The sequence below is a fragment of the Pseudomonas sp. B21-040 genome, from assembly GCF_024748695.1.
In the GTDB taxonomy this organism is placed as follows: Bacteria; Pseudomonadota; Gammaproteobacteria; order Pseudomonadales; family Pseudomonadaceae; genus Aquipseudomonas.
In genome coordinates this window covers 5116551-5346462 of record NZ_CP087176.1, presented here as the reverse complement: position 1 = coordinate 5346462, position 229912 = coordinate 5116551, and the positions used below count along the sequence as shown (strand labels likewise).

The 229912-nt window shown below is 59.2% G+C and carries 199 protein-coding genes, 1 tRNA gene and 5 pseudogenes (2 of these 205 only partly in view); 114 read left to right on the top strand and 91 right to left on the bottom strand.

The features are described from left to right. On the top strand, positions 1–18 hold the 3' end of the coding sequence (gene ybaK / locus LOY55_RS24490; protein WP_046026546.1) for a Cys-tRNA(Pro) deacylase. It extends 453 nt beyond the left edge of the window; only the last 18 of its 471 coding nucleotides appear in the window; its start codon lies beyond the left edge, outside the window; it ends in the stop codon at positions 16–18. 106 nt (positions 19–124) lie between these two features. Beyond that, the gene (locus LOY55_RS24485; protein WP_109785022.1) at positions 125–907 is read left to right on the top strand and encodes a PhzF family phenazine biosynthesis protein; all 783 of its coding nucleotides are present in this window, start codon (positions 125–127) and stop codon (positions 905–907) included. 112 nt (positions 908–1019) lie between these two features. Here the strand turns inward: LOY55_RS24485 and LOY55_RS24480 are convergent, their stop codons facing one another. Continuing rightward, positions 1020–2129, bottom strand: a complete 1110-nt coding sequence (locus tag LOY55_RS24480) for an ABC transporter ATP-binding protein (RefSeq protein WP_223523523.1) — start codon at positions 2127–2129, stop codon at positions 1020–1022. Beyond that, positions 2126–3046, bottom strand: coding sequence for an ornithine carbamoyltransferase (argF, locus tag LOY55_RS24475; protein WP_223523521.1), 921 nt, complete (start codon positions 3044–3046; stop codon positions 2126–2128). Before argF ends, LOY55_RS24480 begins: the two co-directional genes overlap by 4 nt. A 407-nt stretch (positions 3047–3453) precedes the next feature. Between argF and LOY55_RS24470 the strand changes: the two genes are divergently transcribed. The 3 genes from LOY55_RS24470 (at position 3454) to grxD (ending at position 6426) form a co-directional block, all read left to right on the top strand. Then, positions 3454–3744, top strand: a complete 291-nt coding sequence (locus LOY55_RS24470) for a hypothetical protein (protein WP_046026488.1) — start codon at positions 3454–3456, stop codon at positions 3742–3744. A gap of 134 nt (positions 3745–3878) precedes the next feature. Beyond that, positions 3879–5987 carry a molybdopterin oxidoreductase family protein gene (locus LOY55_RS24465; RefSeq protein ID WP_223523519.1) on the top strand — a complete coding sequence of 703 codons (2109 nt, stop codon included), beginning with the start codon at positions 3879–3881 and terminating at the stop codon, positions 5985–5987. A 97-nt stretch (positions 5988–6084) separates the two neighbouring features. Continuing rightward, positions 6085–6426, top strand: a complete 342-nt coding sequence (gene grxD, locus LOY55_RS24460) for a Grx4 family monothiol glutaredoxin (RefSeq protein WP_007943565.1) — start codon at positions 6085–6087, stop codon at positions 6424–6426. Positions 6427–6597: 171 nt separating this feature from the next. Here grxD and bfr read toward each other — a convergent pair whose 3' ends face one another. Further along, positions 6598–7074, bottom strand: a complete 477-nt coding sequence (gene bfr, locus LOY55_RS24455) for a bacterioferritin (protein WP_046026484.1) — start codon at positions 7072–7074, stop codon at positions 6598–6600. 199 nt (positions 7075–7273) lie between these two features. After that, positions 7274–7492 (bottom strand): bacterioferritin-associated ferredoxin, encoded by a 219-nt coding sequence (locus LOY55_RS24450; protein ID WP_007943567.1) that lies wholly within the window; start codon positions 7490–7492, stop codon positions 7274–7276. 312 nt (positions 7493–7804) lie between these two features. On the opposite strand from LOY55_RS24450, the gene LOY55_RS24445 reads away from it, so the two are divergent. Beyond that, positions 7805–8407: a peroxiredoxin gene (locus LOY55_RS24445; protein ID WP_046026483.1), complete on the top strand. Its 603-nt coding sequence runs from the start codon at positions 7805–7807 to the stop codon at positions 8405–8407. A gap of 73 nt (positions 8408–8480) precedes the next feature. On the opposite strand, the gene rnt is transcribed toward LOY55_RS24445, so the two are convergent. After that, positions 8481–9158: a ribonuclease T gene (gene rnt / locus LOY55_RS24440; RefSeq protein WP_046026482.1), complete on the bottom strand. Its 678-nt coding sequence runs from the start codon at positions 9156–9158 to the stop codon at positions 8481–8483. After that, a complete protein-coding gene (gene pyrC / locus LOY55_RS24435; RefSeq protein WP_046026481.1) occupies positions 9155–10201 on the bottom strand; it encodes a dihydroorotase in 1047 nt (348 codons plus the stop codon). Before pyrC ends, rnt begins: the two co-directional genes overlap by 4 nt. 158 nt (positions 10202–10359) lie before the next feature. Here pyrC and LOY55_RS24430 point away from each other — a divergent pair, with 158 nt between their 5' ends. After that, on the top strand, positions 10360–11265 hold the full coding sequence (locus LOY55_RS24430; protein ID WP_223523545.1) for an OmpA family protein: 906 nt from the start codon (positions 10360–10362) through the stop codon (positions 11263–11265). A gap of 129 nt (positions 11266–11394) precedes the next feature. Next, positions 11395–12612, top strand: coding sequence for an argininosuccinate synthase (locus LOY55_RS24425; protein WP_027922848.1), 1218 nt, complete (start codon positions 11395–11397; stop codon positions 12610–12612). Between the two features lie 171 nt (positions 12613–12783). On the opposite strand, the gene LOY55_RS24420 is transcribed toward LOY55_RS24425, so the two are convergent. Then, positions 12784–13365, bottom strand: a complete 582-nt coding sequence (locus LOY55_RS24420; protein WP_258667038.1) for a hypothetical protein — start codon at positions 13363–13365, stop codon at positions 12784–12786. 589 nt (positions 13366–13954) lie between these two features. Here LOY55_RS24420 and LOY55_RS24415 point away from each other — a divergent pair. Then, positions 13955–14581, top strand: a complete 627-nt coding sequence (locus tag LOY55_RS24415; protein ID WP_007943575.1) for a response regulator transcription factor — start codon at positions 13955–13957, stop codon at positions 14579–14581. A 93-nt stretch (positions 14582–14674) separates the two neighbouring features. On the opposite strand, the gene LOY55_RS24410 is transcribed toward LOY55_RS24415, so the two are convergent. The 8 genes from LOY55_RS24410 to metG all read right to left on the bottom strand — a co-directional run bounded on the left by LOY55_RS24410 (position 14675) and on the right by metG (position 21695). Next, positions 14675–14854, bottom strand: coding sequence for a PA3496 family putative envelope integrity protein (locus LOY55_RS24410; RefSeq protein ID WP_007898493.1), 180 nt, complete (start codon positions 14852–14854; stop codon positions 14675–14677). Positions 14855–14961: 107 nt separating this feature from the next. Further along, complete coding sequence (gene nth / locus LOY55_RS24405; RefSeq protein WP_046026478.1) at positions 14962–15600, bottom strand: endonuclease III; 639 nt, start codon at positions 15598–15600, stop codon at positions 14962–14964. A gap of 29 nt (positions 15601–15629) precedes the next feature. After that, the gene (locus LOY55_RS24400; RefSeq protein ID WP_109785027.1) at positions 15630–16139 is read right to left on the bottom strand and encodes an Rnf-Nqr domain containing protein; all 510 of its coding nucleotides are present in this window, start codon (positions 16137–16139) and stop codon (positions 15630–15632) included. Continuing rightward, positions 16132–16743, bottom strand: coding sequence for an RnfABCDGE type electron transport complex subunit G (locus LOY55_RS24395; protein WP_258667035.1), 612 nt, complete (start codon positions 16741–16743; stop codon positions 16132–16134). Before LOY55_RS24395 ends, LOY55_RS24400 begins: the two co-directional genes overlap by 8 nt. Beyond that, a complete protein-coding gene (locus tag LOY55_RS24390) occupies positions 16740–17729 on the bottom strand; it encodes an RnfABCDGE type electron transport complex subunit D (RefSeq protein WP_258667033.1) in 990 nt (329 codons plus the stop codon). The genes LOY55_RS24395 and LOY55_RS24390 overlap by 4 nt, the downstream gene beginning before the upstream one ends. Next, positions 17716–18933 carry an electron transport complex subunit RsxB gene (gene rsxB, locus LOY55_RS24385; RefSeq protein ID WP_258667032.1) on the bottom strand — a complete coding sequence of 406 codons (1218 nt, stop codon included), beginning with the start codon at positions 18931–18933 and terminating at the stop codon, positions 17716–17718. The genes LOY55_RS24390 and rsxB overlap by 14 nt, the downstream gene beginning before the upstream one ends. Further along, complete coding sequence (locus tag LOY55_RS24380; RefSeq protein WP_109785030.1) at positions 18930–19499, bottom strand: electron transport complex protein RnfA; 570 nt, start codon at positions 19497–19499, stop codon at positions 18930–18932. The genes rsxB and LOY55_RS24380 overlap by 4 nt, the downstream gene beginning before the upstream one ends. Positions 19500–19643: 144 nt before the next feature. Further along, positions 19644–21695, bottom strand: a complete 2052-nt coding sequence (gene metG / locus LOY55_RS24375; RefSeq protein WP_109785031.1) for a methionine--tRNA ligase — start codon at positions 21693–21695, stop codon at positions 19644–19646. 330 nt (positions 21696–22025) lie between these two features. Between metG and apbC the strand changes: the two genes are divergently transcribed. Continuing rightward, positions 22026–23120 (top strand): iron-sulfur cluster carrier protein ApbC, encoded by a 1095-nt coding sequence (apbC, locus tag LOY55_RS24370; RefSeq protein ID WP_046026470.1) that lies wholly within the window; start codon positions 22026–22028, stop codon positions 23118–23120. A 135-nt stretch (positions 23121–23255) separates the two neighbouring features. Here the strand turns inward: apbC and LOY55_RS24365 are convergent, their stop codons facing one another. Then, positions 23256–24014 (bottom strand): SDR family oxidoreductase, encoded by a 759-nt coding sequence (locus LOY55_RS24365; protein WP_046026469.1) that lies wholly within the window; start codon positions 24012–24014, stop codon positions 23256–23258. A gap of 165 nt (positions 24015–24179) precedes the next feature. Here LOY55_RS24365 and LOY55_RS24360 point away from each other — a divergent pair, with 165 nt between their 5' ends. The 4 genes from LOY55_RS24360 to groL all read left to right on the top strand — a co-directional run bounded on the left by LOY55_RS24360 (position 24180) and on the right by groL (position 27692). After that, positions 24180–24911 carry a HugZ family protein gene (locus tag LOY55_RS24360; protein WP_046026468.1) on the top strand — a complete coding sequence of 244 codons (732 nt, stop codon included), beginning with the start codon at positions 24180–24182 and terminating at the stop codon, positions 24909–24911. Positions 24912–24977: 66 nt separating this feature from the next. Then, positions 24978–25457 (top strand): FxsA family protein, encoded by a 480-nt coding sequence (locus LOY55_RS24355; RefSeq protein ID WP_258667027.1) that lies wholly within the window; start codon positions 24978–24980, stop codon positions 25455–25457. A 248-nt stretch (positions 25458–25705) separates the two neighbouring features. Further along, positions 25706–25999 (top strand): co-chaperone GroES, encoded by a 294-nt coding sequence (locus LOY55_RS24350; protein ID WP_019827816.1) that lies wholly within the window; start codon positions 25706–25708, stop codon positions 25997–25999. A gap of 49 nt (positions 26000–26048) precedes the next feature. Beyond that, on the top strand, positions 26049–27692 hold the full coding sequence (gene groL / locus LOY55_RS24345; protein WP_046026465.1) for a chaperonin GroEL: 1644 nt from the start codon (positions 26049–26051) through the stop codon (positions 27690–27692). A gap of 186 nt (positions 27693–27878) precedes the next feature. On the opposite strand, the gene LOY55_RS24340 is transcribed toward groL, so the two are convergent. Then, positions 27879–28622: a phosphatase PAP2 family protein gene (locus LOY55_RS24340; protein WP_258667024.1), complete on the bottom strand. Its 744-nt coding sequence runs from the start codon at positions 28620–28622 to the stop codon at positions 27879–27881. 54 nt (positions 28623–28676) lie between these two features. Then, a complete protein-coding gene (locus LOY55_RS24335) occupies positions 28677–30626 on the bottom strand; it encodes an LTA synthase family protein (protein WP_258667022.1) in 1950 nt (649 codons plus the stop codon). Between the two features lie 203 nt (positions 30627–30829). Between LOY55_RS24335 and colR the strand changes: the two genes are divergently transcribed. From colR to LOY55_RS24310, 5 genes are all read left to right on the top strand, one after another. Next, positions 30830–31513, top strand: coding sequence for a two-component system response regulator ColR (gene colR / locus LOY55_RS24330; protein ID WP_046026458.1), 684 nt, complete (start codon positions 30830–30832; stop codon positions 31511–31513). Next, complete coding sequence (locus LOY55_RS24325; RefSeq protein WP_109785036.1) at positions 31503–32786, top strand: HAMP domain-containing sensor histidine kinase; 1284 nt, start codon at positions 31503–31505, stop codon at positions 32784–32786. Before colR ends, LOY55_RS24325 begins: the two co-directional genes overlap by 11 nt. A gap of 161 nt (positions 32787–32947) precedes the next feature. After that, positions 32948–33616 carry a class I SAM-dependent methyltransferase gene (locus LOY55_RS24320; RefSeq protein WP_046026456.1) on the top strand — a complete coding sequence of 223 codons (669 nt, stop codon included), beginning with the start codon at positions 32948–32950 and terminating at the stop codon, positions 33614–33616. Positions 33617–33620: 4 nt separating this feature from the next. Then, entirely contained in the window at positions 33621–34334 is a 714-nt protein-coding gene (locus LOY55_RS24315; RefSeq protein ID WP_046026455.1) for a lipopolysaccharide kinase InaA family protein, read from the top strand. 2 nt (positions 34335–34336) lie between these two features. After that, a complete protein-coding gene (locus tag LOY55_RS24310) occupies positions 34337–34564 on the top strand; it encodes a hypothetical protein (RefSeq protein WP_077431350.1) in 228 nt (75 codons plus the stop codon). A gap of 197 nt (positions 34565–34761) precedes the next feature. On the opposite strand, the gene LOY55_RS24305 is transcribed toward LOY55_RS24310, so the two are convergent. The 5 genes from LOY55_RS24305 to LOY55_RS24285 form a co-directional block, all read right to left on the bottom strand. Next, complete coding sequence (locus LOY55_RS24305; RefSeq protein WP_258667020.1) at positions 34762–37797, bottom strand: multidrug efflux RND transporter permease subunit; 3036 nt, start codon at positions 37795–37797, stop codon at positions 34762–34764. 13 nt (positions 37798–37810) lie between these two features. Next, positions 37811–38959, bottom strand: coding sequence for an efflux RND transporter periplasmic adaptor subunit (locus LOY55_RS24300; RefSeq protein ID WP_046026453.1), 1149 nt, complete (start codon positions 38957–38959; stop codon positions 37811–37813). 205 nt (positions 38960–39164) lie between these two features. Then, positions 39165–40262 (bottom strand): DUF1513 domain-containing protein, encoded by a 1098-nt coding sequence (locus tag LOY55_RS24295; RefSeq protein ID WP_223523507.1) that lies wholly within the window; start codon positions 40260–40262, stop codon positions 39165–39167. 14 nt (positions 40263–40276) lie between these two features. Then, on the bottom strand, positions 40277–41341 hold the full coding sequence (locus LOY55_RS24290; protein ID WP_046026451.1) for an imelysin family protein: 1065 nt from the start codon (positions 41339–41341) through the stop codon (positions 40277–40279). A gap of 27 nt (positions 41342–41368) precedes the next feature. Then, positions 41369–42796: a di-heme oxidoredictase family protein gene (locus LOY55_RS24285; RefSeq protein ID WP_109785039.1), complete on the bottom strand. Its 1428-nt coding sequence runs from the start codon at positions 42794–42796 to the stop codon at positions 41369–41371. Positions 42797–43124: 328 nt separating this feature from the next. Here LOY55_RS24285 and LOY55_RS24280 point away from each other — a divergent pair, with 328 nt between their 5' ends. Then, on the top strand, positions 43125–44543 hold the full coding sequence (locus LOY55_RS24280) for an IS1182 family transposase (protein WP_223525272.1): 1419 nt from the start codon (positions 43125–43127) through the stop codon (positions 44541–44543). 129 nt (positions 44544–44672) lie between these two features. On the opposite strand, the gene LOY55_RS24275 is transcribed toward LOY55_RS24280, so the two are convergent. Together LOY55_RS24275 and LOY55_RS24270 are read right to left on the bottom strand one after the other, a co-directional pair. Next, positions 44673–46022 carry an imelysin family protein gene (locus LOY55_RS24275; protein WP_109785264.1) on the bottom strand — a complete coding sequence of 450 codons (1350 nt, stop codon included), beginning with the start codon at positions 46020–46022 and terminating at the stop codon, positions 44673–44675. A 256-nt stretch (positions 46023–46278) separates the two neighbouring features. Continuing rightward, positions 46279–48330 carry a bifunctional diguanylate cyclase/phosphodiesterase gene (locus tag LOY55_RS24270; protein WP_258667015.1) on the bottom strand — a complete coding sequence of 684 codons (2052 nt, stop codon included), beginning with the start codon at positions 48328–48330 and terminating at the stop codon, positions 46279–46281. A 1192-nt stretch (positions 48331–49522) separates the two neighbouring features. On the opposite strand from LOY55_RS24270, the gene LOY55_RS24265 reads away from it, so the two are divergent. After that, complete coding sequence (locus tag LOY55_RS24265; RefSeq protein WP_258667014.1) at positions 49523–49897, top strand: DUF6124 family protein; 375 nt, start codon at positions 49523–49525, stop codon at positions 49895–49897. A gap of 57 nt (positions 49898–49954) precedes the next feature. Here LOY55_RS24265 and LOY55_RS24260 read toward each other — a convergent pair whose 3' ends face one another. From LOY55_RS24260 to LOY55_RS24250, 3 genes are all read right to left on the bottom strand, one after another. After that, complete coding sequence (locus LOY55_RS24260) at positions 49955–50551, bottom strand: superoxide dismutase (protein ID WP_065949384.1); 597 nt, start codon at positions 50549–50551, stop codon at positions 49955–49957. A 176-nt stretch (positions 50552–50727) separates the two neighbouring features. Beyond that, positions 50728–51330: a LysE/ArgO family amino acid transporter gene (locus LOY55_RS24255; RefSeq protein ID WP_046033234.1), complete on the bottom strand. Its 603-nt coding sequence runs from the start codon at positions 51328–51330 to the stop codon at positions 50728–50730. A gap of 6 nt (positions 51331–51336) precedes the next feature. Continuing rightward, the gene (locus tag LOY55_RS24250; RefSeq protein ID WP_046033235.1) at positions 51337–51738 is read right to left on the bottom strand and encodes an ACT domain-containing protein; all 402 of its coding nucleotides are present in this window, start codon (positions 51736–51738) and stop codon (positions 51337–51339) included. Positions 51739–51834: 96 nt separating this feature from the next. Here LOY55_RS24250 and LOY55_RS24245 point away from each other — a divergent pair, with 96 nt between their 5' ends. From LOY55_RS24245 to LOY55_RS24230, 4 genes are all read left to right on the top strand, one after another. Continuing rightward, the gene (locus tag LOY55_RS24245) at positions 51835–52728 is read left to right on the top strand and encodes a LysR family transcriptional regulator ArgP (RefSeq protein WP_077431356.1); all 894 of its coding nucleotides are present in this window, start codon (positions 51835–51837) and stop codon (positions 52726–52728) included. A 54-nt stretch (positions 52729–52782) separates the two neighbouring features. Next, entirely contained in the window at positions 52783–53775 is a 993-nt protein-coding gene (locus tag LOY55_RS24240) for an NAD(P)-dependent oxidoreductase (RefSeq protein WP_258667012.1), read from the top strand. A 119-nt stretch (positions 53776–53894) separates the two neighbouring features. Continuing rightward, positions 53895–54770 carry an ATPase gene (locus LOY55_RS24235; protein WP_109785040.1) on the top strand — a complete coding sequence of 292 codons (876 nt, stop codon included), beginning with the start codon at positions 53895–53897 and terminating at the stop codon, positions 54768–54770. Positions 54771–55000: 230 nt separating this feature from the next. Continuing rightward, positions 55001–55849 (top strand): cache domain-containing protein, encoded by an 849-nt coding sequence (locus LOY55_RS24230; protein ID WP_046033239.1) that lies wholly within the window; start codon positions 55001–55003, stop codon positions 55847–55849. Between the two features lie 121 nt (positions 55850–55970). Here the strand turns inward: LOY55_RS24230 and LOY55_RS24225 are convergent, their stop codons facing one another. Both LOY55_RS24225 and pobA read right to left on the bottom strand, forming a co-directional pair. Further along, positions 55971–57488 (bottom strand): MDR family MFS transporter, encoded by a 1518-nt coding sequence (locus LOY55_RS24225; protein ID WP_258667010.1) that lies wholly within the window; start codon positions 57486–57488, stop codon positions 55971–55973. Positions 57489–57618: 130 nt separating this feature from the next. After that, complete coding sequence (gene pobA, locus LOY55_RS24220; protein WP_258667009.1) at positions 57619–58812, bottom strand: 4-hydroxybenzoate 3-monooxygenase; 1194 nt, start codon at positions 58810–58812, stop codon at positions 57619–57621. A 176-nt stretch (positions 58813–58988) separates the two neighbouring features. On the opposite strand from pobA, the gene LOY55_RS24215 reads away from it, so the two are divergent. Next, positions 58989–59885, top strand: a complete 897-nt coding sequence (locus LOY55_RS24215) for a helix-turn-helix domain-containing protein (protein WP_258667008.1) — start codon at positions 58989–58991, stop codon at positions 59883–59885. Between the two features lie 9 nt (positions 59886–59894). Here LOY55_RS24215 and LOY55_RS24210 read toward each other — a convergent pair whose 3' ends face one another. Further along, complete coding sequence (locus LOY55_RS24210) at positions 59895–60071, bottom strand: hypothetical protein (RefSeq protein ID WP_175648977.1); 177 nt, start codon at positions 60069–60071, stop codon at positions 59895–59897. A 205-nt stretch (positions 60072–60276) separates the two neighbouring features. Continuing rightward, positions 60277–61182, bottom strand: coding sequence for a LysR family transcriptional regulator (locus LOY55_RS24205; RefSeq protein ID WP_223525696.1), 906 nt, complete (start codon positions 61180–61182; stop codon positions 60277–60279). 209 nt (positions 61183–61391) lie between these two features. Between LOY55_RS24205 and LOY55_RS24200 the strand changes: the two genes are divergently transcribed. Next, on the top strand, positions 61392–62279 hold the full coding sequence (locus LOY55_RS24200) for an MBL fold metallo-hydrolase (RefSeq protein WP_109785045.1): 888 nt from the start codon (positions 61392–61394) through the stop codon (positions 62277–62279). Positions 62280–62403: 124 nt separating this feature from the next. Further along, the gene (locus LOY55_RS24195; RefSeq protein ID WP_258667005.1) at positions 62404–63018 is read left to right on the top strand and encodes an NAD(P)-dependent oxidoreductase; all 615 of its coding nucleotides are present in this window, start codon (positions 62404–62406) and stop codon (positions 63016–63018) included. Between the two features lie 155 nt (positions 63019–63173). On the opposite strand, the gene LOY55_RS24190 is transcribed toward LOY55_RS24195, so the two are convergent. Beyond that, complete coding sequence (locus LOY55_RS24190; protein WP_258667004.1) at positions 63174–64055, bottom strand: LysR substrate-binding domain-containing protein; 882 nt, start codon at positions 64053–64055, stop codon at positions 63174–63176. A gap of 160 nt (positions 64056–64215) precedes the next feature. Between LOY55_RS24190 and LOY55_RS24185 the strand changes: the two genes are divergently transcribed. The 6 genes from LOY55_RS24185 to LOY55_RS24160 all read left to right on the top strand — a co-directional run bounded on the left by LOY55_RS24185 (position 64216) and on the right by LOY55_RS24160 (position 71592). After that, complete coding sequence (locus tag LOY55_RS24185) at positions 64216–65853, top strand: 5-guanidino-2-oxopentanoate decarboxylase (protein WP_109785047.1); 1638 nt, start codon at positions 64216–64218, stop codon at positions 65851–65853. Next, entirely contained in the window at positions 65850–67298 is a 1449-nt protein-coding gene (locus LOY55_RS24180; RefSeq protein WP_077431364.1) for an aldehyde dehydrogenase family protein, read from the top strand. The genes LOY55_RS24185 and LOY55_RS24180 overlap by 4 nt, the downstream gene beginning before the upstream one ends. A gap of 219 nt (positions 67299–67517) precedes the next feature. Next, positions 67518–68621: an extracellular solute-binding protein gene (locus tag LOY55_RS24175; protein ID WP_109785049.1), complete on the top strand. Its 1104-nt coding sequence runs from the start codon at positions 67518–67520 to the stop codon at positions 68619–68621. Positions 68622–68764: 143 nt separating this feature from the next. After that, positions 68765–69673: an ABC transporter permease gene (locus tag LOY55_RS24170; RefSeq protein ID WP_046033250.1), complete on the top strand. Its 909-nt coding sequence runs from the start codon at positions 68765–68767 to the stop codon at positions 69671–69673. Next, the gene (locus LOY55_RS24165; protein ID WP_223525693.1) at positions 69670–70518 is read left to right on the top strand and encodes an ABC transporter permease; all 849 of its coding nucleotides are present in this window, start codon (positions 69670–69672) and stop codon (positions 70516–70518) included. The genes LOY55_RS24170 and LOY55_RS24165 overlap by 4 nt, the downstream gene beginning before the upstream one ends. A gap of 18 nt (positions 70519–70536) precedes the next feature. After that, positions 70537–71592: an ABC transporter ATP-binding protein gene (locus LOY55_RS24160; protein WP_046033252.1), complete on the top strand. Its 1056-nt coding sequence runs from the start codon at positions 70537–70539 to the stop codon at positions 71590–71592. A 131-nt stretch (positions 71593–71723) separates the two neighbouring features. Here LOY55_RS24160 and LOY55_RS24155 read toward each other — a convergent pair whose 3' ends face one another. Further along, positions 71724–72653, bottom strand: a complete 930-nt coding sequence (locus tag LOY55_RS24155; RefSeq protein WP_258667000.1) for an AraC family transcriptional regulator — start codon at positions 72651–72653, stop codon at positions 71724–71726. A gap of 337 nt (positions 72654–72990) precedes the next feature. Between LOY55_RS24155 and LOY55_RS24150 the strand changes: the two genes are divergently transcribed. Together LOY55_RS24150 and LOY55_RS24145 are read left to right on the top strand one after the other, a co-directional pair. Next, positions 72991–73344: an antibiotic biosynthesis monooxygenase family protein gene (locus tag LOY55_RS24150; protein ID WP_046033254.1), complete on the top strand. Its 354-nt coding sequence runs from the start codon at positions 72991–72993 to the stop codon at positions 73342–73344. A gap of 41 nt (positions 73345–73385) precedes the next feature. Further along, on the top strand, positions 73386–73616 hold the full coding sequence (locus LOY55_RS24145) for a hypothetical protein (RefSeq protein WP_046033255.1): 231 nt from the start codon (positions 73386–73388) through the stop codon (positions 73614–73616). Between the two features lies 1 nt (position 73617). Here the strand turns inward: LOY55_RS24145 and LOY55_RS24140 are convergent, their stop codons facing one another. The 7 genes from LOY55_RS24140 to LOY55_RS24110 all read right to left on the bottom strand — a co-directional run bounded on the left by LOY55_RS24140 (position 73618) and on the right by LOY55_RS24110 (position 88477). Continuing rightward, a complete protein-coding gene (locus LOY55_RS24140; protein WP_109785051.1) occupies positions 73618–74247 on the bottom strand; it encodes a flavin reductase family protein in 630 nt (209 codons plus the stop codon). Between the two features lie 186 nt (positions 74248–74433). Further along, positions 74434–75753: an MFS transporter gene (locus LOY55_RS24135; protein ID WP_046033257.1), complete on the bottom strand. Its 1320-nt coding sequence runs from the start codon at positions 75751–75753 to the stop codon at positions 74434–74436. A 281-nt stretch (positions 75754–76034) separates the two neighbouring features. Next, entirely contained in the window at positions 76035–77366 is a 1332-nt protein-coding gene (locus LOY55_RS24130; RefSeq protein WP_109785052.1) for a sigma-54 dependent transcriptional regulator, read from the bottom strand. After that, a complete protein-coding gene (locus LOY55_RS24125) occupies positions 77360–79126 on the bottom strand; it encodes an ATP-binding protein (protein WP_258666998.1) in 1767 nt (588 codons plus the stop codon). The genes LOY55_RS24130 and LOY55_RS24125 overlap by 7 nt, the downstream gene beginning before the upstream one ends. A 300-nt stretch (positions 79127–79426) precedes the next feature. Next, the gene (locus LOY55_RS24120; protein ID WP_258666996.1) at positions 79427–82225 is read right to left on the bottom strand and encodes an RHS repeat-associated core domain-containing protein; all 2799 of its coding nucleotides are present in this window, start codon (positions 82223–82225) and stop codon (positions 79427–79429) included. After that, the gene (locus LOY55_RS24115; protein WP_258666994.1) at positions 82225–86715 is read right to left on the bottom strand and encodes a SpvB/TcaC N-terminal domain-containing protein; all 4491 of its coding nucleotides are present in this window, start codon (positions 86713–86715) and stop codon (positions 82225–82227) included. The genes LOY55_RS24120 and LOY55_RS24115 overlap by 1 nt, the downstream gene beginning before the upstream one ends. 238 nt (positions 86716–86953) lie before the next feature. Further along, positions 86954–88477 carry a fumarate hydratase gene (locus LOY55_RS24110; protein ID WP_019581511.1) on the bottom strand — a complete coding sequence of 508 codons (1524 nt, stop codon included), beginning with the start codon at positions 88475–88477 and terminating at the stop codon, positions 86954–86956. A gap of 480 nt (positions 88478–88957) precedes the next feature. Between LOY55_RS24110 and LOY55_RS24105 the strand changes: the two genes are divergently transcribed. The 3 genes from LOY55_RS24105 to LOY55_RS24095 are packed head-to-tail and all read left to right on the top strand — an operon-like array spanning position 88958 to position 91771. Beyond that, complete coding sequence (locus LOY55_RS24105; RefSeq protein ID WP_046033289.1) at positions 88958–90064, top strand: GGDEF domain-containing protein; 1107 nt, start codon at positions 88958–88960, stop codon at positions 90062–90064. Beyond that, entirely contained in the window at positions 90057–90992 is a 936-nt protein-coding gene (locus tag LOY55_RS24100; RefSeq protein ID WP_046033259.1) for an iron-sulfur-binding ferredoxin reductase, read from the top strand. Before LOY55_RS24105 ends, LOY55_RS24100 begins: the two co-directional genes overlap by 8 nt. A 29-nt stretch (positions 90993–91021) precedes the next feature. Further along, positions 91022–91771: an enoyl-CoA hydratase-related protein gene (locus tag LOY55_RS24095; RefSeq protein WP_109785053.1), complete on the top strand. Its 750-nt coding sequence runs from the start codon at positions 91022–91024 to the stop codon at positions 91769–91771. 207 nt (positions 91772–91978) lie between these two features. Here LOY55_RS24095 and pyk read toward each other — a convergent pair whose 3' ends face one another. Then, positions 91979–93430 (bottom strand): pyruvate kinase, encoded by a 1452-nt coding sequence (gene pyk / locus LOY55_RS24090; RefSeq protein WP_027922904.1) that lies wholly within the window; start codon positions 93428–93430, stop codon positions 91979–91981. Positions 93431–93619: 189 nt separating this feature from the next. Here pyk and LOY55_RS24085 point away from each other — a divergent pair, with 189 nt between their 5' ends. The 7 genes from LOY55_RS24085 to LOY55_RS24055 all read left to right on the top strand — a co-directional run bounded on the left by LOY55_RS24085 (position 93620) and on the right by LOY55_RS24055 (position 111036). Further along, on the top strand, positions 93620–93991 hold the full coding sequence (locus LOY55_RS24085) for a tol-pal system YbgF family protein (RefSeq protein ID WP_046033261.1): 372 nt from the start codon (positions 93620–93622) through the stop codon (positions 93989–93991). A gap of 240 nt (positions 93992–94231) precedes the next feature. Then, positions 94232–94591, top strand: a complete 360-nt coding sequence (locus tag LOY55_RS24080) for a PilZ domain-containing protein (RefSeq protein WP_046033262.1) — start codon at positions 94232–94234, stop codon at positions 94589–94591. A 254-nt stretch (positions 94592–94845) separates the two neighbouring features. Next, a complete protein-coding gene (locus tag LOY55_RS24075) occupies positions 94846–95310 on the top strand; it encodes a hypothetical protein (RefSeq protein WP_258666989.1) in 465 nt (154 codons plus the stop codon). Between the two features lie 1253 nt (positions 95311–96563). After that, complete coding sequence (locus tag LOY55_RS24070) at positions 96564–98432, top strand: hypothetical protein (protein ID WP_258666987.1); 1869 nt, start codon at positions 96564–96566, stop codon at positions 98430–98432. Positions 98433–98581: 149 nt separating this feature from the next. Next, positions 98582–102238, top strand: coding sequence for a Tc toxin subunit A (locus tag LOY55_RS24065; protein ID WP_258666986.1), 3657 nt, complete (start codon positions 98582–98584; stop codon positions 102236–102238). A gap of 55 nt (positions 102239–102293) precedes the next feature. Continuing rightward, a complete protein-coding gene (locus tag LOY55_RS24060; protein WP_258666984.1) occupies positions 102294–106364 on the top strand; it encodes a neuraminidase-like domain-containing protein in 4071 nt (1356 codons plus the stop codon). Beyond that, entirely contained in the window at positions 106357–111036 is a 4680-nt protein-coding gene (locus LOY55_RS24055; protein WP_258666982.1) for a hypothetical protein, read from the top strand. The genes LOY55_RS24060 and LOY55_RS24055 overlap by 8 nt, the downstream gene beginning before the upstream one ends. On the opposite strand, the gene LOY55_RS24050 is transcribed toward LOY55_RS24055, so the two are convergent. Genes LOY55_RS24050 through LOY55_RS24025 form a run of 6 tightly spaced genes read right to left on the bottom strand, consistent with a single transcriptional unit; the run spans position 111033 to position 117749 of the window. Beyond that, positions 111033–112364, bottom strand: a complete 1332-nt coding sequence (locus LOY55_RS24050; RefSeq protein WP_258666980.1) for a DUF58 domain-containing protein — start codon at positions 112362–112364, stop codon at positions 111033–111035. The two genes, LOY55_RS24055 and LOY55_RS24050, sit on opposite strands and share 4 nt — an antisense overlap. Further along, positions 112361–113362 carry a MoxR family ATPase gene (locus LOY55_RS24045; protein ID WP_109785056.1) on the bottom strand — a complete coding sequence of 334 codons (1002 nt, stop codon included), beginning with the start codon at positions 113360–113362 and terminating at the stop codon, positions 112361–112363. Before LOY55_RS24045 ends, LOY55_RS24050 begins: the two co-directional genes overlap by 4 nt. Then, positions 113359–114522: a DUF4350 domain-containing protein gene (locus tag LOY55_RS24040; protein ID WP_046033267.1), complete on the bottom strand. Its 1164-nt coding sequence runs from the start codon at positions 114520–114522 to the stop codon at positions 113359–113361. The genes LOY55_RS24045 and LOY55_RS24040 overlap by 4 nt, the downstream gene beginning before the upstream one ends. After that, positions 114519–116063, bottom strand: coding sequence for a DUF4129 domain-containing protein (locus tag LOY55_RS24035; RefSeq protein WP_258666978.1), 1545 nt, complete (start codon positions 116061–116063; stop codon positions 114519–114521). Before LOY55_RS24035 ends, LOY55_RS24040 begins: the two co-directional genes overlap by 4 nt. Then, complete coding sequence (locus tag LOY55_RS24030; protein ID WP_109785058.1) at positions 116050–117027, bottom strand: stage II sporulation protein M; 978 nt, start codon at positions 117025–117027, stop codon at positions 116050–116052. Before LOY55_RS24030 ends, LOY55_RS24035 begins: the two co-directional genes overlap by 14 nt. Then, positions 117024–117749, bottom strand: coding sequence for an RDD family protein (locus LOY55_RS24025; RefSeq protein ID WP_109785059.1), 726 nt, complete (start codon positions 117747–117749; stop codon positions 117024–117026). The genes LOY55_RS24030 and LOY55_RS24025 overlap by 4 nt, the downstream gene beginning before the upstream one ends. Before the next feature lie 183 nt (positions 117750–117932). Between LOY55_RS24025 and sbcB the strand changes: the two genes are divergently transcribed. Next, complete coding sequence (gene sbcB / locus LOY55_RS24020) at positions 117933–119363, top strand: exodeoxyribonuclease I (RefSeq protein WP_046033271.1); 1431 nt, start codon at positions 117933–117935, stop codon at positions 119361–119363. 100 nt (positions 119364–119463) lie between these two features. On the opposite strand, the gene mvaT is transcribed toward sbcB, so the two are convergent. After that, on the bottom strand, positions 119464–119841 hold the full coding sequence (gene mvaT, locus LOY55_RS24015; protein ID WP_007933316.1) for a histone-like nucleoid-structuring protein MvaT: 378 nt from the start codon (positions 119839–119841) through the stop codon (positions 119464–119466). A gap of 338 nt (positions 119842–120179) precedes the next feature. Here mvaT and purU point away from each other — a divergent pair, with 338 nt between their 5' ends. After that, positions 120180–121028 (top strand): formyltetrahydrofolate deformylase, encoded by an 849-nt coding sequence (purU, locus tag LOY55_RS24010; protein WP_046033272.1) that lies wholly within the window; start codon positions 120180–120182, stop codon positions 121026–121028. Positions 121029–121114: 86 nt separating this feature from the next. Further along, positions 121115–121291: a hypothetical protein gene (locus LOY55_RS24005; RefSeq protein ID WP_175648978.1), complete on the top strand. Its 177-nt coding sequence runs from the start codon at positions 121115–121117 to the stop codon at positions 121289–121291. A 173-nt stretch (positions 121292–121464) separates the two neighbouring features. On the opposite strand, the gene LOY55_RS24000 is transcribed toward LOY55_RS24005, so the two are convergent. Beyond that, a complete protein-coding gene (locus tag LOY55_RS24000) occupies positions 121465–123354 on the bottom strand; it encodes a methyl-accepting chemotaxis protein (RefSeq protein ID WP_046033273.1) in 1890 nt (629 codons plus the stop codon). A 185-nt stretch (positions 123355–123539) separates the two neighbouring features. On the opposite strand from LOY55_RS24000, the gene LOY55_RS23995 reads away from it, so the two are divergent. Then, positions 123540–125027 carry a helicase HerA-like domain-containing protein gene (locus LOY55_RS23995; protein WP_223525681.1) on the top strand — a complete coding sequence of 496 codons (1488 nt, stop codon included), beginning with the start codon at positions 123540–123542 and terminating at the stop codon, positions 125025–125027. Positions 125028–125134: 107 nt separating this feature from the next. Here LOY55_RS23995 and LOY55_RS23990 read toward each other — a convergent pair whose 3' ends face one another. Then, on the bottom strand, positions 125135–125590 hold the full coding sequence (locus tag LOY55_RS23990; RefSeq protein ID WP_046033274.1) for a DUF721 domain-containing protein: 456 nt from the start codon (positions 125588–125590) through the stop codon (positions 125135–125137). 307 nt (positions 125591–125897) lie between these two features. On the opposite strand from LOY55_RS23990, the gene secA reads away from it, so the two are divergent. The 4 genes from secA to LOY55_RS23970 all read left to right on the top strand — a co-directional run bounded on the left by secA (position 125898) and on the right by LOY55_RS23970 (position 131692). After that, positions 125898–128633: a preprotein translocase subunit SecA gene (gene secA, locus LOY55_RS23985; RefSeq protein WP_109785061.1), complete on the top strand. Its 2736-nt coding sequence runs from the start codon at positions 125898–125900 to the stop codon at positions 128631–128633. A 119-nt stretch (positions 128634–128752) separates the two neighbouring features. After that, positions 128753–129970, top strand: a complete 1218-nt coding sequence (argJ, locus tag LOY55_RS23980; protein WP_046033276.1) for a bifunctional glutamate N-acetyltransferase/amino-acid acetyltransferase ArgJ — start codon at positions 128753–128755, stop codon at positions 129968–129970. Positions 129971–130118: 148 nt separating this feature from the next. After that, the gene (locus LOY55_RS23975; protein WP_109785267.1) at positions 130119–130751 is read left to right on the top strand and encodes a glutathione S-transferase family protein; all 633 of its coding nucleotides are present in this window, start codon (positions 130119–130121) and stop codon (positions 130749–130751) included. Then, complete coding sequence (locus LOY55_RS23970; protein WP_258666975.1) at positions 130748–131692, top strand: Nudix family hydrolase; 945 nt, start codon at positions 130748–130750, stop codon at positions 131690–131692. Before LOY55_RS23975 ends, LOY55_RS23970 begins: the two co-directional genes overlap by 4 nt. A gap of 128 nt (positions 131693–131820) precedes the next feature. On the opposite strand, the gene LOY55_RS23965 is transcribed toward LOY55_RS23970, so the two are convergent. From LOY55_RS23965 to LOY55_RS23955, 3 genes are read right to left on the bottom strand one after another with little or no spacing between them, the layout of a single operon-like run. Continuing rightward, positions 131821–132402, bottom strand: coding sequence for a cob(I)yrinic acid a,c-diamide adenosyltransferase (locus LOY55_RS23965; RefSeq protein WP_109785063.1), 582 nt, complete (start codon positions 132400–132402; stop codon positions 131821–131823). A gap of 3 nt (positions 132403–132405) precedes the next feature. Continuing rightward, positions 132406–134442 (bottom strand): ATP-binding protein, encoded by a 2037-nt coding sequence (locus LOY55_RS23960; protein ID WP_046033279.1) that lies wholly within the window; start codon positions 134440–134442, stop codon positions 132406–132408. Between the two features lie 45 nt (positions 134443–134487). Continuing rightward, on the bottom strand, positions 134488–135405 hold the full coding sequence (locus LOY55_RS23955) for a putative 2-dehydropantoate 2-reductase (protein WP_109785064.1): 918 nt from the start codon (positions 135403–135405) through the stop codon (positions 134488–134490). Positions 135406–135545: 140 nt separating this feature from the next. Between LOY55_RS23955 and LOY55_RS23950 the strand changes: the two genes are divergently transcribed. Both LOY55_RS23950 and LOY55_RS23945 read left to right on the top strand, forming a co-directional pair. After that, positions 135546–136031 carry a YajQ family cyclic di-GMP-binding protein gene (locus LOY55_RS23950; RefSeq protein WP_007906601.1) on the top strand — a complete coding sequence of 162 codons (486 nt, stop codon included), beginning with the start codon at positions 135546–135548 and terminating at the stop codon, positions 136029–136031. 129 nt (positions 136032–136160) lie between these two features. Next, positions 136161–137003, top strand: coding sequence for a mechanosensitive ion channel family protein (locus tag LOY55_RS23945; RefSeq protein ID WP_109785066.1), 843 nt, complete (start codon positions 136161–136163; stop codon positions 137001–137003). Positions 137004–137145: 142 nt separating this feature from the next. Here LOY55_RS23945 and LOY55_RS23940 read toward each other — a convergent pair whose 3' ends face one another. After that, positions 137146–138489 carry an OprD family porin gene (locus tag LOY55_RS23940; RefSeq protein WP_258666973.1) on the bottom strand — a complete coding sequence of 448 codons (1344 nt, stop codon included), beginning with the start codon at positions 138487–138489 and terminating at the stop codon, positions 137146–137148. Positions 138490–139364: 875 nt separating this feature from the next. On the opposite strand from LOY55_RS23940, the gene LOY55_RS23935 reads away from it, so the two are divergent. After that, on the top strand, positions 139365–139790 hold the full coding sequence (locus tag LOY55_RS23935; RefSeq protein ID WP_046033283.1) for an HIT domain-containing protein: 426 nt from the start codon (positions 139365–139367) through the stop codon (positions 139788–139790). 3 nt (positions 139791–139793) lie between these two features. Beyond that, a complete protein-coding gene (locus tag LOY55_RS23930) occupies positions 139794–140000 on the top strand; it encodes a SlyX family protein (RefSeq protein WP_109785068.1) in 207 nt (68 codons plus the stop codon). Between the two features lie 64 nt (positions 140001–140064). On the opposite strand, the gene LOY55_RS31050 is transcribed toward LOY55_RS23930, so the two are convergent. Then, entirely contained in the window at positions 140065–140667 is a 603-nt protein-coding gene (locus LOY55_RS31050; protein WP_046033284.1) for a cold-shock protein, read from the bottom strand. 256 nt (positions 140668–140923) lie between these two features. On the opposite strand from LOY55_RS31050, the pseudogene LOY55_RS23920 reads away from it, so the two are divergent. From LOY55_RS23920 to nadA, 19 genes and pseudogenes are all read left to right on the top strand, one after another. Beyond that, positions 140924–141043: pseudogene (locus LOY55_RS23920) on the top strand (DNA starvation/stationary phase protection protein); the annotation flags it as partial. 268 nt (positions 141044–141311) lie between these two features. Next, entirely contained in the window at positions 141312–141650 is a 339-nt protein-coding gene (locus LOY55_RS23915) for a ribbon-helix-helix domain-containing protein (protein WP_046033285.1), read from the top strand. Positions 141651–141786: 136 nt separating this feature from the next. Further along, on the top strand, positions 141787–142008 hold the full coding sequence (locus LOY55_RS23910) for an FmdB family zinc ribbon protein (RefSeq protein ID WP_010457489.1): 222 nt from the start codon (positions 141787–141789) through the stop codon (positions 142006–142008). 106 nt (positions 142009–142114) lie between these two features. Next, complete coding sequence (gene aspS / locus LOY55_RS23905; RefSeq protein WP_077431376.1) at positions 142115–143890, top strand: aspartate--tRNA ligase; 1776 nt, start codon at positions 142115–142117, stop codon at positions 143888–143890. Between the two features lie 116 nt (positions 143891–144006). Continuing rightward, positions 144007–144753 carry a YebC/PmpR family DNA-binding transcriptional regulator gene (locus LOY55_RS23900; protein WP_046033287.1) on the top strand — a complete coding sequence of 249 codons (747 nt, stop codon included), beginning with the start codon at positions 144007–144009 and terminating at the stop codon, positions 144751–144753. A gap of 155 nt (positions 144754–144908) precedes the next feature. Continuing rightward, positions 144909–145433 carry a crossover junction endodeoxyribonuclease RuvC gene (gene ruvC / locus LOY55_RS23895; protein WP_046032063.1) on the top strand — a complete coding sequence of 175 codons (525 nt, stop codon included), beginning with the start codon at positions 144909–144911 and terminating at the stop codon, positions 145431–145433. 116 nt (positions 145434–145549) lie between these two features. Further along, a complete protein-coding gene (gene ruvA, locus LOY55_RS23890) occupies positions 145550–146167 on the top strand; it encodes a Holliday junction branch migration protein RuvA (protein ID WP_109785070.1) in 618 nt (205 codons plus the stop codon). Continuing rightward, complete coding sequence (ruvB, locus tag LOY55_RS23885) at positions 146168–147229, top strand: Holliday junction branch migration DNA helicase RuvB (RefSeq protein WP_008027785.1); 1062 nt, start codon at positions 146168–146170, stop codon at positions 147227–147229. 127 nt (positions 147230–147356) lie between these two features. Further along, positions 147357–147824 carry a tol-pal system-associated acyl-CoA thioesterase gene (gene ybgC / locus LOY55_RS23880; RefSeq protein ID WP_007945841.1) on the top strand — a complete coding sequence of 156 codons (468 nt, stop codon included), beginning with the start codon at positions 147357–147359 and terminating at the stop codon, positions 147822–147824. Beyond that, positions 147814–148509 (top strand): protein TolQ, encoded by a 696-nt coding sequence (gene tolQ, locus LOY55_RS23875; protein WP_008147369.1) that lies wholly within the window; start codon positions 147814–147816, stop codon positions 148507–148509. The genes ybgC and tolQ overlap by 11 nt, the downstream gene beginning before the upstream one ends. A 23-nt stretch (positions 148510–148532) precedes the next feature. Continuing rightward, positions 148533–148985 (top strand): protein TolR, encoded by a 453-nt coding sequence (gene tolR, locus LOY55_RS23870; protein WP_161807482.1) that lies wholly within the window; start codon positions 148533–148535, stop codon positions 148983–148985. After that, positions 148985–150064, top strand: a complete 1080-nt coding sequence (gene tolA, locus LOY55_RS23865) for a cell envelope integrity protein TolA (protein WP_109785072.1) — start codon at positions 148985–148987, stop codon at positions 150062–150064. Before tolR ends, tolA begins: the two co-directional genes overlap by 1 nt. 17 nt (positions 150065–150081) lie before the next feature. After that, complete coding sequence (gene tolB / locus LOY55_RS23860; RefSeq protein WP_263295831.1) at positions 150082–151362, top strand: Tol-Pal system beta propeller repeat protein TolB; 1281 nt, start codon at positions 150082–150084, stop codon at positions 151360–151362. Positions 151363–151414: 52 nt separating this feature from the next. Then, positions 151415–151912 (top strand): peptidoglycan-associated lipoprotein Pal, encoded by a 498-nt coding sequence (pal, locus tag LOY55_RS23855; RefSeq protein WP_258666971.1) that lies wholly within the window; start codon positions 151415–151417, stop codon positions 151910–151912. 6 nt (positions 151913–151918) lie between these two features. Then, entirely contained in the window at positions 151919–152758 is an 840-nt protein-coding gene (gene ybgF / locus LOY55_RS23850) for a tol-pal system protein YbgF (RefSeq protein ID WP_258666970.1), read from the top strand. A gap of 166 nt (positions 152759–152924) precedes the next feature. After that, on the top strand, positions 152925–153572 hold the full coding sequence (gene queE, locus LOY55_RS23845) for a 7-carboxy-7-deazaguanine synthase QueE (protein WP_258666968.1): 648 nt from the start codon (positions 152925–152927) through the stop codon (positions 153570–153572). 1 nt (position 153573) lies between these two features. Further along, complete coding sequence (queC, locus tag LOY55_RS23840; protein ID WP_046032058.1) at positions 153574–154266, top strand: 7-cyano-7-deazaguanine synthase QueC; 693 nt, start codon at positions 153574–153576, stop codon at positions 154264–154266. A gap of 63 nt (positions 154267–154329) precedes the next feature. Further along, a tRNA-Lys gene (locus LOY55_RS23835) sits at positions 154330–154405 on the top strand. 247 nt (positions 154406–154652) lie between these two features. After that, on the top strand, positions 154653–155711 hold the full coding sequence (nadA, locus tag LOY55_RS23830; RefSeq protein WP_258666967.1) for a quinolinate synthase NadA: 1059 nt from the start codon (positions 154653–154655) through the stop codon (positions 155709–155711). A 59-nt stretch (positions 155712–155770) separates the two neighbouring features. Here the strand turns inward: nadA and LOY55_RS23825 are convergent, their stop codons facing one another. The 12 genes from LOY55_RS23825 to arcD (LOY55_RS23770) form a co-directional block, all read right to left on the bottom strand. After that, a complete protein-coding gene (locus LOY55_RS23825) occupies positions 155771–156259 on the bottom strand; it encodes an RDD family protein (RefSeq protein WP_109785075.1) in 489 nt (162 codons plus the stop codon). A gap of 96 nt (positions 156260–156355) precedes the next feature. Next, positions 156356–156568 carry a cold-shock protein gene (locus LOY55_RS23820; RefSeq protein ID WP_007934683.1) on the bottom strand — a complete coding sequence of 71 codons (213 nt, stop codon included), beginning with the start codon at positions 156566–156568 and terminating at the stop codon, positions 156356–156358. Positions 156569–156972: 404 nt separating this feature from the next. Next, a complete protein-coding gene (gcvT, locus tag LOY55_RS23815; RefSeq protein ID WP_258666966.1) occupies positions 156973–158097 on the bottom strand; it encodes a glycine cleavage system aminomethyltransferase GcvT in 1125 nt (374 codons plus the stop codon). A 38-nt stretch (positions 158098–158135) separates the two neighbouring features. Then, positions 158136–159512, bottom strand: coding sequence for an L-serine ammonia-lyase (locus LOY55_RS23810; protein WP_109785076.1), 1377 nt, complete (start codon positions 159510–159512; stop codon positions 158136–158138). A gap of 183 nt (positions 159513–159695) precedes the next feature. Next, positions 159696–162548, bottom strand: a complete 2853-nt coding sequence (gene gcvP / locus LOY55_RS23805; RefSeq protein WP_258666965.1) for an aminomethyl-transferring glycine dehydrogenase — start codon at positions 162546–162548, stop codon at positions 159696–159698. Positions 162549–162559: 11 nt separating this feature from the next. Further along, positions 162560–162943 (bottom strand): glycine cleavage system protein GcvH, encoded by a 384-nt coding sequence (gcvH, locus tag LOY55_RS23800; RefSeq protein WP_046032052.1) that lies wholly within the window; start codon positions 162941–162943, stop codon positions 162560–162562. A gap of 440 nt (positions 162944–163383) precedes the next feature. Beyond that, the gene (locus tag LOY55_RS23795) at positions 163384–164892 is read right to left on the bottom strand and encodes a sigma-54-dependent transcriptional regulator (protein ID WP_046032051.1); all 1509 of its coding nucleotides are present in this window, start codon (positions 164890–164892) and stop codon (positions 163384–163386) included. A gap of 141 nt (positions 164893–165033) precedes the next feature. After that, positions 165034–165396, bottom strand: coding sequence for a DUF5064 family protein (locus LOY55_RS23790; RefSeq protein ID WP_109785077.1), 363 nt, complete (start codon positions 165394–165396; stop codon positions 165034–165036). A gap of 12 nt (positions 165397–165408) precedes the next feature. After that, positions 165409–166338: a carbamate kinase gene (arcC, locus tag LOY55_RS23785; protein WP_046032049.1), complete on the bottom strand. Its 930-nt coding sequence runs from the start codon at positions 166336–166338 to the stop codon at positions 165409–165411. Between the two features lie 141 nt (positions 166339–166479). Then, positions 166480–167490, bottom strand: coding sequence for an ornithine carbamoyltransferase (locus LOY55_RS23780; protein WP_046032048.1), 1011 nt, complete (start codon positions 167488–167490; stop codon positions 166480–166482). 80 nt (positions 167491–167570) lie between these two features. After that, a complete protein-coding gene (gene arcA / locus LOY55_RS23775; protein ID WP_077431380.1) occupies positions 167571–168827 on the bottom strand; it encodes an arginine deiminase in 1257 nt (418 codons plus the stop codon). A gap of 35 nt (positions 168828–168862) precedes the next feature. Beyond that, the gene (arcD, locus tag LOY55_RS23770; protein WP_046032046.1) at positions 168863–170290 is read right to left on the bottom strand and encodes an arginine-ornithine antiporter; all 1428 of its coding nucleotides are present in this window, start codon (positions 170288–170290) and stop codon (positions 168863–168865) included. A 461-nt stretch (positions 170291–170751) separates the two neighbouring features. Here arcD (LOY55_RS23770) and arcD (LOY55_RS23765) point away from each other — a divergent pair, with 461 nt between their 5' ends. Continuing rightward, positions 170752–172179, top strand: a complete 1428-nt coding sequence (arcD, locus tag LOY55_RS23765; protein ID WP_223525675.1) for an arginine-ornithine antiporter — start codon at positions 170752–170754, stop codon at positions 172177–172179. Next, positions 172176–173039: a DNA-3-methyladenine glycosylase gene (locus tag LOY55_RS23760; protein ID WP_223525674.1), complete on the top strand. Its 864-nt coding sequence runs from the start codon at positions 172176–172178 to the stop codon at positions 173037–173039. The genes arcD (LOY55_RS23765) and LOY55_RS23760 overlap by 4 nt, the downstream gene beginning before the upstream one ends. A 104-nt stretch (positions 173040–173143) precedes the next feature. On the opposite strand, the gene LOY55_RS23755 is transcribed toward LOY55_RS23760, so the two are convergent. The 10 genes and pseudogenes from LOY55_RS23755 to gap form a co-directional block, all read right to left on the bottom strand. Then, entirely contained in the window at positions 173144–174475 is a 1332-nt protein-coding gene (locus LOY55_RS23755; RefSeq protein WP_223525673.1) for a CoA transferase, read from the bottom strand. A 201-nt stretch (positions 174476–174676) separates the two neighbouring features. After that, a pseudogene (locus tag LOY55_RS31285) lies at positions 174677–175204 on the bottom strand (methyl-accepting chemotaxis protein); the annotation flags it as partial. 378 nt (positions 175205–175582) lie between these two features. Beyond that, positions 175583–176557 (bottom strand): annotated as a pseudogene (locus tag LOY55_RS31280) (chemotaxis protein); the annotation flags it as partial. A 442-nt stretch (positions 176558–176999) separates the two neighbouring features. Beyond that, a complete protein-coding gene (locus LOY55_RS23745) occupies positions 177000–177395 on the bottom strand; it encodes a YbaN family protein (RefSeq protein ID WP_109785081.1) in 396 nt (131 codons plus the stop codon). Positions 177396–177532: 137 nt separating this feature from the next. Further along, positions 177533–178141 (bottom strand): biliverdin-producing heme oxygenase, encoded by a 609-nt coding sequence (locus LOY55_RS23740; protein WP_109785082.1) that lies wholly within the window; start codon positions 178139–178141, stop codon positions 177533–177535. Positions 178142–178255: 114 nt separating this feature from the next. After that, a complete protein-coding gene (locus LOY55_RS23735) occupies positions 178256–180820 on the bottom strand; it encodes a TonB-dependent receptor (RefSeq protein WP_258666961.1) in 2565 nt (854 codons plus the stop codon). A gap of 122 nt (positions 180821–180942) precedes the next feature. Continuing rightward, on the bottom strand, positions 180943–181908 hold the full coding sequence (locus LOY55_RS23730) for a FecR domain-containing protein (protein ID WP_258666959.1): 966 nt from the start codon (positions 181906–181908) through the stop codon (positions 180943–180945). A gap of 83 nt (positions 181909–181991) precedes the next feature. Next, the gene (locus tag LOY55_RS23725; RefSeq protein WP_077431387.1) at positions 181992–182510 is read right to left on the bottom strand and encodes an RNA polymerase sigma factor; all 519 of its coding nucleotides are present in this window, start codon (positions 182508–182510) and stop codon (positions 181992–181994) included. Positions 182511–182586: 76 nt separating this feature from the next. Next, positions 182587–183051 carry a methylglyoxal synthase gene (locus tag LOY55_RS23720; RefSeq protein WP_046032036.1) on the bottom strand — a complete coding sequence of 155 codons (465 nt, stop codon included), beginning with the start codon at positions 183049–183051 and terminating at the stop codon, positions 182587–182589. A 17-nt stretch (positions 183052–183068) separates the two neighbouring features. Next, a complete protein-coding gene (gene gap, locus LOY55_RS23715; RefSeq protein ID WP_077431389.1) occupies positions 183069–184070 on the bottom strand; it encodes a type I glyceraldehyde-3-phosphate dehydrogenase in 1002 nt (333 codons plus the stop codon). 220 nt (positions 184071–184290) lie between these two features. Between gap and edd the strand changes: the two are divergent. The 11 genes and pseudogenes from edd to LOY55_RS23660 form a co-directional block, all read left to right on the top strand. After that, positions 184291–185694 (top strand): annotated as a pseudogene (edd, locus tag LOY55_RS23710) (phosphogluconate dehydratase); the annotation flags it as partial. A 940-nt stretch (positions 185695–186634) separates the two neighbouring features. Then, positions 186635–187453, top strand: a pseudogene (locus tag LOY55_RS23705) (glucokinase); the annotation flags it as partial. A gap of 158 nt (positions 187454–187611) precedes the next feature. Then, positions 187612–188343 carry a response regulator gene (locus LOY55_RS23700; protein ID WP_046032032.1) on the top strand — a complete coding sequence of 244 codons (732 nt, stop codon included), beginning with the start codon at positions 187612–187614 and terminating at the stop codon, positions 188341–188343. Next, positions 188333–189802, top strand: coding sequence for an ATP-binding protein (locus LOY55_RS23695; RefSeq protein ID WP_046032031.1), 1470 nt, complete (start codon positions 188333–188335; stop codon positions 189800–189802). Before LOY55_RS23700 ends, LOY55_RS23695 begins: the two co-directional genes overlap by 11 nt. 219 nt (positions 189803–190021) lie before the next feature. Beyond that, positions 190022–191281 carry an AGE family epimerase/isomerase gene (locus LOY55_RS23690; protein WP_223525670.1) on the top strand — a complete coding sequence of 420 codons (1260 nt, stop codon included), beginning with the start codon at positions 190022–190024 and terminating at the stop codon, positions 191279–191281. A 117-nt stretch (positions 191282–191398) separates the two neighbouring features. Then, complete coding sequence (locus LOY55_RS23685; RefSeq protein WP_046032029.1) at positions 191399–192697, top strand: ABC transporter substrate-binding protein; 1299 nt, start codon at positions 191399–191401, stop codon at positions 192695–192697. A gap of 139 nt (positions 192698–192836) precedes the next feature. After that, on the top strand, positions 192837–193745 hold the full coding sequence (locus tag LOY55_RS23680) for a carbohydrate ABC transporter permease (RefSeq protein WP_007974433.1): 909 nt from the start codon (positions 192837–192839) through the stop codon (positions 193743–193745). Next, positions 193738–194583: a carbohydrate ABC transporter permease gene (locus LOY55_RS23675; RefSeq protein WP_258666956.1), complete on the top strand. Its 846-nt coding sequence runs from the start codon at positions 193738–193740 to the stop codon at positions 194581–194583. Before LOY55_RS23680 ends, LOY55_RS23675 begins: the two co-directional genes overlap by 8 nt. A 4-nt stretch (positions 194584–194587) precedes the next feature. Further along, positions 194588–195748, top strand: a complete 1161-nt coding sequence (locus tag LOY55_RS23670; RefSeq protein WP_223525669.1) for an ABC transporter ATP-binding protein — start codon at positions 194588–194590, stop codon at positions 195746–195748. A 128-nt stretch (positions 195749–195876) separates the two neighbouring features. Beyond that, complete coding sequence (locus tag LOY55_RS23665) at positions 195877–197223, top strand: carbohydrate porin (protein ID WP_077431391.1); 1347 nt, start codon at positions 195877–195879, stop codon at positions 197221–197223. Positions 197224–197367: 144 nt separating this feature from the next. Then, positions 197368–198222, top strand: coding sequence for a D-hexose-6-phosphate mutarotase (locus LOY55_RS23660; RefSeq protein WP_046032025.1), 855 nt, complete (start codon positions 197368–197370; stop codon positions 198220–198222). Positions 198223–198323: 101 nt separating this feature from the next. On the opposite strand, the gene LOY55_RS23655 is transcribed toward LOY55_RS23660, so the two are convergent. Further along, a complete protein-coding gene (locus LOY55_RS23655) occupies positions 198324–199184 on the bottom strand; it encodes a MurR/RpiR family transcriptional regulator (RefSeq protein WP_177331417.1) in 861 nt (286 codons plus the stop codon). A gap of 226 nt (positions 199185–199410) precedes the next feature. Here LOY55_RS23655 and zwf point away from each other — a divergent pair, with 226 nt between their 5' ends. The 4 genes from zwf (at position 199411) to LOY55_RS23635 (ending at position 203314) form a co-directional block, all read left to right on the top strand. Beyond that, on the top strand, positions 199411–200880 hold the full coding sequence (gene zwf / locus LOY55_RS23650; RefSeq protein WP_046032024.1) for a glucose-6-phosphate dehydrogenase: 1470 nt from the start codon (positions 199411–199413) through the stop codon (positions 200878–200880). Then, positions 200867–201580 carry a 6-phosphogluconolactonase gene (pgl, locus tag LOY55_RS23645; protein ID WP_046032023.1) on the top strand — a complete coding sequence of 238 codons (714 nt, stop codon included), beginning with the start codon at positions 200867–200869 and terminating at the stop codon, positions 201578–201580. Before zwf ends, pgl begins: the two co-directional genes overlap by 14 nt. Positions 201581–201597: 17 nt before the next feature. Next, positions 201598–202263 carry a bifunctional 4-hydroxy-2-oxoglutarate aldolase/2-dehydro-3-deoxy-phosphogluconate aldolase gene (locus LOY55_RS23640; RefSeq protein WP_258666954.1) on the top strand — a complete coding sequence of 222 codons (666 nt, stop codon included), beginning with the start codon at positions 201598–201600 and terminating at the stop codon, positions 202261–202263. A 325-nt stretch (positions 202264–202588) separates the two neighbouring features. Next, on the top strand, positions 202589–203314 hold the full coding sequence (locus tag LOY55_RS23635; protein ID WP_258666953.1) for an intradiol ring-cleavage dioxygenase: 726 nt from the start codon (positions 202589–202591) through the stop codon (positions 203312–203314). Between the two features lie 2 nt (positions 203315–203316). Here LOY55_RS23635 and LOY55_RS23630 read toward each other — a convergent pair whose 3' ends face one another. After that, complete coding sequence (locus tag LOY55_RS23630) at positions 203317–204498, bottom strand: aminotransferase class V-fold PLP-dependent enzyme (RefSeq protein WP_258666951.1); 1182 nt, start codon at positions 204496–204498, stop codon at positions 203317–203319. A 17-nt stretch (positions 204499–204515) separates the two neighbouring features. Then, on the bottom strand, positions 204516–204752 hold the full coding sequence (locus tag LOY55_RS23625) for a DUF3820 family protein (RefSeq protein WP_258666949.1): 237 nt from the start codon (positions 204750–204752) through the stop codon (positions 204516–204518). Between the two features lie 204 nt (positions 204753–204956). Between LOY55_RS23625 and LOY55_RS23620 the strand changes: the two genes are divergently transcribed. Further along, positions 204957–205424 carry a PA2169 family four-helix-bundle protein gene (locus tag LOY55_RS23620; RefSeq protein WP_046032019.1) on the top strand — a complete coding sequence of 156 codons (468 nt, stop codon included), beginning with the start codon at positions 204957–204959 and terminating at the stop codon, positions 205422–205424. Between the two features lie 75 nt (positions 205425–205499). Here the strand turns inward: LOY55_RS23620 and LOY55_RS23615 are convergent, their stop codons facing one another. Both LOY55_RS23615 and LOY55_RS23610 read right to left on the bottom strand, forming a co-directional pair. After that, positions 205500–205970: a MaoC family dehydratase gene (locus LOY55_RS23615; RefSeq protein WP_008151121.1), complete on the bottom strand. Its 471-nt coding sequence runs from the start codon at positions 205968–205970 to the stop codon at positions 205500–205502. Between the two features lie 42 nt (positions 205971–206012). After that, positions 206013–206957 (bottom strand): alpha/beta hydrolase, encoded by a 945-nt coding sequence (locus LOY55_RS23610; RefSeq protein ID WP_223525667.1) that lies wholly within the window; start codon positions 206955–206957, stop codon positions 206013–206015. A 245-nt stretch (positions 206958–207202) separates the two neighbouring features. Here LOY55_RS23610 and fadD2 point away from each other — a divergent pair, with 245 nt between their 5' ends. After that, positions 207203–208891 carry a long-chain-fatty-acid--CoA ligase FadD2 gene (fadD2, locus tag LOY55_RS23605; protein ID WP_046032017.1) on the top strand — a complete coding sequence of 563 codons (1689 nt, stop codon included), beginning with the start codon at positions 207203–207205 and terminating at the stop codon, positions 208889–208891. Between the two features lie 386 nt (positions 208892–209277). Continuing rightward, positions 209278–210978 (top strand): long-chain-fatty-acid--CoA ligase FadD1, encoded by a 1701-nt coding sequence (gene fadD1, locus LOY55_RS23600; protein ID WP_046032016.1) that lies wholly within the window; start codon positions 209278–209280, stop codon positions 210976–210978. Between the two features lie 172 nt (positions 210979–211150). On the opposite strand, the gene LOY55_RS23595 is transcribed toward fadD1, so the two are convergent. After that, complete coding sequence (locus LOY55_RS23595; RefSeq protein WP_046032015.1) at positions 211151–211528, bottom strand: hypothetical protein; 378 nt, start codon at positions 211526–211528, stop codon at positions 211151–211153. A 200-nt stretch (positions 211529–211728) separates the two neighbouring features. On the opposite strand from LOY55_RS23595, the gene LOY55_RS23590 reads away from it, so the two are divergent. From LOY55_RS23590 to def, 3 genes are all read left to right on the top strand, one after another. Then, the gene (locus LOY55_RS23590; protein ID WP_109785095.1) at positions 211729–211920 is read left to right on the top strand and encodes a CsbD family protein; all 192 of its coding nucleotides are present in this window, start codon (positions 211729–211731) and stop codon (positions 211918–211920) included. Positions 211921–212093: 173 nt separating this feature from the next. After that, positions 212094–213056, top strand: coding sequence for a YihY/virulence factor BrkB family protein (locus LOY55_RS23585; protein WP_046032013.1), 963 nt, complete (start codon positions 212094–212096; stop codon positions 213054–213056). Beyond that, entirely contained in the window at positions 213053–213592 is a 540-nt protein-coding gene (gene def, locus LOY55_RS23580; RefSeq protein ID WP_258666947.1) for a peptide deformylase, read from the top strand. Before LOY55_RS23585 ends, def begins: the two co-directional genes overlap by 4 nt. Before the next feature lie 41 nt (positions 213593–213633). On the opposite strand, the gene LOY55_RS23575 is transcribed toward def, so the two are convergent. Next, positions 213634–214053 carry a GNAT family N-acetyltransferase gene (locus LOY55_RS23575; protein WP_258666946.1) on the bottom strand — a complete coding sequence of 140 codons (420 nt, stop codon included), beginning with the start codon at positions 214051–214053 and terminating at the stop codon, positions 213634–213636. Between the two features lie 335 nt (positions 214054–214388). On the opposite strand from LOY55_RS23575, the gene LOY55_RS23570 reads away from it, so the two are divergent. The 4 genes from LOY55_RS23570 to LOY55_RS23555 all read left to right on the top strand — a co-directional run bounded on the left by LOY55_RS23570 (position 214389) and on the right by LOY55_RS23555 (position 217914). Beyond that, positions 214389–215330, top strand: a complete 942-nt coding sequence (locus tag LOY55_RS23570; RefSeq protein ID WP_223525665.1) for a fatty acid desaturase — start codon at positions 214389–214391, stop codon at positions 215328–215330. 138 nt (positions 215331–215468) lie between these two features. Next, on the top strand, positions 215469–216260 hold the full coding sequence (locus LOY55_RS23565; RefSeq protein ID WP_258666945.1) for a phosphate/phosphite/phosphonate ABC transporter substrate-binding protein: 792 nt from the start codon (positions 215469–215471) through the stop codon (positions 216258–216260). Positions 216261–216376: 116 nt separating this feature from the next. Next, positions 216377–216904: a sigma-70 family RNA polymerase sigma factor gene (locus LOY55_RS23560; RefSeq protein WP_258666944.1), complete on the top strand. Its 528-nt coding sequence runs from the start codon at positions 216377–216379 to the stop codon at positions 216902–216904. After that, entirely contained in the window at positions 216901–217914 is a 1014-nt protein-coding gene (locus LOY55_RS23555; protein WP_258666943.1) for an ABC transporter substrate-binding protein, read from the top strand. Before LOY55_RS23560 ends, LOY55_RS23555 begins: the two co-directional genes overlap by 4 nt. A 235-nt stretch (positions 217915–218149) precedes the next feature. On the opposite strand, the gene LOY55_RS23550 is transcribed toward LOY55_RS23555, so the two are convergent. From LOY55_RS23550 to LOY55_RS23540, 3 genes are all read right to left on the bottom strand, one after another. Next, positions 218150–218704, bottom strand: a complete 555-nt coding sequence (locus LOY55_RS23550; RefSeq protein ID WP_077431396.1) for a hypothetical protein — start codon at positions 218702–218704, stop codon at positions 218150–218152. A 155-nt stretch (positions 218705–218859) separates the two neighbouring features. Then, positions 218860–219492, bottom strand: a complete 633-nt coding sequence (locus LOY55_RS23545) for a glutathione S-transferase family protein (RefSeq protein ID WP_046032005.1) — start codon at positions 219490–219492, stop codon at positions 218860–218862. 56 nt (positions 219493–219548) lie between these two features. After that, the gene (locus LOY55_RS23540) at positions 219549–220580 is read right to left on the bottom strand and encodes a LacI family DNA-binding transcriptional regulator (RefSeq protein WP_046032004.1); all 1032 of its coding nucleotides are present in this window, start codon (positions 220578–220580) and stop codon (positions 219549–219551) included. A 214-nt stretch (positions 220581–220794) separates the two neighbouring features. Here LOY55_RS23540 and LOY55_RS23535 point away from each other — a divergent pair, with 214 nt between their 5' ends. Continuing rightward, a complete protein-coding gene (locus LOY55_RS23535) occupies positions 220795–221328 on the top strand; it encodes a gluconokinase (RefSeq protein WP_046032003.1) in 534 nt (177 codons plus the stop codon). 82 nt (positions 221329–221410) lie between these two features. Next, on the top strand, positions 221411–222763 hold the full coding sequence (locus LOY55_RS23530; protein WP_046032002.1) for a GntP family permease: 1353 nt from the start codon (positions 221411–221413) through the stop codon (positions 222761–222763). A 188-nt stretch (positions 222764–222951) separates the two neighbouring features. Here LOY55_RS23530 and alaC read toward each other — a convergent pair whose 3' ends face one another. After that, the gene (gene alaC, locus LOY55_RS23525) at positions 222952–224169 is read right to left on the bottom strand and encodes an alanine transaminase (RefSeq protein ID WP_109785104.1); all 1218 of its coding nucleotides are present in this window, start codon (positions 224167–224169) and stop codon (positions 222952–222954) included. A 139-nt stretch (positions 224170–224308) separates the two neighbouring features. Here alaC and LOY55_RS23520 point away from each other — a divergent pair, with 139 nt between their 5' ends. The 5 genes from LOY55_RS23520 (at position 224309) to LOY55_RS23500 (ending at position 226808) form a co-directional block, all read left to right on the top strand. After that, positions 224309–224971: a LysE family translocator gene (locus LOY55_RS23520; protein ID WP_223525661.1), complete on the top strand. Its 663-nt coding sequence runs from the start codon at positions 224309–224311 to the stop codon at positions 224969–224971. Between the two features lie 66 nt (positions 224972–225037). After that, positions 225038–225523, top strand: a complete 486-nt coding sequence (locus LOY55_RS23515; protein ID WP_046031999.1) for a GyrI-like domain-containing protein — start codon at positions 225038–225040, stop codon at positions 225521–225523. Between the two features lie 98 nt (positions 225524–225621). After that, complete coding sequence (locus LOY55_RS23510; protein WP_109785106.1) at positions 225622–226110, top strand: GNAT family N-acetyltransferase; 489 nt, start codon at positions 225622–225624, stop codon at positions 226108–226110. Between the two features lie 97 nt (positions 226111–226207). Continuing rightward, a complete protein-coding gene (locus LOY55_RS23505; protein ID WP_046031997.1) occupies positions 226208–226474 on the top strand; it encodes a prevent-host-death protein in 267 nt (88 codons plus the stop codon). Continuing rightward, entirely contained in the window at positions 226467–226808 is a 342-nt protein-coding gene (locus LOY55_RS23500) for a hypothetical protein (protein ID WP_046031996.1), read from the top strand. Before LOY55_RS23505 ends, LOY55_RS23500 begins: the two co-directional genes overlap by 8 nt. A 60-nt stretch (positions 226809–226868) precedes the next feature. On the opposite strand, the gene LOY55_RS23495 is transcribed toward LOY55_RS23500, so the two are convergent. Beyond that, on the bottom strand, positions 226869–227354 hold the full coding sequence (locus tag LOY55_RS23495) for a GNAT family N-acetyltransferase (protein ID WP_109785107.1): 486 nt from the start codon (positions 227352–227354) through the stop codon (positions 226869–226871). Positions 227355–227493: 139 nt separating this feature from the next. Here LOY55_RS23495 and LOY55_RS23490 point away from each other — a divergent pair, with 139 nt between their 5' ends. The 3 genes from LOY55_RS23490 to LOY55_RS23480 all read left to right on the top strand — a co-directional run bounded on the left by LOY55_RS23490 (position 227494) and on the right by LOY55_RS23480 (position 229566). Then, positions 227494–227919, top strand: coding sequence for a nuclear transport factor 2 family protein (locus tag LOY55_RS23490; protein WP_258666938.1), 426 nt, complete (start codon positions 227494–227496; stop codon positions 227917–227919). Positions 227920–227986: 67 nt separating this feature from the next. Next, positions 227987–228331 (top strand): YciI family protein, encoded by a 345-nt coding sequence (locus LOY55_RS23485; protein WP_046031993.1) that lies wholly within the window; start codon positions 227987–227989, stop codon positions 228329–228331. After that, positions 228331–229566, top strand: coding sequence for an RNA polymerase sigma factor (locus tag LOY55_RS23480; RefSeq protein WP_258666937.1), 1236 nt, complete (start codon positions 228331–228333; stop codon positions 229564–229566). The genes LOY55_RS23485 and LOY55_RS23480 overlap by 1 nt, the downstream gene beginning before the upstream one ends. 99 nt (positions 229567–229665) lie before the next feature. Here the strand turns inward: LOY55_RS23480 and LOY55_RS23475 are convergent, their stop codons facing one another. Next, positions 229666–229912, bottom strand: the 3' portion of a protein-coding gene (locus LOY55_RS23475; protein WP_046031991.1) for a LysR family transcriptional regulator. The gene runs 608 nt beyond the window's last position; 247 of the gene's 855 nt are visible here — the last part of the coding sequence; the start codon falls outside the window, past its right edge; its stop codon occupies positions 229666–229668.

Below are 229912 nucleotides of genomic sequence, written 5' to 3'. Positions count from 1 at the left end.
GATATCGGGCGCGTTTGAAGCCGGCAGTGGGTGCCGCGCTGTATGGCAAAAATCAGGCGGCTCTGTCACTGGTGCCGGTTTGCCGGGCGCTGCATGCTCGGCGGCCATACAAGGAGAGACAGTCATGCAGCTTGAGTTTCATCAAGTCGATGCGTTCAGTGATCGACCATTCAGTGGCAACCCGGCGATGGTGTATCGGCTGGATACCTGGCTCGCCGACGAACTGATGCAGAAAATCGCCGCCGAACACAATCTCGCCGAAACCGCTTTCGTGGTGCGTGAAGGACAGCATTGGCACATCCGCTGGTTTACCCCGACGACTGAGGTGCCACTGTGTGGGCATGCGACGCTGGCCAGCGCCTATGTGTTGTTTGAGGTCTATAAAGAGCCGGCCGAGCGTCTGGACTTCATTTGCAAGTCCGGCCCGTTGAGTGTGAGTCGTGACGGCGAGCGCTTGTGGTTGGACTTCCCGGCGATCACGCCCTCAGAAGTGGGTGTCACCCTGGATGTCGAGCGCGCCCTGGGTGTCGAAGTGGTCGATGTGCTGGGTTCAAACGAGTTGTTTGTGGTGTTGGAGTCAGAACAGGCAGTGCTTGATTGCCAGCCGGACATGGTCGCCTTGGCGAAGCTGCCGTGGCCCGGGGCGATTGTGACCGCCAAGGGCAACAAGCATGATTTTGTCTCCCGCTATTTCGCGCCAGCGATTGGCATCAACGAAGACCCGGTGACTGGCTCGACCCATTGCAGCCTGATTCCGTATTGGTCGAAACGGCTGGGTAAAACGAGCCTGACCGCGTATCAGTGTTCGAAACGAGGTGGGGAGTTGTTCTGTCGGTTGGAAGGCGATCGGGTAAAAATCGGCGGGAATGCAACGCTGGTTGCGAGCGGAACGCTGAGATTGGCCTAACGCTGATCTTTGTAGGAGCAAAGCTTGCTCGCGATGAACGATGACGCGGTGCGTCAGCTAAACCGCGGCGATGCTATCGCAAGCAAGCTTTGCTCCTACAGAAGCGGGGGAGTCAGTTGGCGGTGCTGTAGCGGCGCACGCCTGATTCAACGGCAGGAATCTGCGCGGCTGTACTGCCCGCCGCCTGAAACAACACCAGATGCTCAGCCGCAACACGAATGCCGACATCAGCGCCGAGCTGACGATCGACATGGCTGGGGAATATCGATTCCAGCTGCGCCCCGGTCGGCATCTGCAACCGATACAGCGTCGACGCACCCTGGAACGACTTGCCAACAATGCGTGCTTTCAACGAACTGTCCGGCGCGTAGACGATATCGTCCGGACGCAGCAGTACGTCTACCGCGCCGCCCATCGGCCAGGTGTAGGCCCGATTGCCGCGTAGCTCACCCAACTCGGTCTGTACCGATTCCGGGCTGCTGAGTTGGCCACGAATGAAGTAACCCTGGCCAATAAAACTGGCCACGAACGGTGTTTGCGGTTCGTGATAAAGGTTGTAGGGCGTGTCCCATTGTTCCAGGCGACCTTCCTTGAACACGCCGATATGATCGCTCACGGCGAACGCTTCTTCCTGATCGTGGGTCACCAGAATCGCGCTGGTGCCCCGCGCCTTGAGAATGTCGCGCACCTCATGGCTGAGCTTGCGGCGCAGCTCGCCATCGAGGTTGGAAAACGGTTCGTCGAGCAGTAGCAGTTGTGGTTCTGGCGCCAGTGCGCGGGCCAGGGCAACTCGTTGTTGCTGACCGCCGGAAAGCTCGTGCGGGAAACGCTTGCCGAGGTTTTTCAGGTTGACCAGTTCGAGCAGTTCTTCGGTGACACGATCCTTTTGCGGGTGCTTGCGGATTCCGAAGGCGATGTTCTCGGCGACGCTCAAATGCGGAAACAGCGCGTAGTCCTGGAACACCATGCCAATCCGGCGTTTCTCTGGGGCGAGGGTGAAACCGGCGCGGGAGATCGTCTCGCCGGCCAAGGTGATTTCACCTTCGTGCACCGGTTCAAACCCGGCAATCGCCCGCAGGGTGGTGGTCTTTCCGCACCCCGAAGAGCCCAGCAAACAACCGATATCGCCGGCATTCAAATGCAGGTTGAGGTTCTGCACCACGCGTTGATCTTGATAGCCGCAGGCGAGGTTTTTCAGGTTAAGCAGTAATGGCTGGCTCATGCGTGGTGGTACGCCGGCTCGACAAGAAATTCGAGCAGGGCCTTTTGCGCGTGAAGACGGTTTTCCGCCTGGTCCCAAGCCACGGAGCGCTTGTCGTCGAGCAGGTCGACGCTGATTTCTTCGCCGCGGTGGGCCGGCAGGCAATGCATGAACAGCACATCGTCTGCGGCCAGGTCCAGCAGGGCGCGATTGACCTGGTAGGGCGCGAACAGCTTCAAGCGCTTGGCGGTTTCTTCTTCCTGGCCCATGGAGGTCCAGACGTCGGTGCTCACCAGGTGGGCGCCGCGCACGGCGTCCTTTGGATCGCGGACGATCGTCACGCGATCACCGGCCTTGGCCACGAATTCGCGGTTGGGTTCATACCCTTCAGGGCAGGCAATGCGCAGCTGGAAGTCGAACTGGATCGCCGCTTCTATATAGCTGTTGCACATGTTGTTGCCGTCGCCGATCCAGGCCACGGTCTTGCCCTGGATCGAGCCGCGATGTTCGAGGAAGGTTTGCATGTCGGCCAGCAACTGGCACGGGTGCAAGTCATCGGACAGGCCATTGATCACCGGTACGCGGGAGTTGGCGGCGAATTCGGTCAGGGTGCTGTGAGCAAAGGTTCGGATCATCACTGCGTCGAGCATGCTCGACATGACGATCGCGCAGTCACCGATCGGCTCGCCACGGCCCAGTTGGGTGTCGCGCGGCGAAAGGAAGATCGCCTGGCCACCGAGCTGAATCATGCCGGCTTCGAACGAGATCCGGGTGCGGGTCGAGGACTTCTCGAAAATCATCCCCAGGACGCGGTTTTTCAAAGGCTCGAACAGTACGCCGCGGTTACGCAGGTCCTTGAGCTCAACGCCTCGACGGATCACGCTGACCAGCTCTTCGGGCGTGCAATCCATCAGGGAGAGAAAGTGCCTTGCGCTCATCATTGACTACCTTTTTGCTACAAACCGCAGATGCTCAAAGCCTTGTTTAACGGAACAACGGGCGAGACCTGCGGCGTAAGCCGCACGGGGCGACGAAATAGGGGAAGGCGCGATCTTATAATTAAATGTCGCGTCTTACCAATAGGGCTACGGTTTTTATGGGATTTCATAGAGGCTACAGGCTGATCGCCATAGCGCTTTTGAAGCCTTTTTCCTGACAGCAGCCAGCCATTTGTACACCGGGGCTGCGGGGCTTTGCAATCAAGCGGGGCGGGGATGGTGCTGCGGCGGTCGGTTTCTGACCTGACATTCGCAGTAGTTGATGGCACTGTGCCTTTACTGAAACACTTGCTAATGCAAAGTGCTGGGTTATAAATAAGTCACGAGCGACGCAGGAAGCATTCGAAATGGAATCGAAAGAACAGCAGTTGATGGAATTACTCGGCCTCACCGCCCGCTCACTGACTCACCTGACCGCGTCCATGACGTCCATGTCTTTCGAACTGTTGCGCAGCGAAGACGAAGTCACGCGGGCCGCCGGACGACGGATGATCGACCGCATGGCAACCATCAGCTCGGGGCTCGATGAACATTGGCGACTGATTGGCGAGCTCACGGGCGTCTATGTCTCCCAGGAACAGATTGAAACCCTTCAGGAAATCCAGCTGCAGCCCCCGCCCAGGCTGCCGTCGAGTTAATCAGCAGCAGTCATCGGCTGGCCTGATAGTCGGCGATTCACAAGACGAACGTCGCTGGCGCAGTCGCGGGTCTGGCGCCATAGTTTTGTTCCCGCGGCCGCTATTGCCCGCCCAGAACAAGACAGAGACTGGCCATGACCAAGACTCTCCATCACCGTGCGTGCCACCTGTGTGAAGCCATCTGCGGCCTGACCATCGAAACCTCTGAGGTTGAAGGTGGCGGCGTGCAAATCACCTCGATCAAGGGTGACCCGCAAGATACGTTCAGCCGTGGGCATATCTGTCCCAAAGCAGTGGCGCTGCAAGACATACAGAATGATCCGGACCGTCTGCGTCAGCCGATGCTGCGTGTGGGCAGCGAATGGCAGCCTATCGCGTGGGAAGACGCCTTCAATCTCGTAGCCGAACGCCTGGCGGTGATTCAGGAGCGGCACGGGCAGAATGCGGTGGCGGTGTATCAAGGCAATCCCAGCGTGCATAACTACGGGTTGATGACTCATAGCAATTATTTCCTTGGCCTGCTGAAGACCCGCAACCGGTTTTCCGCGACCTCGGTCGACCAGTTGCCGCATCACCTGACCAGCCATTTGATGTACGGCCATGGATTGCTGTTGCCCATCCCGGACATCGATCACACCGATTTCATGCTGATCCTGGGTGGCAACCCGCTGGCCTCCAATGGCAGCATCATGACCGTGCCGGATGTGGAAAAACGCCTGAAGGCGATTCAGGCGCGGGGCGGCAAAGTGGTGGTGGTCGATCCGCGTCGTAGCGAAACGGCAGCGATGGCCGATCAACATTTGTTTGTGCGTCCCGGTGGCGATGCGGCCTTGTTGTTCGGGCTGCTCAATACCTTGTTTACTGAACAGCTGACCCGCGACAGCCATTTGCCGGTGGATGGTCTGGAAGACGTGCGTCAGGCCATCGCCAGCTTCACCGCCGAAGCCATGAGCCCGCTGTGCGCGGTGCCGGCAGAAATGATTCGCCAACTGGCGCGGGATTTTGCGGCGGCGAAGACTGCGGTTTGCTATGGCCGCATGGGCGTCTCGACGCAAGCGTTCGGTACGCTGTGCCATTGGCTGGTGCAATTGATCAATCTGGTCACCGGCAACCTTGACCGGGTCGGTGGCGCACTGTGCACCGAACCGGCGGTGGACTTGGTGGCCTCCACCTCGGGCGGGCACTTCAATCAATGGCAGAGCCGCGTGTCCGGTCGTCCAGAGTACGCCGGTGAGTTGCCGGTGTCGGCGCTCGCCGAAGAAATGCTCACCGAAGGGGAAGGGCAGGTGCGTGCGCTCATCACGGTCGCCGGTAATCCGGTGTTGTCCACGCCCAATGGCCGGCAACTGGAGCAGGCGCTGGACGGTCTGGAGTTCATGGTCAGCGTCGACTTGTACATCAACGAAACCACGCGCTATGCCGACCTGATCCTGCCGTCGACGTCTGCCCTGGAAAACGATCACTACGACACAACGTTCAACATGTTCGCGGTGCGCAACGTGACACGCTTCAATCGCGCGATTCTGGCCAAGCCCGAAGGTGCCCTGCATGACTGGGAGATCTTTGTCGGTCTGGCCAAGGCATTTGCCGCCAGGACCGGCAAGGAACTGAAACCGACCATCGCGCCTGCGCAAATGATCGACCGTGGATTGCGCATGGGGCTGTATGGCGATGCTTCGGCACAGAAACTGTCACTGGCAACCTTGTTCGATCATCCGCATGGGGTGGATTTGGGCGCGCTGAAGTCCAACCTGGCGCCGCGCCTGAAAACCGCCAATCAGCATGTGCAGGCAGCTCCGGCACCGATTCTTGCCGACCTGGCACGTTTCGCCGCGCTGCAAGCACCGGCAGCCGATGAATTGCTGATGATTGGCCGCCGTCATGTGCGCAGCAACAACTCCTGGATGCACAACTATCACCGATTGGTGAAGGGCAAGCCGCGGCATCAATTGCTGATGCACCCGGACGACCTGGCCAGTCGTGGGCTCAATGACGGGCAGCGCGTGCGAGTCAGCTCGCGAGTCGGCATGATCGAAGTGGAAGTGGTCGCCAGCCTGGACATGATGAAAGGCGTGGTCAGCCTGCCTCACGGCTGGGGCCACGCACGGCCGGGTGTGCAGATGACGATCGCCAGCGGTCAACCGGGTTCCAGCGCCAACGATCTGACTGACGAGTGTCAGCTCGACGAGCTGTCGGGGAATGCGGCGTTGAACGGCGTACCGGTGACAGTGGCAGCGGCGTGATCGTGTCTGTCGGGGAGGCCGAGCATGGCGCTCGGGTTTCCGTTACAATGCGCCACCGTGCCGACCTCTGAGTCGGAAAGTTCAGCCGAGGTGCTCCATGGATATCATCGAAACGATTAAAGAGCAGATTGCTAACAACACCATTCTGCTTTACATGAAAGGTTCGCCGAATGCCCCGCAGTGTGGCTTCTCCGCGAAAGCCGCACAGGCCGTGATGGCATGTGGCGAAAAGTTTGCGTACGTGGATATCCTGCAGAACCCGGAAATCCGCGCCAACCTGCCAAAATACGCCAACTGGCCAACCTTCCCGCAACTGTGGGTCGGTGGTGAGCTGGTCGGCGGTAGCGACATCATGACTGAAATGGCTGCTGACGGTTCGTTGCAGACCACGATCAAAGCCGCTGTTGAAGCGGCCGCTGCCAACAAGACCGAAGCTTGATCCGCTCTTTGTAGGAGCCGAGCTTGCTCGCGATACAGGCGCCGCGGTTTAGCAAGAACACCGCGTCATCGTTCATCGCTGGCAAGCCATGCTCCTACAGGGCATAAAAAAGCCCCGCCTCTATAAAAGAGTGCGGGGCTTTTTATTGTCTCGCGTTAAACGGGCGCTAACTTACTCGTCTTCGCCCATCTGCGATTGCAGATAGTTCTCAAGACCGACTTTATCGATCAGGCCCAATTGGGTTTCCAGCCAGTCGATATGTTCTTCTTCGGATTCAAGAATGTCTTCGAGCAGTTCGCGGCTACCGAAGTCGCCAACGGTTTCGCAATGAGCGATAGCGACTTTCAGGTCGGCATGGCCGATGCGTTCAATACGCAGGTCACACTCAAGCATTTCCTTGGTGTGCTCGCCGATGTGCAGCTTGCCCAAGTCCTGGACGTTCGGCAGGCCTTCAAGGAACAGGATGCGCTTGATCAGCTTGTCCGCGTGCTTCATCTCGTCGATGGATTCGTGGTACTCGTGCTTGCCCAGCTTGTTCAGGCCCCAATCTTCGTACATGCGTGCATGCAAAAAGTATTGATTGATTGCGACCAGCTCATTGGCAAGAATTTTGTTGAGATGCTGGATGACTGTAACGTCGCCTTTCATGATGGGATCCTGCCCTAAGTAGCTGTCTATAAAGCAGGAGTTTGAGCCGCGCATGTAAGAGTGTCAAACCTAAGTTATTGAAACTTATATGAAAATTAATCGGAATAAGAATGTTTGTGTTCCGCGTCTAGAGCGTAAGCGGTTGATTTTCAGGCATAAAAAAACCGGACTTTAAGTCCGGTTCTTTGAAATGGGGTATTTACGCGGCAGTAAATTCGACAGGGAAAGGAATGGCTGCCTGGGCCGATTGCAATTTGGTCAGGGTTTCACGCACCACTTCCTTTGCAAGGCAGGCGCATTTGCCGCATTGGCTGGCAACGCCGGTGGCCTGACGGACTTCTTTGTAGCTGCAGCAACCCTCATAGATTGCATCGCGGATTTGACCGTCGGTGACGCCAGTGCAGAGGCAGACATACATAAGTGAAAACCGTCGTTGGTTGTGACTCAATTGCGATGGATCTTAATGTTAACGAGAATGATTGTCAAAGTGCTTTCTGAAAGCTTCACGTTATAAGCGCACGTGACCGACGAACGGTTTTTGCCTGGCAATCTGCCAGTCACTGACATGACGGGAAATTGGACGCTCCTGCAAAATCCGTTGAGGACAGCTCAAATACGCCGTGTATGATGTGCGGTCCTTGCGAAGGGGATCGTGTCACAGGGCTGTCGCCTGAGGGTGGCAGGCTGATGCGAATCCAGTTCTTCACGTTAATAGACCAGGAGATATCCAATGAGCGTACTCGTAGGCAAACAAGCCCCTGACTTCACCGTTCCAGCCGTCCTCGGCAATGGCGAAATCGTAGACAGCTTCACCCTGTCGTCGGCCATCAAAGGCAAATACGGCCTGGTGTTCTTCTACCCACTGGACTTCACCTTCGTTTGCCCGTCCGAGCTGATCGCTCTGGACAACCGCATGGCTGACTTCAAGTCCCGCAACGTTGAAGTGATCGCCGTGTCCATCGACTCGCACTTCACCCACAACGCCTGGCGTAACACCCCGGTAAACAACGGTGGTATCGGCGAAGTTCGTTACACCATGGCTGCCGACATCAAGCACGAGATCGCCAAGGCCTACGACGTTGAGTCCGAAGGCGGCGTGGCTTTCCGTGGCGCGTTCCTGATCGACGACAAAGGCGTTGTCCGTTCGCAGATCATCAACGACCTGCCGCTGGGCCGTAACATCGAAGAGCTGGTCCGTCTGGTCGACGCTCTGCAATTCCACGAAGAGCACGGCGAAGTTTGCCCTGCCAACTGGAAAAAAGGCGACAAAGGCATGACCGCTTCGACCGAAGGCGTTGCGGCTTACCTGACCGAGAACGCTGCTGCGCTGTAAGGCAGGTTCGAGGCATAAAAAAACCGGCCCTTGAGGCCGGTTTTTTTATGCGCGGGATAAACCTGACGACAGATCAGTCGTTGAAGTCTTCCCAGCCGCCCATTTCTTTCCAGCGATTGACGATGCCGCAGAACAGCTCGGCCGTCTTCTCGGTGTCGTAGCGAGCTGAGTGAGCCTCACGACCGTCGAAGTCGATATCCGCCGCCTGGCAAGCCTTGGCCAGTACGGTTTGACCGTAAGCCAGACCGGCAAGGGTGGCGGTGTCGAAGCTGGAGAATGGATGAAACGGGTTACGTTTCATGTCCAGGCGTGCGACCGCTGCGTTGAGGAAGCCCAGGTCAAAGCTGCTGTTGTGCCCAACCAGAATCGCCCGTTTGCAACTGTTGGCTTTCAGGGCCTTGCGGATGCCACGAAAGATATCGGTGAGTGCCGCTTCTTCGCTCACCGCCATGCGCAGCGGATGATCGAGCTTGATCCCGGTGAACTCCAGCGCGGCGGCTTCGATGTTCGCGCCTTCAAACGGCTCTACACGAAAGAAGTAAGTGTGGTCGGGGTACACAAACCCTTTGTCATCCATCGCGATGGTGGTTGCAGCAATTTCCAGCAGGGCATCGGTGGCCGAGTTGAAACCACCGGTTTCTACGTCGACGACAACTGGCAGGTAGCCACGGAATCTGGCTGCCATCGGATGACGAGGACCGCCTCCGCCGCCTTGACCGTCCTGTTCGTCGTCGAAATGGTCTTCACTCACGCGTGTTCCTCCAGCAGGCGCCAGCGCAGTTTTTCACCGGCGCGCAGCGGGATAACAGTCAGCTCGCCAAATGGCAGGCTGGATGGGGCGGTCCACTCTTCACGGACCAAAGTAATGCGGTCGGTGTTCGCTGGCAGGCCATAGAAGCGCGGGCCGTTGAGGCTGGCGAACGCTTCGAGCTTGTCCAGCGCATTGCGCTGTTCGAACGCTTCGGCGTACATCTCGATCGCAGCAAAAGCGGTGTAGCAACCGGCGCAACCGCAAGCGGCTTCTTTGGCGTGCTGGGCGTGTGGCGCCGAGTCGGTGCCGAGGAAGAACTTTTCGCTGCCGCTGGTGGCGGCGTCGAGCAGGGCTTCCTGATGCGTATTGCGCTTGAGGATCGGCAGGCAATAGAAGTGCGGCCGGATTCCGCCCACCAGCATGTGGTTGCGGTTGTACAGCAGGTGATGCGCGGTGATGGTTGCGCCGACGTTGGCCGAAGCCTCGTTGACGAACTGCGCGGCGTCGGCTGTGGTGATGTGTTCGAACACCACTTTGAGCGTCGGGAAACGCTCGACCACACGACGCATGTGCTCATCGATGAAGATTTTTTCGCGGTCGAACACGTCGACATCGCCACGGGTGACTTCGCCGTGAATCAGCAACGGCATCCCGACTTCGGCCATGGCCTCAAGTGCAGGGAAAATCTTGTCGATGCTGGTGACGCCAGAGTCCGAATTTGTGGTCGCGCCGGCCGGGTACAGCTTGGCGGCGTACACGAAACCGCTGGCCTTGGCCTCGCGAATTTCTTCGGGCTGGGTGCGGTCGGTCAGGTAGAGCACCATCAACGGTTCAAAACGACTGCCGGCCGGGCGTGCAGCGAGAATCCGCTGGCGATAGCCGTCGGCTTCAGCGGCGTTGCGCACCGGAGGTACCAGGTTGGGCATGATGATCGCGCGACCAAAGGTGCGCGCGACATCCGCAACGGTATTGGTCAACACGGCACCATCGCGAAGATGAATGTGCCAGTCGTCGGGACGCAGCAGGGTCAGGCGGTCGGACATGAGGGGATTCCAGGCGGGTCAAACTCAGGGGAATGCTACCGGAAAAGACTCTTGCAGGCACTCGCTATCAAGTTTTGCAGGAACGTACCGATATGAACTACGTAGCCGTAAACACGCGTGTGTCGGTCTTTTTGTTGCAGAAGCCAGTGGAGCCTCCCGTGCGCCAGCGTTATTTAGCCTTGCTCAGTGTGTTTGCCAGCCTTCCTGCGATGGCGCTCACTTTCCAGACCCGTCTGGAGAATATTGAGTGGACGGTCGAAGGGGACAAGTTCGAATGTCGCCTGATTCAGCCGATCACCGATTTCGGGGCGGGTGAATTCGTTCGCCGTGCCGGCGAGCAGGCGACGTTTCGTCTGAAAGCCTACAACGCGATGATCGGCGGTGGTTCGGCGACCTTGCTGGCGGCTGCGGCACCCTGGCAACCAGGGCGTGGCGACATCAACCTGGGCTCCGTGCGGATCGGCAGCGGCAACGTGCTGTTCAACAGCTCGCAAGCTCAGGCCGGGCGCTTGATCAGTGGGCTCATCGATGGCCGTAGTCCGGTAGTCCGGCATTCCTCCGGCGATGGCCGGGTGTCGGAAGTGCGTCTGTTGCCGGTCAAGTTCAGCAAGGCATTCAACGACTATCAAGGCTGCGTGGCGAACCTGCTGCCAAAGAATTTCGAACAGGTTAAACAGTCCGAAGTCGGCTTCCCGGGTGAGAGCATCGATCTTGATCCACAGGCCAAGGCCAAGTTGCAGGTGATGCTGGAGTTCATGAAGGCTGATCCGTCGGTCAATCACATTGAGCTCGACGGGCACTCCGACAACAGCGGTAATCGCCTGACCAACCGTGAGCTCTCACGCCGCCGCGCGTTGGCGGTGATGGACTTTTTCAAGGCCAACGGTATCCAGGAGTCGCAGATCACCCTGCGCTTCCACGGCGAGCGTTACCCTGTGGCGCCGAACACCAGTGCCACCAATCGGGCGAAGAATCGCCGGGTCGCGGTACGTCTGGAGCGTGTGGCACCGACCGATAAAGTCGCGCCTCAAATCGCATCAGGCACGCCAGCGGCCACTTCCTGACTTGCCGGTCATCGTCGCGCTCTCGACAGATTCTGTCGCTTCGTCGTCATAAGCTGTCGCGCCTCTGTAAATTGTCCCGTTTGAGCGGTAGACTTCCCGGCTTTCCGTAGAACCCCGTGGAGTGATGGCATGGCGGACGTAAACAAGGTCGTTCTGGCGTATTCCGGCGGCCTGGACACTTCGGTGATCCTCAAGTGGCTGCAGGATACTTATAACTGTGAAGTCGTGACCTTCACCGCTGACCTGGGTCAGGGCGAAGAGGTCGAACCTGCACGCGCCAAGGCACAGGCCATGGGCGTCAAAGAGATCTACATCGACGACTTGCGCGAAGAATTCGTACGCGATTTCGTTTTCCCGATGTTCCGCGCCAACACCGTTTACGAAGGCGAGTACCTGCTGGGTACTTCCATCGCTCGCCCGTTGATCGCCAAACGCCTGATCGAAATCGCCAACGAAACCGGCGCTGACGCCATTTCCCATGGCGCCACCGGCAAGGGTAACGACCAGGTTCGTTTCGAGCTGGGTGCGTACGCCTTGAAGCCAGGCGTGAAAGTGATCGCTCCGTGGCGCGAATGGGACCTGCTGTCGCGTGAAAAGCTGATGGATTACGCTGAAAAGCACAACATCCCGATCGAGCGCCACGGCAAGAAAAAATCCCCGTACTCGATGGATGCCAACCTGCTGCACATCTCCTATGAAGGCGGCGTGCTGGAAGACACCTGGACCGAGCACGAAGAAGACATGTGGAAATGGACCGTCTCCCCGGAGAACGCTCCAGACAAGCCTCAGTACCTGGAACTGACCTACCGTAACGGCGACATCGTTGCACTGGACGGCGTCGAAATGACCCCGGCCACCGTGCTGGCGACCCTGAACCGCATCGGTGGTGAACACGGTATCGGTCGTCTCGACATCGTCGAGAACCGTTACGTGGGCATGAAGTCCCGTGGTTGCTACGAAACCCCGGGCGGCACCATCATGCTGCGCGCCCACCGTGCGATCGAATCGATCACGCTGGACCGTGAAGTGGCTCACCTCAAAGACGAGCTGATGCCGAAATACGCAAGCCTGATCTACACCGGTTACTGGTGGAGCCCTGAGCGTCTGATGCTGCAACAGATGATCGACGCGTCTCAGGCCCACGTGAACGGCGTTGTTCGTCTGAAGCTGTACAAGGGCAACGTGATCGTGACCGGTCGCAAGTCTGACGAATCGTTGTTCGATGCCAACATCGCGACCTTCGAAGAAGACGGCGGCGCTTACAACCAGGCCGACGCGGCGGGCTTCATCAAGCTCAACGCCTTGCGCATGCGCATTGCTGCGAACAAGGGCCGGAAGCTTTTCTGAGCCCGTTGAAGCGGTGATAGAGCTGTGGCCTTGTCGGTGACAAGGCCACAGATCTTAAAAAGGGAGCGTTTCCTGCCGTACATTGTGTATCCAGCTTTCTTCTTGTTACGTGTTCGATGACTTCTGCTTTTACTCTCTCCTGGAGCGTTGTCCTCCTCGGCTATCCGGCGCTCACGCCATAGTCGTCATATCCTGCGAACTCACGTTGTAAGCCACCCAGAACACTGGGCTGTGGCGCTTCTTGGCTTGCCTTGAATACTTGAGCGCACTTTCCTGCAGCAATGCCTCTGAGTCGGTACAGGTGAGAAACACAGTCAACCGTGCAGTGGACCTCTGAGATGGCTGGGCCTCCTCAATCAAGGTGTTGAAGTCCATTTTCTTGCTCATCCTTCTGACATCGACGATGCACAAGCCTCTGAACGATGTCGGTAATCGTACTTGATGCTCGACCAGCAGCTCGGTGGAGTCTGTCGGGGGGACGCGCTCCGGCTTATCTGCGTCGGACATGACCTTTATGAAATGCTTTCCTTTCTCAAAGTCGGAGGGGGCATAGAGTGATCGGTAGTTGAAATTGAGTGTGGCAAAGAATAGCAAGAGCAAATAAAAGGGAAAACTAATAAGGAACCAGATGTAAATCTCGCGCTCTTCATCGTCGAGAAAGGGAAGAGAAATAGCCGCTGATGCTTCAGACAGTGTTGCGAACAAGGCAATGATTGTCATGGGGTTGGTAATTTTTCTTCTGGGTTTCATCATGTTTTATGCTCATAGAATAATAATTTTTCTCGGTTAGTTGGTTTGTTTATTTTGCTGATGTTTGTGGGTTTGTTTTTTTTGTGTGGTTGTTTGTTGTTGTATGTCCTTGGTTTTGGTCGTTGGTGGTTTCTATCGTAGCTGGGTTTGTGGCGGTTTCGGTATGTTTATTGTTCGTATTTGATAAGTGTCAGGCGGTCTTGGTGCTTAAGTGTTGCCGATTGTTTGTTTTTGATAGTGGCTTGAGACAGTAGTTGGGTGTTTAGTGTTAAGGGTCGAAGACTTTTTTCTTGAAATGCCGGATGATTCTTGAGCGTAGTTCAGTTTTTATCATTTGCCGGGGCGTCCGCTCAGGGTTTTTCTACTTTTTTTCGATGTAAATAGATACAAATAAAATTAAAAAAGCAGCACGTTGGCGGGCAGGTTAAATTTCAGACACACAGTATTTGTGCGTTTTTTGTAAGACTTATCCTTCTTGTTTGTAGGGAATGTCTCTCGGTGCAGGTCGCCGAGGGGGGCGGCATGCCATGGATGAAACGACTAGGCTATTGTGCGGGCTCTAAAAATTCGAACAGCGAAATTGGACTTGCCCATGAATAAAGTGCTGATCGTGGATGATCACCCCGTCATTCGTCTTGCGGTACGTATGCTAATGGAGCGCCATGGCTACGAAGTCATTGCAGAAACAGATAACGGCGTGGACGCACTGCAACTTGCCCGCGAACTTATGCCGGATATTGTCATTCTGGATATTGGAATACCGAAGCTGGATGGATTGGAAGTCATTGCGCGACTGACATCGACGGCGATGCCGCTGAAAGTGTTGATACTGACCTCGCAGGCGCCTGGGCATTTCTCCATGCGTTGCATGCAGTCGGGGGCTGCCGGTTATGTTTGCAAACAGCAGGACCTCACTGAATTGCTCAGTGCGATAAAAGCCGTGTTGTCAGGCTACAGTTACTTTCCGAATCAAGCGTTGCATACCGTTCGGTCCAGCCTTGGAAATGCCAGCGAAGCCGATATGGTTGATCGCCTTTCGGGGCGCGAAATGATGGTCTTGCAACAGTTGGCCAGAGGAAAGACAAACAAGGAGATCGCCGATGGAATGTTCCTCAGCAATAAAACCGTCAGTACTTACAAGACCCGGCTGTTGTTAAAACTCAATGCTCGCTCCCTGGTCGATCTGATTGAACTGGCTCAACGCAATGGCTTGGTATAAGTGTCGCTATCATTTGACGAGGTCACGATGAGAGGGCGCTCATCAAGGATTGGCACTTAGTAAAAAGCCTCCGTTTCGGGAGGCTTTTAAGTGCTACAAGTCAAAATCGTAATCGGCCAATTGCTTTTGCAGTCGGCGTTCCTCCAGCAAATTGTCGATGGTGCGACGTTTGCTCAGGTTGGTCTTTGCCACTTCAACCACCGGTTCCGCGTCATCGGCTTCAACGGGTGTGAAGTCGTCTTCTACGTCCAATTGCTCTTTGCCAGTGCTCATAAGGTCAACTCCAGGCTAAGACTGCCTTTGGCGCCCCTTATATCGGCAATCGTCCGGCGGGTAAAAAAGATTTTTTCAATCGATACATCAATATTTTTAATAGTGCCTCAATCGTCTGAGGTCTTGTGCTTGTATTCGCACAAATCCTCGATCCGGCAACTGCCGCAGCGAGGCTTGCGAGCCAGGCACACGTAACGCCCATGCAAGATCAACCAGTGGTGGGAATCGAGCAGGTATTGCCTGGGCACAAACTTCATCAGTTTCTGCTCCACCTCGACCACATTTTTGCCGGGAGCAATGCCGGTGCGATTGCTGACCCGGAAGATGTGGGTGTCCACCGCCATGGTCAGTTGGCGAAAGGCGGTATTGAGCACCACGTTCGCCGTCTTGCGACCGACGCCGGGCAGCGCTTCCAGTTCCTCGCGGGTTTGCGGTACTTCGCCGCCATGGCGCTCCACGAGCAGGCGGCAGGTTTCGATCACGTTTTTCGCTTTGCTGTTAAACAAACCGATGGTCTTGATGTATTGCGACAATCCCTCGACGCCTAACGCGTGGATCGCCGCTGGCGTATTGGCCACTGGATAGAGTTTGGCTGTGGCCTTGTTGACGCCGACATCGGTCGACTGGGCGGAAAGAATCACTGCAATCAGCAATTCAAACGGCGATGAATAAGCCAGTTCAGTCTTCGGCTCCGGATTGTCTTCGTGAAACCGGCGGAAAATTTCCAAACGTTTTGCGGCATTCATGGGCGATGCGTTTCCTCGAAAACAGTCAATCAATGAGAGGGCGTCGAACGGGCCCACGCCTGACGTACAGCGATCAGTATCCCCAGCAGGATGAATCCGCCAGGGGCCAGGGTGGCAAGGTGCAGACCACCGTTACCCATGAGTTCGCGCAGCAGACCCAAGCCCACCATCAACACGCCAAACAGCGCGCACAGACGTAGCCGATCAAGGCGTGGGCTCTGGAAAAATCCGTTGTATTCCAGCACAACGCATTGCAAGGCAATCAATCCGGTGTAAAGAGCCAAAGGCTGGTGCCATTGAAGCGACCAGACCTGTGCCGCCATTTGCGCGCAACTGGTCAGCGTGGCGGCCAGCAGGATGCAGGCAAGCAAGCGGGAGGACGGAAGCAGCCGGGATCGCAAGGCCCACATGCCAACGCCATAAGCGCTGATGACCACGATGAACATCAGCCACAGCCCGAGCGCCGCCGTCCAGGAGCTCGTTGCACCGATCAGGGGCGCAAGCATCAGCGAGTTTTGCAGGGTCGATGACTTAGTCATGAGCGCTGTTCCCGATCATGTGTTGCGAGTGTTCATCGAAGTAACGCAAGGCGTCATGAATGGCGCTGATCACCGCTCTTGAGGTGATGGTGGCGCCCGCCACCTGATCGAATTGCCCCTGATCCTTTTTCAACGCCCAGCCCGTGTCACCGGGGTCGTTCCGAGATTTTCCGGCAAACACCTGGAGCCAGGCATTGGGCCATTCGGCAATCTTTGCGCCCAACCCCGGGGTTTCCGATTGCTTGAGGGTTTTGACCCCCAGTAACTTGCCGCTAGTGTCGATGGCGATCAACAACTCGATCGAGCCTTCGTAGCCCAGGGTCTGGCTGCGCAGCAATACGGCGCTCGGTTGGCCGCCCTTGGTCGCGAGGTAGCCACCCAGCAGTGTGCTGTTGGCCAACGGGATGCCGACGAGGGCAAGCGGCTGTTCCAGCGGTTGATTGTCGTACTGTTGCGGCGGGAGCAAGTCCAGCAGCTTGCGGCTGTCGATCAGCCGTTGTGCAGCGGCAATGCGGGGTGCGCTGGTCTGTTGCACGAGGTAGGTCGCGCCGATTCCCAGTCCGGCCAGTAACACCAAAATCACACCACTCGATGCGCGGCTCATGGGGTTACTTGCTCCTGCCTGGACGCGACAAAACGCTCCAGCGCCGGCACACACAGGTTCATCAACAGCACGGCAAATGCCACGCCATCCGGATAGCCGCCCCAGGTGCGTATCAGATAAGTCAGTAAGCCCACGCCGATGCCAAAGAGCAATCGGGCGCCGGGGCTTTTTGCGCCGGACACCGGTTCCGTGACAATGAAAAAGGCCCCCAGCAGGGTGGCGCCGGTGAGCAGATGAAACAGCGGTGAGCCGTGGGAGTCGGAACCCGAACCGTTCCAGCACAGCAGGCTGATGACGAACAGACTCGCGAGCATGCCGACCGGCGCATGCCAGCCGAACACCCGCCGTTGCAGCAGAAATGCACCGCCAGCCAGAAAGGCCAGGTTGACCCATTCCACGCCGCGCCCGCCGAAATGGCCAAACGCCGGGTTGCCGGCGAAGAGTTCATCCATGGTCAGGCTTTTATTGATGCGCAGGCTATCCAGCGCAGTGGCCTGCACCCAGGCGTCCGGTGTCTGGCCGAGGCTGAAGCCGAAAATGTGTTGCAAGCCGCCGAGCAGATCCATGCCGTGGGAGGACGGCCAGTGCGTCATTTGCTGAGGAAAGGTCACCAGTACCAAGGCGAATCCGAGCATCGCCGGGTTAAACGGATTTTTGCCGACGCCGCCATACAACTGTTTGCCCAGAAGTGCGAACGCCGACGCACAGACCGTCAGCCACCACGGGCAGTAAGGGGGCAAGGCCGCCGCCAGCAGGGTCGCACTGACCAGCGCGCTACCGTCGCTCAAGGTTGGCATGAACGGGCGCTGGCGCAGTCGCATCACGGCGCCCTCAACAGCCAGCGCGGTCACCGCCGTCAGTATCAGATTGATCAATACGCCCCAGCCATACAGCCAAAACAGCGTCAGCATCCCCGGCACGGTCGCCAGTAATACCAGCTTCATGGCCTGCTGGAGGCGTTCGTCCACCGGCTCAAGGGGCGACATAGGCATCCACCTGACGCTGTGCTTCCAGCAGCCGCGCGCGAGCCTTGTCGATCAATTCGCTCGAGGTGTCGACGCTTCGTTCAAGCTTGCTGACGTCGGCACGGGCGTAGGCCAGCTCGGTTTTCAGTTGTCGAAGCTGGCTGTCGATGGGGCGCTTTTCGACGCGCACCAGGTCCGGTAGCGGTTGGTCGCTCGTTGCTTCAGCGGCGTGCAAAGCATGTTCCGCCTCGCCGAGTGCACGTTGCAGGGCTTCGATCTGCTCGGCCGGTGCTTCGCTGGCCTGGGCTTTCTTGAGTTCGGCGCGACGCATGGCCAACTGGATCTTCGCGCGTTTGAGATCGGCGTCCTTCGTCGGTGCAATGGTTGGCACAGCGGGTGGCGGTGAAGTGCTTTCCAGTTGCGCCAAGGCCTGCTCGGCCACCTCGAATTGTTGTTGCAACACGATCAGTTGCGACTGCTGCTCGAAGGTCGGTGGATGCCCGAAGGCCTTGAGCGACTTGTTCAGTTGCGCCCGACTCATCGCCAGGTCGATCTTGGCCTTTTTCAACGCGGCATCGGCGTTGGCCGCTTTTTGTGCGCGCACGCGTTCAAGGGCTGCCTGTACCGGGTCGGTCGTAGGCGCTTCACTGTGCACAACGGAGCGTTGGGCACGGGCCTGGCGTTCAGCGAGTTTTTGTTCCTCTTCGCGCTGCAGGCGGGCATTGCGCTGTTCAAATCGGCGTCGTGCCCGGTTGCGCTTGGCGGCGCGTGCCTGTTGCTCTTCAAGGCTTGTGGCCAGTCCGCCGACAATTGGCAGCACCGTGTCTAGCGGCAGCGGTCGCATCTCGATGCAGTCCACCGGGCAGGGCGCCACGCACAGGTCGCAACCGGTGCATTCATCGACGATCACTGTGTGCATCAACTTGGCCGCGCCGACGATGGCGTCAACCGGGCAAGCCTGGATGCATTTCGTGCAGCCGATGCATTCGGCCTCACGAATGTAGGCTATCTGCGCCGGGGCCGAGCCGCGACTGATGTCCAGTTCCAGCACCGGTACTGTCAGCAACTCGGCCAGGGCCTCGATGGTTTCGCTGCCGCCGGGCGGGCACTTGTTGATCGGCTCACCGCTGGCGATGCCTTCGGCGTAGGGCTTGCATCCGGGGTGGCCACACTTGCCGCACTGAGTCTGGGGCAAGAGGGCGTCGATGCGTTGAATCAGACTCATGTTTTGATCAGTCCGCTAAATCCGAGAAATGCCACTGCAATCAGTCCGGCCCCGATCAACTCGATCGGCAGGCCTCGAAAGGGCAGGGGGACATCGTTATCGAGTGTGCGCTGGCGCAAATCGCTGAACAGGCTCAGCACCAGCCAAAACCCCAGCCCGGCGCCGAGGCTCAGGGCGGTTGCGTGAAAGAATCCTTTGTCGTCCTGGGCGTTGAGCAACGTCAGGCCGAGCACGCCCGCGTTGCCTGCCAGCAGTGGCCAGAGGCCGTCGAACGCCAGTGTCGGCAGTAACCGTGACAGTGCTTTCAACAATGGCCCAATCAGCAGAACGCTCAATGGCAAGAACACGAATAGACGCAGTGATGTCAGATCCAGCGGCACCAGCAACCAACGGTTGGCCAAATAGCCCGACAGGCCGACGATCAGCGTCAGGCATGCCGTCGCTATACCCAGCGCATGGACTTGCCGATGCTCATTGCCCACCAGTGGATCGACGCCCAGCGGCCAGTGCAACACGACGTTGTTGATCAGGGCAGCGCTGATAAGCGTAAGCAGTATTTCGGTCATGATCGTGCCGGCAAGAACGGGGGCTTTTTAACTCAGCGGTCTAAAAAGCTTAGGCATTATCCGGCAAGGACGGAGGGGGGGCCAGATATGAAAATCCCACAGTCGCGTCAGGCACGACTGTGGGATCGGTTTACCGCAACACGTTTACTTGATGCGCTGACCCGGCTTGGCGCCGCTATCAGGGCTGAGCAGGTAGATTTCTTCACCGCCAGGGCCGGCCGCCATCACCATGCCTTCGGAAATGCCGAACTTCATTTTCCGTGGCTTGAGGTTGGCGATCATCATGGTCAGGCGACCATTGAGCTTGGACGGGTCCGGATAAGCGCTCTTGATCCCGGAGAACACGTTGCGTTGCTCGTCACCGATGTCCAGGGTCAGGCGCAACAACTTGTCCGCGCCTTCCACGTGTTCGGCCTTGAGGATCAGTGCGACGCGCAGATCGACGGCAGCAAAGGCGTCGAACTCGATTTCTGGCGACAGGGGATCTTTGGCCAGTTCACCGTTGCCGGCAGGCGCGGTTTCGCCGGTGTCGGTTGCGCTGGCGGTCAGATCTTCTTTGGAAGCATCGCTCATCGCCTGCACTTTCACCGGGTCGATACGAGTCATCAAAGGCTTGAACTCGTTCAACTGATGGTTGCTGAGCAAGGTCGCGTGGTCGTTCCAGGTCAGCGGAGCGACGTTCAGGAACGCTTCGGCGTCGGCTGCCAGCAACGGCAGGACCGGCTTGAGGAAGATCACCAGTTGGCGGAACAGGTTGATGCCCGTGGCGCAGATGGCCTGAACTTCATCCTGCTTGCCTTCCTGTTTGTTCAGCGACCACGGCGCCTTGTCGGCGATCCAGGCGTTGGCGCGGTCGGCCAGGCCCATGATCTCGCGCATGGCGCGGGCGAAGTCGCGGGCTTCATAGGCGTCGGCGATGCTTGGCGCGGCGGCCAGGAAGGCATCGGTCAATTCCGGCGCGGCGTTGGTGTCGACCATCACGCCGGCATTGCCCTTGTTGATGAAACCGGCGCAACGGCTGGCAATGTTGACGACTTTGCCGACCAGGTCCGAGTTGACCTTCTGCACGAAGTCCTCAAGGTTCAGGTCCAGATCGTCGACGCCACGGCTCAACTTGGCCGCGTAGTAATAACGCAGGTATTCCGGCGACAGGTGATCCAGGTAAGTCCGGGCCTTGATGAAGGTGCCGCGCGATTTGGACATTTTCTGACCGTTGACGGTCAGGTAGCCGTGGACGTTGATGCCGGTCGGTTTACGGAAACCGGCGCCTTCGAGCATGGCTGGCCAGAACAGGGCGTGGAAGTTGACGATGTCCTTGCCGATGAAATGGTACAGCTCGGCGGTGGAATCTTTGTTCCAGAACGCGTCGAAATCCAGCTCCGGCGTGCGATCGCAGAGGTTCTTGAAGCTGGCCATGTAGCCGATCGGCGCGTCCAGCCACACGTAGAAATACTTGCCTGGCTCGCCCGGGATCTCGAAACCGAAGTACGGTGCATCACGGGAGATGTCCCACTGTTGCAGGCCGGCATCCAGCCATTCGGCGATCTTGTTCGCGACGGCGTCTTGCAGGGTCCCACTGCGGGTCCAGGCTTGCAGCATTTCCTGGAAGTCCGGCAGCTTGAAGAAGAAGTGCTGGGAATCCTTGAGCACCGGGGTGGCGCCAGAGATGGCCGACTTCGGATCCTTCAGATCGGTGGGCGCGTAAGTCGCACCGCATTTTTCGCAGTTGTCGCCGTACTGGTCTTCGGTGCCGCATTTCGGGCAGGTGCCCTTGATGAAGCGGTCGGCCAGGAACATTTTCTTTTCCGGGTCGAAGTACTGCGTGATCGAGCGCTGGGCGATGTGCCCGGCGTCGCGCAGCTTCAGGTAGATCTGGCTCGACAGCTCACGGTTTTCTTCGGCGTGAGTGGAGTGGAAGTTGTCGAAGTCCACCAGGAACTCGGCAAAGTCGGCGCTGTGTTCAGCCTGGACGTTGGCGATCAGTTGTTCCGGGGTGATGCCTTCCTTTTCCGCGCGCAACATGATCGCCGAGCCGTGGGCGTCGTCGGCGCAGACGTAAATGCATTGATTGCCGCGGTGCTTCTGGAAACGCACCCACATATCGGTCTGGATGTATTCCAGCATGTGGCCAAGATGGATCGAACCATTGGCATAGGGCAGGGCGCTGGTGACGAGGATCTTGCGTGGCTCGGACATGGGGCTCGGCTACTTGATGAAACGGAGGTCGGCCACTATAAAGCGCCAGCGCATATTTTTCACCCCCGCGACCGGCACCGCGGACCTTTGTAGCAGCTGCCGAAGGCTGCGTCCGGCGGCGCAGCCGTCGTAAAACCGGACACTGCGGTGTTTCAGGTCATCCGGGTTGCCGGGATACACGACTGCTTCGCAGTCGAACGCAGGCTTCGCCAGCTGCTACAGGTTGCATCTGGCCACAGGATAATTGTCACGTCCTGAAAGCATGCCGTCCGGCCAACAGAACAGGTAGGATACCAGCCTGATTTTCCTGTCTTGCTATCGGAGTTGCCCATGAGCGCCGTCAATCGCGCAGCGGTGGAAGCCGTCCTTCGCCAATACACCGACCCTTACCTGAACCAGGACCCGGTCAGCGCCGGGTGTGTGCGCAACATCGACATCCAGGGCGATCGCGTCAGCGTCCAGTTGGAGTTGGGTTACGCCGCCGGCCTGTTCAAGAGCGGCTGGTCACAGATGCTGCAAATGGCCATCGAAGGCCTGGACGGCGTGACGACTGCTCGCGTCGACATCACCAGCGTGATTGCCGCGCACAAGGCTCAGGCGCAGATTCCGGGGCTGGCGAACGTGAAAAACGTGGTGGCCGTGGCGTCCGGCAAGGGCGGCGTGGGTAAATCCACCACCGCCGCGAACCTGGCGCTGGCGCTGGCCCGTGAAGGCGCCAAAGTGGGGATTCTCGACGCGGACATCTACGGTCCAAGCCAGGGCATCATGTTCGGCATCGCTGAAGGCACCCGACCAAAGGTCAAGGATCAGAAGTGGTTCGTGCCGATCGAGTCCCATGGCGTTGAAGTGATGTCGATGGCATTCCTGACCGACGACAACACACCGATGGTCTGGCGTGGGCCGATGGTGTCCGGTGCGCTGCTGCAACTGGTGACCCAGACTGCGTGGGGCGACCTGGATTACCTGGTCATCGACATGCCGCCAGGCACAGGTGACATTCAGCTGACCCTGGCACAGAAAGTACCGGTGGCCGGTGCAGTAATCGTCACGACCCCGCAAGATCTGGCATTGCTGGACGCGCGCAAGGGCGTGGAGATGTTCCGCAAGGTCAACATCCCGGTGCTGGGCGTGGTGGAAAACATGGCCGTGCACATCTGCTCCAACTGCGGGCATGCCGAGCATCTGTTCGGTGAAGGCGGTGGTGTGAAGCTGGCCAACCAGTATGGCGTCGAACTGCTGGCCTCGTTGCCACTGTCGATGGTTATCCGCGAGCAGGCCGATGGCGGCAAACCAACGGTGATCGCCGAGCCGGACAGCCAGATTGCCATGGTGTACCAGGAACTGGCCCGTCATGTCGGTGCGCGGATCGTGTTGCAGGAAGCGGTATCGCCGGCGATGCCGAACATCAGCGTCAGCGACGATTGATTCGCTGAATAGATGTTGTAGCAGCTGCCGAGGCACGAGGCTGCGTTGGGCTGCGCAGCGGCCCCCGAGGGCGGTCCTGCGGACACGCAACGCAGCCTCGTACCTCGGCAGCTGCTACAGGGTTTTGGGGGGGCGTTAGATACGCAACCCGCCATCCATCTCCAGGATCCGGCCGGTGTAGTAGTCATTCTCGAAAATGTACGCCGCCGAATGGGCGATCTCTTCCGGTTTTCCCATGCGCTTGAGCGGAATCCCGGCCGTCATTTTCTCCAGTGCTTCGGGCTTCATGCCCAACGTCATCTCGGTCTCGATAAAGCCCGGTGCAATGCCTGCCACGCGGATGCCGTAGCGCGCCAGTTCCTTGGCCCAGGTCACGGTGGCCGCTGCCACGCCAGCCTTGGCGGCGGAGTAGTTGGTCTGGCCGACGTTGCCAGCGCGGGAAATCGACGAGATATTGATGATCGCGCCGCTGTTTTTCAGCTCGACCATTTTGGCCGCGACTTCGCGGGTGCACAGGAACACGCCGGTCAGGTTGACGTCGATGACCGCCTGCCATTGGGCCAGGCTCATCTTGGTCATTTCGCCGTCCTTGACCTTCAACAACAGGCCGTCACGCAAGATGCCCGCGTTGTTGATCAGGCCATGGATCGCGCCGAAATCTTCGGCAACCCGGGCGACCATGTCGCTCACTTGCTCTTCGTTGGCGACGTTGCACAGGTAGCTGCGCGCTTCGGCACCCTTGGCCTTGCACGCCGCGACGGTGTCGTCGAGCTTTTCCTGGTTCAGGTCCACCAGCGCCAGTTTCGCGCCTTTGGCGGCGAAATACTCGGCCATGGAACGACCTAAACCCTGGCAACCGCCAGTGATAATGATTACTTTGTCAGTGAGTTGCATTCGCATGCCCCAATAGCAGGTCAGAGTGGTTTCCTTGAAGAGGGCCTCTCGATCTGCACCTGGCGTGGCCTGGCTGCACATGAGAACTGCCCCGATGGCGTGCTGGATACTTATCCCCAGGTGCCTGTCCGTTTTTATGACGGATTCTATATAAGGAGTCATAAATTGAGCGTTGAAGCGGCCAAGAATGCCCGAGAATTGCTTCTCAAGGAATACCGTGGGGTGCTGTCGACCCATTCCAAGTCCATGCCGGGTTACCCGTTTGGCTCAGTGGTTCCTTACTGCCTGGATGAGCAAGGCCGGCCGCTGATCCTTATCAGCCGCATCGCTCAGCACACTCATAACCTGCAAAAAGATCCGAAATGCTCATTGTTCGTGGGCGAGCGTGAGGCCGATGACGTGCAAGCCGTTGGTCGGCTGACGTACCTCGCCGAAGCAGAAAAGCTAGAAGACGAGGCGGCCATTGAAGCGGCTGCCGAGCGTTACTACCGCTATTTCCCGGAATCGCAGAGCTATCACAAGGCTCACGATTTCGATTTCTGGGTGCTCAAACCCGTGCGTCACCGCTACATCGGCGGCTTCGGCGCGATTCATTGGGTCGATCACCTGACCCTGGCCAACCCGTTTGCCGGCAAAGCCGAAGTGAGCATGGTCGAGCACATGAATGCCGATCACGCCAAAGCCATCGCGCACTACGTCGAACTGGCCGGCCTGCCGAAAACCGAACCGGCGCAACTGGCTGGCATCGACACCGAAGGCATGCATTTGCGCATCGGTCAGGCGCTGTACTGGTTGCCGTTTCAAGCACCTTGTAATACGCCGACACAAGTCCGGGAAGCCTTGGTTTTCCTGGCTCACGCCGAGCATTGGCCCAAAAAAGAAGTCGCCGACGCTTGAATTCACGAAAGGGCGACGTCATCTAAGGCTTACTGGCAAGGCATTCTTGCGTTGAGGAACCATTTGATGCGCCCTTTTTTATTGCTCTTTGTACTGTTCCCGGTGTTGGAGCTGTTCGTATTCGTCAAAGTCAGCGGGGCTATCGGGTTTTTCCCGGCCCTGCTACTGATCATTCTCGGCTCGATGCTCGGCGTTTTTGTGCTGCGCATCGCCGGTCTGGCCACTGCACTGCGTGCCCGTGAAAGCCTGAATCGCGGCGAGTTGCCGGCCCAGACCATGCTCGAAGGCTTGATGCTGGCCCTGGCGGGCGGTCTGTTGATCCTGCCGGGCTTCGTCTCTGATGTGTTGGGCCTGATCTTGTTGATGCCATTCTCTCGTCGCTTACTGGCCAATAAAATGCGCCAGCGCGCCGAAGAACAGGCGATTCGTCAGCGTGCATTTGCCGACGACCTGCAGCCTCGGGGCGGCCCTGCGCCGCGCGAACCACTGGGGCGAGAGCCCAACGTGATCGAAGGCGAGTTCGAACACCACCGTGACACCAAGTAAATCGCGTTATCTGCACGGCACCTTCGGGTGCCGTGTTCGTTTGCGGGGCAGCGTTGTGAAATTTTTTGCTGGCCCGCCCTTGTAATAAGCTTATGCGCCCTTATGTAACGGTCACCGCAAGGTTTCTGGCGATCACGCCAGACAGACTTCCGCGTCTCGCTTGTCGAGCCGCACCCGGCACCGCCGGATTTGTTAAACCCGCCGGGAATACACCGGCCGATGAAAACCACAATTAGGAGAGATCGACAATGAAGCTTCGTCCTCTGCATGACCGCGTCGTCATCCGTCGCAGCGAAGAAGAAAAGAAAACCGCTGGCGGTATCGTCCTGCCAGGTTCGGCTGCTGAGAAAGCCAACAGCGGCGAAATCCTCGCTGTCGGCACCGGCCGCGTGCTGGACAACGGTGAAGTGCGTGCACTGGCCGTTAAAGTGGGTGACAAGGTTGTGTTCGGCCCGTACTCCGGCAGCAACACCGTGAAAGTTGACGGCGAAGACCTGCTGGTAATGGCTGAGAACGAGATTCTCGCTGTTATCGAAGGCTGATTCCCCGCTCATTTTCCCGCTACTACAAAGTATTTAAGGAATATCGATCATGGCTGCTAAAGAAGTTAAATTCGGCGATTCCGCCCGCAAGAAAATGCTCGCCGGTGTCAACGTCCTGGCTGACGCAGTAAAAGCGACCCTGGGCCCTAAAGGCCGTAACGTGATCATCGAGAAGAGCTTCGGCGCTCCGACCATCACCAAGGACGGCGTGTCCGTTGCCAAAGAAATCGAGCTGAAAGATCGCTTCGAAAACATGGGCGCGCAACTGGTCAAAGACGTTGCCTCCCGTGCCAACGATGACGCAGGCGACGGCACCACCACCGCTACCGTTCTGGCTCAATCGATCGTCAACGAAGGCCTGAAAGCCGTCGCTGCCGGCATGAACCCGATGGACCTGAAACGCGGCATCGACAAAGCGACCATCGCTATTGTCAAAGAGCTCAAAGCCCTGTCCAAGCCATGCGCTGACACCAAGGCCATCGCTCAGGTCGGCACCATCTCGGCCAACTCCGACAGCTCCATCGGCGACATCATTGCCGAAGCCATGGAAAAAGTCGGTAAAGAAGGCGTGATCACCGTTGAAGAAGGCTCGGGCCTGGAAAACGAACTGTCGGTTGTTGAAGGCATGCAGTTCGACCGTGGCTACCTGTCCCCGTACTTCGTCAACAAGCCAGAGACCATGACTGCCGAGCTGGACGGTCCGCTGATCCTGCTGGTCGACAAGAAAATCTCGAACATCCGCGAAATGCTGCCAGTACTGGAAGCCGTTGCCAAAGCCGGCCGTCCACTGCTGATCGTGGCCGAAGACGTTGAAGGCGAAGCCCTCGCGACTCTGGTTGTGAACAACATGCGTGGCATCGTTAAAGTCGCAGCCGTCAAGGCTCCAGGCTTCGGCGACCGTCGCAAGGCCATGCTGCAGGACATCGCTGTTCTGACTGGCGGTACCGTCATCTCCGAAGAGATCGGTCTGAGCCTGGAAAGCACTACCCTGGAACACCTGGGTAATGCCAAGCGCGTGATCCTGTCCAAAGAAAACACCACCGTGATCGACGGTGCCGGCGTTGAGGCTGACATCCAGGCTCGCGTACTGCAGATCCGTCAGCAAGTGGCCGACACTTCGTCCGACTACGACCGTGAAAAACTGCAAGAGCGTCTGGCCAAGCTGTCCGGCGGCGTTGCAGTGATCAAGGTTGGCGCGGGTTCCGAAGTTGAAATGAAAGAGAAGAAAGCCCGCGTTGAAGACGCCCTGCACGCTACCCGTGCAGCCGTTGAAGAAGGCGTGGTACCTGGCGGCGGCGTGGCACTGGTTCGCGCTCTGCAGGCTATCTCCGAACTCAAAGGCGACAACGATGACCAGAACGTTGGCATCCAGTTGCTGCGTCGCGCTGTAGAAGCGCCACTGCGTCAGATCGTTGCCAACTCCGGCGACGAGCCAAGCGTAGTGGTCGACAAGGTCAAGCAGGGTTCGGGTAACTTCGGTTACAACGCTGCCACCGGCGAATACGGCGACATGATCGAAATGGGTATCCTGGACCCGGCTAAAGTGACTCGTTCGGCTCTGCAAGCGGCTTCGTCGATTGCCAGCCTGATGATCACCACCGAAGCCATGATCGCCGAGATCAAGGAAGACGGCCCAGCTGGCGGCGGTATGCCAGACATGGGCGGTATGGGCGGCATGGGCGGCATGATGTAAGCCAGCCTCACCCCTGTACTAAAAAACCCCGCCTGCGAAAGCAGGCGGGGTTTTTTATTGCCCTGATTCGGGTAAGTCAGGAGACCTGGTCGCTGCCATCGCGGGCAAGCCGAATCGTCGCACCACCGGTCCCACGAGTTAATGCAGTCCCCTGTAGGAGCTGGGCTTGCCCGCGATGGCGTCAGTTCAGGCGCTAACTGCTTTTGCTTTGGCCACCGACTCAACCCTCAAAGCCGGCCGGTAAAGAACGTAGTAGTACGATCCCAGGCAAATCAGCCAGCAGAAAATCGCGGTCCACACGTTGTGTGAGAAGAAGTGCGCACCCTGCATCATCCGGCCAATCGAGAACACCGTACCCAGGGATAAGGCGAAGATAAACGCCGCGCGAGCCATGCGCGGACGGCGATCACGCAGCACGAAGAACAGCGCAAACAGAGTAAAACCGGTGGCGGCATGGCCACCAGGCCAGCAGCGGCCGGGCTTATCCGTGTGCGGGCGAGGGCTCAGCAATTCGCTATAGGTTTCGTGGCCGCCAAATTGCTCAAGGCTCCATGGGCATTGCACCGCCGTCACCGCTTTCATGGGCGTGACAAACGAGGTTGCCAGACCCAGAGACAGTACCAGGCAGCCCAGTTCCCGCTTGAACGGTTTGAGCCTGACCACGAAAAAAGAGGTGATATAGCCGATGATCGCAAACACGGAAAAGGCAATGACCACTTGCTTGGCGCGGTCATGCAGGATGTCTTCCAGGAAGTAACTGTGGCGCCCGATGAAGTCTCCCGCCACTGGATCGAAGAACAGCCTGGCAAGGTCCATGTCCAGCGATGTCAGTTCGAGCAACACCAGGATGATCGCCGCAACGGCGGGAACCCCCAGGCACACCCAGAAATTGAGTGGGCGAGGGGCAGGACGGACAACGGTTGATGACATGGTGAATCCTGAACAAGGGAAAAAGCCCCGGGGCATCAGCCCGGGGCGATTCGGTTAACGATCGCTGACTTGACCGGCACCCTCCTTGGGCGCCTTCCAGCCAAGCAGCTGTTGCTTGAAGCCATAACTGGCGGTTTGGTAATAGGTAATCGCACGGGTGATCAACGGATCATCGGCGGTGGCACGGGATTCGCGACTATCTGTCAGCGCTTCATCATGACGTCGCAACCCTTGGCGGGGGCTAAGGATCGCCAGATCCTTGCCGTCAAACAACCCCAGGTGTTGATAATTGCCAACCACCACTCGTGGCGGCAGCGGGTTGTCCTGCAACAGGTTGCGACCAAAGAACGTCGATTCATAGTCCAGGTTCAGCAAGCCCAGCAAGGTGGGCGCGAGGTCAATCTGGCTGGCCAGTTGTGCCGTCTCTCGGGCTTCAATCAACTTGGGTGCGTAAATGAACAGTGGAATCTGATAGTTGGCGATCGGCAAGTCTTCCTTGCCGGCGCTACCCGCCGTGTGGTCAGCGACGAAGACGAAGATTGTATTGTCAAACCATGGCTTTTTGCGTGCCTGCTCAAGGAACTGACCAATGGCGTAGTCGGTGTACTTCACGGCGCCGTCGCGACCATTACCGGATTTGATATCGATCCGATTGTCCGGGTAGGTATAGGGACGGTGATTGGACGTGGTCATCAGTTGCAGCAGAAACGGCTGTTGTTTCGCATAGTCGGCGTCAGCCAGTTTCAGGGTCTGGTTATAAAGGTCTTCGTCGGCCATGCCCCAGGCGTTCTTGAAGTGAATCTCGGCTTCATCGACACTGCTCTGGTCGACCACGCGGTAACCGTTGCCGCTGAAGAACGCGTTCATGTTGTCGAAGTAACCGCGTCCACCGTAAACGAATACGCTGTCGTAACCCACGGCATTGAGCTGTTGGCCCAGGCTGGCAAAACCGCTCTCACGGCCCACGCGCTTGACGATCGAGCGACCTGGCGTTGGCGGGATGGCCAGCGTGATGGCTTCCAGGCCACGGTCAGTACGGGTGCCGGTGGCGTAGAAATTGTTGAAATACAGGCTCTGCTTGCGCAAGGCATCGAGATTGGGTGTCAGGTTGCGCTGGTCACCGTTGCTGCCCATGTACTTGGCGCTGAAGCTTTCGATGGTCACCAACACGATGTTGGGTTTGCGCGGGGTGCCGGGGTTATCGATTTCCCGGCGGATATCTTGTGGGTCCTTGCCGATAAAGCGTGCGTTCGGCTCGCTCAGTTCGGCCCGGATCTGCTTGGCAACCACGTCAGCTGGCAGCGTCTTGTAGAACTGTGGGTAGTCCAGTTCGTTGTTACGGAATGCTGCGAAAAACTGATACGGGCCGTTACTGGCCAGTTCGTTTTGATAGGCGTTACCGCCCTGCGCGCGAGGCGCGTCCTGGCTGAGCAATTGCAGGCTCAAACCGGCAACGATCAGCAGCCCCAAGGCATTGAGCAGCCGCCCGCGCAGTGGCGGCAAAGGGGCGGTCATCGCGGCATTGAACGGTTTGCGCAATACGAAACTCAAGACAACGGCCAACACCGCGAGCAGGCTCAGCAGCTTGCCGATCGGATAGGACTCGAGCAGGTTGTTCAGTACTTCGTCGGAATACACCAGGTAGTCGACGGCGATGAAATTGAAGCGCACGCCGAATTCATCCCAGAACAGCCATTCGGCCACCGCAGTGAACAACATGGCGAACAGACTGACCGTCAGCAGGCCCTGAAGAAACCAGCGATGACCGCGCCGACGCCACAAGGCCGGCGGGCACAACAGCAAGTAGAGGCCCATTGGCAGTGCCGCATAGGCAATAAAGCCCAGGTCATACAGCAAGCCGATGCCGAATACCGACAGGAAGCCGCTGCCGGCCTCATCCAGGTGAGTGAGCAGCAGCACCGTTCGGGTCAGAAAGAAAATGGCCAGCCAGGCGCCGGTCACCAGCAGGAGAAAGCGCATTGGCGCCGTTTTAAAGAAGTCCATTGTGTGTGTATTCCTTATTATCAATGCGCGAAAGTATCAGCCTATCACTGTATTCAGGTTGTGAACCGATAGTGAAAAACTTGTAAGTCCACCCGTTTGGTTGAGTGAATTGATTCTACGACCTGTAACCCTAGCCCTGAGTCACACTTGGCCTTAAGCTGCGCGGGCCAAGACGGCCGTTACTGTGTACGGAGAAGGTGCCCATGCGAATTCTATTGGTTGAAGACAACCGCGACATCCTGGCCAACCTGGCTGATTACCTGGGCCTCAAAGGCTATACCGTGGATTGCGCACAAGACGGTTTGTCCGGCCTGCATCTGGCGGCCACCGAACATTACGACTTGATCGTGCTCGACATCATGCTGCCCGGCATCGACGGCTACACCCTGTGTAAACGCCTGCGTGAAGACGCCCGCCGTGACACGCCGGTGATCATGCTCACCGCTCGCGATCAACTGGATGACCGGTTGCAGGGCTTCAAGTCCGGGGCCGATGATTACCTGATCAAACCGTTTGCCCTGTCTGAACTGGCCGCGCGCATTGAAGCGGTGATGCGCCGCACCCAGGGTGGCGGTCGTCGCACCTTGCAGGTCGCCGATCTGGCCTACGACCTCGATACCCTGGAAGTGACCCGCGAAGGCCGACTGCTGAAGCTCAATCCGGTGGGGTTGAAGCTGCTGGCTGTGCTGATGCAGAAAAGCCCGCACGTGCTGCGCCGCGAAATTCTCGAAGAAGCCCTGTGGGGCGACGACTGCCCGGACAGTGACAGCCTGCGCAGCCACGTTCATCAACTGCGTCAAGTGATCGACAAACCGTTCGCCAAGCCATTGCTGCAAACCGTTCACGGTGTGGGTTATCGCTTGGCCGAGGGCCGTGATGGAGTTTAAACAGAGCCTGGCTCAACGGATCATCATCGCCTTTGCGCTGATGAGCGTGCTGGTGGCCGGCGCCTTCGCCATGGGCATTGTGGCGACCGTGCACGTGGTGGAAGAAAAACTGATTTCATCCGGCCTGGGTGGCGATTTGCAGCGCTTGTTGCTGATGGACAGCATCACGGACTGGAGCCACCGCCCCGAGCCGGACCAGTTGTTCTACTTCAGCGGCGGGGCAGGCGATTTCGAGCTGCCCAAGGATCTGCGCAACCTGGACTCGGGTTTTCACGAGGTGTTTCGCGATCATTTGTCGTATCACGCCATGGTCGAAATCGTCGACGGCCGGCGTTACGTGTTGTTGCAGGACCAAAGCGATTTCGAAGAGCGTGAGCGGGTGCTGTTTGCCGTGGTGCTGGTGGGCTTCGTGCTGAGCCTGGCGCTGGCGGTCTTTCTCGGCTGGGTCCTGGCGCGCAAAGTCATGGCGCCGGTGGTTCGCCTGGCGCGCCAGGTGCGTCACCGCGATCAATTGTTGGGTCTGGCACCGCCACTGGCACCGGATTATGCCGCTGACGAAGTGGGCGAGCTGGCCGTGGCCTTCGACGCCACCCTTGGGCGCTTGCGTCAGGCATTGACCCGCGAGCGGTTGTTTACCAGTGATGTCAGCCACGAACTGCGCACGCCATTGATGGTGCTGGCCAGCTCCTGTGAGCTGCTGTTGGAAAACCCTGGTATTGATCAGCGCGGGCGGGCCCAGGTCGAGCGCATTGCCCGTGCCTGTGAAGAGATGCGGGAACTGGTCCAGACTTTCCTGATGCTGGCGCGCGCGCAGCGTGAAGATGCCAGCATGTCACCGCAGCAGAACGTCAAGCAGGTAGCCGACGGGCTGCTCAATCTGTGGCGAGAACCTATCGAGACCAAAGGGCTGACGCTGATTGTCGAGCAAGGCTCCCCTCCAACCGCCAGTTACAACGCAACCCTTTTGCATGCGGTGATGGGCAACCTGTTGCGCAATGCTCTGCATTACACCGAGCGCGGTTTCATCCGGTTGACCCTGACGGCTACGGGTTTTCTGGTTGAGGACAGTGGTGTCGGCATTCCCGAAGAAAAGCGCGAGGCGATGTTCGAGCCTTTCGTGCGCGGTTCTGAAAAACGCGGTGAGGGCCTGGGCCTTGGGTTGTCACTGGTGCAGCGGATCTGCGAGAACCAGGGCTGGACGGTCAGCCTGACAACCATGGAGCCTAATGGCTGTCGTTTTCAGGTCGAATTACAGGCGTCAGATGGTGATTAAATGACCTGTTGCGAAGGGATGGCCCTGCGCTATTGTTACGATCCTGTAAAACCCTGAAATGGTTCGGGGGTTTGCTCAACGAAATTTTCACAAATGCATGACCTGTCACCGACACAAAAATACATAAGGTTGGTGACATCAGCATTTCAGGAGACCTGATGATGGACGGCCCGATCAAACTCGATTTTTCCGAAAAGTACGATGATCAACACGCTCAACGCTACCTGCGCAAGCATCAGGACGGCCTCGGTCGCAAGCTGTCCCACTGGCGTGACATACAGCTGGCACGCAAGGCGCTGACACTGGTCGGCGAGCCTGGCCTGGTGCTCGACTTGCCTTGCGGTGCAGGGCGTTTCTGGCCGATGCTGGCGGAAAAAGCCAACCGGGCCATCATCGGCGCAGACAACTCGGAATCGATGGTGAAGATTGCCATGCAGGCGCAACCCGCCGACGTGGTGAAACGGGTACAACCCTTGCACACTTCTGCCTTCGACATCGCCTTGCCAGATAACGCCGTCGACAGCATTTTCTGTATGCGTCTGCTGCACCACATCGGTGATGCCGAGCATCGACTGGCCATTTTGCGCGAATTTCAGCGTGTCTCCCGTGACAGCGTGATCCTTTCGTTGTGGGTGGACGGTAACTTCAAGGCCTGGAAACGCAAGCGCTCAGAAGCGCGACGTGGGCAGGAAGGTTACCAAAACCGGTTTGTGTTACCGGCCGCAACGGTGGAGAAGGAATTCGAGCAAGCGGGTTTCCGTATCCAGGAAAAACTGGACTTTATTCCGCTCTACGCCATGTGGCGCGTTTACGTATTACGCAAGAGGTAACAGGATGGCAGTGCAATGTGCAGCAGAAACGGAAGTCGCTCCAAAGGACCGCTTCGATTTTTTCTGGAGCCAGCGCGGTGAATGGGTAGAAGAACCCAACGTTCGCCGCGGTGGGGAAAGTGGTGTGCAGCGTGTCATGGGCAGCGATGGACAACTGCTCTACGCCAAGCGTCAGACCGGCCATATCTATCGAAGCTGGTTGCACCCGTTTGGCCGCCCTACCGTATTGCGTGAGCAAGATGCACTCATCGGTCTGCGCAAGCTTGACGTGCGTGTTCCGGAAATCGTTTTCTGCGGCGCACAGCGCGACCCTGTACACAAATGGCGCGCATTGCTGGTGACCAAGTCGCTGGATGGCTTCGACGAAATCGAAAAGTGGTACGCCGGTGGTGGTCGAGAGCGTCATGGCGAAGCGGTGAATGATCGTGTGTTGAAAGATCTGGCCGAAAACCTCGCCCGCATGCACAAGGGGCGGTGGCAGCACAGCTGCATCTACATCAAGCATGTGTTTCTGCGGGTCACCGGTGAAGGTGAGTCGGCCAAGGTCGAAATTGCCTTGATCGACCTGGAGAAGTGCCGACAGCGTATGACGGCTTATCAGGCGGCTGCACATGACATGAAGCAACTGCGTCGCCACTCGTCGTTCAGCGCTGCGGACTGGAAAAAACTTGTCTACTTTTATGAGACGGCGTTTGGCAGCGCTATCAAGGGTTTATAGCGATGAAACTAGAAATTGCACGAGGTTTGTTTTTAGTTGGAGCCTTGGCAGTTGCTACTTTGGCGGTGGCTGCCTGGGAGCAGCCTCGCACGCAGGTCCTCAGTTCAGTGAGCAGCGATGCTCACTGTCCAATTCCACGGGCAATCAAAGCCTCCTCGGCAGCGCAACCCGACCACGATCTGTTGTTGCTCATGTTCGGACTTGCTCAGGGAATGAGGCCGCAAAGTTGACCCGATTGAAACCAAAATAAAAGGCCTCGCATCTGCGAGGCCTTTTTATTGCCCGATTTCCAAGCTGCTGCTGGATCATTCCCACGCTCTGCGTGGGAATGCATCAACGGACGCTCCGCGTTCGGCCTTTGGTGGGACGCGGAGCGTCCCTGGCTGCATTCCCACGCAGAGCGTGGGAGCGAGCGTCAGCCGTGCGGTCATGCGCGTTCTTTAGCGTCGGGTTTGGCCAGCAATGTGTAGATGCACGGCAACACGAACAACGTAAACAACGTCCCGATCGACATCCCCGTAGCGATCACCGTGCCGATATCAAACCGGCTGACCGCCCCCGCGCCCGTCGCGATGATCAACGGCACCATGCCGAACACCATCGCTGCCGTGGTCATCAGTACAGGGCGAAGTCGAATCGCCGCCGCTTCCTCGACCGCTTCACGAGCCGTCAGCCCTTTTTCCTTGCGCAACAGGTTGGCGAACTCGACGATCAAAATCCCGTGCTTGCTGATTAGCCCGATCAGGGTCACCAACCCGACCTGGGTGTAAATGTTCATGCTCGACCAGCCCAGGAACAGCGGGATCAACGCGCCGCAAATCGACAGCGGCACGGTCACCAGAATCACCAGCGGGTCGCGAAAGCTTTCAAACTGCGCGGCCAGTACCAGGAAAATGATCGCCAGTGCCAGGGCGAAGGTCACCCACAGCGCACTGCCTTCCTGAACGTATTGCCGCGATGCCCCGGCATAGTCGACGGCGAAGCCCGCCGGCGCTTCTTCCCGGGCGATCTGCCGCACGACCTCGATGGCTTCGCCCATGCTGACCAGCGGTACCCCTGAAAGGATGGCCGAGTTGAGTTGCTGGAACTGGTTCAACTGCCGTGGCCGCGCACGGTCGGTCACGGTGATCAGGGTCGACAGGGCCAGCAATTCGCCCTTGGTGTTCTTCACGTAATAGTTGTTCAGCCAGTCCGGATTGTCCCGGAAGGGGCGTTCGACCTGCGCGATGACCTTGTAGCTGCGCCCCTCAATGGTGAAACGGTTGATTTCCGCCTCCCCCAGCAACGTCGCCAGCGTTCCGCCCAGGTCTTGCATGGATACACCCATCTGCGCGGCCTTGGCGCGGTCGATATCGACCACCACCTCGGGCTTGTCGAAGGCCAGGTCGACGTCGACGAAGGCGAACTTGCCGGACTCCATGGCGCGCTTTTTCACCCGGTCCATCACTTGCAGCAGCAACTCGTAATCGTTGGCGGTATTGATGACGAACTGAAACGGCAGGCCCTGGCCGGTGCCGGGCAGGGAGGGCAGGTTGAAACCGAAAATCTGCAAGCCCGGGATGCTTTCCAGTTTGGCCTGGACGTCGGGCAGGATCTGCATTTGAGTGCGGTCGCGCTCGTTCCACGGCTTGAGCAAGAAGCCGCCGATCCCTGATTGCACGCCGTTGAAACCGTTGATCTGGAACGAAGAGTAGTACTCGGGAAACGCCTTGAAGATCGTGACGAACTCGTCGGTGTAGGTGTTCAGGTAATCGAGGTTGGTCGGTTGCGGTGCGCTGGCCATCATGAAAATGATGCCCTGATCCTCGTCCGGCGCCAGTTCCGATTTGGTGAACTTGAGCAGTACCGGAATCAGGCACAGCACAATCACGGCGAACACCAGCACAACTGGCCGGGTGTTGAGCGTGCCGTGCAGCATGCTTTGATAACGACGCTTGAGGCTTTCGAAAATCAGGTCCAGGCGGTGGGCCAGGCCGCTGGGGTTTTCATCGTGACGCAGCAGCAGTGCGCACATCATTGGTGACAAGGTCAGGGCAATGATCCCGGAGATCACCACCGCGCCGGCCAGCGTCAGGGCAAACTCCTTGAACAGCGCCCCCGTCAGCCCCGTCAGAAAGCCGATCGGCGCGTAGACCGCCGCCAGGGTGATGGTCATGGAAACCACCGGCATGGCGATTTCCCGGGCGCCTTCGATGGCCGCATCGAACGGTGTCTTGCCTTCCTCGATGTGCCGGTGGATGTTTTCCACCACAACAATGGCGTCGTCCACCACCAGGCCGATGGCCAATACCATCGCCAGCAGGGTCAGCAGGTTGATCGAATACCCCATCATCTGCATGAAGAACATCACGCCGATCATCGACAACGGGATAGTAACCACCGGGATCACGACGGAACGGAATGCGCCGAGGAACAGGAACACCACCACAATCACGATCAGCACCGCCTCGAACAGGGTTTTCACCACTTCGTCGATCGAGGCCTGGATGAACAGCGTGGCGTCGTAGGCAATCTCGGCCTTGAGGTTAGGCGGCAGCTGGGCGTCCAGTTGCGGCATGATCTTGCGCACTTCCTTGATCACGTCCAGCGGGTTGGCGCCGGGCGTGGCCTTGATGCCGATGTACACCGAGGGCGTGCCGCCGAAGGAGCTGATGGTGTCGTAGTTTTCCGCGCCCATTTCAACCCGCGCCACATCACGCAACAGCACTCGACTGTCGCCATCGACCTTCAGCGGAATGGCCGCAAAGGCCTCGGCGGACTTGAGCTCGGTGTTGGCGTTGATGCTGGTCACCACGTACTCGCCTTTCACTTCGCCGGCGGCGGAGAGGAAGTTGTACTGGCGCACCGCGTTGGTCACGTCGCTGGCGCTCAAGCCGAAGCCGGCGAGTTTTACCGGGTCCAGCCACAGGCGCATGGCAAAGACCTGATTGCCGAGAATCTCGGCTTCGGCCATGCCCGGCAAGGTCGCCAGTTTCGGCTGGATGACCCGCGACAGGTAGTCGGTGATCTGCGGGTTGCTCAGCTCCTTGCTGAAGTAACTGATGTACATCAGCGCCGAGGCGTCGGCGGCTTCCTTGCTCAGTACCGGGTCTTCGGCGTCCTGGGGCAGTTGGTTCTTCACTTCGTTGGCCTTGGCCAACAGCTCGGTGAACAAACGGTCGGTGTTGGCGCCGATGCGCGCGTAGATCGAGATGACCGAGAAGTTCTGGCGACTGACCGAGGTCATGTAGTCGATCCCCTCGGCGCTGGCCAGGCTTTGCTGCATCGGTTGGGTAATGTAGCCCTGAATGGTTTCGGCGTTGGCCCCGGGGTACGCCGTCGTCACCGTGATCAGGGCGTTTTCCATTTGCGGGTATTGGCGCAGCGGCAGTTTGCTCCAGGCCTGAAAGCCCAGCAGCACAATCAACAGGCTGACCACGGTAGCGAGGACCGGGCGGCGGATGAACGGGTCGGTAAAAGCCATGGGGATTCCTTGATCAGTCCGCGCGCGGCGGACTGTTCTTCTCGGCTAGGGTCTTGTCGTCGCTGATCGCGATGTGCGCACCGTTGTCCAGTTTGATCTGGCCGGCCGTGACCACTTTTTCGCCGTTCTGCACTCCTTTGGTAACGATCACCAGCCCCTCGCGGCGTTCACCGGTTTCAACGAAACGCCGTTCGGCGACCAGGATCGGCTCGCCCTTGTCGTCCTTCTCGACGCTGCCATCTTCAGCTTTTTTCTGCGCGGCCACGTACACCGAATTGCCGTAGAGGGTGTAGGTGATCGCGCTTTCCGGTACGACGATGCGTGGCTGCGGGTTGGGCAGCAACACGTCCAGGTTGGCGAACATGCCTGGCATCAATTTGCCGTCGGGATTGGCCAGGGTGGCGCGCACTTGCACGTTACGCGTGCTGTTCTCGACTTTCGGGTTGATCGCACTGATCGTCCCGGGAAACTGCTGCGCCGGATACGCCGCGACAATGATTTGCACCGGCTGGCCGACCGCGATTTTCGGCACGGACTGCTCAGGCACGAAAAAGTCGGCGTAGAGACTGCTGAGATCTTGCAGGGTGGCAATCATGGTGCCGGTGGCGACATAGTCGCCGACGTCCACCTGGCGAATGCCGATGGTCCCGCTGAACGGCGCATGAATGCTTTTTTTGCCGAGTGCGGCCCTGAGCTGATTGACCGTAGCCTTGCTCTTTTTCAGCACGGCCGAGAGGCGATCGAACTCGCCTTTGGAAATGGCCTGGCTGCCGACCAGTTGACTGCCACGGGAGTAATCGACCATGGCCAACCCGAGATCGGCCTGAGCCGTTTCCAGCAGGGCGGTTTCCACGGCGCTGTCGAGCTGGACGATGGGCTGGCCGGCCTTGACCTTCTGTCCGGACTGGAACTGTACGTCCGTGACCGTGCCGTCAGTCTCCAGGCTCAGGTCCACCCCTTGCAGCGCCTTGAGAGTGCCGACGGTCGGCAGGCGCGCTTGCCACGGCCGCTCGATTGCCGTGGCCACGGCGACGTTGACCGGCGGCTTTGGCGCGGAGAAGCCTTGAATCATCGTGTAGATGGAGAAGGCTTTGTAAGCGGCCAGGACCAGTACAATCAGCAGCACAACACCCAACATGATCAGCATGCGGCGACGCAGCATATTTCCAGTTCCTTGGAGAAAATCAGGTGAGACAGGCAGGCACATTACCCCGAGTGCGCGGGTGATTCCAACTGCCAGAATTTACAGGCAAGCGCAAAACCTGTAGGAGCCGAGCTTGCTCGCGATAGCGGTCTATCAGTAACAACTATGCTGGATGTGCAGCCGCCATCGCGAGCAAGCTCAGCTCCTACAAGGGCCGGGTGTATCAGATGAGGTGCAGGTGGTTGTCCCAGAGCCCCGCAGGCAACTCAAGGGGTTTTGCAACAAGGTTTGTCTGGCGGCAATCGTAGTACCGGCAGCGTCCCTGCCCGGACGTCACGACAAACCCATCGGCCACCGCACCGACCCCGGCGCAATCGGGAAGTGGCGCGTCCAGGCGCACTTCGCCGCTGTCCAGGTCCCAAATGAAAAAGCGGTTGCCCCGTGGCGCGGTCAACGCCACCAGGCGCAGATCGCTGTGCACCGCGACGCTGGCGGTGTAATGCCCCATGGCCTGCAATTGATGCTCAGGCACCGGGAACGCTACGAACGGCTGGCCCGGACGCTTGATCGCCAGCAACTCCGAAGACTCGTGGGATGGCCCCATGAATTGCTGACCGGCGACGATCGTGCCGTCGCTGGCGATGCCCAGGTGGCGCACGCTGTTCATCTGTTGGGCCAGGGTTTCCTTGCTCAACAGGGTGCCGTCGCGTTGCATCAGCACCAGGCTCGGCTCCATGGCATTGAGGTTCATCTCGACCCGGCTTTCGGCCTCGGTGCGAATGCCGCCGTTGGCCACGACCAGGGTTTCCCCATCAGGCATCCACGACACCTGATGCGGGCCAAGGCCATGCGTCGAGAGTTCACCGCTGTGCACCAGCCGTTCACCTTCGAACTTATACACACCCAGCAAGCCGCGACCCGGATCGGAGGTATCGTTCTCGGTGGCGTACAGCCAGTCACCGCTCTTGTGAATCACGGCATGGCCGTAGAAGTGCCGGTTTGGCTGCGAAACGATGGTCTGCAGTAACGTGCCGTCGCGCAGGTCGATCAGGTAGCTTTCGGTGCCCGGACGACGGGCGACGAACAGCGCGATCGGCTGCGTCGGGTGATTGATGATGTCATGGCAACGCTGGCCGACCTGGGTGGCGAACACCCGGGTGCCGTCCAGCCGATAACCGACGGCGTAATGCTTGCCATCGGTATCGTCCCGCGCCGACAGCAGCAACGGGCTTTTGTCCTTTTGCTTGAACAGCGTCCAGCCGCCCAGTGTCACTGCTCCCAGCAGCAAACTACCTAAAGTCAGAGCCTGACGTCGCAGCATGGCACTCGCCCTCATCAGTCACCGTCGTTGGCGTTGAAGCCCAGTTGAATGCCCAACGCCTTGGCCAGGTCGCCTTCGTGCAGGCGATGGACAACGTTGAGGCTGTCGTAGAGATCGTTGAGCTGCTGGCGACCGGCGTCGTCTTTGAGCATTTCGGTCAGCGAGCGTTGATTGCTGGCGAACAGTTTCAGTGCGGCGGCGTAGGCAGCATCAATTTTGTCGGCCAATGGCTTTTGCTCAGCCGGCAACAGGCCGCGCAGGCCTTTGTTGTCGACGCCTTCCCACACGGTTTTGGCCGCGGCGAGGCTGGTTTCGATACCGGTCAGGGACGACTGGCTGCGCCATGCATCAGCCTGGAACGGCTGCGGCACGCCCTTGCTCTGACGGCCCATCGGCGTGCCGAGTTTTTTCTTCAAGGTGTCGATGGCGGTGACTTGTACACGCAGCAAATCGGCGATGGCTTCGTGGGAGTCGGCGTAGCGCTGGTTCGGGAACTTGCTCAATTGTGCGAGCATGCCGTCGGTGCTGTTCCAGCTTTGCAGAATCTCTTCGGCCAGCTGTTTCTGACGCTCGCCAATCGCTTTCAGCAGTGGGCAGTACTTGGCTTTTTGCGCGTCGTTGGCCACGTCTGGCTTGCTGTCGAACAGAATGTATTCATAGGCCGAGAGCCCCTGAACCACCACGCTGGACTTGGCCAGGGCCGCTGCATCGATCTGCGGCTGGGCGCTGACCAGTTGTTCGACCTGACGGCCGACCAGGTTCTTCTTGTCTGGCCAGAACTGCACCTGCCACGAACGGTTACCCTCGGCCAACGGACCGATCAGCAGCGGTTGCAGCTCGGCCCAGGCTTTCTGTGCGTGCAGGAAATCAGCGCGGGCGGTGTCGAGGTTTTCCTTGCCTTCGCAGTAGGCGAGGGCGCTGACAGCCAGTTGGCGGTCGGCTTCAACCCAGCGGGTGTAAGTCGGCAGGATCACCGACTTGGCGATGGCGGCCGATGTCACGGCTTGCGGGTCCTGCGGTGAACAGGCGCCCAGTGCGAGTGCTGCAAGGCTGGTGAACAACAGTTTGGGGCGGAACATGTCGGGCTCCCGATTCTTTATAAGTGTTTAAAGTGAGTTCAAAAATGCCAGCAACGCAGCGCGTTGTTCGGCATTGAAAGACAAAACCTGTTGCTGCGCGGCCGTCGCTTCACCGCCATGCCAGAGCACGGCTTCGAGCAGATTGCGTGCGCGGCCATCATGCAAAAACTGGGTATGGCCACTGACCGCCTGTGTCAGGCCGATGCCCCACAACGGCGGCGTGCGCCAGTCGCGGCCACTGGCCTGGAATTCGCTGCGGTTGTCGGCCAGACCGTCGCCCATGTCATGCAGCAGCAGATCGCTGTATGGGCGAATCACTTGATTGGCCAGTTCAGGTTCGGCGGCGTTGGCGGCGGTGGTGTACGTCGGTGTGTGACAGGACTGGCATCCAGCCTGATAGAACAGGTTTTTGCCGGCCAGGACGTCGGGCGCACCGACATCGCGGCGGGCCGGTACGGCAAGGTTGCGGGTGTAGAACAGCACCAGACGCAAAATGTTATCGCTGACTTCCGGCTCGCCATCGGGGCCGGTGCCATTGGGCGCCTGTTTGCAGGCGGTTTGCGCATCGGTGCAGTCATCGAAGGGTCTGAGGCTCGTCGTGAGGCCCATATCGCCGGAAAACGCGTGAACATTTTGTTGATTGAGGTTCGGTTGCCCGGCTTTCCAGCCAAATCGCCCGAGAACGGTCTTCTGTTGCACGTCATCCCAGACCTGGTTCGGACGTCCGGCGATGCCGTTTTTGGCCTTCGCCTGCGCCTCGGCATTGGCCAGGATCGTCTCCTCGGGGATCGCTTCAAGCAAGCCCAGGCCAATCATTGGCGGTGCGACACGTGCCGAGAAACGGGTGTCAGGGTGCATCGGGCCGTAGCCCAATTGAGTGATGTTCAGCCGCGGTTTACGCAGTTCAATTTCAGTGCCGTCCTTGAAACGCACCGCAACGGGCGTGTAATCAACGCGCACTTTGCCTTCCGGCGCGACACCGGGCACGGCCATGTCCTGGAGCTGCCCGCCATAGACCGGCTCCGGCACCACGCCAAGCTGCTCGATGACGTGAGCATAGGCCGGCGCATTGGGGATCGACAGGCGCACCAGCATCGACACGGCGTTCGGCGCATCCGGCGTCGGCGGATGGCCGCGACCGTCCTTGATGTGGCAGCCCTGACAGGCATTGGTGTTGAACAACGGGCCGAGGCCGTCACGGGCGGTGGTGGTCGACGGCGCGATCACCCAGGGGCTGCGGAAGAAACTGTTGCCGACGCTGAAGTCCACGCGCCGTGACGGCGGCAGATTGGCGGACGGCAGGGAAAACGAGTTCTGATCGGTCTTGCGTACGGTCGCGCTGCCACCGGAACGGGCTTCACCGGGTTCGGCCTTGGTAAAACGCGGGGCGTCATCGCAGGCACTCAGGCCCAGGGCCAGCAACAGTGCGGACAAGCGAAGAGGCAGCGGGGGCATCAGACATCCTGCAAGGCGAGCAAAACAAGGGCGCAAAGTCTAACAGGGGATGGGAATTTGAATAAGAGGAATTATCGTTTGCTTGATCTGGCGCAGGGTGATCGTTCCCACGCTCTGCGTGGGAATGCCTCAACGGACGCTCCGCGTTCGGCTTTTGGTGTGACGCGGAGCGTCACGGGCTGCATTCCCACGCAGAGCGTGGGAACGATCGGATCGGTGGTTGGCAGGTATGAAAAAGGCGACCCGAACAGACTGTGTGAAAACCTAGCAATCTGCGCAAAGCTCAAAGAAAATGCTCCGTATCGAAAGATACGGAGCATTTTTCGTTATGGCTTACATCCAAGGTGAGTCCCGTAGCCAGACCAGTCTGTTCCCGGTCTCGCTGGAAGAACTGATCCCCGAGGATCATCTCGTTCGGGTTATTGACCTGTACGTCGCCAAGCTGGATCTGGTGCAACTGGGCTTTGATAAAGCGCTGCCCAAAAGCACAGGTCGTCCTTCTTATGATCCTGCCGATCAGCTCAAGCTCTACCTCTATGGCTATTTTCAGCGGATTCGCTCATCGCGGCGTCTCGAAGCCGAGTGCCAGCGCAACATCGAAGTGATGTGGCTGATCAACCGGCTTAAGCCCGACTTCAAGACCATCGCCGACTTTCGCAAAAACAACAAATCCGCCTTTGTGGCGACGTGCGGTGCCTTCGTCCGGTTTTGCCGCATGGCCGGTCTGATCGCAGGAGACTTGGTGGCCATCGACGGCAGCAAGTTTCAGGCAGTCGCTTCCTCGCGGCGCCATATGAACCTCAAGCAACTCAAGCGTCAGGAAGAAAAACTGGATAAGCGCATCGCTCAGTATCTGGCCGAACTGGATGAGGCTGACAGGCTCGATGCGGGAGAGGTGATTGATCGCGGCGCGATCAAAACAGCACTGGTGCAGCTTAAAGTTCGCCAGCAGGACAATCAGAGCTGCCAAGCGCTGATGAACTCGATGGGCCTGGAGCAGTTCAACACCCACGAAAGCGATGCCCGAATGATGCGCACGCCCAAGGGGCCGCGTGTGTCCTATAACGTGCAGAGCGCCGTGGATGCCAAGCATTGCCTGATTCTGCATCATGAGGTTACCCAGGATGGCGACGACCGCAAGCAACTCGAACCAATGGCTAAAGCCGCCAAAGAACAGCTGGAACAAGATGCCCTGACCGTGACTGCCGATGCCGGCTACTCCAACGGCCAGCAGTTTCAGGCCTGCGAGGAGGCTGCGATTACCGTTTATGTGCCGCCCAACCGCTCGGTCAATCCTGGTGGTGAGGACTTTTTTGAGCGCAAAGACTTTATCTACGAAGCCGAACACGATCGTTATCAGTGCCCGGCAGGCAAGTGGTTAACGCTCAAACAGCGCCACAAGGGCGATCGGATCTATCAGGCAGATGTCAGCGACTGCGCCGCCTGCCCGCTCAAATCCCAATGCACTGGCGCTCAGCGCCGCTACGTCTCACGCCACGCCCATGAAGAAGCCTTTGAGCGAATGGAGCAACGAATGCTGGCCCATCCGCAGATGATGGCCAACCGAAGATCCATTGTTGAGCACCCCTTCGGCAACCTGAAGCAATGGCTGTTTGGCAATGCTCGCTTCCTGTTGCGTCAACTGGAGGGCGCGAGAGCGGAAATGGCCTTGGCAGTGAGTGCCTACAACCTAAAACGCGCAATTAGTGTGCTCGGGGCCCGCCAATTGATGGCGTTAATGGGCTGAAAGGCTTTTTTCGCCTGTCGCCCGCACCAAAACAAACGCCCCGAACAAGTCGGGGCGTTTGTTGGGCCGGCCTTCAGCGCGTTTTCACACAGTCTGCGAAGGTCGCCTTTTTCAGTCAGCCAGCGTTGATCAGAATTCGTGATCAGCGTTGTCCGGGTTCAGGTCGCTGATACCCAGCGAGCCAGCAGCGGCTTCGATCGCGCCAGTCTGCTTGACCAGGGAAGCGATCGCGTCACGCACGATCTGATTGCCCGCGGTGTTGCCAGCGGCGATCAGTTGGTCGTAGTGCTCGCCTTTGTTGGCGTGATCAACCATGACCTGAAGCTTGGCTTCGGTCGCGGCCAGATCGGCTTTCAGAGTGGTGTCGGCAGCCGGGTCGGCTTTGGCCACCAGGGACGACAGGCTGGCGCCGGTCATTTTGGTGCCGTCGGCGCGGGTGTATTCGCCCAGGTACACGTTACGAATGCCTTTGGCATCGTAGAAGTGCGAGTTGTGGGTGTTGTCGCTGAAGCAATCCTGTTCGTCTTCCGGGGAGTTGGCTTCCAGGGAAACCTTCATGCGCTCGCCCGCCAGTTCGCCCAGGGACAGGCTGCCCATGCCGAACAGCATTTTGCGCAGGCCGGATTCAACCGGTTCGGCTTCCAGCGTGGCGCGGTAGTTGTCAGCCACGTTTGGCTTCCAGTTACCGACCATTTCTTCCAGATCGCTGACCAGCAGTTGGGTCACGGACTTCAGGTAAGCGCGACGACGGTCGTTGTGACCACCGGTTGCGCCTTTGCCTTCCAGGTAGTCGGAAGCAGGACGGTTGCCGGCGCCAGGGCCAGTGCCGTTCAGGTCCTGGCCCCACAGCAGGAACTCGATGGCGTGGTAGCCGGTGGCGACGTTAGCCTCGGAACCACCCAGCTCGTTCAGGCTGGCGAGTTTTGCCGGGGTGATGTCTTTCACGTCGACCTTGTCTTCGCCGATCTGGACTTCAGTGTTGGCGATGATGTTGGCCGTGGCGCCCGGGTTACCCAGTGCGTGTTCGTAGGATTTGTCGACGTAGTCGATCAGGCCTTCGTCCAGTGGCCAGGAGTTAACCTGACCTTCCCAATCGTCGATGATGGTGTTGCCGAAGCGGAACACTTCACTCTGCAGGTAAGGAACGCGGGCAGCGACCCAGGCAGCCTTGGCGGCTTTCAAGGTGTCGGCGTTCGGCTTGGCGAGGAAGGCGTCGACGGCGGTTTGCAGGGTTTTCGCGGTGGATTCGGCATCGCTGTATACGGCGAAGACGATGTCGGCGTAGTGCGCGACAACGGCTTTGGCGGCGGCTTCATCGACTTTGCTGACAGCGGCAGGCGCAGCCGCTGGAGCAGCGGCAGCGCTGGCGACTGGTGTAGGCGCTGGCGCTGCCGTGGTCTTGTCTTTGCCTTCGCCACAACCGGCGAGGGAAATAGCGATGGCCAACAGACTGGCGGTAGCCAGAGGCATACGAATCATGGTGAACATCCTGCTTCAAGAGGGGGTGGAAGGGCGCTTCACGCGCGCAAAACTGCGACATAATGCAAATCTTTCGCATTATGTGTAAAGGGTTGCAGGTGGAAATATTTCTTATTCACACGGGGTTGTGTCGTGGATCAAAAGAAACGCAGCCTCGTTTCACTCGACAGCTGCTACACAGCTGCTACAGAAGCACGGGGGCCCATGTAGGAGCTGTCGAGTGAAACGAGGCTACGATTTTCGAATCTCTACAAATCTACAAAATGGCCGCGTTACTGCGCTGGGCCTGTTTCAGGTAGGCGCTCAACTCACGTGCCGGCAAGGGTTTGCTGTAGTGATAGCCCTGACCTTCGTGGCAGCCTTCGGAGATGATATAGGCCTCTTGCTCGGCGGTTTCCACGCCTTCGGCAATGACCTGCATGCCCAGACTCTTGCCCAACTGGATAATCGCTCGAACGATGGTTGCATCGTCGTCGTCATCGAGCAGGTCTTGCACGAAGCTCTTGTCGATCTTGATTTTGTCCAGCGGCAGGCTTTTCAGATAGCTCAGTGACGAATAGCCGGTGCCGAAGTCATCGATGGCGATCAATGCGCCGGAGCGGCGCAGGCTCAGCAGGTGTTGGGCGGCGGTGCTGATGTCTTCCATGAGGCCGGTTTCGGTCACTTCCAGTTCCAGGCTGCGCTGTGGCAGACGGTACATTTGCAGCAGGTTATTGACCACTCGCGGCAACTCGGCGTGGTGCAATTGCACGGTGGACAGGTTGACCGCCATGCGCAGGTCGGGGAAGCCCTGGTCGTGCCATTCACGCAGCTGTTTGCAGGCCTGATCCAGCACCCATTCGCCTATGGCAATGATGGTGCCGTTTTGCTCGGCCAGCGGAATGAACAGATCGGGCGGTACCAGGCCATGCTCGGGATGTTGCCAGCGAATCAACGCTTCGACGCCCACCACCCGGTGGTCGCGGTAACTGATTTGGGGTTGGTAGACCAGGTAGAACTGATTGCGCAGCAGTGCGTCGCGCAGGTCTTTTTCCAGTTCACGACGGCGGCGCATCTCGGTGTCGACGCTGGCAATGTAGAACTGATAGCGATTGCGTGAGCGCGTCTTGGCCAGGGTCATGGTCTGTTCGGCTTTTTGCAGCAGCTTCTCGGTGCTGTCGCCATCCTCGGGAAACAAGGTGATGCCAATGGTCGCGCGCAGGCGTATTTCCTGATGATCGAGGGCAAACGCCGCTTCCAGGTCATCGAGAATGCTTTGCGCCAGTTCGGCGGCTTCGTAGGGTTGTTCGATATCGGCCTGGACCAGGGCGAACTGGTCGCCGCCCAGACGGGCGAGGGCGCCGAGGCGGCCACTGTGAGCCCGCAACCTGTCAGCCAGGGCCAATAGCAATTGGTCGCCGGTCTGATAGCTGAATTGTTCGTTAATGCCTTTGAAGTCATCCAGGCCCACCACCAACACCGCGACCCGACGCTGCAATTTGCCGGCGTCGACCAGGATCTTGTCCAGCTGATGCTGCAATTGCTGGCGATTTGGCAGGCCGGTGAGGAAGTCGTACTGGGCCATGCGCAACAGGCTGTTTTCCGCTTCGTGGCGCAGGTGAGTGTTGCGTTCGATGGATTCGAGCAACTGGTTGGCGGTGTTGATCCAGATCCCCAGTTCGTTCTTTTCGTGGCCCTTGAGCTGCGGGATTTTGTGTTCGCTGGGGCGATCCGGGTTGATTTCGGTCAGGTGTTCGATAATCCGCGACAGCGGTTTGGTCAGCAGCCAGTGATAGACCAGGTACAGCACCAGGCCCATGGCCAAGGCGCGCAGCACGCCGGAAATGAAGATGATCACCGAGTTGACGATGAAGCCCTGCCCGTAGGTGGCGGTATCGAGGGTGATGCTCAGGTCGCCGTAATATTCACTGTAAGGGCCGCGACCTACCAGTTGGGTGGTGAAGGTGCGTTCCTTGCCGAGGATCAGGTCGGTCAGCCAGCGACTGTTTGAATGCTGCAATTCGCGGGTTTTTTGCGCGAGCATGGCTTCGTTGGGGTGGCCGATGGAGGCCTGGCGCACGGCGTCGTCCTGGAACAGGCCTTCGATCACTTGCATGCCCATTTCCCGGTCCAGGCTGTAGACCGCCTGGGTCGAGGGGTCGCGGAACATGTCGAGGATGCGTTCGGCGTCATTGGCCACGGCCTGGCGCGTCTTGTAGGCATCGAAGACGATTTGCGCACAGCTCAAGACCACGCCGACGATCAATGCCGACAGGAGCACGACCCGGAGCAACTTCACCGACAAGCTGTTCTTGAGTTCCAGCTTCAAAGGGTTATTCCTTGTTCCGTGCGGGTAGCATCAAGTTGCCATGAGTATTGGCAATCCTGTGTTTGCAGTCAAAGGGACAATCAATCACAGGGGGTTTTTGCCTGTGGGCTTGGCCGATATGCAGTTGCCTGGGGTATTTGTCCGATTAGTACTGTGTCGGTAGTTGGGTCCTTCAACTTGAGGGGGATGGGGACTATTTTTCCTTTTGGTTGATGTTAGACGGGTGTGGCGTTGGGGCAAGGGGTTGATCGCTGGTTTCATCGTCCGATTTTGGCTTGATTTTTTTGGGGGCGCGTTGAGGCTGTGGGGGGGGTACATATCCGTTGCTGCGGTAACGGCTACTTATGGTTTCGCCCTGACGGTCGACTCCCTTTGGCAAACGCCCCAAAGGAAGCAAAGGTCTCGCCCCGGCGTCCGGCCCCTCGCTGGGGCTCGGCGTTCCTTCGCTCCGGTATTCATCCGGGGACACTGCCCTCCGGTCGGCTTCGCTTCGACCTACATGCAGCGTGTTCGACTGCGTCGAACGGCGCTGCGCGCCACTCCCCGGATGAACACCTCCACTCAGCCTCCCGAAGGGGCGGGTGGATCAAGATCAAAAGCTGTAGGCGAGCTAACGCTCGGCCTGATGAGTGGTGAGGGGCAAGAGCAGATGTGGGTTGTTTTGCTTTTTGTGGGAGCGGGCTTGCCCGCGAAGGCGGCCTGACAGCCATCCAATTTCTAGCAGGTGTACCTAGTCTCTGTAGGAGCCGGGCTTGCCCGCGATGGCGGTCTGGCAGCCAACCAATCTCTAACAGGTGTGCATCAATTGATCGTTCCCACGCTCCGCGTGGGAATGTCGCCGGGGACGCTCCGCGTTCCATTTTTGTGTGTTGAAAGATGTGTAAGAAACGCAGTGCTTTCCCACGCATTTTTCAGGTTGCCGGGTAGGAAGCAGTCTCTCTAACCTCTGGCTGTCGCTGAAAATTCAGCGACCGGGTGTGAGAGCCCGGCAACTTATGGTCATCCAGTGTCTGTACACGCATAATCGCCGCCAGCTTATTCGCTGCCGGCAAATGCGTTATGGCGGCTGTGTGCGGGCGGACTTCGGTCCGGCCGGGTGTCCATAACCGGTCTTCTCACCTCGCACATAGCTGCCACCTCTTCGCCGTGTGAGAAGCGGCGAGTGGAGGCTCCAACGCTGGAGAAATGCTCAATGGACAAATTAATTCCCGATCCACCCTTCAACACCACCACCCCAACCGCCGAAGACACCCAATCCGAAGCACTCCTCCGAGACCGCGAAGCCATAAAACGCGCCCTCGACTACTACCTCGATCCCCCGTCCCAATACACCGAAAAACCCCGCCGCCCCAGCACGATGTTTCTGGTCGCCCCCAACATGGACACCGAAAGCCTCCTGGCCCAGGCCTGCGAGTCACTGGCCTCCGCCAGCGTCATGACCAGTGATTTCGCCGCGAACCTGATCGGCCCGCAGAGAAACACCGTGCTGGCGATCCAGCAGATCATCATGCTGGCCGAGTTGGCAGTGAACCGAGCCTTGGATAACGTTGACCCTCAAGCGACCTGACATTCTCCTGGCGAAAAAAACCCGGCAAAAGCCGGGTTTTTTTGACTGGCGTCGAGATTAAGCGGTGAAGGTTTTGCCTTCGAACTGCTCAGCCACGAATTTCCAGTTGACCAGGTTCCAGAACGCTTCGACGTATTTCGGACGAACGTTGCGGTAGTCGATGTAGTAGGCGTGTTCCCAGACGTCGCAGGTCAGCAGCGGGGTGTCGCCGTTGGTCAGCGGGTTGCCGGCGCCGATGGTGCTGGCCAGGGCCAGGGAACCGTCAGCCTTTTTCACCAGCCAGCCCCAACCGGAACCGAAGGTGCCGATGGACGTCTTGCTGAACTCTTCCTTGAACTTGTCGAACGAACCGAAAGCCGCGTTGATGGCTTCAGCCAGCGCGCCGGTAGGTTGACCGCCGGCGTTTGGCGCCAGGCAGTTCCAGTAGAAGGTGTGGTTCCAGACCTGAGCGGCGTTGTTGAAGATACCGCCCGACGAAGATTTAACGATTTCTTCCAGGGTCTTGCCTTCGAACTCGGTGCCTGGCACCAGGTTGTTCAGGTTCACGACGTAGGTGTTGTGGTGCTTGTCGTGGTGGTATTCCAGAGTTTCCTTGGAAATGTGCGGCTGCAGGGCATCGTGTGCGTAAGGCAGCGGCGGCAATTCGAAAGCCATGATGATTCTCCTAGTCAGGTCAGTTGCGGTGAGCGCAAGGCCGATCACGGGCGGCCAGACAAGCGCCGGGGAGTTTGTACTCTTTGCGGCGCAGGGAATCGGATCATAGCACCGGGGGTGCGGCATAACCACGCAACAACTGTGTGGAATAGAGGTTCCAGAGCCTTTTGGAATAATCAGCCTGCAACAATTAATTGAAACGCCACCGCAAACATCATCACCGCGACCAGCAGGTCGAGTATCCGCCATGTACTTGGCCGGGCCAGCCACGGCGCCAGCCACGCCGCGCCCAGCGCCAGGGTGAAAAACCACAGCAACGACGCACTCGCCGCGCCCACCACATAAGCACCGGGCTCGGTTTGTTGCGCCCCGAGAGAGCCGATCAGCAACACCGTATCCAGATAAACGTGCGGGTTGAGCAGGGTGACGGCCAACGCACTGAGCATGACGGCACGCAGTGAGCGAACGGTCTGGTTTTCACTCTGTTGCAGGCTTTGTTTCGAGCAGGCCCGGCGCAGTGCCTGGCTGCCGTACCAAATCAGAAACACCGCGCCACCCCAGCGGGCGACCGCCAGCAGTGTCGGATTTTGCGCCAGGACCGTCGCGAGGCCGAAGACTCCGGCCGCCACCAACAATGCATCGCAGACCACGCACAGCGCTGCCACCGGCAGGTGATGTTCGCGTCGAAGACTTTGCGCGAGCACAAACGCATTCTGAGTGCCGATCGCCATGATCAGTCCAGCGGCGACCAGCAGGCCGTTTACATAACTTTGCCACATACGTCATTACTCCCCGTTGGCCGCGAGATCGCGCAATACTTGCAGGGCACGTTCAGCATCGGCCTGACCGACGAACAGGTGGTCGTGGTAGTAACCTGCGATCACGTTGCAGCTGATGCCGGCCTTGCCTAAAGCGGTGGCGAACGCGGCAGTCAGGCCAACTGCTTCCAGCGCCGAGTGCACATTCAAGGTGATCCAGGCCGCGACATAGTCGAAGCTGAAACCGGCCTGTTCGGCGTGGGAGCGCTCCAGAATCACGGTCAGACCTTCCTGCTCGCGAAAGCTGCCGACGATCTCAAGGCCAGTCGGCAACGTGCCGTCGCGCAGGGTGCAAAACACGTATTCGCCGGCGTTGAGTTGCGGGCTCATGCTGCGCAGCAAGGTTGCCAATGAAGTTTCACCAGCCATGTCGGTATTCCTTGTTCAAAAGTGCTTGTCGGGCATTCTGGGCTGCTAACCTGTATAAGAAAAACCAATCATGCTGATCGCTCATTAGGAAAACTGATGTTCGACTATAAATTACTCTCTGCCCTGGCTGCCGTTATCGAGCAGGCCGGGTTCGAACGGGCCGCGCAGGTGCTTGGCTTGTCGCAATCGGCGATCTCCCAGCGCATCAAGTTGCTGGAAGCGCGGGTCGGCCAACCGGTGCTGGTGCGGGTTACGCCGCCAGCCCCGACTGAAATCGGTCGGCGCTTGCTCAACCATGTGCAACAAGTGCGGCTGCTGGAGCGTGACTTGCAATCCCAGGTGCCGGCGCTGGACGAAGAAGGCCTGCCGGAACGTCTGCGAATTGCATTGAATGCCGACAGCCTGGCCACGTGGTGGGCGCAAGCGGTGGGCGATTTTTGCGCCGAACAACACTTGCTGCTGGATCTGGTGGTCGAGGACCAGACCGTCGGCCTCAAACGCATGCGTGCCGGTGACGTGGCGGCGTGTGTCTGCGCCAGTGAGCGCCCGGTGGCCGGTGCTCGCAGCGTTCTGTTGGGGGCCATGCGTTATCGGGCATTGGCCAGCCCGGCGTTCATCGCCCGGCATTTCCCGCAAGGCGTTCGTGCCGATCAACTGGCGAAAACCCCGGCGCTGGTCTTTGGCCCGGACGATTTCCTGCAACATCGTTACCTTGCTTCGGTGGGGGTTGATGGCGGTTTCGAACACCATTTATGCCCCTCGTCAGAAGGCTTCATTCGTTTGACCGAGGCCGGACTCGGCTGGGGGCTGGTGCCTGAATTACAGGTGCGCGAGCAACTGGAGCGCGGTGTATTGGTCGAGCTTTTGCCAGATAAGCCCATCGATGTGCCGCTGTACTGGCATCATTGGCGTAATGGCGGTCAGCTTCTGGGGTTGCTGACGGACCAATTGGTGCGTTCGTCGAAGCAATGGCTGGTGCCGTTGGACTGACGGGCAGCGTCAAGACTCACGAATCAGGCAAAACGAAAGACATCGGAGCACTACATGAAAATTCTGGTCACCGGCGCAAGCGGCTTCATCGGCGGACGCTTTGCGCGTTTCGCGTTGGAGCAGGGCCTGGACGTGCGGGTCAACGGTCGCGGGGCCGAAAGCGTCGAACATCTGGTGCGCCGTGGCGCCGAGTTTATTCAGGGCGATTTGAGCGACCCGGAACTGGCGCGCGACCTGTGTTCAGATGTCGAGGCCGTGGTCCATTGCGCGGGGGCGGTGGGGCTGTGGGGACGTTATCAGGACTTTCATCAAGGCAACGTCCAGGTCACTGAAAACGTGGTTGAAGCCTGCCTGAAACAGCGCGTTCGACGCCTGGTGCACTTGTCGTCGCCGTCGATCTACTTCGACGGTCGCGACCACTTGGGGTTGACCGAAGAACAGGTGCCCAAGCGTTTCAAGCACCCCTACGCTGCGACCAAATTTTTGGCCGAGCAAAAGGTTTTCGGTGCCCAGGAGTTTGGCCTCGAAACCCTGGCCCTGCGTCCGCGTTTCGTCACCGGCGCAGGTGACATGAGCATCTTCCCACGCCTGCTGAAAATGCAGCGCAAAGGCCGCTTGGCGATCATCGGCAACGGCCTCAACAAGGTCGACTTCACCAGCGTGCACAACCTCAACGAAGCGTTGCTCAGCAGTTTGCTGGCCAGCGGCTCGGCATTGGGCAAGGCCTACAACATCAGTAATGGAACGCCGATTCCGTTGTGGGATGTGGTCAATTACGTCATGCGCAACATGGAAGTCCCACAAGTCACGCGCTACCGTTCCTACGGTTTGGGTTACACCGTCGCGGCACTCAACGAAGGTGTGTGCAAACTGTGGCCGGGGCGTCCCGAGCCGACGTTGTCGCGGCTGGGCATGCAGGTCATGAACAAAAATTTCACCCTGGACATCAGCCGCGCCCGGCATTATCTGGACTACGATCCGAAAGTCAGTGTCTGGGCCGCCCTCGATGAATTCTGCAGTTGGTGGAAGGCTCAAGACCTGCGTTGACGTCGCGCTAGTCGTCTGCCCGCACTGAACCGAGTTGGGAGTAGGGAGTCAATCGGTGCGGCAGTGGGGTTTATACTCGCCGCATAAAGCCATCACCGCGTTTCACAAAGGTTGACTCAATGTCCATGCGTAACGATGCCAACGACGATTTTGATGATGTACCGAGCCTGCGCGCCGACAGCCTCGACGATGATGATTTTGCGCCTACCGCTCGCACCAGCGTGCATTCGCGGCCGGCACCGGTGGTCAAGGTCAAGAGCGCCAGCACCGGCGCGCTGTGGGCATTGGTCGGCGCCTTGTTTTTTGCCTTTGCCGGCCTTGCCTGGTGGAGCTTTCAGCAGATCTCGCTGATGGAACAACAACTGGTGGCCACCCAGGAAAGTTTCGCGCGTATCAGTGAGGAAGCGGCGGGGCGCTTGCAGGACATTTCCGGCAAGGTCGTTGCCAGCCAGACCAACGTCACCAGCGACAGCGAAGCGCTGAAACTGCAAATCAAAGACCTGGAAAACAAGCTGCTGGATCAAGGCAAGCAGCAACAAGGCGTAGTCGGTCAGGCCTCGGATCTGGACAAGCGCCTGGCGCAGATGACCGCGCAAACCAGCGATCTGGATAAGCGTCTGGCGCAACTCACCACCCAGCACACCGAACAACAGGCGGCCAATACGCAATTGCAGGCGCAGCTCAAATCGCTGAGCAGCGAATTGACCGCACTGAAAAGTGCCCCGGCGGACACCAGCAAAGTCGAGGCCGAACTGAAAAGCCTTGGCGCCGACGTCGCCGCGCTGAAAAAACAAGGCAACCCAAGTGCAGCCATTGATCGTCTGGAACAAGACATGGTTGTGCTCAAAAGCCTGCAGGACAACCGCCCGGCCGTTGCGCAAGGTTCCACCAATACCGCTGAGTTCGACGCGTTCCGCGGCCAGGTCACCCGCAACATCAACACCCTTCAGGCCCAAATCCAGAACCTGCAGCAGCAGCTTCGCGCCCGGCAATAAACCTCAGGCAACCTTGTAGCAGCTGTCGAGCCCCGGCGAGGCTGCGTTCGGCTGCGAAGCAGTCGTCAATCCGATCAACTCGGTCTACCTGAAGCACCGAGTCGGTAGATTTTGCGACTGCTTCGCAGCCGGTCGCAGCCTCGCCGGGGCTCGACAGCTGCTACGGGTCTGGGTGTATCTCCCATTGCCGTCTACGCTCTTGAAACATCGACAAGAACGAGGGATGCACAATGGGGGTTTTGCACAAATTGACCTTGATGGGCGCAATGCTGCTTCTGTGCTTGGGCCAGGCTTTCGCTGCCGGCACCGAAAAAGAAGACAGCCAGGCTGCCAGGGCCTTGCTGGAGAAAGCCCTGGCCTATTACCACGACAATGGCGACAAGGCCCTCGCGGCGTTCAGCCGTCAGGGCGAGTTTGTCGACAAGGAACGCTACGTGTTTGTGGTAGATACCAAAGGCGTAATGCTCGCCAGTGGTGGGCCGTCTGCGGCGTTGATCGGACGGAACGTGACCGAGACGCTCGGGCCAGACTTGCAGAAAGCCTTCAAGGACGCCTTGAAAGTACCGGAGGGCAATGGCATCCAGGAGGCTGAATACCGCTGGCAGAACTGGGCCGACGGCAAGGTCGAGCTCAAGCATGTGTTCTATCAGCGCGTGGGGGCGCGAATCCTCGCGGTCGGTTACTACCTGCCACGGGCGTCGGCGGAGCAGGCCATGGCGCTGCTGAACAAAGCCGCGACCGATCTGGCCAAGGACGAGAAGGGTACGCTGACCGCCATCAACTCCCTCAAGGGCGGTTACTTGCAGGATGACCTGTATGTATTCGTCGTCGACCTGGACACCCAGCGTTATGTGGCTCACGGCACCAATCTGCGGCTGATCAATACCGACTTCAGCAAGATCAAGGACCCGGACGGCAAACCGGTGGGCGAGCCGATCCTGGCGTTGATGGCCAAACAGGATTATGGCGAATACGCATACCGCTGGAAAAACCCGGTGACCGGCAAGGTTGAAGACAAGCATGCCTACCTTAAAAAGGTCGGGCACTTCCTGGTGGCTGTCGGGTATTACAGCCCTTGAATCTCAGTGACTGATAAACCGCTATCGCGGGCAAGCCCGCTCCCACGGTTGACCGCGTTCTCTGGAACAACTCGGTCTATTGTGGGAGCGGGCTTGCCCGCGATGGCCGCGACTCGGTCTACTACCGAACCTTATCCTCTCGCCCGCGCAACAACATATTCGGCATGGCAATCGCCGCCGCCAGCCCCAGCAGCGACACCGCCGCACTGACCATCAGCAAATGCCTGAAGGTCAGCAACAGTTCGGCGCGCAAGGCGTTTTGCGCATCCCCCGGCGCGGCGTTCAGGCCGTCGAGCAAGACATTGCCCGAGCTGCCCTCGGCAATCAGCGATGAACCGGCAATGTGGGCAAAACTGGAATCCTGCAACAGTGCCAGCAACAGTGCCGACATCAACGCCACTCCCACCGCGCCGCCCAGTGAGCGGAAGAGATTGGTGGTGCTGGTGGCAACGCCGATATCACGCTGCTCCACCGAATTCTGCGTGCCGACCAATGACGTCGGGAATTGCATGCCACTGGCGATCCCGCACAGCAACATGAACAGGCTACTGAGCCAAAAGGCCTGGGGCGGGCTGAACGCCATACCCAGGATCGCCATCGGCATGAGTGCAGCGCCCGTCAGGATCATCGGTTTGTAGCGCCCGGTGACGGAGGTCCGGCGTCCGGCAAAGTACGCACCAATCGGCAAACCCATGGCCAGTGGCAACAAGTGCAGCGCGGCGCTGTCGGCCCCGGCGCCGGTGACGCTCTGGAAGCGCAGCGGCATCAGCACGATCAACGAGATCGCCTGGAAGCTGGTGAAGAAAATCGTGCACCAGCAAAAAATGGCATTGCGGTTGGCGAACAAGTGCATCGGCAGCAAGGGCTCACGCGCTCCACGCTCATGCCAGACGAACAGCGCCAGTACCAACACCGCAGACCCGAACAAGGCCAGCACTTCGGCGCTGCGCCACGAATGACCCTGACCCACCTGAGTGATACCCAGCAGCAACGCCGTCAAACCGATGATCATCAGCAGCGTGCCGAGGTAATCAATGATGGGTTTGCGCTGTGGCACCGGCAGCCCGACGAGTGTGCGATTGGCCACCAGCCAGGCACCGAGGCCCAGCGGCAGATTGATCAAAAACACCCAGCGCCAGGACAAGTACTCGGTCATGTAACCGCCAAGCACCGGGCCGGCGACGCTCGCCACCGCGTACATGCTGCTGAAATAGCCTTGATAACGACCACGCTCCCGAGGCGGCACGATGTCGCCGATGATCGCCTGGCTGACCGAAATCATCCCGCCCGCGCCGATGCCTTGAATGATCCGCGCCAGCACCAGTTGCTCCATGCTTTGGGCCATGCCGCAAAACAACGAAGCGAGGGTGAACAGCCCCATGCCGAACAGCATCAGCTTGCGCCGACCATACAAATCGCCGAGCTTGCCGTAGATCGGCACCGCCACTGTCATCGCCACCATGTACCCGGAAATCACCCAGGCCAGCAGGCTGACGTCCTTGAACTGCGCGGAAATCGCCGGCATCGAGACGGCGACGATGGTCTGGTCCAGCGCGCCGAGAAAAATCGCCAGCATCAAGGCGATCAGCACGCTGCGAATGGCTGGCTTGGGCGTGTCAGGCTGGTTGAGATTGGTCACGGTAAAACCTGCGGGCAGTGATGGATCCGCAAGGGGCAAGGCGAGCGGGGATGCTCGCCAGTGTACAGGGTGTGTTATCCATTTTTCCCGCGACGCGGGAAAAATGGATAACACACCCTGCGATAGCAAGCTATTCGATAGCCTCGTATGGAAGCCCGACGTAATTTTCTGCAATGGTTTTTCTACCCGCTTCAGAGCCGACAAAGTAGTCCAGCTCCGACTCGCTGATGCGTTGACTGAACGCGTCATGCTCGTCGAAGCGGTGCAGCATCGACGTCATCCACCAGGAAAACCGTTCGGCTTTCCACACCCGGCGCAGGCAGATCTCGGAGTATTTTCCCAGCAAATCCACGCGTCCTTGCTGGTAAACCTTCAACAGAATATTGAACAGCGTGCTGACGTCACTGGCCGCCAGGTTCAGGCCCTTCGCGCCGGTGGGCGGGACAATGTGCGCCGCGTCGCCGACCAGGAACATCCGCCCGTATTGCATTGGCTCGACCACAAAGCTGCGCAGCGGCGCGATGCTTTTTTCGATGGACGGGCCGGTCACCAGCGCGTCGGCGAGGGCGGTCGGCAGCCGCGATTTGAGCTCATCCCAGAAGCGCTGGTCCGACCAGTCCTGCACCTGATCCTCGACCGGCACCTGGAGGTAATAACGGGTACGGGTAGACGAACGCATGCTGCACAGCGCAAAACCACGTTCGTGACGGGCATACACCAACTCTTCGTGCACCGGTGGCGTGTCGGCGAGAATGCCGAGCCAGCCGAACGGATAGACCCGCTCGAACACCTTGAGGCAGTCGTCGGGGATCGATTGGCGTGCCACGCCATGGAAGCCGTCGCACCCGGCGATGTAGTCGCAATCGAGGCGATACGTCTGGCCATCCTTCTCGAAGGTCACGAAAGGTTCGTCGCTTTTCATGCCGAGCGGGACGACATTGCCGGCCTCGTAAATCGTCTGCGCACCGGCCTCCCGACGAGCGGCCATCAGGTCGCGGGTGACTTCGGTCTGGCCATACACCATCACGGTTTTGCCCCCGGTCAGGGCGTGCAGGTCGATGTGTACTTGGCGGCCGTCGAGCGCCAGTTCGAAACCGGTGTGCACCAGTCCTTCGGCGTCCATTCGCTGCCCGACACCGGCCTGACGCAACAGCTCTACCATGCCTTGTTCAAGGACGCCGGCACGGATTCGACCGAGCACATAATCCGGGCTCTGGCGTTCAAGGATGAGGGTGTCGATACCGGCGTTGTGCAGCAACTGGCCGAGCAGCAAACCGGACGGACCGGCGCCAATGATGGCGATTTGGGTTTTCAGCGTTTTCATTGTTGTTATGGCTCGCAAGCTCCACGCGACCAGAGCCGGTGAATTATTTTTATGGATCGAGTGCTTGCATTTTTCCCTTGCGAGTCTGTCAATTGAAGGTGAAAACTGAGCCGATATCTGTACATTCTGCCAATCGGTGCGATTATCGCCCGTCACCTGAAGCCTGGATTGAAGTGATGAACAAGCCTGACCTGCCTTCGATTCCAGTGTTCAAGCTCTACGGTGAAAGCCTGGACTGGCCGACCCCGGACTTGCTGCACTGCGAAACCATTTCCAAACGCAGCCGCGAACACCAATGGGAAATCAAACCCCACCGCCACGCCGATTTGTGCCAGTTACTCTTCGTCTTCAAAGGTCAGGCAGAGCTTGAAATCGAAGGTAAACGCACGCAACTGACTGAGCCTGCCATCCTGATCCTGCCGCCATTGTCGGTGCACGGTTATCGGTTTTCCGAGGACGTCGAAGGGTTTGTATTGACCCTGGCCGCGCCGTTGGTGACCCATCTGCAGGCGCAACTGGGCAACTCGGTAAATGCGCTGGCCCAGGCCGAAAGCTACCCGGCGGGCAAGGACGGCGATTACCTCAACAGCCTTTTTTCAGCGCTGCAGGACGAATACACCGGTCACCAACCGGCGCGTGAAATGCTCATGCATTCGTTGGTCAGCGTGATCATGGTGTGGGTCAGCCGGCAGGTAATCACGCGCCGCACTGCCAGCCAGCGTCCGCAGCGTGCCCGGGAATACCTCAACGGTTTTATTCAACTGGTGGAAGAGACTTACCGCCAGCACGTCAAGGTCGAAGACCTGGCGCATCGGCTGGGGATTTCCGTGTCCCACCTCAACGGCACGTGCCGTGAACTGGCGGGACAACCGGCGTTGCAGATCATGCACGAACGGCAATTGCTGGAGGCCAAGCGTTTGCTGACCTACACCAGCATGACCATTTATGAAATGTCCGACATGTTGGGATTTTCCGATCCGACCAACTTCACGCGCCTGTTCCGGCGTCGAGTGGGGATTTCTCCCAAGGCGTTTCGCGACCGCTTGAAGGCCGATCAGGACAACGAGGCCTGATCCTCTTCGTTAGCGCAGGGCGTTGAGGGTCGCGTTGTGGGGGATGCAGCGCTCGAAGTTGCAGCTCGCAAATTCGCGGGGCAGTTGGCGCAACTGCTCGACCCGCCAGGCGGCTGTGCCATACAGCGCCAGCGTCGCCGCGCAGGTAATGAAAATGGCGAGGTATCTTCTTGTTTTGGTGTTCATGGCGTTTGACCTCTGAACGAATACCGCTTGGGTATTACTTTGAGCATAGGTCAGCGCGGTGGAGTTGCCACTGAAGCGATATCGGCTCTGACACGGTATTCAGAGCCTTGATGATCCCCTGTGGGAGCTTGCTCGCGATAGCGATTGATCATTCAACAACGATGTCGACTGAACTACCGCTATCGCGAGCAAGCTCGCAGGTTTTTTATAGGCCGACATCCCACTCCGGTTCCTCGGGGAACCTTAAAACAAGAAAATCCAGCAGGCTGCGCAGCGCCGCCGGCATGTGTTTGCGTGAGGCGTACACCGCGTAGATGTTCATCTGCCGGGGCTCGGCATGGGGTAGCAGACGAATCAGCTCACCGCTGTGGATATGCACGCCGGCCTGATAACTGGGGAGCATTGCCACCCCCGCGCCGGCCATTGTCGCGCGCAGCAACGTGCTGGCTTCGTTGGCGCTGATGTTGCCCTGCACCGGCACCGAGACCGGCTCACCGTCCTCCTCGAAATGCCAAAGGCTTTTGCCGAAGTAGGAATGGGTCAGGCAGTTGTGCTGACTCAAATCTTCCACCCGCTGTGGCCTCGGATGTTCACGCAGATAGGCCGGGGACGCGCAAATCACTGAGCGGCAGACCGTCAGCCGGCGGGCAATCAGATTCGGGTCCAGGTCGTTGCTGGTGCGTATCGCCAGATCAATGCGTTCATCCACCAGGTTCACGGTGCGGTCGAGCATCTGCATATCGATGCTGACGCCGGGGTAACGTTTGACGTAGGCGGCCATGGCGTCCGCCAGTTGGGCCTGACCAAACGAGGTGCTGACGCTGATCCGCAACAGCCCGCGCGGCGCATCGTCGGGCTCGCGGATGGCGGCTTGCATGTCGGTGGACAAGTCGAGCATCTGCCGGCAGCGGGGCAGCATCTCGGTGCCGGCAGCCGTCAGGCTCAACTTGCGTGTCGTGCGGTGCATCAACCGGGCGCCGACCCAATCTTCCAGTTCCGCCAGATAACGCGAAACCACCGGGCGTGACAGGTCCAGTTGATCGGCCGCCGCCGACTGGCTGCCGAGGTCGACCACGCTGACGAACACGCGCATTGCTTGTAGACGATCCATGATTTGCCCACTTTTAGAAACAAACTATGTTCAAGCATCGCATTTTTTGTACTGAGTCAGGCAACTAAGCTCTGTCCCCCTGTAGGAGCTGACGAGTGAAACGAGGCTGCGATCTTTTGATCTTGCCTTTACAAGATCGCAGCCTCGTTTCACTCGTCAGCTCCTACAGAGCCATCGGCCAACCTTGGCCATCAACAACGGAGCAACAGATGATCGGCTTCACCTCGCTTAAACGTATTTTGCTGGCCACCGCCACGCTCGGCTTCGCGGCCCATGCAGCCGCGGCATCGACGCTGACTCTGGACGTTTACAACCCCGGCGACAAGGCGATTTTCCCGGTGACGTCGGTGCTGGTCAGTGGCGAAAAGGACGCGATTCTGGTGGATGCGCAGTTCGGCAAATCCCAGGCTGAACAGGTCGTCGAGAAAATCCGCGCCAGCGGCAAGCAACTGACCACCATCTACATCAGCCACGGCGACCCGGATTACTACTTCGGCCTCGACACCCTGACCGCTGCGTTCCCGAACGCCAAAGTGCTCGCCTCGCAACCGACCGTGGATCACATCAAGCACACCGTCGACGGCAAACTCGCGTTCTGGGGCCCGAAAATGGGCGCCGACGTCCCCTCTAAAACCATCGTGCCGGGTGTACTCAAGGGCGACAGCCTGATGCTCGAAGGGCAGAAGTTGCAGGTGGTGGGGCTGGCGGGCAAGCAACCGGATCGCACCTTCGTCTGGATTCCGTCGATCAAGGCCGTTGTCGGAGGCGTGGTCGTGGCAGAAAACATCCACGTCTGGATGGCTGACACGCAAACACCGCAGTCACACGCCGATTGGCTGACTACGCTGCATTCCATCGAAACCCTGAAACCGAAAACCATCGTGCCGGGTCATTACCTCGGTGACAGTGCCCGCTCGTTGGCGGCCGTGCAGTTCACCGCCGACTACATCAAGGCCTTCGATGATGAAACCGCCAAGGCAAAAGACTCCGCTGCACTGATCGCCGCGATGAAGAAACGCTACCCGACACTGGGCGAGGAAAGCTCGCTGGAGTTGAGCGCCAAAGTCGCGAAGGGCGAGATGAAGTGGGGTGAATGAGTATTCCCACGCTCCGCGTCCCATTCAAAGCTGAACGCGGAGCGTCCGTTGAGGCATTCCCACGCAGAGCGTGGGAACGATCATTCCGCATGCACTAATTCACTTGAGCCAACTGGAGAACGTCATGAGCAACATCGCAATCATCGGAGCCACCGGTCGTGCCGGTAGCCAACTGTTGGAAGAGGCCCTACGTCGCGGTCACAGCGTTACGGCCATCGCTCGCGACACGTCGAAGCTCGGCCCGCGTGCCGGTGTGGTGAACAAAGCCGTGGATGCACTCGACGCCGAGGCGTTGCAAGCGGCGGTCGCGGGGCATGATGTGGTGATCAGCGCCGCGCACTTCGCGACCTTGCCCGCCAGTGCCGTCATCGGCCCAGTGAAAAAGGCCGGTGTGAAACGCCTGCTGGTGGTGGGCGGTGCCGGTTCGTTGTTGTTGCCCAATGGCACTCGGGTGATCGACAGCGAAGGTTTCCCTGAGGCGTACAAGGCAGAGGCCAGCGCCGGTGCCGAGTTCCTGGGGAGCCTGCGTCAAGAAAAGGATCTGGACTGGACGTTCCTGTCGCCATCGGCGGAGTTTGTCGAAGGCGAGCGCAGCGGAAACTTCCGGGTTGGCCAGGATGACTTGCTGGTGAGCAGTGCCGGGCGCAGCTGGATCACGTTTGCCGATTATGCGATTGCGATGATGGATGAAGTGGAAGCGCCGAAGCACACTCGCCAGCGTTTCACCGTCGGGTACTGATCACCGCAAACCTTGTAGCAGCTGGCGAAGCCTGCGTCCGGCTGCGTAGCAGTCGTAAACCCTGCATCCACGGTTTTTCTGACACACCGTGAACTATGGTTTTACGACTGCTACGCAGCCGGACGCAGGCTTCGCCAGCTGCTACAGGATTTCGCTCATCGCGCCTGCGCTTGCTCCACCAACCACCCCATCAGCTCGCGCAACTTCGGCGACGGTCCGGGTTTTTCCGGGAACACCAGGTAATACGCCAGCCCCGTCTTCACCTTCAGTTCAAACGGCATGACCAGCCGCCCGGCGCTCAAGTCATCGCCAATCAACGACCAGTCCCCAATCGCTACCCCCGTTCCCTGAGACGCCATCGACATCGCCAGGTCCAGCGTTTCAAAGTGCTGACCCTTGCTGACATTGCTCAAGCGAACATTGGCGGTGGCCAGCCAGGCCTTCCAGTCCCGTTCATCCCGTGTCGGGTGCAGCAGCATGTGTTTCTCAAGATCTTCGGGCGTCTGCAGCGGCACCGGGCCTTCGAGCAGCGGTTTGGAGCAGACCGGCGTCAGTTGTTCTTCAAACAGGCGCTGGGACACCAATACGCTGTCTGGCTGCGCGCCGTACATCACCGCCGCGTCGAACTGCTCGCGATGAAAATCCACACCGTGCTTGATCGTGGTAGTCAATTCCACCGGCACATCCGGGCGCTCCCGTTGCCACTGCAACAGGCGCGGCAACAGCCAACGCATGACGCACGTCGGGGCCTTGAGTTGCAAGGTCTCGCGCTTCTCGCCGATCTGCTCCACCGCCTCGTCGATCAGGCCGAAAATCTGCTGGACCCGTGGCAGCCATTCACGTCCTTCAGCCGTCAGGTCCAGGCCTCGGGCCTGGCGAATGAACAGCTCATAGCCCAGATGATCTTCCAGCCCGGCGATCTGTCGGCTCACTGCGCCTTGGGTGATGTGCAGCTGTTCGGCTGCGCGGGTGAAATTGCAGCACTGCGCGGTGATCAGGAAAGTGTGCAGCGCCGGCAGAGGTGGCAGTCGTTTCATTGGGATCCAAGGTATGACGTGAGGACATGGCTAGTATGATTTTTTATCCATTGTTGCGGCTATGTGTCGCCCGTTCCAATGAGGCCATCCCTGGACCTGCCCACGCATCATAAACAACGCGCAGGCCCGGCGTCTCAATCGAACAAGAAGGGCAAATTACATGGCGACGTGCGGCGAAGTATTGGTCAAGTTACTCGAAGATTACGGGGTCGAGCAGGTGTTCGGCATTCCCGGGGTTCACACCGTGGAGCTGTACCGCGGGCTGGCCCGTTCGAGCATCAACCACGTCACTCCGCGTCACGAACAAGGCGCCGGCTTCATGGCCGACGGTTATGCGCGCACCAGCGGCAAACCGGGTGTGTGCTTCATCATCACCGGCCCTGGCATGACCAACATCACCACTGCGATGGGTCAGGCCTATGCCGACTCGATCCCGATGCTGGTGATCTCCAGCGTGCAATCGCGCAGCCAATTGGGGGGCGGTCGCGGCAAGCTGCATGAGCTGCCGAACCAGGGCGCATTGGTCGCCGGCGTGGCGGCGTTCTCCCACACCTTGATGTCGGCGTCTGAATTGCCCGGCGTACTGGCGCGTGCCTTTGCCCTGTTCCAGGCCGGTCGTCCGCGTCCGGTGCACATCGAAATTCCATTGGACGTGCTGGTTGAAGAAGCCGACGACCTGCTCAGCAGCGTACCGGTGAACATCGACCGCGCCGGTGCATCGCCGACCGCCGTTTCGCGCATGAGCGAGTTGCTGGCCGGCGCCAAGCGTCCGCTGATCCTCGCCGGTGGCGGTGCCATCGATGCCGCCGCTGAGTTGACCGAACTGGCCGAACTGCTGGACGCGCCAGTCGCCCTGACCATCAATGCCAAGGGCATGCTGGAATCCAGCCACCCGTTGCTGATCGGTTCGACCCAAAGCCTGGTTGCCACCCGCGCCCTGGTGGCCGAGGCCGACGTAGTGTTGGCCATCGGCACCGAGCTGGCCGAGACCGACTACGACGTGACCTTCGCCGGTGGTTTCGAAATTCCTGGCCAATTGCTGCGCGTGGACATCGACCCGGACCAGACCGTGCGCAACTACCCGCCGCACGTGGCGCTGGTGTCCGACTCACGTAACGCCGCCCAAGCCTTGCTCACTGCCCTGTCGCACACATCGCTGGCGGCGCGCCGCAACGATTGGGGTCAGGTGCGTGCTGCCCGCTTGCGTGAAGAACTGGCCGGCACCTGGGACGCTCCGACACTGGCTCAGACCCGCTTCCTCGAAACCGTTCTGCACGAGTTGCCGGAGGCCGTGTTCGTCGGCGATTCGACCCAGCCTGTCTACACCGGCAACCTGACGTTCAACCCCGAGCGCCCGCGTCGCTGGTTCAACTCGTCCACCGGTTACGGCACCCTCGGTTACGCCTTGCCGGCCGCTATCGGCGCCTGGCTTGGCGGCAGCGTTGTCGGCGACTCGCGTCCTCCGGTGGTGTGTCTGATCGGTGACGGTGGCCTGCAATTCACCCTGCCGGAACTGGCCAGCGCCGTTGAAGCGCGCACTCCGGTGATCGTGCTGCTGTGGAATAACCAGGGCTACGAAGAGATCAAGAAATACATGGTCAACCGCGCCATCGAGCCGGTCGGCGTGGACATCTACACCCCGGACTTCATCGGTGTGGCCAAGGCGCTGGGCTGTGCCGCCGACGCGGTCAACGGTGTCGAGCAACTGCGCGTTGCATTGCGTGCCGCTGCCGACCGTCAGGGCCCGACCCTGATTGAAATCGATCAGACCCAGTGGATGAAGGCGGTGTCGAAATGAGTTTTCCAACAACCTTGGATGGCGTGTTCATCAATGGCCAATGGTCGGCCGGCAACGAACACCTGCGCGTGATCAACCCGGCAACCGAAGCGTTGCTGACCACCGTCAATGGCGGTGATGCCCAGGCTGTCGATCAGGCCGTGAGCGCGGCGACCAACGCTTTCGCCGAGTGGTCGAAAACCAGCGGTGCCGAACGTGGCGCGATTCTGCGCAACATCGCGGCCGGCGTGCAGGCCGCTCGTGAGCGCTTGATGCACTTGCAGTCGAGCAACAACGGCAAGCCACAGTTTGAAGCGGCCATCGACGTCGATGACGTGATCGCCACCTTCGAGTATTACGCCGGTCTGGCCGAAGGGCTGGACGCGAAACAAGACAGCGCTGTTGAGCTGCCGACTGAAGATTTCAGCGCACGTCTGCGCCGTGAGCCTGCCGGTGTGGTCGGTTTGATCGTGCCGTGGAATTTCCCGATGGTCACCACCGCCTGGAAACTCGCCCCGGCCCTGGCTGCCGGTTGCTGCGTGGTGCTCAAGCCGTCCGAGGTGACGCCGCTGCCAGAGTTGGAGCTGGCGGCCATCATCGCCAAGGCCGGCTTGCCTGCCGGCGTTTTCAACCTGGTCTGCGGCACGGGCCTGGCGGTCGGAGCGCCGCTGTCGGCGGATCCGCGCATCGCCAAAATCTCCTTCACCGGCAGCAACGCGGTGGGTGTGCAGGTCATGCAACGGGCGGCGGAAACCGTGAAAGGCGTGAGCCTGGAGCTGGGCGGTAAATCGTCGCTGCTGGTGCTGGCCGATGCTGACATCGAACTGGCGGTGGAAGTGGCGTGCGGCGGTGGTTTCTTCAACGCCGGGCAAATGTGCTCCGCCACTAGCCGCGTGCTGGTTGCCGATGAAGTCGCCGATGAATTCCTGTTGCGCCTGAAGGCTCGCGCCGAAGCCATTCGCGTGGCTGACCCGTTCGACCCGGCGGTGGAAATGGGTGCGCTGGTCAACCACGCGCAATACCAGCGTGTGCTCGGTCACATCGACCGGGGCTTGAGTGCGGGCGCCAAGCTGATGTGCGGCGGTAATCGTCCGGCAGACCTGCCGCGCGGATATTTTTTACAGCCGACGATTTTCACCGAAGTGCCCCTGGACAGTGCGTTGTGGTGTGAAGAGATTTTCGGCCCGGTGATCTGCGTTCGCAGTTTTGCCACTGAAGCCGAGGCGATTGCCTTGGCCAACGACAGTCAGTTTGGCCTGGTCGCCAGCGTCGTCACGCGCAATGCCGAAACGGCTGACCGCGTCGCTAACGCCTTGCAGGCGGGGCTGGTGTGGATCAACGCGCCACAGGTGATCTTCCCGCAGACCGCCTGGGGTGGCTACAAGCAGAGCAGCATCGGCCGCGAATTGGGGCCGTGGGGCTTGCAGGCTTTCCAGGAAATAAAACACGTGATTCGGGCCGTCTGACGGCACGAAAACGGTGAGCGCATGCCTCGAAACGAGGCATGCGCTGGCGTCATGGCTTCAATGAGTTTTTATCGATAGTCAGGTGATTTACACGACCTCAGGATGAACCCGTCGGCTCAGCTCTAACCCTTTGAATACGGGGGTTTGAAGCGGATCTGACCGCGCGGATACAACGGTTGCGACCAACCTCATAATTTACAAAAATAAAGGGAGTCCTTCATGGGCGAGCATGATCTGAACAGACGTCAATTCATCAAAACCGTGGGCGTAGCCTCGGTGGCAGCGGCCGCCATGAGCATGCCGTTCATCAAGGCCAATGCCAGCGACACACGTTTTGCCGGCAAGACCCTGCGTTTGCTGACCTGGTCCGATGACACCGGTCTGGCAGCCCTGCGCAATATCGCTGCAACTTTCGAAGACAAGTACGGCTGCAAGGTCATCGCTGACCGTACCGGCAGTACCTCGGAAATGGTTGCCAAACTGAAGGCCGGCGGTGATCGTCCGCAGTACGACATCATCACCCTGGCTGGCGTCGGTGCCGAAGGTCTGGCCGCCGCCAACCTGCTGGAAAAACCCGACCTCAACCGCATTCCCAACCTGGTCGACGTACCGGAAAAATACCGCACCGGCGCCAATGGCCACGGTATCGGTTACCTCCTGTGGTGCAACAGCCTCGTCTACAGCACCCGCACCCAGAAAGAAGCCCCGACCAGCTACGCCTCCCTGTGGGACGCCGACGCTGCGCCGAACATCTTCCTGCCGCCGCCAAACTGGACCGAGGCCATGGACCTGATCATCATCGCCGCCAAACTGGCCGGTGGTGACGAGCACAACATTGAGCCGGGCTTCAAGAAACTCGCCGAGCTGAAAGATCGCGTGGTGACCCTGGGTGAAAACCCGAACCAGATCGCCGAGCTGTTCCGCACCGGTTCCCTGGACATGGGCGGCTTGTACGCGCCGGCGTTCTTCCCGAAACAGATTCGCGATCCGGCCTACGGCCTGAGTGCAACCTTTGGCATGAAGGAAGGTTTCTACACCGACTTGATGCAATCGGTCATGCCGAAGAACCGTCCGGGCGACACCGACATGGCGTACGCCTTCATCAACCACTCTCTGGACCCGGTAGTGCAGGGCAAGATGGCTGAAGACATCTACAACGGCCCGGTCAACGCCAAGGCGATCATCTCCGCCGAAGCGCGCAAGAGCCCGTACATCCTCACGCCAGAGCAGATTGCCGAGAAGGCGATCATGCACGACAACGCCTTCCTGGCCACCGTGCATGACCAATGGATTCGTCGCTACACGGAAATCTTTTCTTCCTGATCTGAATCGCAGGGAGGTTCTTCGAACCTCATCGCGGGCAAGCCTCGCTCCTACAAGAGCAGCGCCATACCTGTAGGAGCATGGCTTGCCCGCGATCGAGTGCGCAGCACTCGCCAAGATCTTCCATTGACGAGACCTTTGCTATGGAACACCAACCTCTGACTCATCCGGTGAGTGTCGCCCCCGTGCGCGCCAACCGGGGTGTTTCGCCGACGACGCGCGCCTGGCTTTTCCTGTCGCCGTCGATGCTGTTCATGGGTGTGCTGATTGCCGCCAGCCTGCTGGTCCTGCGCATGAGCGTGGGCACCAAAGGCGCGGAGTGGACCGGGTTCAGCCTGGCCAGTTACGCCCAACTGCTGGAACCGTATTACCTCAAATCGTTGCTGCTGACCCTGCGCCTGGCGCTGATCAGCGCAGTTATTGCTGTCGTGTTGGCGATCCCGGTGGCCTACACCATGTCGCGCCTGACCTCACCGTTCGTGCGCCGGATCTTCCTCGCCGCGGTGCTGTTGCCGTTGCTGGTCAACCTGCTGCTGCAAAGCTACGGCTGGCTGGTGATTCTCGGCCCTGGCGGCATGCTCAACCAGGCACTGATGGGCCTGGGCTTGATCAAGCGTCCGATCATGCTGCTTTACAACCAGAACGGCGTGCTGATGGGCCTGGTGCAAACCGCGTTCCCGCTGGCCGTGCTGCCGATTGCCAGCGCCATGCGCGGCGTCGCCCGTACTTACGAAGAAGCCGCCGCGACACTGGGCGCGAGTCGCTTGCAGGTGTTCCGCCAGGTGGTGTTGCCGATGAGCATGCCGGGGATCATCACCGGCGCGACGTTGGTGTTTGCCTACAACGCCAGCAGCTTCGTGGTGCCCCTGCTGCTCGGTGGTCGACGCGTGCCGATGCTGGCGGTGATGGTCCATGACCAGATCGCCCCGCTGATGAACTGGCCCGCCGCGTCCGCTGCCGGTGTGGTGCTGATTGTCACTACGCTGGCGATCATGACCTTGTCCGAATACATCACTGGCCGCCGTCGGCGCATGCTGGAGGCTTCGCAATGAGCACCCTGACCAAGAAACGTTATGGGCTGCTGCCGGGCGAAACCGGCAAGTTTGCCGGTATCCTCTCGGGCTTCATCCTGCTGCTGGCGGTGTTGCCGATCCTGACCATGATCGTGATGTCGTTCAGCGGTTCGTCGAACCTCGACTTCCCGCCAAGCAGCTACAGCCTGCAATGGTACAAGGCCGCCTGGCACACCTTCGTCTCGCCGGATGCCAGCGACGTGCTGAGCCTGGGCAAAGCCATGACCACCAGCCTGATGGTGGCGTGCCTGACCATGGTCTTCGCCACGATCATCGCAGTGCCGGCGGCATACGCGCTGACCCGTTGCGAATTTCGCGGCAAAGCCGTGGCGATGCAATTGATGTCGCTGCCACTGGTGTTCCCGATGGTGGTATTGGGCCTGGCATTGCTGCTGGTGTTCGACAGCCTGCCGTTCCAGATGACCACCTCGCGGCTGGTGATTGCCCACGTGATCCTGGCGCTGCCCTTCGTGGTGAAAAACTGCACCGCGGCGATGCTGTCCATCGGCACCGAAGTCGAGGAGGCCGCGCAAATGCTCGGTGCCTCGCCGACCCGGGCGATTGTCGATGTGGTGGTACCGCTGATGAAATCGGGGATTCTGGCGGGGATGCTGCTGGCGTTCATCGTCTCGTTCAACGAGTTCACCGTGACCTATTTCCTCTACACCATCGACGTCATGACCGTGCCGATCTGGATGTACAGCCGCACCGTGTCTTCGCTCGACCCTACCGTGTTCTCGTTCGCCGTGCTCATCGTGCTCATCGACTTCGTCCTGATCTGGGCGCTGGAGAAGCTGGTGGGTGAAGGTGGCGTTTCGTTCTGATTTCTTGAGGTAATTCACATGTCTGGTCTGATTCTGGAAAACGTCGAGAAACACTACGGCTCGGCTTGCGCGGTAAAGGATGTAAACCTGCATTTGCCGGAAGGCAAACTGGTGTGTTTCCTCGGTCCTTCGGGGTGTGGCAAAACCACGTTGCTGCGCATGATTGCCGGCCTCGAAACCCTGACCGGCGGCGAGATTCGCCTGGACGGTGAAGACATCGGCAACACGCCTGCGCACCAGCGCAACTTCGGCATGGTGTTTCAATCGCTGGCGCTGTTTCCGCACATGACGGTGGGGGAGAACATCGCCTATCCGCTGAAACTGCGTGGCGTCAGCAAGGCTGATCAGCAGGCGCGGGTGGTGGAATTGCTGGAGCTGATTCAGCTGCAGGAAATGATTGATCGCCCGGTGGCAAAACTCTCCGGTGGTCAGCGTCAGCGCGTGGCGATTGCCCGGGCGATTGCCAACCACCCGAAAATCCTGCTGCTGGATGAACCGCTGTCGGCGCTGGACGCCAAGCTGCGCGAGTCGATGCAGGTGGAAATCCGTCAGCTGCAACAACGCCTGAACATCACCACGATCATGGTGACCCACGATCAGCGTGAGGCAATGACCATGGCCGATATCGTTGTGGTGTTGGGTGAGCACCGCGTGCAACAAGTGGGTACGCCGATTGAAATCTACCGCCACCCGGCCAACGAATTTGTCGCGGACTTCATCGGTTCGGGCAACATTTTCCCGGCCACGGCGCTGGGCAACGGCAAAGTCAGTTTGCCAGGTGGCGATGCACTGCAAGTGCCGATCTGCAGCAGCATCGTGGTCGGCGAGAAAGTGAAAATGCTCATCCGTCCTGAAGACCTGCAACTGTCGCACCCGCAGGAGACGGCGGGGAACCGGTTGCTGGGCAAGGTGACGTTCGTGCGTGATATCGGTGCGACGATTGAAACGACCGTGGAGTGTTCCGGGGTGACGTTTACCGCGCTGAGCACACCGTGCCAAGGGTTTGGGCTGAGCATTGGCAACCCGGTGTCGGTGACGTTGCCGGCCGAGGCTTGCCGCGTACTGGGTGCCTGATCCCAAATTTTTATTGCCTGAACTGGCCTCATCGCGGGCAAGCCCGCTCCCACAGGTTTTGTGTACACCGTGATCCCTGTGGGAGCGGGCTTGCCCGCGATGAGGCCATCAGCCACGCAACAATTTCTGGATCAGACACTCAACCGCAACCGCGCCAAATCCCGCAATGGCGGCGCCCCAAACAACCGACTGTATTCCCGGCTGAATTGCGAGGGGCTTTCATACCCCACCCGATACCCCGCCGCCGAAGCCTCCAGTCCTTCGGCCAGCATCAACCGCCGCGCTTCCTGTAACCGCAGTTGCTTCTGATACTGCAACGGGCTCATCGCCGTCATCGCCTTGAACCGGTGATGCAGCGTCGACACGCTCAAATTCACTTCCTTGGCCAGATCATCGATACGCAGCGGCTGCTCATAGTTGCCGTTGAGCCACTTGATCGCCTGACTGATGCGATGGCTCTGGCTGTTGGCGATGGCGATTTCATACAGCCGATGCCCCTGCGGACTGCGCAACAACCGATAAAGAATCTCCCGACGAATCAGCGGCGCGAGCATGGCGATGTCTTTCGGCGTGTCCAGCAACCGCGCCAGGCGCAGCACTGCGTCGAGCATCGCGGTGTCGATGCGTTCGACATACAGACCACGACCGGTAGGGCGGGTCGGAACGCCCAAGGGGCCGGCGTCGGCGATCAGCGCGGTGATTTCTGCCGGGTCGATGTCCAGGCGTACGGCAAGGATCGGCGCCTCGGGCGAGACGTCTACCACCCGCCCGCTCAGCGGCATCGAGACCGACACCACCAGGTAATTCAGCGGGTCGTAGTTGAAGTGCTCGTCGGCCAGCCTGACCTCTTTGCGCCCCTGCGCCATGATGCACAGCGCCGGTTGCGCGAGCACCGGGGCAAACACATGGGACTGGCTGTGGCGTGACATGAACAGCGAACCGACGGCCGTCGCATAGGTGCCATCGTCCGACGTATTGCGGCGGATGATAGCGGCCAGTTCTTCGCGCTGTTTCTCCATGTCGGCATCCAGCGGAACTTGAACGTGATCGAACGACGACATGCCGGGCATCCTCGCTGAGGGGGTAGGTAATGAGCCGAGCTTAAATTTGTGCAAGAAAAAGCGGTAGACACATCCTGCCTCAACCTTGCCTGATTCTGCACGGCGTGGGTTAACGGTGCGTCTATGTCTGCGTATCCCCGGGGAAACTTGCTTGAAACCCGTGTTTCATTGGCGTGGAACGTATAGACAGGCCGCTACGGCCGTTTTGGAACACCGCGCAGGATTGTGCAATAAGCCGGCAGAAATCGACTAACCGCGCTGGATTGTGCGCGATTAACCTTTGATCCTGTCGCAGCCCGTCCCACGGCTGCCACTCGAGTACCTGGGAGGGTTGAACATGTCTACGCAGATCCCCGTCAGTCACATGGCTTTTGTGCGTGCCCGCGCCGGGCGCTCGGCGGAGCTCGGTGTGCGCCTGAGCGCGTTGATCGAGCCATCGCGCAGCGCGCCGGGTTGCCTGAGTTTTTCCCTGCAGCATTCACAATGCGATCCCGAGTTGTGGCTGGTTTCCGGTTTTTGGGCCCATCAGCAAGCCATGACCGCTTATTTCAGCACGCCGGCGATGGAAGTGTTCGCCGAGCTGGTGCAGGAACTGGTGGTCAACAGCCTGGACTTTCATACCTTCAAGGAAGTCTCTGCCGCTCAGGCCCTGGGCCAGTCCGGGTCGTGGGTACACAAAATGGCGGGTTGAGGGTTTAATGAGCGCATTCTCAATCAGCCAGGATCCGCGACATGGCACGTAAAGCCTTTGAACACTTCGAAGCCGTTTCCGCAGTAGTACCGGGTGAAGGGGGTTACCACGCCGCCATCGCCGTCAAAGCCCTGGGTGGCGCGGGCGCACCGCGTTTTCACAAAGTCCTCGAAGGCCAGGTCTTCAAGACCGCCCATGAGGCCGATGAAGCAGCAGCCAAAGAGCTGACCCGCCTCAAAGACGTCAAGGAAAACACCGACCTGCTTTGGTGATTTACCGGTTTGCCCCCGGGCGATACATCTTGAACAACGCCTCCGGTCCCAGCTGAAAATAGTCCGCTGGCCCACCGCCGCGCAGAATCGGTTCTGCCGCGGCGGTGTCGTATACCCCGTCCTTCAACAGCCACTTGGCGATATGCACGGCGACCACTTCGCCGAGAATCAGCCAGCTCGGCACCACGTTTCCGTCGGCGCGTTGCAACTGAATGATCTGCGTGACCTTGCACTCGAAGGACACCGGGCTTTCGGCCACCCGTGGCACCTGGATGATTTTCGAGGCGAGGGGCGTGAGCCCCGACAGTTCGAACTCATTGACCTCGGGGCCGACCATGGCGCAGCTCTGATTCATTTGCTCGGCCAGCGGGCGGGTGGCCAGGTTCCAGGCGAACTCGCCGGTCTGCTCGATGTTGTTCAGGCTGTCTTTGCGCCCGACGCTGGAAAAACCAATGATCGGCGGAATGTAGTTGAAGGCATTGAAGAAGCTGTACGGCGCCAGGTTCAGGCGGCCGTTGGCATCCTGCGAGGAAATCCAGCCGATAGGGCGCGGGCCGACGATGGCGTTGAACGGGTCGTGGGGCAGGCCGTGGCCGTTGGCTGGTTCGTAGAAATGGATGTCGTCAGCCATGGCGTAAATTCCTGGGGTTCTCGGGAGGCGAACATGGTGCAAGGACGAGCCGATTATTTCCAGCATTGAGGTCAAAATGTAGGAGCGAGCCGCCCGGAGCCGGCTCGTTCCTACAGGTTGTAGGTCTATTCAGTAAAAAGGGGCAGACCCTCGCAGGTCTGCCCCTTTTGTTCAGCGCTGACGGTATCAGTCAGTCTCGATCCGCGAATGCTTGCGGGTGTCTTTCATGGTCACATACACCAGCAACGACACCGCGATGCACGCGGTGACATACCAGTAGTAACCGGTTTCCATGCCGATGCTCTTGAACCACAGTGCGATGTATTCAGCGGTGCCGCCGAAGATCGACACGGTCAGGGCATACGGCAAGCCTACGCCCAGCGCACGAATCTCGGTCGGGAACAGTTCGGCTTTGACCACGGCGTTGATCGAGGTGTAGCCGCTGACGATGATCAGCGCCGCCATGATCAGGAAGAACGCGCCCCACCAGGATTGAACGGTGTGCAGGGTGGTCAGGATCGGCACGGTGAACAGCGTGCCCAGAATGCCGAAGGCAATCAGGATCGGGCGACGACCGACTTTATCCGACAGCCCGCCGATGATCGGTTGCAGGCACATGAACAGGAACAATGTGGCGGCGGAAATCGTGGTGGAGTCGGAGATGCTCATGCCGACGGTGTTCACCAGGTATTTCTGCATGTACGTGGTGTAGGTGTAGAACGCCAGCGTACCGCCCATGGTCAGGCCGACCACGGTCATCAGTTCTTTCGGGTGACGAAGCAAGGTGCGCATGGCGCTTTCCTTGGACTTCTCTTTTTTGGTGAACGACTCGGTTTCTTCCATGCCGCGACGCAGGTAGAGCGCGACCACGGCACACAGCGCGCCGATGGCGAACGGGATGCGCCAGCCCCAGTCGTACAACTGCTCGGTGGTCAGCACTTGTTGCAACACGATCAGCACGGCCAAGGCTATGAGCTGGCCGGAGATCAGCGTCACGTACTGGAAGCTGGAGTAGAAGCCGCGACGCTCCTTGGTGGCCATCTCGCTGAGATAAGTCGCCGAAGTGCCGTACTCGCCACCGACCGACAAACCTTGCAGCAGGCGCGCGAACACCAGCAGGATCGGTGCGCCGATGCCGATGGTTTCATACCCAGGACTCAGGGCGATCAGCAGCGAGCCGAAGCACATCAGGTACACCGAGGCCATCAGCGCTTTTTTGCGCCCGACTTTGTCGGCATAGAGGCCCATCATCCAGCCACCAATCGGGCGCATCAGGAAGCCCACGGCGAAGATCGCGGCGGTGTTCAGCAGTTGGGCGGTGGTGTCGCCTTTGGGGAAAAAGGCCTTGGCGAAGTACAGGGAGAAGGCGGCGTAGACATACCAGTCGTACCACTCGACCATATTGCCGACCGAGCCGCTGAAAATCGATTTGATGCGACTGGCGGTGGTTCTTTCTTTAGCCGGCACGGCAGCCGACCCAAGGGGCAGGGTATTGGAGTTATCCATTGAAGGATCCTTCGTTTAATTGTTTTTGTGGAGCGCGTTGAAACGCAGCCTGCGAGGGCTATAGCAGGAGGTGTGCCAAGGTGCAGAGGGCCGGTTTAGAGGGGGGAGGCGGGTTTGTTGAGCGGAAATCCGCTTATTGGATCGAGGCGGCAAGCGGAATTCCGCCGAAGCTGATCGTTCCCACGCTCCGCGTGGGAATGCCTCAACGGACGCTCCGCGTTCGGCTTTATTTGGGACGCAGAGCGTCCCCGGCTGCATTCCCACGCGGAGCGTGGGAACGATCACTCGGCGAGGAACATCTCGCGCGTCAGTCCATGCCGCTGCATCTTTTCATTGAAGGTCCGGCGCGGCAGTTGAAGTTCTTCAAGCACCGCTTTCACATCGCCCTTGTGCCGGGTCAACGCCGAGCGCAGGCATTGCGCTTCAAACGCTTCCTGCTGCGCCGCCAGTGACTGGCCAGGGTCGATGCCCACCGGTTCCGGTTCGCCCAGCCCCAGCACTTGCCGTTCGGCAACGTTCGCCAGTTCGCGCACATTGCCCGGCCAGTCGTGGCTCAGCAGATGGCTCAACTGCGGGCCAGTCAACGGTGGGAACGTCCGCCCCAGACGCTCGGCGGCATTCTGCGCAAACGACTCGAACAACAACGGAATGTCTTCACGTCGTTCGCGCAACGGTGGCAGGCGCAACTCGGCAACGTTCAGTCGATAGGCCAGGTCCTCGCGAAAGCGCCCGGCCCGCGCTTCATCGAGCAGGTCTGGCTTGGTCGCGGCGATGATTCGCAAATCCACGCGAATGCTCTGGTTGGACCCCAGGCGCTCAAGCTTCTGCTCCTGCAGCACCCGCAGCAATTTCACTTGCTGGGCCAGCGGCATGCTTTCGATCTCATCGAGAAACAGCGTGCCGCCATCCGCGTATTCAAGCTTGCCGATGCGTTTACCCTGCGCCCCGGTGAACGCGCCGCTTTCGTGGCCGAACAACTCGGCCTCGAACAATTGCTCGGGAATCGCCGCGCAGTTGAGCGCCACAAACGGCTTGTCGGCCCGCGGTCCGAAGTCGTGCAGGCAGCGGGCAACCAGCTCTTTGCCACTGCCGGTTTCGCCGCGGATCAGCACATTGACCGGCAATGCCGCCAGGTCCAGCACCTGGCGGCGCAAGGTTTGCAAGCCACGGGACACACCGAGTAGCGTCGCGTCGAGTTTGGCGCGGTTGTCGGCCTGTTCGTGCAGGGCGCGGTTCTCCAGCACCAGCCGCCGCTTGTCCAGCGCGCGGCGCAAACTGCTCAGCAGGGTTTCCGGGCTGAAGGGTTTTTCAAGAAAGTCATACGCGCCATCGCGCATCGCCTCGACCGCCATCGGCACATCGCCGTGACCGGTCAGCAGAATCACCGGCAGGTCGGCATCGCGCCGTTGGACCTCGGCCAGCAGTTCCAGCCCGGTCATGCCGGGCATGCGCACATCGCTGAGGATCACGCCGGGAAAGTGAGTGGGCAGTTGCGCCAGGCATTCATCGGCGCGGCTGAACAATTGCACCTCAAAGCCCGACAGGCTCAGCCATTGTTCGACGGCACTGCGAATACTGCTTTCGTCGTCGACCACCATGACTGAATTCAGCATGGGCTGTGTGCCTCCAGATCAATGGGCAAGGACAGGGTGAACACCGCGCCGTTGGCGTGATTGTCGGCACTCAGGCGTCCGCCCGCTTCGTGAGCGATGGCAAACGATACCGCCAAGCCAAGGCCCAGGCCATCGCCCACCGGTTTGGTGGTGAAGAAGGGATCGAACACGTTGCCCAGATGTTCTTCGGCGATGCCGCCACCGTTGTCGCTGACGGTCAGGCGCCACAGTTGCTCGTCGGCTTCGAGGCGGATTTCCAGACGCTTGCAGGGTTTGTCGTGCATGGCGTCGAGGGCGTTGCGCAGCAGATTGATCAGCACCTGTTCCAGACGAATCGCATCGCCGCGCACCCACGCCGGACGCGTCAGGTGCAGCACCGTGCTGATTTGTTCATCACGCAGGCGTGCGTCGAGCAATTGCAGGGATTGGTCGACCACCGCGGCCAGGTCCAGGCGTTCGCGCAGGCCACTGGGGCTTTTGCGGGCGAAGGTTTTCAGGTGGCCGGTGAGGGCCGCCATGCGCGTGAGCATGTCGTCCACCGGTTTGAGTGCCTTGTAAGCGTCGTCGACCCGACCGTGATCGAGCAGCAGCCTCAGAGTAGCAAGCTGCATGCGCTGGGCGGTCAGCGGCTGGTTGATTTCATGGGCCAGCGCCGCCGACATCTGCCCCAGCGCCGCGAGTTTGGCCGACTGCACCAAACTGTCCTGCGCCGTGCGCAAATCGCGGGTACGTTCCTCGACCAATCGTTCAAGCTCTTCGCGGCTGCGCTGGCGCAGTCTGGCCAGGCGCCAACGCTGATTGAGGAACAGCAACAGAAACACCAGCGCCAGCCACAGCCCGGCGGCGGCGAGCGCGGCGTTGCGGCTGTCTTCGAACGCGACTTGCGGGCGGCGCAGCAAGTGCAGCGTCCAGCCTTCGGCGGTCAACGGCAGTGATTCCCACAGATACTTCGCCGCCCCGTCAGGCCCCGCCACTTGCCTCAGCTCACTGTTGTCATCGAAACGCTCCACCGATTGGAATTCGAGCGGCGTGAGCGGTTGTTTGTCGTACTGGCGGGTGACCTTGAGTTCGGCGTGATCGCTGTCGCTCAGGGGGTTCAACAAGCGATAGCGCCAGCCCGGCTGGTTGGCGATGAAGATGATCCCGCGTGCATCGCTGACCAGCAGCGTGTCGCTGCCCTGACGCCATTCGCGTTCCAGTTCTGGAAACTCGAGCTTGACCACCATCGCCCCGAGGAACTCGCCGTTGTCGTCGGTCACTGCGCTGGACAGGAAGTACCCCGGAATGCCGCTGGTCACGCCCACGGCGTAGAAGCGCCCGGTGCCTTGGGTGCGAGTCTCGCTGAAGTAAGGGCGAAAGCCGTAGTTGTGGCCGACATAGCTACTGGGTAAACGCCAGTTACTGGCCGCCACGGCGAGGCCGGTGCGGTCGAGCAGTTCGAGGGTCGAGGATTGCGCGGCGCCGTTGATTTTTTCCAGCTTGCGATTCAGCGCGTCCTGTTGCGCAGCCGATACCGGGCCATTGAGGGCGGCGCGCAGTTCCGGGTCCAGCGCCAGCACAGCGGGCAGGGCGCGGTAGCGATCGATCAGGGTGTGCAGGGAATTGGCGTAGAGCGCCAGTTGCTGATTGGCGCGGGAGGCGTCCTCGACCAGGGCCTGGCGTTCGGCGTGGAGCATGGCGAAGCCGGCTGCGAGCGCCGCGCCAGCGATGATCAGCAATGTGTACAACGACAAACGCAGGGTACGGGAAGTTGGCAGCATGCTGGTGCAAACAGGTCGGAAGTCGGGCAGGCACCATAGCATGGTGGGCCCGCCTTAAGAGAGAAGGGGCTCCAGAAGTTCTGGAGCCCGGTCCACGCGCCGGTGAATGTTGCCGGAATGTCAAGAGACCGTAGCGTTTCGGCGCTGGTCTTGAAGCGAGGTCTGTGCTTTCAACGTCACGCTCTGCAGCAATGTCGTGTGATGAGTGTTTCCACATCACCCTCGGCTTTCTTGCGCAGATAAGCCACTTGGCGAATCGGCAGGCCTCTGGTATCACCGACCGTCAGATTGGGTGTGCCCTTATGCATGTGCACTGCGCTGCGCTGCAGTACGCGCCTGCTTGAACAGGAACCGATTGTCTGTCGTCCCTCTCTCCTTGATTTGCGCCAGACCTGCTTTGTTGCGACGGATCAAGTCCTGCGTCGTCGCATGTTGGTGTTGCAAGTCACTCAGGAGAATCGGTTGAAGGAGGCTTTTCGGGGTCATGTAATTGACATTGGGTAGCCAGTTGGCGGGGTAAATGGCATCAACGCCGATGCCCTGGAAGGCGGCCATCGCATTGGCATATCGCTCGTTTTCCACGGACTCCCACTCGTTCAGCATCGCTTCGATTTTGCCGATCTTGACCGGGTCGAGCCCGTTCTTGATGTCCTCAGCTTCGGTGGCCCGCTGGAACGAACTGATCGTGCCGGGAATGACCGATATCCATGAGGCCATCACCCTATTCATCAAAAAGCCAGGATTTAGAATCGAGTTGAGTGCCGGATGAATCACCTCATTTTTGATGGCTTTCCAGTTGAGGCTTATTTCTTTGGCGGCGGCAGGGAAGCCCAACTGCCGATCAATCGCAGCAATGGACATCGTTGAGGTTTGCGGGATGAGCGCGCCCGAGACCAGCCCCAAGCCATTTGTGTACGGGGCTTCCATCTCACCGGCTAAATCTCCTCCAATATTGCCGCCGATCAATGCATTGGGATCGGTCATCTGGATAGCGTGGGAGGCTTGCGGAAGAACGAGTCCGGCTTGTCCAGTACCCAAAACACCCCCTTCGTAGCCGATTGAGCCTTTGAATCCTGCAAGCACCAGACTTTTCGCCAGATTTCTTGTGATGTTCTTTTTATGAATGATGTTGTCGAGTTGCTGGAGCGTCTCGTTGGCATGACCTGCGAGAGCGGAAATGAATCTTGAATAGTTGTAAATCACATTTTCCGCTTTGGTTCCGCCGTCAGGGTCGACATAGCGCAGCGGATTGTTTCCGACAAATTGATACAGGCTCAACCCGTCCGCAGCCCCCGCCGGATCCGCACTCACCCAGCGCTGTAACCAGGGTGCGTAGTAACGAGCGCCATAGTAGTAAAGCCCGCATTCATCCATTTCCTTGCCCGAATAACGGATGGTTTTGTAACCGACTTCCAGTAAGGAAGCGGCCTTGAGCCAGGCGGTGCCACCGAATGGATAGTAGCCTTCGTGGCTGATCAGTCTGGCGTCCTGGTCAAGTTCCATGACGCAGGAACCCGACTGATCGTCGAGGGTGTAGCGCAGTTGATCCTGATCGATCCCGTCGGGTTTTTTGCTCACCCAATGCAGACAACGGACATTGCCTCGGCCACCGGGCAAGGTAATGACGTGCAGCGTTTCACCGTCGTCCCGGGTGCGGATTTCCAGCCCCGGCAAGTAGATCACTTGACGAAAATGAGTGATGTTCGAGGCTTGCCATTCATGGCGTTTGAGCAGCCGTGCACCCTGACTGTAGCGATACGTTTCCTCATCGTTGGCGCTGTTGTCACGTTCAACCAGCGTCGCTGATGCCGGTTGATCGCGGCTGTTCCAGTGCAAGGACCTGCCCGGGGACGAGACTTGCTGGTTGCCGTGGCGGTCGAACAACGTGTCGAAATCCGGGGCAGGGTCCGCTTCTTTCCAACGAACACCTCGATTGCTGGTCGGGTCAATGAACATCTCGTGGCTATACCCGCCCACCGCACGTTCATGGATCAATTTGATCAGGCTACCGCCGGCGTTGTACTCGTATCGCTGTGTGTAGTTGAGGTGGTTATTGGGATCACTGGGCGAAGGGCGGCCGGGCAGGTCTGCACTTGGGAGCGCGTCATGGCCTGTGGCGCTGCTCAGTTGGTAGAGCGAGTTGTAGGTGAATTCGCGGCGGCCGTCGATCTGCTGATTGGCGAAGTACATCGGTTTGAAGGTGAGGTCGTCGATGCGCAGGGTGTTACCGACCCGGTCGTAAAGGTACGCGAAGTGCTGAAGCGTGGCCTGCCCCGGTACACCGGCGGTAAAGGCCGTGAGACGACCATCGGCCTCGTCGTAGACCCAGGTGCTGAGCACTTTGTTGCCGGCCTGTTGCTCAATGATCTGCCCTTCGGCGTTGTACCTGGCCTCTTCAAGCACAGCCTGCCAGGTGCCTGTGGGTTCTAGCCGTAATTGAACCTGTCGCAGTTGCCCGGCGATGTCGTAGTGCATCCGTTGCTGATGTTCACCGGCATCGGTCTGGGTCAGCAATGCGCCGTGCGGGTTGTAAGTCCGGCTGCTGGTGAAAGTGCCGGCATCGGTGATGGTCCGGCTGTCGCGCAGCGGCTGGCCCTTGAGGTTGAAGCTGTTGAGTTCGAGTACGCCTGAGAGGTCGGTTTGCCGGATCATCTGCCCACGAAGGTTATGGCTCGGGTCCGCCAGTGCCGTCGCGTAGGCATAAGCGTCAACGATGCCTTGACCGCTTTCTTCAAGGGTGAGCATGCGCAACTGGTTGTCGTAAGTGTTGCGCCAATGATTGCCGCGTCCATCCCAGCGCAGGAGGATTTCACCGGCCAGGCCCACCAGGCGGGTGCGTCCTCCGGCATCGACGCTGGCGACGTTTACCGGTTGCCCGCCCAGGTCGTAAATAGTCGCCAGGTTGGGCTTGGCAGCATTGAGCAGTCGCGCGTCCCGTTGCTCCATCAGCCGCCCGAGGTTGTCGAAACATTGCCGGGTGATGAGGGTTTGCACGGTCCCGCCCGGCACATTGCGCAAGTAGATCATCTGGCGCACGGCCAGGCCCCGAGCATCAATGGCCGTCACCGACGGGGTTTTCCAGTCGACCGTGGTGGTCATCACTTGCCTGCCTTGGAGCCTTTCGAGTCCGGTGCGACATAGGTGTCATTGAAATCCAGCTTGGTGGTGTACCAAGGGTGGATGATTTCCAGCGCGACATCGGCTTTGGCGTTGATGATCTTGATCAGGCGACCGAGGACGTCGTAATAGCTTTTGTCGTGATGGCCGAAATCCCTGAAAGAATGGTCATGAATGTAGCCATAAGCATTGGCGAAATACGGTCGGTAGGTGCGTACCGCCAACCCTTTGTTGTTGTATTCCACGCGTTCGCTGATACGCCAGCGACGCTCGGCGTGCGCCACTTTCGGCTGACCGTTTTCAATCACCAGTTCGCCGTTTTCCACCACATAAGCCTCACCAGGCTCGACGCGTTGCTGGGTTTGCAGGGCTTGTCCGAAACCATCGACGATGGCCAGGTTGATGTGGATTTGCTGTTCTTGCGGGTCGTAGTAATCACGATCGGCGGTCAGCACCACGGTGTGCACCGGTACGCGAACGATGGTCTGCAGCAGGTCCCACAATGCCTGCTCTGATAGCGTGCGGGACGTGCGTCTGGCCAGGCGCAGCCGGGCATTGGCGCGTATGTGAAGGTCGGGCAGTACGTAGCCTTGCGTCATCCAGTCGGTGAGCCAGTCGGGTGTCTGCCTCACGGAATCCGGGAGCTTGCCCATCCAGCTGAACAGATCCTTGCGTAACGTGCTGGCGGCATTTTGCAGCGCTTCCTTGGGAAGTTCGATTGCAGTCGCGGGGCTGGAATCTGCGGGACGGGTGTAGTCGGCAATGGGCAGGAAGCCGGCGGGCACCGCGTTTTCCGTTCCGTAATACGTGAGGGTGTGCGGACCGGATGGGTCGTAAATCGCTTCTTCAACGTTTTCGTTGGCATCAATGAGGCGCAGCGGCTGCAGTGAGTGATAGTCGTACTCGACGCGCGTGGTGCAGCCATCCGGCAACTCGACGTTGAGCGTTGCGAAACCGTAATCGTCGTAGGTCGCTTTGGTCACACCATGGCTCGGAGTGTCGTTGTATTGAATCACCCTGTAGAAGAGATCGAGGTCTGTATACCGGGCAAAATTGTATTGGCTCGACCAGAGATTTTTCAGTTTGTCTTCTTCCTCATCGGCCTCTTTGTCCGTTCCAAGAATCAGTGGCATGGCCAAATAACCGATCTTCGTCAGCTCGGCCCGAATGTCGATGGGAGGGCTCACGTCGCCGTAGACATCCAGCGCCGTCTTGTTCAATTGCGCCATTTCCAGCGGGCCTGCCAAGGCCTCGAACTCGGCGGTGCCGTCCGGCATCACCGTTTGGTCCCGGGTGCTGAGGTAGCGTTGCACTGTTTGCGCGGTCAGCTCCCGCCCGGTCGCCCATTCAGTTGAGGCGTAGTGCTCGATAAATGATTCATAGCCAATGGCTTCGGGGGTCAGTCCCGCAGGTGCAGCGCCCTTGGGCAAGACCAGCGCATTGCCGCGTTGCTGATAGGGCAGGCCGAGTCTCCAACCTTGCAGGTCGACCAGGTGAATAAACCTGGCGCGGGTTTCGGCCAGGTAGTAGGACTGTTGAGCCGGGTCATGGGCGTCGCTCCACCATTTGCGTTCATCGACATCGGTAAAGGGTGGCTCATCAAGCTCAGTCAGGCGCCGGGCATAACTGACCGTGATGCTGTGAGTCGTCAGCCCGAACGCATCCCGACCCAGGTTCAGGACATGTCGGCACAGCGGGTCATCGACGAAGCGCTCATAGTGGTAGCTGATGGTTTCCAGCGACGACACCATCAACACCGCGTCAGGCTGGTGCTTACCGCGCTCACGTACTTCGCGCACGATGTAGCGGGACTGTTCAACCAGGAACGGGGTGTCCGGGTCATTCGCCGCGTAGGTTTCCGTTCGCAGCATATTGCCCGCGAGCGCACGGGCGATTTCGTGGGCGGTGGCTTCATCGGCAGGGCTGATGAGTTCTTCGCACTCGTCGTCCGGGTGATAACGACAAAACAGCGTTTCGCCCAACGGGTGTGCCTCATCATCACGATTGAAGTAACCCTCGCCAGGCATGTCGATCTGTTGACCAGTATGAAACCAGGTGCAGACCAATGCCGCAGCGGTAAAGCTTTCGTCTTCATCCGGACCGGATTCGGTATCGGTCTGGTGCAGCAGCCCGAAGCCACGGAATTCCCGATCCTGGCCGTCGTAGTAAGCCTGGAAATAACGAAAAAACTGGTTCAGGCGATTGCCGGTAATTTCATCGAGCTGGCTCTGCTGGCTCACCACCTGGATAGGGAAGGGCAGATGGCATGTGAAGTGGGTACTGGTTTTTTCGTCCAGCCATTCTTGCGCCGAACTGCGATAAGCCACCTCTGTGCTGCACCCCATGTTGTTATTGCTGGCGATCATCAGGTACGGCTTGGTGCTGACGAAGTCATAGCGCCAGTGCTCAGGTTTCATATGTGTAACGGTCAGGATCAGGCTGGCGCAGCCCAGGCCTTGCAGGTCGGCGAACGTCACCTGACACAGGTTGTCGTAACGCACACCTTCGGGCCAGGAAACCCGAGTAGGTGTCAGTGCAAAACCATTGCCGCCCAGGTTGAGATAAATATCGAACCCGTCGGAATTCAGATAGATCAGTGCAGGGGCACCCGAACCGTTCAAGTCGGCGATGCGCACACGTGCTGCGTCGAAGGTGGCGTAATCGAACATCGGGCCTTCGATGACAAATCCCGTGCCGAATATTCCGTTCCCAAGGTTCGGCCAGCATTTGATTTCGTCGTGGCGAATGCGGCACAACGAGGGGGTGTCGCTGCCCAGCAGGTTACCCAGAAACACCAGTTCGCTGCGTGAGCTACTGATCAAAGGCAGACGGTCATCATCCGGTGTGTGTGCGACGTCCTCGCCCTTGGCAAACCCTTCTTCGCGCCGATTGGCGTACAGACGCACGGCGTTGGGGCCGATCAGTGTGAGCGAGCTGAGGCCATCGCCCTGCAAGTCGCCCAACTGCGACAGGACCTTGAAAAACTCCACCGGGAACGCCTTGAACGGAATGAATCCTGACCAGCTCCGATCCGCGTTCAAGGTATGGAAACCCTGAGCGCCGGGTTGGGCAATGATCCAGTCCGGACGACCGTCTCCGGTCAGGTCCATCAGCGCTTGATGCGTTTGCTTGCTGCGGTCGGCGACCGGGATTTCGTTGAGCGCTGTCCACGGGCCATAGGTGATGCGATCACCGCCAGTGCGGTCACGCAACGGTTCGCGGTAGTACCAGCATTGGTCGTAGCGACACAGGAAACCCGGCAAACCCTCACCGAACAGGTCGACGCATTGATAGTGCTGGCCGTCCTCGATGCCCGGCATGTTGTCGAACGGGAAAAACGCCGCCGGCTGAGTATTGAGTTCAGCACCCGAATACTCGAACTCTATCGGCGGCATGCTTTCCACGGCACCGCTGGCGTCGTACGCCTGATAATGCGCCGCGGTGATTTGGCTGAAGGACCAGGGTTCAGTGTTGCCCGAGTACTCCAGCAACACACGGCGGACCAGTGCCGGTTTGTTACCCAGTTCCGCAAAGTTGTGAAACATCAGCACTTGCCGGCAGAGGCGGCGAGTGCCGACTTCAAAGCCCTGGCCATACGAGGAAAAGGGGTCATGGCGGATCACCCATGGCTTGAGCGTCGGGCCGTCATAAACAGGTTTTTCTGTCAGTTCCAGCGTGCGCTCGCCGTAGTCGAACACCACGTGAAAGAGCCACGACGGTGTCGGTGTCTGGGCCAGCTCCCAGCCGTACAAATCCGCACACGCGGGGAAGTTGCCATAGAACACTTGATGCAAATACCGCTGCGCCCGGTAATCACGTGGGTCAGGAAGCTCGGTTGGTTCCTCTGACCGGTACACGTAGCGGATATGCTCGCCGTGGGCGTTCATGCTTTCCTGCAACAGCCACGCCGATACCCGCAGTGGCGTTTGCACGGCGGCAATGCGCGCACTGTGGTCTTTGCCGAAAAGGTGCAGGCTGCCGTCCGGCGCATGCACCAGCCAGAAGCCTTCGGGTGTGGCATCGGAGCACCAGAACTCGATGAGCTCGAACGTCTGTTCCACCCGTGGCCGATACCGCACCACCGTATGTTCGCCAATGAGCTGGCCACGGTATTCGCTTTCGACTCTGGACTGGAGGTTGCCCTCGTCATCGCGCTCGGGCATCAGTTTTTCGCCGGCGGTGTTGAGGAACACGTCATCGTCGAGATACCGGGGCACGCCCTTGTTGGTTTGGCGGGTGATAGCCGCAGAGTCCAAATGCCAGCCGACACCGAATGCGCCGTTCCCGGACTGGCTGCTGTAGCTCAGCGCGAGCACGGGGTCCCAGCCGCGGCCGGGCGAAACGGGCATGGGTAATACAAAAGAGGCGGCCCCGGTCGGCCCCACCTTGCCCCAGCTTTTGCCGATGGTGGCGATCGAAGCACTCTTTGCAATCGAGGGTTCAGTGATACTCAGGGACGCTTGATCTTGCATGGGGCTGATCCTGTTTTGGCGTGGCGCTCGCCCGTGGCGACGCAGTCGCTGGATAGATCAGACGCTAACAAGATGGGCGCGCTGCGTAACCTGTCAGATCTGACAGGTAGAGAGGGTTTTTCCAGATCGAATTGCTGTAAGAAATACGGTTTTAATGCCATTGGCATTATTTGCAGGCAAAAAAACGGCCGGGTCGCCTTTTCAGGCAACCCGGCCGCTGTTTGGCCAGATGAAGCGCTTACTGCACTTCTACCGCCAGACTTTCACTGATCTTCTTCTGCCAGATCGCAGGACCGGTGATGTGAACCGACTCGCCCTTGCTGTCGACTGCAACAGTCACTGGCATGTCTTTCACGTCGAACTCGTAGATGGCTTCCATCCCCAGTTCGGCGAACGCCACGACGCGGGATTTCTTGATGGCTTGCGCCACCAGGTAAGCCGCGCCGCCGACTGCCATCAGGTAAACAGCCTTGTGGTCCTTGATCGCTTCGATCGCGGTAGGGCCGCGCTCGGATTTGCCGATCATGCCCAACAGGCCGGTTTGCTCGAGGATCTGACGGGTGAACTTGTCCATCCGCGTTGCGGTGGTCGGACCGGCAGGGCCAACCACTTCTTCGCGCACCGGATCAACCGGGCCGACGTAATAGATGAAGCGACCCTTGAGGTCCACCGGCAAGGTTTCACCCTTGTTCAGCATCTCGACCATGCGCTTGTGCGCCGCGTCGCGACCGGTGAGCATCTTGCCGTTGAGCAGGACGGTCTCGCCCGGCTTCCAGCTCTGCACTTCTTCCGGGGTCAGGGTGTCGAGGTTGACGCGACGGGCCGACGGGCCGGCTTCCCAGACGATTTCCGGGTAGGCGTCCAGCGGTGGCGCTTCCAGCGAGGCCGGGCCGGAACCGTCGAGCACGAAGTGGGCGTGACGGGTGGCGGCGCAGTTCGGGATCATGCACACCGGCAACGAAGCGGCGTGGGTCGGGTAATCCATGATCTTCACATCGAGCACGGTGGTCAGGCCACCCAGGCCTTGGGCGCCGATGCCCAGTTGGTTGACCTTCTCGAACAGCTCCAGGCGCATTTCTTCAATGCGGTTCTGCGGGCCGCGAGCCTTGAGCTCGTGGATGTCGATGGACTCCATCAACACTTCCTTGGCCATGACCGCAGCTTTCTCGGCGGTGCCGCCGATGCCGATGCCGAGCATGCCCGGTGGGCACCAGCCGGCGCCCATGGTCGGAACGGTCTTCAGCACCCAGTCGACGATCGAGTCGGACGGGTTGAGCATGGCCATTTTCGACTTGTTCTCGGAACCGCCGCCCTTGGCCGCCACGTCCACTTCCACGGTGTTGCCCGGGACGATGGAGTAGTGGATCACGGCCGGGGTGTTGTCCTTGGTGTTTTTACGAGCGCCCGCCGGGTCGGCGAGGATCGAGGCACGCAGGACGTTTTCCGGCAGGTTGTAAGCCCGGCGCACGCCTTCGTTGATCATGTCGTCCAGGCCCATGGTGGCGCCATCCCAACGCACGTCCATGCCCACGCGGACAAACACGGTGACGATGCCGGTGTCCTGGCAGATCGGGCGGTGGCCGGTGGCACACATGCGCGAGTTGATCAGGATTTGCGCGATCGAATCGCGGGCCGCTGGCGATTCTTCGCGCAGGTAGGCCTCGTGCATCGCCTGGATGAAGTCAACGGGGTGGTAGTAAGAAATGAATTGCAGGGCGTCAGCAACGCTCTGAATCAGGTCGTCTTGCTTGATCACGGTCATGAGTCGCGCTCCTCTAAAAGACGGGAACATTCAATAAGGTGCTTGCAGCTTGGGTGCATCGGTCGGTTGCAAGCACCTTTCAAGGCACGCCGGGGCTGCTGGCGCGACGCTAAAAAGGCGCGGCAGTATACCGCGCCTCGGTTCCGGGCACACCCGCCGACAGTCAATCGTTGGTCGCATAACTTCACGACCCTTGTAGCCGCTGGCGAAGCCTGCGTCCGGCGGCGAAGCCGTCGTAAAACCTGAATCGGTGATTTGCCTGACACACCGGGGTGCATGGATTCACGACGGCTTCGCCGCCGGACGCAGGCTTCGCCAGCTGTTACAGGGTATGGGGATGGGTGAATGAGGGACATGCTTTTGACGCCAGTTTTTTGCCCCGAAAATAGTATGGTTATTTGTCTGGCTCGCCACTAAAGTGGCACTCGGCCTGTAGAGTAGGACACTCGATCAGCATTCCTTCGCATGGTGAGTCAACGATTGACCCATAACGCAATTCAACGGCTTTTACTCAAACGCTTTGCCCTAGCAGCCTGCACTTATGCCTTGGCCTTGATGCTGCTGTGGCTGGCGTTTTTCACCGGGCACTACGACGAACCCATGGCCAGCGTGGCCGTCGGCACGGCGCTGGTGGTCATCAGCCAGGCGGCGTTGTTCGCGGTGTTCTACAGCGGCTGCAACCTGCGCTTTTCCGACCCCAGCCTGACCGAAGCGCAAGTGTTGATGGGGCTGGGATGGCAAACCTGGCTGATCGCCAATCTGGATGAGGCACGCGGCGCGTTTCTGGTGTTCTACGTGCTGATCCTGCTGTTCGGACTGTTCCACCTGTCGCGTCGGGCGCTCGTGCGGTGTGCGCTGCTGGTGTTTTTCAGTTTCTGCGCGATCACGCTGTGGGAGGGCTACCACTTTCAGCTGCCCGACCCGGCGCTGGCCGGGTTGCAAGTGTGCGTATTGCTGATTGTGCTGATCTGGCTGGTGCTCTACGCCCATTACGTTCAGGCGTCGCGCCAACGCATGCGTCAGCGGCGCTTCGCCCTGCAAGCGCATCAGGACACCCTGCGCGGGATGATGCGCCAGCTCGAAGACCTGGTGGCCACCGACGAACTCACCGGGCTGTTCAACCGCCGCCATTTCCTGCGCCTGGCCTCCCGCGAACTGAAGGTGATGGACGCCGGTGTGATGCATGGCCTGGCGCTGATCGACCTCGATCACTTCAAACGTATCAACGATGTGCACGGCCATGCGGCGGGCGACCAGGTCCTGCAAGCCTTCGCTGGCGTGGCGACGGCGTGCCTGCGCGACGGCGATGTGTTGGCGCGTTATGGCGGTGAGGAATTCGTGGTGCTGGTGCCCGATTGCGATGCCGAACGCCTGACCGCCTGCTGTGAGCGGCTGCGCATCGCCTTCACCGATGTCGAACTGATCGGCCTCAACGTGAACAGCCTGAGCCTTTCGGCGGGCATGACCCTGCTGGCCGTTGGCGACGATCTCGACGACGCCTTGCAGCGAGCCGATCAGGCGCTTTACCGCGCCAAGCGTGACGGTCGCAATCGCTGCGCGGCGGCCTGGGAGAACGTCGATGCCTGAGTTGCGGGTCGGCGAGCGGCATTTTTCGGTGGCAGCGGGCAGCAACCTGCTCGATGCCCTGAATCAAAATGGCGTAGCGGTGCCCTACAGTTGCCGCGCCGGCAGTTGCCATGCGTGCCTGGTGCAATGTGTACAAGGCCTGCCGAGCGACAACCGCCCGGATGCCCTGAGCGCAGATCAGCGTCAGCAAGGCTGGCGTCTGGCGTGCCAGTGCCAGGTGGTCGAGGATTTGCAGGTGCATGCCTTCGACCCGCAAGTGGACGGTCGCCCGGCCGAGGTCGCCGCCATCGATTGGCTGAGCGCCAGCGTGTTGCGCCTGCGCCTGACACCGCAACGGCCGCTGCGCTACAACGCCGGGCAACATCTGGTGCTGTGGGCGGGCAACGTGGCGCGTCCTTATTCACTGGCGAGCCTGCCGCAAGACGACCGCTTTCTGGAGTTTCACCTCGATTGCCGTCAGCCGGGGCAATTCAGCGACGCGGCCCGTCAGTTGAGCATCGGTGACACCCTGCGCCTCGGCGAACTGCGCGGCGGGGCGTTGCATTACGACCCTGACTGGCACACCCGACCGCTGTGGCTGCTGGCCGCCGGCACCGGTCTTGGCCCGTTGTTCGGGGTCTTGCGCGAAGCGTTGCGTCAGGATCATCACGGCGCCATTCGCCTCATTCACCTGGCCCATGACGCCGACGAGCATTACCTGGCCAAACCGCTGCAAGCCATGGCTGACGGTCGCGATAACCTGACGGTCGAGTTCTGGACCCCGGCCGAGTTGCCGCAGGCATTGGCGCAACTGCGGCTTGTCTCCCGACAAACCCTGGCCTTAGTCTGCGGAGCCCCCGACAGTGTCGACGCCTTTTCCCGGCGCCTTTACCTCGCGGGATTGCCGCGCAATCAACTGCTGGCCGATGTGTTCCTGCCGCGTGGTTGAGCGCTGATTGATCAGACGCGAGTCCCACCATGACCGATACCATCCAGATTGAACGCGAACGCGGTGTGCTGACACTGCGCCTGAATCGCCCCGAAAAGAAAAACGCCCTGACCCGCGCCATGTATAGCCACTTGGCCGAAGCGCTGAAGCAGGCTGATACCGATCCCGAAATCAACGCCGTGCTGATCACCGGCAGCGCCGAGTGCTTCACCGCCGGCAACGACATCGCCGACTTCATCCAGCAACCACCGGGCAACCTCGACAGCCCGGTGTTTCATTTCATGCTCAACCTGCTCGAATGCCGTAAACCGGTGATCGCCGCCGTGGCCGGCGCGGCGGTGGGGATTGGTACGACGATGTTGCTGCATTGCGATCTGGTTTATGTCAGCACGGACGCGCGGTTGCGCATGCCGTTCGTTAATCTCGGCTTATGCCCGGAGTTCGGCTCCAGCCTGATCCTGCCGCGTTTGCTCGGGCATGCCAAAGCGGCGCAGTTGTTGTTGCTGGGAGAAGGTTTCAGCGGTGAGCAGGCGGCGGGGTGGGGCATTGCCACCGAGGCGTTGGGCAGTGGCGAAGAAACATTGGCCAAGGCGCGGGAAATGGCGCTGCGGTTCGAATCGCTGCCACCGGAAGCGGTGCGCATCAGCAAGCAATTGATGAAAGCGCCGGACCGGGAGTTGATTCGCAAGGTGATCGAGGAGGAGGGCGCGTTGTTTACCCAACGGTTGCGCTCACCGGAAGCGTTGGCGGCGTTGACCGGGTTTATCAAACGGCACTAACTCTGCGGTGACTGGAGTGGCCTCATCGCGAGCAAGCTCGGCTCCCACAGGTTTTGAGTCGAACTCCAGTCTGTGACCACCACCCACCACTGTGGGAGCCGAGCTTGCTCGCGATGAGGCCAGCCAGAACACCACAGCTGTTGGACCAGAAAGCAAAAAGCCCCGCCATTCACATGGCGGGGCTTTTGTTTTTCAGCGGTCCGGTACTCAGACCATCGGGTCGCCAACGTGCAGGATTTTCATGCCATTGGTGCCGCCGATGGTGTGGTAGCTGTCGCCCTTGGTCAGGATGACCCAGTCGCCTTTCTCCACAACGCCGCGCTTGAGCAACTCGTCGATCGCGGCCTGGCTGACTTGCTCAGGCGGCAGCGATGCCGGGTCGAACGGTACGGTGTAGACGCCACGGAACATGGCCGCGCGGGCCTGGGTTTCGCGGTGCGGAGAGAACGCGTAGATCGGCACCGAAGAACGGATGCGCGACATGATCAACGGCGTGTAGCCACTTTCGGTCAGGGCGATGATCGCCTTCACGCCCGGGAAGTGGTTGGCGGTGTACATGGCCGCCAACGCGATGCTCTGGTCGCAGCTTTCGAAGACCTTGCCGATACGGTGGCTGGAGGTCTTGCTGGTCGGGTGCTTTTCAGCGCCGACGCAGATGCGCGCCATCGCCTGCACTGCTTCCAGCGGATACAGACCGGCAGCACTTTCAGCCGAGAGCATCACGGCGTCGGTGTAGTCGAGCACGGCGTTGGCCACGTCGGACACTTCGGCGCGAGTCGGCATCGGGTTCTGGATCATCGACTCCATCATCTGGGTCGCCACGATCACAGCCTTGTTGTGGCGGCGTGCGTGCAGAATGATTTTCTTCTGAATGCCCACCAACTCGGCGTCGCCGATTTCCACACCCAGGTCACCACGGGCAACCATCACGGCGTCGGACGCCTGGATCAGCGCGTCGAGGGTTTCGTCGTCGGCCACGGCTTCGGCGCGTTCGATCTTCGCCACCAGCCAGGCAGTACCGCCGGCCTCGTCACGCAGTTGACGGGCGTATTCCATGTCGGCAGCGTCACGCGGGAAGGACACGGCGAGGTAATCGACTTCCATCTCGGCGGCGAGCTTGATGTCGGCCTTGTCTTTCTCGGTCAGGGCCGGAGCCGTCAGGCCACCACCGCGACGGTTGATGCCTTTATGGTCGGACAGCGGGCCGCCGATCAGCACGGTGCAGTTCAGTTCGGTGGCGGTGGCGGTATCGACGCGCATTACCACGCGGCCGTCGTCGAGCAGCAGCTCGTCGCCCACGCCGCAGTCTTTGACCAGGTCCGGGTAGTCGATGCCGACCACTTGCTGGTTGCCTTCGGTCAGAGGATGGCTGGTGGAGAAGGTGAACTGATCACCGATCTTCAGCTCGATCTTCTTGTTGGCGAATTTGGCGATACGGATTTTCGGGCCTTGCAGATCACCCAGCAGGGCCACGAAGCGGCCGTGCTTGGCGGCGAGGTCACGCACCAGCTTCGCACGAGCCTTGTGCTCGTCGGGGGTGCCGTGGGAGAAGTTCAGGCGGGCGACGTCCAGGCCAGCCAGAATCAGCTGTTCGAGAACTTCCGGCGAGTTACTGGCCGGGCCAAGGGTAGCGACGATTTTGGTACGACGGACGGACATGCAAAGACTCCTGAGTTCAAGCGCTGAGTGAGGCTACTATGCTCTAGGGGTGTAGTCATTGTTCGTTTGCACTACTTTTTATAAAGATCTTGTTCGTCGCTTTTATCTCCAGGCGAATGCTTTTGGTGCAGGCAGCCTGAAGTTTTTACTCAACGGGTCGATACAGGGCTCAAGACAGGAGAACCCCCCATGCGATTTGCGCTCATTGCCGTCCTTGCCCTCAGTGTGACGGGCTGCGCCCGTTGGTCCATGAACCATCATTTGAATCTCGCCTACAGCGCCTATGACCGTGGCAATTGCGAGCAGGTGATGCTCGAGTTGTCGAAAGTCGAGCGCTCCAGTCGCGTGCGGCCTTATGTGTGGCCGGAAGTCTCGATGATGCGTGGCCAGTGCCTGGAACGGCAGATGCTGTTCGTCGATGCGGCGCAGACTTACGAGTTCATCATCGCGACCTACCCGCAAAGCGAATACGCCTACCGCGCCCGCGCCCGTCTGGAAACCCTGCAGAGCACGGGCCATTACCCGATCCGCAGCGCAGCGGCCCCGCGCCCGACTTACTGATTGCAGTTGTCTGCAACGGCTGGCTCACCGGTGGCGGTGAGCTATAGTCCAATAGATCGGTTTCAGAGCCCTTGCCTCTGAACCGAGGTCATGCCTGTGACCGGCAGCAGTGAGCGTCAGCATTGTGTGGACTGTCGCACCGGAAGCGGGGAGAGCGCGCCTACCTCTAAACAAGTCACGCAGGCCCGTTCCGAAGCAGTAGTGCGGCTCTGCTTAAGGGCCTTGCTGGGCGAATTGCGCATGTTTACCAACCGCCGTATCGAGCGGCATCAACTGCCGTATTTCCTGAAAGTGTTCAACAGTGTCACTGACAAACCCATCGGGTTTCTGGGCAATGTCTCTGCCGACGGGCTGATGTTGATCAGCCAGTTGCCAATGATGATTGGCGCCGATTTCGATTTACGCCTGAAAATCCCCGGTTGCAACGGTTGCCTGCAAGTCATCGATTTTCGGGCGTGTTGCCTGTGGTGCCACGAAGACGCGACCCCTCACCACTATGACGCCGGTTTCAGCCTGCAACGGGCACCGCCGGAATATGGGCAACTGGTAAGTGCGTTACAGCAATACTTCAGTTTTCAGCCGTTGCCGGCGTCTGCCTGAAGGTTACCGCAGCTTCGCTATTCCTTCCGCGAGCAAGCTGAATCTGTGTTGTACACAGGGAGCGAGCTTGCTCGCGCGGGCGCCACAATAACTATCTGACATCTAAAAGAACCAAAATTGAAGCGTATTTACCGTTCGTCTGAACTGTCAGATTTTACAGGTGGGCAGACCGTGGTGCTTACGTTTAACTACATGGGGTCGGGTGGTGCAGTTTGAGTACTACTCATGTGTTAACTAATTTTAAGGTGATTATTGTGAGTAATGAAAAAGACGATAACTGGAAAGGTCCTGATTGCAATAATTGTGCTGTGGAAATTAAGCCTGCAAAGTTACTACCGAAAGATAAATGGATTGATTCGGAAGAGACCTATACAACGACTGTGGTAGCGGAGGCTGACTTCAGGAAAGCGAAACTTACGGTTATATACTGGTGGACGAAATCAGGGAAAGAATTCAACGTGGAAACAGTGCAATACCAAGTGACGGCGAATGGTCAAACCAACGGAGATCTGTTTTTAGCTATTGCCGGACTTGATAAGTTCAAGCATTTGACTGGTAAAGCAAACCAGGATGGCGAATGGCACGATATTACCGAGCGCAAAACGTATGAAAGCTCAAGTCCCAAAGAAGATGTTATCCAAGTTAAATATATCTATGATCGCGATAACTCTGGCGATCCCACTCTGTGGGGGGATGTATCTGTGAAGTATGTGCTTTGATGCTGTATTAGATCAGGGCACAACGGCCGAGGCCGTCGCGGGCCTCACAAACAAATACTTGATAGGTTCAGGAGCTGCTGGTCATCATGGATAACTTAGAGAATTCAGTGGTTGCCGGTCCCGTTATTGAAGTTCCAAGCGCGAATGCGTATGTGTCGAATTTCGATATTGCTACCTCTGGCACATCAAGTACTTCGGGGACCATTGTTGCACGTCTGTATACAAGCACAGGTCAGAATCCGGTAAAAGAAAAAGTGGCGACTCAGCAAGGTAGTCTATGGTCGGCCGTGCTGTCTGGATCACTTACGCCAGGTGATTACAGATTTGAAGTTGCCCAGGGTTCGGCTGGTACAACGATTGTTCATTTTAAACTTCATGTCCCTCCTGTCGTTATTGCCTCGCCACCCTCCGGTACATTGCCGAGCAAGCAGTTTGCCGTCACAGGAAGCGGTGGTGTATTGGGTGGAGGAACGGTAACCCTGCATAACGCAAGTGGAAACACGCTTCTGAGTACTGCAACTATTAGGGCCGGAGGTGCTTGGGACGCAACCGTCACACTTCCTAGTGAGACTCAGCCTTTAACGTTTTACGCAAAGCAAAAAATAGGGAATGATTTTTCCGCCAACTCCAACTCGGTCACTGTCAGTTTGGTAACTCCGGTGGCCCCAGTCATCGACTCCCCACGGCAGGGTGAGGTAGTACTGGCCGGCAACCAGATTTCGTTAAAGGGGCGGGGCATTCCCGGTAAAGATGTTGACATCATGTCCCCCGGTGGAGGTTATTTGCATGGGCAAGCGAAGGTTCAATCCAATGGTTCATGGGAGACTACATTCAACCAAGCGAACTACCCCAATGGCGGCACGGTTGAGATGCAGGTGCGGCATCGGGATCTAAATGACTGGTCTGTGATGCGATCATTCCTTTTAGTCGGCGGGCCCAGAATCTCGATTCCGACAGACGGCGCATTTATCGAACCACGGGGGGCGATATCTGGCGATAACGCTTATCCGGGCGCTATTGTCGAGGTACTCAAAGACCTCGCACATTCCTTCAAGATCGGACAGGGCACTGCCGGGACAGACGGTCAGTGGAGGATTACGGCTTTCGACAACGGGATTCCGGTGGGTGCGTTTTCGATGGTCGCGCGACAGATCATTGGCGACGCCCCTTCTGTTGTAAGCCCGGCTCGAGCAGTCAAAGTCCGTCCTCCAGCGTTGGCCGCTATCGCTTCTACATTGCCAAACGAGACCTCAGTGAAGTTCTCAGGTACCGGCCACATCGGCGCCACGGTCGAGATCTCTATCGTCAGCGGCCCCAATGGAACGGCCCCACCCGCTGTTGTGGTCACCGCTGACAAATGGGAAACCACCGCGACGAACTGGCCGTTCGGCACCTACAGCCTGAGGGCGATTCAGAAGGTGCCTGACAATGCCGGTGGCTGGATCGAGTCACTGCCCTACACATTCACTTTCAGCCGGGTGCTTCCCGATCTAAGTGATGTGACCTACACGGCGGTTTACCAGCCGACCTTCTCCGGCAAAGGCTACAACGGCGCGACGGTGAAACTTTACGACCCGGGCGGTAGTTCGATGGTAGCGCCCGATGCCCTTGTGACCGACGGTCGGTGGTCGAGCCGGGCGTCTCAGGTATGGGGGCCGACGGGCCGTCGGGAAGTGCATATCCGGCAAACCTTGAACGGGCAGACGTCAGCTTGGGTCACTCTAGTAGTCACGATCGCACCTCTGGCACCGGATGTTAACGATCCCGTGGAGGATGGGCTTTCGCCGCGCTTTAGCGGCAAATGTTGGCCGGGAGCAGTGGTCAGCCTCACTTTCAGCGGCAGCTCCACCGTGCACACTGCCACCGTTGTCGGCGACAATTGGACCTTTCAGCGGGGCACGCCCTTTACCACCGGGGTGACCCACACCGTCACGGTCACTCAGACCGCTGCGCAGCAAACGTCACCGTCAGTAGCGAAAACCTTCACGGTCAAGCTACCCATGGTTAAACCGCAGATCACCGCCCCGCAAGAAAATGCCGAGGTTGGCCGTGACCTCACCGTTCAAGGGCTGGCGGGTATGAAGGGCGCCTCGATGCAACTGCGTGATGCTCAGTTCGGTAGAAATCTGGGCGCTCCCAAAGTACTGGCCGCCGACGGCGAGTGGTCGATCGACCTCACCGCGCTGGAGTTTCGTGAGTACGCCGTTGATGCGCAACAGACACTCAATCAGCAGGAGTCCGTGCACAGTGACGTGCGCGTTTTCAACGTGGTACTGACGCCGCCGATCATTACCGTGCCGATTGAAAACGGTGACCTGCCGCGTACGTCGACGATTGAAGGCTGGGCCATGCCGGGCGCTCAAGTGTCGGTTTGGCTGGACGGCGTTGCCGAGCCGTTGCTCACCAATATTCCGGTCCAGGCCGATGGTCGCTGGAAAGCCGACGTGACATTGCCGGTCGGGAAAAAGGCCATTCGGGCCAGGCAAACCCAGGGCAACCAGACTTCCCGAGACAGCCGGCCATTGCCCTACAACGTCGTCCCTGCGGCACCGTACATTGAAAGCCCTGCCAGCGACGAGCACATCGGTCGAAGGGGGGTAATCTCTGGTTTCGGCGTGCCGGGGGATACCGTGACGGTGAGCCTGAATGGCGCCGCGACCACGGTACTGGGACGAAACCCGGTGCTGGAGGACCGCACCTGGTCGGTGACGATGGAATTCGACCAACCGGGTGGCCTCTGCGCTCTGACTGCCGTGGCATCGTGCGATGGTTTCGATTCCGTCGACTCCCCGAAGCGGCAGGTCAGGTTGGGAACTTACCTGCCTTCCATCGAACTACCGGCGGCAGGCCAGTGGGTCAGCCACCCGGTCGGGTTCAAGGGCAAGGGCAGGCCAGGCGTGGGGCAAGTCGCAAGCTGGTTCAATCCGGATCAGGTGTGGGCACCGAACCTTCCCGTCGGTAGCGGAGGCTGGCAGGGCGGGGCGGGCCAGTCGCTGCCTGTTGGCGGTCAATGGTGCCGGTTCAAGCAAACCATCACCGACGGTACGGATGGCGCGACGGTATCTGATTGGGCGGACAGCCAGCGTTTCCAAATCGAGCTGGCGCCCCCCACCGAACCCTGAGCTCTTTTGCCCGACGAGTGGTCATTTAAACTGTTATTTATGACAGTAGACGGTGATTGGCTTCAGGCGCCAAATCTCTTCGTACGAACCGGCGGCCCGGCAAATTCGCCAGGCTGTTCAGGGCAGTTATCGACCCAAGGAAACTGACCATGGCTAACGCTCGCCCCGCTTCACAACTCCTGAACCAGGTATTTAGTGAGGTACAACGCACCCAATATGTCACGCTCAAGGCCTACATCGACGGCGGCGGTTCGGTGGTTGCACTGGTGGAAAATGGTGTTAAAGGGCTGGTCAGTGACTTCGGGTTGAGCCCCGATGACGCCCATGCGTTTTTGCGGCGGGCCAACAGCCTGGCCATTTATGTGCGGCGCCAGTTTATCGAGCACAGCCTGCGCAAACATGAAACCGACGGCGAAGCGGTGCCAGGCAGCGGTTTGTTGTCGATGGTCGTTGGTCCCAGTTTTGAGAGTCTGTTCTCCCCCGATTTCGACAATTTTTGCCCGCCACAGGCGCTGGAGTCGATTGCTTCGCCAGTGGCCTATCTGATCGAGTTGTTGAGGTGGATCGAGAAACGTATCGAGTCCGCATCAATCGACACGAATAAACTGCCACTGCATGACCGACGCAAGGATCTGAAACTGCTGGCCATCGACTTCAAGGCAGTTTATCAATCGGTGTCTTCGGTGGACATCATCGTCTCGGTGCTGGAAGCGTTCATCAAGGAACATGGCGCGACTCCCGAAGTTGAACCGGCCGTGGATGTTGAACAGGCCATGATCGTGGCGCGCTACCCCAACGGGCTGCCTTACTACCAGCATTGGGTCACGCTGGATGCGGTGGCCCGACACCATGGCCTGTCGGTTGGCAACTTTGCACACATCGTGGATATGTCCTTCCCTTATTTTTTGCAGGATCAAGCGTGGGACAACGATGCGGGGCGTGCGCTGGCCCATGCATCGCGACTGGGGCCTTACCAGCGCACATTGCTGACGGAAAACTTCGTTGGCATTGGCGGTCTGGCCCCCTTTTATTTGTTGAACTTTGGTGCCGACAAGGAGGAATGGCGGGACCTTAATGAGGTGCGAATTTTCGGTGAGCGAACCAAGCTCGACACGCCGGGGCTTGAGGCTTTGCTGTCGGTGCGCGGTTTCGCGCCAGTGCGCTCGGCTAACGTGACGTACCCAGAACCCGCCCCGACGGGACCGGAAAGCGAGCAATGCGGTTCGGTTTACCTCAACGCCAACGTACACCCTGGGGTCAGCATCACGGAACCTGGAACCAGCTCTTCGTCCCGGCACAAATTGTCAGCGGACCCCGCCGTCGTTGCAGGCCTCGTCCGATACGACCGGATGAATCGAAAGTTGCGCCTGGATCAGTGGCTGGACCTGCCCAGTGATCAGGTGGATGCGCTGTTGGCAGCGGCTATCAAGGCTGAAGTCCGCGGTAGCGCGCCAGCCGCCGCGTGGAAGATCACTGACAACGTGGTGCATGCCCTCGGCTTGTTTCAATTGTTACGCGAGCGTTATGGCTGTACGGCGCCAGACTTTGCCGCATTTATCGATGAGCTGTCGACTTATGGGCGGGGGGAAGCGCTTTCTCAGTTTGATCAGGTCTTCAATGGCCAGGGAGATTATCGCCAACCCTTGAGGCTTGACGGGGAAACCTTCCCTGTATTGCCCGCAGAGGGGGATTCTGAGTTGACTGTCACCCAGTTATGCAGCGCGCTGGCAATCGATCTGAAGACCTACCGCTACCTGGCCCTGGCGATTGCCGGGGCGCATGGCGTTACCAACAACACTTTGGCGCGCAACGCGGCGGTCATCTCCAGTTTTTACCGCATGGTGAAGCTGCCACGCCTGTTGGGCATCACGCCGGTCGAAGGCGTCCTGATGCTGACTTTACTGGGGGGGGAATCCTGGCTCAATGGCTTGGCGGGCAAGCCCCGGATCAATCAAAACAGGATCAATACACCCGATGTGCTGAACCTCATCTACGCCATGCATTCCTGTGTGCAGTGGTGTGCGGATCGCAAGATTGATGTGCTGTGGATGTTGCAGCAAGTGTCTGCACCACAGGCCTTGGCGGCCGCTTCTGAGGCTGAGCTCCAGTTGTTCGAGCAGCTTCGCAACCTGTTGCCCGGTGCCGTGTTTACCAACACGGCGTTGTTGATGGCCGGTGTACCGCCGCTGGCCGGCGCCAGTTGGCTGGACCTGCTGACGCAACTGGTCGACACCGATGGGCTGGTCCTTGCTTACCCCGGTTCGGAGGCGCAATACCGGGACTTTGCCCGAAGAAAACTCGATGACGCCGTGAAAGATGGCCTCGGCGAAAACAGTGAAACACTGCGCGCCGTTATCGTCGAGAAAATGCTCGTCGTGCTGTTGCAGGCGCAAGAGGCTCAGGCCTCGGCGGTCAAGGAGTGCCTGGCGGTTTACTCGGGTGTCAACGCCGAACAGGCGATACACGTGCTGGCTTGGGCAAACGCGACGGTCTCGCAATTGTTGCGTCAGGTGCTCGAGCGCAGTGTGCCTGATGCCGCGGCACCTGTGAGGGGGCGCAATGAACAGCTGGACCCACTGCTGGCGCTATTGGCTGATGTGCGGCGGCGCAGTGCCGTGGTGGCGAAGCTGGACCTCAGTGCCACGCTGCTCCAGGACTACCTGAATTACGGCCACAAAGCCTGGTTGGGCCAGGCCGACAAACACGCGTTTACGGTGCGCACGCTTTACTACCTGACATCGCTCACCCGGGCTTTCGAGATGAGCGAGCAACCGGCGCAAAAACTGCTCGATTACCTGCGCGAGGTCAACGCCCTGCCTTCACCGCTGACCGGGGATGCATTGCAACTGGCCCAGCAGGCCGCTTCGATCCGGCTGGCCGCTTTCTTCGACTGGAGCGTGCAGGAAGTGCGCGAGTGCGCCAGCCGTATTGATCCGACACTCAAGATTGTGAAAGACCTTCCCCAGCTGGATCTGCTGATGCGCATTCGGGTGACGGCGGCGCACACCGGCATGGACGCCTTGACCATTTTCCTGATGGGCACGTTACCGGAGGCCGTCGACAAGCCTGCCTACGAGGAGGCAGCCGAACATGCGTTGCCGAGTCTCGCGCAATCCCCCGCGCCGCTGATCAGCTTCACTGAAGATCTGAAGTCAATCGTCACCATGACCTGTGCCGTGGACAAGACCGAGGTCGTGGCCAACAAGCCGGGGGAGAAGATCACCTTTTCGGTGACACTCAACGATGCTGCCGGCAAGGCGTTGACGGGGGTCATTGTTTACTGGAGCGCCACCCTTGGCAGCATTACTGCCCAAGCAACCTGGGTCGATGGTGTCGCCAAAGCCGAGTTCATTCCCGGCAGGGTCATGGGTACGGACACGCCGTTGTTCTGGCTGGATCTGTTCGAGCCTGAGTACGCCCCCACCATCAACGTCGTGTTCGATGCGACTACCTTGCAATTTCCGACACCCCTCAAGTCGCGAATTCCATTGGGGCCCGTTGCAAGTGGTCAGGAAATCGAGCTCTACGCCACGCTGATGGATCGCCATCAAAACCTCGCGAAAAACAGCCTCGTACGCTGGATAGACACGACGCCAGCGGTGGATCCGGTGGATCCACCGGATGGGGCCCAGGCTGAGTTGGTCATCCGCCCAGTGCAGGGCTACACCAACCAGGAAGGTATGACGCGAGTGTTTGTCTCCAGCCCTACCGGCGGAACGTTCGAGATCACTGTCATGGCTGAAGCGGGGGAGTCGCAATCTCATTTCGAACCCATCACTTTCGAAGGCAACGAGGCCGCCCAATGAACGGCATGGCTTGCTGGTTATGCGTTCCCGGTTCACACCCTCAGGAGGAAGGATCATGGCACTGAACACGATGGCTGGCCTGCTCGAAAAACGGCGTTCCGCGCTGGTCGACTACTGCATCGGGCAAGTCGGCAAGGGCGCCGATCAGAAGTTTGGCTTCCTCAGAACCCCGGCCGACCTGTTCGAACTGTTGCGTCTGGACCCGCTGGACAATTACCCGGTGCAGAGCTCCTGGGTCGCCGAAGCAACGAGCTGCGCCCAGCAGTTCATTCATGCGGCCTACCGCAAGCTTGAGCCCGGTTATGCTGCGATCGAGTTCGACAAGCAGCACCTGTCCACCTGGGAGCTTTACAGCAATTACTCCGATTGGGCGTCGCTGCAATTGATCGCGATGTACCCGGAGAACTTCATCAACCCCTTTGTGCGCCAGCGCAAGACCAGCCTGTTCAAGGTGCTCGAAAACGACCTGAACCAGACACGCCTGAACACTGATTCTGTGCAAACGGCTTTGCAGAACTACCTGCAAACCTTCGAGCAGACCTGCAATCTGGACGTGCTCAGCAGCTACATGGACGGGACCTCGCCGATACACGCGGACTATTACTTCGTCGGTCGCCAACGGGTGCCGCCGTTCCAGTACTTCTGGCGCAAGGCAGCGGTTGAGCTTTCAGCCTCCTCTGACGCCGTCAATCCGGCCGCGTGGAGTGAATGGCAAGTTGTGGATATTCCCGTCGGAGTGAAGGTGCTGGACATGCGCCCGGTGTTCTGGAGCGGGCGGCTGTGTCTGGTTTGGGCCGAGCGGCAGGACGAGGTGAAGATCAAGGAAGGCGGCGAGAACCTACCACACCGGCTGGATATCAATGTGGCGTTCATGGCCCAGAACGGTCAGTGGTCCGCGCCGTTGAGCCTGCACAAATCCGCGTATTACAATGATAGTTCCGACGGCGCGCGGCTGATTGCGACCGTGTGGGCGACCCCTGAGCACCCCAAGGGAAAACTGGGGGTGTTGTTGACAAACGGCGAGGCTGCCCCGGCGTCTCTCAGCGTGACGGCAGTGCGTGATGTGCTGTTTCGGCCAGTGGTTGAAGATGATGGCGGCTGGCTGGAGCAGGCGGCGGCACACCGCTTTGTTACCGCTCAGACCGTGCAGCATCCGCTGATGAATCAGCCGGCTATCGTCGCTACGGTAGGAACGGTGGGCAACTTGACGGACTACCTGGATCTGCTGGCCGTGGCGTTTCGTGTGGGACACAACGATGTGCTTTTCGTTCAGGGGCTTTTGCGGCCCACGAATGGTGCCGACACCGACGAAGAATTTAGTTTGAAGTTGATAAGCAGAACCAGCAGCGACCCGGCAGATCTCACAATTGCCAAGCCCCTTTCCGGCGGGTGGGGAACCTCATGGCAGGTCTATACGCGGGCAAAAGGATCATGGGCGAAACCGGTGTTTACGTTTGGCAGTGCCAACGGCGGCACTAAAAGATTTGAATTAACGATCGTCAACGTGACCGACTTCACCCCGGCCTCACTGTTGAAAAACACCCTCAATGCCGCGCAGTTTCTCGATCTTTCAAAGTCGGCGCTGGCATTCAAATACGTGCGACTGAATTCGCTATTCGGCCCCGAACTGGTTCAGCGCTCGAACATCTCTGTCGACGCCGTGCTGGATTGGGACACCCAGTTTTTGCCGGAACCTCCACCCAGCGCTGGAGCGATCATCGAGCCCAACGGTGCGTTCAACGGCGCCAATGGCTTGTTTTTCTGGGAGCTGTTTTTTCACTTGCCACATTTGATCGCGGCCCGTTTGCAGGCAGAGGATCGTTACCTCGAGGCACAAAAGTGGCTGCATTACCTGTTTGATCCGCAAGCGACGGAGTCATCTAAACCGCCGAATCCGAAACCACTTTATTGGCGTTGCCGCCCCTTGAACGTCGAGGGCAATGTGAGCTGTGAAGCCCAGGCTCTGACCGACCCGGACGCGATCGGTTATTCCGCGCCTTATCATTTCAAGATTTTGGTGTTCACCGAGTACGTCAAGAATCTGGTGGCCTGGGGCGACTGGTATTACCGCCAACTCACCCGTGACAGCCTGGTGGCGGCCAAGTTGTGCTATGTCCAGGCCGAGTTTCTGATGGGTAAAGCGCCGTCGGTGCGAACGGCCAACAGTTGGTTAACAGACACGGTTGGGAGTCTTTTGAGCAAGAGCCGTTCGCGGCCCGCGCTTGAGCAGTTTGAGCAAACCCTGGCGTTCAGCTTGGCGGACTTTCCTGCCACTGCCGATGCTCCGCCCGAATTCGGGCTGCTGGCAAACAAACCTTTCAAATGTCCGATCAATGAACAGTTGCTAGGCCTGTACGACTTACCTGGTCAACGCCTGCATAACTTGCGCAACAACCTCACCCTGGACGGTACACCGTTGCAGATACCGCTGTTCAGCCCGCCGACAGATCCCAACCAACTGTTGCGCGATCTGGCGACAGGCAACGTCGCCGGGCCAAGGCCAATGGGCGGGCGACTGGTGGTGGGCGCCTTCCGCTGGCGCGTGACGTTCGAGACGGCCATGCGTGCGGTGCAGACGTTGCAGGAATACGGAAGCCAAGTGCTGCGCTTGCTGGAGCAACGCGATCGGGCCGAACAAGAGGAGATGCAGCAGAACCACCTGGTGGAACTGGGCTCCTATGCCCAGACCGTGCAGGAACAGACCATCGTCCAGCTGCAGGCGAGCGTCACCGCACTCGAACAGAGCCGGGCCGTGGCGCGGGAGCGGGCCGAAGCGTATGCCCGGCGCTATGACGAAAACGTGACGGCGGTTGAATACGACGTCATGGAAAGCCTGCATAAGTCAAAAATACTGGCGCTGACATCCTCTAGCATCAAGCCTGTTGGCGCGGCACTCGCTGCGCTGCCCAATGTTTTCGGCCTGGCCAATGGTGGGCACCGCCTGGAAAAAATTACCGATGCCGTGTGCTTCGGACTGGAAATAGCCTCGTCGGTGCTGCAACTGGACGCGGATAAAAAAGCCACCACCGAAGGCTACCGCCGTCGCCGCGAAGAGTGGCAATTGCAACGCGATCAGGCGTTGGCGGAAGTCCGCGCCATCGACGAGCAGATCACCGCACAGACCCATGCCGTGCAAGCGGCCAGAACCAGCCTGGAACAAACCCTCAAGGCCAACAGCCAGGCAGTGACGGTGTTCACCTTCTTGAAAAAACGGGCGACGAACGAGGAGTTGTTCGGCTGGTTGTTGGGGCAGTTCAAGGCGTTGCACTACCAGGCCTACGATGCTGTCGTCAGTTTGTGCCTCAATGCCCAGGCCTCGTTGAGCGCCGAAACCGGCGATTACGACTCGCAGATTCCATTGCCTCAGGTCTGGCTGGACAACCGTTACGGCCTGACGGCAGGGGAGCATCTGCGCGGACATTTATTGCGCATGGAGCGTGAGTACCTGCAACGGCATGAGCGACGGCTGGAACTGGTGAAGACCGTTTCACTGCGCCAATTGTTCGAGGATCTGATCGATCCACAGACGGGCGTGACCGGCTGGGCGCAGGCGTTGACTCAGTTGAAGGACAAGGGGGTATTGGAGTTCAAACTCACGCAACTGCTGTTTGATCGTGATCACCCCGGGCATTACTGCCGACAGATCAGCTCGGTCGAAGTCGATTTGCCCGTGCTGACCGGGCCATACCAGGACGTACGGGCTACGTTGCTGCAGATCAGCAGCATGGTGGCGACCAAGGCATCGACCCAGTCGGTGAGGTACTTGCACAGCACAGGCACCGGCGTGGCCCCGGCCGATGTGCTGGTCAACCTGCGCAGCGGTCAACACATCGCGTTGTCCGTAGGTATCGCCGACAACGGCATGGTGGCAATGAAGCCCGATGAAGGTTTGCTCAACCCCTTCGAAAACACCGGGGTGGTGTCGCGCTGGATGCTGAAATTCCCCTGGCCGAAAAAAGCGCCGCAAGTCGCCATGCTGGCCTCCTTGACCGACATCATCGTACGCGTTCGCTACACGGCCAGGTTCGGTGAGCCAATCTTTGTCCGAACCGTCGAAGACCTGGTGACAACAGCTGAAATGGCTGCACAGCAAACGACCCTTGAAGGAGCAGGCAACCATGAGTAATCCGACAATCCTGGCCGATGAGAGCCTGGTGTTGAATGGCGAATTCGACAAGGCGTTCGCGCATTGGAAAAAAGGCCCGCTCAATCAGGATTGGTTGGGTACGGAGACCGAAATTTATAACGGTGTGCCCATTCGATTTCTAAAGGCTGGCAATGAGTCTTCGGTCAGCCAGCAAATGATGGTTCCCAAAGACCCGAGCGCTCAAGCGCGGTATGTCCTCAGTTTCCTGTGCGAGACACGGCATACCGAAGCCGGCAAACTGGTCATCAGCATCGAGGGTTCGCAGGACAAACTGGAGATTCCGCTGACGCCTGGACAACCACGAGATCCGGCGGTCGATCAGTTACGCAGGCGTAACGGTCAGCCGCTGGTCTTCCAGCCGATCGAGTACGAAGTCGAGCTGGGTCTGCCGTTCCGTCAGCAGGATATGATCACCGTCAGTGTGTTCAGCCCGCCCAACCGCTCTGGCGACTTCGTTTCCGTGATCTGTATCACTCGTATAAACATCGCGCTGCACCTGGCGTCGGCGGTGATGCAAGCGCTGAAGCTGGACGAGCAAACGTTGCCTGCATCCCGGCCTCTGTATATGTGTCTGGGAGCCTCTGCCTCCTTGGCTCATCGGCTGCAATTTATACCTGCGCCGGACAACGTCTGGCGCGATACCAAGGCGGCCTTGACCAGCGACGACAACCCGCAGGGCGCCATTGTCGCGACACCTGGCTGGGGCGTGGATCATCCGCTCGATGACCTGTGGACGCTTGACTGCCCGTGGATCGGTGATGAGGAACCTTACCTCTTCTCGATGAACTTGGTTAACCAGTACACCGCCGTGCCTTACCCGTTGGCGGTATCGCTCGGGCACCACCGGCTGGTGTTCCGTGAGGTGCTGGAGGCGGCGTTTTACCCGGTGCTTGAGCACAAGCAGAGTGTTCGCCTGGGCGTTCAAGTGGCCTCTTACTACACCGGCCAGCCCCTCGATGGGCGAACGGTGAATTGGGGGGGCGCCGGGCAAGGGGTGAAAAGTGTTGCCGTTACGGATAACCAAGGCTGGGCGTACTTCACCTATGAGCCGACGGCAGCGGGTGTCATTGCCATCGAAGCGTCGGTCGACAGTCCGTATTACGCCGAAGGTGTGGTCACTGAGCGGTTGGAGGTGCGGGTGCTGGCAACGGACCCGTGGAAAGACGTGCAGGCGGTTGTCGATGGGGCCGCGACGCGCTGGGAAGAAAAAACCGGCTATCCCAACCGCGGAACAGCTTATCCCGTGAACCTGAAGCTGGCGGCGGACAGTCCGCTGTTGGGCACCGAGTTGTCGTTGCGTTGGAGCGGTGATTCGCACGAGCAACTGGGCGTTTCCGTCAGCCCGGCGCTTGAGACGCCGGTGCCCGTCACAGGCATCGACCTTGCCTGGACTTTGACCAGCGCAGACCGACTGGACGGACGCTTCGATTTGTCACTGGTCTGCTCGAAGCTGCAGATGTCTTCGCCGGAAAAACGCATGTCACTGGCGCGCAATCTGGTCAGGGTCGGCGAAGTGCGAGAGGCCAACAAGTTTCCGGTGGTGGATGAAAACGAAAGTGTGTTGTTGCGGGTGCAAGTGCTGCACGTCGTCGTCAGCGGTGACGGTGATCCCGTTCTCAATGCGCTGGTTGACTGGAAGGGGCCGCAGGGCGTGGTGTCTACCGTCACCGGTGTCGGCGGCTGGGCCAGTTACCTCTACACGCCGAAAAACGCCGGGGATCAGGTCGTTATCGCGAGCATCAAGGCGCATGCCGAGGCCGTGGCGGTCGAACAGCCTTTTAACGTGAAGGCGATTGCGACCAGCCCCTGGAAAAACGAGGTCAAGATTCTGCTCGATGGCACAGAAGTCGATCGGGTTACGTTGGGCGTGCTGTGTCGGCGCGGCGGGACCCATATTCTCAAGGTCGTGCCTGTCGCCGGTAGCCCGTGGATCGGCAGAAATATCAGCCTGCACTGGCGAGGGGCTGCCCCTGATATCGGGCTGGTGCCTGGCAACCTCGGGACACTCCGGCCACTTGTGGCTGCCGGGTTGGAATGGACACTCACCTCGCAGGCCACCACCAGCGTCAGCAGCCTGTTCGAACTGGAGCTGCGCCTGGAAGGGGTTGCAACCGCCCGCGAATTGTTTGGGCGATTGGTGTCTGCGGACCTGACGCAAGAGATGAGCCTTGTACTCGATCAGATACCGGCAGCGCTCGACGCTCAGCAGCTTTTCCCCTGCCTGGGCGCCCGGCATCGCTTCAATGTTTTGCCCAATGTACTGAGCCCGTTGGTGGGGCTGAACTCTACACTGACGTGGTCGGGGACCCCCGCCATTCAGTTAGGGGCAACGGTGGAACCCGCTTTGAACCTGCCTCAACCGATCACCGATGGTGGTGCGATCTGGTCATTGGACTTCACCGCCAGTCAACAGCCCGGCCAGTTTGCCCTCGCGTTGGCACTGCCGCAGCTGGCGTTCACCGCCACGGCCAAGCCGATGGCACTGGCGCATAACAAAGTCCGGATTGAGGCCGTGCGTGAGTCGGTCGTGGACCCGGTTGTCGGGCAGGAGCCTGCGTGGATGTGGGTTCGGGTGTATTCCCACTTTACCGGGCTCGCTGTTGATAAAGTGCCAGTGGGTTGGTCTGCGCCGGGTGGTGCGAGCGTGGTGCCAACCGATGCCGAAGGCTGGTCCGGGTTTGCTTTTTCGCCGGCAACCGCTGAAAAGCATCAGGTGGAAGCCTTGGTGACCAGCCCTTACGACGGTTTTGAAGAAAAGCGTTCCATGGGGATTACGGGGCTGGCGAGCGATCCATGGGCCGGGCTCACGGTTCGTTTCGACGGTGCACAGCCGCAACTCTGGGGCACGAAAACCTATTTTCCACGACGCAAAGGCGAGCACACGTTTGAGCTGTTGGCCCCCAAAAACAGCCCTTTGTTTGATCATGATTTAACCCTTGGGATGACAGGAACCGGGCCTGCCGAACTGGGGATCAGGTTTTTGTCGGAGGGGCTGGGAGTGCCACGAGCCTTTTACGATGCAGGGTTGCACTACACGTTCAATGCGGGCGATCTGAAGGACGGCAGTTTTGCGTTGCGCCTGTCATCGGAGCGCCTGGCGAGTCTGTCGCCGGCGAATGCGATGTCGCTGGGCGAAGGGGCGCAGGTGGTGAAAATCGCTGAGCGCAGTCGAGCGGATCAGACCCTCGGCTGGGGACAGGCGCTGGAGGAGCAGGTCACGGTGGTTTCGGCCATCAGTGGCAAGCCGATGGTGGGGTGGACGGTGACCTGGCGCAGCCCGGATCTTGGGGTGGAGACCTCGGTGACCGATTATTACGGCGTGGCAAAGGTGCGGTTTGTCCCGACCACTCCCGGAGTGGCTGAGTTGACTGCGTCGGTAGGGGGCGAGTCGAACTCGGACTCGATGACGCTGAACTTCAGGCTCAATGAGCCTCGGGAAATCAGCGAACTGTACGAGCCGACCGGGTCCAGACAACCTCCTGACGAGTCCACGGCGTACGCCAAGGCCAAAGTGGTTTCTGCGTTGACCGGGTTGCCGTTGGCCGGGGTTGAGGTGTGGTGGGAGTACGCTGAACGGGCGTTGACACCGTCGCAGACCGATGTCGATGGCATTGCCAGCCTGACCTTTTCGTTGTCTGGGGAGGGGGGCGGGGTTCTGTGGGCCTCGGTGGAAGGCGGCATAGGGGGATGGGATACCACGCCGTTGCTGTATGGCGGGGTGGTGCCTGTGATTGAGTCGTTAAGCAGTCGGAGCAGGGATGTTGTTGTCGGTGAAGAGGCGATGGCAGAAGTCAGGGTGGTATCCCGTAATGACAGTCAACCGCTGAAGGGCATACGAGTCAATTGGACGTTTCCAGGGTTGTCCTTGCAACCAACCATCACTGAAGACGATGGAACATCGCGTGTAACTTTCAAGCCGCCTGAGTTGGGCGAATACCCACTTACCGCTACGGCAGGTTTTGGTTCTGGCAAATCCTTAGATTTCACAGTCGTAAAACCCTATGAAATAGCCGAGATGAAGGTATCCCGCTCGCTCGTACTGCTTGGTGAGGATTTGAATGCGGATGTACGAGTGGAAGAGGCGAAGCAGGGGATTGAGGTGGCTTGGAGCTTTACGGGTCTACCGGTCACTCAGTCTCGAACCGATGCCGAGGGGTGGGCAACTGAGGTGTTTACCCCGACCCAGGCGTCCGACAATGACTTTACTGTGGTGAGTGCTTCAGTCCCCACTGGGACGGGGAGTGAATCGACACGGTCAAAAAAAGTTTGGGTCTTTAAAGATATCGGCTCAATCAAGCCCTCTCCATTTGTGAACCACGTACCTGTCCTTCTTCCGCATGTTGTTGTCGTGCAAATGAAGCAGGACAAGGACATTGCGATAGGGATACTCCCGAATGAGCAAGAGCAGGCTCATGAATATGCGATTTTCAGCGCTCGGCCGGAGGTGACCTTTACGCCCCCGGCGGGTGAGTTCCAGACAGTGGGTGACCGGTTTAACTGGACGGTGAACATTCAAGTTCCGGTAGGGGAAGAGTTCGTAATTGTCATCAGGTCTAAAGACTCAACCATCGTGACTGGTTTGCGATGTCGTGTAGTCGCACAAACAGACGAATCCGAGCAGGACGTAGTCATCGAGCCTTTGGATCACTAAAACCCCCCGGCTTTCTTCTCGCTCAAATACCGCGTCACCAACGCCGCGCCCAGCTCGCTTGGCCGCGCATCCACCACCGGCACTCCATGAGCACTCAACCGCTCATGGAGCTCCGCCCGCGCATTCAAGTAATCCACCGTCCCGCAATAAGCCAACGCTTCCGGCAAGGTTTGCACGGGCGCGTGCCGCAAATTGTCGAGCAAGTCTTCGCGCAAACTCGCCACCAGCACCCGATGTTGCTTGCTCAAACGTTTGACGGCGGTCAGCAGTTCTTCGTCGTCTTCATCGCGCAGGTTGGTGACCAGCACCACCAGCGCCCGACGTTTCTGGCGGGCCAGCAACTGGGTGGCGGCGGCCTGGTAATCGGCGGGGCGTTGGGTGCTGTCGAGGTCGTAGACGCTGTTGAGCAACACGTTCAGTTGACCAGTGCCTTTGACCGGGGCGAGGTAGCGGGGATGATCGCTGGCGAATGTGCTCAGGCCCACCGCATCGCCTTGGCGCAGGGCGATGTAACTGAGCAACAGGCAGGCATTCAGCGCGTGATCGAAATGCGCGAGCTCGCCATCCTGGCTGCGCATTCGGCGGCCACAATCGAGCATGAAAATGATCTGTTGATCGCGCTCGTCCTGATACTCACGGGCGATCGGCGTGCGCTGGCGGGCGGTGGCTTTCCAGTCGATCTGGCGCAGGCTGTCGCCTTCGCGGAATTCCCTCAATTGATGGAACTCAAGGCCCAGCCCGCGACGCTGGCGCTGCCGTACGCCGAGCTGGCTGATCCAGTTGTCCACCGCCAACAGTTCGCCGCCGTAGAGGCGAGCGAAGTCGGGGTAGACGCGGGTGTTGTCGATCACGTTCAGCAGACGCTTGTCGGACCATAAGCCCAAGGGGCTCGGCAAGCTGATTTCGCAGTGTTCGAAGCTGAAGTGGCCGCGCTTGAGCGGACGCAATCGATAGCCAATCTGGCTCTGTAGCCCGGGTTGCAGTTCGACGGACAGGGGGAGGTTTTCGAAACTCAGTCCCGGCGGCACATGGTCGAAAAGCTGTACGTTCAGCGGTTGAGCAAACGCATGTTCAATGTCCAGTCGCACTTCACTCCACCGGCCCAATGCAAGACTGCCGGGCATGTGACGGTGCACGCGCGGCGAGGGCAGGCGTTTGAGGCGAATGGTGTCGAGCACAGCCAGCGCCAACAGGGCCAGCAGCAGCCCCCAGTTGATCGACAACAGGGTCGACGGGACGGCGAAGTCCAGTGCCCGCAATGCGCCCAGCACGATGCCGATGGCCAGCAGGATCGCGAGCCAGATCAGCAGCAGGCGCGAGGGTTTCACAGGCGCGGCGCCGGTACTTGATCGAGCAGTTGCTTGAGCACTTGATCGACGTCCAGCCCCTCGATGTCGAGCTCCGGTGCGATCCGGACGCGATGACGCAGCACCGCCAGGGCGCAGCCTTTGATGTCATCCGGAATCACGAACTCACCGCCGCGCAGCAACGCGCGAGCCCGTGCGCAACGCACCAGCGCGATGGACGCCCGAGGCCCGGCGCCGAGGGTCAAGCCGGGCCAGGTGCGGGTGGCACGGGCCAGGCGCACGGCGTAATCGAGCACCTGATCGTCCAGCGGAAAATCGCTGGCGATGCGCTGCAAGGTCGACACGTCCTTGGCCTGCAACAGGGTGCGCAGCGGCTGCACATCGAGCATGTCGGCGCGGGTCGAGCGGCTGACCTGGCGCACCATGTTCAGCTCTTGCTCGGCATCGGGGTAGTCCATGCGCACTTTGAGCATGAAGCGGTCGAGCTCGGCTTCGGGCAGTGGGTAAGTACCTTCCTGCTCGATAGGGTTTTGCGTGGCGAGCACCATGAACGGTTGCACGATGGGGAGGGCGCGGCCTTCGAGGGTGACCTGGCGTTCTTGCATGGCTTCGAGCAGTGCGGCCTGGGTTTTCGCCGGGGCGCGGTTGATCTCGTCGGCCAGCAGCAGGTTGGTAAACAGCGGCCCTTTGCGCAGTTTGAATTGTTCGGTGCTCAGATCGTAGACCGCGTGCCCGGTGACATCGCTGGGCATCAGGTCGGGGGTGAACTGGATGCGTGCGAATTCGCCGCCGAAGCAGCGGGCGAGGGCGCGCACCAGCAATGTCTTGCCCAGCCCTGGCACGCCTTCGAGCAGCACATGGCCGCCAGCGATCAATGCCGTCAGCACGTCGTCGATGACCGTGTCCTGACCAATCACGGCTTTCTGCAGTTCGGTTCTCACGGCCTGAGCCAACTGACTGGCGCGTTGGCGTTGCTGGGCAGCGTGGGTCGCGCTGCCGGGCTCGATCTGTTCACTCATAAGGCGTTCCTCAAGGTTTGCAGGTGGGCGACCTGGCGGCTGAATTGCACGCTGGACAACCGCTGCTTCGGTCGCGGGCTCATGGCCTGACTGATCGCGCGCGTGGGTTGGCCGGTCAGGCGTGCGAGCACCAGCCATTGCTCGGCAATGACGAGTTGTTCAAAGCCTGGATGACGACGCCGGACACGCCGCAAGATGTCTTGCTGCAACGCTTGCAGCAGGTGATGTTGACCGTTGCGACGCAACATGAAATCGGCACTGGCGCGCAGGTGTTCCTGAAGCTGACGACGCGCTTTGGGCGCAGGTTCCAGCAACGGACCATTGCGCACACCGACGTGCCAGCAGACAAGTGCAATCAAGGCGATCAGGGCCGCCAGCGCTTGGGGGAAATAGCGCACCAGCAAGGTCAGCAGGCTGTCGTGAACGGTGTTGAACATCAGGGTCACGTTCGTGTCTGCGGTCAGGTACCAAAGCAGCCAGGCGTTGTCGTATTGATCGATGGCGGGGGTTTTCCACAGGTCGGCATCAGTGACCACGATGATTGAGCCGAGCCCGTGGCTCAGCTGCATCATGTGCGTGCCTTTGCCACTGTTGGCCCAGGATTGCGCGAGGTTTTTCGGGTCGTCGAGATGGAACGCGGTATCGAAACTGGCGTAGGCCGGTGCGTCCTCGTCTTCCAGATAGAGTTTGGTCAGCTTGGGAAAGGAGTCTTCGAAAACATTGGGTGGCGGGTCTTTCAGGTCTTTGCTCAGCGACTGGTGCAATTGCACGCGGTCGAGCAACAGGTCATTGCTCTGGCCCAGTTTTTCATCCCACAAGGATTGGGCGACAAACAGCAAGCGCCCGCCCGCCCGAGTCCAGTTCATCACCTGATCAACCTGGCGCGGGGACATCTTCGATCGGTCCCCGAGCAGCAACAGACTGTGTTGATGAGGATCGATACTCGGCAGGATATCGAGGCTGTTGGCATGGCTGACGTTCAGGCCCTGTTTGCCTAGAAAGTATTCGGCGGCCAGGTAAGGATTGGCTTGGGCTTCTGGCGATGGGCCGTGATCGATTTCGGTCTGATAGGGCGTGGCCTTCAGGTACAGATAAATACTCAGCGCGGCCACGAGCACCGCGACGATCAGCCCGATCGCCAGCCCGCGGTGCCGATTCAACGCGCCGCTCCCGGGCCGAACAATGTGCGCCAGCCGTCACAGAGTTCCTGTTGCAAATGCGCCGCAGGCAGGCGATGCCCGTAGGCCATGTTCTGCCAGTGCCGGGTCAGGTTTTTACTGAAGGTCAAAAGCGCCGGCTGTTGCAGTTGCTCGACGCGTTGGAGCACTTCGCCTTCGGTGTCGGCCGGTTTTAGCGCAATGTGGTGGTCGTGCAGCAAATGGCTGAGCAGGGCGCGATACAGCAAACCCAAGGCTTCACGAGGGTTGGACTGCCAGAGATTTTCGGCGGCGGTGGCGATGTCGGCGGGCAGGCTTTCGCGCTTGAGGTCCAGGCCAAATGCCTGTTGCGGCACAGACCGTGCGATGTCGATGGTCAAGGCCGGTCGGCGGCTGACGAACGCCTGCAACCATTCGCGGTAACGCCAGATCAGTAACCCGATGCCCCCGATCACCGCGCCCCACAGCAACACTTCGATCAAGTTGGCCAGAAACCCGAAGCGTTGGTTATCGAGCAGCTTCAATAACGCCTCCAGCCATTGGGGTGTTTTGCTGTCCCCTGAGGTTGTGTCCGCCGATTTGTCCTCGCCGAATCGATAGCGGGTGACCGATTCCTTGTTCTTGAATGGCGGCTGCTCGAGAAGGGTTTTGATGCTGTCCTTCGACGCTTGGCTGGTTAGCGGTTGATCCAGCAGACGCGGGCTGTCCGGTGAGATGAGCGGCTCGGCCGCCCAGACCGTTTGCACGGTGGGGATGATCAGAATGGCGGCCAGCAGCAAGGGAACGATGGTGCTGTTGAGGCGTTGACGCAATCGGCGGAACACCAGTTCGATATCCCAAGCCTCCAACACTGTGCGCCGGTTCAGATAAAGGCTGAACCCACACGCCACATAGATCGGCTCCCAGATGACCAGCACCACTGCGTAAAAAGCGTTGGTCAGGTGTTCCAGCCAACGCCAGTCTTGCACGCCGGCCGAAATCAACGTCTGCCAGCTCCAGTCGATCTGGACCTGCGGCGGCAGGAGCAGGTAGAACAGCACCATCAAGCCGATCCACAAGGCGGTTTCCAGGTGCATGCCGATGATCGTCAGCCATTGCGCGGCGCCCGCGTTGCGTTGCAGCAGCACGTGCAAACGCTGTTGGCGTTGATGTCCACCCAGGCCTTCGAGTTGCACCACCGGCATCACAAAACTGCGGCTCAGGCTCAAGCGACGCCAGGTCAGGCTGGTCAGCAATTGTGGCTTGAGCAGGCGCGGCCATTGGCGCAGGGCCTGCTTCAATGTGGGCGTTTCACCGAACATTGATTTGGACAGGATGTACAACGGCAGGCGTTCGAACGCGGGTTTGAGCCACCAGAAAATAAACACCGCGAGGGTAGGGGAATCCCACAGCACCACGCTCAGCAGGGCGAAGACCGGCAAGGTCACGATGGCCCAACTGGTCATCAACAGGCGGCGGTGGCGCTGACTCAGCAGCACACCAAGATCCATGGCTTCCCAGGTGGAACGGGGACGGATGACGACCGTGGCGTCACTCAGGCGCATGGCGCCTCCGTCCGGCAAACAACAGATACGTTGCCACCAACAGCCAAAGCACCGCACCAACCAGGTACTTGGTAGTGGCCTGGGGCGCAGTCATTGATGACCAGTACGCCTCGATAAATGCGGCAATCAGCAGAAACAGCATTACCCCGCAAATCAGTAGCACGCTTTTGCGCGCAGCCAATCGCAAGGCTTCGGCGCGGGGCAGGCGCCCGGGTGCGATCAGCGCCCAACCCAGTTGCAGGCCGGCGGCCCCCGCGAGCGCAATGGCACTCAACTCAAAGGCGCCGTGGCCGATCACGAATGTCCAGAACGTTTGCCCATAACCGATGTGCGTCAGATGCCCGGCCACCGCCCCGATCATCAAACCGTTGAACAGCAGGAAAAATGCACTGCCCACACCCAACAGCAAACCGCTGGCAAAGGTCTGAAAGGCGATGCCGATGTTGTGCATGATGTAGTAACCGAACATTACCCAGTCTTCACTCGCCGCGCGTTCCGCCGTGCGACCCAAGTGGCCGGCGACGGGGTCGTACATGCTCTGCATTTCGCTGACCTGCTCGGCCGGAATCAGGTTGTAGATGAGGTCCGGAAACAGGTAAACCAGCAACGCGAAACCGATCAGGCTGCCAAAGAACAACAGGGCGGCGGCGAGCACAAAACGCCATTGCTCACGCACGAGTCGAGGGAAACCGGCCAGGATAAACGCCAACACACTCGCCCCCAGCCGACTGCGATGCCGATACAGCTGTTGATGGCCACGCAAGGCGAGTTGCTGCAACGAGTCAATCAGGAAGCTGCTGTAGCCGCGTTCCTGAGCCAGCGCCAAATGTTGGCAGAGCCTTCGATAATCACCAGGAAAACTGGTGAATCGTGCCGCTTCCTTGCCTCGCTCCAGCCTTTCGAGCATCAGCGAAAACTGTTCCCACTCAGCCTTGTGGCGACTTTCGAAAAGGCTTTGCTTCATGTCGGCCCCAACAAGCCGCGGGCAATGCCGTTCAGTTCGTCCACTGCCTTGGGTGCGGGTACCTGCAGCGGCTGGGCAAGGATCGCGGCGAGTTCGTTGACCCGCGCCTCGGAGAGTTCGCCCTGACGCTCGGCAAACCCGAGGATGGCGCGCTGTTCGGTCAGCGACAGGGGAAACGCCGGGCGCCGGGGTTGGGCGTCGGGGAGTTGCGGTGGGGGCAACGGTTGTTCGCGGTAGATGACCAACGTGCCGGCAGCCAGGTCGCCGAGGCGTTTGAAGGTCGGGTGTTGCAGGCAACTGACGGCGCCGAGGAAGTAGCCGAACGGCAACAGGTCGACGAATCGCAGCAGGTTACGCAGCAGCGAAGCAGACCAGCCGATAGGCGTGCCGTCATCCTGCACCACGCGCAAGCCCATCCATTGTTTGCCGGGTGAGCGCCCCTGATTGAGCACTTCGAACAGCACCATGTACCACCAGCTCACACCGAACAGCAGGATTGAACCCAGGCCGGCGCCCAGCTTTCCGAGAAACGCCAATACGATGAACAACAGACCGAGGATCAACCCGCGCAATCCGAGGTCGATGGAGAAGGCCAGCGCACGAACCATCAGCCCGGCCGGGCGCAGTGGCAAGTCGATGCCTTCGGGCGTTTCGACTTGATACCGGGTATCCAGTGGCGGGGACAGCGTCGCTTTCCTTGGCAGTGCTGTGGTCTCGAGCATGGGCAACCTTGATGTGGCCTGTTCGGGATTCGATGTCCATCCGATGCTAGCAGCCTCTGGGGGGGAAACGACATAACTATGTAGTGCACGGTGAGTGGCCAGAGGTGATTGAATGGCAAGATTACTGGCCGGGGCGGGATGTGAACGCCTAGACTTCGCCGATCTTCAGTTCAGGAATAGCCCGTGACCTCCATCTTCTGGTACGACTATGAAACCACTGGCATCAATCCCCGCTGCGACCGTCCGCTGCAAGTGGCGGGGATTCGCACCGACTTCGATCTCAATGAAATAGACGAGCCGGTCAATCTTTACTGCCAGCCCAGTGACGACATCCTGCCGCATCCTGCCGCCTGCGCGATCACCGGCATTACGCCCGGCCAGTTAGCTGAACAGGGCTTGAGCGAAGCTGATTTCATGACGCGGGTGCATGCCCAGTTAGCGGCGCCGGGAACGTGCGGTGCGGGTTACAACACGCTGCGTTTCGACGACGAGATGACCCGTTACAGCCTGTATCGAAATTTTTTCGATCCGTATGCACGGGAGTGGCAGGGCGGCAACAGCCGCTGGGACCTGATCGATGTGGTGCGAGCGGCGTATGCGCTGCGTCCCGACGGGCTCGTCTGGCCCACGGACGAAGAGGGGCGAGTGACGCTCAAGCTCGAGCGTCTGACCGCCGCCAACAACATCGATCATGGCAATGCCCACGAAGCGCTGTCGGACGTTCGCGCTACCATTGCGCTGGCGCGCCTGATTCGCGAGAAACAGCCCAAGTTGTATGACTGGCTGTTCAAGTTGCGCAGTAAACAAAAGGTGATGGACCAGATTCGCCTGTTGCAACCGCTGGTGCACATTTCCGGACGCTTTTCGGCGGCTCGCAGCTATGTGGGTGTGGTGCTGCCATTGGCCTGGCACCCGCGTAACAAGAACGCCTTGATTGTCTGCGACTTGCATCTGGACCCCCAGGGGCTGCTGGACCTGGATGCCGATACTTTGCGTCAGCGTCTGTACACCCGTCGCGATGACCTGGCCGAAGGCGAACTGCCTGTGCCACTTAAACTCATTCATATCAACAAGTGCCCGGTGGTCGCGCCGATGTCGGTACTTCGGCCTGAGGATCAGCAACGCCTGGGGCTGGACATGGCGCTTTATCAGGAACGTTCGCTGCGGCTAATCGACGCACAACAAGTTTGGCGAGACAAAGTACAGGCCATTTATGCCAGCGAAGATTTCACGCCAAGCCAGGATCCGGAGCAACAGTTATACGATGGTTTTATCGGTGACCGGGACCGGCGTCTATGTGAGCAAGTCCGAACCTCGGACCCTGCCCAATTATCACAAGAGCAATGGCCTTTCGATGACGAACGTTTACCTGAATTATTGTTTCGTTATCGCGCACGCAACTTCCCCGATACGTTGAATTTCGAGGAGCAAGAGCGCTGGCGAATATTCTGTCAGCAACGTTTGACGGCGCCCGAGTGGGGGGCACCCAATACGCTGGATACTTTTTCAGAAGCCGCAGCCCAATTGAACGAAACGGCTACAACGTTTCAGCGAGAGGTGTTGAATGAATGGCAGAGTTATGTTCAGGGACTACGCAAACGTTTGAATCTTTGAAAACGAACATGCCCGGGGAATGAATCGCGGGAATAAAAAAACGCCAGCAATTGCTGGCGTTATTTTTTGTCGCAGTTAATGCTTTGACAAACCCTGTGGCTTAGCCCAGCAGAGTAGCCCAGCCTTCAACCACGTCGCCGCCCCACTTGGCTTTCCACTCTTTCAGAGTTTTGTGGTTGCCACCTTTGGTTTCGATGACTTCGCCGTTGTGCGGGTTTTTGTATTGTTTAACTTTGCGAGCACGCTTGGTGCCAGTAGTTTTTACTGCGCCGCCGCGTGGTGCTTTGGTTTTGGACTCTGGATCCAACAGCGCAATGATGTCACGCAGGGACTTGGAGTATTCGCCCATCAGGGTGCGCAGTTTGCCTTCGAATTCCAGCTCGGTTTGCAGTTTGTCGTCTTGGGACAGGTTCTTCAAACGGGCTTGCAGCTCTTTGATAGCTTCTTCGGTGGCGCGGTATTCGTTGATCAAGGACATGAGGACTACCTTATGTTGGGCGCTGGATGGCAGGGGACAGTGCCGCAATAATAGTCAGGGTGTTTCATCAAGTAAACATTTAACCGGCGTTTTAATTAAATTAGTTTCGATGAAATAGGCGCCAATTGAGGTGCCGATTAAGTAGTGTGATGCAGTCATCACGGATATTCACAAATTGACTCTAGATATCGTTTAAAAGATCCCCAACGCGCGGGGAGCGGGTGCTATCAACGCGGGGTCCGCAGGCCGGTTTTCCGGGTAGTACGTCATCAATACTGCAGTTTTGCTGCGCAATCGCTAGAATGGCGGCCTTTGCGAAGTTCTGGAGTTTCCCCCTCATGCGCACTTTTCGGCTGGTGATTGCTTGCCCAGACCGCGTCGGCATCGTTGCTAAAGTCAGTAACTTTCTGGCGTCACATAACGGCTGGATCACCGAAGCGAGCCATCACTCGGACAATCTCAGTGGCTGGTTCTTCATGCGTCACGAAATTCGTGCCGATTCGCTGCCATTCGGTATCGAAGCCTTTCGCGAAGCGTTTGCACCGATTGCCGAAGAGTTCTCGATGAACTGGCGCATCACCGATACCGCGCAGAAGAAGCGTGTGGTGTTGATGGCCAGCCGTGAGTCCCACTGCCTGGCCGACTTGTTGCACCGCTGGCACAGTGACGAACTGGATTGCGAAATCTCCTGTGTGATTTCCAACCACGATGACTTGCGCAGCATGGTCGAGTGGCACGGCATTCCGTATTACCACGTCCCGGTCAATCCGCAGGATAAGCAACCAGCCTTCACTGAAGTTTCGCGCCTGGTCAAACAGCACGACGCCGAAGTGGTGGTACTTGCCCGTTACATGCAGATCCTGCCGCCCGAGTTGTGCAGCGAATATGCCCATAAAGTGATCAACATTCATCACAGCTTCCTGCCGTCGTTCGTGGGGGCCAAGCCGTATCACCAGGCCTCCATGCGCGGTGTGAAGTTGATCGGCGCGACGTGCCACTACGTGACGGAAGAGTTGGACGCCGGGCCGATCATCGAGCAGGACGTCGTGCGTGTCAGCCACAGTGACAGCATTGAAGACATGGTGCGTTTCGGCCGTGACGTCGAGAAGATGGTGTTGGCCCGTGGGCTGCGTTATCACCTGGAAGACCGGGTGTTAGTACACGGCAACAAAACCGTAGTGTTCTGACTGTCATACAACACGGTTGAAATTCGAAGGGCCTGGGCGTTCAATCGCTTCAGGCCCTTCGCCGTTTCTACACTGAGGTTTTGACCATGGCCGATCCACTCGACAAAGCCACTTCCAAGGCACCAGCGACATTAGGCGAGGGATGCTTGAGTCGCTACGATCCGGAGGACATGAGCCCCGAAGATGGTACGGAGTTTCCCGGCGCCGCCGAGTTGTGGGAACAGTTGCAGCAAGAGCCCGATGACACGCCTAAGCCTGCTTGAACTTCAGCAACTTCATCGATCCTGCAGGACATTTCGCCATTGGCCGAGGCGGAGGGGGACGCGACAGCGAGGATTGGTAGTGTCTTGAGACCGCTCTCGCGGGCAAGCCTTCTCTCCCAGGTTCACGCAAAACCCCGGGAATGGGCTTGCCCGCGAAGGGGCCGGTTCAGACACTAGATACGGAAACTGCCTACCAACTGCTTGAGTCGCGCTGCCTGCTGCTCAAGGTCGGAGCACGCCCGCAATGTCGATTGCAGGTTTTCCACACCTTCCTGATTGAGGGTGTTGATCTCGGTAATGTCGACGTTGATCGACTCCACCACCGCGGTCTGTTCTTCAGTCGCCGTCGCCACCGACTGGTTCATCCCGTCGATTTCTCCGATGCGCAAGGTCACGCTGTTCAAGCGCTCGCCCGCCAGGTTGGCGATTTCCACGCTGTCCTGACTGTGGCGCTGGCTGTCGCTCATGGTACTGACGGACTCACGGGCGCCGACTTGCAGTTCCTCGATCATGGTCTGCACCTGCTGTGCCGACTCCTGAGTGCGGTGTGCGAGGTTGCGCACTTCGTCGGCCACCACCGCAAAACCACGTCCGGCTTCACCGGCACGGGCCGCTTCGATGGCCGCGTTCAGTGCCAACAAGTTGGTTTGTTGGGAGATGCTGGTGATCACTTCGAGAATTTGCCCGATGTTCACGGTTTTGCTGTTTAGCGATTCGATATTGGTGCTCGAAGCGCTGAGCATGCTCGACAGTTGATTCATCGCTTTGATGCTGCGATCCACCACTTGCTGGCCGTCTTCGGCCAGGCTGCGGGCATCACTGGCCTGGCTCGACGCTTGAGCGGCGTTACGAGCGATTTCCTGGGCGGCGGCACCGAGCTGATTGATCGCTGCGGCCACGCTGCTGGTGCGCGAGGCTTGTTGGTCGGAGTTGAACATCGACGAGTTCGACGCGGCGACCACACGCAGGGCCACTTCGTTGACCTGGCCGGTGGCCGAGGACACTTCACGGATCGAACCGTGGATACGCTCCACGAAACGGTTGAACGCCGTGCCGAGAACGCCAAATTCGTCGTTGTTTTCAATGGTCAGGCGCTTGGTCAGGTCGCCTTCACCGTCGGCAATGTCGGCCATCGCGCGGGTCATGACGTGCAACGGCTGGATCAGGATGCGGATCAGCATGCCCAGCAACGCGATGATGATGGCCACGGCGATGACGGTCGCTACGACCGCCGAGGCGCGGAATTCGCTGAGCATTGCGTAGGCTTTGTCTTTATCCACCGACAGACCGATGTACCAGTTCACCGAGGACAGGCCTTTGATCGGGGTGAACGTGACGATGCGGGTCTTGCCGTCAACGTCGACTTCACTTAAGTCGTTGCTGATGCGCGGGGTGTTTTTCGGAAACGCCTCGCTCAGGGACTTCATCACCAGGGCTTTGTCCGGGTGAACCAGGATCTTGCCGTCGGCGCTGACCAGGAAGGCATAACCCATGCCGTTGAAGTCCAGCGCGTTGAGGCTGTCGGCGATCACTTGCAAGCTCAGGTCACCGCCGACCACACCGATGTTTTGACCGTCTTTGAGCACACTGTTGACGATGGAAATGACCAATTGGCCAGACGCGAGATCGATGTACGGTTCGGTCAGTGCCGAGCCGCTGGCGCTTTGGGCACTCTTGTACCAAGGGCGAGCGCGAGGGTCATAGCCATCCGGCATTTTGCTGTCTGGGCGGATGATGAAGGTGCCATCCTTGTTGCCCAGATAGGCGCCCATGAAGGTTGACGTCACCGCCTTCTGTTCAAGAAGCTTGGAGACGTTGCCGGTGTCAGCGTTCAATGCGACGTTTTGTGACAGGTTTTCGATCAACAGGCTACGGCCCGCCAGCCAGGTATGGATATTGTTGGCCGTCACGCTGCCCATTTCTTGCAGGTAGTTGTCGAGATTGCTGCGTATTGCATTGCGCTGCAGATAGTCGTTGTACAGAGTAAACGAAGCGAAGGCTGCAATTACGACGAGGGCGGCGGCAAGCAAGATTTTATGGCTGAAGCGCAGGTTTTTGTTCATGGCTTGGGGTTCCGCTAAGGTCTTAATGTCCTGAGCGTGCTTTTATAAAGGCACGCAAAATGGGCAGTGTTGAAAATAAGCTGATATTTCCGTCCTCTCCTTAGGGAATTACCGACGCTAATTTCTGTGTAGTCTCGGTTTTTGTATCGGCCGTGCCGGCTCAAAGATTAACCATGGGTGACAAAATGCCTGACTCATTGCAACTCGTTCTCGGCGCTGACCTTGCCGGCGAGCCCATCGCCCAGGCCATGCGTCTGGCGAACCGCCACGGTCTGGTCGCAGGCGCTACCGGGACGGGTAAAACCGTCACGTTGCAGCGCATGGCCGAAGCCTTCAGCGATGCCGGGGTGGCGGTGTTTGCCGCCGACATCAAGGGCGACTTGTGCGGTCTCGGCGCCGCCGGCAACCCGCAAGGCAAGATCGCCGAACGCATTGCCGGGATGCCGTGGCTGAACCACAAGCCCCAGGCGTATCCGGTGACCCTGTGGGACATTCATGGCCAGTCCGGTCATCCATTGCGCACAACCTTGAGTGAAATGGGCCCGTTGTTGCTCGGCAGCCTGCTGGAACTGACCGACAGTCAACAGTCGGCGCTGTATGCGGCGTTCAAGGTGGCGGATCGCGAAGGGCTATTGCTGCTCGATCTCAAGGATCTGAAGGCGCTGCTCAATCACCTGCGCGACCACCCCGAATTGCTCGGGGATGACGCTGCGTTGATGACCACCGGCTCAAGTCAGGCGCTGCTGCGGCGTCTGGCGACCCTGGAGCAACAAGGCGCCGAAGCGCTGTTTGGCGAGCCGGCGCTGCAACTCGAAGACATCCTGCAGCCAACCGCTGACGGTCGCGGGCGCATTCATTTGCTGGATGCCAGTCGCCTGGTGCACGAAGCACCGAAGGTTTATGCGACCTTCCTGCTCTGGTTGCTGGCTGAATTGTTCGAACAATTGCCGGAGCGCGGCGATGCGGACAAACCGCTGCTGGCGCTGTTTTTCGACGAGGCACATTTGCTGTTCGCGGGCACGCCCAAGGCGTTGCAGGACCGCTTGGAACAAGTGGTGCGACTGATTCGCTCGAAAGGCGTGGGGGTGTATTTCGTCACCCAGTCGCCGGGCGACTTACCGGATGACGTGCTGGCGCAGTTGGGTTTGCGCGTTCAGCACGGCTTGCGCGCGTTCACGGCCAAGGAACAGAAATCCTTGCGCGCCGTGGCCGAGGGTTTTCGGCCGAACCCGGCGTTCGATACCTTGTCGGTTTTGACCGAGTTGGGGATTGGCGAGGCGCTGGTCGGCACGCTGGCCGATAAAGGCACGCCGGAGATGGTCCAGCGTGTATTGATCGCGCCACCGCAATCGAGGATCGGGCCCTTGAGCGAGGCGGAGCGTGCGGCGCTGGTGGCCGGTTCGCCGTTGCAGGGCCGTTATGACAAACCGATCGACCGTGAGTCGGCTTATGAAGTGCTGATGGGGCGCAAGGGGTTGGCCCCCGATCCCGATGCGACGCCGGCCAAGCCAGCACCCGAAGAGCCAAGCTTCACTGACCAGGCCGGGGAATTTCTGGGTACGGCAGCCGGGCAGGCGTTGAAGTCGGCCATGCGACAGGCGGCTAACCAGTTAGGCCGACAATTGGTGCGTGGGCTGATGGGCTCGCTGCTCGGCGGCAAAAAAAGCCGCTGAACCCTGTAGGGGCATGGCGTGCCCGCGATGAACGATAACGCGGAGTATCTGTTGCACTGCGGCGCGCCCATCGCGGGCAAGCCATGCGCCTACAGAAATCGGTGATCTCAGGTTTTGGGCTTGGCGTGGGCCGCCAGGCGTTCCAGGGCGGCCCGCAGATTCGGATCGCTGATGCTCTCGGCCGTGGCCTGAATGGTCGCGCCCGCGTTGGGCGACAAACTGATGGTGTGGCCAGCAGCCCCTTGTTGCACGGTTGGCGGCTGCACCTTGAACAGAATCCGCGTCAAACTGGCGAATTCATCAAACATTTGCAGTTGGCGATGCAGGCGCTTTTGCTGATAACGCAAGCGCGTTGCCCAATGACCATCGGTAATGATCAGCAGCAAACTGCCTTCGCGCCACGACGCCACATGGCAATGTTCACGGGCGGCAGGCTGCAATTGGCTTTCGAGCAGACGTTGTAAATGACCCAGGCGTTGAGCCTGGCTGAAAATGGCTTTCAGCGGCTTGGCTTCGCGAAGCAGAACGGCGGGTGCTCTGGCCGTGAGAGGGCGAAATGCCATGATCAGACACCTGAAGTAACAGAGCCGCTATGGTAGCAGAAAGCATCACGTGCACCCGACCCATTGCTTTGCGCTCGCTTTACCCATTAAATCAACAAGTAACTTCTGCAGTGAATGGCTTGAAGTTCAGCAAAAAGCCCTTATTTTAAGTGAGCCCCGTTACAACGCAGTGCATGCATCGTGGAATAACGCCACTTTCCTCACCATCGTTTCCGGGTAGAATGCTCGTTCGCATGCGGCCATGAGGGCTGCACGGGCGACTCTCGGGGCCGCCCTCCATCCCTTTAGTGTGGAAGATCCTGCCGATATGTTTGCGCCTTTGTTAAAGAAACTTTTTGGAAGCAAGAACGAGCGTGAAGTCAAACGCATGCTCAAGACGGTGCAATTCGTCAATGCCTTCGAAGAGCAAATGGTGGCCCTTTCGGACGATCAATTGCGTGCCAAGACAGACGAGTTCAAGGCCCGCATCGCCAAAGGGGAAACCCTCGACAAGCTGTTGCCAGAAGCCTTTGCGGTCGCCCGCGAAGCCGGCAAGCGCGTCATGGGTATGCGCCACTTCGATGTCCAGCTGATCGGCGGCATGACCTTGCATGAAGGCATGATCGCGGAAATGCGTACCGGTGAAGGCAAGACCCTGGTGGCGACACTGGGTGTTTACCTCAACGCGCTGTCCGGCAAGGGCGTGCACGTTGTCACCGTGAACGACTACCTGGCCCGTCGTGACGCCAACTGGATGCGTCCGCTCTATGAGTTCCTCGGCCTGACGGTCGGTGTGGTCACGCCATTCCAGCCGCCGGAAGAGAAGCGCCTGGCTTACGCCGCCGACATCACTTACGGCACCAACAACGAATTCGGTTTCGATTACCTGCGCGACAACATGGCGTTCAGCATGGAAGAAAAATTCCAGCGCGAACTCAATTTTGCCGTAATCGACGAAGTCGACTCCATCCTCATCGACGAAGCCCGTACTCCGCTGATCATTTCCGGTCAGGCCGAGGACAGCTCCAAGCTGTACATCGAGATCAACAAACTGATCCCGCGGCTGGAATTGCACATCGAAGAAGTTGAAGGCGAAGTCACCAAGGCCGGCCACTACACCGTTGACGAGAAGACCCGTCAGGTCGAACTCAACGAAGCCGGTCACCAGTTCGTTGAAGAGTCGCTGACCTCCCTCGGCCTGCTGGCTGAAGGCGAAAGCCTGTATTCGGCGCACAACCTGAGCCTGCTGACTCACGTTTACGCCGGTCTGCGTGCGCACAAACTGTTCCACCGCAACGTCGAGTACATCGTGCAGGACGGTCAGGTTGTCCTGGTCGACGAACACACCGGTCGTACCATGCCGGGCCGTCGTTTGTCCGAAGGCCTGCACCAGGCTATCGAAGCCAAGGAAAACCTGAACATTCAGGCCGAAAGCCAGACCCTGGCATCGACCACGTTCCAGAACTACTTCCGTCTGTACAACAAACTGTCCGGCATGACCGGTACGGCTGACACCGAAGCGTTCGAGTTCCATCAGATCTATGGCCTGCAGGTCATGGTCATTCCGCCGAACAAGCCGCTGGCCCGTAAAGACTACAACGACCTGGTGTTCCTGACGGCCGACGAGAAGTACGCGGCCATCGTGGCGGACATCAAGGAAAGCATGGCCGCTGGCCGTCCGGTACTGGTCGGTACGGCGACCATCGAAACCTCCGAGCACATGTCCAGCCTGCTCGTGAAGGAAGGCATCGAACACAAGGTTCTGAACGCCAAGTTCCACGAAAAAGAAGCCGAGATCATTGCCCAGGCCGGTCGCCCAGGCGCACTGACCATCGCCACCAACATGGCCGGTCGTGGTACCGACATCCTGTTGGGCGGTAACTGGGAAGTGGAAGTGGCTTCCCTCGAAGATCCAACGCCAGAGCAGATCGCCCAGATCAAGGCCGACTGGCAGAAGCGTCACCAGCAAGTGCTCGAGTCGGGTGGCTTGCAGGTTATTGCTTCCGAACGTCACGAATCGCGCCGTATCGACAACCAGCTGCGTGGTCGTGCCGGTCGTCAGGGCGACGCCGGTTCCAGCCGTTTCTACCTGTCGCTGGAAGACAGCCTGATGCGTATCTTTGCCTCTGATCGGGTGAAGAACTTCATGAAGGCCCTGGGCATGCAGCCAGGCGAGGCGATCGAGCACCGCATGGTGACCAACGCCATTGAAAAGGCTCAACGCAAGGTTGAAGGCCGTAACTTCGACATTCGTAAGCAACTGCTCGAGTTCGACGACGTCAACAACGAACAGCGTAAAGTGATTTATCACATGCGTAACACGTTGCTGGCCGCTGACAACATTGGCGAGACCATCGCCGATTTCCGTCAGGACGTGCTCAATGCCACCATCAGCGCGCACATTCCACCGCAATCGCTGCCTGAGCAGTGGGACGTGGCCGGTCTGGAAGCGGCGTTGCAGAGCGACTTCGGTGTGGCGCTGCCGATCCAGCAATGGCTCGACGAAGACGATCACCTGTACGAAGAGACCCTGCGCGAGAAGCTGATGCAAGAGCTGATCGCGGCGTACAACGAGAAAGAAGACCAGGCGGGCGCCGAAGCGCTGCGCAGCTTCGAGAAGCAAATCGTTCTGCGCGTGCTGGACGACCTGTGGAAAGACCACCTGTCGACCATGGACCACCTGCGTCACGGCATCCACTTGCGTGGCTATGCCCAGAAGAACCCGAAGCAAGAGTACAAGCGCGAGTCGTTCACGCTGTTCTCCGAGCTGCTGGATTCGATCAAGCGCGACTCTATCCGTGTGCTGTCCCACGTTCAGGTTCGCCGCGAAGACCCGATCGAAGAAGAGCAACGCCTGCGTCAGGAAGCCGAAGCGCTGGCTGCTCGCATGCAGTTCCTGCACGAGGAAGCGCCGGGCCTGGAGCAACCTGAACAGTTGGGTGAAGAGATCGATGTGGCCCTTGCCACCGCTCCGGTTCGCAACGAGCAGAAGCTGGGCCGTAACGAGCTGTGCTACTGCGGTTCGGGCAAGAAGTTCAAGCATTGCCACGGGCAGATCCAGTAAACCCCGTTTCAATCGCTGAAATACCCGCGCCGCGACCGGCTTCAGCCGTCGCGGCGTTTTGCCATTTAACACCGCCGTTCATATGACGGGGATGACTACATTTTTTAAGGAGCGCATTCATGGCTGTTGGTCTTGGTCCTTTGCCAACGTTGCACCCGGTTGCCGGTTTTGAACTCGGTATTGCCTCGGCGGGCATCAAGCGCCCGGGGCGCAAGGATGTTGTGGTCATGCGCTGTGCCGAAGGCTCCACGGTCGCGGGCGTATTCACGCTGAACGCTTTTTGCGCAGCGCCGGTCATCCTGGCCAAGCAACGTGTGCAAGGCCCGGTGCGTTACCTGTTGACCAACACCGGCAATGCCAACGCCGGTACTGGCGAACCCGGCCTGGCCGCCGCCGAGCGTACTTGCGCCAAACTGGCTGAGTTGACCGGTGTCGACGCCAGCCTGGTGTTGCCGTACTCCACGGGTGTGATCGGCGAGCCGCTGCCGGTCGAGAAAATCGAAGGCGCGCTGCAAGCCGCTCTCGACGACCTGTCGATCCACAACTGGGAAGCGGCCGCCACCGGCATCATGACCACTGACACCCTGCCAAAGGGTGCCAGCCGCCAGTTTGAGCATGACGGTGTGACCATCACCGTGACCGGCATCAGCAAAGGCGCGGGCATGATCCGTCCGAACATGGCGACCATGCTCGGCTACATCGCCACCGACGCAAAAGTCTCCCGTGACGTGCTGCAAAACCTGCTGCTGGACGGTGCCAACAAGTCGTTCAACCGCATCACCATCGACGGCGACACGTCGACCAACGATTGCTGCATGCTGATCGCCACCGGTCAGGCGGCGCTGCCGGAAATTACCCGTGCCGAAGGCGAGTTGTTCGCCAAGTTGAAACAAGCGGTGTTCGAGGTGTGCATGGACGTGGCCCAGGCCATCGTTCGTGACGGCGAAGGCGCGACCAAGTTCGTCACCGTTGAAGTCAATGGCGGCGGCAATCACCAGGAATGCCTGGACGTTGGTTATACCGTGGCGCACTCGCCGCTGATCAAGACGGCGTTGTTTGCCTCCGATCCGAACTGGGGCCGCATCCTGGCAGCCGTTGGCCGTGCCGGCGTACCGAACCTGGACGTGAGCAAGATCGACGTGTTCCTCGGTGAAGTGTGCATTGCCAGCCGTGGCGCACGGGCCGCGACGTACACCGAAGCCCAGGGCGCTGCAGTGATGCAGCAGGAAGAGATCACCATCCGTATCGAGTTGGGTCGCGGCGACTGCAGCGAAACCATCTGGACCACCGACTTGTCCCACGAATACGTGAAAATCAACGCCGAGTACCGTACTTAAGACCGAGTCGCTCCTATCGCAGGCAAGCCTTGCTCCTACAGTTTTGTGTCGTTCACAACACACCCTGTAGGAGCAAGGCTTGCCCGCGATGAAGGACGACCAGACACTGAAGATTCCGGTCTGTACCCCTCATCAAAAGGTCCCGAACATGAGCCTCCACCTGATCATCGGCGACAAACTGCTTTCCTCCTGGTCGCTGCGTGGCGCCTTGGCCCTCGACCTGACGGGCGCGGCCTACACCGAAGAACTGATCAAGCTGGGTCAACCAGACACCCGCGCGCGCCTGCTCAAGCATTCGCCCGCCGGCAAGGTCCCGCTGCTGAAAACCGAACACGGTACCATCGCCGATTCCCTGGCCATCGCCGAGTATCTGGCGGAGCAGTTTCCCGAGGCGGGCCTCTGGCCCAAAGACACCGCCGCCCGTGCTCAGGCGCGTTCGGCCTGCGCGCAAATGCACTCCGGGTTCTTTGCCATGCGTGGCAACATGCCATTCGACCTGAGTCACGATGCGCCGCTGTCGCCAACAATTCCTGACGTCGAGGCCGACATCCAGCGCATGCTCGCGCTGTGGGCTGAATGCCGCGCGGTGGCCACCGATACCGGTCCGTTCCTGTTCGGCAGCGCGACGTTGGCCGATGCGATCTTCGCGCCAATTGCTGTACGTCTGCGCACCTATCAGGTGAAGTTGCCGGCAGCGGATGAAGCCTACGTCGAAACGATCTACCAGTGGCCGGCCTTCAAAGCCTGGCAAAAGGCGGGTCTGGAGGAGATAGGGCAGTGAAACGAGTCCATGTAGCTGCCGCGGTTATTCGTGATAACAGCGGCAAGATTCTTATCGCACGCCGTGCCGACACTCAGCATCAGGGTGGCTTGTGGGAGTTTCCCGGTGGCAAGGTCGAGGGTGACGAATCCGTCGAAACCGCACTGGCCCGTGAGCTTCACGAAGAGCTGGGCATTGTGGTCACCGCTGCGCGCCCCCTGATCAAGGTTCATCACGACTACCCGGACAAGCACGTGTTGCTGGACGTCTGGGAAGTTTCCGCGTTTACCGGCGACCCCCACGGCGCTGAAGGCCAGCCATTGTCCTGGGTGACGCCGCGGGAGCTGGTGGATTATGAGTTTCCCGCGGCCAATCAGCCGATCGTCGCGGCTGCACGGTTACCCGCCGAGTACTTGATTACCCCCGAAGACCTGGAAACCCCGGCATTGCTGCGCGGAATCCAGAAAGCCATCGCGGGGGGGATCAAGCTGATCCAGCTACGGGCTCCCAACGGCTACGATCCGAAGTACCGCGATCTGGCGGTGGATGCGGCAGGGCTGTGTGCCGGCAAGGCGCAGCTGATGATCAAGGGGCCTTTCGAATGGCTGGGAGACTTCCCGTCCGCCGGATGGCACATCACGGCGGCGCAGTTGCGCAAGTACGCAGCGGCGGGTCGACCGTTACCGGCCTCGCGCTGGTTGGCGGCGTCGTGCCACAACGCTGAAGAGCTGGCGCTGGCCGAGCAGATGGGCGTGGACTTTGTGACCCTGTCGCCGGTGCAGCCCACCCTGACTCATCCGGGTGCTGAGCCATTGGGTTGGGAGCAGGCTTCGGTGTTGATCGAAGGGTTCAGCAAGCCGGTGTTCCTGTTGGGCGGTGTTGGCCCGGCAGAGCGGCAACAAGCCTGGGAAGCAGGGGCGCAGGGTGTGGCGGGGATTCGGGCATTCTGGCCTGAGAGCTGAGCTGATCGTTCCCATGCTCTGCGTGGGAATGTATCCCTGGACGCTCTGCGTCCGCTTTTGGGACGCGGAGCGTCCCTTGCTGCATTCCCACGCAGAGCGTGGGAACGATCATGCGTGGGAACGATCAGCTAAACCTGAGGTTTAGCGGCCGCCTGCCAAAGTATCTCGGCAACTCCCTGGCGCTTGGCAATCAGCCGCGCCACCACAAACAGTAAATCCGACAACCGATTGATGTACGCCAGTCCAACCCCAGCCAACGGTTCAAGCGCATTCAACTGCTGGCACCGTCGCTCCGTGCTGCGCGCCAGGCTTCTGCACACGTGTGCCTGAGCGATCAACGCTGAACCGCCGGGCAGAATGAAATTCTCCAGCGGCCCCAACTCTTCATTCCAGCGATCAATCGCCGCTTCCAGGCGTTCGATTTCCGCGGCATCCAGTGCCTGATACACCGGCATAGCCAGTTCGCCGCCGAGGTCGAACAGCCGATGCTGGCAAGGCGCCAACACCTCGATCACCTCGTTCAAACCCGGGTATTGCGCGCTTTGGGCGGCCAAACCGGCCAGCAGCACGCCGACCTGACTGTTCAACGAATCGACTTCGCCAATCGCCTCGATTCGCGGGTGGTCCTTGGGTACCCGGCGACCATCTCCGAGCCCGGTTTCGCCTTTGTCGCCAGTGCGGGTGTAGATCTTCGACAAGCGAAAGCCCATGGGTTACCTCGATAGCTGATTGAGTTCTTGAGAGACGACCGGCGTACCCGACAAGGGCAGGCGCAACGTGAAACAGGTGCCTTGGCCCGGCGTCGACTGCACTTCCATCTGGCCCTTGTGATTGTTGGTGATGATGAAATAGGAGACCGACAGGCCCAGGCCCGTGCCCTGGCCGATTTCTTTGGTGGTGAAGAACGGCTCGAACGTACGTTTGCGCACGTTCTCGCTCATGCCGATGCCGTTGTCCTCGACCTGGATTTCGGCCCATGGCGGGTTCAGTCGGGTGCGCAGGATGATCCGCCCCGGTTCGCTGTCATCCTCGCGCTGGTGAATGGCCTGGGCCGCGTTTTTCAACAGGTTGAGCAGTACTTGTTCCAGTTCGTTGGCCGTACCGGGCACCGGACCCAGCGCCGGATCGAACTGGCGAATGATCGCCTGGCCCTTGAAGTCGAAACCGATCGCCAGATCAAAGTCGTTACCGGCGATGTCCACTGCTTGATCGATCAGTGCCGGCAGGTCGCACGGGGCCATTTGCCGGGTGCTGCGGCGGCTGAAACTGAGCATGTGCGTGACAATTTTCGCCGCACGGGCACCGGCCTGCTGAATGCCATCAAGCAGTTGCGGTACTTCGCGCACTTGCAGGTATTGGTTGACCGTTTCCAGCTCGATACCGATCTGCTCGGCTTGCTCCATGTTCTTCGGCAAGTCCGGCGACAGGCGTCGGCGTATGTTCTGCACGTTGTGCAGGATCGCGCCCAACGGGTTATTGATTTCGTGGGCCATGCCGGCGGCGAGGCCGCCTACGGAAAGCATTTTTTCCGACTGCACCATCATTTCTTCCAGGGACAGGCGCTGGGTAATGTCGTCGATGCGGATCACTACGCCACGCCCGGCACCGCCCATCAGCGGGTAAAAGGTCAGGGCGTAGTGTTTGGGCTCATCATCCTTGAACCACGTTACGCGCTCGATCTTGGCCACGGTGTGCTGCTCGACGGTTTGCTTGAGCTGCGGCAGAAACGGTTTCAGCGGTTCGAAGGCGAGGAAGATCGGCTGGTTCAAGGCTTCGTCCAGGCGTGTGCCGGACAAGGCGCTGGCTTCCTGATTCCACTGGGTCACGTAGAGCTGCTCGTCGAGGGCGATCAGTGCTGACGGCATGGAGTCGATGATGCTGTTGAGGTAGTTCTGGAAGCCTGTGAGTTTCTTTTCGATTTTGCTGCGCACCTGAACTTCGAGTTCCAGCTTGCGGTTGGTATGGCGCGTTTCTTCGGCAAGGCCTTGGGCTTGATCGTATGCAGCCTGGGAGTCGTCCCGGGCACGCTTGAGCTGCTGCTCCCGGGCCTCGATTCGCGAGAGCATGGTGTTGAACGCCTCGGCGAGGCTGCCGATTTCGTCATGGTTGCCACGGGAGGCGCGCAGTGCGTAGTTCTCTTCGCGGGTGACTTGCCGGGACAGTTCTTCAAGCTCATGGATAGGTCGGGTAATCAGGCGTTTGATCTGCCGTGCGATCACCAGCCACAACAGCACGCTGAAGATCAGAATGCCGAGGCTGGCGGTGAGGGTGCCGGTGTAGAACGCCATCGGCAATTCACTGCTGGCCACCAACAGCAAGTGGCCGGGATCGGTGCCGGGGCGGGGCAGGGTGATCAATTGATTGCTGCGGAACTCGGTCGCTTGCCAGGCTTCAATGTGCTGGTAGCGCCCCGGCAGGCTCAGTTTGTCGCCGTGCTGCAACTGCGCCAGCCGTTCACCCTTGCCGTCATAAAGGGCTGCCGCACGCAGCGGCGAGTAACTGTCGAGCTCCTTGAGCAGGCGTTCGGCGTTTTGTGGCGACTTCAAGGCGTCGGCCACCAGGCTCGGGTTGGACACCAGTCGGCCAATGGTTTGCAGGGCTTGGGGGGCCATGCTTTCCTGGGAGATGTAATACGACGCGCTGATGAAGGTCAGGTTGGCGACCAACAGGATGGTGATCAACAGCACCAGCAGGGCGGCCAGCAACTTCTGGCCGACGGGGAGGTTTTCGAGGCGCTGGCGCAATGGCATCAGGTTCGTCGCTTGAATGGAACAAGTGGCCAGCGTAGCCGCTGCTCAGTCGCTGGGCAATCCAAGGCTGTGCAGATGGGCAATCAGCCGCTGCTGCAGTTGATTAAGGTGGGGCAGCTTGACCTGGTGTCTCGCCGCAACTTTGCAGGCATAGCCCAGCAGATAGCTGATTTCGGTGCGCCGCTCACTCGCGACGTCCTGGTACATCGAGGAGTAATTGGCCGCCGTGGCATGGATCACTCGCTCGACCTCCTGCTGCAGGTCCTGGGCGGCAGCTGGCTGACCGCAGCACTCCAGCAGTTCGGTCAATTCGACGCAGAGGGTGGCGACTTCGCAGTGATGTTCCTGCAAACCGCCATTGCGACAGTTGTGCAAGACCGTCAGGGGATTGATCGCACAATTGAGCGCGAGTTTACGCCACAGCCTTCTCAGGATGTCGGTGCTCCACTCATGAGGAATCCCGGCGGCCGTCAAATCGTCCAGCCAGATCGGCGCCACTGGGTGGCCGGCATCGCCGAGCCACGTGTAACCGTGGCCGGCAAACACTACACGCCAGTCACCCTCCCGAAAGGCGCCTTCCGTACTCGATGCGCTCACGCAACGGGCTTGCGGCACCAGCGCCGCGACGGCGTCCTGACTGCCAAGGCCGTTCTGCAACAGGATCAGTTCGGCGTCCGGCGTCAGGCGCGACGCCAGTTGCGCGACGGCTTTCTCGGCGTCGTAGGCCTTGCAGGCGACCAGCAAGCGGCTGATCGGCCCCACGCTGTCCGGTGTTTCGCCGGGGATGTCATAAGTGCGGGCTTCGCCGTGTTCGACCAGGGTCAAGCCGCCAGCAGCTTGATAGGCCTGCAAACGCTGTTCACTGCGAACGATCAGCCTGACCGGCAATCCGGCCCGCGCCAGACGCGTGGCCCACAACGTGCCGAGGCTGCCGGCGCCCAATACATGCCAAGGGGTCGACATCAGCTTTTTATCCGGTTTGTGGCAGGCATGTGAGGCTCGCAGTATGGCTTGGAAAAGACCCGTTATAATGAGCCCGATTTTAACCGCAAGCCAAGCGCGCGCCATTGCAATCGAGCGCGCCTTTTTATTGGAGAGATTACATGCCGTCGTTCGACGTGGTATCCGAACTGGACAAACACGAAGTCACCAACGCGGTCGAAAACGCCGTCAAGGAACTCGATCGTCGTTATGACCTGAAGGGCAAGGGTACTTTTGAGTTCAAGGAAAAGGACCTGACCGTCAACTTGACCGCCGAGGCCGACTTCCAGCTCGAAGCGATGATCGAGATCCTCAAGCTCGCGCTGGTCAAGCGCAAAATTGACGTGCAGTGCCTTGAAGTCAAGGATGCCTATGCGTCGGGCAAGCTGATGAAGCAGGAAGCGGTCCTCAAGGAAGGCATCGACAAAGAACTGGCGAAGAAGATCGTCGCTCACGTCAAAGACGCCAAGCTCAAGGTTCAGGCCGCCATTCAGGGCGAGCAAGTGCGCATTACCGGCAAGAAACGTGACGATTTGCAGGAAGCCATCGCCGCCCTTCGTGCCAAGACGTTCGACATGCCGCTGCAGTTCAACAACTTCCGCGACTGATCGACCAAGTGGGAACCTCTCGGCGTTTTCGGCGTCCGAGGCCCAAGCAACGGCAGAAATGATTGAGCCCCTGGGGTTTGGTCTTTCTGCCGCTCATTTTTTAGCGTGCCGGAAGTCAGGAGAAACAAGATGGATTTGAATGCTGAAGTGGACAACCTGGTCAAGGCTTCCCAAGCCTGGATTCCAATGATCATGGAATACGGCAGCCGCGTGTTGCTGGCCGTCATCACGCTGGCCATCGGTTGGTGGCTGATCAATAAAGTGACGCAAAAACTCGGCGGCTTGCTGGCGTTGCGCAATGCAGATCTTGCGCTGCAAGGGTTCATCAGCAGCCTGGCGAACATCATTCTCAAGGTTTTGCTGATTGTCAGCGTGGCCTCGATGATTGGCGTGGAAACTACCTCGTTTGTCGCAGCGATCGGTGCCGCCGGTCTGGCCATTGGTCTGGCCTTGCAAGGCAGCCTGGCCAACTTCGCGGGCGGCGTGCTGATTCTGTTGTTCCGTCCGTTTCGTATCGGTGACTGGATTGAAGCTCAGGGGGTTGCCGGTACTGTCGACAGCATTCAGATCTTCCATACCGTACTGCGTACCGGCGATAACAAAACCATCATCGTACCTAACGGCAACTTGTCGAACGGCATCATCACCAATACCAATCGTCAACCCACGCGCAAAGTAGTGTTCGATGTAGGTGTCGATTACGAAGCGGACTTGCAGAAGGCACGTGAAGTACTGCTGGAATTGGCCAAAGATCCACGCGTATTGGCAGATCCGGCACCTCAGGCTGTTGTTTCTACCTTGGGTGACAGTTCGATCACTCTTTCGCTTCGCGTCTGGGTAAAGACGGCGGATTATTGGGACGTGATGTTTATGTTCAACGAACAGTCCCGTGATCGTTTGAAAACTGCTGGTGTTGATGTTCCTTTGCCACAACGGATGATTCGTGTGGTTCAGGAATCTGCAGTGCAGTGATTGTTTTTTGATCATATCTGACTCTTTGGTCAGGCATGTTTCTCACGGATTTGATCTTTTCAGCGCATTGTTTGTTGTCCACGAAAAAAGGCCCATCCGAAGATGGGCCTTTTTTTGATTACCGCTAATTAACGTTCTGCAATTACAGAATGTTGAGCGGGTAGTCGGTGATCAGGCGGAACTCAGCGATATCGCCCTCGCCTTCGTCTGCGTTGGCGGAGTGCCATGCTTGACGGATGCGGAACGACAGATCTTTAGCCGGGCCGGATTGGATTACGTATTTAACTTCCACGTTGGTTTCGTGGTGTTTGCCGTCTGCACCGTACATGCCAGCATAAGTGCTGCCTACTGGGGTGTTGGTGCCGTCGATGTCCCAACCTTTCACGTAACGGGTCATAAAGCTCAGACCAGGTACGCCGTATTCGGCCATTTTCAGGTCGTAACGGGCTTGTACCGACTTCTCGCCAGGGGCGTTGAAGTCAGAGTACTGGATGGAGTTGGCGAGGAAAATCGAGTCGCCGCCTTTGTTGTTGTCACCCACCCCGATGTAGTCGAACGGGGTGTCGCCGTTAATTTTCTGGAAGCCCAGGGTGATGGTGTGTGCTTTCAGGAACGAGAAGGCAGCGGCCAGCGAGTAGGCGTTGTTGCTGATAGGGCCAGCTTTAGCGTTACCGGTGTCCTTGGTGTTGTAGTAGTTACCGTCGAAGTTGATCGACTCATCGCCGCCCAGTGGGAGCGTGTAGTTCGCGTTGGCGTAGTACTGGTTCCAGATGTCTTCGAGCTTGGCGCCGTAGAGCGAGAAGCTCAGGCTGTCGCTGACGCCATACTTGCCACCGAAATAGTCGATCGAGTTGGCTTGGATGCCATTACCGCCATTGGCGTAGGTAGCCCACAGGCTGCCATCGCGGGCGTTTGCGTTCTGGCTAGTCGACGAGTAAAAGTGGCCGCCTTCGAGGTCAAGGTCTTTGACTTCGCTGCTCTGCAGTTGGATACCGCTGGCAGTTTGGTGAAGGATACGCGAACCGCCAACAGCGAACACCGGTGCGGTGCTAGGCTGCATGTCGCCGATTTTCAGCTCGGTCTTGGAGATGCGGAACTTGGCAGCAGCGCCGGCTTTGCCTTGGCTGTCGTTGTTTTCGCCCTGATCGTTAAGGCTCAGGTTACCCGAACCGGCGTACTTGTCGGAACCGTCGAGTTTGATTGCCAGTTGGCCCCAGGCTTCAACGCCAACACCGATCAGACCTTGGGTGTAGCCAGAGCTGTACATGCCCTGAATGCCCTGGGTCCAGTCTTTGTCGTCGAAGTTTTTGGGACCTGTCTTATTGCGGTTGAAATAGTAGTTGCGAACCAGCAAGTCGAGCTTGCTGTCTTCAACAAAACCTTTGGCTTCTGCCTGGTCGCTTACGAAAGGTGCGGCTACTGCCAACTGAGTACTGGCTGCTGCTGCAACTGCCAGTGCGATCATGCTCCACTTCATCACGCGCATCGTGATTTGCTCCTTTGGTTTTAGAAGAGTACTGCCGTCCCACCTGATTTATTATCTGGGCGGCTCTTTCTTTTTGTGTCGGCGCAAACTTATATCACGCCGACCATGTTGGCGATACTTGCGTATCTAACCTTTCAGCTTCTTTACGACCGTGTCGCAAACAGCTTGGTAGATGTCGCAAATTTACAGCCTCAATGCAAGCGGGCCGGCAACTTTAACGTTGTTTTCCAGGGCTTGAACATCGGTAAAAAGAGTCCTTGGTGAAACGTTTGAATCTCCATTGGGCAACCCTGCCGCTGTTTTTATTTGCCTTGAACCTTCCACTTCCAGCAGAGGCATCCAAGGCGATGTGGGTGTGAATGCAACAAGCGTGCACAAATCAGACATTTGTAGCGATTTTTTTCTGATAGCCCGCCTGACGCTGTAAAAACCTCATAAAACCGGGCGTTTCAAGCACTTATTGTTCGGGCTTGACGCCAGGGAATGCATCGTGCATCAACATTTTTCGCGACGCCGTGACAACCAAAAATGTTACCGGTTCACCCCGCTAGTGAGTAAATGGCGGATGCTGACGCAATCAGCGTAGACGAGCTGTGCGGTTTTGGTGCAAAAAATTTTAATTGCTGTACTGATTTCATACAGTGCTGTCATTTGGCCGAATCGAACGCATCGTTGTTAATCAAGTATTTCGGCGTTTTGGCTCGGGTCGTGGGTTCTGAAATGGTGCGTTTGGGCAATAAGTGACTCATGGCGGGGCGAGTGCCGGGTCGTGAAGCTAGCGCCGTTCACAGGTATGCTGCCGTCCTGTCGCTTGGCGCACCGTCCCTCGGGAGGGGCGCTAAGCTGAAATTGAGAACCCGGCGGGAGTGCGCACAGTGTTCGCTTTAGATCCACGGCTCCAACAAGACACGTTACCGATCGGGGATTTCCCGCTTTGCCGGTTGCTGTTGTCTAACGATTCGAATTACCCCTGGTTCATCCTGGTGCCTCGTCGCGACGATATCAGCGAGATATTTCAGTTGGATGGCGCCGATCAGCAACAGTTGTGGCAGGAGACGACCGCATTGGCGGAAACCCTCAAGGATTCGTTCGACGCCGACAAGTTGAATGTCGCGGCCTTGGGTAATGTCGTCAGTCAGTTGCACATGCATGTGATTGTGCGCAAGCAGGACGACGCCGCCTGGCCGGCTCCGGTCTGGGGCAAGCTGCCCGCCAAACCCTACAACGCAGATCAGATTGCCGCGATTCGCGAGCGGCTGCGTTTGGTATTAACCGAAGACTTTACGTTTCTGGAGGGTTGAAACATGAGCCTGGAAGAACGCGTTACCGATCTGGAGAGCCAATTGGCCTTTCAGGATGACACCATCCAGGCATTGAGCGATGTGCTGGCGACCCAGCAGCGCGCCGTTGAGCGCCTGCAGTTGCAAATGGCAGCACTGCTCAAGCGGCAGGAAGAAATGGCTGGCCAGTTCGACACCTTTGAAGAAGAAGCGCCACCACCGCATTACTAAAATGCGTGCAATAAAAAACCGCGAACAGCCAGCCTGGCTGTTCGCGGTTTTTTTTAGCCTTGGATCAGCGGCGCGGCAGTGCGGCGATCACATCTTCGGCTTGCAGGCCTTTGTCGCGGTTCATGACAGAGAACTCCACGCGCTGGCCTTCGACCAGAACACGGTGACCTTCACCGCGAATGGCCCGGAAATGCACGAAAATATCATCGCCGGAGTCGCGGGAAATAAAGCCGAAGCCTTTGGAGGTGTTGAACCATTTTACGGTGCCGGTATCGCGGTTGCTCATGTCATAGCTTGGCGAGGCGGCGGCCGGTGAAGATTTGTAGAAGCTGACACCCAGGTGCAGTAAAACGCCGGCCAGGGCAGCCACCAGGCTGAACAGAACGGCAGGCTGGCCGGCGATGACAGGCATCGGCGCGAGCAGCGTCAGGATTTGCAGGAAGACAGCCAGCACCAGCAGAGCGCTGACCAGGTTTTGCAGTTGGTGACGCGGGCCTTTGTTCCAGTAAGGGATGACAGGAGCAAGGGTGAGGTTCAGCAGGCCGAAAAAGGCCAGGTACAGTGCATCGGGTTGTTGCAGGTAAGGTACCGCTTCAGATCGCAGGCTAGGGATGAAGGACAGCAGCAGGGCTGCTGCGCCCGTTAGCAAGTGGACGATTTTCAACATTTTGATTAACTCACGTTAAGACGGATCACAAGGAAGAGCTGATTGAGTACGGTTCGCTTCAGAACAATAAGAGGCGTTGGGCACGTACCCGCTATCAGCCTATGCGCAGCCCCCGGAAAATAGGCGGCAGCGACACACGGTCTATTTAACAGCAAAGCCTGCAGCTACTCAAATCAGGCAGTCAGGCGGTGCTGTGGGGGGCGATTTGTCCTGGGTCAGGGCGTCATTCGGGGCGGCGGGATGTCGGCAGGTTTGTTATGCGCGGCTTTCTTCTATTAAGGAAGAGGTCGGAGTGCTCACCGCCGATCTGCTGACCCAGCGCATGCAGGTCCACGAGAAAGCCGCCTGGATGTTACGGTCCTTGCTGGATCAGTAATCTCGCCAGTACGCGAATGATGCCGTTGAGGTGTCGTTCGCGTTTTGTCCTTCTACTTCTTCAAGTCGCTTTTGTGCGGGTTAAAACTCGCCTGGGCATGTAGGAAAACGGCCGGCCTAGGACGGTCTCCATGATCCCCCTTCAACTGTTGGCTTATCCTACGTCGAGGGTCATAAAGTCATCTGGATATACCTTTGCGCCTGCGCTTTTATAAGGAAACAGAACGTGCTCTTACAGAAAGCAAGGATGGCAAAGGAGTGTCAACGATATGGATTACGAAGACAGGTTTGGCGAAGGGAGGCTCGGCCCTGCCCGGGATATAAGGGTTGATCCGTTCGTCAGTGAATTTGATATGGGGCTGGCCCGGCCGTTGTCCCGTTCGGTGCGCTTGAATGGTTTTGCGACCTGCTTGCGGCTTGAACAGGTCTATTGGGATATTTTGGGCGATATGGCCAAGGTCAATTGCTGTTCGGTCAGCGCGCTGTTGTCCCATGTGGACCGCGAAGTGCATTTGCGTCACGGCGGGGTCAGGAACTTTACCGGGCTGGTGCGGGTTGTCTGCGTCGTGCGCAGCTTGAAGGAAGGGGGCTGCATTGCGGCGCCTTAGCCGCAGCGACGTAGAGGGTTGAGTGTCAGTCTGTGCAGTCTTACGGCTGCACAGGCTGCATTTAATGGATATAATCCCGCTCTTTGCCGCAAAACCCAGCGTGTGCGGTAGCAATCTGATCGCCGAGACAACCCCCATGCCGATGTACGACTATCAATGTGCTTCCTGTGGTCATCAGTTGGAAGCCATTCAAAAGATCAGCGCAGCACCGCTGGTCGACTGCCCTGCCTGCCAGGCGCCAGAGCTTAAAAAGATGCTGTCCATGCCAGGTTTCCGCCTCAGCGGCACCGGCTGGTACGAAACCGATTTCAAGACCGGCTCGAAGAAGAACCTGGCCGGCGGCGACAAAGCTGACTAGGGTCTAGGGCCTGAGTTGAACCACACGCGTGAGCTCTTGCATCATCCGCAGCCTGATGTGCAGGACTCCAACCGAATTTCGAATTACGAGAAGTGAAACCACTACCATGATGCGCAGCCATTATTGCGGCCAACTGAACGAAAGCCTGGACGGCCAGGAAATTACCCTTTGCGGATGGGTCCACCGTCGCCGTGACCACGGTGGGGTGATTTTCCTCGATATCCGTGATCGTGATGGTCTGGCCCAGGTAGTGTTCGACCCGGACCGCGCTGAATCCTTCGCCGCCGCCGATCGCGTGCGCAGCGAGTACGTCGTGAAGATCACCGGCAAGGTTCGCCTGCGCCCGGCTGGTGCGACCAACGCCAACATGGCGTCGGGCATGATCGAAGTCCTCGGCTACGAACTGGAAGTGCTGAACGAGTCGGAAACCCCGCCGTTCCCGCTGAACGAGTTCTCCGATGTCGGCGAAGAAACCCGCCTGCGCTATCGCTTCCTTGACCTGCGTCGCCCGGAAATGGCCGAGAAGCTGCGTTTGCGTTCGCGCATGACCACCAGCATCCGTCGCTTCCTCGACGAGAACGGCTTCCTCGACGTCGAGACGCCGATCCTGACCCGCGCGACCCCTGAAGGTGCTCGCGACTACCTGGTGCCGAGCCGTACTCACGCCGGTTCGTTCTTCGCCTTGCCGCAATCGCCACAGCTGTTCAAGCAACTGCTGATGGTGGCTGGCTTCGACCGTTACTACCAGATCGCCAAGTGCTTCCGCGACGAAGACCTGCGTGCCGACCGTCAGCCTGAGTTCACCCAGATCGACATCGAGACCAGCTTCCTCGATGAAAACGAGATCATGGGCATCACCGAAAAAATGATCCGCAACCTGTTCAAGGAAGTGCTGGACCTGGAATTCGGCGACTTCCCGCACATGACCTTCGCAGAAGCCATGCGTCGTTACGGTTCCGACAAGCCAGACCTGCGTAACCCGCTGGAACTGGTTGACGTTGAAGATCAACTGAAAGAAGTCGACTTCAAGGTGTTCAGCGGCCCGGCCAACGACCCGAAATGCCGCATTGCCGCGTTGCGCGTTCCAGGCGCTGCGAGCATGCCGCGCAAGCAGATCGACGACTACACCAAGTTCGTCGGCATCTACGGTGCCAAGGGCCTGGCGTACATCAAGGTCAACGAGCGCGCCAAAGGCGTCGAAGGCCTGCAATCGCCAATCGTGAAGAACATCCCTGAAGCCAACCTCAATGTGATCCTGGATCGCGTTGGCGCGGTTGACGGCGACATCGTGTTCTTCGGTGCTGACAAAGCCAAGATCGTCAGCGAGGCCCTGGGCGCGCTGCGGATCAAGGTAGGTAACGACCTGGAGCTGCTGACCTGCAAGTGGGCGCCAATGTGGGTCGTCGACTTCCCGATGTTCGAAGAAAACGACGACGGCAGCTTCACTGCCTTGCACCACCCGTTCACCGCGCCGAAGTGCACCCCGGAAGAACTGGAAGCCAACCCGGCGACCGCTCTGTCCCGTGCCTACGACATGGTGCTGAACGGCACTGAGCTGGGTGGCGGTTCGATCCGTATCCACCGCAAGGAAATGCAGCAGACCGTATTCCGCCTGCTGGGAATCAACGAAGCGGAACAGGAAGAGAAGTTCGGCTTCCTGCTCGACGCCCTGAAGTACGGCGCACCGCCGCACGGTGGCCTGGCCTTCGGTCTGGATCGTCTGGTGATGCTGATGACCGGCGCCCAGTCGATCCGTGAAGTGATCGCCTTCCCGAAAACCCAGAGCGCGGCAGACGTCATGACTCAGGCACCGGGTCAGGTTGATGCCAAGGCACTGCGCGAATTGCACATTCGCCTGCGCGAAACGCCAAAGGCTGAGTAAGGCTGACCGCAAAGGCGCATCCTTGCCGGATGCGCCTTTTCTTTAGGTCGAGATTTTTTTGTTGCTGGCCGACAATCTGTGGCGGGCAATGTTTCAAAGAGAATTCGGAGCGAGTTATGGCGGGTCATTCCAAGTGGGCGAACATCAAGCACCGCAAAGAACGTCAGGATGCCAAGAAGGGCAAGATTTTCACCAAGTGGATTCGTGAACTGACCGTTGCTGCCCGTCAGGGCGGTGGTGACCCGGGTTCCAACCCGCGTTTGCGTCTGGCGCTGGACAAGGCCCTTGGCGCGAACATGAGCCGCGATATCATCGATCGCGCGGTCGCACGCGGTGCCGGTGCTGCCGACACCGACGACATGGTCGAGCTGACCTACGAAGGCTACGGCCCGGGTGGCGTGGCGGTGATGGTCGAGTGCATGACCGACAACCGTAATCGCACCGCCGCCGCGGTTCGCCACGCTTTCAGTAAATGTGGTGGCAACCTCGGCACCGACGGTTCCGTGGCCTATCTGTTCGAGCGCAAAGGGCAGATTTCCTTCGCCCCAGGCGTTGACGAAGATGCCTTGATGGAAGCGGCCATGGAAGCCGATGCCGATGACGTGGTTACCCATGAAGACGGCTCCATCGATGTATTCACTTCGTTTGCCGGTTTCTATTCCGTGCGTAATGCGCTGGAAGCGGCCGGTTTCAAAGGTGAAGACGCAGAAATCGTGATGCTGCCCACTACCAGCGCCGAGCTGGACCTGGAAGGCGCCGAGAAGGTGCTCAAGCTGATCGACATGCTTGAAGACCTGGATGACGTGCAGAACGTCTACTCCAACGCGGACATTCCGGAGTCGGTGGCTGCACAGCTGGGTTAAGGGCGACTAGGATTTAATGTGGGAGCTGGCTTGCCTGCGATGGCATCACCTCGGTGTATCAGACAGACCGAGGTGATGCCATCGCAGGCAAGCCAGCTCCCACAATTGTTATTCGCTGAATTGAATATCGTGCTTTCACTGAACCCGCAGGCGTTATGACTTTAATCCTTGGTATCGACCCCGGTTCGCGCATCACCGGTTATGGCGTGGTACGCGATACCGGCCGTGGCTGCGTTTATGTGGCATCGGGTTGCATTCGAACCGGCTCTGGCGAATTGCACGAGCGTCTGCAAATCGTCTATCGGGGCGTGCGGGAAGTCATTCAGACCTATGGTCCTGTGACCATGGGCATCGAAAAGGTCTTTATGGCACGCAACGCAGACTCCGCGCTGAAGCTGGGTCAGGCCCGGGGTGCGGCGATTGTGGCGGGTGCCGAAGAAAACCTGGAAATAGCCGAGTACACCGCAACCCAGGTCAAACAAGCCGTGACCGGCACCGGTGCGGCGAATAAAGAACAAGTGCAGATGATGGTCATGCACATGCTGAAACTGACCAGCAAGCCGCAAATCGATGCGTCGGATGCCCTGGCCATCGCCATTTGCCATGCGCATACCCGGTCCAGTCTGTTACCCCATGGCCTTGGCGCGGCACGCAGTCGTGGCGGGCGCTTGCGTCTCTGATAGCATCAGCAATCATTTTTTGCGGAATGAGGTTTTTCGTGTCTGTGTCGTCGACGCGACCCCTCGCTCTGTCGGTCGCCAGGCATTGATCTGGCCAACGCTCAAGGATCTGAAACGTGATTGGACGCTTGCGCGGCACACTGGCTGAAAAACAGCCGCCGCACCTGATTCTGGATGTAAACGGTCTGGGGTATGAGTTGGAGGTGCCCATGACCACGTTGTATCGCTTGCCGTCGGTCGGTGAACCGCTGACCTTGCACACCCACTTGGTCGTACGCGAAGACGCGCAGTTACTCTATGGTTTCGCCAGCAAGCGAGAGCGAGACTTTTTTCGCGAGTTGATCCGTCTCAATGGTGTCGGGCCAAAATTGGCGCTGGCGTTGATGTCGAGTCTGGAAGTCGATGAGCTGGTCCGTTGCGTGCAGTCCCAGGACACCTCGGCGCTGACCAAGGTGCCGGGCGTGGGCAAGAAGACGGCCGAACGTTTGCTGGTGGAACTCAAGGACCGCTTCAAGGCCTGGGAAACCGTGCCGACGATGTTCGCGCTGGTGCCAAACCAGCCTGGCGGGCCGGACGCGCCAGCTCCGGTGGCTACCGCCGAAAACGACGCGGTCAGCGCGCTGATTTCCCTGGGCTACAAGCCTCAGGAAGCCAGCAAGGCGATTTCTGCGATCAAGGAGAAAGGCTTGAGCAGTGAAGACCTGATTCGTCGTGCCCTGAAGGGAATGATTTAAGTGATTGAAGCCGATCGTCTGATTGCCGCCACCCCCGGTCCTCGTGACCGCGAGGAAGTCCAGGACCGGGCGATTCGTCCTGTCAGCCTGGCCGAATACATCGGCCAGCCGACTGTTCGCGAGCAAATGGAGTTGTTCATCCAGGCCGCGCGTGGGCGCAACGAGTCTCTGGACCACACGCTGATTTTCGGTCCGCCCGGTTTGGGCAAGACCACGCTGGCGAACATCATCGCCCAGGAAATGGGCGTGTCGATCAAGAGCACGTCAGGGCCGGTCCTCGAGCGTCCGGGTGACCTGGCCGCGTTGTTGACCAATCTTGAACCCCATGACGTGCTGTTCATCGACGAGATCCATCGCCTGTCGCCGATTGTCGAAGAAGTGCTGTACCCGGCCATGGAGGATTTCCAGCTCGACATCATGATCGGCGAAGGCCCGGCCGCGCGTTCGATCAAGCTTGATTTGCCGCCGTTCACCCTGGTGGGCGCAACAACGCGTGCCGGTATGCTGACCAACCCGCTGCGCGATCGCTTCGGCATCGTCCAGCGCCTGGAGTTCTACAGCACCGCGGACCTGGCAACGATTGTCAGCCGTTCGGCGAACATACTGGGCTTGCCGCTGGACCCGGAGGGTGCGTTTGAAATCGCCCGGCGTGCTCGCGGTACGCCACGTATTGCCAATCGCCTGCTGCGCCGAGTGCGCGATTTCGCCGAAGTTCGTGCCAAGGGGCACATTACCAAGCCGATCGCTGATCTCGCCTTGAATCTGCTGGATGTCGACGAGCGTGGCTTCGATCATCAGGACCGGCGCCTGCTGCTGACCATGATCGAGAAGTTCGACGGTGGGCCGGTCGGGGTGGATAGCCTGGCCGCCGCCATCAGCGAAGAACGCCACACCATCGAAGATGTGCTGGAGCCGTATCTGATCCAGCAGGGCTACATCATGCGCACCCCTCGGGGGCGAGTTGTCACCCGGCATGCGTATTTGCACTTCGGTTTAAATATTCCGTCACGATTGGGTGAAATGCCCGTGGTAGACGAGTTCCTGGATGCCGTTGACGATTAATATCCTTTGCGCGCTGATATATTCGGCTTTTGTGCGGTCCCAGGACCGTACTTTTGCCGCAAAGCCGCAGATCAATGAAAAACAGTTGCCTGGCCGGATTGGCAACCTGAGGAGTAAGCACTAGAGTATGCGCGCGCAAAACGGGCTTGAGCCGTTCGTACATCGTTGTCGCGTTTATTACGAGGACACCGATGCGGGCGGCATCGTGTATTACGTCAATTACCTCAAGTTTATGGAACGGGCTCGAACCGAGCGGCTCCGGGATCTGGGCTTTGCCCAATCGGCGCTGGCAGGGGAGGACCTGTTGTTTGTCGTGCATTCCAGCGAAGCGCGTTACCACGCGCCGGCGCGACTGGACGACGAGCTTCTGGTAAGCGCTGAAGTAATCGAATTGAACCGTGTCAGCCTGCGCTTCAAGCAGCAGGTCAGGCGGGCTACGGATAATGTGCTGCTCTGCGAAGGGCAGTTTTTGGTGGCCTGTGTGCGCACTGAAAGTTTGAAACCCCGGGCCATTCCCGAAGCTCTACGAGCGGCCTTTGCCGACGTGAGCGGCGCGGGTACACACTCAAAGCAGGAGATAAAGCGTGGAAGCTAACGTCGTCGACCATTCCTCCATGTGGAGCCTGGTCAGCAATGCCAGTATCGTGGTGCAACTGGTAATGCTGATCCTGGTAGCCGCATCGGTCACCTCATGGATCATGATCTTTCAGCGCAGCAATCTGCTGCGCGCCGGTCGACGTGCCCTGGAGAGCTTTGAAGAGCGCTTCTGGTCGGGTATCGACCTGTCCAAACTCTACCGCCAGGCCGGCAGCAACCCTGATCCGGATTCGGGCGTCGAGCAGATCTTCCGGGCCGGCTTCAAGGAATTCTCCCGTCTGCGCCAGCAGCCAGGTGTCGATCCGGAAGCGGTCATGGAAGGCGTGGCCCGTGCCATGCGCGTTGCCATTTCCCGCGAAGAAGAGAAGCTCGAGCAGAGCCTGCCGTTCCTCGCCACCGTAGGTTCCGTCAGCCCGTACATCGGTCTGTTTGGTACGGTCTGGGGCATCATGAACTCCTTCCGTGGTCTGGCCACTGCCCAACAAGCGACCCTGGCCACTGTGGCGCCAGGTATTGCCGAGGCACTGATTGCAACTGCGATCGGCTTGTTCGCCGCCATCCCGGCCGTTATCGCTTACAACCGTTTTGCTGCTCGCAGTGAAACCCTGCTGGGCCGTTACTACACCTTCGCCGATGAATTCCAGGCGATCCTGCACCGCAAAGTGCACACCAGCGAAGAATAAGCAGGTAATTTCCAATGGCTTTAATCGCTCGAGCTCGCAAAAAGCGCAAGCCGGTTGCCGAGATGAACGTGGTGCCTTACATCGACGTGATGTTGGTGCTGCTGGTCATCTTCATGGTGACCGCGCCGATGCTCAATCAGGGCGTGAAAGTTGATCTGCCCAAGGTTTCCAGCGAAGCCTTGCCGCAGGACAACAACACCCAGGTCCTGACCATTTCGATCAAGGCTGACAAGACCTACTACTGGAACCTTGGCAGCGAAGTCGACACCGAAAAGCAGCAGGACAAGGCCATGACCTTGCCGCAGATGACTGACGCGGTGACCAAGATCATTCGTGCCGGCACTGAAGGCGGCAAGCGCACTCAGGTGTTCATCCGCGGCGACAAGACCGTCGACTACGGTTCGGTCATGGGCGCCATGGGCGGGTTGCAGAAAGCCGGGGTCGGTAATGTTGGCTTGATTACCGAGGCGCCCTGATGCAGCAACAACGAGAGCCAACAGCCTCGGAAAGCTACTTCTGGCCTAGTGTCTGGGCGATTGGCTTGCACGTGCTGGTGTTCGGCATGCTGTTTGTCAGCTTTGCCTTCACGCCTGAGTTGCCGCCGGCCAAGCCAATTGTCCAGGCGACGCTGTACCAGCTGAAATCGAAAAGTCGGGCGACCACCCAGACCAATCAGAAGATTGCGGGTGAGGCGCAGAAATCTGCTGCGCGCCAGACCGAAGTCGAACAGCTGGAGCAGAAGAAGGTCGAGCAGGAAGCGGTGAAGGCTGCGGAACAAAAGAAAGAAGAGGCGGCTCAAAAGGCCGAGGAAGCCAAGAAGGCTGACGAGTCGAAGAAAGCGGATGAGGCGAAAAAGGCTGATGAAGCCAAGAAAGCCGATGAAGCGAAGAAGACCGCCGAAGCCAAAAAGGCCGAAGAGAAACAATTGGCTGATATAGCCAAGAAGAAAGCCGAAGAAGAAGCCAAGAAAGCCGCTGAAGAAGAGGCCAAGAAAGAGGCCGCTGAAGAAGCGAAGAAGAAAATCGTCGAAGACGCGAAGAAGAAAGCCGCCGAAGACGCCAAGAAGAAAGCTGAAGCTGAAGAGGCGAAGAAGAAAGTCGCCGAAGATGCGAAGAAGAAAGCTGCTGCCGATGCTGCGAAGAAGAAATCGCAGGATGCAGCACGTAAATCCGCCGAAGACAAAAAGGCTCAGGCCCTGGCAGATTTGCTTTCCGACACGCCGCAGCGCCAGCAGGCCTTGGCGGATGAACAGGGTGACGAAGTCGCCGGCAGTTTCGATGATTTGATTCGTGTTCGTGCGGCGGAAGGCTGGGCTCGTCCACCTTCGGCGCGCAAAGGTATGACAGTCGTGCTGCAAATCGGCATGTTGCCGGATGGTACGGTGACTTCGGCCAGCGTGGCCAAGTCCAGTGGTGACGGTCCGTTTGATGCGTCTGCTGTAGCGGCAGTGAAGAATATTGGACGTTTGACAGAAATGCAGGGAATGAAGCCGAGTGATTTTGCTCCGTATCGTTCATTCAAGATGACATTCACGCCTGAGGATTTAGCCCCGTGAGAAACCTTCTACGAGGAATGCTTGTCGCTATCTGCTGTCTGGCAGGGATGGCGATGGCGGATGAGAAAAACATTCTGGTCACCAGCGGCAGTGATCGGGCTACCCCGATTGCAGTCGTGCCGTTTGCGTTCCAGGGCGGCGCTGTGCTGCCGGACGACATGGCCGAAATCATCGGTAACGACCTGCGCAACTCGGGTTACTACTCGCCGATTCCAAAGCAGAACATGATCAGCTTGCCGAGCCAGGCCAGCGAAATCATTTTCCGTGACTGGAAGGCGGTGGGTGCCCAATACATCATGGTCGGCAGTATCGTTCCAGCGGGCGGTCGCCTGCAGGTTCAATACGCACTGTTCAACGTTGCCACCGAGCAGCAAGTACTGACCGGCAGCGTGTCGGGCAGTACAGATCAGTTGCGCGACATGGCGCACTACATCTCCGACCAGTCGTTTGAAAAACTCACCGGTATCAAAGGTGCGTTCTCGACTCGCCTGCTGTACGTGACGGCCGAGCGTTTCTCCGAGAAGAACACGCGTTACACGCTGCAACGTTCGGACTATGACGGTGCCCGTGCCGTGACCCTGCTGCAATCGCGCGAGCCAATCCTGTCGCCGCGTTTTGCGCCGGATGGCAAGCGCATCGCCTATGTGTCGTTCGAGCAGAAGCGTCCGCGCATTTTCATGCAGAACATCGACACCGGTCGCCGTGAGCAGATCACCAACTTCGAAGGCCTGAATGGCGCGCCAGCCTGGTCGCCGGACGGCAATCGCCTGGCGTTCGTGCTGTCCAAAGACGGCAACCCGGACATCTATGTGATGAACCTGGGTTCGCGTCAGATCTCTCGTGTCACCAACGGTCCCGGCATCAACACCGAACCGTTCTGGGGTAAGGATGGCTCGACCATCTACTTCACCTCCGACCGTGGCGGCAAGCCGCAGATCTACAAAACCAGCGTCGGTGGCGGCGGTGCGGAGCGTGTGACCTTCGTGGGTAACTACAACGCCAACCCTAAACTGTCGGCTGATGAAAAGACCCTGGTGATGATCCACCGCCAGGATGGTTTCACCAATTTCAAGGTGGCGGCCCAGGATTTGCAGCGAGGTAGTGTAAAGATCCTCACTGATAGCACTCTGGACGAGTCGCCTACTGTTGCGCCCAACGGCACCATGGTAATCTACGCCACCCGCCAGCAGGGCCGGGGAGTCTTGATGCTCGTGTCCATTAATGGACGCGTAAGGCTCCCGCTTCCTACCGCTCAAGGCGAAGTCAGAGAACCTTCCTGGTCCCCTTACCTGAACTGACGCGGCGCTACACGTTGTACTTAACACATTGGGGTTCATTAGGAGTTTCACGATGGAAATGCTGAAGTTTGGTAAATTTGCTGCGCTGGCTCTGGCCATGGCTGTAGCTGTAGGTTGCTCGTCCAAAGGCGGCGACAACGCCGGTGAAGGCGCAGTAGATCCAAACGCTGGTTATGGCGCAAACACTGGTGCCGTTGACGGTTCCCTGAGCGAAGAAGCTGCTCTGCGCGCTATCACTACTTTCTACTTCGAATACGACAGCTCGGACCTGAAGCCAGAAGCCATGCGCGCTCTGGACATTCACGCCAAAGACCTGAAAGCAAACGGCGCTCGCGTTGTTCTGGAAGGCAACACCGACGAACGTGGTACTCGTGAGTACAACATGGCACTGGGCGAGCGTCGTGCGAAAGCCGTTCAACGCTACCTGGTACTGCAAGGTGTTTCCCCAGCTCAGCTGGAACTGGTTTCCTACGGCGAAGAGCGTCCAGTTGCTACCGGCAACGACGAGCAGTCCTGGGCTCAAAACCGTCGCGTCGAACTGCGTAAGTAATTCGTCATGCGAACGTGCCGTCGTGCTGTAACTGTCTTGGCTCTCAGTCTCGCACCGCTTGCGGTGTGGGCTGCGGTTCCTGTGGTCGATAACAACTCCGGTTATAACAATAGCGGGAGCAGTTATCCGCCTGCAGGTTACGGTACGAACGGCGCCTATGCCGGGGGAGGGGTTTCGGCCCCTGTCTCGGCACAGGGCGAGCTGTTCAACCAACTGCAACAAATGCAGCAACAGATCGAGCGCCAGCAAGGCGCGATTGAAGTTCTGCAAAATGATGTGGCGCGCATGAAGCAAGAGAACCTGGAGCGATATCAGGATCTTGATCGGCGCATTGGAACCGGTGCTGCACCTGCCGCGACTTCTGAGAATTCTTCCACCAGTGGTGATTTGAACGCCCCTGGTGCTGCCGTCGGCGCAAGTGCTGGAGCCGCTGCCGCTCAAGCACCTGCCGCGGGTAGCGAGCCGGCTGATCCGGCGAAGGAAAAGCTGTATTACGACGCAGCCTTCGACTTGATCAAAGCCAAGGATTTCGACAAGGCCAGCCAGGCTTTTGCCGCATTCCTGCGCAAATACCCGAACAGCCAATACGCGGGCAATGCCCAGTACTGGCTGGGCGAAGTGAACCTGGCCAAAGGCGATCTGCAAGGTGCAGGTCAAGCGTTTGCCAAGGTTTCACAGTTGTACCCAAAGCACGCCAAAGTGCCTGATTCGTTGTACAAGCTCGCTGATGTGGAACGCCGCCTTGGTCACACCGACAAGGTCAAGGGCATTCTGCAGCAGGTTGTATCCCAGTATCCGGGGACTTCCGCAGCTCAGTTGGCGCAACGAGACTTGCAGCGCATGTAAGCTGGCTTGACCCGATTTGAAGAAACCCGCGCTTGTCGCGGGTTTTTTCGTTAGAATTCACGCCCTTTTTATGAAACACGCTTTTTGGGATCTGCGCGGTGGCGGGGTTCCTTGAAGTGCCTGACGGAGGCGGACAGCCTGTTTAGCTGTTATGCCCGTGGCGACTATGCAAGACACATTGAGAATCACCGAAGTTTTTTACTCGTTGCAGGGTGAAACGCGGACTGCCGGGCTGCCCACTGTATTTGTGCGCCTGACCGGTTGCCCATTGCGTTGCCAATACTGCGACAGCGCCTATGCCTTCACGGGTGGAACCATCCACCCGCTCGACGATATCCTCGAGCAAGTGGCTGGTTTTCGCCCGCGTTATGTGTGTGTCACCGGTGGTGAGCCACTGGCACAACCTAACGCCATCCCATTGCTCAAGCAGTTGTGCGACGCCGGTTACGAAGTGTCACTGGAAACCAGTGGTGCGCTCGACATCTCGGCAGTAGATTCTCGGGTCAGTCGCGTTGTCGACCTGAAAACCCCGGGTTCGAAGGAAGCACACCGCAACCGCTACGAAAATATCGAATTGCTCACGCCCAACGACCAAGTGAAGTTTGTCATCTGCTCGCGGGAAGACTACGACTGGGCTGTGTCCAAGCTGATCCAGTACGGTCTTGATCGGCGCGCCGGTGAAGTCCTGTTCTCGCCAAGCCACCATGACCTGAATGCTCGGGATCTGGCGGACTGGGTCGTGGCGGACAACCTGCCTGTGCGTTTGCAATTGCAGCTGCATAAATATCTTTGGAATGACGAGCCGGGGCGCTGAAATGACTGAACAATCGAACACTGCTGAAAAACGTGCGGTCATCCTGCTGTCCGGTGGCCTGGACTCGGCGACAGTCGTGGCCATGGCTCGCGCCGAAGGTTACAGCTGCTACACCATGAGCTTTGATTATGGTCAGCGGTCTCATGCCGAGTTGCATGCCGCTGCACGCGTCGCCCGAGACTTGGGTGTGGTCGAGCACAAGGTGATCGGTCTGAACCTGAACGGCATTGGCGGCTCGGCACTGACCGACAGCAGCATCGACATACCTGAAGAGCTCGGCGAAGGTATTCCGGTGACCTACGTACCGGCACGCAACACGGTGTTTCTGTCGCTGGCGTTGGGCTGGGCGGAAGTGCTGGGTGCGCGTGACATCTTTATTGGCGTCAATGCGGTGGATTACTCCGGTTACCCCGACTGCCGTCCTGAGTTCATCGAGTCGTTCGAGCGCATGGCCAATCTGGCGACCAAGGCCGGTGTCGAGGGCAATGGCTTCCGCATTCAGGCGCCGCTGCAGAACCTGAGCAAGGCACAGATCGTTGAGGCTGGCGTGAAGCTTGGCGTCAATTACGGGCTGACCGTTTCCTGCTATCAGGCCGACGATAACGGTCGTGCGTGCGGTAAATGCGACAGCTGCCGACTGCGCGCAGAAGGCTTCGCGGCGGCCGGAATCAGCGACCCAACACCTTATTTTTGATTTATTTCAAATTAGGTGTTGAATAGTCCTTAAAAATCAGTATTATACGCGCCACCACACAGCGGGTCGTTAGCTCAGTTGGTAGAGCAGTTGGCTTTTAACCAATTGGTCGTAGGTTCGAATCCCACACGACCCACCATTTTTGTAGCAGTTTTAAAAGTCTGGAAGGCCCACGCAAGTGAGGATTTCCGGATTTTTTTTTGCCCGCGATTTAAGGTCGGCCAGGTCAGAATCATCTTTTGCATCTGCGGGATATTCTGTAGCCTTGCCCAGCTTCAACGCTGTCCGTGCCTGATGAATACTCACTCTCCCGGCGGTACCCTGAAAGGGTCGGAGCCGGGTGTATACTCGACTTTCGCGCAAATGCGCCTGCAGGTCTTGCGAACATGACGCAGATTTCCGAACGCCTTTTGGTTCAGGCTCACCTCGATGCCAAGCAGCCCAAACCGCTGACTGCCGAGGAAGAGGCCTATTACCGTGCCGCCATCGCCGCCGAGCTCAAGGCTCAGAACGCGGTGCTGGTTGCCCACTTCTATTGCGATCCGGTCATTCAGGCATTGGCTGAAGAAACCGGTGGATGCGTCTCCGACTCGTTGGAGATGGCCCGCTTCGGCGCCGCACATCCGGCCAAAACCGTGGTGGTCGCCGGTGTGAAGTTCATGGGTGAAACCGCGAAAATCCTCACCCCTGAAAAACGTGTGCTGATGCCCACCCTCGAAGCGACGTGCTCGCTGGACCTGGGCTGCCCGGTAGACGAGTTTTCGGCGTTCTGTGATCAGCACCCGGAACGCACCGTCGTGGTGTACGCCAATACCTCGGCGGCAGTCAAAGCCCGGGCGGATTGGGTGGTGACCTCCAGTTGCGCACTGGAAATCGTCGAAAGCCTGATGGACAACGGCGAGACCATTATCTGGGGCCCGGATAAACACCTGGGCACCTACATTCAGCGCCAGACCGGTGCGGACATGCTGCTGTGGGACGGTGCTTGCATCGTTCACGAGGAGTTCAAGTCCAAGCAGCTTGAAGACATGAAGGCGCTGTACCCCGAAGCCGCGATTCTGGTGCACCCGGAGTCCCCGACCTCGGTGATCGAACTGGCGGATGCCGTCGGTTCTACCAGCCAGTTGATCGCGGCGGCGCAGAGCCTGCCAAACAAGACGTTGATCGTCGCCACCGACCGCGGCATTTTCTACAAAATGCAGCAGCTGTGCCCGGACAAGGTCTTCATCGAAGCGCCAACGGCCGGTAACGGTGCCGCGTGCCGCAGTTGCGCACACTGCCCGTGGATGGCAATGAACACGCTTGAGCGCCTGCTGAAGAGCTTGAAAGAGGGGGCGAATGAGATCGTTGTCGATCCTGCGCTGATTCCGCAGGCGATTCGCCCATTGAAGCGCATGCTCGACTTCACTCAGGCTGCGCGAATGAAGCTGGCGGGTAACGCCTGATTCGCTGGCCGCTAAAAAAAACGCCCCGATTTGGTCGGGGCGTTTTTGCATCTGGCGGTCTACTTGGTTTTTTTCGGAATCTGTACGAGCTGAGTGTTGGAGTACATGTCATGCCAACTGCGTTTCTGCTTGTCGAACAGCGACCAGAAGAAACCCAGCCCCAGACATAGCCAGGACGCTATCGACACTACAAACCGCAACAGCGCCTGCCACAGGCTGATGGACGAGCCGTCGGCGTTCTGTACGCGGATGCACCACACCTGCATGCCCAGTGTCTGGCCAGACCAGGTCCAGAACTTGGCGAAAAAGCCGAACAGTACAAACAGCAACACCGTCGAGAGCAATGGATCGCCGTCCAGCGCGCCGGCTTCGGTCAGGGTGCGCATTTTTTCTTCGCCGAGGATGGCCATCTGGATCATCTTGTAAATGCCGCTGGTGACGATCAGCAGGGCGGTGCATAACAGGAAGTCATAGAACATCGCTGCCAGGCGACGACCCAGGGGGGCGGTGGGGAAGTCGCCCTGGGGGTTGAGCAGGTGTTTCGACATGGCAGCCTCTGGGCAGAAAAAAGAAGCCATTTTACGGATTTACGCGCACAAAAAAGCCCCTGATGTCAGCATCAGGGGCTTTTTCGTTACAGAAGATTAACCTTCTGCTTGAACCTCGTCAGCCTGCATGCCTTTCTGGCCTTGCACGGCAACGAAAGTCACTTTCTGGCCTTCTTTCAGGCTCTTGAAGCCGTTGCCCTGGATGGCGCGGAAATGTACGAACAGATCCGGACCGCTTTCAGGAGTGATAAAACCAAAACCTTTCTCGTCGTTAAACCACTTGACGGTACCGCTCTGACGTTGGGACATTTCTTATTTCCTTTGACGCAAAAATTAATGACAGTCTCCTTCTCATGAAAGAGTACTGGGGCTGGTTGCAGGAGAGTAAGAAGACGTCGAACGGGATGTAGCTAACTTGTAGGCTACTGCCCAGGTCACGATTCCAAGCGACCCATGCAAACACAGTGAACAAACTCTACGCCAACTATGGGAGAAAAAACAAGCCCCGTCAGAGGCCCGGTTTTGCTCAGGTTGAGCGCACTAGTCGATCCACTAGAGCCTTCTTATTCTATGTCGCTGCTCAATTGTTTTAGAACGTTATAAGCAGCGTTCATAAACGAAGCTTATTGGTAATGACATGCACTATTTTATGGCGGTTGCGTTACACATTAGTGCACTGTTAACGCAACCGCGTTACTTATAGAAACAGTCAGTCAGCCGCGATAGTAGCGTTGTGCAACAAATGGCATTTTGCTTACAAGCAAAGGCACCTTTTTCCCACGGACAATCGCCCATACGGGTGTGTCGATGGCGATGTAGGCGCTGTCGAGGTAACCCATGGCCAAAGGACCTGCCAGGGTCGGGCCAAAACCGCCGCTGCATACGGCGCCGATGATGTCGCCAGCCTCGTTGACGATTTCCGCACCCTCACGCACAGGCGTGCGTTCCTGAGGCAGCAGGCCCACGCGCTTGCGGCTGACACCACCTTGTTGTTGCGCGAATACGGTTTCAGCGCCAGGGAAGCCGCCGGCCCGCGCACCATCGGCACGACGCGGCTTGGAGATGGCCCACAGCAGGCTTGCTTCGATCGGGGTGGTCTCGGTGTTCATGTCGTGGCCGTAGAGGCACAGGCCGGCCTCCAGGCGCAACGAGTCGCGCGCACCCAGGCCGATGGCGGCGACTTCTGGTTCGGCCAGGAGGGCGCGTGCCAGGGCTTCGGCATTGGCGGCCGGTACGGAGATTTCGAAGCCGTCTTCCCCGGTGTAGCCCGAACGGCTGACGAAGCAGTCCACGCCCAGCAATTTCACGCGGGTGAACTGCATGAAGGTCATCTTCGCCACTTCAGGGGTCAGGCGCGCAAGCACGGTGACTGCGGCCGGACCTTGCAGGGCCAGCAAGGCGCGTTCTTCGAACAGAGGCTCAATGGTGCATTGCTCGCCAATGTGCTTGCGCAGGTGCGACAGGTCCTGATCCTTGCAGGCTGCGTTGACCACCAGGAACAATTCGTCGTTACCGAGGTTGGCGACCATCAGGTCGTCGAGAATGCCACCGGTTTCATTGGTGAACATCGCGTAGCGTTGCATGCCCACCGGCAGGTCGATGATGTCCACCGGCACCAGGGTTTCCAGGGCCTTGGCGGCATTGGCGCCGGTCAGGCGGATCTGGCCCATGTGCGAAACATCGAACAGCCCGGCTTGATCGCGGGTGTGCTGGTGTTCTTTCATTACGCCAAGCGGGTATTGCACTGGCATGTCATAGCCGGCGAACGGCACCATGCGCGCGCCGAGTTCGATGTGCAGGGCGTGCAACGGGGTTTTCAGCAATTGTTCGGTGGACATATTCAGCTCCTGAAAAAGTGTGCCAATGCGCGTGAGCATCAGCACTCGATAATGTTGACCGCCAAACCGCCACGGGCGGTTTCCTTGTATTTGCTTTTCATGTCGGCGCCAGTCTGGCGCATGGTGCGGATGACCTTGTCGAGGGAGACGAAGTGCTGACCGTCCCCACGCAGCGCCATGCGCACCGCATTGATGGCCTTCACCGAGCCCATGGCATTGCGCTCGATGCAAGGCACTTGCACCAGCCCGCCAATCGGGTCGCAAGTCAGGCCCAGGTTGTGTTCCATGCCGATTTCCGCCGCGTTTTCCACTTGCTGCACGGTCCCGCCAAGGACCTCGCACAAGGCGCCGGCGGCCATGGAACAGGCCACGCCGACCTCGCCCTGGCAACCGACTTCGGCGCCAGAGATCGAGGCGTTTTCTTTGTAGAGAATGCCGATGGCCGCCGCGGTCAGCAGAAAGCGCACGACCCCGTCTTCATTGGCCCCCGGGATAAAGCGCATGTAGTAATGCAAAACCGCTGGAATGATCCCGGCTGCACCGTTAGTAGGCGCGGTCACGACGCGTCCGCCATTGGCGTTTTCTTCGTTGACCGCCAGGGCGTACAGATTGACCCAGTCCAGCACCGACAGCGGATCGCGCAATGACGATTCCGGGTTCTTGCACAATTGTCGATGCAGGGCGGCGGCGCGGCGCTTGACCTTCAAGCCGCCGGGCAGGATGCCTTCGTTGCGGCAACCGGCGTCGACGCAGTCCTGCATCACTTGCCAGATTTTCAACAGGCCGGCGCGGGTTTCCGCTTCCGGGCGCCAGGCGCTTTCGTTGGTCAGCATCACCTGGCTGATGGACAGGCCGTAGGTGGTGCAATGACTGAGCAAGTCCTTGGCACTTTTGAACGGGAAGGTCAGCGGCGTGGCGTCTTCGACGATGCGGTCGGCGCCGGCGGCGTCTTCATCGACCACAAAACCACCACCGACCGAGTAGTACTCGCGGCTGCGGATCTGTAGGCCCGCCGCGTCGAACGCGCGAAAGATCATGCCGTTGGGGTGATAGGCCAACGGTTTGCGAATCATCGCCAGGTGTTCTTTCTCGTTGAACGCAATGCTGTGTTCGCCGAGCAGGTTCAAGCGCCCGCTACCGCGAATTTCTTGCAAGCGCGCAGCAACGGTTTCGGTGTCCACGGTGTCCGGGTGTTCGCCTTCGAGGCCGAGCAACACAGCCTTGTCGCTGCCGTGGCCCTTGCCGGTGGCACCGAGCGAACCGTAGAGCTCGATTTTGACGCAGGTGGTGGCAGCCATCAGACCTTCACGGCGCAAACCTTCGGCGAAGCGTGCGGCGGCGCGCATCGGACCGACGGTGTGGGAGCTGGAGGGGCCGATGCCAATCTTGAACAGGTCGAACACGCTTAACGACATGGTTGTTCTCCGGTTTCTTGTTATAGGTGCAACGTGAGCCGTAGGAGCAAAGCTTGCTCGCGATGAACGATGACCCGGTTCATCAGATAGACCGTGTAACGGCTATCGCGAGCAAGCTTTGCTCCCACAGGGATAAGCGGTGTTCTTGAACGCGGGGGCGAGTAAACCCGCCCCCTCATTCGTTTAAGCGTAGCTTTCGATCGACGGGCAGGCGCACACCAGGTTGCGATCGCCGAAGACGTTGTCGACGCGACCGACCGGTGGCCAGTATTTGCCTTCGATCAGCGAGGCAACTGGATACACCGCTTGCTCACGGCTGTACGGGTGGGTCCACTCGCCAACGATCTCTGCTGCGGTGTGCGGAGCGTTTTTCAGTGGGTTGTCGTCCTTGTCCAGCGTGCCGTTTTCCACAGCGCGGATTTCTTCGCGGATGCGGATCATGGCGTCGCAGAAACGGTCCAGTTCTTCCTTGGATTCGCTTTCGGTCGGCTCGATCATCAGCGTGCCAGCCACCGGGAACGACATGGTCGGCGCGTGGAAGCCGAAGTCGATCAGGCGCTTGGCGACGTCATCGACACTGATGCCGCTGCTGTCTTTCAATGGACGCAGGTCGAGGATGCATTCGTGCGCCACCAGGCCGTTGCTGCCGGTGTACAGCACTGGATAGTGCTCTTCCAGGCGACGGGAGATGTAGTTGGCATTGAGGATCGCCAGCTGCGAAGCGCGCTTGAGGCCCGCACCACCCATCATCGAAATGTACATCCAGGTGATCGGCAGAATGCTCGCGCTGCCGAACGGTGCTGCGCAGACTGCGCCTTCCTTGCGTTCCATCTGGGCGTGGCCCGGCAGGAACGGGGTCAGGTGCGATTTCACGCCGATCGGGCCGACACCCGGGCCGCCACCGCCGTGCGGAATGCAGAAGGTCTTGTGCAGGTTCAAGTGCGACACGTCGCCGCCGAACTTGCCCGGTGCGCAGAGGCCGACCATCGCGTTCATGTTGGCGCCGTCGATGTACACCTGGCCGCCGTTGTCATGAATGATGCCGCAGATCTCGCGGATGCCTTCTTCGAACACGCCGTGGGTCGACGGGTAGGTAATCATCAGCGCAGCGAGGTGTTCGCGGTGCTCGATGGCCTTGGCGCGCAGGTCTTCGATGTCGACGTTGCCGCGAGCATCGCAAGCGGTGACGACGACGCGCATGCCAGCCATGTTAGCGGTGGCCGGGTTGGTGCCGTGGGCGGACGACGGGATCAGGCAGATGTCGCGACGGTCTTCGCCACGGCTCTGGTGATAGGCGCGAATGGCCAGCAGACCGGCGTATTCACCTTGCGAACCGGCGTTCGGTTGCAGCGAGATCGAGTCGTAGCCAGTCGCGGCGCACAGCATCGCTTCCAGTTCGTCGGTCAGTTGCTGGTAACCGGCGCTTTGCTCGGCCGGGGCGAACGGGTGCAGGGCACCGAATTCAGCCCAGGTCACCGGGATCATTTCGCTGGCGGCGTTGAGTTTCATGGTGCACGAACCCAGCGGGATCATGGTGCGGTCCAGTGCCAGGTCTTTGTCGGCCAGCTTGCGCAGGTAGCGCATCAGCTCGGTTTCCGAGTGGTAGCGGTTGAACACTGGGTGGCTGAGGATCGGCGATTGGCGCACCAGCGACGCAGGAATGGTGCTCTGCACTACCGCTGCGAGGGCGGCGAAGTCCGGCAGGGTCTTGCCGTCGGCGAAAATACTCCACAGGGTTTCGATGTCAGCCTGGGTGGTGGTTTCGTCGACCGACAGGCCCACACGCTGAGCATCGACCACGCGCAGGTTGATGCGCTGGGCGCGCGCCTGATCGTGCAGCCTGGCGGTATTGGCGCCGGTGTTCAGGGTCAGGGTGTCGAAGAAGCTGGCTTGTTCAACGGTCAGGCCCAGTGCGCTCAAGCCTTTGGCCAGAATCGCCGTCAGGTGATGCACGCGATTGGCGATCTGGGTCAGGCCTTTCGGGCCGTGGTACACGGCGTACATGCTGGCGATGTTGGCCAGCAGCACTTGCGCGGTGCAGATGTTCGAAGTGGCTTTCTCGCGACGGATGTGTTGCTCGCGGGTTTGCATGGCCAGGCGCAGGGCCGGCTTGCCGAAACGGTCCACGGAAACACCGACCAGACGGCCCGGCATGTCACGCTTGAACGCATCTTTGGTGGAAAAGTACGCCGCGTGCGGGCCGCCGAAGCCCAGCGGTACGCCGAAGCGTTGGGCGCTGCCGATGGCCACGTCGGCACCGAATTCGCCCGGTGCGGTCAGCACGGTCAGGGCCAGCAGGTCGGCCGCTACGGCGACCAGTGCGTTGGCCGCGTGGAAGCGTTCGGTCAGCGCGCGGTAATCGAACACGTCACCGTTGCTGGCCGGGTATTGCAGCAGCGCGCCGAAGAACGGCGTCACGTCGGTTAGTTCGAGTTCGTCACCGACGACAACCTCGATGCCCAACGGCTCGGCACGGGTGCGCAGCACGTCGAGGGTTTGCGGGTGGCAATGCACGGAAGCGAAGAATTGGTGGCTGCCCTTGTTCTTGCTCAGGCGTTTGCAGAAGGTCATGGCTTCGGCAGCGGCGGTGGCTTCGTCAAGCAGGGAAGCGTTGGCAATCGGCAGGCCGGTCAGGTCGCTGATCAGGGTCTGGAAGTTCAGCAGCGCTTCGAGACGGCCCTGGGAGATTTCTGGCTGGTACGGGGTGTAGGCGGTGTACCAGGCCGGGTTTTCCAGCAGGTTGCGCAGGATCGGCGATGGCGTGTGGGTGCCGTAGTAGCCCTGGCCGATGTAAGTCTTGAACAGCTGGTTTTTACCGGCGATGGCTTTGATCGACGCCAGGGCATCGGCTTCGCTCAGGCCGTCTTCCAGGCCCAGGACGCTGGTGCCTTTGATGCTGTCGGGAATGACGCTGGCGCTCAGGGCTTCCAGGGAGTCGAAACCGAGGCTGTTGAGCATGGCTTGCTCGTCACCGGCGCGAGGGCCGATATGGCGGGCGATGAATTCGTTGGCGGTGGTCAGATTCACTTGGGTCATGTCAGCGCTCCTCAGGCTTCGGCGTTGGCTTTGATCAGACGGTCGTAGGCATCCTGATCGAGCAATTGGGCGACCGCCGAGGCGTCGCTTGGCTGGAAGCGGAAGAACCAGCCTTCGCCCAGCGGATCTTCGTTGACCAGTTCAGGGCTGCTGTCCAGCGCCGGGTTCACTTCCAGCACCTCGCCGTCCAGTGGCATGTACACGCCGCTGGCGGCTTTTACCGATTCCACGGTGGCGGCTTCGGCGCCTTTGTCATAGGACTGCAGCTCAGGCAGTTGTACAAAAACCACGTCGCCCAAGGCGTTCTGTGCGAAAGCGGTGATGCCGACAGTAACGCTGCCGTCAGCTTCGGTGCGCAGCCATTCGTGGTCTTCAGTAAAACGCAACTCGCTCATGTGAACTCCTAAGGGGGGCCAGACTCGTCTGGTGGACGCTATTGAATGCTTGGGCAAAGCCCTGGTTATGAGGACTACATAGCAAGAACACGGCCAATGTTGGTTTAGCCGTTATTTATCAATGACTTATGACGTTTTGCAGATTGGTTGAATTCATCGCGTGTAGCGAAATCGATACGGTCGGAGACGGGGGAGAAAGCCGAGGTGGATCAAAGCCTTGCACAGCCGTGATCGGGGAGGGGTGTAGCGATATCGTTCCGCTGTAGCGCTTTCAGTACAGATGGAGGTCGTTTTTGAACATGGACCCTGTAGGAGCCGAGCTTGCTCGCGATGGCGGTACTTCAGTCGAAATCAAAGGTGACTGAAGTACCGCCATCGCGAGCAAGCTCGGCTCCTACAGGGGGCTGTGGTGTTTGGGGGATTGTGATCCCGCCACAAGCTCAGGGCTTGTTGGGTATGCCGTACTTGCGCAACCGATGGGCAATCGCCGTGTGGGAAGTTTGCAGGCGGCTGGCCAGTTGGCGGGTCGAGGGGTAGCTGATATAGAGTTTTTCCAACAGGGTTTTTTCAAACGATTCCATGGCCTGTTCCAGGCTGTCGACTTCGCTGTCGTTCTGGCGCGCCACCGAGGTGCCGGCGATGTCGAGGTCGCCGATGTCGACCAGCGTGCTTTCGCAAATCGCCGCGGCACGGAAGATCACGTTCTGCAATTGCCGCACGTTGCCCGGCCAGCGATTGCCCAGCAACGCCGGGTAGGTGCCCGGTGCCAGGCGACAGACCGGGCGCTGGATTTGTGCACAGGCCTGCTGCATGAAATAGCGGGCGAGCAACAGAATGTCCTGGCCGCGTTCGCGCAGCGGCGGGACTTCAACGTTGAGCACATTGAGGCGATAGAACAGGTCTTCGCGAAAGCTGCCCTCGCTGACCATTTTTTCCAGGTCGCGGTGGGTGGCGCTGAGAATCCGCACATTGACCTTCACCTCGCGATCACCGCCAACGCGGCGAAAGCTGCCGTCATTGAGAAAACGCAGCAGTTTGGCCTGCAAGTACGGCGACATCTCGCCGATTTCATCCAGAAACACCGTGCCCTGGTTGGCCAGTTCCATCAGCCCCGGTTTGCCGCCCCGTTGCGCACCCGTGAAGGCGCCGGGGGCATAGCCGAACAGTTCGCTTTCGGCGAGGTTTTCTGGCAATGCCGCGCAGTTGAGCGCGAGGAATGGCGAACTGTGCCGAGCGCTGCTGGCGTGGCAGGCCCGTGCCACCAGTTCTTTGCCGGTGCCGGTTTCGCCCTGGATCAGCAGCGGCGCATCGAGTGCCGCGACCCGTTGTGCGCGCGCCTTGAGGGTGCGGATGACGGGTGACTCGCCCAGCAGCGCATCGAACCCTTCGGCATGGTCATGGTGCAGCGCCGAGAGGCGTTCACCGATGCGGTTGGGTTGATACAAGGTCAACAGGGCGCCCGCGTCGGTGATCGGCGTGGCGTCCAGCAGCAATGTCTGACCGTCGACGGTGATTTCCCGCAGCGGCAGGCGAAAGCCATGCTCAAGCAGGGCGTCGAGCAGTGCCGGGTCGGCAAACAGGTCGGCGATGCTTTCGCCCGCCGGTTCACGACCGTACAACGCGATCAAGGCCGGGTTGGCCAGCAACACTTTGCCGGCACTGTCCAGCGCCAGGACCGGGTCGGTCATGGCCGCGAGCAAGGCATCGAGTTGCAGGTGCCGGCGCTGGCCGGGAAGGATGTCGACCACCGTCACCGCTTGCACACCGCGCACGCTGAACAACGCATCGCGCAGCTCTTCGAGGACTTGCGGGCTCAGGGTCGGGGCATCGATGTAAACGTTGGGCGGCACCATCTCCACCGCATCCAGATTGAGGTTGCGCCCACCGAGCAGGGCCAGGACTTCCTGGGTAATACCGACGCGGTCGATGAAGCTGACGTGGATACGCATGGGGTGGTTCAGTGTTCTGAAGTGCGGAGGGTGGCAAGTATGCCTTGGCGCAGGGGATAAGGTGAAATTCGGTGCAGGATTTGCGGGCAACACAGAACCCCTGTGGGCGCGAGCAGGCTCGCTCCCACAGGGGGCAGTGGATTACTCGAAGTCTTTGATATCTACCGGGTCGCCGGATTTCATGTCCAACTGCTTGCGTATGTCTTCAAACATCAAGTCGTAATGTTTGTGTACCGAGCCGATCTGGCTATGGGTCTTTGGAATGCCGTACTTCTCGGCGATCGCTGTCACGTTTCTGGCGAAGTTGTAAGCCTCCTCCTTGGGCAGAAAGAAGGCCTCTTTCATGTCCTTCCCTTGCATGCTGCCATGCAGGGTGAACTGAATTCCTTTCACCCCTTTATCATTTTTGCTGACTTCATAGTCGAGCTTCACGTCGTAGCTGACATCGTCCTTGGTCAACGCGTGTCGCTCGATGTGTAAATGACCTGGCTCAAACAGTGCCATAGACGTTTCTCCCTACAAGTAAGTAATGCCAGGTTTCGCCGTGCTGATGCGCGTACCTGCCTTGCCCTGGACGATCGCTTCGATGTCCGAGAGTGAACCGATCACCGCGACCTTTCCAGTATGGCGTGCGAATTCACAGGCTGCCTGCACCTTGGGCCCCATGGAGCCGGCGGCGAAGCCAAGTTTTTCCATTTCATCCGGGTGAGCCTGGCCGATGGCTTTCTGGGTCGGCTTGCCGTAGTCGATGAACGCGGCGCTGACGTCGGTGGCGATCACCAGAATATCGGCTTCAAGCTGTTCGGCCAGCAGCGCCGAGCACAGGTCTTTATCGATCACCGCTTCGACACCTTCCAGTACGCCGGGTGAGGTGTACATGGTCGGGATGCCGCCACCGCCGGCGCAGATCACGATGCTGCCTTTTTCCAGGAGCCACTTGATCGGGCGGATCTCGAAAATGCGTTTTGGTTTGGGGCTGGCCACCACGCGACGGAATTTGTCGCCGTCCGGGGCAATCGCCCAGCCTTTTTCGGCGGCGAGTTTTTCCGCTTCGGCCTTGGCATATACCGGGCCGATCGGCTTGGTAGGGTTCTGGAAGGCCGGGTCCTTGGGGTCGACTTCAACCTGGGTGAGCAGGGTGGCGAAGGGCACTTCGAAGTCCAGCAGGTTGCCCAGTTCCTGTTCGATGATGTAGCCGATCATGCCTTCGGTTTCGGCACCGAGCACGTCCAGCGGGTAGGGGGAAACCGAGGTGTAGGCTGCGGCTTGCAGCGACAACAGGCCGACCTGCGGACCATTGCCGTGGGCGATTACCAGTTGGTTACCGGCATGGACCTTGGCAATTTGTTCGGTGGCGATCCGGATGTTGGCGCGCTGATTGTCCGCGGTCATGGGTTCACCACGGCGGAGCAGGGCGTTACCGCCCAAAGCGACGACGATACGCATAATGCAGTCCTTTCAAAATGATCGTTCCCACGGTCCCCGTGGGAATGCATCCCGTGACGCTCTGCGTCACATCGAACGCAGAGCGTCCGTGGCGGCATTCCCACGCAGAGCGTGGGAACGATCGGGTGGAGAGGGGAGCCGTTAAAGGTCAGCCAAAGTCGACACCAGAATCGCCTTGATGGTGTGCATGCGGTTTTCCGCTTGCTCGAAGGCGATGCAGGCCGGCGACTCGAACACGTCATCAGTCACTTCGATGCCGTTCTTCAGGTTCGGGTACTGCTCGGCAATCTGCTTGCCGATTTTGGTATCACTGTTGTGGAAGGCCGGCAGGCAGTGCATGAACTTGGTGCGCGGGTTGCCGGTGGCTTTCATCAGTTCGGCGTTGACCTGGTACGGCAGCAGTTGCTGGATACGCTCGGCCCAGGCTTCAACGGGTTCGCCCATCGACACCCAGACGTCGGTGTGGATGAAGTCCACGCCTTTGACCGCGGCTTTCGGGTCTTCGGTCAGGGTGATGCGAGCACCGCTTTCTTCCGCATATTGCTTGCAGCGAGCCACCAGGTCGTCAAGCGGCCACAGGGCTTTTGGCGCGCAGATGCGCACGTCCATGCCCAGCTTGGCGCCGATCAGCAGCAGCGAGTTACCCATGTTGTTACGGGCGTCGCCCAGGTAGGCGTAGCTGATGTCGTGGATCGGCTTGTCGGCGTGTTCACGCATGGTCAGCACGTCGGCGATCATTTGCGTCGGATGGTATTCATCGGTCAGGCCGTTGAACACGGGTACGCCGGCAAACTTGGCCAGTTCTTCGACGATTTCCTGCTTGAAGCCACGGTATTCAATGGCGTCGTACATGCGCCCCAATACGCGGGCGGTGTCTTTCATGCTTTCTTTGTGGCCGATCTGCGAGGAGTTCGGGTCGATGTAGGTGACGTTGGCGCCTTGGTCATAGGCCGCGACTTCGAACGCACAGCGGGTACGGGTCGAGGTTTTTTCGAAGATCAGCGCGATGTTGTTGCCTTTGAGGTGTTGCTGCTCGGTGCCGGTGTATTTGGCGCGCTTGAGGTCGCGGGACAGGTCGAGCAGGTAGCGCAATTCGCGAGGGGTGTGGTGTTCCAGGCTCAGCAAATTACGGTTGTGAATATTAAAAGCCATGATGGATCTCCTTTGGTGTCGGTTATCCCCTTGGTCGCGCATGCCCTGGGGTACAGGGCTGCGCCGGCCAAGGCTGAAGGTTAGTAGTCGATTGGGTCGCGAATGATCGGGCAGGTCATGCAGTGGCCGCCGCCACGCCCACGTCCCAGCTCGCCTGCGCTGATAGTGATGACTTCGATGCCCGCCTTGCGCAGCAAGGTGTTGGTGTAGGTGTTGCGGTCATAACCGATCACCACGCCTGGCTCCACAGCCACCACGTTGTTGCCGTCGTCCCACTGTTCGCGCTCGGCGGCGAAGCTGTTGCCGCCGGTTTCCACCACGCGCAACGCTTTCAGGTTGAGGGCCTTGGCCACGGTGTCGAGGAAGCTGGCGTCTTCGCGTCGGATGTCGATGCCACCCGGTTTTTTCTCATCCGGACGCAGGGTGAAGGCGACGATCTGATTGACGACTTCAGGGAAAACCGTGACGAGGTCGCGGTCACAGAAGCTGAACACGGTATCGAGGTGCATCGCTGCACGGGATTTCGGCAGACCGGCGACGATGACTTTTTCGACCGCTTTGTTTTTGAACAGGCTTTGCGCCAGCAGGCCAATGGCCTGGCGGGATGAGCGTTCGCCCATGCCGATCAGCACCACGCCGTTGCCGATTGGCATCACGTCGCCCCCCTCCAGGGTGGAGCTACCGTGTTCCTGGTCCGGGTCGCCGTACCAGACCTGGAAGTCGGCGTTGGTGAATTCCGGGTGGAATTTGTAGATGGCGGTGGCCAGCAGGGTTTCCTGGCGGCGCGCCGGCCAGTACATCGGGTTCAGGGTCACGCCACCGTAGATCCAGCACGTGGTATCGCGAGTGAACTGGGTGTTGGGCAATGGCGGCAGAATGAAGCTTGAGTGGCCGAGGAAGTCGCGGAACATCTCGATGGCTTTACCGCCGAAACTGGTCGGCAGGTCATCGGCGGAGACGCCGCCGATCAGGAATTCGGCGATCTTGCGTGGCTCCAGGCTGCGCAGCCACGAGCTGGTTTCATTGATCAGGCCCAGGCCCACCGAGTTAGCGGTGATCTTGCGCTCCAGAATCCAGTCGAGCGCTTCCGGAATCGCAACGATGTCGGTCAGCAGGTTGTGCATTTCCAGTACATCGATGTTGCGTTCGCGCATTTTGGTGACGAAGTCGAAATGGTCACGCTTGGCTTGGGCGACCCAAAGCACATCATCAAACAGCAGTTCGTCACAGTTGTTCGGGGTCAGCCGCTGGTGGGCCAGGCCTGGGGAGCAAACCATGACTTTGCGCAGTTTGCCGGCTTCGGAATGCACGCCGTACTTAACTTTTTCCGTGGTCATTACAGTGATCCTCCAGATGACAAATTATTCAGGTGTTACAGGGTCAGGAAGCCGGAATACAGCCCATAGGCCGCCACCACGGCGCCTATGATTACGGCTGCAAAAATCAGCTTCTCGACGTTGGTGAAAACAGGTTTGCCCAGTTCACGCTTGGCCTTGGCGAACAGGATTACGCCGGGCGCATAGAGCAGGGCGGACAGCAGCAGGTATTTGGTGCCGCCGGCGTAGACCAGCCAGACCGCGTAGATCACCGAGATGGCGCCGATCAACAGGTCCTTGGTGCGCTCGCCCGAGTCGTTTTCGTAAGTCTCGCCGCGCACCGCCAGCAGCAGCGCATATGCCGCCGACCACAGGTAAGGCACCAGAATCATCGACGTGGCGAGGTAGATCAGCGACAGGTAAGTACTGGCCGAAAACAGCGTGATGATCAGGAACAGCTGCACCATCGCGTTGGTCAGCCACAGGGCGTTGACCGGCACATGGTTGGCGTTTTCCTTGCGCAGGAACTCCGGCATGGTGTGGTCCTTGGCCGCGGCGAACATGATCTCCGCACACAGCAGCACCCACGACAGCAACGCCCCCAGCAGCGAGATGATCAGGCCTACGCTGATCAGCACCGCGCCCCAGTGACCGACCACGTGCTCCAGCACGGCCGCCATCGACGGGTTCTGCAGCTTGGCCAGTTCCGGTTGAGTCATGATGCCCAGCGACAGCACGTTCACCAGCACCAGAAACAGCAGCACAGTGATGAAACCGATGACGGTGGCTTTACCTACATCGGTGCGTTTTTCTGCGCGGGCCGAGAAAATGCTCGCGCCCTCGATGCCGATGAACACCCAGACGGTGACCAGCATCATCTTGCGTACCTGGTTCATCACGCTGCCCAGGTCCGGGTTTTTCACGCCCCAGATGTCAGCGGTGAAGATGTCCAGTTTGAAGGCGAAAATCGCGATCAACACAAACAGCACCAGCGGCACGATCTTGGCGACCGTGGTCACCAGGTTGATGAATGCTGCTTCCTTGATCCCCCGCAACACGAGGAAATGCACGCCCCAGAGCAGCAACGATGCACCGATCACGGCAGCCACCGTGTTGCCTTCACCGAAAATCGGGAAGAAGTAACCCAGGGTGCTGAACAAGAGTACGAAGTACCCGACGTTGCCCAACCACGCACTGATCCAGTAACCCCAGGCGGAAGAGAAACCCATGTAGTCGCCGAAACCGGCCTTGGCGTAGGCGTATACCCCGCCGTCCAGATCAGGCTTTCGGTTGGCCAGGGTCTGGAAGACAAACGCCAGGGTCAGCATGCCGACGGCGGTGATGGCCCAGCCGATCAGTACGGCGCCAACGTCAGCACTGGCGGCCATGTTTTGTGGCAAGGAGAAGATCCCGCCACCAATCATTGAGCCGACAACCAGAGCAACCAACGCGCCAAGTTTCAGTTTTGCGGGGGATTCAGACATCGCATGACTCCAGTGCAGGAGAAGAGAGACAACAGAGTAGTTCTGTTAGCTGTTCGAACATCTGACTTAGATCAGTGCATGAACACATTCCATTGTTAATTAAAGACTTTTGGATGCTTTTCGGTCCGGATACGGATCGCCGGAGAAGCCTAATCCAGAGGCCTCGCTCAGAGCTAGCCGGAATAAGCGAGCTTTGGTGGCGATCTTTAAGTTAGTTCTTTTTGGCGTTTCCGCAAATATTTGGCGCCTGTTTTTGGTACGGAATTGATTTATTAGGATTAACCCACAAAATCGCTCTTTGCCATGACGGCCATAGAATGTTCGGTTATAAATAAATGACCGTGACATGGCGTTATCTAATAAACGTTATTACGCTGTATCTATTTAGTTAAAACCCGTCATGTGACGGTTTTATAACCATGGTCGCCCGGCCGCATTTGGAAAAAAGTGGAGACGCAGGAATGTCACAACCGACGCAAAAGCTTCGCCTGAGCGCGTTGATCGCCCTGGTGGTGGGTTCGATGGTTGGCGGGGGGATCTTCTCGTTGCCGCAGAACATGGCGGCGCGAGCCGATGCGGGGGCGGTGCTGATCGGATGGGCCATCACTGCGGTCGGCATGCTGACCCTGGCGTTCGTCTTCCAGACCCTGGCCAATCGCAAGCCTGAACTGGATTCCGGGGTGTATGCCTACGCCAAGGCCGGCTTCGGCGACTACATGGGATTTTCCTCCGCTTGGGGTTACTGGATCAGCGCCTGGCTGGGCAACGTCGGTTATTTCGTGTTGCTGTTCAGCACCCTCGGTTATTTCTTTCCGGTCTTTGGCCAGGGCAACACACCCGTCGCCATCGGCTGTGCCTCGGTGCTGCTGTGGGCCGTGCATTTCCTGGTGATGCGCGGGATCAAGGAGGCGGCGTTCATCAATCAAGTGACCACCGTGGCCAAGATCGTGCCGCTGATCATGTTCATCGTCATCGCCGCCGTCGCTTTCAAGGCGGACATTTTTACCCGGGACATCTGGGGACGCAGCAACCCGGATTTTGGCGGGGTGATGGACCAGGTGCGCAACATGATGCTGGTGACGGTGTTCGTCTTCATCGGGATCGAGGGCGCCAGTGTCTACTCGGCCCGGGCGGAGAAACGTTCGGACGTGGGACGGGCGACGGTCATCGGTTTTATCGGGGTGCTGGCCTTGCTGGTGCTGGTGAACGTGTTGTCGCTGGGCATCATGAGCCAGCCAGAATTGGCCAACCTGCAGAACCCGTCGCTGGCGGCCGTGCTGGAACATATCGTCGGGCCCTGGGGGGCGTTGCTGATCAGCGTTGGCCTGGCGATATCGCTGCTGGGGGCTTTGCTGTCCTGGGCGCTGCTGTGTGCCGAGATCCTGTTCGCCACGGCCAAAGACAAGACCATGCCCGCCTTCCTGAAAAAGGAAAACGCCAACCACGTGCCGGTGAATGCGCTGTGGCTGACCAACGTGATGATCCAGCTCTTTCTGCTGATCACGCTGTTTTCCGCCGGCACTTACACCAGCCTGATCTACCTCGCGTCGTCGATGATTCTGGTGCCGTACCTGTGGTCGGCAGCGTATGCGGTGTTGTTGAGCGGGCGCGGCGAAACCTACGAGCACGCCAGCGCCGAGCGCACCAAGGACCTGATGATCGGCGGTATCGCGCTGGGGTATGCGGTGTGGTTGCTGTATGCCGGCGGGGTCAAATATTTGCTGCTGTCGGCGTTGTTGTATGCGCCGGGGGTGATTCTGTTCGCCAAGGCCAAGCATGAGCAAGGCGAGCCATTGTTCACGCATGTCGAGAAGGGCATTTTTACCTGCGTCATGATTGGTGCCGGGTTGGCCGCGTATGGTCTGTACAGCGGGTTGCTGTCGTTGTGAGGTTGTTGCTGGCCTATCAGCCGCCGTATGACTGGTCGGCGATGCTGGGATTTTTGTCGGTGCGGGCGGTGGCCGGGATGGAGGCCGTGGCCGACGGGGTCTACTCGCGCAGCATCGGGTTGAACGGTGTCTACGGTACGTTTTCGATAGGACCGACAGACGCTGACGCCCTTGAACTGACTCTGGATTTTCCGGATGCGATGGCCGTGCCCGGGATCGTGGCGCGGCTGCGTCGGATGTTTGATCTGGATGCGGATTTGCCAGCGATCCACCGCCAGTTGACACGGGAACCGTTGATGAAGCGCCTGATTGCCCAGCGTCCGGGCTTACGGGTGCCGGGTGCCTGGGATGGATTGGAGTTGGCGATTCGAGCGGTGTTGGGGCAACAGATCACCGTGGGCGCGGCGATCCACCTGGCGGGCAAGCTCGTGGCGCAGTATGGCGCGCCGTTGCAGTCGCCGCTGGCGGGATTGACCCATGTGTTTCCTGAGTCGGCCGTGTTGGCGAACGCGGATCTGGCGGCATTGGGCATGCCGAAAAGCCGGGGGCGAACCTTGTCCGGTGTGGCTCAGGCGTTGCGGGATGATCCTCGGTTGTTTGAGCCGGGCCGAGAAGATGGAGTGGCGCGGCTACTCGCCTTGCACGGGATTGGTGACTGGACGGCGCAGTACATTGCGTTGCGCCAGTTGCGCGAGCCGGATGCGTTTCCGTCTGGGGATGTGGGATTGATCAAGGCACTGGCAGCGCTGGAAAGCGGGCCGGTGACCGCGCGGGATTTGTTGTCGCGAGCCGAGGCGTGGCGACCTTATCGAGGGTATGCGGCGCAGTTGCTCTGGACATCACTCAGCCGCTCTGACTGAGCTGTTTGTTCTGGCCCCATCGCGGGCAAGCCCGCTCCCACAGTGGATCTGTGCCGATCACAAAACCTGTGGGAGCGGGCTTGCCCGCGATGGGGCCAGAATCATCACCACCACTGCGCGCGATGGGAACCCAACTCTGTCGCGGGTAGCCCCCACTGCAACGGTGTTCCGGTGATTTTCAGCGGCACATGAAGCCGATGCGCCGGCCCCCAAGGCGTCTGCTCAATCACGATCCCTTGATCGTTGTCATCCTCTGCCCGCAACGGTTCTTGCACCCCGGCACCCTGTTCAATCAACAGTTTCGCCGTCCGCGCCAACGACAACCGCGCCGAACCCCCACGCCCCAATAAAATGACAGCCGCAGCCGCCATCAAATACCCGGTGGCGTGATCGAGCGCCTGCACCGGCAAGGGTGTCGGTTTGTCCGCGTGTTTCCACTGCATCCCGGCGTCGCAAATCCCGCTGCTCATCTGCACCAGGCTGTCGAAGCCACGGCGGTTCTGCCACGGGCCGCTCCAGCCATAGGCGTTGAGGCTGACATCCAGCAGGCCCGGCGCCAGTGTCCGGCGCTCGGCAACGCCATAGCCCAAGCGTTCCAGTGCATCGGCGCGGTAACCGTGCAAAAGGATGTCCGCTTCCTTGAGCAGGGTTTCGAATACAGCGCGATCATCTTTACTGTGCAGATCCAAGCGCGCACAGCGTTTGCCCAAGGTCACCTCCGGTACCACGCCGGGTTCGTTCCAGGTCGGCGGGTCAATGCGCAGCACCTGCGCACCGAGGCCCGCGAGAAAACGGCTGGCGACCGGACCTGCCAGCACGCGGGTCAAATCCAGCACCTTGATCCCGGCCAGTGGCTGGGCCACGGAGCCGCGCCACGCTTTGGCGGGGTGGCCGCTGGCGTCGCTGAACTGAATCAATGGCTCGGCGTTGACGGCCAACCCTTGCGGGTGCCGCTGCCATTGCGCCCACGTGCGCATTTCGGCGGCGCAGCCCCCGGCGTCGACCACCGCCTGCTCCAGAGCGCTTTTGGCCCAATGCGCCACTTTGCTCGCCATCGCCGCGCGGTCAACGCAGGTGCCAAGCACGCTTTCAGCCGCTACCCGGTGATGGGGGGCGTTGGTGTGCAGGCGGATCCAGCCGTCATTCGTCGCGTAGTCACCGGCCACCGGGTTCCACATCGGCGGGACGCTCCAGCCGACGGGGCGGATCGACGTGGCGAACCAGAAAGAGGCAAGGCGGTGGTCGACTTCAACCCCCGGCAAGCGACCGGTGTGCTGCCGCAATAGCTCGCTGACAGCCTGTCCGGCGGCGGCAATGCTGGCGCAGGCCAGATCGGTCACGGCAAACGCCGAGGGCAGGGCGCCGCTCGACGTGAAAGGTATGGGGGTGTGAGGCAAGCCGAGTGCGGCTTGAATGGACGTGAGTAAATCAGTCATCGAAGGCCCTCCGGAACGAGAGCCCGAGCATAGTTCAAAACGGCTGACAGACCAGATGATCGTTCCCACGCTCTGCGTGGGAATGCCTCAATGGACGCTCTGCGTCCGCTTTTGGGACGCAGAGCGTCCCGGGCTGCATTCCCACGCAGAGCGTGGGAACGATCCTGTCGCGGGCAAGCCTTGCTCCTACAGGAACGGGAATTACACCCGGAACTGATCCATCAATTTCATCTGGTGCGTGGTCAGCGAGTTGAGATGGCTGCTGATCTGCGCCGATTCGGTGGCTTGGCCGGTCAGGGTTTCGGTGACGGTGCGGATCGCCGAGACGTTGCGGTTGACCTCTTCGGCCACTGCGCTTTGCTGTTCGGCAGCGCTGGCGATTTGCAGGTTCATGTCGCTGATCACCGTCACTGCATCACTGATTTTGCCCAGGGCCTGGACCGCTTGCTGGATCTGCCCAGCGTTGTTGTGGGCCTGGGTCTGGCTCGAATGCATGGTGGCGACCACGCCACGCGTGCCGCTCTGGATGCGCTCGATCACCTGGCGAATTTCTTCCACCGAATCCTGCGTGCGTTTGGCCAGGTTGCGCACCTCGTCGGCCACCACCGCAAACCCGCGACCGCTTTCACCGGCACGGGCCGCTTCAATCGCGGCGTTGAGCGCCAGCAGGTTGGTTTGTTCGGCAATGCTGCGGATCACTTCCAGCACCGAACCGATCTGCTCACTGTTGACCGCCAACGCTTCGACTTCGGTCACCGCTTTGCTGACTTCGTCCGCCAGTTGATTGATGTCGCGGGTGCTGCGCTCGATGATCTGCATGCCATCTCGGGCCGATTGGTCGGCACCTTTGGCCGCACTGGCGGCGTTCGAGGCACTGTTGGCAACGTCGTGGGCGGTGGCGCTCATTTCGTTGGACGCGGTGGCGACCTGGTCGATTTCACGGAACTGCACTTGCATGCCTTCGCTGGTCTGACGGGCGATTTCCGAAGACTGGTCGGCCGTGCCGCGGGCGTCGGTGATGCTTTGCTTGATCTGCGCGATGGTCGGTTGCAGCTTGTCGAGGAAGCGATTGAACCAGCTGACCAGTTCACCCAATTCGTCTTTCTTGCTGTAGTTCAAACGCTGGGTCAGGTCGCCGTCGCCGCTGGCAATCGCCTTGAGCATGTCGGCCACGCTGTTGATCGGGCGGGTCACGCCCGACGCGGTGAGCCAGATCAGCAGCAAGCCGCCCAAACCAGCAATGACGGCACCCAGCACCGCTTTGATCGTGCCGCTTTGCTGGGCGTCATCGAGCACCGCTTGCAGTTTCACCGAGTCGGCCAGCAACACTTGTTTGGGCAAGTCGATCACCACGGCCCAGGTTTTCGCGTCAGTGATGGGGCTGACCGGGTAGACCGCGCGGATCAGGTCGCCTTGCTGAAGAATCTTCGGCGCTCCGCTGCCGAGCAATTGCAGGATGTCCCTGCCGTCCGCGCCGAGGGTGTCGCCGATGCTCTTGCCGACTTTACCGGCGTCGACACTGTAGGCCGCGAGCACGCCTGTGCCGGAGACGATCAGCATGTGCCCGGCGCTGTTGAACAGTTCACGCTGGGAGTCGACCGCCGCCGCTTGCAGGGCATCTAGCGCGATGTCGACACCGACCACGCCGATGGACTTGCCATCCACCAGCAGCGGTACGGAAATGGTGGTCATCAACACTTCTGTTTTGTTAGCGCCGACGGTATCGGCGTAGGGGTCGAGCAGGCAGGTACGCTTGCTGTCCCGCGGGCAGGTGTACCAGACGTTGTAGGGTGTGCCGCTGAGGTTCAGGGTGGTTTTGGTCATGTCCTCTTCGACCATGATTGTGTTGAGCGCCTCGCCCCCTGCACGGCTCCAATACGTGGCGAATCGCCCGGCTTCGTTGGACTGGCGGACCGCATCATTGACGAACTCGCTGTCCTTGCCATCCAGCCCGTTGGGCTCGAACGCCAGCCAGATCCCCAGCACTTTGCTGTTGCGCTCGAACGCGGTTTTCAGGTTCTGGTTCAACTCTTCACGCAGGGCGCCGGCGTCAAGCGAGCGCTTGGCCGCCAGGGTGCGCATGTCCTTGATCTGATCGGCCAGGGCCGTCACCACCGTCAGCGTTTCACCGAAGGTCTTCTGCACTCGCACCGCTTGTTCGGCAGCTTTGGCTTGCAGCAGGCTCTGCACGCTGTCGGTGAGCATTTTGCTGCTGGAGGCGTTGACCAGATCATCGTTCTGATTGGTCTGGTAAATGTTCATGCCGACGATCAAGACGACCACGCCGAGCAGGCAAAGACCGGAGAGCAAAACGATTTTCAGACGGATAGAGAGGGAGTCGAACATAGGGCGAACTCACAAATGGATGAAGTGTTGGCAAGGAGTCGAAACCGACTCGGTACGCCAAATCCATTTAGCGCCATTCAATGCACATCGGCGCTTTGTGAAGGTTGCATGAACGCAAGTCGACGAACGGTAGTGGTTGACCGTTTGCGCAGGAAAATGCCCTGAAAAGAGCTGAATTTCAGGAAATTCTCGGTACTGATTCCGGTCGCGACCAGATCCACAGATTGCCCAGGCTCATGCCGGCAATCGCCAGGTAAATCGTCCAGCCGTGATCGAGCATCACCAGCATCAGCGTGGCGCACAGCAACATGCTGACGGTGGCACTGACTTTGGCTCGACGGGCGATGATCTTGCCGTTGCGCCAGTTGCGCAGGATCGAACCGAACAGCCGATGGTTTTCCAGCCAGGCACTCAAGCGCGGCGAACTGCGGGTCGCGGCCCAGGCGGCGAGCAGGATGAATTCGGTGGTGGGCAGGCCGGGCACGACGATGGCGATCAGGCCGATACCGAGGCTGATGTAGGCCAGCAGGCCGAAGAGCAGGCGGGAGATTTTTGAAGAGGAGGGCTGAGGCATTGGTCTCAAGGGCACGGGAGTGAGGCGGACCTGTGGGAGCGGGCTTGCCCGCGATGACGGTCTACCCTTCAACAAAGATGCTGAATGTCACATTACAATCGCGGGCAAGCCCGCTCCCACAGGATATTTGTTTGGCTTCAGGCCGGTTCGGCTGCGGTGGCGTAAGCCTGTTCCAGCAACACGGTAAACCGGTTGAACGCGTCGATGGCGCCTTTGTCCAGATCGGCTTCTTCCTGTGCGCTGAGCGTCAGGCCATCCAGCGTCTTCACGAAACTTTTCCAGCCTTCAGCGCGACCACCGGTTGGTTCGCCAAGATGGCGGGCGCCGAAGGTTTCACTCAAGCCCAGGCCAACGGCTCGCTTGATCAGGAACGCCGCGCCGAGCTTCGACCCTTCGGAAACGAACAGCCAGCCCAGCGCTTCGGCCTGGGTCGGGTTCTTCACGGCACCGGCGACGGCGGCCGGCACTTCGGTTTCCAGATCAGCGAGGTCAGCCTTGGCCGCTTCGGCACGGCAACGGGCCGGCAGGTCGGGAACAATCGCGGTCAGTGCGGCATCGTTGTACAGCGACACCAGTTCCGACTGGAACAGGTACTGAGCGACCACGAAACGGGCGAAGTTGGCCTGGGTTTCAAACGGCGCGTGGGCTTTGACCAGGGCATCAAGTTTGGTATGCGGTTCGTGGGTGATCTGGTTCAAACGTTGCGAACGCAGAGCAGGGCGTTGAGCGGTGTCCTGAGAGGTCATGAGAAATCCTTGAGAAATGGAGGCGCTTGGTAACGAGACGAATCAGCAGGCGCGCGACAGTAAAAAATTTTCACTGTGCAGCTTTTACTGGGCTGCACAGTGAGTCGGGCGGGATCAGATATCCCAGACCAGATTGACCGCGAAGTTGCGACCCGGCTGGGTCAGGCGGTCGAGGTTGGCCGGCTGAGTCACCGAGGCTTCGCCGACGCTGTCGTAGCCGCGTACGTCATCCCATTGCCAGTACTTTTTGTTGGTCAGGTTGTAGAGGCCGGCGTTGACGGTCACGTCGTCGGTCACCTTGTAGAAACCGGCCAGGTCGAGCACGCCATAACCCGGTGTCTTGAACTGGGTGCTGGTGCCATCAGGGGTCTTGAAGCTGGTGCTGTCGACGCGGGTCTTGCGCTTGACCAGTGTCCAGTTCAGCAGGGCGCCGTAGTTGTCCTGGTCGTAACCCAGGCCGAACACGCCGGTCAGCGGGTTGATACTGTTCAGCGGCTGACCGGTGTCATCGTTACGACCGTACTGGTAGGCCGCCGAGCCTTGGGTATAGAGGCCGTTCGGAGCGCCGAAGTTGTCCAGGTTCAGGCGACCCTTGAGCTCCACACCTTTGATGGTCGCGTGGGCGATGTTGTTGCTCTGGAACGTGGTCTCGGTGTAGCCGGGCGTAATGGCGTTCTCGTCGATGAAGTCGCGGTATTTGTTGTAGAACACCGCTACATCTAACGTGCCGGCCTCGAACTGACCGCGCAGGCCGGTTTCATAGCTCTTGCTCTTTTCCGGTTCCAGGTCCGGGTTAGGGGCGACCTGATAGCCGCCCGCGAGGTTTTCGAAGCGACCATACAAAGCCTTGGCCGTCGGCGTGCGGAAGCCTTCGGCGTATTGGCCATACCAGGTGTAGTTGTCGTTGAAGCGGTAGGTGGTGCCGAGTTTTGGCGACAGTTGATGCCAGGTTTTGGTGTCTTCGCTCACGACGCCGTTGCCGCTCTGGTCGGCGGTGGCCAGGAACTCATCGGTGACGTGCGGCTTGAGTTGGGTGTAGTCGTAACGAGCACCGGGCAGGAAGGTCCAGTTGCCCCAGCTGATCTGATCCTGGGCAAACAGGCTGTAAGTGTTGATCGTCGGATCGGGGAAATCGCTCGCCGGTTTCAGGGTGTCGGCGGGGCTCGCGGCACCGATGACCCGGCAGGAACCGGCCACGGTCAGACAGGTGCCGGTGCCGGTACGCAGGCCGGTGACTTTGTCCTGTTTGATGGTCGTGCCGTAGGTGACGAGGTGAGCGGTGTCGGCAATGGCGAATGACTTGTCAGCCTGGACATCGAACACCCACTGGCGATCTTTGTAGTTGGTGTCGCGGTTGCGCAGCACGGTGCGCGAAGGTGCGTAGATTTCCTGGGTGCTCTGGTCGGCCTTGGCGATCTGATAGTTCAGGGTCCACTTGATGTTGTCTGCCAGGGCGCTGTCCAGACCAAAGTTATGATCCAGGCCAAAACGTTCGCGAGTGATCGTGTCGTTCCCGGTACGGGATTTATAGAAGCCGAAACCACGCCCGGCGTTGAACGGGCCGCCCACCGCGCTCAACTGGTTGGTGTCGCTGTCGGCCTTGTAGTTTTCGTAAGTCAGACCAAAGCGCGCGTCGTCGGCGTAATCCCAGCCCAGCTTGGCCAGTACGCTGGTGGTGCGCACGTCCTCAGGGTTGGCCTCGGTGCGGTTCAGGCCGGTGCCACCGGTTTCGCCGTAAGACTCTGTTTCATGACCGTTGCGCTGGCTCAGGTGCAGCAGGCCGTCGAACTCGCCGGTACGGCCGGCCACGGTGCCGGAGGTCAGCCAGCTTTCATCGGCCGAGCTGTAACCGGTTTTGAGGCGCGCGCCGACGTCCTTGCCAGGTTTGATGATGTCATCCGGGTCCAGCGTGTAGTAGCTGACAGCGCCGCCGATGGCGTTGCTGCCATACAACACCGACGCGGGGCCCCGGAGGATTTCCACGCGTTTGACGATTTCCGGGTCGACGTAGTTGCGGTTGGTCTGGGCATACGGGCCGTTGAAGAAACTGTCCGGCACTTGCACCCCATCGACCTGGGTCAATACGCGATCGCCGTCGATGCCACGGATGTTGTAGCCCGTGAGACCGGCGCGCTGGCCTGTGCCGCCCACCGAAACGCCCGGTTCATAGCGCACCAGTTCCTTGATGTTATTGACGTTGTTGCGGTCCAGGTCTTCACGGGTATAAACGCTGACTGTGCTCGGTACGCTGTTCACGTCCTGTTCATTACGGGTGGCGCTGATCGTGACCTGGTCCAGGTTGATCGCGCCGTTGTTGCTGCGTTTCTCCAGCACAATGTTGCTGGTGCCCAGTTTGCGATAGCTCAGGTTGGTCCCCACCAACAGGCGATCGAGGGCTTTTTCCGGCGGCAACGAACCGCGTACGCCCTGGGAAGCCACGCCTTCCGCCAGCTCTGCCGGCAAGCCGACTTGCCAACCTGTCACGGCGGTAAAGGCATTGAGTGCCGACACCAGCGACTGAGCAGGGATGGCGAACGAATAATCACCCATGTTGCGGGTCGACGGCTCGGCCGCCGTGGCGGCCATGAGCGGCGCGGCACCGGCCATGAGGATGGCGGCGGTCAGCAGCGACAGCACGCAGGAAGGTGAAGAGGACTGGCGGGTAAGGCGAGAGGACATCGATAGCGCTCCGTGTCGCACGAATCTTTATAGGTGCTGATTGGCATTTAGAGATGCGAATCAATTGCATTGGCTATAACGAGACGAACGAACGTGTGCTATCGAGTAAAAATAATTCTCATTTAGTTCAGGATGACTAAAGCGGGGAATTCCTGAAGCCGTGCGGAGGTGATGTGTGCCAGCGAGCGGACCACATCCAGCGGTTGGTCGAGACGGTAATTGCCGGTCACCGCGACGTCGGCCAATTGCTCGTTGTTGTTGATGATCCAGCCCGGATAGTAGCGACGCAGCTCTGCCAGTACCTGGCTCAGCGGGCAGTTCTCGAACACCAGTCGACCCTGGACCCAGGCCAATTCGGTGGCGGCATCGAGCTTGGCGGGCCGGTCGAAACCGTTGGGGCCGATACGAATGCTTTCACCGGCGCTGAGGCGCACACGCGTATCGTCGTGCGTCGCCCGCAAGTCGACATCCCCGCGCTGCACCCGAACCTGCGTCACGCCGTCCAGATAACGCACGGCAAACGCGGTATCGCGCACGCTGGCCGTAACGGGCCCTGCGTCGATTTCCAATGGCTGGCCACGACTGGCTTGCACTTCGAAAAACGCTTCGCCCTGATACAACCTGGCCACGCGCTGTTGATCGTTGATGGTGCTGGAAAACGCCGAGTCGGTATTGAGCAGCACTTTGGAGCCGTCCTCCAATTGCAGGCGCTGGCGTTCACCTATCACGGTCAAGTGGTCGGCCTGAAGGCGCATCGGCAGGTTGCTGAAACTGAACAGGCCGAGGATCAACACGGCGGCCGTCGCCAAGGGTTTCCAGTGCGGACGCAGGCGCGACAGGACGGTTACTTTCGGCGGCCGGGCGGCCAGTTGTTGTGCGCATTGCACCACTTGCGGGCCATCCCAGATCGCCTGCGCCTTGGCGAACGCCTCGGCATGCAGCGGATCAGCAGCCAGCCAGTCATGAAACGCCTGGGTCTGGTCTTCGCTCGGGCTGCCCAGCACGATCAGCCAGTCCAGGGCCTGGTCCATCGCGTTGGCGGGGTCCCTGGCCGGCGAGGGCGAAGGGGAGCGGTGGGTGTCCGTCACGGTGTTTCCTCGGCAGTGTCTGTGCACGGCTGTTTTTTTAGTGAGGCTTGGAAGTGGGGCAAGGGTAACAAAGCCTGACGAACTCAGTCGCCGTTTGAGCGCTCGGCGACGCCGATGCAGATCGTCATGATCAGCTTCAGTTCCTTCTGCACAGTACTCAACGAGACGCCGAGCTTCTCGGCGATCTCCAGATAACTGTGTCCGTTCAGGCGGCTGAGGATAAAAATCTGCTGCTGACGATGGCTCAGTTCACCGAGGCTCACGTTCAAACGCTCCAGCAATTGTTCGGCATGGACGGCATCTTCGGCGCTGCTGGTAGGGGCGGCGATGCTTTCCACCACGTCCAGCGGCACGTCGTCGAGCAGGGTGCGGGACTGAATGCGACGCGCGCGCAAATGGTCCAGCGCCAGGTTGCGGGCGGTCTGGAACACGAAGGGTTCGAGGTGATCGATGGGCCGTTCACCCAGCGCGCGAGTCACTCGCAGGTAGGTCTCCTGCAGGAGGTCTTCGGCGGTGCTGTGATTGTTGACCATCCGCTCCAACGTGCGCAGCAGCGAAACGCGCTGGGCGATGAAGACATGATTGAAGCGCGATTGACTCACGGGGGAACCTGATCCATTTCGAGCGAATGATAATGCTTATCATCCGCTCGGATGGTCAAGTACTGATTGTGAGGGGTTACGCTCGGCCGGATAAATACGTCGCGTAATCGGGGATGCGATGTTCGTGTGCCTGATCCATCAACGGGCTGCTGAGCAGGTAGTCGGCGCTGCATTCATTGCACGCCACCGGAATGTTCCAGACCGCCGCCACGCGCAGCAAAGCCTTGATGTCCGGGTCGTGGGGTTGCGGCTCGAACGGGTCCCAGAAAAACACCAGCAGGTCGACGCGCTGCTCGGCGATGCGTGCGCCGAGCTGTTGGTCACCGCCTAGGGGGCCGCTGATCATGCTTTCCACCGGCAGGTCGAGGCGTTGTTGTAATAACAACCCGGTGGTGCCGGTGGCGAGCAGTTCATGTTGCGCGAGTTTGTCTTTGTGCCGTTCGGCCCAGTCCAGCAAAAACACTTTGCAGTGGTCATGGGCGACCAAGGCGATACGCTTGCGCGCCGCCAAGGTCTTTTGCGTAAAACTGATACCGATCATCGGTGACTGCTCCGGGCTTATTCAGCGTTGCACAACGCCAGGCAGTTATCGAGCATGCGGTTGGAGAAGCCCCATTCGTTGTCGTACCAGGCCAACACCTTGAGCAGCTTGCCGCTGGACTTGGTGTGGTTGGCGTCGAAGATCGACGACAGCGGGTTGTGGTTGAAGTCGCTGGAAACCAGCGGCAGGGTGTTGTACCCGAGAATCTTCGAATGCTGGCTGGCTTCTTTCATCAGCGCATTCACTTCATCGGCCGATGCTTCACGCTTGAGCTGAACGGTCAGGTCCACCAGCGACACATTGATCACGGGCACGCGAACGGCCATGCCGGTCAGCTTGCCCGCCAGTTCCGGCAGGACGAGGCCGACGGCTTCAGCGGCACCGGTCTTGCTCGGGATCATGTTCTGGGTGGCGGAACGGGCGCGGTACGGGTCGGTGTGATAGACGTCGGTCAGGTTTTGATCGTTGGTGTAGGCGTGGATCGTGGTCATCAGACCGCTCTCGATCCCGAGTTCACGGTGCAGCACCTGAGCGACCGGGGCCAGGCAGTTGGTGGTGCACGACGCGTTGGAAATGATTTGGTGGTGTTGGCGCAAAATGTCGTGGTTAACCCCATACACCACGGTGGCGTCGGCGCCTTTGGCCGGGGCCGAGATGATGACTTTGCGCGCGCCGGCCGTAATATGCGCGGCGGCTTTGGCGCGGTCGGTGAACAGACCGGTGCATTCGAACACGACATCAATCTTTTCTGCAGCCCAGGGCAGTTCGGCGGGGTTGCGAATGGCGCTGACGGCGATGCGGTCGCCGTTGACGGTCAGGCTCTCCTGGTCGTGCTGGACATCGGCGTCGAACGTGCCGTGAACAGTGTCGTACTTGAGCAGATGAGCGTTGATCGCGCTGTCACCCAAATCATTGATGGCAACGATCTGCAGGTCCTGACGATAGCCTTGGGTATACAGTGCGCGTAAGACGTTGCGGCCAATTCGGCCAAAACCATTGATTGCGATTCGAAGAGTCATTTAACAGGGCCGCCGTCGTTTTGTTGTTGGAATTACAAGATTATTCGCATAAAAATAGAAAACAAGCCTTTTTAATGGCAATATTTTGTTCAATCTACAACGAGTGACCTGAACAAACTGGTCCGACCGATCAAGAAAACCGTCTGTCATCCCAATCACAACGGTCCTTGTTCAGCATAGACAATCAGGTCGCCACATCCGTTAGCCTGGAGTTCTACACATGCATCCCCGCGTCCTTGAGGTCACCGAACGGCTTATCGCCCGTAGCCGCGCCACACGTGAGGCCTACCTTGCTTTGATTCGCGGTGCGGCCAGCGACGGTCCGATGCGCGGCAAGCTGCAATGCGCCAACTTCGCCCACGGCGTGGCGGGTTGCGGTACGGAAGACAAGAACAGTCTGCGGATGATGAACTCCGCCAACATCGCGATAGTTTCGTCATATAACGACATGCTCTCGGCACACCAGCCGTATGAAGTCTTCCCGGAACAGATCAAAAGAGCGCTGCGCGAGATCGGTTCGGTCGGCCAGTTTGCCGGCGGCACCCCGGCCATGTGCGACGGCGTGACCCAGGGCGAGCCGGGCATGGAACTGAGCTTGCCGAGCCGCGAAGTGATCGCGATGTCCACCGCCGTGGCGTTGTCCCACAACATGTTCGACGGCGCGCTGATGCTCGGCATCTGCGACAAGATCGTGCCGGGCCTGATGATGGGGGCTTTGCGTTTCGGTCATCTGCCGACGATTTTTGTGCCGGGCGGGCCGATGGTCTCGGGCATTTCCAACAAGCAGAAAGCCGATGTGCGCCAGCGCTACGCCGAAGGCAAGGCCAGCCGTGAAGAACTGCTGGAATCGGAAATGAATTCCTACCACAGCCCTGGCACCTGCACGTTCTACGGCACCGCCAACACTAACCAATTGCTGATGGAAGTCATGGGCCTGCACTTGCCGGGCGCCTCCTTCGTCAACCCGAACACGCCACTGCGTGATGCCTTGACTCGCGAAGCGGCGCATCAGGTCACGCGTCTGACCAAGCAGAATGGCGACTTCATGCCAATCGGCGAAATCGTCGACGAGCGTTCGCTGGTCAACTCCATCGTGGCGCTGCATGCCACGGGCGGCTCGACCAACCACACCTTGCACATGCCGGCCATCGCCATGGCGGCGGGTATCCAGTTGACCTGGCAGGACATGGCCGATCTCTCCGAAGTCGTGCCGACCCTGAGCCACGTCTACCCGAACGGCAAAGCCGACATCAACCACTTCCAGGCGGCGGGCGGCATGTCGTTCTTGATCCGCGAACTGCTGGACGCCGGGCTGCTCCACGAAAACGTCAACACCGTGCTGGGTCACGGCCTGCGCCGTTACACCATGGAACCGTTCCTCGATAACGGCGAACTGGTCTGGCGCGAAGGCGTGACCGACAGCCTCGACGAAAGCATCCTGCGCCCGGTCGCTCGTGCGTTCTCGCCAGAAGGCGGTTTGCGCGTGATGGAAGGCAACCTGGGCCGCGGCGTGATGAAAGTATCGGCCGTAGCCTTGGAAAACCAGATCGTCGAAGCACCGGCGATGGTGTTCCAGGATCAGCAGGACCTGGCCGATGCGTTCAAGGCCGGTTTGCTGGGGAGAAAGGAGTAACGGTCGCGAGGAAGGAAGCGGCCAACGGCCTGTGCGTGAGGAGCTGGCAATAGGGGAAGCGAGGCGCGGCCAGGAATGGCCACGGGGGGCGCAACCCTGACGACAAAAGGGAAGGCACCGGGGGGAAAAAAATAGCCAAATATGACAGGGCCAGCGGCTAAATTACCGGTCCGGCACTATTTCCTGGGGGCGTTGCGGTGCCGGGAATCGGGCTTTCAAAGTGCGCGGGTGCCGGACGGGCGTATGCTCGTAGTTGGGTCGTTCCTTGCTCTAGATTCATGCGGATTCTGTCGTCATGTCCGGCCCGGCTCTTCTGGCCGGGGGGTCCTGGAACCCTCTTCGCGTGTGCGCGGCGTCCCCCCGTGCGGCGTGAGACTGGTGACGGGTCGGAAGATAGTGTGGCTTTGGAGCTGTCTGCTGGCGATGGGCGTCGTACAAGTTCCTAGTGCAAACCTGTGACTTGGGGTAGACTCTACGGTGGCCGCTCCGCTGCAGCTTTGCAAACGTGTGCCCCTCCGGGGGGGTGCCTCTGGCTGTTTCCGCGTCCTGGTGTGCTCTCTTGGTGCGGGCTGGCAGTGAGTATCTCCGTTCCTCGCTCCGCCTTGCTTTCGCTGCCCAGAGGCGTTTGGGGCAATAACAGTGGCAGCGTGGTCTTGCCCTGCTTTCGATTTTCCTCTCCTTTGCATATGGCCGCTCTTCAGCTCCTGTCGTCAGTCCTGGCTCCATCGCCTTCTTCACGCTTTCTCCCTGATCATCTTCCTTTCCCCCTGGGGCTTTATGGGTCAGTTGCCCCTCTTTTGTCCCCCCTCCCATCTTTTCTCTTTTTTTTCCCCCCCCCTCCCCTTTCCATATCGGTCCCGTGTGCTCTGCTCCTTCAGTCCGCCTCTGGCCCCTTCTCCTTTTCCTGCCTTGCTCTCCTTCCCTTTCCCTGCTCTCTTTTTTGTTGCTGGCGCCCGATGTTCGCTCCGGCTCGGTGTGCCTGTCGGTGGCCGGTCCCGTGAGTGGCGATGAATTCAAGTTCACCAACAATCACTGGCGACTGAGCCGCAAGGGTTTCTGCGAGACCTTGCAGGTCGAGCAGCTGTTGCTGGTCAATGACTTCTCGGCCATGGCGCTGGGCATGACCCGTTTGCAGCCCGGCGAATTCCGCGTGGTCTGCGAAGGCATGCCGGAACCGTTGCGCCCGGCCGTGGTGATTGGTCCGGGCACTGGTCTTGGCGTCGGCACCTTGCTGGGTCTGGGGGAAGGGCGTTTTGCCGCGTTGCCCGGAGAAGGCGGTCACGTCGACTTGCCGCTGAGCAGTCCACGGGAGACCCAGTTGTGGCAGCACATCTTCAATGAGATCGGCCATGTCAGTGCTGAAACGGCCCTGAGCGGCGGCGGCTTGCCGCGGGTCTATCGGGCGATTTGCGCGGTGGACGGTCACACGCCGGTACTTGAAACCCCGGAAGCGATTACCGCTGCAGGGTTGGCTGGTGATCCGATTGCACTGGAGGTGCTGGAGCAGTTCTGCTGCTGGCTTGGCCGCGTGGCCGGCAACAACGTGCTGACCACCGGCGCGCGCGGTGGCGTGTACATCGTGGGCGGGGTGATTCCGCGATTCGCCGATTTCTTCCTTGAAAGCGGTTTCGCCAAGTGCTTCGCCGACAAGGGGTGCATGAGCGACTACTTCAAAGGCATTCCGGTGTGGCTGGTGACAGCGCCGTATTCCGGCCTGATGGGCGCGGGTGTGGCGCTGGAACAGGCTTGAGACCGAGTACCATTCATCGCGAGCAAGCTCGGCTCCTACACAGGGTTGTGATGACCTGTAGGAGCCGAGCTTGCTCGCGATGGGGCCCTCACAGACACCAACGTTCTTTGCACGATCAGGCATAATCCGCCCAATTCAAACAACAAGGACGCCGCCCCGTGAGCTCAGTCAACAAGTCGATTTTGTTGGTCGATGACGATCAAGAGATACGCGAGTTGCTGGACACCTACCTGACCCGCGCCGGTTTCCAGGTCCGCACCACGCCCGATGGCGCCGGTTTTCGCCAGGCGCTGAACGAGGCGCCGAGCGATCTGGTGATCCTCGATGTGATGCTCCCGGACGAAGATGGCTTCAGCCTCTGCCGCTGGGTTCGCCAGCACCCGCGTCAGGCGCAAGTGCCGATCATCATGCTCACCGCCAGCTCCGACGAAGCCGACCGGGTCATTGGCCTGGAGCTGGGTGCTGACGATTACCTTGGCAAACCGTTCAGCCCACGTGAATTGCAGGCGCGCATCAAGGCGTTGTTGCGCCGCGCGCAGTTCGGTCAGGAACGCAACGGCGGCGAAGTGCTGGCCTTCGATGACTGGCGCCTGGACATGGTCAGCCATCGACTGTTCCACACCGACGGTGAAGAAGTGATTCTGTCCGGCGCCGATTTCGCGTTGCTGAAACTGTTCCTCGACCACCCCCAGGAAATCCTCGATCGAGACACCATCGGCAACGCCACCCGGGGTCGCGATTTGATGCCGTTGGACCGCATCGTCGACATGGCGGTCAGCCGTTTGCGTCAACGCCTGCGTGACACTGAAAAACCGCCACGATTGATTCGCACCGTGCGCGGCAGCGGCTATCAACTGGCCGCCAATGTGATTGCCAGCAATGGCCACTGAGTCTTTGCGCAAGCTTGCGGCCAAGGTGCCGATGCCGCGTTCGCTGCTGGGGCGGATGTTGCTGCTGACGTTGCTGGCGGTGTTGTTTGCGCAGACGTTGTCGAGCGTGATCTGGGTGTCGCAATTGCGCGCGACGCAGCTTGAAGGCCTGGTCACCAGTGCCCGCAGCCTGGCGCATTCGATGACGGCCAGCGTCAGTTATTTCCGCTCGCTGCCGGTCGCTTTCAGGCCGTTGGTGCTGGACCAATTGCGCAGTATGGGCGGCACCCGATTCGTGGTGACCCTCAACGACAAACCCTTGGGCATGGACGTGCTGCCGATCACCCCGCGCAAGGAAGCGGTGCTCAAAGCGGTGGACGAAGTGCTGCGCCAGTCACTGGGCCAGGACACCGACATTTCGGTGACCTTCGTCAGCCCCGAAGACCTGCGAATTTTCAACGGTGGCTTGAAGCTCGACGAATTGCCACGCTCATGGGCGCACTACGCCTTGACGCTGGAGCCGGTGAACCCGCCTGTGCTGGTTACGCAAATCCAGATGGCGCCGGGTGAATGGCTGTACATCGCCTCGCTGCTGCCCGAGCCCTACACCAGTCTTGAAGAGCAGGGGCTGCCGGCGCAGCAGGTCTGGTTCATTGTGCTCACCAGCGGTTTTCTGCTGCTGTTCATCGGTTTGCTGGTGCACTGGCAGAGCCGTCCGCTCAAACGCCTGGCCCGTGCCGCCCGGGACATGTCGCTGGGGGCCGACGTGCAATCGGTGGCTGAGGGCGGCGGCAGTGAAGTGGTCGAAGTGAGCCGTGCATTCAATGCCATGCGCGAACGCATCAGCCGGTACCTGACCGAGCGCAGCCAGTTGTTCAGTGCGATTTCCCATGACCTGCGTACGCCCATCACTCGCTTGCGCCTTCGCGTGGAATTGCTGGAAGACGAAAAGCTGCAAGCCAAGTTCGGACGGGATCTGGATGAGCTGGAGTTGCTGGTCAAAGGCGCGTTGCAATGCGTGAAAGACACCGACATTCACGAAAACATCGAACCGGTGGACCTCAACCATGTGCTTGATTGCCTGGTGGAGCCGTATCTGGCGCCCAATGGCAATGGTCGCGTGACTCAGCAGGGGCGGGCGCTGGCAGCGTACCCCGGCAAACCGTTGGCGCTTAAACGCTGCATTGGCAACCTGATCGACAACGCCTTGAAGTACGGACAAAACGCGCATTTGCACATCGATGATGACGACAGTGCGTTTGTTCTGCACGTCGATGACGAAGGGCCGGGCGTGCCCGAGCAACGGTTGGAACAGGTCTTCGAACCGCACTTCCGCCTGGCCGGGCAGCAGCAGGGGTATGGGCTGGGGCTGGGAATTGCGCGCAACATTGCGCATAGCCATGGTGGGGAAGTGAGCCTGCAAAACCTGCGTGAGGGTGGGTTGCGGGTGACACTTCAGTTACCGCGAAGTGTTGACTAGTCAGACCGCGTTATCGTTCATCGCGAGCAAGCTTTGCTCCCACAGGTATTGCGCCCATCCTGTAGGAGCCGAGCTTGCTCGCGATGGCGTCAGACCATTCAACACACTCCTCAAGGCGAATGTCACAGACTGGTGACATAACTCGCCCCCTTCGTTACCTGCCTGTCATCGCCCGTTGTTTAGACTGCCCTCCAGTCATAACAACAAAAAAGGTATGCCATGGACACCTTCCAACCGGCGTTCAGCAGTTGGCTGAACGCGCCTGCCCATCAGCAATGGCTTGCAGCTGAAGGCCTGCGCCTGCTGGCGTTTGCCAAGGCTTCAACGCTTGCCGACGGCTTCGGCAATCTGGATGAAAAAGGCCGCCTGCCGGCCAACGCCTACGCCGAAACCATGAACACCGCCCGCATGACCCACAGCTTCGCCATGGCGCACATCCAGGGGCTTGCGGGGTTTGCGGAGTTGGTGGATCACGGCGTCCGCGCCCTCAGCGGGCCGCTGCGCGATGCCGAACACGGGGGCTGGTTTGCGGTCGCGCATCATCGCGACGGCAACACTGGTAAGGCCGCCTACCTGCACGCCTTTGTTGCGTTGGCCGCCAGTTCCGCCGTCGTCGCCCAGCGTCCCGGCGCACAAGCCTTGCTCGACGATGCAATCAATATCATCGACACGCATTTCTGGAGCGAGGAGGAGGGCGCGATGCGCGAATCCTTCAATCGCGACTGGCGTGAAGAGGAGGCCTATCGCGGTGCCAACAGCAACATGCACGCCACCGAAGCCTTCCTCGCACTGGCCGATGTCACCCAGGACAACCGCTGGCTGTGCCGTGCACAACGCATCGTCGAGCGCGTTATTCACGGTCATGCCGCGGCCAATGATTATCTGGTGATCGAGCATTTCGACCGTCAGTGGCAGCCGCTACGCGAGTACAACCACGACAACCCGGCCGACGGTTTTCGCCCCTACGGCACCACACCGGGCCACGGTTTTGAATGGGCGCGACTGGTGCTGCACCTTGAAGCGGCGCGGGTTCAGGCGGGAATGCTCACGCCAGGCTGGCTCGCCACCGACGCGCAAAAACTCTTCGACCACAACTGCCGTCACGGCTGGGATGTCGATGGGCTGCCCGGGATTGTCTACACCCTCGACTGGGACAATCGGGCGGTGGTTCGCCACCGTCTGCACTGGACCCATTGCGAAGCCAGTGCCGCCGCCAGTGCGTTGCTTAAACGCACCGGCGATGCGCGATACGAAACCTGGTACCGGCTATTCTGGGAATTCTGTGACAGTCATTTTATCGATCGTTGCGACGGCAGTTGGCACCATGAGCTGGATCCGCAAAACCGCCCAAGCGCTGATATCTGGGCCGGTAAACCCGACCTGTATCACGCCTGGCAAGCCGTATTGATTCCGCGTCTGCCTCTGGCGCCGAGCATGGCCACCGCTCTGGGGCAGTTATCACAGAGCGCTCCTGTGTAACCATGCAGTGACATTCCAGCGTCCCTTCGTTACCTGCGAGGGGATAACTCCTGTTTAAAATCCTATGCAGCGCAAGCACCAGACTTGCATGCATAACAACAAGAAAGGTACTTCTAGATGAATGCGATTTCTCGCCTCGCTACTGTCATTTCTCTCGCCTCCCTGTCTGCGCTCCCTCTCAGTGTGCTTGCCGCCGAATCCAAAGGTTCCGTGGAAGTTGTTCACTGGTGGACGTCGGGTGGTGAAAAAGCAGCGGTCGATGTGCTCAAGGCTCAAGTCGAAAAAGACGGCTTCACCTGGAAAGACGGCGCTGTCGCCGGCGGTGGTGGTTCTACGGCCATGACCGTGCTCAAAAGCCGCGCCGTAGCGGGTAACCCGCCGGGCGTCGCACAGATCAAAGGCCCGGACATCCAGGAGTGGGGCAGCACTGGCCTGCTCAGCACCGACGCGTTGAAAGACGTTTCCAAGTCGGAAAACTGGGATGGCCTGCTGTCCAGGAAAGTCTCCGATACCGTGAAGTACGAAGGTGACTACGTCGCCGTTCCGGTGAACATTCACCGTGTGAACTGGCTGTGGATCAACCCGGAAGTGTTCAAGAAAGCCGGGATCGAAAAAGCCCCGACCACCCTCGAAGAATTCTATGCCGCTGGCGACAAGCTCAAAGCCGCAGGCTTCATCGCCCTGGCCCACGGCGGTCAGCCTTGGCAGGACAGCACCGTGTTTGAAGACGTGGTGCTCTCGGTCATGGGCGCCGACGGTTACAAGAAAGCCCTGGTTGACCTGGACCAGAAAACCCTCTCCGGCCCGGAGATGACCAAGTCGTTCACCGAACTGAAAAAAATCACCGGCTACATGGACCCGAACCGCGCCGGTCGTGACTGGAACATCGCCGCCGCCGACGTCATCGGCGGCAAGGCCGGCATGCAGATGATGGGCGACTGGGCGAAAAGCGAATGGACAGCGGCGAAGAAAGTCGCGGGCAAGGACTACCAGTGCGTACCGTTCCCGGGCACCGAAAAAGCCTTCACCTACAACATCGACTCCCTGGCGGTGTTCAAGCTCAAAGCGGATCGCAAGGGTGACATCGCTGCCCAGCAAGACCTGGCCAAGGTCGCATTGGGCACTGACTTCCAGAAAGTCTTCAGCATGAACAAAGGGTCGATCCCGGTGCGTAACGACATGCTGAATGAAATGGACAAGCTCGGCTTCGACGAGTGTGCCCAGAAGTCAGCGAAGGACTTCGTTGCGGACGACAAGACGGGCGGCCTGCAACCGAGCATGGCGCACAACATGGCCACCTCCCTGGCCGTACAGGGCGCGATCTTCGATGTGGTCACCAACTTCATGAACGACAAGGATGCTGACCCGGCCAAGGCCAGCGCCCAACTGGCATCGGCTGTCAAAGCGGCCCAGTAATCCCCTGTAGGAGCTGAGCTAGCTCGCGATAGCGGTGTAACAGTCGACATCTCTTTTGAATGTCAGTCCGTCATCGCGAGCAAGCTCGGCTCCCACAAGGGCTGTGTCGATCTCACTTCTCTCCACCTGGATTATCCCGATGAGCTCTGTGGCGGTTTTCAGCAAAGCCTCACCGTTCGATGCGCTGCAACGCTGGTTACCCAAGTTGGTACTGGCGCCGAGCATGCTGATCGTGTTGGTTGGTTTCTACGGTTACATCATCTGGACGTTCATTCTGTCCTTTACCAATTCCAGCTTCATGCCGAGCTACAAGTGGGTCGGCCTGCAGCAATACATGCGCCTGATGGACAACGATCGCTGGTGGGTCGCGAGCAAAAACCTCGCGGTGTTCGGCGGCATGTTCATCGGTATCAGCCTGGTGCTCGGCGTGTTCCTCGCCGTGTTGCTGGACCAGCGCATTCGCAAGGAAGGTTTCATTCGCACCGTTTACCTGTACCCGATGGCGCTCTCGATGATCGTCACCGGTACCGCATGGAAATGGCTGCTCAACCCAGGCCTGGGTCTGGACAAGATGCTGCGTGACTGGGGCTGGGAAGGCTTTCGCCTCGACTGGCTGGTGGATCAGGATCGCGTCGTCTACTGCCTGGTGATCGCCGCTGTGTGGCAAGCCTCCGGGTTTGTCATGGCGATGTTCCTCGCCGGTCTGCGCGGTGTCGATCAGTCGATCATCCGTGCCGCCCAGGTCGACGGTGCAAGCCTGCCGACCATCTACCTGAAGATCGTTTTGCCGAGCCTGCGCCCGGTGTTCTTCAGTGCCTTCATGATCCTTGCGCACATCGCAATCAAGAGCTTCGACCTGGTCGCGGCGATGACGGCGGGCGGCCCCGGCTACTCGTCCGACCTGCCGGCGATGTTCATGTATTCCTTCACCTTCAGCCGTGGCCAGATGGGCATCGGTTCGGCCAGCGCCATGCTCATGCTCGGTGCCGTGCTGACCATCCTCGTGCCGTACCTGTACTCCGAGCTGCGAGGCAAACGCCATGACTGATCAATTCGGAAAACGCAGCCTCAGCTTCAGCCGGGTCGCCATATACTCCACGCTGCTGCTCGCAGCGGCGGTGTACCTGATCCCGCTGGTGGTGATGCTGCTGACCAGCTTCAAATCTCCGGAAGACATCCGCACCGGCAACTTGCTGAGCTGGCCGACCGTAATTGACGGTATCGGCTGGATCAAGGCCTGGGACGTGGTCGGCGGCTATTTCTGGAACTCGGTGAAGATCACCGTGCCGGCGGTGCTGATTTCCACCTTCATCGGTGCCATGAACGGTTACGTACTGTCGATGTGGCGTTTCCGTGGCTCGCAACTGTTCTTCGGCCTGCTGTTGTTCGGCTGCTTCCTGCCGTTCCAGACCGTGCTGTTGCCTGCCTCGTTCACCCTCGGCAAGTTCGGCCTGGCTAACACCACCACCGGCCTGGTGCTGGTGCACGTGGTCTACGGCCTGGCGTTCACCACGCTGTTCTTCCGCAACTACTACGTGAGCATTCCGGATGCACTGGTCAAGGCTGCACGCCTGGACGGTGCGGGCTTCTTCACGATCTTCCTGAAGATCCTGCTGCCGATGTCGATCCCGATCGTGATGGTCTGCCTGATCTGGCAGTTCACTCAAATCTGGAACGACTTCCTGTTCGGCGTGGTGTTCGCCAGTGGCGATGCCCAGCCAATTACCGTGGCCCTGAACAACCTGGTCAACACCAGCACCGGGGCCAAGGAATACAACGTTGATATGGCCGCCGCGATGATCGCCGGGCTGCCGACACTGCTGGTCTACATATTCGCTGGCAAGTATTTCCTGCGTGGGCTGACGTCCGGCGCGGTCAAGGGGTAGAAACATGGCAACTCTCGAATTACGCAACGTCAACAAGACCTACGGCGCCGGTTTGCCGGACACTCTGAAAAACATCGAACTGAAGATCGATGACGGTGAGTTCCTGATCCTGGTAGGGCCATCGGGCTGCGGTAAATCCACGCTGATGAACTGCATCGCCGGCCTGGAAACCATCAGCGGCGGCGCAATCCTGGTGGACGACGCCGACATCAGCGGCATGAGCCCCAAGGATCGCGACATCGCCATGGTGTTCCAGTCCTACGCGCTGTACCCGACCATGAGTGTGCGCGACAACATCGCGTTCGGCCTGAAGATCCGCAAAATGCCGACTGCCGAAATCGACGAAGAAGTCGCTCGCGTCGCCAAATTGCTGCAGATCGAACACCTGCTTACCCGCAAGCCGGGCCAGCTCTCCGGTGGTCAACAACAGCGTGTCGCCATGGGCCGGGCCCTGGCGCGGCGACCGAAGATTTACCTGTTCGACGAACCGCTGTCCAACCTCGACGCCAAGCTGCGGGTCGAGATGCGCACCGAAATGAAACTGATGCACCAGCGCCTGAAAACCACCACGGTCTACGTGACCCACGACCAGATCGAAGCGATGACCCTGGGCGACAAAGTGGCGGTGATGAAGGACGGGATCATCCAGCAGTTCGGCACGCCGAAAGACATCTACAACAACCCGGCCAACCTGTTCGTGGCGAGCTTCATCGGCTCGCCACCGATGAACTTCATCCCCCTGCGTTTGCAGCGCAAGGACGGTCGTCTGGTTGCATTGCTCGACAGCGGCCAGGCCCGTTGCGAGTTGCCACTGGGCATGCAGGATGCCGGCCTCGAAGACCGCGAAGTGATCCTGGGCATGCGCCCTGAACAGATCGTGTTGGCCAATGGCGAACCGAACGGATTGCCGACCATTCGCGCTGAAGTCCAGGTCACCGAGCCAACCGGCCCCGACACCCTGGTGTTCGTCAATCTCAATGACACCAAAGTCTGCTGCCGTCTGGCACCAGACGTCGCACCGGCGCCGGGCGAGACACTGACCCTGCAATTCGACCCATCGAAAGTGTTGTTGTTCGACGCCAGGACGGGGGAGCGTTTGGGGGTGGCCGGCTTGCCGAAAAGCGAAATGCACGCTGACAACGTGGCCCAATTCAAAGGCCGCTGAAGATAAAAAGTGTGGGAGCAGGCTTGCTCCCACAGGGGGATACGCGGCGGATGGCCTGTCGTCCGCTGCAACCGATGTCACCGCGTTAGAAAAAGAAAAGTTAATAACAATAAAACGAGGATGTAGGGATGAAGAAGAACAACAACGCTCAGCTTATCTGCCAGTTGTCAGCTGTTGCAGTGATGATGATGGCCGGTAGCGCACACGCGGCTGATGCGTTCAGCGCCGACTCCGAATGGATGACCGGTGATTGGGGTGGCGAGCGGACCAAGCTGATCGAGCAGGGCATCGACATCAAAATGGATTACGTCGGTGAAGTCGGCGGCAACCTCCATGGCGGTTTCAACGACGACAAAACGGCTCGTTACGCAGACCAGTTTGGCCTTGGGGCAGCACTGGACCTGCAAAAACTGTTTGGCTGGGATAACACTCAGGCCAAGATCCAGCTCACCAACCGTAACGGTGAGAACATCTCCAATGACCGTATCGGCGACCCACGTGCTGGCACCTTGAGTTCCTCCCAGGAAGTCTATGGCCGTGGTCACATGGTCCGTCTGACCCAGTTGTGGATCAAGCACCAGTTCTTCGACAATAAACTGGACATCAAGGCCGGTTACTTCGGCGAAGGCGAAGACTTCAACACCTTCCCATGCGAGTTCCAGAACCTGGCGTTCTGTGGTTCCCAGGTGGGTAACTGGGCCACCAACATCTGGTACAACTGGCCGGTCATGCAGGCTGCGGTCCGCGTGAAGTACAACATCTCGCCTGAGTTCTATGCGCAGATCGGCGCGTACAACCAGAACACGTCGCAACTGGAGCACGGTAACGGCTTCAAGCTCAGCGGCAGTGGTACCAACGGCACCGTCCTGCCAGTCGAACTGGTCTGGTTGCCTAACCCTGGCAACCTGCCGGGCGAATACCGTGTCGGTTACTACAAAAGCACGGCCAAGGCCGATGACGTTCTCAAGGACGACAACGGCAATGATGCGGCCACCAGCGGTAACGCCTATCGCAGCCACAGCAGCAAGCACGGTTACTGGTTCGTTGCACAGCAACAACTCACCAGCCACAACGGTGACAAGTCCCGCGGTCTGAACATTGCAGCCAACGCCACGTTCCACGACAAGGACACCAACATTGTCGACAACTACCAGTCGTTGATGTTTGTGTACAAGGGCCCGTTCGATGCGCGTCCTAAAGATGACATGGGCATCGGTTTCGCCCGTATCCATGTCAACGATGACGTGAAGAAAAACGCCGAGGCGGTCAACGCTGCCAACAATGTGACTGAGTACGAGGATCCACTGTTCTCGCCACTGCGGACCACTGAATACAACTACGAACTCAACTACGGCTTCCACGTTACCAACTGGCTGACCGTGCGTCCTAACCTGCAATACGTCACTCACCCAGGCGGTGTGGATGAAGTCGACAACGCGCTGGTGGCCGGCCTGAAAATTCAGTCGGTGTTCTAACGCTGTTGCGATAAGCTCCTCTCTATGTGCGCATATTTGCGGACAGCCAAGGCTGTCCGCTTTTTTTTGGGAGGCCTTAGAGGGCCTGTGGCGCACTGGGCACAACAGTTAGAGTACCCCCATTGATTTTCAGGACCGTGGCACATGCATGAGCATCCGCTACAACGCTTCTTCAAATCCTTGCGCGAACGTCCGGTGTTTGCGTGGGAGCGCTATCAGAAGCGCGACGTGTTGGTGATCGACCATCCGCTGTGTCAGGCCGTGTTCAGTCGCCAGGGCGCGCAGTTGCTGCACTTCCAGCCAACGGGTCAAAAACCCTGGCTGTGGTGCGCGGCGAAGTGGCCGCAGGTCGGCGCGATTCGGGGTGGCGTGCCGGTGTGCTGGCCGTGGTATGGCCGTCATCCGAGCGAGAATGCGTGGCCATCTCATGGCTGGGCGCGGTTGATCGACTGGAAGCTGCTCGACAGCCGCCATGACGACGATGGCGTGCGATTGCACTGGCAGCTTCAATTGTGTGACTGGCAAGTGGACTTGCACGCCCACCTTGGCGAACGCATGGAATTGCGCCTGAGCACCGAGCATCAGGACGACATGCCGTGCCAGTTGAGCCAGGCTTTGCATGCTTACTGGCGTATTGGCGATGTCAGCGAGATAGCGCTGTCTGGGCTCGATGGCGCGCAGGGTTACGACCATTTGAATCGCCAGAGTTGTCAGCAGGATGGTGAGTTGAGGGTCGATGGCGGGTGCCAGCGAGTGTTCCAGCAAGACGGCGAATTGCAACTCAAGGACCACGCCTGGCAGCGTGAGTTGTGCATTGATACGGGTGATGAGGCGGACACGGTGGTCTGGCATCCGGGCTCGCGGCCGTTGCTGGGGGTGAGCTGGAATGAAATATCAGAGTTTGTGTGTGTGGAAGCGGCCAGTGGCGGCACCCACAGCCTGAGCCTGGCGCCGGGACAGAAGGCGCATTTGAGTTTGCAGGCGCGGGTAGGGGCTTAGCGCAGATCAAAAGATCGCAGCCTCGTTTCACTCGACAGTTCCTACAGGTGCGGCGATCTCTTGTAGGAGCTGTCGAGTGAAACGAGGCTGCGAATCGTCAATTAATTGAACTCGTCGCCCACCGGATACCGGCTCGCATTCAAGCTCTCTTTGATCTTGCGCAAATGCGGCTGGAAGTCCACACCACGACGCAGGGTCATGCCGGTAGCCAGCACGTCCAGCACGGTCAGTTGAATGATCCGCGAGGTCATCGGCATGTAGATGTCAGTGTCTTCGGGCAGCGGGATATTCAGGCTCAGGGTGCTGGCCTTGGCCAGTGGTGAACCTTCGGCTGTCAGACCCAGCACCGATGCACCGTTCTCCCGGGCGATGCGCGCCACTTCCACGAGTTCGCGGGTGCGGCCGGTGTAGGAGATGATCACGAACAATTCGCCGGTGTGTGCCACCGACGCAATCATCCGTTGCATCAGCACATCGGCATGGGCGGTGACGGCCAGATTGAACCGGAAGAATTTGTGCTGTGCGTCCAGTGCCACCGGGGCCGAGGCACCGAGGCCGAAGAAGTGGATCTGCCGGGCTTGAATCAGCAGGTCGACGGCACGGCTGATCAGGTTCGGGTCAAGCGCCTGGCAAGCGCTGTCCAGCGATGCGATGGCACTGCCAAAGATTTTCTGTGTGTAAGCCTCAGGGTTGTCATCGGCCTCGACCGCACGGCTGACATACGCTGCGCCACTGGCCAGGCTTTGAGCCAACTGCAGTTTGAGTTCCGGGTAGCCGCTGACGCCGAACGAACGGCAGAAACGGTTGACCGTCGGCTCGCTGACCTTCGAGGCCTGGGCGAGGGCGGCAATGCTGAACCGGGTGGCCTGCTGTGGGTTGAGCAGGATCACTTCGGCGACTTTACGTTCAGCCTTGTTCAGGTCTTCAAGGCGATTCTGGATCTGTTCCAGTAAATTCCGCACGCGGTCCATATATGTTCCTTGGGTCAGCAGCGCAAATTAGAGTTCGGCTATGCCAAAAGGGCCTTTGATGCGGCCCCAAACGGTGGCCTATCCTACTGATGGCTCTGACCGACCACCACTCGGAATCTATATTTTGCGAAAATGTTGTGGTTATTACTACATTTTCTCTTGAGCGATGCCTTGAAAAAAGGTATTTGTAGCTTAACTTGATAAAAGAACAAACATCATGCCTTCGATTACGGTTGAACCGTGCACCTTTGCCTTGTTCGGCGCCCTCGGCGATCTGGCCTTGCGCAAGCTGTTTCCTGCCCTCTATCAACTCGACGGCGCAGGCCTCTTGCACGAGGATACGCGCATTATCGCGCTGGCCCGCGAGCCCGGCACCGAGCAGCAACACCTGGCATTCATCGCCGCCGAGTTGCGTCGTTATGTCGGGGCCAAAGAGCTGGATGCGGCCGTGGTCGAACGCTTCCTGGCCCGACTGAGCTACCTGCACGTCGACTTTCTCCAGGCTGATGATTACATCGCCCTGGCTGAAATGGCCGGCAGTGCCCAGCGCGTGATTGCCTACTTTGCGACGCCTGCCGCCGTTTACGGCGCGATCTGCGAGAACCTGGCCAAGGTCGGCCTGGCGCAAAACACCCGCGTAGTCCTGGAAAAGCCCATCGGCTCGGACCTGGAATCCTCGCGCAAGGTCAACGACGCCGTGGCGCAGTTCTTCCCGGAAAACCGTACCTACCGCATTGACCATTACCTGGGCAAAGAGACGGTTCAAAACCTCATCGCGCTGCGTTTCGCCAACAGTCTGTTCGAAACCCAGTGGAACCAGAACTACATCTCCCACGTGGAAATCACCGTGGCCGAGAAGGTCGGGATCGAAGGCCGTTGGGGTTACTTCGACAAGGCCGGTCAATTGCGGGACATGATCCAGAATCACCTGCTGCAGCTGCTTTGCCTGATCGCCATGGACCCGCCGGCCGACCTGTCCGCCGACAGCATCCGCGATGAGAAAGTCAAAGTCCTCAAGGCGCTGGCGCCGATCAGCCCGGAAGGCCTGACCACTCAAGTAGTGCGCGGCCAGTACATCGCCGGTTACAGCGAAGGTAAATCGGTCCCGGGTTACCTGGAGGAAGAAAACTCCAACACCCAGAGCGACACCGAAACCTTTGTCGCCTTGCGTGCCGATATCCGCAACTGGCGCTGGGCCGGCGTGCCGTTTTACCTGCGCACCGGCAAGCGCATGCCGCAGAAGCTGTCGCAGATTGTCATCCACTTCAAAGAACCGTCGCATTACATCTTCGCCCCTGAGCAGCGCCTGCAAATCAGCAACAAGCTGATTATCCGCCTGCAACCGGACGAAGGTATTTCCTTGCGCGTGATGACCAAAGAGCAAGGCCTGGATAAGGGCATGCAGCTGCGTAGCGGTCCGTTGCAGCTGAATTTTTCCGACACTTATCGCAGCGCGCGGATTCCCGATGCCTACGAGCGGTTGTTGCTGGAAGTGATGCGCGGCAATCAGAACCTGTTTGTCCGTAAAGATGAAATCGAAGCCGCGTGGAAATGGTGTGACCAGTTGATCGCCGGGTGGAAAAAATCCGGTGATGCGCCCAAGCCGTACGCGGCCGGGTCCTGGGGACCGATGAGCTCCATTGCTCTGATCACGCGGGATGGGAGGTCGTGGTATGGCGATATCTAATTTGAAACTGCCTCAGGGCGTCAGCGCCCATGCGTTCAAAAGCCCGGTGCTGTTGGCCGAAACGCTGGCACTGACGGTTGCCAAGCAATTGAGCGAAGCGATCGACACCCAGGGCACCGCCACGCTGGTGGTGTCCGGTGGTCGCAGCCCGGTGGCGTTTTTCCAGCACTTGGCCAAACAGGCGCTGGACTGGTCGAACGTGGTGGTCAGCCTGGCCGACGAACGTTGGGTGCCGGTTGAGCATGCCGACAGCAATGCCGGTCTGCTCAAGCGCTATCTGTTGCAAGGGCCGGCGGCCAAGGCTCAGTTCCTGAGTCTGTACAGCGCCAGCGCCAACCTTGAACAGGCGGCCGAGCAGGCCGATCGTTTGCTCTCCGAACTGCCGGTGATCGATGTATTGGTGCTGGGCATGGGTGACGACGGTCACACCGCGTCGCTGTTTCCGAACAGCCCGAACCTGGCCGATGCCTTGAAGGCCGACGGCATCCGTCGTTGCTACCCGATGTTGGCACCTACCGTGCCGCATCAACGCCTGACCATGAGCCGTGCGCTGCTGGCATCGGCCAAGCATAAAGTTCTGTCCATTTCCGGTCAGTCAAAACTGACCACCCTGAGTGCCGCATTGGCCAGTGACGATGTCGCCGCCATGCCGATTCGCGCGTTTTTGCAACCCACGTTAGAGATTTACTGGTGCCCATGAGCCAAGGAACAGCCGCTATGACAACCCCATCCCCGACCGTTTCCATGGCGGACAAAGTTGCCCTGATCGACAGCCTCTGCGCCAAGGCGCGGATTTTGCCGGTGATTACCATCGCTCGCGAACAGGACGTCCTGCCGCTGGCTGACGCCCTCGCCGCCGGCGGCCTGACTGCCCTGGAAGTGACCCTGCGTTCGCAGTTCGGCCTCAAGGCCATCCAGATCCTGCGCCAACGGCGTCCGGAACTGGTGACCGGTGCCGGCACCGTGCTGGATCGCCACATGCTCGCCGCCGCCGAAGCGGCCGGTTCGCAATTTATCGTTACGCCAGGCATCACCCGTGATTTGCTCGAAGCCAGTGTCAACAGCCCGATCCCGCTGTTGCCCGGTATCAGCAACGCCTCCGGCATCATGGAAGGCTATGGCCTGGGTTATCGCCGCTTCAAGCTGTTCCCGGCGGAAGTGAGCGGCGGCGTCGCTGCCATCAAGGCCTTGGGCGGCCCGTTCGGCGAAGTGAAGTTCTGCCCGACCGGCGGCGTTGGCCCGGCCAATATCAAGAGCTACATGGCATTGAAAAACGTCATGTGCGTGGGCGGTAGCTGGATGCTTGATCCGGAGTGGATCAAGAACGGCGACTGGGCCCGCATTCAGGAATGCACTGCCGAGGCCTTGGCGCTGCTGGACTGATCTGCTTTACCTGACACTTCGTTGTGTGTTCTACGGCTTTACGGTGCGCTTGGTCGGTGCACCGTTTTTTTTTGCCTGAAGAAAAGTAATGGGCCGTTGAAACCTCCTGTAGCAGCTGGCGAAGCCTGCGTCCGGCTGCGAAGCAGTCGTAAAATCTGTATCCACGGTGCATCAGGCAGACCGCATGCACTGGATTTACGACTGCTTCGCAGCCGGACGCAGGCTTCGCCAGCTGCTACAGATCGACCTCAGGCGATAAATAATTACCGCACCTGCACATTCGTCGCACCCTAACCTGCGTTCTTCTATTGGAAGAGAGAACGTCATGGACGACAACACCTGCGCTGCACCTTCACAACCGGCTTGCCTGCTGTCCCCCGAACAAATCGCCGGTCCGTATTTCCGTAACCCGAAACTGATCAGGCGCAACATCAGCGAAGGCGCTGATGGCGTTCCCTTGATACTGCGCCTGGCGATCGTCGATGCCATGACCGGGCAGCCTGTCACGGGCGCGCTGGTTGATATCTGGCATTGCAACGCGCGTGGTGCCTATTCGGGCTGGAGCAAGATCAATCCGGACAAGGAAGTCGATGTCGGTGAAATCGGCTCGATCCCGCGCACCGACGACGACACTTACCTGCGCGGCGGTCAGTTCACCGACAAGCACGGAGTCGTGCGGTTTACCACGATTTACCCGGGGTTTTACGCCGGCCGTTCGCTGCACATTCACGTCGCTGTGCGCATCACGGCCGGCAACAATTACCTGCAAGAGCGGCATGTCGCCTGGGTCGGCCAGCTTTACTTGCCCGAGGCGGCTTCGCGGTCGGTACTGAACACCCGAGAGTACAGCGGCAGAAAGGCTTCACCGCTGACCAACGATGAAGACATTTACTACAAGCACCATGGCGGCGAAGCTTCGACGTTAAGCGTTCATACGCTTAGTCGAAAGTCGAATGAAGATGGCTATTTCGGATCCACCACCATCGCCATCGACACCTTCGCGGTTTCATCACACATCAAGCCGGAGGACTTCGACAGGTACACCGTGTGATTTCAGCCCAGTTCGGTCAGCGCCCGGGTCAGCAGCGCCATATGTGACGCAGTGGTGGTCAGGCCCGGTGTGATGCGAATGCACGGTCCGCTCGCGGCACCGCTGCGCATCACGGTAAACAGGTTGTAGTCGCTGAGCAGTCGCTCAACCATCGGCTGTTGATCGCTATGGCGCGTGAAGCGCAGTGACGTGATGCCGCAATACAGGCGAGGGTCATCCGGCGTCATGACTTCAATCCCCGGCAATTCGCGCGCTGCACGCACCCACAGGTTACGCAAGTAGTTGAGCCGGGCACCCTTGGCGGCAGAACCACCCATGGCATGATGTTCCTCGATCACCAGCGGCAATGTCAGCAGCGCCGGGATATTCGGTGTGCCGTACGGCGTGCGGGCGCGAATGTCGGTGACGGGGTAGTGCGATTCGCCCATGTCCGGGTCGATATCGGCCAGGCGCTCGGGAGCAATGTAGATGAACCCTAGCGTCAGCGGTGCTCCGATCCATTTGTGCAGGTTGAAGCCGGCGAAGGAGATACCCAGTTCATCCAGATTGAAGTCGATTTGCCCCAACGCGTGGGCGCCGTCGAGGATCACATCGATCCCGTGTTCTTTCGCGGCGGCGGCAATCGCCTGCACCGGCATCACCAGGCCGGTGCGATGGGTGACGTGAGTCAGGGCCATCAGTTTGAGTTTGGGGTAGCGCTCAAAAGCGTCACGGTAGGTCGCCAGTAAACTGTCGAAACTGGCGGGGTGCTGGTGGTCGATCTCGATCACCTCGGCCCCGCGATTGCGCGCCAGCCAGCGCAGGGCGTTTTTGACCGAGTCGTACTCCAGATCGCAGATCAATACCTGGTCGCCCGGCTGAAGACGGTTGTAGTTGCGGATCAACGATTGCAGACCCTCCGAGGCATTGCGGGTCAGCGCCACGGTGTCGGCAGGCACGCCCACCAGTGCGGCCAACTGCGCGCGGATCTTCTGGGTTTCGACCTGTTCGAATCGCTGGCGTACGTACACCGAGTTGCTGCGGTTGATCATTTCGATGTTGCGCTGGTATTCCTCGACTACCGTTCGCGACATGCGCCCGAAGTAGCCGTTCTCCAGGTTGATCGGGCCGGGTTCGACGGCATAGCGGTCGGCAAAGGTCTGCCAGAACATTTCATCACGGGCGCGACGGGTGTTATCGGGCATGGGGTACTCGGTCAGGATCAATGGCGGGGGGCGGGTTTGCCATGTTTGGCGCGCAAGGGCTCGAGCAGTTCCGACAAGCCGTTGTGATCGATTTCCTGCATCAGGGCCAACAAGCCACCTAATTCGCCATGAGGAAATCCTTCCCGGGCAAACCAATTCAGGTAGGGGTCGGGCAGGTCGGCAATGATCCGGCCCTTGTATTTGCCAAAGGGCATTTCGCGGGTGATCAGCAGTTCTAGTTTTTCAGGGTTCATCGGTCGGCCGTCAGGATTCAATCTGTACGGAAAATACAGGCATTCTGCATGCAGGCCAATTGACAGTTCATGCAAAAAAAACGGATACAGATTTCGCCTGTAAAATTAAGTCATTGAAATATAAAAATTAAATTGTCGATTCGAAGCTGGCATGCAGGGTGCAACAGTCATTGCATCTTTCATCAACCCGCAAGGAATTGAAAAATGACCGACATGAATAAAGAAGCCATCTCTGTACTCAACGACCTGATTGAAACCAGCAAAGACGGTCAGGAAGGGTTCAAGACTTGCGCTGAAGACATCAAACACCCTGAACTCAAAACGTTGTTCGTTCAGCGTTCTGCCGACTGCGCCACGGCGGCGTCTGAACTGCAATCCGCCGTGCGTTCGATGGGCGGCGATCCAGAAACCTCCACCAGTGTCAGCGGCGATATGCACCGTCGCTGGGTCGACGTGAAGTCGATGTTTACCGGCAAGGACGAAGAGGCTGTCCTGAACGAAGCCGAGCGCGGTGAAGACCATGCGCTGAAGGCTTACCGAGAGGCGATGGAGAAAATCAACAAACACAACCTGGTGGGCATTCGTGACCTGGTTGAACGTCAGTACCACGGCGTGCAACGCAATCATGACCAGGTCAAAGCCCTGCGTAACCAGGCTCGCGCACGCTCGTAAGCGTTCGCTTCCACTAAAAAAACGCCAGCGAGTCTGGCGTTTTTTGTGCCTGCTGGTTCAAGGCAAGGGCATTGTTCAACCGATGCTGATCGCCGGCAAAGTCGGCAGCGTCACGGTCTGCTGCTTGCGCGGTGCCAGGATCTCCGCTTCGCCATCCACCACCAATTCATCACGCTGGTTGAACACGCGGGTGGCAATGCGCACACGAAACTTCGGCAGTTTCTCCAGAATCTCCAGACGCACGGTCAAGGTGTCGCCAATTTTCACCGGTTTCTGAAAGCTCATTTGCTGGCCGATATAAATAGTGCCTGGCCCAGGCAGTTCACAGGCAACCGCTGCGCTGATCAGCGCGCCACTGAACATGCCATGCGCGATGCGCTCCTTGAACATGGTGCCCGCCGCGAACTCGGCGTCCAGGTGCACCGGGTTGTGGTCGCCGGACATGGCGGCGAACAACTGAATGTCGCGCTCCTCGACGGTCTTGCTATAGCTGGCGGTCTGGCCGACTTCGAGGGCTTCGTAAGGGGTATTGGTAACCTGGGTCATCTGTCTCGGTTCCTGTGACGAATAAAAAAATCCACAAAAAAACTATTCCGACCGGGGTGGCCGACGGTGGCTCAATGCCTGGGCGATCCACTGCAACACATCGCTGATCACTTCCTCGCGGTTGCTCTCGTTGAACAGTTCGTGGCGCGCCTGCGGGTAAATAGTCAGGTGCAGGTTCTGGCTGCCCGCCGCACGCAAGGCATCGGCCAGATCTTTCAGACGCTTGCCTTCGCTCACCGGATCACATTCACCGCCAATCACCAGCAACGGCAGGCCCGGATCGATCTGAGCGAGATTGGACGCTTTGCTGATTTGCTGCAACCCACCGAGTAGATCGATCCACATCTGGTTAGTGCAGCGAAAGCCACACAGCGGATCGTTGGCGTACAAATCCACTTCCACCGGGTCGCGACTGAGCCAGTCGAATTGTGTGCGTGCCGGTTTGAATTTTTTGTTGAACGAGCCAAAGGACAGCCATTCGATCAACGCACTACGCCCCTTGGGCCCCTGGCGCAGCTTTTCGAAACGGGCGATCTGGCGCGCCGCGCGATAGAGCGTCACGGGCTGGAAATTCGAACCGCTGAGCACCGCGCCGTGCAGGCTGGCGCTGTGATGCAGCAGGTAAGCCTGGGCGATGTAGCTGCCCATGCTGTGACCGAGCAACACGATCGGCACACCAGGATGCTGTTGACCGATGTGCTGGTTGAGGCTGGCGAGGTCGCCGACGACTTTGCACCAGCCATCGTCATCGGCGAAATGGCCGAGTGTGCCGTTTTCGGCGGTTTTGCCATGTCCACGCTGATCCGGCGCATAGACGCCGTAACCGTGCTCGCAGAATTTTTCCGCCAGCCGGGCGTAGCGACCGCTGTGCTCGGCCATGCCGTGAGCCAGCAGAATGACCGCGTGTAATGGCGCGGCGGGCAGCCACTGGTTGACGAACAGGCGGCTATGGTCAGTCGCGGTCAGCCAGAACGTGTCGTGGATCATGTCGATTCCTTTGCATGGGGCTGCATGTGGCATGGGCGTGGTTGCATTGTATAGCGCATCCCGCGCGTCCCGTCTGATCAGGCCACGCCACGGCGGGAAGATTCACACGATCAATGAGGCGCGTGCGCATATTTGCCTGAATCGCCATAGCTGCTAGTGTCCGTGAAGCTCCGCTTTTCGCTTTTGTTTTTGAACAAGGGCGCAACAGCGGCCCCGGATAGGCTCAGGTAAAGAGGATAAGAACAATGCAACCTGATTTCTGGAATGACAAACGCCCGGCCGGCGTGCCCCTGGACATAGACCTTGGGGCTTACAAGTCGGTGATCGAGGTGTTCGAGCGTTCCTGCAAGAAATTTGCTGACCGCCCGGCATTCAGCAACATGGGCGTGACCCTGACCTACGCCGAACTGGAACGCCAGAGCCTGGCATTCGCTGCTTACCTGCAAGCCCACACCGACCTGGTGCCGGGGGATCGCATCGCGGTGCAGATGCCCAACGTCCTGCATTATCCGATTGCCGTATTCGGTGCCTTGCGTGCCGGGTTGATCGTGGTCAACACCAACCCGTTGTACACCGCGCGGGAGATGCGTCATCAGTTCAAGGATTCCGGTGCCCGGGCACTGGTGTACCTGAACATGTTCGGGCAGAAAGTCCAGGAAGTGCTGCCCGACACCGACATCCAGTACCTGATCGAAGCGAAAATGGGCGACCTGATGCCGGCCGCCAAGGGCTGGCTGGTCAATACCATGGTCAGCAAGGTCAAGAAAATGGTCCCGGCGTATGCCCTGCCACAGGCCATTTCGTTCAAGAGCGCATTGCGCATGGGGCGTGGCCTGGGCATCAAGCCGCTGAAAGTCGGCCTCGACGACATCGCCGTGTTGCAATACACCGGCGGCACCACCGGTTTGGCCAAGGGCGCCATGCTGACCCACGGCAACCTGGTGGCGAACATGCAGCAGGCGCGTGCCTGCCTCGGGCAGTTCGGTGCCGACGGTCAGCCACTGCTGCGTGAAGGTCAGGAAGTGATGATCGCGCCACTGCCGCTGTACCACATCTATGCATTCACGGCGAACTGCATGTGCATGATGGTGACCGGCAACCACAACGTGCTGATCACTAATCCGCGAGACATTGGCGGCTTCATCAAGGAGCTCAAGAACTGGCGTTTCTCGGCGTTGCTGGGGCTCAACACCTTGTTCGTCGCCCTGATGGATCACCCGGACTTCAAGACCCTGGATTTCTCCAGCCTCAAGCTCACCAACTCCGGCGGCACGGCGCTGGTCAAGGCCACCGCCGAGCGCTGGGAGCAGATGACCGGTTGCCGTATCACTGAAGGTTACGGCCTGACCGAAACCTCGCCGGTGGCCTGCACCAATCCTTATGGTGATCAATCGCGAATCGGCACGGTCGGCCTGCCGGTACCGGGCACTTCGCTGAAAGTGATCAACGATGAAGGCGTCGAGCAACCGTTGGGCGAGCGCGGCGAACTGTGCATCAAAGGCCCGCAAATCATGAAGGGTTACTGGCAGAAGCCCGACGCCACCGCTGAAGTGCTGGATGCCGAGGGCTGGTTCAAGTCCGGCGACATCGCGGTGATCGACCCGGACGGTTTTGTGCGCATCGTCGATCGCAAGAAGGACATGATCATCGTGTCGGGTTTCAACGTGTACCCGAACGAGATCGAAGACGTGGTGATGGCGCATCCGAAAGTCGCCAACTGCGCGGTCATCGGTGTGCCGGACGAGCGGTCGGGCGAGGCGGTGAAGTTGTTTGTGGTGGCCCGCGAAGCCGGGGTCAGCCTTGAGGAGTTGAAGGCTTACTGCAAGGAGAACTTCACGGCGTACAAAGTGCCCAAGCACATCGTGTTACGTGAGTCGTTGCCAATGACGCCGGTCGGGAAGATTCTGCGGCGGGAGCTGCGCGATATCGCGTAATCGATGAATGGCCGCGTTTCACGCGGATCGCGGGCAAGCCATGCTCCTACAGGTTCCATTATCGTCCACATAGAATGTGATCGACACGGAACCTGTAGGAGCAAGGCTTGCCCGCGATGCTTTTAAAGATCTGGAAAGGCCCTGTTTCAGGGGCTTTCAAGGCTTTATAGGATTTTTGCTCTAAAATGACCGCTAGCAATTCTTGAGTCACAATTGTGACCGTAGGGGCCGATTTTGGCTCTAGTCGACCCTTGGCAAAGCTGCTACTCTCGGCGCGCTTTGTGCTTCTCGGCCTGTGTAAAAGCCCAGATTCACCAATGACCAAACACCAATAATAATCGCATCAAATGCGGTGCTGAATTCGCGTTGCTGAGGAGTGGGCTTCCATGATCGAAGACTTTTGGAAGGATAAGTACCCAGCTGGGATTGCTGCCGAGATCAATCCAGACGAGTACCCGAATATTCAGGCAGTGTTGAAGCAATCCTGCCAACGCTTCGCCAACAAGCCGGCATTCAGCAACCTGGGCAAGACACTCACCTACGGTGAACTGTACGAATTGTCCGGTGCCTTTGCCGCTTACCTGCAACAGCATACCGACTTGCAGCCGGGCGATCGAATCGCCGTGCAATTGCCTAACGTGCTGCAGTACCCGGTTGCCGTCTTCGGTGCCATCCGCGCCGGGCTGATCGTGGTCAACACCAACCCGCTGTACACCGCGCGGGAAATGGAACACCAATTCAACGACTCCGGTGCCAAAGCCCTGGTCTGCCTGGCCAACATGGCACACCTGGCGGAAACCGTCGTTCCGAAAACCGGCGTCAAGCACGTGATCGTCACGGAAGTGGCCGACCTGTTGCCACCGCTCAAGCGCCTGCTGATCAACAGCGTCATCAAGTACGTGAAGAAGATGGTCCCGGCGTATCACTTGCCCAAAGCCGTCAAGTTCAACGACGTGCTGAGCAAGGGGCATGGCCAGCCAGTGGCTGAAGCCAACCCGGCCAGCAGCGATGTCGCGGTGCTGCAATACACCGGCGGCACTACCGGCGTGGCGAAAGGGGCGATGCTGACCCACCGCAACCTCGTGGCCAACATGCTGCAATGCAAGGCGCTGATGGGCTCCAACCTCAATGAAGGTTGCGAGATCCTGATCACGCCGCTGCCGCTGTACCACATTTATGCGTTCACCTTCCATTGCATGGCGATGATGCTGATCGGCAACCACAACATCCTGATCAGCAACCCGCGCGACCTGCCGGCGATGGTCAAGGAACTGTCGAAGTGGAAGTTCAGCGGTTTCGTCGGCCTCAACACCTTGTTCGTGGCCCTGTGCAATAACGAAGGCTTCCGCAAGCTGGATTTCTCGGCGCTGAAAGTTACCCTGTCCGGTGGCATGGCCCTGCAACTGGCTGCCGCCGAACGCTGGAAAGCGGTCACTGGCTGCTCCATCTGCGAAGGTTACGGCATGACCGAAACCAGCCCGGTGGCCACCGTCAATCCGATCCAGAACATCCAGATCGGCACCATCGGCATCCCGGTCCCGTCGACCCGTTGCAAAGTCATTGACGATGCCGGCGTGGAACAGCCGCTGGGCGAAATCGGCGAGCTATGTGTCAAAGGCCCGCAGGTCATGAAGGGTTACTGGCAGCGCCAGGAAGCCACCGATGAAATGCTCGACAGCGAAGGCTGGTTGAAGACCGGTGACATCGCGCTGATCCAGCCTGATGGCTACCTGCGCATTGTCGATCGCAAGAAAGACATGATCCTGGTCTCCGGTTTCAACGTGTACCCGAACGAACTGGAAGACGTGCTCGCGACCCTGCCGGGCGTGCTGCAATGTGCGGCCATTGGCGTGCCGGACGAGAAGTCGGGCGAGGCGATCAAGATCTTTATCGTCGCCAAACCGGGCGTGACGCTGACCAAAGAGCAAGTGATGGAGCACATGCGTGCCAACGTCACCGGCTACAAGGTGCCGCGTGCCGTCGAGTTCCGCGATGCGCTGCCGACCACCAACGTTGGCAAGATTCTGCGTCGTGAACTGCGCGATGAAGAGTTGAAGAAAATCGCCGCGAAAAAGGTCGGCGCGTAACACACAAAAAGCCCCGCAGATGCGGGGCTTTTTGTTGCCAACCTGATTGTTCCCACGCTCTGCGTGGTAACGCATCCCGGGACGCTCTGCGTCCCGGCATTGGACGCGGAGCGTCCGGGGCGGCATTCCTACGCAGAGCGTGGGAACGATCTCTTAACGAACTGGCGCTCTCTTAGAGGCGGAACGGCGCGAAGTTGACGTTGGTGCCCGCCGGGCGCATGTCCTGCAAGTACGAATCCTTGTCGGCACTCAGCTCCAGGCTCAAGGCCGCCTTGCGCTTGCCTTCATTGCGCACCACCAGGCCTTCAAGCTTCTCGCGCAGGAACACGGTCGGCACTTTCAGGTGCAGCAACTCGTCGGTGTCCGGCGTGTGCATCAGCAAGTGAACCCATTCGTACTGACCAACGGCCAGGCGCGCGACCGGGATATCGAACCACCAGATGTTGCGGTTGCGGTTCAATTCGGTGAAATGGCAGTTGTTGACGCCCAGCACGGCACCGCCAAGTTCCTGGTTTCTGCGGGCAATGGCCTGCTTTTTATCAAGTTTCATAACATTCCTACGGGGTTGGATCGTCAGCGCCATGGCCTGAATACGTTGCGCATTCTCGGGTGTTGGTCGGCAAACATAAAGCCCAACCTGCTGAGATCGACGAAATGGGCGGCACAAATAAATGAAACTCCGCGCAAATGCCCCCGGTCAATCCTTGTGTAACGACTTTTTCTCATTGAAACGTTCACAGGAGAATCACCATGAGCAGCACGGGCGATAAAGTAAAAGGCCTGGCCAATGAAGCCGCCGGCAACGTCAAGCAAGGCGTCGGCAAGGCCACCGGTAACGAAAAAATGCGCTCCGAAGGCGTGATGCAGGAAAGGAAAGGCGAGGCCCAGCAAGCGATCGGCAAAGCCAAGGATGCGCTCAAAAAAGGCATCGACAAGGCGTGATCCGACGTGTGAAACGTCTTGCAAACGGCCATCCATCGATGGCCGTTTTTGTGTCAGCCTGAACTTGAACGAGGAAATTGTTTCAAAGTCGCCAAGTAGGCTACTTTGTTGTAGAAATCAGCCCCCTGAGTCGCCACGACTTCCAACCCCTCTTGCGGCGAATGGAGACGCTAATGATTTTCCCGGACATGAGAGGCCTGCCCCTGCACCGTGTGATGATGCGCACGGTCACCGAGTTCATCGACGATGAGATGTCGACCTATGCCTCGGCGCTGGCCTATCAAATGTTGTTTTCGCTGTTTCCCTTCATCCTGTTCCTGATTGCCCTGATCGGTTTCCTGCACCTGCCGGACTTTTTCTCCTGGCTACGCCTGCAATCGGAACTGGTCTTGCCGCCCCAGGCGCTGGAACAGGTCAACCCGGTGATTGACCAGCTCCAGCAATCCAAGGGCGGCTTGCTCTCGGTGGGTATCGTGATTGCGCTGTATACCGCCTCTGCCGGTGTGCGGCTGATGATGAGTGCGATGAACGCCGCCTACGATGTGGTCGAAGGCCGGCCGATATGGAAGCGTTTTCCACTGTCGGTCATTTACACCGTCGGCATTGCCGGGATGCTGCTGGCCGCCGCCGCGCTGATGGTCCTCGGGCCGCAAGTCATGGGCTGGATTGCCTCGCAAGTTGGCCTTGAAGACTTTATCGTCACCTTGTGGACCATCGTTCGCTGGCCGGTCATCGTGATTCTGTTGATGGTCGCGGTGGCGCTGATCTACTACGTCATGCCCGATGTCAAACAGGAGTTTCGCTTCATCACCCCGGGCTCGGTGCTGGCGGTGGTGGTGTGGATCATCGCGTCGCTGGGCTTTGGTTTGTACGTCAAGGAGTTCGCCAACTACAACGCCATGTATGGCAGTATCGGCGCGATCATCGTGCTGTTGCTGTACTTCTATATTTCCGCCGCAGTGCTGTTGCTCGGTGCGGAGATGAATGCGGTGATCGAGCACATGTCGCGCGAGGGCAAGGACCCGGGCGAGAAGGTTGCCGGCGAGCACGGTCCTGGCCACGAAGAGAAACATCACGTTTCCGGGCTGGGACGCGATCATTCGGTTAAAACACCCACTGACGAAGTCATCAAATGATCCGTGAAATCCTGAAAATGGGCGATGAGCGCCTGCTGCGCATTGCTCCGCCGGTGCCAGCCGAAATGTTCGACAGCCCCGAGCTGTGGCAACTGATCGCCGACATGTTCCAGACCATGGAAAGCGTCGGTGGGGTCGGCCTGGCGGCGCCGCAAATCGGTGTCGACCTGCAACTGGTGATCTTCGGTTTCGAGCACAGCGAGCGCTATCCCGACGCCGAATCGGTGCCGCAGACAATTCTGATCAACCCGTTGATCACGCCGCTGAGCCCGTTGATGGAGGAGGGGTTCGAAGGCTGCCTGTCGGTGCCGGGCCTGCGTGGCGCGGTACAGCGTTACCAACAGATTCGTTACGAGGGTGTCGACCCCAAGGGCCAACCCATTGTGCGCATCGCTTCAGGGTTTCATGCCCGCGTGGTGCAGCATGAATGCGATCACCTGATCGGCCGTCTGTACCCGTCGCGTATTACCGACTTCAGCAAGTTCGGGTTTACCGAAGTCATGTTCCCGGACCTTGATCCGAACGCCGACGATTGATCCTGTAGGCGCCCCCAATCCTTGTAGGAGCGGCGGTGTGTTCAGGTTGTGCGCGGTTCCAGCCCCATCGCAATCATCGGTTTGCTGCGGGCATAGCGGCTCAGGCGTTCGACCATGGCATAAGGCATCTGTGGATCGAAAGCAAAGCCGCGACGTTCATAAAAATCACGCAAATCGGGGTGGCAAAACAGCCACACCGGCAGTTCAAGGTCCTTGACCGCCGCCGCAATCAACGCACCGGCCACCCCTTGTTCGCGACAGGCCGGATCAACAAACAGCCCCGTCAACCAATGCCCGCCCGCTACCGGCCGCAAACACAATGCGCCGACGATTTCTTCGCGCCGGGCGACCCACAATTGAGCGTCGCGCACGGCTTTCATCGACGATTGGTGAGCGCGATAAAACTTGTTCATCAGCGGCCATAGCGGCTCGTCGAGCAAGGTGTACTGAGTGTCTGGCATGGTTTGGGCTGTCGGTGTGCAAAGCGGGCGATTATAAAAGAACGCGCGCGCAACGATAGGTGTATACCTGATCTCACATCCCTGTGAGTGGAGTACGCATCATGTCCAAAGGTATGGATTCGAAGAAAGCAGCGAAGAAAAAGCCGGCGAAAACCGCCATCGAAAAGCGCGCAGACAAGAAGGCCAAGAAGGTGGATGTGTTCGGTCATTGATCCTGCGACAAGGGAGCCCGGCAATCGGGCTCCTGCGGCACGTCTAACGAAATAACCAAATAATCTGCAAGATTTCCCAAGGCTATTGCACAGAAGGGGACTGGTCCCGATCTGAGCAACGCCATGCCCCATTACTTCGACAGTGCCCATCGAGAAGAAATCGAAACCCTGCGTCAACGTCTGACGGCCCGCACCGAATGGCCGACCTGGCTGTTGTTGATCGGCGTGTACGGCGGCTGGTTGAGTATTGTCCTGGCGGGTGACCGTTTGGGCGTGTGGTGGAGCACCCTGCTACTGATTCCGTTGCTGGTGCTGTGGTTGTCGGTGCAGCACGAATTGCTGCACGGTCACCCGACCCGTTGGACCTCGCTGAACAAAGTCCTCGGTTATGCGCCGTTCGCCGTCTGGTATCCCTACACCCTTTATCGCGACAGCCATTTGCTGCATCACCGCGACGAAGACCTGACCCTGCCGGGTCGCGATCCGGAAAGTCGCTACCTGAGCGTCGAACAGTGGCAGGGCCGTTCGCTGTTCGAACAGGGCCTGCACTGGCTGAACAAAACCGTCCTGGGGCGCTTGATTCTCGGTGCGCCGCTGGCCTTGCTGGCACTGGCCCGGGAGGAGTGGCAGCGACTGAAAGCCGGTCAGCGACAGGCGTGGCTGATGTGGCTGAGCCATGGCGCACTGACGATTCTGATGCTGGTGTTCATCGCCCGCTACAGCGTGTTGCCGGTGTGGCATTACCTGTTCCTGATCAGCGTGCCGGCGCTGTCGATTGCGATGATTCGCTCCTATTATGAGCATCGCCCGCATGCCGAACCCGAGCAGCGTACGGTGCTCAATGAGGCCGGGTGGCCGTGGCGCTGGTTGTTTCTGAACCTCAATTTTCATCTGGTGCATCACGACTTGCCGGGGTTGGCGTGGTACGACTTGCCGCGTGCTTACCGGGCACGCCGCGAGCAGTGGCTGGCGCGCAGTGGCGGATTTCTGGTGCAGGGTTATGGGCAGTTGTGGCGTGAGAACGGTGTGAGGGCCATCGACAGCCCACAGCATCCGTTTAGCTAATGCATAGTCACCATTGAACCCTGTGGGAGCGGGCTTGCCCGCGATCGCTTTTTCACATCCAACGCATCTGATGACTGGTCTAACGCTATCGCGGGCGAGCCCGCTCCCACAGGGTTATTGGTTGTCTGGAAGATTTCGATGACTCAACACATTGCCGAATTACTGATGTACGTCGCGCCAGAGCCGATCCGCCAGGCCAATGAACGCTGGTTGACGCGAATCCTTGAACGGCTCGGCAGCGATCGTCTTGATGCCAAAGACCTGTCACTGACAGACCTCTGGCTCTCTCCGCATCTGCTGCTGACCCAAACCTGCGGCTATCCGCTGATGACGGCGCTGCGCGGGCGGGTCCGGGTGATCGGACGGCCTCGCTATGAACTGCCGGACAGCAGCGGCGGCAACCATTGCAGCGTGCTGTTGAGTCGTGCCGATGACGCTCGGCGGACCTTGCCTGACTTTCGCGACAGTCGTGGCGTGATCAATGGCGAAGATTCCAACAGCGGCATGAACCTGCTGCGGCATCGACTGGCACCGCTGCATCGCGACGGCCAGTTCTTTGCCAGCGTGGCCATCAGCGGCAGCCACCGCGAAAGCCTGCGCTGGCTGCGTGAAGACCTGGCCGACCTGGCGGCCATTGATAGCGTCACTTACGCCTGTCTGGCGCGGTACGCCGAAGAAGAGGTCGCGGGGCTGCACGTCATCGCGCGCAGTGCATTGAGTCCGACGTTGCCCTTTATCACGACGGCGGCGGCGAGTGATCAACAGGTTGAACAGCTTCGGCTCGTCATGAATCAAACCTTGAAAGAATTGCCTGACGTCGTCGAAATCCTGGGACTTGAGGAAGTACTGCCCGCAGAGGAACGCGACTATCAGGTGGTACTCGACTACCAGCAAGAGGCTGAAATGTCGGGTTATGGTCGCTTGCGTTGAAATTCTTAAAAAGCATATAAAAATGCTTTTTAAATATTATTAAAGAATAAGGCTCCTTGTTAGGATCGCACCACCGGATCACCGGACATTCAGCGACCCCTAACCCAGGAGCCCCTATGTCCGGCCCCGATCTATCCCATCGTCACTCTGTGGACGGCTTGTTCCGCGCCCACTACCGCTGGCTCTGCACTTACCTGCGCCGTCATCTGCAGGACGTGGCGGGCGCCGAAGATATTGCCGCCGACACCTTCGTACAACTGCTTGAAGCGCCCGGTCTGAGCGCGATTCGCCAACCCCGCGCCTTGCTTACCACCATCGCCCAACGCCTGCTCTATCAGCGCTGGCGGCGTGCGGATCTGGAGCGCCTGCATCTGCAGCAGATCGATGCGGATTGCGCCGCTTCGCCCGAAGAACTCGCGCAGGTCTCACAAGCCTTGAACCGCCTCGATCACAGCCTGCAGCGTTTGCCGGGCAAGGTCCGTTCGACCTTCCTGCTGGCTCGCGTCGACGGTTTGACCTACCCGCAAATCGCCGTCGAGCTGGGCATTTCCCAGCGTTCGGTCAGCGTTTACATGACCCGCTCCCAAGCGCTGTGCGATCGCCACAGCGCCAACCAATTCCTGTTAGACAAGAGGTCCGCATGAGATCGATCAAAACCCTGCTCGGCAGTTCGCTGTTGGCGCTGAGCCTTAGCGTCGGCGCGGTCTCGGCGACGGAGAAAACCGCGCCGATTCACTTCGGCGACATCACGTGGGAGAGCGGCAGCCTCATCACCGAAATCCTGCGCCTGATTGTCGAGAAAGGTTACGGCTACCCGACCGACACGTTGCCGGGCAGCACCGTCAGTCTTGAGGCGGCGCTGGCCAAAAACGACATTCAGGTGATCGGCGAAGAGTGGGCCGGGCGCAGTCCGGCGTGGGTCAAGGCCTCTGTCGAGGGCAAGGTGTTTGGTTTGGGTGATACCGTCAAAGGTGCCACCGAAGGTTGGTGGGTGCCGGAATACGTGATCAAGGGCGACCCGGAACGGGGCATCAAACCGTTGGCTCCGGAGCTGAAATCCGTCGCAGACCTGGCGAAGTACAAGGATGTGTTTCGCGACCCGGAAGACCCGAGCCGCGGTCGTTTCCTCAATAGCCCTACTGGCTGGACGTCGGAGATCGTCAACAGCCAGAAGCTCAAGGCGTATGACCTGACCGCCAGCTACGTCAACTTCCGCACCGGCTCGGGTGCGGCGCTGGATGCCGAGGTCGCTTCATCGATCCGCCGTGGCAAACCGGTGTTGTTCTACTACTGGTCGCCAACACCGCTGTTGGGGCGCTTCAAACTGGTGAAACTGGACGAGCCGCCGTTCGACGCCGACGCCTGGAAGACCTTGGCTGATGCCAGCAATCCCAATCCCAAGGGCACGCGCTCGATGCCTGCCAGCCTGGCCATCGGTGTGTCTGCGCCGTTCAAGGCGCAGTACCCGGACCTGGTGGCGTTCTTTGAAAAGGTCGATTTGCCGATCGATTTGCTGAACCGGACGCTGGGGCAAATGAGCGAAAAACGCCTGCCACCGCGTGAGGTGGCGCAGGCGTTTTTACGTGAGCAGCCGCAGGTGTGGAAGGCTTGGGTGCCGGGGGAGGTGGCGACCAAGGTGAGTGCAAGCTTGTAGTTTATCGGGCACGTCGTCGATGCGATCAGCCAGTTCAACTCGACGTTGAAACTGAACTGATTCTCGCAGCGACACATTCGCTGTAGCAGCTGGCGCAGCCTGCGTTCGGTTGCGCAACAGCCGTAAAATCCGAATGCCCAGTTCTTCTGTCGGACCGCGTAAACCGGATTTACGGCTGCTGCGCAACCGAACGCAGGCTGCGCCAGCGGCTACAAAACGGGTGTGGTATGTGTGGTTAAAGCGATGCCAGGAACTTGTCGACTACTTGAGTGCCACTTTTTTCGCTACTGCCGGCTTCTTTCTCGACCTGCGCCAGTTTCATCTTGTCCTGCAGGCGATCGGCGATTTCCTGGGCGACTGCCTGTTGTTTCTCCGGCGGCATGGCTTTCAAGTCTTCCTCGGTAATGCCCATCTCCTTCAGGATACTGTCGCGCAGACGCTGTTCCGGCGTTTTGCTCATGTAGTCCTTGAAGTCGGTCATGGCCGCGCTGTCGGAGGACTGGGCTTTGACATCGGCCGGAACTTTGGACGGATCGGCGGCTTGCAGCGCCACGCGGGTCTTGGCGAACGCTTCATCAACGTTGTCGCTGATTTTGCTCGCCTCACTGACTTGTTGCGTGGCCTGTTGGGTCGCGGACGATTGCACCTGCGCCTGCACGTTGGTTTGCAGAGCCTGCATCATTGCACCCTGCAAGCCGCTTTGCAGACCGGCGGCGGCTTCGGCGGCCGGATCTTCGCCGGGACGCTTGGGCAGGGGAAGCATTTGGACTTGTTTTGCACTGACCAACATGATGGGTAGACCTGTGGGTAATGGCTGACCGATGGGCAGGAGCAAATACTGTGCCGCAGCGCAAAGCCTCGGGTTTGCAAAGGCTTTGCAAGGGGAGGGCGCAGGTCCGGCGGTCAGGGGTTGCCGTCAGGCGGCAGAGATCTACCGCCGCGCCGTCAAGGCAGGCCGTTACATCCGTGTTTCAAGAAGCCCTGGCGTTGGGCCAGGCGCTGAAAATACTCGTCGATGACGGGGAAGTCCGGCCGTTCCATCGGCGTCATCAACCAGCGATTGACGGACAGCCCGACGACAATGTCCGCCAGCGTGAACTCGGACCCGGTGACAAACGCCCCGGTTGCCGAGAGCTGATGGGCAAGAATGTCCATCTTCTGGTTCCAGCCACGCAGGCCGACGGCGATGCGATGCGGGTCCTGATATTCCGGGTCTTTGCGCACCAATGCGCTAAACGCGTAGCTCCAGGACGAATTGAGGTCGGTTGCTTGCCAATCCATCCATTGCTCCACGCGCGCGCGCGCCAGCGGTTCGTGTGGCAGCAGGTGAGTGTTGTGGTGTTTGCCGGTCAGATAGCGGCAGATGGTGTTGGATTCCCACAGCACGACGGTGCCGTCGATGATGACCGGCACCTGGGCATTGGGGTTGAACCTGAGGAATTCCGGGCTATGGGTTGAGGCAAAACCGCTGCCCCAGTCCTCGCGTTCGTAGGCGATGCCCAGTTCCTCGCAGGTCCAGAGGACTTTTCTGACATTGATTGACGAGGCTTTGCCGAGAATCTTCAGTACAGGGTCCATTGAGCTACTCCGTTAGCGAATACGCTTCGGGACTTTAAGGTTAGTTGAAAACGTAATCACGTGCTTTCGCGCACCTTCAACTCAAACCCCATGTCTTGCACCGGTTTGGCCACGCTATTCCCGGCCATCAGGGTCAGCATCAATTCCGCCGAGCGCCGGCCGATGGCCTCTCGCGGTGTGTTGATGCTGCTCAGGCGCGGGACCATGTGGGCGGAGGCGGGCAGGTCGTTGAAGCCGAGGATGGCTATTTGTTCCGGCACCTTGATGCCATGGCGCAGGGCTTCGAGCAGTGCGCCCTGGGCCAGGTCGTCGTTGCCGAAAAAGATCGCATCGACATCGGGGTGACTGGCCAGCAGTTGCAGGAACAGTTCGCCGCCTAATCCGACGGAGGAGGCGCGCGGGGTCAGCACTTCCAGATCAGGGTCGTACAAACCGGCCTTTTGCAGGGCTTTGCGAAAACCCTCGCCGCGCAACAAGGTGCGCTGGTCCAGTTGTGCGCCGATGTAGGCCAAGCGCTTGCGGCCACGGGACAGCAAGTGCCCGGCAGCGGTTTCGCCGGCCGCCAGTTGTGAGAAGCCGACGCAGTTCACGCCGGCCGCGCTGTCCAGTTCCATCATGTACACGCACGGGATGTTGCTCGCCTCGATCATCCGCCGCGAACTTTCGGTGCGGTCGAAACCGGTCAGCAACAGACCGCGAGGCTGATACGCCATGTAGTTGCGCAGCAGGTTTTCTTCTTCATCGCGCGAGTAATGGAAGTTGCCGATCAACACTTCGAAGCCTTTGGGGCGCAAAACCTGATGAATGGCTTCCAGGGTGTCGATGAACAGCAAGTTGGATAATGAAGGCACCAACACCACCACCGAATGGCTCTGGGCCGAGGCCAGGGCGCGGGCGGCGGGGTTGACCACGTAGTTGAGTTCCAGCGCGGCTTTCTGGACTTTTTCCACCAGTTCGGTGGCCACCGTGCTGACGCCACGCAGGGCGCGGGAGGCGGTGATCGGGCTGACGCCGGCCAGTCGGGCAACTTCATTGAGGGTAGGGCGGCCAGTGGTGCGCGTATTTTTATCGTTTTTAGTTGGGGTCATCGACGGCTTGCCAAACAAAATTCAAGGCACTAAGGTAGCGCTGTCCCGAAGCAGCTGCAAATGCGTAAGCGAGTTTTGCCTGAACCTCGCTTCTTGGCGTTGGGAACGAACATGCTGCAACCCACAAAAATGACAAGAAGGCGTCGGCAACTACTGCTTTTGGTCTAGTGTCATAACTGGCAAAGGTAGCGCTGTCTGCGCGCTGAGGTGTTACATGAATCATCCCATCACCGCCCTGGTCATCATGGGCGTTGCCGGTTGCGGCAAGACGTGCGTCAGCGAGGCCTTGTGCCAACTCAGCGGCGCCACTGCCATTGAAGGCGATACTTTCCACCCTGCCGCCAATATCGAAAAGATGAGCGCGGGTATCCCCCTGAACGACGAAGACCGTGCCGGCTGGCTCGACAGCCTGTGCGATGAACTGCGCCGCATCGATGCCAAGGGCGAACGCCCGGTGCTGACGTGCTCGGCCCTCAAGCACATTTATCGCGAGCGCTTGCGCAGTGCCTTGCCGGGCCTGGGTTTCGTGTTCCTTGAACTGACCCCTGAAGTCGCCGCTGACCGCGTGTCCCACCGCCCGGGCCACTTCATGCCGTCGACATTGATCGAAAGCCAGTTCGCCACCCTCGAATCGCCCGTGGGCGAGCCGTTGACCCTGGCGCTGGATGCATCGGTCTACAGCGTCGAGCAATTGGCCGCACAGGCGCATGTCTGGTGGCAGGCCCATGGCCTGAAACACGCTGTATGAGCGTTCCCGGAAAAGATAGCGCTGTCCTGATGGCGTGCGAATTACCCGCTTTAATAACAACAACAACCAGGAGACACCCCTAATGTTTGGCATGTCCCACGAGACGTTCCTGCTGCTCGATGCAGTGGTCACGGTGATCGGGCTTATCGTCTTGATCACCAAGTTCAAGTTGCACCCATTCCTCGCACTGATCATCGCCGCAGCCTTCCTCGGGCTGACCTCCGGCATGCCGATAGGCACCATCATCAAGGCGTTCCAGGACGGCTTCGGTGGCGTGCTGGGTTTCGTCGGCATCATCCTCGCGCTGGGCACCATGCTCGGCAAAATGATGGCCGAATCAGGCGGTGCGGATCAGATTGCGCAGACGTTGATCCGCGCCTTCGGCAAGGACAAGGTGCAGTGGGCGATGATGTTCGCCGCGTTCCTGGTCGGCATTCCGCTGTTCTTCGAAATCGGCTTTGTGCTGCTGATTCCGCTGGTGTTCATCGTGGCCCGCCGCACCGGCGTGTCGATCATCAAGATCGGTATCCCGTTGCTGGCCGGCCTGTCCGCCGTACACGGCCTGGTGCCGCCGCACCCGGGTCCGCTGCTGGCGATCGGTGTGTTCGGTGCCGACATTGGTAAAACCATTCTGTACGGCCTGATCGTTGCGTTGCCAACCGCCATCATCGCTGGCCCGATCTTCGGTACGTTCATTGCCAAGCACATTCCCGGTCATCCGAACCAGGAGCTGGTGGATCAACTGGCGCGCGAAACGGATTCGGCTGAACTGCCGAGCTTCGGCATCACGCTGGTGACCGTGCTGCTGCCGGTGTTCCTGATGCTGCTCAAGACGTTTGCCGACGTGGTGCTGCCCGATGGCAACATCTTCCGCGCTTTCATGGACCTGATCGGTCACCCGATTTCGGCATTGCTGCTGGCATTGCTGCTGTCGCTGTACACCTTCGGCTACAAGCAGGGCATCGGTTCCAGCCAAATGATGAAATGGCTGGACGCGAGCCTGGCGCCGACCGCCGCGATCATTCTGATCATCGGTGCCGGTGGTGGCTTCAAGCAGATGCTGGTGACCAGCGGTGTGGGTGACGTGATCGGCCACATGGCGGTGAATGCACAGATTTCGCCGATTCTGTTGGCGTGGCTGGTGGCGGCGGTGATTCGTATCGCGACCGGTTCGGCGACCGTGGCAACCATTACTGGCGCAGGCATTGTGGTGCCGGTGGTGGGGATGATTCCGGGTGTGAACCGTGAGCTGCTGGTATTGGCCACCGGTGCCGGTTCGTTGATCCTGTCTCACGTCAACGACGCGGGCTTCTGGCTGGTGAAGCAGTACTTCAACATGACCGTGGCGGAAACCTTCAAGACCTGGACCGCGATGGAAACCATCCTGTCCGTGGTTGCGCTGGGCTTTATCTTGTTGCTGTCGATGTTCGTGTAAGTCGATTAGCAGACACAAAAAAACCGCAGCGATGCGGTTTTTTTGTGGGTGATCGATTTCAAGGCTGAACACAATAATGATCGTTCCCACGCTCTGCGTGGGAATGCCACCATGGACGCTCCGCGTCCACTGTGACGCAGAGCGTCACCGGATTCATTCCCACGCTGGAGCGTGGGAACGATCATGGGTCAGGCGTTGGTTTTCGGTGCCAGCCCATCCGCCCTGAACATCCCGCGAATCCCGCGCACCGCCTGACGAATCCGGTCCTGGTTTTCGATCAGCGCGAAGCGCACATGGTCGTCCCCATACTCACCAAACCCCACGCCTGGCGAAACGCAGACCTTGGCCTCGGCCAGCAGTTTCTTGGCGAATTCCAGCGAGCCGAGGTGCGCATACGCCTCGGGAATCTTGGCCCAGACGTACATCGACGCCTTCGGGTTCTCGACCATCCAGCCCAGTTCATGCAGGCCTTTGACCAGCACGTTACGCCGCTGCCGATACTGCTCGGCGATGTCCTTGACGCATTGCTGGTCGCCTTCCAGCGCCGCAATGGCCGCGACTTGCAGCGGAGTGAACGTGCCGTAGTCGTGGTAACTCTTGATCCGCGCCAAGGCGTTGACCAGTTCCGGATTGCCGACCATGAAACCGATCCGCCAACCCGCCATGTTGTAGCTCTTGGACAGGGTGAAAAACTCCACCGCAATGTCCTTGGCGCCCGGCACTTGCATGATCGAGGGGGCTTTCCAGCCGTCGTAGACGATGTCGGCGTAAGCCAGGTCGTGCACCACCAAAACGTCGTACTGCTTGGCGAGGGCGATTACGCGCTCAAAGAAATCCAGCTCCACACATTGAGCAGTAGGGTTGGACGGGAAGCCGAGGATCATCATTTTCGGTTTCGGGATCGAGCCGCGAATCGCCCGTTCCAGTTCGGCGAAGAAGTCCACGCCCGGAATCAATGGCACCGAACGCACCTGGGCGCCGGCAATCACGGCACCGTAGATGTGGATCGGGTAGCTGGGGTTGGGCACCAGCACGGTGTCGCCCTGATCGAGGGTGGCCAGCATCAAGTGCGCCAGGCCTTCCTTGGAACCGATGGTGACGATGGCTTCGCTTTCCGGGTCGATGTCGACCTCGTAGCGATCCTTGTACCAGTTGGAAATCGCCCGGCGCAGACGCGGAATGCCCTTGGACGTCGAGTAGCCGTGGGTGTCTTCGCGCTGGGCGACCTGCACGAGTTTTTCGACAATGTGCGGCGGAGTCGGGCCGTCAGGGTTGCCCATGCTCAAGTCAATGATGTCTTCGCCACGACGACGGGCGGCCATCTTCAGCTCGGCAGTGATGTTGAACACGTAAGGGGGGAGTCGATCGATGCGCGCAAAGCGGCGCGGCGAACCTTGTTCGGCCATTGTTGCCTCGAATAACGTAAGCGCCCGGAACCGTCCGAGCGACGCTGGCCACTGCGGTGGCCTGTTGCGGAAGATAAGGGCTGATGTGGCACACTGTCCAGCCACTGTGTAAACAAATTTGTCCGAAGGAAATCGGTTGATGGAATTCACCAGCGGCTTCTTGCTGAGCCTTTCGCTGTGCCTGGATATCGGCGTGGCCAATATCGCGATGATCACATTGGCCATGCAGCGCGGCTATTTCCAGGGCTTTGCGCTGGGGTTGGGGACCTGTGTCGGCGACCTGATCTACGCGGTGCTGGCGTTGGCGGGCATGACCGTTTTGCTGCAATACGAAACCGTGCGTTGGGTATTGTGGATCGGCGGTTCGGCGTTGCTGATCTATTTCGCGGCGAAGATGATCTATTCGGCGATACACCACGAAGCGGCCTTGACCCAGGCCGAAGAGGTGGGGCAGAACTCCCATCGCAAAGAGTTTTTCCGTGGGATCTTCCTCGCCATGTCCTCGCCCAGCGCCATTCTGTGGTTCGCGGCAGTCGGCGGCACGCTGATTGCCCGTTCCGGCGGCGGTGGCGCCCTCAGTTCGGCGCTGTTTCTCGGCGGTTTTCTTTGCGCCGGACTGCTCTGGAGCGCCGGCCTGTGCTTCGCTGCCAGCCACGGCGGCAAGTTGCTGGGCGACAAATTGCTGCGCTACTCGTACATGGCATCGGCGGCGATCTTCTGCTATTTCGCGGTCTACGTGATTCTATCGGGCTACAACGAGTTTGTGGGGGCGGGCGCCGTCGAACAGTTGCACGCCCTGTAACTGGGCGAATCGGGTTTGGCTTCTATACTCCCAGCCGAACCCTTTTTTAAGCTCAGGAGATGAATCATGGATGAGCAAACAAGCGCCGAAGTAACGGAACCACGCTTCGAACACGGACACTTCCTGCTGATCGCAGGGCTTGGCGGAAAATTTACTCAACAGACTACTGCTGACATTCCCGCGCTCTGGGACAAATTCATTCCGCACATCGGCAATGTTCCCGGGCAAAAAGGCGAAGTGACTTACGGCGTCTGCTGCAATTTCGACGGTCAGGGCGGTTTCGATTACATCGCCGGGGTCGAGATCAGCAAGCTCGATGACTTACCGGACACATACCGCTGGGTAGAGGTGCAGCCCCAGCAATATGTCGTGTTCGAACACAAGGGGCCGCTCACCGCCTTGCCGCAAACCTTCCAGTACATCCATGGCACGTGGCTGCCTAAGTCTGGACGCGAGCTGTTGGCTGCCCCGGAGTTCGAGCGCTACAGCGAAGACTTCAACCCCAAGCTCAACACCGGCAAGCTGGAAATCTGGTTGCCGATCAAAGCGTAAACAAGACGGCGAGAGACTGATTAGTAGAATCGTCTCTCGCTGTCGCGCGGGTGCTGATTTATGATCCCCAGCCTTTCCCACGCTGATTCCGAGCTGCCATGAACACCGTCATCCGCAACGTCACCGCCACTGATCTGGACCGCTGCTACGCCATTGAAACCGTTGCCTACGAAGGCGATGAAGCCGCCACCCGGGAAAAAATCGCCACCCGCATCGCCACCTGGCCCGAAGGTTTCATCGTGGCCGAAGTCGACGGCGTTGTAGCCGGTTTCATCAACTCCGGTGCGGCGTTTCAGGTGGAAATGTCGGACGAAGCGTTCAAGGAACTGATCGGCCACGACCCGGCCGGTCCGCAAGTCGTGATCATGTCGGTGGTGGTACACCCGGATTATCAGGGGCTGGGGTTGGCGAAGCGGTTGATGGGCGAGTTCATCGAGCGGATGCGTGCGTTGGGCAAGACCCACATCCACCTGATGTGCAAGGAGCGGCATATCCCGCTGTACGCCGGGTTTGGCTTTGCCTACATCAAGCCGTCGGCCTCTGACCATGGCGGGATGGCGTGGCATGAGATGGTGTTGGAGCTTTGAGGTCGCAAATGATTGCTTGAGATAAGTTTTTTTATAGCCTAAATTCAGACCGTGTTGCATTGGCCAGCCTGATTGGATGGCGGTAGAGGAATGAGTAATGCGAGTTGAAACCATCAGTTTTGTAAAAAAGAACGCCGCGGCACTGGATCTCTCTGAGCCTATGCTCGTCACGCAAAATGGTGTGCCGGCTTATGTGATTGAGTCGTATGAGGAGCGTAAGCGTCGTGACGAAGCCATTGCGCTGATCAAGCTTCTCTCGTTTGCCTCCCGCGACAAGGAGCAGGGCAAGTTGATTTCTGGTGACACACTTTTGGCCAGACTGGCTCAGCGACGTCAATCAGAGCAAGGCGATACCGATGCCTGAAACCTACAGGGTAGAGTTCGCGACTGCTGCGGAGCACGGAGTCGTTTCACTTGAGCACTACCTGACACAACAATGCGGTCGCAAAAAAGCGGCAGAGCTGGTTGATCAATTGGTCATGCAGATCGTTACGGCACTGGCTAGCCAGGCTCATGTCTATGGTGTTTGTCAGGAAGCGGCGTCTCTGGGTGTAACTCTATTTCGAGAGTATCTGCCTTTGGGGCAGCGGGTTCTGTATGAGGTATATCCGAGCGAAAAACTTGTGGTGGTCGCTCTGGTGATCGGCCAACGCCAAAGTGTCGAAAAACAACTGCTCGACTACTGTTTACTGCTCTGACAGAAGACTTCATCCAAAGGGTTGCCACGAGGCAACCCTTTTGAATCGCCCCCCCGTCGGTTAAAAAACCAACCCCATCCGCCGTTCATACCCGATCCGGCCCTTGTACGCTTCACCACTGTCGACCCAGCCGAATTTTGCGTAGAGCGCGATGGCCGCCTGGTTGTCCGCATCCACCGACAACTCCAGCCCCTTTATTTCCGGAAACGCCTGGCGCGCCACGTCCGGCAGCGCTTGCAGGCAGGCCTTGCCGTAGCCTTTGCCTTGAGCGTGTTGATCCACTTGCAGCGCATGCAAGGTGGCGCTGTGTTCATCGGCCCAGGCCGGCAGTACGGGCGGGCGCTTGAGCAGCAGGAAGGCGACCGGAACGTCTTCGACCAGTAGCGCAAACCCTTTGACGCCCGGGCCCGGTCTGGACAGCAAGGTGTGCAATGCACCGTGAATGTCGCCGGAAAATTTGATTTGTTCCTGAAGAACTTCGATGGCCTCGACCTGCTGGCGCTGGAGTGCGTTCAGGCTGTCGTAAGGCACGAGTCGGGCTGTCACTGGAGTGTCCTTTTTCCAACACGAATGGGTCTTGGATTTTAGCGAGTTTGCGCAGATGGATTATTTTTATTTGGTTGTCGATTTGCCGTTTGGCCGAACGACTAAGGGTGTCTTCACAACAAAAACACGGAGAACCACCATGAGCGCTACCAATGAAATCCAGACCCTGATCGACACCTATCGTCAGGCAGTCATTTCTAAAAACGTCGATAAAATCATGGCCCTGTATGCCGACGACATCGTCTCCTACGACGCAGTCAAGGCCTTGCAGTTCCGGGGCAAGGCCGCGTACCGCGCGCATTGGCTGGAGTGCATGGAAATGTGCCAGGGCCAGCACACGTTTGACTTCGACCAGATGAACATTGTGGCGGACGAGCATGTGGCCTTCGCCCATTGGCTGGCCCATTGCGGTGGCACCAACGACAAGGGCGAGACCCAGGCCTGCTGGATGCGCGTGACCGCCTGCTATCGCCGCGACGGCGGGCAATGGCGGATTGTCCACGAACATTGGTCGGCCCCGTTCGACATGGTCAGCGGCACCACGCTCTTCAATCTGGAGCCCTGATCGTCGGGAATTTCGCCAAGGCGTCAATCTGCAGCCATAGTTGATCCGTTCGATTCAGGAGAGTCACATGAAGTACCTATGCTTGGTGTACAGCAACGAACAGGCGTTGCACTCATTGCCTGACAGTCCCAAGGACGCCGAGTGCATGGCCTACGCCGAGTCGATTCAGGGTAGTGGCCGCATGGTGGCGGCCGAAGCGCTGGAGTCGGTGCAGACCGCGACCACTGTGCGCATGCGTAACGGCAAGATGTCGATCACCGACGGTCCGTTCGCCGAAACCAAGGAGCAGTTGGCCGGCTTCTACCTGATCGATGCCAAGGACCTCAATGAAGCGATCCAGGTCGCCGGGGACATCCCGGCGGCCCGTGTCGGTTGTGTTGAGGTGCGCCCCGTTCGCCAGTTGAATCCTTGATGCCGGGCGAGTCGGTGCCGGCTCGGGTCGAGCTGGTTTACCGCGAAGAGTCGCGGCGGATCCTGGCGACGCTGATCCGATTGCTCGGCGATTTCGATCTCGCTGAAGAGGCCCTGCACGAGGCCTTTTTCGTGGCGGTGGAGCGCTGGCAGCGTGATGGCGTGCCGGACAATCCGCGCGCTTGGCTGGTGTCCACCGGGCGCTTCAAGGCCATCGATGCGTTACGTCGGCGTGCGCGGTTTGTCGCGGCGCAACCGCTGCTGATCGCTCAACTGGAGGCGCTGGAACAGGCCGACTGGAGTGCCGAAGACGTGGAAGATGATCGCCTGCGGCTGATCTTCACCTGTTGTCACCCGGCACTGGCCGCAGATGCTCAAGTGCCGTTGACCTTGCGCGAAGTCTGCGACCTGTCCACAGAGGAAATCGCCCGGGCGTTTCTCTCGGCGCCCGCCACCATCGCTCAGCGCATCGTGCGGGCGAAAGCGAAAATCCGCGATGCGAAAATCCCTTATCAAGTGCCGACGCTGAAGGAATTGCCCGAGCGCCTCGACAGCGTGTTGCGGGTGATTTACCTGGTGTTCAACGAAGGTTACTCGGCCTCCATCGGTGCTGAAGTGACGCGCGAAGACCTGACGCGCGAGGCCATTCGGCTGGGGCGTTTGCTGCTGGAGTTGCTGCCCGAGCCGGAGGTCATGGGGTTGCTGGCGCTGATGTTGCTGCATGAGTCACGGCGCCTGGCCAGGACTTCGGCAAGCGGCGAGTTGATCGTGCTGGATGAGCAGGACCGTTCATTGTGGGATGCGGGGATGATCGCCGAGGGTTGCGCCCTGGTGGAACGGGCGCTGACCCTGCAGCGCTTTGGGCCGTATTGCCTGCAAGCGGCCATTGCGGCGGTGCATGCCGAGGCGTCAGCGCCGCAAGCCACGGACTGGCCGCAGATTGTCGGTCTGTATGACTTGCTGTTGCGGATGGTGCCATCGCCGGTGATCGAGTTGAACCGGGCAGCGGCGATCTCCCAGCGCGATGGACCGTTGGCGGGGCTGACGTTGGTGGAGGCGATTCTGGATCGCGGCGAATTGCTGGATTACCACCTGGCGCATTCGGCGCGGGCGCAGTTTTATCGGCAGTTGGGACGGGTGGAGGAGGCGCGGGCCGCGTATGGGCGGGCGCTGGAACTGACGCAGCAGGTGCCGGAGCGGCGGTTTCTGGAAGCGCGCATAAAGGCGTTGGGGTGATGTGATGTGTCGGGCCTCATCGCGGGCAGCCATGCTCCTACGGGGTTTGCGTTTAACCTGTAGGAGCATGGCTTGCCCGCGATAAGGGCCAAAGGACCTTCACTCCAGCATCTTGCTCAACAACCAACTCCCCGCTGGCCCCGGCGGATATTGGCGTGACCACAACGCATCGACAAACACCGGTTTCGGCCAGCCGCGCACCTGAAGTTCCTGCAACGAACCCTGGCCATAACGCTCCACCAGCCACCGCGGCAACGACGCCCAGCCAAATCCTCCCTGGGCCATTTCCAACAGCATCAAGTAACTCGGCGCCGACCAGACGCGACCTTTCGCCCGGCTTTCATAC

What these genes read in the sequence shown, in the direction of transcription:
- LOY55_RS24295 (WP_223523507.1), bottom strand. Translation starts at nt 40,262, where the DNA reads ATGCTGCGACGTCAGGCTCTGACTTTAGGTAGTTTGCTGCTGGGAGCA.
- argF (WP_223523521.1), bottom strand. Translation starts at nt 3,046, where the DNA reads ATGAGCGCAAGGCACTTTCTCTCCCTGATGGATTGCACGCCCGAAGAG.
- LOY55_RS24030 (WP_109785058.1), bottom strand. Translation starts at nt 117,027, where the DNA reads ATGAAGCAAAGCCTTTTCGAAAGTCGCCACAAGGCTGAGTGGGAACAG.
- LOY55_RS24260 (WP_065949384.1), bottom strand. Translation starts at nt 50,551, where the DNA reads ATGGCTTTCGAATTGCCGCCGCTGCCTTACGCACACGATGCCCTGCAG.
- LOY55_RS23940 (WP_258666973.1), bottom strand. Translation starts at nt 138,489, where the DNA reads ATGCGCGTGATGAAGTGGAGCATGATCGCACTGGCAGTTGCAGCAGCA.
- zwf (WP_046032024.1), top strand. Translation starts at nt 199,411, where the DNA reads ATGCCTTCGATTACGGTTGAACCGTGCACCTTTGCCTTGTTCGGCGCC.
- LOY55_RS23505 (WP_046031997.1), top strand. Translation starts at nt 226,208, where the DNA reads ATGCGAGTTGAAACCATCAGTTTTGTAAAAAAGAACGCCGCGGCACTG.
- groL (WP_046026465.1), top strand. Translation starts at nt 26,049, where the DNA reads ATGGCTGCTAAAGAAGTTAAATTCGGCGATTCCGCCCGCAAGAAAATG.
- LOY55_RS24000 (WP_046033273.1), bottom strand. Translation starts at nt 123,354, where the DNA reads ATGAACAAAAACCTGCGCTTCAGCCATAAAATCTTGCTTGCCGCCGCC.
- LOY55_RS24425 (WP_027922848.1), top strand. Translation starts at nt 11,395, where the DNA reads ATGGCGGACGTAAACAAGGTCGTTCTGGCGTATTCCGGCGGCCTGGAC.
- LOY55_RS24115 (WP_258666994.1), bottom strand. Translation starts at nt 86,715, where the DNA reads ATGCAAGATCAAGCGTCCCTGAGTATCACTGAACCCTCGATTGCAAAG.
- LOY55_RS24210 (WP_175648977.1), bottom strand. Translation starts at nt 60,071, where the DNA reads ATGAACACCAAAACAAGAAGATACCTCGCCATTTTCATTACCTGCGCG.
- LOY55_RS24085 (WP_046033261.1), top strand. Translation starts at nt 93,620, where the DNA reads ATGCGATTTGCGCTCATTGCCGTCCTTGCCCTCAGTGTGACGGGCTGC.
- LOY55_RS24445 (WP_046026483.1), top strand. Translation starts at nt 7,805, where the DNA reads ATGAGCGTACTCGTAGGCAAACAAGCCCCTGACTTCACCGTTCCAGCC.
- LOY55_RS24335 (WP_258667022.1), bottom strand. Translation starts at nt 30,626, where the DNA reads ATGGACTTCTTTAAAACGGCGCCAATGCGCTTTCTCCTGCTGGTGACC.
- LOY55_RS23680 (WP_007974433.1), top strand. Translation starts at nt 192,837, where the DNA reads ATGAGCTCTGTGGCGGTTTTCAGCAAAGCCTCACCGTTCGATGCGCTG.
- LOY55_RS23540 (WP_046032004.1), bottom strand. Translation starts at nt 220,580, where the DNA reads ATGACCCCAACTAAAAACGATAAAAATACGCGCACCACTGGCCGCCCT.
- pyk (WP_027922904.1), bottom strand. Translation starts at nt 93,430, where the DNA reads ATGTCCGTCCGTCGTACCAAAATCGTCGCTACCCTTGGCCCGGCCAGT.
- LOY55_RS24410 (WP_007898493.1), bottom strand. Translation starts at nt 14,854, where the DNA reads ATGAGCACTGGCAAAGAGCAATTGGACGTAGAAGACGACTTCACACCC.
- LOY55_RS23570 (WP_223525665.1), top strand. Translation starts at nt 214,389, where the DNA reads ATGCCCCATTACTTCGACAGTGCCCATCGAGAAGAAATCGAAACCCTG.
- LOY55_RS24290 (WP_046026451.1), bottom strand. Translation starts at nt 41,341, where the DNA reads ATGTTCCGCCCCAAACTGTTGTTCACCAGCCTTGCAGCACTCGCACTG.
- def (WP_258666947.1), top strand. Translation starts at nt 213,053, where the DNA reads ATGATCCGTGAAATCCTGAAAATGGGCGATGAGCGCCTGCTGCGCATT.
- LOY55_RS23620 (WP_046032019.1), top strand. Translation starts at nt 204,957, where the DNA reads ATGACCGACATGAATAAAGAAGCCATCTCTGTACTCAACGACCTGATT.
- LOY55_RS23675 (WP_258666956.1), top strand. Translation starts at nt 193,738, where the DNA reads ATGACTGATCAATTCGGAAAACGCAGCCTCAGCTTCAGCCGGGTCGCC.
- LOY55_RS23690 (WP_223525670.1), top strand. Translation starts at nt 190,022, where the DNA reads ATGGACACCTTCCAACCGGCGTTCAGCAGTTGGCTGAACGCGCCTGCC.
- LOY55_RS24125 (WP_258666998.1), bottom strand. Translation starts at nt 79,126, where the DNA reads ATGCTGCCAACTTCCCGTACCCTGCGTTTGTCGTTGTACACATTGCTG.
- LOY55_RS24160 (WP_046033252.1), top strand. Translation starts at nt 70,537, where the DNA reads ATGTCTGGTCTGATTCTGGAAAACGTCGAGAAACACTACGGCTCGGCT.
- ruvC (WP_046032063.1), top strand. Translation starts at nt 144,909, where the DNA reads ATGACTTTAATCCTTGGTATCGACCCCGGTTCGCGCATCACCGGTTAT.
- LOY55_RS24200 (WP_109785045.1), top strand. Translation starts at nt 61,392, where the DNA reads ATGATCGGCTTCACCTCGCTTAAACGTATTTTGCTGGCCACCGCCACG.
- LOY55_RS24350 (WP_019827816.1), top strand. Translation starts at nt 25,706, where the DNA reads ATGAAGCTTCGTCCTCTGCATGACCGCGTCGTCATCCGTCGCAGCGAA.
- nadA (WP_258666967.1), top strand. Translation starts at nt 154,653, where the DNA reads ATGACGCAGATTTCCGAACGCCTTTTGGTTCAGGCTCACCTCGATGCC.
- LOY55_RS24045 (WP_109785056.1), bottom strand. Translation starts at nt 113,362, where the DNA reads ATGAGTGAACAGATCGAGCCCGGCAGCGCGACCCACGCTGCCCAGCAA.
- queE (WP_258666968.1), top strand. Translation starts at nt 152,925, where the DNA reads ATGCAAGACACATTGAGAATCACCGAAGTTTTTTACTCGTTGCAGGGT.
- LOY55_RS24215 (WP_258667008.1), top strand. Translation starts at nt 58,989, where the DNA reads ATGAACAAGCCTGACCTGCCTTCGATTCCAGTGTTCAAGCTCTACGGT.
- LOY55_RS24480 (WP_223523523.1), bottom strand. Translation starts at nt 2,129, where the DNA reads ATGAGCCAGCCATTACTGCTTAACCTGAAAAACCTCGCCTGCGGCTAT.
- LOY55_RS24390 (WP_258667033.1), bottom strand. Translation starts at nt 17,729, where the DNA reads ATGTCGCCCCTTGAGCCGGTGGACGAACGCCTCCAGCAGGCCATGAAG.
- LOY55_RS23685 (WP_046032029.1), top strand. Translation starts at nt 191,399, where the DNA reads ATGAATGCGATTTCTCGCCTCGCTACTGTCATTTCTCTCGCCTCCCTG.
- LOY55_RS24310 (WP_077431350.1), top strand. Translation starts at nt 34,337, where the DNA reads ATGAAACTAGAAATTGCACGAGGTTTGTTTTTAGTTGGAGCCTTGGCA.
- grxD (WP_007943565.1), top strand. Translation starts at nt 6,085, where the DNA reads ATGGATATCATCGAAACGATTAAAGAGCAGATTGCTAACAACACCATT.
- LOY55_RS23535 (WP_046032003.1), top strand. Translation starts at nt 220,795, where the DNA reads ATGAATCATCCCATCACCGCCCTGGTCATCATGGGCGTTGCCGGTTGC.
- tolA (WP_109785072.1), top strand. Translation starts at nt 148,985, where the DNA reads ATGCAGCAACAACGAGAGCCAACAGCCTCGGAAAGCTACTTCTGGCCT.
- LOY55_RS23635 (WP_258666953.1), top strand. Translation starts at nt 202,589, where the DNA reads ATGGACGACAACACCTGCGCTGCACCTTCACAACCGGCTTGCCTGCTG.
- LOY55_RS24170 (WP_046033250.1), top strand. Translation starts at nt 68,765, where the DNA reads ATGGAACACCAACCTCTGACTCATCCGGTGAGTGTCGCCCCCGTGCGC.
- apbC (WP_046026470.1), top strand. Translation starts at nt 22,026, where the DNA reads ATGAGCGCCGTCAATCGCGCAGCGGTGGAAGCCGTCCTTCGCCAATAC.
- LOY55_RS23990 (WP_046033274.1), bottom strand. Translation starts at nt 125,590, where the DNA reads ATGGCATTTCGCCCTCTCACGGCCAGAGCACCCGCCGTTCTGCTTCGC.
- LOY55_RS23915 (WP_046033285.1), top strand. Translation starts at nt 141,312, where the DNA reads ATGGATTACGAAGACAGGTTTGGCGAAGGGAGGCTCGGCCCTGCCCGG.
- LOY55_RS24400 (WP_109785027.1), bottom strand. Translation starts at nt 16,139, where the DNA reads ATGACTAAGTCATCGACCCTGCAAAACTCGCTGATGCTTGCGCCCCTG.
- LOY55_RS23545 (WP_046032005.1), bottom strand. Translation starts at nt 219,492, where the DNA reads ATGGACCCTGTACTGAAGATTCTCGGCAAAGCCTCGTCAATCAATGTC.
- LOY55_RS24470 (WP_046026488.1), top strand. Translation starts at nt 3,454, where the DNA reads ATGGAATCGAAAGAACAGCAGTTGATGGAATTACTCGGCCTCACCGCC.
- LOY55_RS23485 (WP_046031993.1), top strand. Translation starts at nt 227,987, where the DNA reads ATGAAGTACCTATGCTTGGTGTACAGCAACGAACAGGCGTTGCACTCA.
- LOY55_RS24025 (WP_109785059.1), bottom strand. Translation starts at nt 117,749, where the DNA reads ATGCTCGAGACCACAGCACTGCCAAGGAAAGCGACGCTGTCCCCGCCA.
- LOY55_RS23560 (WP_258666944.1), top strand. Translation starts at nt 216,377, where the DNA reads ATGTCCGGCCCCGATCTATCCCATCGTCACTCTGTGGACGGCTTGTTC.
- LOY55_RS23930 (WP_109785068.1), top strand. Translation starts at nt 139,794, where the DNA reads ATGAGCCTGGAAGAACGCGTTACCGATCTGGAGAGCCAATTGGCCTTT.
- pal (WP_258666971.1), top strand. Translation starts at nt 151,415, where the DNA reads ATGGAAATGCTGAAGTTTGGTAAATTTGCTGCGCTGGCTCTGGCCATG.
- LOY55_RS24315 (WP_046026455.1), top strand. Translation starts at nt 33,621, where the DNA reads ATGGCAGTGCAATGTGCAGCAGAAACGGAAGTCGCTCCAAAGGACCGC.
- LOY55_RS24140 (WP_109785051.1), bottom strand. Translation starts at nt 74,247, where the DNA reads ATGGCTGACGACATCCATTTCTACGAACCAGCCAACGGCCACGGCCTG.
- pgl (WP_046032023.1), top strand. Translation starts at nt 200,867, where the DNA reads ATGGCGATATCTAATTTGAAACTGCCTCAGGGCGTCAGCGCCCATGCG.
- rsxB (WP_258667032.1), bottom strand. Translation starts at nt 18,933, where the DNA reads ATGAGTCTGATTCAACGCATCGACGCCCTCTTGCCCCAGACTCAGTGC.
- LOY55_RS23755 (WP_223525673.1), bottom strand. Translation starts at nt 174,475, where the DNA reads ATGACTGATTTACTCACGTCCATTCAAGCCGCACTCGGCTTGCCTCAC.
- gcvP (WP_258666965.1), bottom strand. Translation starts at nt 162,548, where the DNA reads ATGACCCAAGTGAATCTGACCACCGCCAACGAATTCATCGCCCGCCAT.
- purU (WP_046033272.1), top strand. Translation starts at nt 120,180, where the DNA reads ATGCGCACTTTTCGGCTGGTGATTGCTTGCCCAGACCGCGTCGGCATC.
- LOY55_RS23480 (WP_258666937.1), top strand. Translation starts at nt 228,331, where the DNA reads ATGCCGGGCGAGTCGGTGCCGGCTCGGGTCGAGCTGGTTTACCGCGAA.
- LOY55_RS23910 (WP_010457489.1), top strand. Translation starts at nt 141,787, where the DNA reads ATGCCGATGTACGACTATCAATGTGCTTCCTGTGGTCATCAGTTGGAA.
- LOY55_RS23965 (WP_109785063.1), bottom strand. Translation starts at nt 132,402, where the DNA reads ATGGGCTTTCGCTTGTCGAAGATCTACACCCGCACTGGCGACAAAGGC.
- LOY55_RS23625 (WP_258666949.1), bottom strand. Translation starts at nt 204,752, where the DNA reads ATGAACCCTGAAAAACTAGAACTGCTGATCACCCGCGAAATGCCCTTT.
- LOY55_RS24180 (WP_077431364.1), top strand. Translation starts at nt 65,850, where the DNA reads ATGAGTTTTCCAACAACCTTGGATGGCGTGTTCATCAATGGCCAATGG.
- LOY55_RS24300 (WP_046026453.1), bottom strand. Translation starts at nt 38,959, where the DNA reads ATGCTGCGTCGCCGCATGCTGATCATGTTGGGTGTTGTGCTGCTGATT.
- secA (WP_109785061.1), top strand. Translation starts at nt 125,898, where the DNA reads ATGTTTGCGCCTTTGTTAAAGAAACTTTTTGGAAGCAAGAACGAGCGT.
- LOY55_RS24365 (WP_046026469.1), bottom strand. Translation starts at nt 24,014, where the DNA reads ATGCAACTCACTGACAAAGTAATCATTATCACTGGCGGTTGCCAGGGT.
- arcD (WP_223525675.1), top strand. Translation starts at nt 170,752, where the DNA reads ATGTCACAACCGACGCAAAAGCTTCGCCTGAGCGCGTTGATCGCCCTG.
- mvaT (WP_007933316.1), bottom strand. Translation starts at nt 119,841, where the DNA reads ATGTCCTTGATCAACGAATACCGCGCCACCGAAGAAGCTATCAAAGAG.
- LOY55_RS23585 (WP_046032013.1), top strand. Translation starts at nt 212,094, where the DNA reads ATGATTTTCCCGGACATGAGAGGCCTGCCCCTGCACCGTGTGATGATG.
- LOY55_RS24420 (WP_258667038.1), bottom strand. Translation starts at nt 13,365, where the DNA reads ATGATGAAACCCAGAAGAAAAATTACCAACCCCATGACAATCATTGCC.
- LOY55_RS24080 (WP_046033262.1), top strand. Translation starts at nt 94,232, where the DNA reads ATGTTTACCAACCGCCGTATCGAGCGGCATCAACTGCCGTATTTCCTG.
- LOY55_RS24235 (WP_109785040.1), top strand. Translation starts at nt 53,895, where the DNA reads ATGTCCATGCGTAACGATGCCAACGACGATTTTGATGATGTACCGAGC.
- LOY55_RS24280 (WP_223525272.1), top strand. Translation starts at nt 43,125, where the DNA reads ATGGCTTACATCCAAGGTGAGTCCCGTAGCCAGACCAGTCTGTTCCCG.
- LOY55_RS23640 (WP_258666954.1), top strand. Translation starts at nt 201,598, where the DNA reads ATGACAACCCCATCCCCGACCGTTTCCATGGCGGACAAAGTTGCCCTG.
- LOY55_RS23615 (WP_008151121.1), bottom strand. Translation starts at nt 205,970, where the DNA reads ATGACCCAGGTTACCAATACCCCTTACGAAGCCCTCGAAGTCGGCCAG.
- LOY55_RS24100 (WP_046033259.1), top strand. Translation starts at nt 90,057, where the DNA reads ATGCCTGAGTTGCGGGTCGGCGAGCGGCATTTTTCGGTGGCAGCGGGC.
- LOY55_RS23520 (WP_223525661.1), top strand. Translation starts at nt 224,309, where the DNA reads ATGGAATTCACCAGCGGCTTCTTGCTGAGCCTTTCGCTGTGCCTGGAT.
- LOY55_RS24190 (WP_258667004.1), bottom strand. Translation starts at nt 64,055, where the DNA reads ATGAAACGACTGCCACCTCTGCCGGCGCTGCACACTTTCCTGATCACC.
- LOY55_RS23660 (WP_046032025.1), top strand. Translation starts at nt 197,368, where the DNA reads ATGCATGAGCATCCGCTACAACGCTTCTTCAAATCCTTGCGCGAACGT.
- LOY55_RS23500 (WP_046031996.1), top strand. Translation starts at nt 226,467, where the DNA reads ATGCCTGAAACCTACAGGGTAGAGTTCGCGACTGCTGCGGAGCACGGA.
- LOY55_RS24135 (WP_046033257.1), bottom strand. Translation starts at nt 75,753, where the DNA reads ATGGATAACTCCAATACCCTGCCCCTTGGGTCGGCTGCCGTGCCGGCT.
- LOY55_RS24155 (WP_258667000.1), bottom strand. Translation starts at nt 72,653, where the DNA reads ATGTCGTCGTTCGATCACGTTCAAGTTCCGCTGGATGCCGACATGGAG.
- argJ (WP_046033276.1), top strand. Translation starts at nt 128,753, where the DNA reads ATGGCTGTTGGTCTTGGTCCTTTGCCAACGTTGCACCCGGTTGCCGGT.
- LOY55_RS24110 (WP_019581511.1), bottom strand. Translation starts at nt 88,477, where the DNA reads ATGACCGTGATCAAGCAAGACGACCTGATTCAGAGCGTTGCTGACGCC.
- metG (WP_109785031.1), bottom strand. Translation starts at nt 21,695, where the DNA reads ATGTCCGAGCCACGCAAGATCCTCGTCACCAGCGCCCTGCCCTATGCC.
- LOY55_RS23825 (WP_109785075.1), bottom strand. Translation starts at nt 156,259, where the DNA reads ATGTCGAAACACCTGCTCAACCCCCAGGGCGACTTCCCCACCGCCCCC.
- arcD (WP_046032046.1), bottom strand. Translation starts at nt 170,290, where the DNA reads ATGTCTGAATCCCCCGCAAAACTGAAACTTGGCGCGTTGGTTGCTCTG.
- LOY55_RS24035 (WP_258666978.1), bottom strand. Translation starts at nt 116,063, where the DNA reads ATGCGCCTGAGTGACGCCACGGTCGTCATCCGTCCCCGTTCCACCTGG.
- LOY55_RS23975 (WP_109785267.1), top strand. Translation starts at nt 130,119, where the DNA reads ATGAGCCTCCACCTGATCATCGGCGACAAACTGCTTTCCTCCTGGTCG.
- LOY55_RS24130 (WP_109785052.1), bottom strand. Translation starts at nt 77,366, where the DNA reads ATGCTGAATTCAGTCATGGTGGTCGACGACGAAAGCAGTATTCGCAGT.
- nth (WP_046026478.1), bottom strand. Translation starts at nt 15,600, where the DNA reads ATGAATGCCGCAAAACGTTTGGAAATTTTCCGCCGGTTTCACGAAGAC.
- alaC (WP_109785104.1), bottom strand. Translation starts at nt 224,169, where the DNA reads ATGGCCGAACAAGGTTCGCCGCGCCGCTTTGCGCGCATCGATCGACTC.
- LOY55_RS24355 (WP_258667027.1), top strand. Translation starts at nt 24,978, where the DNA reads ATGCGCCCTTTTTTATTGCTCTTTGTACTGTTCCCGGTGTTGGAGCTG.
- LOY55_RS23565 (WP_258666945.1), top strand. Translation starts at nt 215,469, where the DNA reads ATGACTCAACACATTGCCGAATTACTGATGTACGTCGCGCCAGAGCCG.
- LOY55_RS24465 (WP_223523519.1), top strand. Translation starts at nt 3,879, where the DNA reads ATGACCAAGACTCTCCATCACCGTGCGTGCCACCTGTGTGAAGCCATC.
- LOY55_RS24245 (WP_077431356.1), top strand. Translation starts at nt 51,835, where the DNA reads ATGTTCGACTATAAATTACTCTCTGCCCTGGCTGCCGTTATCGAGCAG.
- gap (WP_077431389.1), bottom strand. Translation starts at nt 184,070, where the DNA reads ATGACTCTTCGAATCGCAATCAATGGTTTTGGCCGAATTGGCCGCAAC.
- LOY55_RS23995 (WP_223525681.1), top strand. Translation starts at nt 123,540, where the DNA reads ATGCCTGACTCATTGCAACTCGTTCTCGGCGCTGACCTTGCCGGCGAG.
- bfr (WP_046026484.1), bottom strand. Translation starts at nt 7,074, where the DNA reads ATGAAAGGCGACGTTACAGTCATCCAGCATCTCAACAAAATTCTTGCC.
- LOY55_RS24450 (WP_007943567.1), bottom strand. Translation starts at nt 7,492, where the DNA reads ATGTATGTCTGCCTCTGCACTGGCGTCACCGACGGTCAAATCCGCGAT.
- ybgF (WP_258666970.1), top strand. Translation starts at nt 151,919, where the DNA reads ATGCGAACGTGCCGTCGTGCTGTAACTGTCTTGGCTCTCAGTCTCGCA.
- queC (WP_046032058.1), top strand. Translation starts at nt 153,574, where the DNA reads ATGACTGAACAATCGAACACTGCTGAAAAACGTGCGGTCATCCTGCTG.
- LOY55_RS24145 (WP_046033255.1), top strand. Translation starts at nt 73,386, where the DNA reads ATGGCACGTAAAGCCTTTGAACACTTCGAAGCCGTTTCCGCAGTAGTA.
- LOY55_RS23490 (WP_258666938.1), top strand. Translation starts at nt 227,494, where the DNA reads ATGAGCGCTACCAATGAAATCCAGACCCTGATCGACACCTATCGTCAG.
- LOY55_RS23820 (WP_007934683.1), bottom strand. Translation starts at nt 156,568, where the DNA reads ATGTCCCAACGTCAGAGCGGTACCGTCAAGTGGTTTAACGACGAGAAA.
- LOY55_RS23515 (WP_046031999.1), top strand. Translation starts at nt 225,038, where the DNA reads ATGGATGAGCAAACAAGCGCCGAAGTAACGGAACCACGCTTCGAACAC.
- LOY55_RS23810 (WP_109785076.1), bottom strand. Translation starts at nt 159,512, where the DNA reads ATGTCGTTAAGCGTGTTCGACCTGTTCAAGATTGGCATCGGCCCCTCC.
- LOY55_RS23720 (WP_046032036.1), bottom strand. Translation starts at nt 183,051, where the DNA reads ATGATCGGTATCAGTTTTACGCAAAAGACCTTGGCGGCGCGCAAGCGT.
- LOY55_RS24380 (WP_109785030.1), bottom strand. Translation starts at nt 19,499, where the DNA reads ATGACCGAAATACTGCTTACGCTTATCAGCGCTGCCCTGATCAACAAC.
- pyrC (WP_046026481.1), bottom strand. Translation starts at nt 10,201, where the DNA reads ATGTCCGACCGCCTGACCCTGCTGCGTCCCGACGACTGGCACATTCAT.
- LOY55_RS23665 (WP_077431391.1), top strand. Translation starts at nt 195,877, where the DNA reads ATGAAGAAGAACAACAACGCTCAGCTTATCTGCCAGTTGTCAGCTGTT.
- fadD1 (WP_046032016.1), top strand. Translation starts at nt 209,278, where the DNA reads ATGATCGAAGACTTTTGGAAGGATAAGTACCCAGCTGGGATTGCTGCC.
- LOY55_RS24240 (WP_258667012.1), top strand. Translation starts at nt 52,783, where the DNA reads ATGAAAATTCTGGTCACCGGCGCAAGCGGCTTCATCGGCGGACGCTTT.
- LOY55_RS24255 (WP_046033234.1), bottom strand. Translation starts at nt 51,330, where the DNA reads ATGTGGCAAAGTTATGTAAACGGCCTGCTGGTCGCCGCTGGACTGATC.
- LOY55_RS24175 (WP_109785049.1), top strand. Translation starts at nt 67,518, where the DNA reads ATGGGCGAGCATGATCTGAACAGACGTCAATTCATCAAAACCGTGGGC.
- LOY55_RS24120 (WP_258666996.1), bottom strand. Translation starts at nt 82,225, where the DNA reads ATGACCACCACGGTCGACTGGAAAACCCCGTCGGTGACGGCCATTGAT.
- LOY55_RS24150 (WP_046033254.1), top strand. Translation starts at nt 72,991, where the DNA reads ATGTCTACGCAGATCCCCGTCAGTCACATGGCTTTTGTGCGTGCCCGC.
- LOY55_RS23530 (WP_046032002.1), top strand. Translation starts at nt 221,411, where the DNA reads ATGTTTGGCATGTCCCACGAGACGTTCCTGCTGCTCGATGCAGTGGTC.
- LOY55_RS24205 (WP_223525696.1), bottom strand. Translation starts at nt 61,182, where the DNA reads ATGGATCGTCTACAAGCAATGCGCGTGTTCGTCAGCGTGGTCGACCTC.
- aspS (WP_077431376.1), top strand. Translation starts at nt 142,115, where the DNA reads ATGATGCGCAGCCATTATTGCGGCCAACTGAACGAAAGCCTGGACGGC.
- LOY55_RS24055 (WP_258666982.1), top strand. Translation starts at nt 106,357, where the DNA reads ATGAGTAATCCGACAATCCTGGCCGATGAGAGCCTGGTGTTGAATGGC.
- fadD2 (WP_046032017.1), top strand. Translation starts at nt 207,203, where the DNA reads ATGCAACCTGATTTCTGGAATGACAAACGCCCGGCCGGCGTGCCCCTG.
- LOY55_RS23575 (WP_258666946.1), bottom strand. Translation starts at nt 214,053, where the DNA reads ATGCCAGACACTCAGTACACCTTGCTCGACGAGCCGCTATGGCCGCTG.
- LOY55_RS23630 (WP_258666951.1), bottom strand. Translation starts at nt 204,498, where the DNA reads ATGCCCGATAACACCCGTCGCGCCCGTGATGAAATGTTCTGGCAGACC.
- LOY55_RS23595 (WP_046032015.1), bottom strand. Translation starts at nt 211,528, where the DNA reads ATGAAACTTGATAAAAAGCAGGCCATTGCCCGCAGAAACCAGGAACTT.
- LOY55_RS24395 (WP_258667035.1), bottom strand. Translation starts at nt 16,743, where the DNA reads ATGAGCCGCGCATCGAGTGGTGTGATTTTGGTGTTACTGGCCGGACTG.
- LOY55_RS24005 (WP_175648978.1), top strand. Translation starts at nt 121,115, where the DNA reads ATGGCCGATCCACTCGACAAAGCCACTTCCAAGGCACCAGCGACATTA.
- LOY55_RS23790 (WP_109785077.1), bottom strand. Translation starts at nt 165,396, where the DNA reads ATGGCACTGTTTGAGCCAGGTCATTTACACATCGAGCGACACGCGTTG.
- LOY55_RS23610 (WP_223525667.1), bottom strand. Translation starts at nt 206,957, where the DNA reads ATGATCCACGACACGTTCTGGCTGACCGCGACTGACCATAGCCGCCTG.
- LOY55_RS23955 (WP_109785064.1), bottom strand. Translation starts at nt 135,405, where the DNA reads ATGTCGACCCCTTGGCATGTATTGGGCGCCGGCAGCCTCGGCACGTTG.
- LOY55_RS24325 (WP_109785036.1), top strand. Translation starts at nt 31,503, where the DNA reads ATGGAGTTTAAACAGAGCCTGGCTCAACGGATCATCATCGCCTTTGCG.
- LOY55_RS23735 (WP_258666961.1), bottom strand. Translation starts at nt 180,820, where the DNA reads ATGTCCTCTCGCCTTACCCGCCAGTCCTCTTCACCTTCCTGCGTGCTG.
- gcvH (WP_046032052.1), bottom strand. Translation starts at nt 162,943, where the DNA reads ATGAGCGAGTTGCGTTTTACTGAAGACCACGAATGGCTGCGCACCGAA.
- LOY55_RS24165 (WP_223525693.1), top strand. Translation starts at nt 69,670, where the DNA reads ATGAGCACCCTGACCAAGAAACGTTATGGGCTGCTGCCGGGCGAAACC.
- colR (WP_046026458.1), top strand. Translation starts at nt 30,830, where the DNA reads ATGCGAATTCTATTGGTTGAAGACAACCGCGACATCCTGGCCAACCTG.
- LOY55_RS24230 (WP_046033239.1), top strand. Translation starts at nt 55,001, where the DNA reads ATGGGGGTTTTGCACAAATTGACCTTGATGGGCGCAATGCTGCTTCTG.
- LOY55_RS23550 (WP_077431396.1), bottom strand. Translation starts at nt 218,704, where the DNA reads ATGTTGGTCAGTGCAAAACAAGTCCAAATGCTTCCCCTGCCCAAGCGT.
- LOY55_RS23590 (WP_109785095.1), top strand. Translation starts at nt 211,729, where the DNA reads ATGAGCAGCACGGGCGATAAAGTAAAAGGCCTGGCCAATGAAGCCGCC.
- LOY55_RS23740 (WP_109785082.1), bottom strand. Translation starts at nt 178,141, where the DNA reads ATGACCTCTCAGGACACCGCTCAACGCCCTGCTCTGCGTTCGCAACGT.
- LOY55_RS24275 (WP_109785264.1), bottom strand. Translation starts at nt 46,022, where the DNA reads ATGATTCGTATGCCTCTGGCTACCGCCAGTCTGTTGGCCATCGCTATT.
- LOY55_RS23555 (WP_258666943.1), top strand. Translation starts at nt 216,901, where the DNA reads ATGAGATCGATCAAAACCCTGCTCGGCAGTTCGCTGTTGGCGCTGAGC.
- LOY55_RS23960 (WP_046033279.1), bottom strand. Translation starts at nt 134,442, where the DNA reads ATGCCATTGCGCCAGCGCCTCGAAAACCTCCCCGTCGGCCAGAAGTTG.
- LOY55_RS23945 (WP_109785066.1), top strand. Translation starts at nt 136,161, where the DNA reads ATGGATTTGAATGCTGAAGTGGACAACCTGGTCAAGGCTTCCCAAGCC.
- gcvT (WP_258666966.1), bottom strand. Translation starts at nt 158,097, where the DNA reads ATGTCCACCGAACAATTGCTGAAAACCCCGTTGCACGCCCTGCACATC.
- LOY55_RS24485 (WP_109785022.1), top strand. Translation starts at nt 125, where the DNA reads ATGCAGCTTGAGTTTCATCAAGTCGATGCGTTCAGTGATCGACCATTC.
- LOY55_RS24265 (WP_258667014.1), top strand. Translation starts at nt 49,523, where the DNA reads ATGGACAAATTAATTCCCGATCCACCCTTCAACACCACCACCCCAACC.
- LOY55_RS31050 (WP_046033284.1), bottom strand. Translation starts at nt 140,667, where the DNA reads ATGTTGAAAATCGTCCACTTGCTAACGGGCGCAGCAGCCCTGCTGCTG.
- LOY55_RS24195 (WP_258667005.1), top strand. Translation starts at nt 62,404, where the DNA reads ATGAGCAACATCGCAATCATCGGAGCCACCGGTCGTGCCGGTAGCCAA.
- LOY55_RS24320 (WP_046026456.1), top strand. Translation starts at nt 32,948, where the DNA reads ATGGACGGCCCGATCAAACTCGATTTTTCCGAAAAGTACGATGATCAA.
- LOY55_RS24095 (WP_109785053.1), top strand. Translation starts at nt 91,022, where the DNA reads ATGACCGATACCATCCAGATTGAACGCGAACGCGGTGTGCTGACACTG.
- LOY55_RS23780 (WP_046032048.1), bottom strand. Translation starts at nt 167,490, where the DNA reads ATGGCTTTTAATATTCACAACCGTAATTTGCTGAGCCTGGAACACCAC.
- LOY55_RS24305 (WP_258667020.1), bottom strand. Translation starts at nt 37,797, where the DNA reads ATGGCTTTTACCGACCCGTTCATCCGCCGCCCGGTCCTCGCTACCGTG.
- LOY55_RS23670 (WP_223525669.1), top strand. Translation starts at nt 194,588, where the DNA reads ATGGCAACTCTCGAATTACGCAACGTCAACAAGACCTACGGCGCCGGT.
- pobA (WP_258667009.1), bottom strand. Translation starts at nt 58,812, where the DNA reads ATGAAAACGCTGAAAACCCAAATCGCCATCATTGGCGCCGGTCCGTCC.
- LOY55_RS24060 (WP_258666984.1), top strand. Translation starts at nt 102,294, where the DNA reads ATGGCACTGAACACGATGGCTGGCCTGCTCGAAAAACGGCGTTCCGCG.
- LOY55_RS24185 (WP_109785047.1), top strand. Translation starts at nt 64,216, where the DNA reads ATGGCGACGTGCGGCGAAGTATTGGTCAAGTTACTCGAAGATTACGGG.
- LOY55_RS24250 (WP_046033235.1), bottom strand. Translation starts at nt 51,738, where the DNA reads ATGGCTGGTGAAACTTCATTGGCAACCTTGCTGCGCAGCATGAGCCCG.
- arcC (WP_046032049.1), bottom strand. Translation starts at nt 166,338, where the DNA reads ATGCGTATCGTCGTCGCTTTGGGCGGTAACGCCCTGCTCCGCCGTGGT.
- LOY55_RS23745 (WP_109785081.1), bottom strand. Translation starts at nt 177,395, where the DNA reads ATGCCTCAGCCCTCCTCTTCAAAAATCTCCCGCCTGCTCTTCGGCCTG.
- LOY55_RS24415 (WP_007943575.1), top strand. Translation starts at nt 13,955, where the DNA reads ATGAATAAAGTGCTGATCGTGGATGATCACCCCGTCATTCGTCTTGCG.
- LOY55_RS24340 (WP_258667024.1), bottom strand. Translation starts at nt 28,622, where the DNA reads ATGTCATCAACCGTTGTCCGTCCTGCCCCTCGCCCACTCAATTTCTGG.
- LOY55_RS24065 (WP_258666986.1), top strand. Translation starts at nt 98,582, where the DNA reads ATGGCTAACGCTCGCCCCGCTTCACAACTCCTGAACCAGGTATTTAGT.
- LOY55_RS23695 (WP_046032031.1), top strand. Translation starts at nt 188,333, where the DNA reads ATGGCCACTGAGTCTTTGCGCAAGCTTGCGGCCAAGGTGCCGATGCCG.
- ybgC (WP_007945841.1), top strand. Translation starts at nt 147,357, where the DNA reads ATGCGCGCGCAAAACGGGCTTGAGCCGTTCGTACATCGTTGTCGCGTT.
- LOY55_RS23795 (WP_046032051.1), bottom strand. Translation starts at nt 164,892, where the DNA reads ATGCGTATCCACGTCAGCTTCATCGACCGCGTCGGTATTACCCAGGAA.
- LOY55_RS24285 (WP_109785039.1), bottom strand. Translation starts at nt 42,796, where the DNA reads ATGCCCCCGCTGCCTCTTCGCTTGTCCGCACTGTTGCTGGCCCTGGGC.
- arcA (WP_077431380.1), bottom strand. Translation starts at nt 168,827, where the DNA reads ATGACCACGGAAAAAGTTAAGTACGGCGTGCATTCCGAAGCCGGCAAA.
- LOY55_RS23950 (WP_007906601.1), top strand. Translation starts at nt 135,546, where the DNA reads ATGCCGTCGTTCGACGTGGTATCCGAACTGGACAAACACGAAGTCACC.
- LOY55_RS23900 (WP_046033287.1), top strand. Translation starts at nt 144,007, where the DNA reads ATGGCGGGTCATTCCAAGTGGGCGAACATCAAGCACCGCAAAGAACGT.
- tolB (WP_263295831.1), top strand. Translation starts at nt 150,082, where the DNA reads ATGCTTGTCGCTATCTGCTGTCTGGCAGGGATGGCGATGGCGGATGAG.
- LOY55_RS23510 (WP_109785106.1), top strand. Translation starts at nt 225,622, where the DNA reads ATGAACACCGTCATCCGCAACGTCACCGCCACTGATCTGGACCGCTGC.